This is a genomic window from Myxococcales bacterium (genome assembly GCA_016699535.1).
Classification (GTDB): Bacteria; Myxococcota_A; Polyangia; order Polyangiales.
In genome coordinates, this window is the sequence record CP064980.1 from 1,090,181 (window position 1) to 1,307,500 (window position 217,320).

The 217,320-nt window shown below is 50.1% G+C and carries 209 protein-coding genes, 3 tRNA genes, 1 rRNA gene and 2 pseudogenes (1 of these 215 running past the window's edge); 127 read left to right on the plus strand and 88 right to left on the minus strand.

The window, feature by feature from the left end:
• Together IPJ88_05150 and IPJ88_05155 are read right to left on the minus strand one after the other, a co-directional pair.
• Positions 1 to 2,107: the 5' portion of a glycosyltransferase family 39 protein gene (locus IPJ88_05150; protein QQR91122.1), read on the minus strand. Its footprint begins 437 nt before the window's first position; only the first 2,107 of its 2,544 coding nucleotides appear in the window; it begins with the start codon at positions 2,105 to 2,107; the stop codon falls past the left edge of the window.
• Between the two features lie 4 nt (positions 2,108 to 2,111).
• The gene (locus IPJ88_05155; GenBank protein QQR91123.1) at positions 2,112 to 2,885 is read right to left on the minus strand and encodes a chlorite dismutase family protein; all 774 of its coding nucleotides are present in this window, start codon (positions 2,883 to 2,885) and stop codon (positions 2,112 to 2,114) included.
• Positions 2,886 to 3,212: 327 nt separating this feature from the next.
• Between IPJ88_05155 and IPJ88_05160 the strand changes: the two genes are divergently transcribed.
• Together IPJ88_05160 and IPJ88_05165 are read left to right on the plus strand one after the other, a co-directional pair.
• Positions 3,213 to 4,148 (plus strand): hypothetical protein, encoded by a 936-nt coding sequence (locus IPJ88_05160; protein QQR91124.1) that lies wholly within the window; start codon positions 3,213 to 3,215, stop codon positions 4,146 to 4,148.
• A complete protein-coding gene (locus tag IPJ88_05165) occupies positions 4,064 to 4,765 on the plus strand; it encodes a hypothetical protein (protein QQR91125.1) in 702 nt (233 codons plus the stop codon). Before IPJ88_05160 ends, IPJ88_05165 begins: the two co-directional genes overlap by 85 nt.
• Before the next feature lie 130 nt (positions 4,766 to 4,895).
• Here IPJ88_05165 and IPJ88_05170 read toward each other — a convergent pair whose 3' ends face one another.
• Positions 4,896 to 7,103, minus strand: coding sequence for a UvrD-helicase domain-containing protein (locus tag IPJ88_05170; protein ID QQR91126.1), 2,208 nt, complete (start codon positions 7,101 to 7,103; stop codon positions 4,896 to 4,898).
• An 83-nt stretch (positions 7,104 to 7,186) separates the two neighbouring features.
• Between IPJ88_05170 and IPJ88_05175 the strand changes: the two genes are divergently transcribed.
• From IPJ88_05175 to IPJ88_05185, 3 genes are read left to right on the plus strand one after another with little or no spacing between them, the layout of a single operon-like run.
• Positions 7,187 to 7,906: a sigma-70 family RNA polymerase sigma factor gene (locus IPJ88_05175; protein ID QQR91127.1), complete on the plus strand. Its 720-nt coding sequence runs from the start codon at positions 7,187 to 7,189 to the stop codon at positions 7,904 to 7,906.
• The gene (locus tag IPJ88_05180; protein QQR91128.1) at positions 7,903 to 8,484 is read left to right on the plus strand and encodes a hypothetical protein; all 582 of its coding nucleotides are present in this window, start codon (positions 7,903 to 7,905) and stop codon (positions 8,482 to 8,484) included. The genes IPJ88_05175 and IPJ88_05180 overlap by 4 nt, the downstream gene beginning before the upstream one ends.
• Positions 8,484 to 9,014, plus strand: a complete 531-nt coding sequence (locus IPJ88_05185; protein ID QQR91129.1) for a hypothetical protein — start codon at positions 8,484 to 8,486, stop codon at positions 9,012 to 9,014. The genes IPJ88_05180 and IPJ88_05185 overlap by 1 nt, the downstream gene beginning before the upstream one ends.
• A gap of 8 nt (positions 9,015 to 9,022) precedes the next feature.
• Here the strand turns inward: IPJ88_05185 and IPJ88_05190 are convergent, their stop codons facing one another.
• Positions 9,023 to 9,871, minus strand: coding sequence for a purine-nucleoside phosphorylase (locus IPJ88_05190; protein QQR91967.1), 849 nt, complete (start codon positions 9,869 to 9,871; stop codon positions 9,023 to 9,025).
• A gap of 205 nt (positions 9,872 to 10,076) precedes the next feature.
• Here IPJ88_05190 and IPJ88_05195 point away from each other — a divergent pair, with 205 nt between their 5' ends.
• From IPJ88_05195 to IPJ88_05210, 4 genes are read left to right on the plus strand one after another with little or no spacing between them, the layout of a single operon-like run.
• Positions 10,077 to 11,003: a fatty acid desaturase gene (locus IPJ88_05195; protein QQR91130.1), complete on the plus strand. Its 927-nt coding sequence runs from the start codon at positions 10,077 to 10,079 to the stop codon at positions 11,001 to 11,003.
• 2 nt (positions 11,004 to 11,005) lie between these two features.
• A complete protein-coding gene (locus tag IPJ88_05200) occupies positions 11,006 to 11,359 on the plus strand; it encodes an aromatic amino acid lyase (protein QQR91131.1) in 354 nt (117 codons plus the stop codon).
• Complete coding sequence (locus IPJ88_05205; protein ID QQR91132.1) at positions 11,322 to 11,822, plus strand: aromatic amino acid lyase; 501 nt, start codon at positions 11,322 to 11,324, stop codon at positions 11,820 to 11,822. Before IPJ88_05200 ends, IPJ88_05205 begins: the two co-directional genes overlap by 38 nt.
• Positions 11,819 to 12,535 carry an aromatic amino acid lyase gene (locus IPJ88_05210; GenBank protein ID QQR91133.1) on the plus strand — a complete coding sequence of 239 codons (717 nt, stop codon included), beginning with the start codon at positions 11,819 to 11,821 and terminating at the stop codon, positions 12,533 to 12,535. Before IPJ88_05205 ends, IPJ88_05210 begins: the two co-directional genes overlap by 4 nt.
• Before the next feature lie 319 nt (positions 12,536 to 12,854).
• On the opposite strand, the gene IPJ88_05215 is transcribed toward IPJ88_05210, so the two are convergent.
• The 4 genes from IPJ88_05215 to IPJ88_05230 all read right to left on the minus strand — a co-directional run bounded on the left by IPJ88_05215 (position 12,855) and on the right by IPJ88_05230 (position 16,075).
• The gene (locus IPJ88_05215) at positions 12,855 to 13,274 is read right to left on the minus strand and encodes a hypothetical protein (protein QQR91134.1); all 420 of its coding nucleotides are present in this window, start codon (positions 13,272 to 13,274) and stop codon (positions 12,855 to 12,857) included.
• Between the two features lie 89 nt (positions 13,275 to 13,363).
• On the minus strand, positions 13,364 to 14,581 hold the full coding sequence (locus tag IPJ88_05220) for a hypothetical protein (protein ID QQR91135.1): 1,218 nt from the start codon (positions 14,579 to 14,581) through the stop codon (positions 13,364 to 13,366).
• Positions 14,568 to 15,107: a YceI family protein gene (locus IPJ88_05225; protein QQR91136.1), complete on the minus strand. Its 540-nt coding sequence runs from the start codon at positions 15,105 to 15,107 to the stop codon at positions 14,568 to 14,570. The genes IPJ88_05220 and IPJ88_05225 overlap by 14 nt, the downstream gene beginning before the upstream one ends.
• A 146-nt stretch (positions 15,108 to 15,253) precedes the next feature.
• Positions 15,254 to 16,075, minus strand: coding sequence for a CPBP family intramembrane metalloprotease (locus IPJ88_05230; GenBank protein ID QQR91137.1), 822 nt, complete (start codon positions 16,073 to 16,075; stop codon positions 15,254 to 15,256).
• Positions 16,076 to 16,144: 69 nt separating this feature from the next.
• Between IPJ88_05230 and IPJ88_05235 the strand changes: the two genes are divergently transcribed.
• The 3 genes from IPJ88_05235 to gyrB all read left to right on the plus strand — a co-directional run bounded on the left by IPJ88_05235 (position 16,145) and on the right by gyrB (position 21,976).
• A complete protein-coding gene (locus tag IPJ88_05235; GenBank protein QQR91138.1) occupies positions 16,145 to 18,325 on the plus strand; it encodes a tetratricopeptide repeat protein in 2,181 nt (726 codons plus the stop codon).
• A gap of 21 nt (positions 18,326 to 18,346) precedes the next feature.
• Complete coding sequence (locus tag IPJ88_05240; protein ID QQR91139.1) at positions 18,347 to 18,964, plus strand: hypothetical protein; 618 nt, start codon at positions 18,347 to 18,349, stop codon at positions 18,962 to 18,964.
• Between the two features lie 549 nt (positions 18,965 to 19,513).
• Entirely contained in the window at positions 19,514 to 21,976 is a 2,463-nt protein-coding gene (gene gyrB / locus IPJ88_05245; GenBank protein QQR91140.1) for a DNA topoisomerase (ATP-hydrolyzing) subunit B, read from the plus strand.
• A 479-nt stretch (positions 21,977 to 22,455) separates the two neighbouring features.
• On the opposite strand, the gene IPJ88_05250 is transcribed toward gyrB, so the two are convergent.
• Both IPJ88_05250 and IPJ88_05255 read right to left on the minus strand, forming a co-directional pair.
• Positions 22,456 to 23,862, minus strand: coding sequence for a UDP-N-acetylmuramate:L-alanyl-gamma-D-glutamyl-meso-diaminopimelate ligase (locus tag IPJ88_05250; GenBank protein ID QQR91141.1), 1,407 nt, complete (start codon positions 23,860 to 23,862; stop codon positions 22,456 to 22,458).
• A gap of 9 nt (positions 23,863 to 23,871) precedes the next feature.
• Entirely contained in the window at positions 23,872 to 24,423 is a 552-nt protein-coding gene (locus tag IPJ88_05255) for a cyclic nucleotide-binding domain-containing protein (GenBank protein QQR91142.1), read from the minus strand.
• A 254-nt stretch (positions 24,424 to 24,677) separates the two neighbouring features.
• On the opposite strand from IPJ88_05255, the gene IPJ88_05260 reads away from it, so the two are divergent.
• Positions 24,678 to 26,426 (plus strand): EAL domain-containing protein, encoded by a 1,749-nt coding sequence (locus tag IPJ88_05260; protein ID QQR91143.1) that lies wholly within the window; start codon positions 24,678 to 24,680, stop codon positions 26,424 to 26,426.
• 28 nt (positions 26,427 to 26,454) lie between these two features.
• Here the strand turns inward: IPJ88_05260 and IPJ88_05265 are convergent, their stop codons facing one another.
• Both IPJ88_05265 and IPJ88_05270 read right to left on the minus strand, forming a co-directional pair.
• Entirely contained in the window at positions 26,455 to 26,838 is a 384-nt protein-coding gene (locus IPJ88_05265) for a DUF1844 domain-containing protein (GenBank protein ID QQR91144.1), read from the minus strand.
• A 6-nt stretch (positions 26,839 to 26,844) separates the two neighbouring features.
• The gene (locus IPJ88_05270) at positions 26,845 to 27,030 is read right to left on the minus strand and encodes a hypothetical protein (GenBank protein QQR91145.1); all 186 of its coding nucleotides are present in this window, start codon (positions 27,028 to 27,030) and stop codon (positions 26,845 to 26,847) included.
• Between the two features lie 596 nt (positions 27,031 to 27,626).
• Here IPJ88_05270 and IPJ88_05275 point away from each other — a divergent pair.
• Positions 27,627 to 28,241, plus strand: coding sequence for a TlpA family protein disulfide reductase (locus IPJ88_05275; protein QQR91146.1), 615 nt, complete (start codon positions 27,627 to 27,629; stop codon positions 28,239 to 28,241).
• Positions 28,242 to 28,381: 140 nt separating this feature from the next.
• Positions 28,382 to 28,960, plus strand: a complete 579-nt coding sequence (locus tag IPJ88_05280; GenBank protein ID QQR91147.1) for a YceI family protein — start codon at positions 28,382 to 28,384, stop codon at positions 28,958 to 28,960.
• A gap of 52 nt (positions 28,961 to 29,012) precedes the next feature.
• On the opposite strand, the gene IPJ88_05285 is transcribed toward IPJ88_05280, so the two are convergent.
• Positions 29,013 to 29,207, minus strand: a complete 195-nt coding sequence (locus IPJ88_05285) for a (2Fe-2S)-binding protein (GenBank protein ID QQR91968.1) — start codon at positions 29,205 to 29,207, stop codon at positions 29,013 to 29,015.
• Positions 29,208 to 29,442: 235 nt separating this feature from the next.
• Between IPJ88_05285 and bfr the strand changes: the two genes are divergently transcribed.
• The gene (gene bfr, locus IPJ88_05290; GenBank protein ID QQR91148.1) at positions 29,443 to 29,907 is read left to right on the plus strand and encodes a bacterioferritin; all 465 of its coding nucleotides are present in this window, start codon (positions 29,443 to 29,445) and stop codon (positions 29,905 to 29,907) included.
• Between the two features lie 46 nt (positions 29,908 to 29,953).
• On the opposite strand, the gene IPJ88_05295 is transcribed toward bfr, so the two are convergent.
• The 4 genes from IPJ88_05295 to hemW all read right to left on the minus strand — a co-directional run bounded on the left by IPJ88_05295 (position 29,954) and on the right by hemW (position 34,357).
• The gene (locus IPJ88_05295; protein QQR91149.1) at positions 29,954 to 31,621 is read right to left on the minus strand and encodes an endo-1,4-beta-xylanase; all 1,668 of its coding nucleotides are present in this window, start codon (positions 31,619 to 31,621) and stop codon (positions 29,954 to 29,956) included.
• Positions 31,622 to 31,781: 160 nt separating this feature from the next.
• The gene (locus IPJ88_05300; GenBank protein ID QQR91150.1) at positions 31,782 to 32,498 is read right to left on the minus strand and encodes a heme exporter protein CcmB; all 717 of its coding nucleotides are present in this window, start codon (positions 32,496 to 32,498) and stop codon (positions 31,782 to 31,784) included.
• Positions 32,495 to 33,127, minus strand: coding sequence for a heme ABC exporter ATP-binding protein CcmA (ccmA, locus tag IPJ88_05305; GenBank protein QQR91151.1), 633 nt, complete (start codon positions 33,125 to 33,127; stop codon positions 32,495 to 32,497). The genes IPJ88_05300 and ccmA overlap by 4 nt, the downstream gene beginning before the upstream one ends.
• Before the next feature lie 66 nt (positions 33,128 to 33,193).
• A complete protein-coding gene (gene hemW / locus IPJ88_05310; GenBank protein QQR91152.1) occupies positions 33,194 to 34,357 on the minus strand; it encodes a radical SAM family heme chaperone HemW in 1,164 nt (387 codons plus the stop codon).
• A 105-nt stretch (positions 34,358 to 34,462) separates the two neighbouring features.
• On the opposite strand from hemW, the gene dnaJ reads away from it, so the two are divergent.
• Entirely contained in the window at positions 34,463 to 35,527 is a 1,065-nt protein-coding gene (dnaJ, locus tag IPJ88_05315; GenBank protein ID QQR91153.1) for a molecular chaperone DnaJ, read from the plus strand.
• Positions 35,528 to 35,573: 46 nt separating this feature from the next.
• Here dnaJ and IPJ88_05320 read toward each other — a convergent pair whose 3' ends face one another.
• The 4 genes from IPJ88_05320 to IPJ88_05335 form a co-directional block, all read right to left on the minus strand.
• Positions 35,574 to 36,452 (minus strand): hypothetical protein, encoded by an 879-nt coding sequence (locus IPJ88_05320; protein QQR91154.1) that lies wholly within the window; start codon positions 36,450 to 36,452, stop codon positions 35,574 to 35,576.
• A gap of 10 nt (positions 36,453 to 36,462) precedes the next feature.
• Positions 36,463 to 38,820 carry a transglycosylase SLT domain-containing protein gene (locus IPJ88_05325; GenBank protein ID QQR91155.1) on the minus strand — a complete coding sequence of 786 codons (2,358 nt, stop codon included), beginning with the start codon at positions 38,818 to 38,820 and terminating at the stop codon, positions 36,463 to 36,465.
• Between the two features lie 61 nt (positions 38,821 to 38,881).
• Positions 38,882 to 39,697 (minus strand): ferritin-like domain-containing protein, encoded by an 816-nt coding sequence (locus tag IPJ88_05330; GenBank protein ID QQR91156.1) that lies wholly within the window; start codon positions 39,695 to 39,697, stop codon positions 38,882 to 38,884.
• A gap of 17 nt (positions 39,698 to 39,714) precedes the next feature.
• Positions 39,715 to 40,215: a hypothetical protein gene (locus tag IPJ88_05335; GenBank protein ID QQR91157.1), complete on the minus strand. Its 501-nt coding sequence runs from the start codon at positions 40,213 to 40,215 to the stop codon at positions 39,715 to 39,717.
• An 11-nt stretch (positions 40,216 to 40,226) separates the two neighbouring features.
• Here IPJ88_05335 and IPJ88_05340 point away from each other — a divergent pair, with 11 nt between their 5' ends.
• From IPJ88_05340 to IPJ88_05370, 7 genes are all read left to right on the plus strand, one after another.
• On the plus strand, positions 40,227 to 41,780 hold the full coding sequence (locus IPJ88_05340; protein ID QQR91158.1) for an ABC transporter permease: 1,554 nt from the start codon (positions 40,227 to 40,229) through the stop codon (positions 41,778 to 41,780).
• Positions 41,781 to 41,889: 109 nt separating this feature from the next.
• Positions 41,890 to 41,964: transfer RNA gene (locus IPJ88_05345), tRNA-Gly, on the plus strand.
• A gap of 42 nt (positions 41,965 to 42,006) precedes the next feature.
• On the plus strand, positions 42,007 to 42,864 hold the full coding sequence (locus tag IPJ88_05350) for a uroporphyrinogen-III synthase (protein QQR91159.1): 858 nt from the start codon (positions 42,007 to 42,009) through the stop codon (positions 42,862 to 42,864).
• A gap of 15 nt (positions 42,865 to 42,879) precedes the next feature.
• Complete coding sequence (locus IPJ88_05355) at positions 42,880 to 44,385, plus strand: amidase (GenBank protein QQR91160.1); 1,506 nt, start codon at positions 42,880 to 42,882, stop codon at positions 44,383 to 44,385.
• A gap of 362 nt (positions 44,386 to 44,747) precedes the next feature.
• Positions 44,748 to 44,975: a hypothetical protein gene (locus tag IPJ88_05360; GenBank protein ID QQR91161.1), complete on the plus strand. Its 228-nt coding sequence runs from the start codon at positions 44,748 to 44,750 to the stop codon at positions 44,973 to 44,975.
• A gap of 68 nt (positions 44,976 to 45,043) precedes the next feature.
• Positions 45,044 to 45,922 carry a DUF692 domain-containing protein gene (locus tag IPJ88_05365; protein ID QQR91162.1) on the plus strand — a complete coding sequence of 293 codons (879 nt, stop codon included), beginning with the start codon at positions 45,044 to 45,046 and terminating at the stop codon, positions 45,920 to 45,922.
• Positions 45,919 to 46,668, plus strand: a complete 750-nt coding sequence (locus tag IPJ88_05370) for a putative DNA-binding domain-containing protein (GenBank protein ID QQR91163.1) — start codon at positions 45,919 to 45,921, stop codon at positions 46,666 to 46,668. The genes IPJ88_05365 and IPJ88_05370 overlap by 4 nt, the downstream gene beginning before the upstream one ends.
• A gap of 175 nt (positions 46,669 to 46,843) precedes the next feature.
• Here IPJ88_05370 and IPJ88_05375 read toward each other — a convergent pair whose 3' ends face one another.
• Positions 46,844 to 47,887 (minus strand): hypothetical protein, encoded by a 1,044-nt coding sequence (locus IPJ88_05375; protein ID QQR91164.1) that lies wholly within the window; start codon positions 47,885 to 47,887, stop codon positions 46,844 to 46,846.
• A 402-nt stretch (positions 47,888 to 48,289) separates the two neighbouring features.
• Here IPJ88_05375 and IPJ88_05380 point away from each other — a divergent pair, with 402 nt between their 5' ends.
• The 3 genes from IPJ88_05380 to IPJ88_05390 are packed head-to-tail and all read left to right on the plus strand — an operon-like array spanning position 48,290 to position 51,510.
• Positions 48,290 to 49,945, plus strand: a complete 1,656-nt coding sequence (locus tag IPJ88_05380) for an isocitrate lyase/phosphoenolpyruvate mutase family protein (protein ID QQR91165.1) — start codon at positions 48,290 to 48,292, stop codon at positions 49,943 to 49,945.
• 8 nt (positions 49,946 to 49,953) lie between these two features.
• Entirely contained in the window at positions 49,954 to 50,691 is a 738-nt protein-coding gene (locus IPJ88_05385) for a phosphocholine cytidylyltransferase family protein (GenBank protein ID QQR91166.1), read from the plus strand.
• Between the two features lie 3 nt (positions 50,692 to 50,694).
• Positions 50,695 to 51,510, plus strand: a complete 816-nt coding sequence (locus IPJ88_05390; protein QQR91167.1) for a CDP-alcohol phosphatidyltransferase family protein — start codon at positions 50,695 to 50,697, stop codon at positions 51,508 to 51,510.
• On the opposite strand, the gene IPJ88_05395 is transcribed toward IPJ88_05390, so the two are convergent.
• Positions 51,462 to 52,745, minus strand: coding sequence for an alanine--glyoxylate aminotransferase family protein (locus tag IPJ88_05395; GenBank protein ID QQR91168.1), 1,284 nt, complete (start codon positions 52,743 to 52,745; stop codon positions 51,462 to 51,464). The two genes, IPJ88_05390 and IPJ88_05395, sit on opposite strands and share 49 nt — an antisense overlap.
• Here IPJ88_05395 and IPJ88_05400 point away from each other — a divergent pair.
• Both IPJ88_05400 and IPJ88_05405 read left to right on the plus strand, forming a co-directional pair.
• Complete coding sequence (locus tag IPJ88_05400; protein QQR91169.1) at positions 52,734 to 54,260, plus strand: OmpA family protein; 1,527 nt, start codon at positions 52,734 to 52,736, stop codon at positions 54,258 to 54,260. The two genes, IPJ88_05395 and IPJ88_05400, sit on opposite strands and share 12 nt — an antisense overlap.
• Entirely contained in the window at positions 54,257 to 55,306 is a 1,050-nt protein-coding gene (locus IPJ88_05405; protein ID QQR91170.1) for a hypothetical protein, read from the plus strand. Before IPJ88_05400 ends, IPJ88_05405 begins: the two co-directional genes overlap by 4 nt.
• A gap of 4 nt (positions 55,307 to 55,310) precedes the next feature.
• Here IPJ88_05405 and IPJ88_05410 read toward each other — a convergent pair whose 3' ends face one another.
• Complete coding sequence (locus IPJ88_05410; GenBank protein QQR91171.1) at positions 55,311 to 56,996, minus strand: hypothetical protein; 1,686 nt, start codon at positions 56,994 to 56,996, stop codon at positions 55,311 to 55,313.
• Between the two features lie 508 nt (positions 56,997 to 57,504).
• Between IPJ88_05410 and IPJ88_05415 the strand changes: the two genes are divergently transcribed.
• Positions 57,505 to 58,140, plus strand: a complete 636-nt coding sequence (locus tag IPJ88_05415) for a hypothetical protein (GenBank protein QQR91172.1) — start codon at positions 57,505 to 57,507, stop codon at positions 58,138 to 58,140.
• 10 nt (positions 58,141 to 58,150) lie between these two features.
• Here the strand turns inward: IPJ88_05415 and IPJ88_05420 are convergent, their stop codons facing one another.
• From IPJ88_05420 to IPJ88_05440, 5 genes are all read right to left on the minus strand, one after another.
• Positions 58,151 to 59,482, minus strand: coding sequence for an APC family permease (locus tag IPJ88_05420; protein ID QQR91173.1), 1,332 nt, complete (start codon positions 59,480 to 59,482; stop codon positions 58,151 to 58,153).
• A 97-nt stretch (positions 59,483 to 59,579) separates the two neighbouring features.
• Positions 59,580 to 60,290: a hypothetical protein gene (locus IPJ88_05425; GenBank protein QQR91174.1), complete on the minus strand. Its 711-nt coding sequence runs from the start codon at positions 60,288 to 60,290 to the stop codon at positions 59,580 to 59,582.
• Positions 60,291 to 60,343: 53 nt separating this feature from the next.
• Positions 60,344 to 61,309 carry a hypothetical protein gene (locus tag IPJ88_05430; GenBank protein ID QQR91175.1) on the minus strand — a complete coding sequence of 322 codons (966 nt, stop codon included), beginning with the start codon at positions 61,307 to 61,309 and terminating at the stop codon, positions 60,344 to 60,346.
• Positions 61,291 to 62,178, minus strand: a complete 888-nt coding sequence (locus tag IPJ88_05435; GenBank protein QQR91176.1) for a hypothetical protein — start codon at positions 62,176 to 62,178, stop codon at positions 61,291 to 61,293. The genes IPJ88_05430 and IPJ88_05435 overlap by 19 nt, the downstream gene beginning before the upstream one ends.
• Positions 62,073 to 62,894 carry a hypothetical protein gene (locus IPJ88_05440; GenBank protein ID QQR91177.1) on the minus strand — a complete coding sequence of 274 codons (822 nt, stop codon included), beginning with the start codon at positions 62,892 to 62,894 and terminating at the stop codon, positions 62,073 to 62,075. Before IPJ88_05440 ends, IPJ88_05435 begins: the two co-directional genes overlap by 106 nt.
• A 175-nt stretch (positions 62,895 to 63,069) precedes the next feature.
• Between IPJ88_05440 and IPJ88_05445 the strand changes: the two genes are divergently transcribed.
• Positions 63,070 to 64,314 carry a hypothetical protein gene (locus tag IPJ88_05445; GenBank protein QQR91178.1) on the plus strand — a complete coding sequence of 415 codons (1,245 nt, stop codon included), beginning with the start codon at positions 63,070 to 63,072 and terminating at the stop codon, positions 64,312 to 64,314.
• 67 nt (positions 64,315 to 64,381) lie between these two features.
• On the opposite strand, the gene IPJ88_05450 is transcribed toward IPJ88_05445, so the two are convergent.
• The 5 genes from IPJ88_05450 to IPJ88_05470 form a co-directional block, all read right to left on the minus strand.
• Complete coding sequence (locus IPJ88_05450; GenBank protein QQR91179.1) at positions 64,382 to 64,663, minus strand: zinc ribbon domain-containing protein; 282 nt, start codon at positions 64,661 to 64,663, stop codon at positions 64,382 to 64,384.
• A 216-nt stretch (positions 64,664 to 64,879) separates the two neighbouring features.
• Positions 64,880 to 65,788 carry a hypothetical protein gene (locus IPJ88_05455; protein ID QQR91180.1) on the minus strand — a complete coding sequence of 303 codons (909 nt, stop codon included), beginning with the start codon at positions 65,786 to 65,788 and terminating at the stop codon, positions 64,880 to 64,882.
• Between the two features lie 164 nt (positions 65,789 to 65,952).
• Positions 65,953 to 66,975 (minus strand): 3-deoxy-7-phosphoheptulonate synthase, encoded by a 1,023-nt coding sequence (gene aroF / locus IPJ88_05460; protein ID QQR91181.1) that lies wholly within the window; start codon positions 66,973 to 66,975, stop codon positions 65,953 to 65,955.
• A 49-nt stretch (positions 66,976 to 67,024) separates the two neighbouring features.
• The gene (locus IPJ88_05465; protein ID QQR91182.1) at positions 67,025 to 68,995 is read right to left on the minus strand and encodes a thioredoxin domain-containing protein; all 1,971 of its coding nucleotides are present in this window, start codon (positions 68,993 to 68,995) and stop codon (positions 67,025 to 67,027) included.
• A gap of 511 nt (positions 68,996 to 69,506) precedes the next feature.
• Positions 69,507 to 70,574, minus strand: a complete 1,068-nt coding sequence (locus IPJ88_05470; GenBank protein ID QQR91183.1) for a phosphotransferase — start codon at positions 70,572 to 70,574, stop codon at positions 69,507 to 69,509.
• Between the two features lie 50 nt (positions 70,575 to 70,624).
• Here IPJ88_05470 and IPJ88_05475 point away from each other — a divergent pair, with 50 nt between their 5' ends.
• Positions 70,625 to 71,299 (plus strand): class I SAM-dependent methyltransferase, encoded by a 675-nt coding sequence (locus IPJ88_05475; protein QQR91184.1) that lies wholly within the window; start codon positions 70,625 to 70,627, stop codon positions 71,297 to 71,299.
• 40 nt (positions 71,300 to 71,339) lie between these two features.
• Positions 71,340 to 71,552 (plus strand): STAS-like domain-containing protein, encoded by a 213-nt coding sequence (locus IPJ88_05480; GenBank protein ID QQR91185.1) that lies wholly within the window; start codon positions 71,340 to 71,342, stop codon positions 71,550 to 71,552.
• A 132-nt stretch (positions 71,553 to 71,684) separates the two neighbouring features.
• Here IPJ88_05480 and IPJ88_05485 read toward each other — a convergent pair whose 3' ends face one another.
• From IPJ88_05485 to IPJ88_05495, 3 genes are all read right to left on the minus strand, one after another.
• A complete protein-coding gene (locus IPJ88_05485; protein QQR91186.1) occupies positions 71,685 to 72,842 on the minus strand; it encodes an NAD(P)/FAD-dependent oxidoreductase in 1,158 nt (385 codons plus the stop codon).
• Between the two features lie 25 nt (positions 72,843 to 72,867).
• The gene (locus tag IPJ88_05490; protein QQR91187.1) at positions 72,868 to 73,398 is read right to left on the minus strand and encodes a hypothetical protein; all 531 of its coding nucleotides are present in this window, start codon (positions 73,396 to 73,398) and stop codon (positions 72,868 to 72,870) included.
• Between the two features lie 75 nt (positions 73,399 to 73,473).
• A complete protein-coding gene (locus IPJ88_05495) occupies positions 73,474 to 73,926 on the minus strand; it encodes a hypothetical protein (protein ID QQR91188.1) in 453 nt (150 codons plus the stop codon).
• 143 nt (positions 73,927 to 74,069) lie between these two features.
• On the opposite strand from IPJ88_05495, the gene IPJ88_05500 reads away from it, so the two are divergent.
• The 4 genes from IPJ88_05500 (at position 74,070) to IPJ88_05515 (ending at position 76,540) form a co-directional block, all read left to right on the plus strand.
• Entirely contained in the window at positions 74,070 to 75,023 is a 954-nt protein-coding gene (locus tag IPJ88_05500; protein QQR91189.1) for a methyltransferase domain-containing protein, read from the plus strand.
• Positions 75,024 to 75,080: 57 nt separating this feature from the next.
• A complete protein-coding gene (locus IPJ88_05505; GenBank protein QQR91190.1) occupies positions 75,081 to 75,311 on the plus strand; it encodes a hypothetical protein in 231 nt (76 codons plus the stop codon).
• A gap of 23 nt (positions 75,312 to 75,334) precedes the next feature.
• Complete coding sequence (locus IPJ88_05510) at positions 75,335 to 75,634, plus strand: hypothetical protein (protein ID QQR91191.1); 300 nt, start codon at positions 75,335 to 75,337, stop codon at positions 75,632 to 75,634.
• 480 nt (positions 75,635 to 76,114) lie between these two features.
• On the plus strand, positions 76,115 to 76,540 hold the full coding sequence (locus IPJ88_05515) for a hypothetical protein (protein QQR91192.1): 426 nt from the start codon (positions 76,115 to 76,117) through the stop codon (positions 76,538 to 76,540).
• 107 nt (positions 76,541 to 76,647) lie between these two features.
• Here the strand turns inward: IPJ88_05515 and nhaA are convergent, their stop codons facing one another.
• On the minus strand, positions 76,648 to 78,039 hold the full coding sequence (gene nhaA / locus IPJ88_05520; GenBank protein ID QQR91969.1) for a Na+/H+ antiporter NhaA: 1,392 nt from the start codon (positions 78,037 to 78,039) through the stop codon (positions 76,648 to 76,650).
• Between the two features lie 229 nt (positions 78,040 to 78,268).
• Here nhaA and IPJ88_05525 point away from each other — a divergent pair, with 229 nt between their 5' ends.
• Complete coding sequence (locus IPJ88_05525; protein ID QQR91193.1) at positions 78,269 to 78,988, plus strand: O-methyltransferase; 720 nt, start codon at positions 78,269 to 78,271, stop codon at positions 78,986 to 78,988.
• A 4-nt stretch (positions 78,989 to 78,992) separates the two neighbouring features.
• Here the strand turns inward: IPJ88_05525 and IPJ88_05530 are convergent, their stop codons facing one another.
• The 9 genes and pseudogenes from IPJ88_05530 to radC all read right to left on the minus strand — a co-directional run bounded on the left by IPJ88_05530 (position 78,993) and on the right by radC (position 83,926).
• Positions 78,993 to 79,370, minus strand: a complete 378-nt coding sequence (locus IPJ88_05530; GenBank protein QQR91194.1) for a PIN domain-containing protein — start codon at positions 79,368 to 79,370, stop codon at positions 78,993 to 78,995.
• Positions 79,360 to 79,596 carry a ribbon-helix-helix protein, CopG family gene (locus IPJ88_05535; GenBank protein QQR91195.1) on the minus strand — a complete coding sequence of 79 codons (237 nt, stop codon included), beginning with the start codon at positions 79,594 to 79,596 and terminating at the stop codon, positions 79,360 to 79,362. The genes IPJ88_05530 and IPJ88_05535 overlap by 11 nt, the downstream gene beginning before the upstream one ends.
• Positions 79,597 to 79,989: 393 nt before the next feature.
• Positions 79,990 to 80,112: a hypothetical protein gene (locus tag IPJ88_05540; GenBank protein QQR91196.1), complete on the minus strand. Its 123-nt coding sequence runs from the start codon at positions 80,110 to 80,112 to the stop codon at positions 79,990 to 79,992.
• Positions 80,055 to 80,540 carry a KH domain-containing protein gene (locus IPJ88_05545; protein ID QQR91197.1) on the minus strand — a complete coding sequence of 162 codons (486 nt, stop codon included), beginning with the start codon at positions 80,538 to 80,540 and terminating at the stop codon, positions 80,055 to 80,057. Before IPJ88_05545 ends, IPJ88_05540 begins: the two co-directional genes overlap by 58 nt.
• A complete protein-coding gene (yidC, locus tag IPJ88_05550) occupies positions 80,512 to 82,167 on the minus strand; it encodes a membrane protein insertase YidC (GenBank protein QQR91198.1) in 1,656 nt (551 codons plus the stop codon). The genes IPJ88_05545 and yidC overlap by 29 nt, the downstream gene beginning before the upstream one ends.
• Positions 82,168 to 82,175: 8 nt before the next feature.
• Positions 82,176 to 82,397, minus strand: a complete 222-nt coding sequence (gene yidD, locus IPJ88_05555) for a membrane protein insertion efficiency factor YidD (protein QQR91199.1) — start codon at positions 82,395 to 82,397, stop codon at positions 82,176 to 82,178.
• 133 nt (positions 82,398 to 82,530) lie between these two features.
• Positions 82,531 to 82,791, minus strand: a pseudogene (gene rnpA, locus IPJ88_05560) (ribonuclease P protein component).
• Positions 82,792 to 82,820: 29 nt separating this feature from the next.
• On the minus strand, positions 82,821 to 82,970 hold the full coding sequence (gene rpmH, locus IPJ88_05565; protein ID QQR91200.1) for a 50S ribosomal protein L34: 150 nt from the start codon (positions 82,968 to 82,970) through the stop codon (positions 82,821 to 82,823).
• A 158-nt stretch (positions 82,971 to 83,128) separates the two neighbouring features.
• On the minus strand, positions 83,129 to 83,926 hold the full coding sequence (gene radC, locus IPJ88_05570) for a DNA repair protein RadC (protein QQR91201.1): 798 nt from the start codon (positions 83,924 to 83,926) through the stop codon (positions 83,129 to 83,131).
• Between the two features lie 504 nt (positions 83,927 to 84,430).
• Here radC and IPJ88_05575 point away from each other — a divergent pair.
• Positions 84,431 to 85,375 carry a hypothetical protein gene (locus IPJ88_05575; protein ID QQR91202.1) on the plus strand — a complete coding sequence of 315 codons (945 nt, stop codon included), beginning with the start codon at positions 84,431 to 84,433 and terminating at the stop codon, positions 85,373 to 85,375.
• A gap of 25 nt (positions 85,376 to 85,400) precedes the next feature.
• Here the strand turns inward: IPJ88_05575 and IPJ88_05580 are convergent, their stop codons facing one another.
• The 3 genes from IPJ88_05580 to IPJ88_05590 are packed head-to-tail and all read right to left on the minus strand — an operon-like array spanning position 85,401 to position 88,797.
• Positions 85,401 to 86,915: a DnaJ domain-containing protein gene (locus IPJ88_05580; protein ID QQR91203.1), complete on the minus strand. Its 1,515-nt coding sequence runs from the start codon at positions 86,913 to 86,915 to the stop codon at positions 85,401 to 85,403.
• Between the two features lie 7 nt (positions 86,916 to 86,922).
• On the minus strand, positions 86,923 to 88,419 hold the full coding sequence (locus tag IPJ88_05585; GenBank protein ID QQR91204.1) for a cysteine--tRNA ligase: 1,497 nt from the start codon (positions 88,417 to 88,419) through the stop codon (positions 86,923 to 86,925).
• Positions 88,420 to 88,422: 3 nt separating this feature from the next.
• Positions 88,423 to 88,797 carry a PilZ domain-containing protein gene (locus IPJ88_05590; protein QQR91205.1) on the minus strand — a complete coding sequence of 125 codons (375 nt, stop codon included), beginning with the start codon at positions 88,795 to 88,797 and terminating at the stop codon, positions 88,423 to 88,425.
• Between the two features lie 59 nt (positions 88,798 to 88,856).
• On the opposite strand from IPJ88_05590, the gene ttcA reads away from it, so the two are divergent.
• The 5 genes from ttcA (at position 88,857) to IPJ88_05615 (ending at position 95,787) form a co-directional block, all read left to right on the plus strand.
• Positions 88,857 to 89,702 carry a tRNA 2-thiocytidine(32) synthetase TtcA gene (gene ttcA, locus IPJ88_05595; protein QQR91206.1) on the plus strand — a complete coding sequence of 282 codons (846 nt, stop codon included), beginning with the start codon at positions 88,857 to 88,859 and terminating at the stop codon, positions 89,700 to 89,702.
• 54 nt (positions 89,703 to 89,756) lie between these two features.
• Positions 89,757 to 90,368: a hypothetical protein gene (locus IPJ88_05600; protein QQR91207.1), complete on the plus strand. Its 612-nt coding sequence runs from the start codon at positions 89,757 to 89,759 to the stop codon at positions 90,366 to 90,368.
• 285 nt (positions 90,369 to 90,653) lie between these two features.
• Positions 90,654 to 91,298: a hypothetical protein gene (locus IPJ88_05605; GenBank protein QQR91208.1), complete on the plus strand. Its 645-nt coding sequence runs from the start codon at positions 90,654 to 90,656 to the stop codon at positions 91,296 to 91,298.
• 174 nt (positions 91,299 to 91,472) lie between these two features.
• A complete protein-coding gene (locus IPJ88_05610; protein QQR91209.1) occupies positions 91,473 to 94,823 on the plus strand; it encodes a hypothetical protein in 3,351 nt (1,116 codons plus the stop codon).
• A gap of 199 nt (positions 94,824 to 95,022) precedes the next feature.
• Positions 95,023 to 95,787 carry a hypothetical protein gene (locus IPJ88_05615; GenBank protein ID QQR91210.1) on the plus strand — a complete coding sequence of 255 codons (765 nt, stop codon included), beginning with the start codon at positions 95,023 to 95,025 and terminating at the stop codon, positions 95,785 to 95,787.
• Positions 95,788 to 95,816: 29 nt separating this feature from the next.
• Here IPJ88_05615 and hflX read toward each other — a convergent pair whose 3' ends face one another.
• Positions 95,817 to 97,490 (minus strand): GTPase HflX, encoded by a 1,674-nt coding sequence (gene hflX, locus IPJ88_05620; protein ID QQR91970.1) that lies wholly within the window; start codon positions 97,488 to 97,490, stop codon positions 95,817 to 95,819.
• Between the two features lie 305 nt (positions 97,491 to 97,795).
• Here hflX and IPJ88_05625 point away from each other — a divergent pair, with 305 nt between their 5' ends.
• Complete coding sequence (locus IPJ88_05625; GenBank protein ID QQR91211.1) at positions 97,796 to 98,503, plus strand: hypothetical protein; 708 nt, start codon at positions 97,796 to 97,798, stop codon at positions 98,501 to 98,503.
• 29 nt (positions 98,504 to 98,532) lie between these two features.
• Here IPJ88_05625 and nagZ read toward each other — a convergent pair whose 3' ends face one another.
• Positions 98,533 to 99,612 carry a beta-N-acetylhexosaminidase gene (gene nagZ, locus IPJ88_05630; GenBank protein QQR91212.1) on the minus strand — a complete coding sequence of 360 codons (1,080 nt, stop codon included), beginning with the start codon at positions 99,610 to 99,612 and terminating at the stop codon, positions 98,533 to 98,535.
• 108 nt (positions 99,613 to 99,720) lie between these two features.
• On the opposite strand from nagZ, the gene pcnB reads away from it, so the two are divergent.
• Both pcnB and IPJ88_05640 read left to right on the plus strand, forming a co-directional pair.
• Positions 99,721 to 100,722: a polynucleotide adenylyltransferase PcnB gene (gene pcnB, locus IPJ88_05635; protein QQR91213.1), complete on the plus strand. Its 1,002-nt coding sequence runs from the start codon at positions 99,721 to 99,723 to the stop codon at positions 100,720 to 100,722.
• Positions 100,674 to 100,889: a hypothetical protein gene (locus IPJ88_05640; protein QQR91971.1), complete on the plus strand. Its 216-nt coding sequence runs from the start codon at positions 100,674 to 100,676 to the stop codon at positions 100,887 to 100,889. The genes pcnB and IPJ88_05640 overlap by 49 nt, the downstream gene beginning before the upstream one ends.
• Here the strand turns inward: IPJ88_05640 and IPJ88_05645 are convergent.
• Entirely contained in the window at positions 100,849 to 102,174 is a 1,326-nt protein-coding gene (locus IPJ88_05645) for a hypothetical protein (protein QQR91214.1), read from the minus strand. The two genes, IPJ88_05640 and IPJ88_05645, sit on opposite strands and share 41 nt — an antisense overlap.
• 96 nt (positions 102,175 to 102,270) lie before the next feature.
• Here IPJ88_05645 and IPJ88_05650 point away from each other — a divergent pair, with 96 nt between their 5' ends.
• From IPJ88_05650 to IPJ88_05665, 4 genes are read left to right on the plus strand one after another with little or no spacing between them, the layout of a single operon-like run.
• A complete protein-coding gene (locus tag IPJ88_05650; GenBank protein ID QQR91215.1) occupies positions 102,271 to 102,816 on the plus strand; it encodes a hypothetical protein in 546 nt (181 codons plus the stop codon).
• Positions 102,813 to 103,400: a hypothetical protein gene (locus IPJ88_05655; GenBank protein ID QQR91216.1), complete on the plus strand. Its 588-nt coding sequence runs from the start codon at positions 102,813 to 102,815 to the stop codon at positions 103,398 to 103,400. The genes IPJ88_05650 and IPJ88_05655 overlap by 4 nt, the downstream gene beginning before the upstream one ends.
• Before the next feature lie 2 nt (positions 103,401 to 103,402).
• Entirely contained in the window at positions 103,403 to 104,179 is a 777-nt protein-coding gene (locus IPJ88_05660) for a type III pantothenate kinase (GenBank protein QQR91217.1), read from the plus strand.
• On the plus strand, positions 104,169 to 105,197 hold the full coding sequence (locus tag IPJ88_05665; GenBank protein ID QQR91218.1) for an iron ABC transporter permease: 1,029 nt from the start codon (positions 104,169 to 104,171) through the stop codon (positions 105,195 to 105,197). Before IPJ88_05660 ends, IPJ88_05665 begins: the two co-directional genes overlap by 11 nt.
• Positions 105,198 to 105,209: 12 nt before the next feature.
• Here IPJ88_05665 and IPJ88_05670 read toward each other — a convergent pair whose 3' ends face one another.
• Entirely contained in the window at positions 105,210 to 106,133 is a 924-nt protein-coding gene (locus IPJ88_05670) for an FHA domain-containing protein (protein ID QQR91219.1), read from the minus strand.
• Positions 106,134 to 106,287: 154 nt separating this feature from the next.
• Here IPJ88_05670 and IPJ88_05675 point away from each other — a divergent pair, with 154 nt between their 5' ends.
• Together IPJ88_05675 and IPJ88_05680 are read left to right on the plus strand one after the other, a co-directional pair.
• The gene (locus IPJ88_05675; GenBank protein QQR91220.1) at positions 106,288 to 107,433 is read left to right on the plus strand and encodes a PilZ domain-containing protein; all 1,146 of its coding nucleotides are present in this window, start codon (positions 106,288 to 106,290) and stop codon (positions 107,431 to 107,433) included.
• 6 nt (positions 107,434 to 107,439) lie between these two features.
• Positions 107,440 to 108,327 (plus strand): hypothetical protein, encoded by an 888-nt coding sequence (locus tag IPJ88_05680; protein ID QQR91221.1) that lies wholly within the window; start codon positions 107,440 to 107,442, stop codon positions 108,325 to 108,327.
• A gap of 6 nt (positions 108,328 to 108,333) precedes the next feature.
• Here the strand turns inward: IPJ88_05680 and IPJ88_05685 are convergent, their stop codons facing one another.
• Complete coding sequence (locus IPJ88_05685; protein QQR91222.1) at positions 108,334 to 108,768, minus strand: universal stress protein; 435 nt, start codon at positions 108,766 to 108,768, stop codon at positions 108,334 to 108,336.
• Positions 108,769 to 108,855: 87 nt separating this feature from the next.
• On the opposite strand from IPJ88_05685, the gene IPJ88_05690 reads away from it, so the two are divergent.
• Complete coding sequence (locus IPJ88_05690) at positions 108,856 to 109,296, plus strand: universal stress protein (protein ID QQR91223.1); 441 nt, start codon at positions 108,856 to 108,858, stop codon at positions 109,294 to 109,296.
• Positions 109,297 to 109,301: 5 nt separating this feature from the next.
• Here IPJ88_05690 and IPJ88_05695 read toward each other — a convergent pair whose 3' ends face one another.
• On the minus strand, positions 109,302 to 109,952 hold the full coding sequence (locus tag IPJ88_05695; protein QQR91224.1) for a redoxin domain-containing protein: 651 nt from the start codon (positions 109,950 to 109,952) through the stop codon (positions 109,302 to 109,304).
• A 105-nt stretch (positions 109,953 to 110,057) separates the two neighbouring features.
• The gene (locus IPJ88_05700; protein ID QQR91225.1) at positions 110,058 to 110,549 is read right to left on the minus strand and encodes a hypothetical protein; all 492 of its coding nucleotides are present in this window, start codon (positions 110,547 to 110,549) and stop codon (positions 110,058 to 110,060) included.
• 52 nt (positions 110,550 to 110,601) lie between these two features.
• Here IPJ88_05700 and IPJ88_05705 point away from each other — a divergent pair, with 52 nt between their 5' ends.
• The 3 genes from IPJ88_05705 (at position 110,602) to IPJ88_05715 (ending at position 113,882) form a co-directional block, all read left to right on the plus strand.
• Positions 110,602 to 111,507 carry a cytochrome c gene (locus IPJ88_05705; protein QQR91226.1) on the plus strand — a complete coding sequence of 302 codons (906 nt, stop codon included), beginning with the start codon at positions 110,602 to 110,604 and terminating at the stop codon, positions 111,505 to 111,507.
• A 186-nt stretch (positions 111,508 to 111,693) separates the two neighbouring features.
• Entirely contained in the window at positions 111,694 to 112,284 is a 591-nt protein-coding gene (locus tag IPJ88_05710; GenBank protein ID QQR91227.1) for a hypothetical protein, read from the plus strand.
• Between the two features lie 32 nt (positions 112,285 to 112,316).
• Positions 112,317 to 113,882 (plus strand): flotillin family protein, encoded by a 1,566-nt coding sequence (locus IPJ88_05715; GenBank protein QQR91972.1) that lies wholly within the window; start codon positions 112,317 to 112,319, stop codon positions 113,880 to 113,882.
• Between the two features lie 25 nt (positions 113,883 to 113,907).
• Here the strand turns inward: IPJ88_05715 and mscL are convergent, their stop codons facing one another.
• The 3 genes from mscL to IPJ88_05730 all read right to left on the minus strand — a co-directional run bounded on the left by mscL (position 113,908) and on the right by IPJ88_05730 (position 116,264).
• Positions 113,908 to 114,315, minus strand: coding sequence for a large conductance mechanosensitive channel protein MscL (gene mscL / locus IPJ88_05720; protein QQR91228.1), 408 nt, complete (start codon positions 114,313 to 114,315; stop codon positions 113,908 to 113,910).
• Positions 114,316 to 114,460: 145 nt separating this feature from the next.
• Positions 114,461 to 115,420, minus strand: a complete 960-nt coding sequence (locus tag IPJ88_05725) for an alpha/beta fold hydrolase (protein QQR91229.1) — start codon at positions 115,418 to 115,420, stop codon at positions 114,461 to 114,463.
• Positions 115,421 to 115,430: 10 nt separating this feature from the next.
• Entirely contained in the window at positions 115,431 to 116,264 is an 834-nt protein-coding gene (locus IPJ88_05730; GenBank protein ID QQR91230.1) for an SDR family oxidoreductase, read from the minus strand.
• Positions 116,265 to 116,456: 192 nt separating this feature from the next.
• On the opposite strand from IPJ88_05730, the gene IPJ88_05735 reads away from it, so the two are divergent.
• From IPJ88_05735 to IPJ88_05755, 5 genes are all read left to right on the plus strand, one after another.
• Positions 116,457 to 117,677, plus strand: a complete 1,221-nt coding sequence (locus IPJ88_05735; protein QQR91231.1) for a histidine kinase — start codon at positions 116,457 to 116,459, stop codon at positions 117,675 to 117,677.
• Complete coding sequence (locus IPJ88_05740; protein QQR91232.1) at positions 117,674 to 118,153, plus strand: response regulator; 480 nt, start codon at positions 117,674 to 117,676, stop codon at positions 118,151 to 118,153. The genes IPJ88_05735 and IPJ88_05740 overlap by 4 nt, the downstream gene beginning before the upstream one ends.
• Positions 118,150 to 118,392, plus strand: a complete 243-nt coding sequence (locus tag IPJ88_05745; protein QQR91233.1) for a LytTR family transcriptional regulator — start codon at positions 118,150 to 118,152, stop codon at positions 118,390 to 118,392. Before IPJ88_05740 ends, IPJ88_05745 begins: the two co-directional genes overlap by 4 nt.
• Positions 118,393 to 118,897: 505 nt before the next feature.
• Positions 118,898 to 119,782, plus strand: a complete 885-nt coding sequence (locus IPJ88_05750) for a tetratricopeptide repeat protein (GenBank protein QQR91234.1) — start codon at positions 118,898 to 118,900, stop codon at positions 119,780 to 119,782.
• 66 nt (positions 119,783 to 119,848) lie between these two features.
• A complete protein-coding gene (locus IPJ88_05755) occupies positions 119,849 to 120,751 on the plus strand; it encodes a patatin-like phospholipase family protein (GenBank protein QQR91973.1) in 903 nt (300 codons plus the stop codon).
• Between the two features lie 60 nt (positions 120,752 to 120,811).
• Here IPJ88_05755 and sppA read toward each other — a convergent pair whose 3' ends face one another.
• The 5 genes from sppA to IPJ88_05780 form a co-directional block, all read right to left on the minus strand.
• Positions 120,812 to 123,304: a signal peptide peptidase SppA gene (gene sppA, locus IPJ88_05760; protein QQR91235.1), complete on the minus strand. Its 2,493-nt coding sequence runs from the start codon at positions 123,302 to 123,304 to the stop codon at positions 120,812 to 120,814.
• Positions 123,305 to 123,457: 153 nt separating this feature from the next.
• A complete protein-coding gene (locus tag IPJ88_05765; GenBank protein ID QQR91236.1) occupies positions 123,458 to 124,231 on the minus strand; it encodes a hypothetical protein in 774 nt (257 codons plus the stop codon).
• 8 nt (positions 124,232 to 124,239) lie between these two features.
• Positions 124,240 to 124,809 (minus strand): hypothetical protein, encoded by a 570-nt coding sequence (locus IPJ88_05770; protein ID QQR91237.1) that lies wholly within the window; start codon positions 124,807 to 124,809, stop codon positions 124,240 to 124,242.
• Positions 124,810 to 124,914: 105 nt separating this feature from the next.
• Positions 124,915 to 125,622: a hypothetical protein gene (locus IPJ88_05775; protein QQR91238.1), complete on the minus strand. Its 708-nt coding sequence runs from the start codon at positions 125,620 to 125,622 to the stop codon at positions 124,915 to 124,917.
• Positions 125,615 to 127,663 (minus strand): hypothetical protein, encoded by a 2,049-nt coding sequence (locus IPJ88_05780; protein ID QQR91239.1) that lies wholly within the window; start codon positions 127,661 to 127,663, stop codon positions 125,615 to 125,617. The genes IPJ88_05775 and IPJ88_05780 overlap by 8 nt, the downstream gene beginning before the upstream one ends.
• Before the next feature lie 286 nt (positions 127,664 to 127,949).
• Here IPJ88_05780 and amt point away from each other — a divergent pair, with 286 nt between their 5' ends.
• The 3 genes from amt (at position 127,950) to IPJ88_05795 (ending at position 131,808) form a co-directional block, all read left to right on the plus strand.
• Positions 127,950 to 129,254, plus strand: a complete 1,305-nt coding sequence (amt, locus tag IPJ88_05785) for an ammonium transporter (protein ID QQR91240.1) — start codon at positions 127,950 to 127,952, stop codon at positions 129,252 to 129,254.
• A 310-nt stretch (positions 129,255 to 129,564) separates the two neighbouring features.
• Positions 129,565 to 131,121 (plus strand): 16S ribosomal RNA (locus IPJ88_05790).
• Positions 131,122 to 131,307: 186 nt separating this feature from the next.
• Entirely contained in the window at positions 131,308 to 131,808 is a 501-nt protein-coding gene (locus tag IPJ88_05795; protein ID QQR91241.1) for an RNA-binding protein, read from the plus strand.
• 78 nt (positions 131,809 to 131,886) lie between these two features.
• On the opposite strand, the gene IPJ88_05800 is transcribed toward IPJ88_05795, so the two are convergent.
• The 3 genes from IPJ88_05800 to IPJ88_05810 form a co-directional block, all read right to left on the minus strand.
• A complete protein-coding gene (locus IPJ88_05800) occupies positions 131,887 to 132,282 on the minus strand; it encodes a type II toxin-antitoxin system VapC family toxin (protein QQR91242.1) in 396 nt (131 codons plus the stop codon).
• On the minus strand, positions 132,279 to 132,557 hold the full coding sequence (locus IPJ88_05805; GenBank protein QQR91243.1) for a hypothetical protein: 279 nt from the start codon (positions 132,555 to 132,557) through the stop codon (positions 132,279 to 132,281). The genes IPJ88_05800 and IPJ88_05805 overlap by 4 nt, the downstream gene beginning before the upstream one ends.
• Positions 132,558 to 132,673: 116 nt before the next feature.
• The gene (locus tag IPJ88_05810) at positions 132,674 to 133,078 is read right to left on the minus strand and encodes a hypothetical protein (protein ID QQR91244.1); all 405 of its coding nucleotides are present in this window, start codon (positions 133,076 to 133,078) and stop codon (positions 132,674 to 132,676) included.
• Between the two features lie 174 nt (positions 133,079 to 133,252).
• Here IPJ88_05810 and IPJ88_05815 point away from each other — a divergent pair, with 174 nt between their 5' ends.
• Positions 133,253 to 134,032: a hypothetical protein gene (locus tag IPJ88_05815; protein ID QQR91245.1), complete on the plus strand. Its 780-nt coding sequence runs from the start codon at positions 133,253 to 133,255 to the stop codon at positions 134,030 to 134,032.
• 13 nt (positions 134,033 to 134,045) lie between these two features.
• On the opposite strand, the gene IPJ88_05820 is transcribed toward IPJ88_05815, so the two are convergent.
• Both IPJ88_05820 and IPJ88_05825 read right to left on the minus strand, forming a co-directional pair.
• Positions 134,046 to 134,567: a hypothetical protein gene (locus IPJ88_05820; protein QQR91246.1), complete on the minus strand. Its 522-nt coding sequence runs from the start codon at positions 134,565 to 134,567 to the stop codon at positions 134,046 to 134,048.
• The gene (locus tag IPJ88_05825) at positions 134,564 to 135,778 is read right to left on the minus strand and encodes a hypothetical protein (protein QQR91247.1); all 1,215 of its coding nucleotides are present in this window, start codon (positions 135,776 to 135,778) and stop codon (positions 134,564 to 134,566) included. The genes IPJ88_05820 and IPJ88_05825 overlap by 4 nt, the downstream gene beginning before the upstream one ends.
• 163 nt (positions 135,779 to 135,941) lie before the next feature.
• On the opposite strand from IPJ88_05825, the gene IPJ88_05830 reads away from it, so the two are divergent.
• Positions 135,942 to 137,435 carry an oligosaccharide flippase family protein gene (locus tag IPJ88_05830; GenBank protein ID QQR91248.1) on the plus strand — a complete coding sequence of 498 codons (1,494 nt, stop codon included), beginning with the start codon at positions 135,942 to 135,944 and terminating at the stop codon, positions 137,433 to 137,435.
• On the opposite strand, the gene IPJ88_05835 is transcribed toward IPJ88_05830, so the two are convergent.
• Positions 137,424 to 138,605: a glycosyltransferase gene (locus IPJ88_05835; GenBank protein QQR91249.1), complete on the minus strand. Its 1,182-nt coding sequence runs from the start codon at positions 138,603 to 138,605 to the stop codon at positions 137,424 to 137,426. The two genes, IPJ88_05830 and IPJ88_05835, sit on opposite strands and share 12 nt — an antisense overlap.
• A gap of 114 nt (positions 138,606 to 138,719) precedes the next feature.
• Between IPJ88_05835 and IPJ88_05840 the strand changes: the two genes are divergently transcribed.
• Genes IPJ88_05840 through IPJ88_05850 form a run of 3 tightly spaced genes read left to right on the plus strand, consistent with a single transcriptional unit; the run spans position 138,720 to position 142,167 of the window.
• Positions 138,720 to 139,838, plus strand: a complete 1,119-nt coding sequence (locus IPJ88_05840; GenBank protein QQR91250.1) for a phosphatidylserine/phosphatidylglycerophosphate/cardiolipin synthase family protein — start codon at positions 138,720 to 138,722, stop codon at positions 139,836 to 139,838.
• Positions 139,808 to 140,980 (plus strand): glycosyltransferase family 4 protein, encoded by a 1,173-nt coding sequence (locus tag IPJ88_05845; GenBank protein ID QQR91251.1) that lies wholly within the window; start codon positions 139,808 to 139,810, stop codon positions 140,978 to 140,980. The genes IPJ88_05840 and IPJ88_05845 overlap by 31 nt, the downstream gene beginning before the upstream one ends.
• Complete coding sequence (locus IPJ88_05850; protein ID QQR91252.1) at positions 140,977 to 142,167, plus strand: glycosyltransferase family 4 protein; 1,191 nt, start codon at positions 140,977 to 140,979, stop codon at positions 142,165 to 142,167. The genes IPJ88_05845 and IPJ88_05850 overlap by 4 nt, the downstream gene beginning before the upstream one ends.
• Here IPJ88_05850 and IPJ88_05855 read toward each other — a convergent pair.
• Entirely contained in the window at positions 142,164 to 144,653 is a 2,490-nt protein-coding gene (locus tag IPJ88_05855) for an MMPL family transporter (protein ID QQR91253.1), read from the minus strand. The genes IPJ88_05850 and IPJ88_05855 overlap by 4 nt on opposite strands.
• A gap of 153 nt (positions 144,654 to 144,806) precedes the next feature.
• On the opposite strand from IPJ88_05855, the gene IPJ88_05860 reads away from it, so the two are divergent.
• From IPJ88_05860 to IPJ88_05875, 4 genes are all read left to right on the plus strand, one after another.
• Positions 144,807 to 145,400 (plus strand): hypothetical protein, encoded by a 594-nt coding sequence (locus IPJ88_05860; protein QQR91254.1) that lies wholly within the window; start codon positions 144,807 to 144,809, stop codon positions 145,398 to 145,400.
• Between the two features lie 72 nt (positions 145,401 to 145,472).
• The gene (locus IPJ88_05865; protein QQR91255.1) at positions 145,473 to 145,853 is read left to right on the plus strand and encodes a polymer-forming cytoskeletal protein; all 381 of its coding nucleotides are present in this window, start codon (positions 145,473 to 145,475) and stop codon (positions 145,851 to 145,853) included.
• 65 nt (positions 145,854 to 145,918) lie between these two features.
• Positions 145,919 to 146,596 carry a methyltransferase domain-containing protein gene (locus IPJ88_05870; GenBank protein QQR91256.1) on the plus strand — a complete coding sequence of 226 codons (678 nt, stop codon included), beginning with the start codon at positions 145,919 to 145,921 and terminating at the stop codon, positions 146,594 to 146,596.
• 216 nt (positions 146,597 to 146,812) lie between these two features.
• Positions 146,813 to 147,631 carry an FKBP-type peptidyl-prolyl cis-trans isomerase gene (locus IPJ88_05875; GenBank protein ID QQR91974.1) on the plus strand — a complete coding sequence of 273 codons (819 nt, stop codon included), beginning with the start codon at positions 146,813 to 146,815 and terminating at the stop codon, positions 147,629 to 147,631.
• A gap of 133 nt (positions 147,632 to 147,764) precedes the next feature.
• Here the strand turns inward: IPJ88_05875 and IPJ88_05880 are convergent, their stop codons facing one another.
• On the minus strand, positions 147,765 to 148,724 hold the full coding sequence (locus IPJ88_05880) for a threonylcarbamoyl-AMP synthase (protein QQR91257.1): 960 nt from the start codon (positions 148,722 to 148,724) through the stop codon (positions 147,765 to 147,767).
• 164 nt (positions 148,725 to 148,888) lie between these two features.
• On the opposite strand from IPJ88_05880, the gene purE reads away from it, so the two are divergent.
• From purE to IPJ88_05955, 15 genes and pseudogenes are all read left to right on the plus strand, one after another.
• Positions 148,889 to 149,386 (plus strand): 5-(carboxyamino)imidazole ribonucleotide mutase, encoded by a 498-nt coding sequence (gene purE / locus IPJ88_05885; protein ID QQR91258.1) that lies wholly within the window; start codon positions 148,889 to 148,891, stop codon positions 149,384 to 149,386.
• A complete protein-coding gene (locus IPJ88_05890) occupies positions 149,379 to 150,479 on the plus strand; it encodes a 5-(carboxyamino)imidazole ribonucleotide synthase (protein QQR91259.1) in 1,101 nt (366 codons plus the stop codon). Before purE ends, IPJ88_05890 begins: the two co-directional genes overlap by 8 nt.
• A gap of 39 nt (positions 150,480 to 150,518) precedes the next feature.
• Positions 150,519 to 150,965: a hypothetical protein gene (locus tag IPJ88_05895; protein QQR91260.1), complete on the plus strand. Its 447-nt coding sequence runs from the start codon at positions 150,519 to 150,521 to the stop codon at positions 150,963 to 150,965.
• A gap of 187 nt (positions 150,966 to 151,152) precedes the next feature.
• On the plus strand, positions 151,153 to 151,554 hold the full coding sequence (locus IPJ88_05900; GenBank protein ID QQR91261.1) for a DoxX family membrane protein: 402 nt from the start codon (positions 151,153 to 151,155) through the stop codon (positions 151,552 to 151,554).
• 9 nt (positions 151,555 to 151,563) lie between these two features.
• Positions 151,564 to 153,021 carry a sodium:solute symporter family protein gene (locus IPJ88_05905; GenBank protein QQR91262.1) on the plus strand — a complete coding sequence of 486 codons (1,458 nt, stop codon included), beginning with the start codon at positions 151,564 to 151,566 and terminating at the stop codon, positions 153,019 to 153,021.
• Positions 153,014 to 154,261 (plus strand): diaminopropionate ammonia-lyase, encoded by a 1,248-nt coding sequence (locus tag IPJ88_05910; protein ID QQR91263.1) that lies wholly within the window; start codon positions 153,014 to 153,016, stop codon positions 154,259 to 154,261. Before IPJ88_05905 ends, IPJ88_05910 begins: the two co-directional genes overlap by 8 nt.
• Positions 154,248 to 155,474: a M20 family metallo-hydrolase gene (locus tag IPJ88_05915; GenBank protein ID QQR91264.1), complete on the plus strand. Its 1,227-nt coding sequence runs from the start codon at positions 154,248 to 154,250 to the stop codon at positions 155,472 to 155,474. The genes IPJ88_05910 and IPJ88_05915 overlap by 14 nt, the downstream gene beginning before the upstream one ends.
• A gap of 46 nt (positions 155,475 to 155,520) precedes the next feature.
• The gene (locus IPJ88_05920) at positions 155,521 to 156,420 is read left to right on the plus strand and encodes an N-carbamoyl-D-amino-acid hydrolase (GenBank protein ID QQR91975.1); all 900 of its coding nucleotides are present in this window, start codon (positions 155,521 to 155,523) and stop codon (positions 156,418 to 156,420) included.
• Positions 156,421 to 156,458: 38 nt separating this feature from the next.
• Positions 156,459 to 158,639, plus strand: a complete 2,181-nt coding sequence (locus tag IPJ88_05925; protein ID QQR91265.1) for a PQQ-dependent sugar dehydrogenase — start codon at positions 156,459 to 156,461, stop codon at positions 158,637 to 158,639.
• Positions 158,640 to 159,114: 475 nt separating this feature from the next.
• Positions 159,115 to 160,377, plus strand: a complete 1,263-nt coding sequence (locus IPJ88_05930) for a hypothetical protein (protein QQR91266.1) — start codon at positions 159,115 to 159,117, stop codon at positions 160,375 to 160,377.
• A 458-nt stretch (positions 160,378 to 160,835) separates the two neighbouring features.
• Entirely contained in the window at positions 160,836 to 161,051 is a 216-nt protein-coding gene (locus IPJ88_05935; protein QQR91267.1) for a hypothetical protein, read from the plus strand.
• A 157-nt stretch (positions 161,052 to 161,208) separates the two neighbouring features.
• Positions 161,209 to 162,631, plus strand: a pseudogene (locus IPJ88_05940) (tryptophanase).
• A 134-nt stretch (positions 162,632 to 162,765) separates the two neighbouring features.
• Positions 162,766 to 162,939: a hypothetical protein gene (locus IPJ88_05945; GenBank protein QQR91268.1), complete on the plus strand. Its 174-nt coding sequence runs from the start codon at positions 162,766 to 162,768 to the stop codon at positions 162,937 to 162,939.
• A gap of 97 nt (positions 162,940 to 163,036) precedes the next feature.
• The gene (locus tag IPJ88_05950) at positions 163,037 to 163,159 is read left to right on the plus strand and encodes a hypothetical protein (GenBank protein ID QQR91976.1); all 123 of its coding nucleotides are present in this window, start codon (positions 163,037 to 163,039) and stop codon (positions 163,157 to 163,159) included.
• 291 nt (positions 163,160 to 163,450) lie between these two features.
• The gene (locus IPJ88_05955) at positions 163,451 to 164,779 is read left to right on the plus strand and encodes a hypothetical protein (protein ID QQR91269.1); all 1,329 of its coding nucleotides are present in this window, start codon (positions 163,451 to 163,453) and stop codon (positions 164,777 to 164,779) included.
• Positions 164,780 to 164,935: 156 nt separating this feature from the next.
• On the opposite strand, the gene IPJ88_05960 is transcribed toward IPJ88_05955, so the two are convergent.
• The 3 genes from IPJ88_05960 to IPJ88_05970 all read right to left on the minus strand — a co-directional run bounded on the left by IPJ88_05960 (position 164,936) and on the right by IPJ88_05970 (position 168,030).
• Positions 164,936 to 166,381, minus strand: a complete 1,446-nt coding sequence (locus IPJ88_05960; GenBank protein QQR91270.1) for an NAD(P)(+) transhydrogenase (Re/Si-specific) subunit beta — start codon at positions 166,379 to 166,381, stop codon at positions 164,936 to 164,938.
• A 204-nt stretch (positions 166,382 to 166,585) separates the two neighbouring features.
• On the minus strand, positions 166,586 to 166,873 hold the full coding sequence (locus IPJ88_05965; GenBank protein ID QQR91271.1) for an NAD(P) transhydrogenase subunit alpha: 288 nt from the start codon (positions 166,871 to 166,873) through the stop codon (positions 166,586 to 166,588).
• Positions 166,873 to 168,030, minus strand: a complete 1,158-nt coding sequence (locus IPJ88_05970) for a Re/Si-specific NAD(P)(+) transhydrogenase subunit alpha (GenBank protein QQR91272.1) — start codon at positions 168,028 to 168,030, stop codon at positions 166,873 to 166,875. The genes IPJ88_05965 and IPJ88_05970 overlap by 1 nt, the downstream gene beginning before the upstream one ends.
• A 310-nt stretch (positions 168,031 to 168,340) precedes the next feature.
• On the opposite strand from IPJ88_05970, the gene IPJ88_05975 reads away from it, so the two are divergent.
• From IPJ88_05975 to IPJ88_06000, 6 genes are all read left to right on the plus strand, one after another.
• Complete coding sequence (locus IPJ88_05975) at positions 168,341 to 168,859, plus strand: sigma-70 family RNA polymerase sigma factor (protein QQR91273.1); 519 nt, start codon at positions 168,341 to 168,343, stop codon at positions 168,857 to 168,859.
• Positions 168,860 to 168,901: 42 nt separating this feature from the next.
• Positions 168,902 to 169,378, plus strand: a complete 477-nt coding sequence (locus tag IPJ88_05980; protein QQR91274.1) for a hypothetical protein — start codon at positions 168,902 to 168,904, stop codon at positions 169,376 to 169,378.
• A gap of 77 nt (positions 169,379 to 169,455) precedes the next feature.
• Positions 169,456 to 170,025, plus strand: coding sequence for a periplasmic heavy metal sensor (locus tag IPJ88_05985; GenBank protein ID QQR91275.1), 570 nt, complete (start codon positions 169,456 to 169,458; stop codon positions 170,023 to 170,025).
• 125 nt (positions 170,026 to 170,150) lie between these two features.
• Entirely contained in the window at positions 170,151 to 170,525 is a 375-nt protein-coding gene (locus IPJ88_05990; protein ID QQR91276.1) for a hypothetical protein, read from the plus strand.
• A gap of 90 nt (positions 170,526 to 170,615) precedes the next feature.
• Positions 170,616 to 170,951: a hypothetical protein gene (locus IPJ88_05995; GenBank protein ID QQR91277.1), complete on the plus strand. Its 336-nt coding sequence runs from the start codon at positions 170,616 to 170,618 to the stop codon at positions 170,949 to 170,951.
• Between the two features lie 172 nt (positions 170,952 to 171,123).
• Positions 171,124 to 172,644, plus strand: coding sequence for a hypothetical protein (locus IPJ88_06000; GenBank protein QQR91278.1), 1,521 nt, complete (start codon positions 171,124 to 171,126; stop codon positions 172,642 to 172,644).
• Here the strand turns inward: IPJ88_06000 and IPJ88_06005 are convergent.
• A complete protein-coding gene (locus IPJ88_06005; GenBank protein ID QQR91279.1) occupies positions 172,641 to 173,069 on the minus strand; it encodes a CopD family protein in 429 nt (142 codons plus the stop codon). The genes IPJ88_06000 and IPJ88_06005 overlap by 4 nt on opposite strands.
• A 141-nt stretch (positions 173,070 to 173,210) precedes the next feature.
• Complete coding sequence (locus IPJ88_06010; protein ID QQR91280.1) at positions 173,211 to 174,686, minus strand: hypothetical protein; 1,476 nt, start codon at positions 174,684 to 174,686, stop codon at positions 173,211 to 173,213.
• A 197-nt stretch (positions 174,687 to 174,883) separates the two neighbouring features.
• On the opposite strand from IPJ88_06010, the gene aroB reads away from it, so the two are divergent.
• The 6 genes from aroB (at position 174,884) to IPJ88_06040 (ending at position 182,048) form a co-directional block, all read left to right on the plus strand.
• A complete protein-coding gene (gene aroB, locus IPJ88_06015; GenBank protein ID QQR91281.1) occupies positions 174,884 to 176,476 on the plus strand; it encodes a 3-dehydroquinate synthase in 1,593 nt (530 codons plus the stop codon).
• A 63-nt stretch (positions 176,477 to 176,539) separates the two neighbouring features.
• Positions 176,540 to 177,685 (plus strand): Nif3-like dinuclear metal center hexameric protein, encoded by a 1,146-nt coding sequence (locus IPJ88_06020; protein ID QQR91282.1) that lies wholly within the window; start codon positions 176,540 to 176,542, stop codon positions 177,683 to 177,685.
• Positions 177,686 to 177,781: 96 nt separating this feature from the next.
• Positions 177,782 to 178,441, plus strand: a complete 660-nt coding sequence (locus IPJ88_06025) for an ABC transporter ATP-binding protein (GenBank protein QQR91977.1) — start codon at positions 177,782 to 177,784, stop codon at positions 178,439 to 178,441.
• Positions 178,435 to 180,396, plus strand: a complete 1,962-nt coding sequence (locus IPJ88_06030) for an FtsX-like permease family protein (protein QQR91283.1) — start codon at positions 178,435 to 178,437, stop codon at positions 180,394 to 180,396. Before IPJ88_06025 ends, IPJ88_06030 begins: the two co-directional genes overlap by 7 nt.
• A complete protein-coding gene (locus IPJ88_06035; protein ID QQR91284.1) occupies positions 180,393 to 180,797 on the plus strand; it encodes an ABC transporter permease in 405 nt (134 codons plus the stop codon). Before IPJ88_06030 ends, IPJ88_06035 begins: the two co-directional genes overlap by 4 nt.
• 3 nt (positions 180,798 to 180,800) lie before the next feature.
• The gene (locus IPJ88_06040) at positions 180,801 to 182,048 is read left to right on the plus strand and encodes an HlyD family efflux transporter periplasmic adaptor subunit (GenBank protein QQR91285.1); all 1,248 of its coding nucleotides are present in this window, start codon (positions 180,801 to 180,803) and stop codon (positions 182,046 to 182,048) included.
• 42 nt (positions 182,049 to 182,090) lie between these two features.
• Here IPJ88_06040 and moeB read toward each other — a convergent pair whose 3' ends face one another.
• Positions 182,091 to 183,275 (minus strand): molybdopterin-synthase adenylyltransferase MoeB, encoded by a 1,185-nt coding sequence (moeB, locus tag IPJ88_06045; GenBank protein QQR91286.1) that lies wholly within the window; start codon positions 183,273 to 183,275, stop codon positions 182,091 to 182,093.
• A gap of 237 nt (positions 183,276 to 183,512) precedes the next feature.
• On the opposite strand from moeB, the gene IPJ88_06050 reads away from it, so the two are divergent.
• From IPJ88_06050 to IPJ88_06105, 12 genes are all read left to right on the plus strand, one after another.
• A complete protein-coding gene (locus IPJ88_06050) occupies positions 183,513 to 184,844 on the plus strand; it encodes an FAD-binding oxidoreductase (GenBank protein ID QQR91287.1) in 1,332 nt (443 codons plus the stop codon).
• The gene (locus IPJ88_06055) at positions 184,845 to 185,588 is read left to right on the plus strand and encodes an SDR family NAD(P)-dependent oxidoreductase (protein ID QQR91288.1); all 744 of its coding nucleotides are present in this window, start codon (positions 184,845 to 184,847) and stop codon (positions 185,586 to 185,588) included.
• Positions 185,589 to 185,644: 56 nt separating this feature from the next.
• Positions 185,645 to 186,076 carry a hypothetical protein gene (locus IPJ88_06060; protein ID QQR91289.1) on the plus strand — a complete coding sequence of 144 codons (432 nt, stop codon included), beginning with the start codon at positions 185,645 to 185,647 and terminating at the stop codon, positions 186,074 to 186,076.
• Between the two features lie 143 nt (positions 186,077 to 186,219).
• A complete protein-coding gene (locus IPJ88_06065) occupies positions 186,220 to 186,411 on the plus strand; it encodes a Flp family type IVb pilin (GenBank protein ID QQR91290.1) in 192 nt (63 codons plus the stop codon).
• Positions 186,412 to 186,485: 74 nt separating this feature from the next.
• A complete protein-coding gene (gene cpaB, locus IPJ88_06070; protein ID QQR91291.1) occupies positions 186,486 to 187,232 on the plus strand; it encodes a Flp pilus assembly protein CpaB in 747 nt (248 codons plus the stop codon).
• A 35-nt stretch (positions 187,233 to 187,267) separates the two neighbouring features.
• Positions 187,268 to 188,416: a pilus assembly protein N-terminal domain-containing protein gene (locus IPJ88_06075; GenBank protein ID QQR91292.1), complete on the plus strand. Its 1,149-nt coding sequence runs from the start codon at positions 187,268 to 187,270 to the stop codon at positions 188,414 to 188,416.
• Positions 188,394 to 190,085, plus strand: coding sequence for a Flp pilus assembly complex ATPase component TadA (gene tadA / locus IPJ88_06080; GenBank protein ID QQR91293.1), 1,692 nt, complete (start codon positions 188,394 to 188,396; stop codon positions 190,083 to 190,085). Before IPJ88_06075 ends, tadA begins: the two co-directional genes overlap by 23 nt.
• On the plus strand, positions 190,082 to 190,951 hold the full coding sequence (locus IPJ88_06085) for a type II secretion system F family protein (GenBank protein QQR91294.1): 870 nt from the start codon (positions 190,082 to 190,084) through the stop codon (positions 190,949 to 190,951). The genes tadA and IPJ88_06085 overlap by 4 nt, the downstream gene beginning before the upstream one ends.
• A 3-nt stretch (positions 190,952 to 190,954) precedes the next feature.
• A complete protein-coding gene (locus tag IPJ88_06090; GenBank protein ID QQR91295.1) occupies positions 190,955 to 191,848 on the plus strand; it encodes a type II secretion system F family protein in 894 nt (297 codons plus the stop codon).
• Position 191,849: 1 nt separating this feature from the next.
• Entirely contained in the window at positions 191,850 to 192,710 is an 861-nt protein-coding gene (locus IPJ88_06095; GenBank protein QQR91296.1) for a hypothetical protein, read from the plus strand.
• Positions 192,707 to 193,354 carry a hypothetical protein gene (locus IPJ88_06100; protein ID QQR91297.1) on the plus strand — a complete coding sequence of 216 codons (648 nt, stop codon included), beginning with the start codon at positions 192,707 to 192,709 and terminating at the stop codon, positions 193,352 to 193,354. The genes IPJ88_06095 and IPJ88_06100 overlap by 4 nt, the downstream gene beginning before the upstream one ends.
• On the plus strand, positions 193,344 to 194,456 hold the full coding sequence (locus IPJ88_06105; protein ID QQR91298.1) for a CpaF family protein: 1,113 nt from the start codon (positions 193,344 to 193,346) through the stop codon (positions 194,454 to 194,456). Before IPJ88_06100 ends, IPJ88_06105 begins: the two co-directional genes overlap by 11 nt.
• A gap of 91 nt (positions 194,457 to 194,547) precedes the next feature.
• Here the strand turns inward: IPJ88_06105 and IPJ88_06110 are convergent, their stop codons facing one another.
• Complete coding sequence (locus tag IPJ88_06110; protein QQR91299.1) at positions 194,548 to 195,753, minus strand: hypothetical protein; 1,206 nt, start codon at positions 195,751 to 195,753, stop codon at positions 194,548 to 194,550.
• A 443-nt stretch (positions 195,754 to 196,196) separates the two neighbouring features.
• On the opposite strand from IPJ88_06110, the gene IPJ88_06115 reads away from it, so the two are divergent.
• The 11 genes from IPJ88_06115 to IPJ88_06165 all read left to right on the plus strand — a co-directional run bounded on the left by IPJ88_06115 (position 196,197) and on the right by IPJ88_06165 (position 204,975).
• The gene (locus IPJ88_06115; GenBank protein ID QQR91300.1) at positions 196,197 to 197,501 is read left to right on the plus strand and encodes a hypothetical protein; all 1,305 of its coding nucleotides are present in this window, start codon (positions 196,197 to 196,199) and stop codon (positions 197,499 to 197,501) included.
• 24 nt (positions 197,502 to 197,525) lie between these two features.
• Positions 197,526 to 197,990 (plus strand): hypothetical protein, encoded by a 465-nt coding sequence (locus IPJ88_06120; GenBank protein ID QQR91301.1) that lies wholly within the window; start codon positions 197,526 to 197,528, stop codon positions 197,988 to 197,990.
• A gap of 75 nt (positions 197,991 to 198,065) precedes the next feature.
• Positions 198,066 to 198,812, plus strand: a complete 747-nt coding sequence (locus tag IPJ88_06125) for a hypothetical protein (protein ID QQR91302.1) — start codon at positions 198,066 to 198,068, stop codon at positions 198,810 to 198,812.
• Positions 198,806 to 199,504, plus strand: coding sequence for a hypothetical protein (locus IPJ88_06130; protein ID QQR91303.1), 699 nt, complete (start codon positions 198,806 to 198,808; stop codon positions 199,502 to 199,504). Before IPJ88_06125 ends, IPJ88_06130 begins: the two co-directional genes overlap by 7 nt.
• A gap of 241 nt (positions 199,505 to 199,745) precedes the next feature.
• Positions 199,746 to 200,090: a prepilin peptidase gene (locus IPJ88_06135; GenBank protein QQR91304.1), complete on the plus strand. Its 345-nt coding sequence runs from the start codon at positions 199,746 to 199,748 to the stop codon at positions 200,088 to 200,090.
• Positions 200,075 to 200,962 (plus strand): hypothetical protein, encoded by an 888-nt coding sequence (locus IPJ88_06140; protein ID QQR91305.1) that lies wholly within the window; start codon positions 200,075 to 200,077, stop codon positions 200,960 to 200,962. The genes IPJ88_06135 and IPJ88_06140 overlap by 16 nt, the downstream gene beginning before the upstream one ends.
• Positions 200,963 to 201,119: 157 nt before the next feature.
• The gene (locus IPJ88_06145) at positions 201,120 to 201,668 is read left to right on the plus strand and encodes a hypothetical protein (GenBank protein QQR91306.1); all 549 of its coding nucleotides are present in this window, start codon (positions 201,120 to 201,122) and stop codon (positions 201,666 to 201,668) included.
• Between the two features lie 103 nt (positions 201,669 to 201,771).
• Positions 201,772 to 202,581, plus strand: coding sequence for a hypothetical protein (locus IPJ88_06150; GenBank protein ID QQR91307.1), 810 nt, complete (start codon positions 201,772 to 201,774; stop codon positions 202,579 to 202,581).
• Positions 202,582 to 203,238: 657 nt separating this feature from the next.
• Complete coding sequence (locus IPJ88_06155) at positions 203,239 to 204,135, plus strand: hypothetical protein (protein QQR91308.1); 897 nt, start codon at positions 203,239 to 203,241, stop codon at positions 204,133 to 204,135.
• The gene (locus tag IPJ88_06160) at positions 204,125 to 204,526 is read left to right on the plus strand and encodes a type II secretion system protein (GenBank protein ID QQR91309.1); all 402 of its coding nucleotides are present in this window, start codon (positions 204,125 to 204,127) and stop codon (positions 204,524 to 204,526) included. The genes IPJ88_06155 and IPJ88_06160 overlap by 11 nt, the downstream gene beginning before the upstream one ends.
• A gap of 32 nt (positions 204,527 to 204,558) precedes the next feature.
• Entirely contained in the window at positions 204,559 to 204,975 is a 417-nt protein-coding gene (locus IPJ88_06165; GenBank protein ID QQR91310.1) for a hypothetical protein, read from the plus strand.
• 173 nt (positions 204,976 to 205,148) lie between these two features.
• Here the strand turns inward: IPJ88_06165 and IPJ88_06170 are convergent, their stop codons facing one another.
• The 6 genes from IPJ88_06170 to IPJ88_06195 all read right to left on the minus strand — a co-directional run bounded on the left by IPJ88_06170 (position 205,149) and on the right by IPJ88_06195 (position 214,164).
• Positions 205,149 to 208,259 carry an efflux RND transporter permease subunit gene (locus tag IPJ88_06170; GenBank protein QQR91311.1) on the minus strand — a complete coding sequence of 1,037 codons (3,111 nt, stop codon included), beginning with the start codon at positions 208,257 to 208,259 and terminating at the stop codon, positions 205,149 to 205,151.
• 27 nt (positions 208,260 to 208,286) lie between these two features.
• Positions 208,287 to 209,519 (minus strand): efflux RND transporter periplasmic adaptor subunit, encoded by a 1,233-nt coding sequence (locus IPJ88_06175; GenBank protein QQR91312.1) that lies wholly within the window; start codon positions 209,517 to 209,519, stop codon positions 208,287 to 208,289.
• Positions 209,516 to 210,853, minus strand: a complete 1,338-nt coding sequence (locus IPJ88_06180) for a TolC family protein (GenBank protein ID QQR91313.1) — start codon at positions 210,851 to 210,853, stop codon at positions 209,516 to 209,518. Before IPJ88_06180 ends, IPJ88_06175 begins: the two co-directional genes overlap by 4 nt.
• A 322-nt stretch (positions 210,854 to 211,175) precedes the next feature.
• Positions 211,176 to 211,958, minus strand: coding sequence for an alpha/beta hydrolase (locus IPJ88_06185; GenBank protein ID QQR91314.1), 783 nt, complete (start codon positions 211,956 to 211,958; stop codon positions 211,176 to 211,178).
• Positions 211,959 to 212,167: 209 nt separating this feature from the next.
• Complete coding sequence (locus tag IPJ88_06190) at positions 212,168 to 213,505, minus strand: HAMP domain-containing histidine kinase (protein QQR91315.1); 1,338 nt, start codon at positions 213,503 to 213,505, stop codon at positions 212,168 to 212,170.
• On the minus strand, positions 213,502 to 214,164 hold the full coding sequence (locus IPJ88_06195) for a response regulator transcription factor (protein QQR91316.1): 663 nt from the start codon (positions 214,162 to 214,164) through the stop codon (positions 213,502 to 213,504). Before IPJ88_06195 ends, IPJ88_06190 begins: the two co-directional genes overlap by 4 nt.
• 273 nt (positions 214,165 to 214,437) lie before the next feature.
• Here IPJ88_06195 and IPJ88_06200 point away from each other — a divergent pair, with 273 nt between their 5' ends.
• Positions 214,438 to 215,055, plus strand: a complete 618-nt coding sequence (locus IPJ88_06200) for a hypothetical protein (GenBank protein ID QQR91317.1) — start codon at positions 214,438 to 214,440, stop codon at positions 215,053 to 215,055.
• 76 nt (positions 215,056 to 215,131) lie between these two features.
• Here IPJ88_06200 and IPJ88_06205 read toward each other — a convergent pair whose 3' ends face one another.
• The gene (locus tag IPJ88_06205; GenBank protein ID QQR91318.1) at positions 215,132 to 215,998 is read right to left on the minus strand and encodes an ATP-sensitive inward rectifier potassium channel 10; all 867 of its coding nucleotides are present in this window, start codon (positions 215,996 to 215,998) and stop codon (positions 215,132 to 215,134) included.
• Positions 215,999 to 216,158: 160 nt separating this feature from the next.
• Positions 216,159 to 216,692 (minus strand): hypothetical protein, encoded by a 534-nt coding sequence (locus IPJ88_06210; protein QQR91319.1) that lies wholly within the window; start codon positions 216,690 to 216,692, stop codon positions 216,159 to 216,161.
• Between the two features lie 368 nt (positions 216,693 to 217,060).
• Here IPJ88_06210 and IPJ88_06215 point away from each other — a divergent pair.
• Positions 217,061 to 217,137, plus strand: a tRNA-Ile gene (locus tag IPJ88_06215).
• Positions 217,138 to 217,147: 10 nt separating this feature from the next.
• Positions 217,148 to 217,223: transfer RNA gene (locus IPJ88_06220), tRNA-Ala, on the plus strand.
• The last annotated feature ends 97 nt before the right edge of the window (positions 217,224 to 217,320 follow it).

Sequence of the window (217,320 nt, forward strand, 5' to 3'; positions counted from 1 at the left end):
TACTCAAGATAGCGAAGCCGCTGAGAATGGCACGGTAGTCGAATTGAGTAGGCCACTCGCGCTCGTAACGATAAACAAAAAGCTGAAGCAATCGTTCATAGCCAGCAGGCCGTACGTCAGTGATCCAAGATAGGTCTCGGCCGACAAAGGCAATTAACACAGCCGCCGTGGCGATAGTGGCAATTGCTGCTCTACTCAATGCTGGGGCTCTTTGTTTAAAAACCGAACTGAAGCGATAAGCAAAATAAAAGCTCAAGGTGCCAATGCTAAGCAATAGCGTGCACAGCCACAGTGGCCAGCCATGATCCGGTGTCCATTGCCAGCGGCTCGCGCTTTCGACAGACAGCGGCACGAGACCTCGGGGATCGCCAAAAAAACCCGCGAGGCCAAGCACCAGAGCTGCGACACCGAGGATGCATAACAATATCGAAAGCCAGCGAGTTTCGGCTGAACGATCGGACGAAGCCCACAAACGACTTACGATAAGTCCAACGAGTAAGGCTGCGGGCGGCACAATCGGATATGCGTAGTGGTGAAACTTGGTAATCATTGCGCTAAAGAGCGTGAAGCTTGTCAGTAGCCATAGACCCCAGAGCATCGTGGCATGGGCTTGCTTGTTGTTCTGTTGCTCCAGATGAACAAAGTGCTGCTCTTCGCGGTAAGCTTGGACAACGCTGTAGCCAAGTGCCGCAGGCACAAGCCCAACCCAGGGAAAGAGTCCCACCCCGAGTTGTTCTAGAAAATATTGCATGCTGCCCTTATCGCCATGGACTCCCTGGGCAAGGCGGTTGATATGGTCGTGTACCAACAGGCGATCGGTAAATGCCGCTCCGTGGCGCATGTACATCGCTACAAACCAGGGCGCTCCAATGCACAAGATCAGCAAGATGCCAAGTGCAACATGAATGTGACCGGAGCCCAGCAACGACCAGCGACGGGACACAATAAGATAAAAGAGAGCTGCAAGACCCGGCAGCACGATGCCCGGCAAGCCCTTAGCCATGAACGCGATTGCACAAAACAGGTAAAAGAATAAAAAGAAAAAACTTTGCTTACTCTTTAGCCGACGCGCGAAAAAAAGCGCTGCGGCAAGTGCTACAGCCCAGTACGCTGCCTGCATCACAGGTTGTGCAGCAATGCTTCCAAAGACTGGATGAATGAACTGATGCGCTGGATTGCCGGGAATCGCATCGTTTCCTGCCGAGCCATAAAGAAATGAGTCGTAATGGAAAAAGATACCACCCGATCCCCAAGAAACGTTTCTGGATGCCAGATAGAGAATCTGAGGGAGAACCAGCAGCAGCAAAGAGAATACAAAAAGATGTTTGAGTGAAAAACTAGTTTTCCAAACCCGAAACATCGATAGAGCTTCATTTTCGGGTGTGACAAAGGCCAGGGTCAAAAAGCACATGGCAATCGTCAGATTGCTTACAAGTAGCGAATCCGTAATAGCCTGATGAGAAATCAGGAAAAAATAAGGACAGGTGAGAAGAACAAGCGCACAAAACACCGCAGTGCGTTTTTCCCAAAGACGAGCTACCGTGAAATACACCGCCATGATGGCCGCTGTACTGAAAAGCAAATGCGGAAAACGAATCGCCCATTCTGCGTACGAGGGGTTCGTATCCGGCATAAACCCAGTGCCCCAAAGCTTCATGCTTAGCGCCTCGGTCCAGAAAATCAGAATTGGTTTAGACCAAAACCATTTATCTTGGGCCCACCACAAACTAATCCAGTCGTTTCGGGCGAGGATTTCACGGGCGACCTCACCGTAGTGGGTTTCCCAGGGATCGCTGAGACTATAGAGACCCAAAGCGGGCAGCAGCAGAAGCAGGGTTGCTCCGAAGACAAACCATCCCGGATGATGTACGGGCGGCAAACAAAGCGGATGAGCAGTTGAAGTGCCTTGCTCTTCGGCATCGAGCGTCACAAGTATCGCTCGGGTCAGGCCATAGGCCGACAACAACAAAGCGGGTAAGCCCAGCCAAATCCCAAAGGCTGTGGACTGTTGTTGGGCCATCAACAAAAACAAAACGGTAGCACTCAGAAAAGCCAGCAAGCTTCCTTTTAGTGCAGGACGTCGCATCAACGAAGAGAAATGAGACATATCACTAAGCAAGAGGAGGTTGTTTTTTGCTAGTCCATAGCACACGGCCGACAAAAAAGGGTCCCATTTCTTGGATGAACTCTGATGTTTGTCGTGTTTTACGCATCGATTGAACCACGTGTGACAGCGGATGCAATTCTTTGCCAATTAAGGCAATCACAAAATCGTTGTCGTGTGTATCTAAACCGTGGCAGACAAGACGAATGTCGTGTGCGAGATCTTGGCTGCCGTAGGCGCGGCCAATTCGAGCATGCTCACCAAGAATGCTCATCTGTTCTTTGTGCTCAAGGCGCTCAAAGCTCCCTTTGCGCCTTAAGGGATACCAAATGGCCCAAGGCCACTCGGGATTGGTAGCCGTCTCTTCAGCTCGGTTGATGAGCCAATAGGCCAAGTCTGGCTCGTAACCACTACTGTAAGTGCGTCCGAACATTCCCATCTCCGGGCGTAAACAAAGCTCGTTAAACTCGTTGCGCGCAAAGAGTTCCTGCTTGTTTCGGAAAAGTTCGTTTTCGTCGGTGTGCCAAAGCAAAAGAGCGATCGAGCGCGGATCGTGAAAGTCTTGATAGATCACCGCGCGAGCAGCCATGGCGTTAATTTTTTCACCAAGTTTGGTGACATGGTCTGAAACGGAGCCTGCACCTTGAATTTGAAACACCATCAGTTGCATGAACAAGCGTTTGTTCATGCTTTGCGGCTGGCCATCCTTGGGTGAGCCATGCTCAAAAACGTCAATGGGTTTTGGATCGTTTAGATTTTTTTCGGAACTGTCGCTACTCATCTTGCGCTCTGGTGTACCGCATTCAAAGTTTAAAAAGTAGTACAAGCCTGTGCCGAGATACCGGCTTGTCGTGCGGCGCTATGGCATCGATCTTTGCCTCGCTGTTCTGTCTCTGAAAACTAGACAGATTTGGCATGGATTATGTATTTAAACTGCCAATTGTGGCATTAAATGAAGTTTTTCATGCCAAAGACAGAAAATATTTCGCCTGGAGTTAGCTGGCTAAAACTTTAGAACAAAGAGCACGCTAGGTTCCACGAATGGCTTCTGTTTATACTGAATTGCTTAGTGAAATAGGCGGAATAGTTTTTGCAGCCTTACTGAAGCATGAGGAAGTGTTCGTGGTTCTGGGGGCTGTTTGTGCTCGCCGGCTGTGTTGGCGACGTTTACGGATTAGCAGAGCCGGGCAATGAAAATTCCGTCAGCGGCCCAGCCGAGAATTCCATGTCCGGGGCGGGTTCAACAATGACTGCGGGCTTTGGGACTGCATCGTCAACTGGGCCTGCAGAATTTCCAATTGAGCAATGGCAAGCGCTTGAAACTTTTTATCTATCTCCAGATGGCAGTGATGATAGTGATGGAAGCGCAGAAAATCCTTGGTTTAGTTTTAGTCATGCCATGTCGCACCTTAAACCTGGAAGCCATTTGATTCTGAAAGATGGCGTGTACAAACAGTCGCTTGATGTGACGGTCTCAGGAAGCGAAGAGCATCCGATTGTGATTCGTGCCGAGAACGACGGTGGTGCTGTGATTGATGGTGAAGGCCTGCGGCATACCTTTCAAATGAAAGGCACTGCGGATGCGCCTATGCACGATGCCATTTTCTGGGGATTTTCCGCGGGCAATTCAAATCATCATGTCTTTGATTTGACCTACGTGCAGCGAGTTGTTTTCAAACGCATCACGGGCCATGACGCGGTGCAAGTTGATATGAACCATAACGTCTTTACTTGTGCTTACAATTGCAGCGATGTGTTGGTGGAAGATTCTGCAGCGTGGGGAACCGGGCGAATTCTTTTTCGTACTATGGAAGCACGCGCGGCACCTTTCGGCGGCTTTATGCACGCTATGGCGGCAATAACTACGGCAGTGTTCGTACGGCCATTGCCATGTATGGATCCTCGCACAGTATTGTTGAAAACTGTGTGGTCACCCAAGATCCTTCAGTGCAAGATAGCGTGGAAGGTATCAAGGTCAATCGTCGCGATGGCAACGCCAATGCCGATGGCAATCGTATTGTGGGCAATGTTGTCTATGGACTAAGCAGCGGCCAGGGTCGTGCTTACTTTATTCAAGGCAACGAAAGGATGAAAGATAACTATTTTTCTAATAACGTTTCAATTGGTAATGCTGTAGGCATCTATCAACGCAACGATGAAAACTTACTTGCCGAGTACAACACCATTGTTTCCCCCTCGGAAAAAGGCGTCTTACAATCGGGCTATCCCAATGCGCAAAGCTGCGATTGGCGGCTCGGTGCTCAGATTCAAACAAGCGTCATTTTGGATGCGCCTGTTGGTATATCTCGAAGCAGCAAGTTTTTGGAGTTGCCTGCGAGCTGCCCTACCACAGCGTACGGCAATCTTACGGCCACTGGGAACCACATTGCAGCAAGCGCTGTGAGCGAAAACGTAGAAAATGGCAGTGCTTGCAATCAAAGCCCTGTGTTTGATACAGAGCGCTATGGTTTCGGGGCCTATCTTTTCGCCAATACCTGTTCCGGAAAACAGCTTGGCGCAGAAGTTCTGTACCAACTTCAAGACACCGCCCCTACCGAGCAGTCCCTATGGCCCTGGCCCATGGAAGAACGCATCTTAAATGAGTCCGGCCAAAGCGTCACCTATGCAAGCTCCGGCGGTCTGTGGAAGCAGCTCCCGTAGAAAAGACAGCTGCTGCAATTTTTGCAACAACAGATCGGCTGATGGGCATACGAGAGACTTTGTGTGGAGCTTGTTGCACAACGATCAAAGTATCTCGGCTCTAGCAGCGCCAGTGTTTCTAGAGAGCTGGTTATGCCGGTTCTAAAAAGTTGGCGGCGATTTTTTTCTGGCCCCAGCCGGGGAAGATGACGGTGACTTTTGGAGGAATTCCATCGGTTATGTCGATGACTTTGCCGATGCCAAATTTAGCGTGCTGAACCATCGTGCCTTTGTAACTTTGCGGGCTGTCGAGCTCAACATCGCTGCGGTCAATGTAGCTTTCCCCATGGCTTGCTGTTGAGTTTGGTTGCCAGTCACTCTCTTGTGTTGGATTGAAGTGATGCGGGCGATAGGAAGGTTCAGCTTGGCCGATACGATTGACATCGTCATCCGGAATCTCTTCGGCAAAACGCGACAAAATACCTACGCGTAATTGACCAAAGACGCGGCGTTGTGCTGCATAGCTGAGAAATAAACGCTCTTTGGCGCGCGTGAATGCTACATACGCCAAGCGCCGTTCTTCTTCGAGTTCTTCAGGGTCGGCACCCGGATCGATGCCTTTGAAGGGAAACATGCCTTCTTCCATGCCAGTCGCAAGCACTACGGGAAACTCAAGACCTTTGGCTGAATGCACGGTCATCAATGACAATTTGCTTTGCGCTTGGTCGCCCTGTTTATCGCTTTGCAGCGTGACCAGCTCAAGAAAGTTTTCGAGTGTAGCCTCTTCAGCGTCCCGTTCGAAGTCCATGATCGAGCCCAAAAACTCCTGAACGTTTTGCAGACGTGCATCAGCCTCCGGACTGTCTTCTTCTTTTAACTTATCGGTGTAGGTGATGCGTTCGAGCAAGGTTTCGGCGATGCTCAATGGACCTGCGCCTCCGGCCGCGTTAGCTTGGAGCTCTTTGATCAACGCAACAAAGCCCGTAAGTTTTTTGCGAGGAGCAGCGCTTAGCGTTTCGATCATGTCAAGTTCGCCAAGGCTTTCCCAAACACTTTGTCGTGCTGCATGGGCGTGATCAAGTACACGGTTTAAAGTGGTCTTGCCAATGCCGCGCGCTGGCACGTTGACAATACGCAAAAGGCTGACGTCGTCGCTTGGATTGGCAATCACTCTAAGGTAAGCCAGTAGATCTTTGATTTCAGCGCGCTCGTAAAAACGCATGCCCCCAATGATTTGGTAAGGAATGTTGGATGCGCGTAGGGCTTCTTCAAGCACGCGGCTTTGAGCGTGGATTCGATAAAAGACCACCATATTGGAGAGGTCCATGCCTTCATGTTCAAGCTCACGTACGGCCGAAATCATCATCCGCGCTTCATCACGCTCATCAAGGCAGCGCACCAAAGTAATCTTGGCGCCTTCTTCGTTTTCAGTCCAAAGCGTTTTCGGTTCACGATCGTAGCATCTGGAGATCACAGCATCGGCTGCGCGCAAGATGCGCTGGCTGGAGCGGTAGTTTTGCTCGAGTTTAATCACTCGCGCATCACCAAACACACGTGAGAAATCAAGAATGTTACGTCGATCGGCGCCGCGCCAACGATAGATGCTTTGATCGTCATCGCCCACAACGCACACGTTGCGATGCGCTTCGGCAATGGCTTTAACTAAGCGCAACTGAGCATGGTTGGTGTCTTGAAACTCATCGACAAGCACATGGCCAAATCGCGTTGTAATTTGTTTTAAAAGCGCTTCGTTTCCTTCCAGAGCACGCACAAAACGGTAGATTAAATCGCCAAAATCAAGAGCTCGTGCACGTTGCAAAGCGGCTTCGTAGTGCTCGTAAATTGTTTTGACCTTTTCAGTGTAGTAGTCGCCTGCGTTGATCTCTTGCGGGCTTTTCATTTCTTGTTTAGCGCGGTTGATGTGTCCAGCAACTTGCTTGGGGGCATAACGTCGTTCATCAAGCTGCAAATCCCGAAGCAAGCGTGTAATGAGCGCGCGCTGATCGCTATCATCGTAAATCACAAAATTCGGCTGTACGCCGGTGTGTGGGCTGTAAAAACGCAAAAGCTTTGCGCAAATCGCATGAAAGGTGCCTACCCAGAGCTGTTCGCTGCTACCCGGTAAAAGCTTTTCGATACGCTCCCGCATCTCCGCAGCGGCCTTGTTGGTAAAGGTCACGGCCAAAATATTGTAGGGTCTGACACGATGCATGCTGACCAGGTGTGCAATACGATGTGTGATGACCCGGGTTTTCCCACTACCCGCGCCAGCAAACACCACCAAAGGTCCAGCCCCATGCTCAACGGCTTGTCTTTGGGGCGCATTTAATCCGCTTACATCCACCATCGCGCCCACCATGCCATAGCATTCATCATCGTGCGAGCTCGATTTGTCCGGCTGGAAGCTGGCATCCTCGGAGCATTTCGAGTACTCCTAGGCTCATGAAAACGCTTGAAAAAGCGGTCGGCGCTCAGGACCAACTTTCTTCACAAAGCGTGAATGATTTTACTGCTCGAGCGTCGAAACAGGGTGAAGCAAGCAAGAAAAAGCATCCTGAACACAATCGTGAAGCCGAGCTGCGCTGGGTCGAGCGCGCAAGGGCTGGGGATCATGCAGCTTTTGAAGCCTTGTTCAATCAGTACCGCGGCAGAGCTTACTCGGTGGCCTTGGGCATCCTCAAGCATCCTGAAGATGCCTCGGATGCTGTACAAGAGGCGTTTATCAAAGCCTACAGAAATCTTGGTAGCTTCCAAGGCAACTCGAACTTTTACACCTGGTTTTATCGGATTCTTATGAACCTAGCGATTGACCATACTCGCCGCAGACGCCGGGCCCCCAACGCTCAGTTTGATGAACAGCTGGGTCATAATAGCGAGGCTGTCTCTGGTGCTGCCGCCGATCTGCTTCCTCACATGCAGGATGGCAATCCAGGCTCTGTTTCAGCGCGTCGTGAGCTTCGCGAGAAAATCCAAGCCGCACTTGAGACGCTTTCTGAAGAACATCGTGCGGTTATTTTGCTGCGCGAGATTGAAGGCCTAAGTTACGATGAAATTGCTGAAGCACTGGAGATTCCGAAAGGTACAGTCATGAGTCGGCTCTTTCATGCGCGAAAGAATATGCAGGATGCACTAAGTCCTTACATGAAAGCCGGTGAGCCATGAGCGTCGATGAGCAAACCTTGCAGCAATATTACGATGGCGAACTTCCCGAAGCAGAAATGAAGCGCGTGGAGCAAGTCATTTTAAACGATTCTGCTTTGCAAGCTAAGCTAGAAAGCTACGATGTGCTTGGTGCGATGCTGCGCACTTATGCCGATGAGACCGCTCAAGCTCCTTCGTTTGGTCCCGTGCTGCGGGCCATCCGAAGTACACAAAAGCCCGTTGCGCCAAGCATCCGTAGCCGTGTACTTTCTTGGAAAGAATTTATTTTAGGCAGCGGCATGCGCCTTTTGTTCCCGGCTGGGGCTTTAGCCATGGCCGTCTTGTTGTTTATTTTTATCAAGCAAGATACTGCGGGTGAGCAACAACCCGTTGCTAGCCGATTGCCAAAAGTACAGACACCTGCGTTTATCGCAAAAGCTAAAGATAAAGCAGCAACCGCTTTGGCCAATGCAGGGCGTTCTGAAGTGGTGGAAGTTGATTTTGGAAACAATACCGGAACCGTCATGGACATCGAAGATGTCGATGGAGAGCACATCGCTGTGTTATGGGTAGATGATCCGGAGGAGCAGAGTAATTAATGAAAAAGCGGCACACCGTTATTTGGTTTGGATACCTTATTGCCTTTGTTTTAAGCGCTAGCGTGCATGCCGGTGCCCAAGATAAAGCAAACAACAAAAGCGCAAAGGCAAGCCCGGGCGTCCCTGGTGAGCTTTTGGTGATCGCGGCGTCCGAAAAAGAAGGAAAAATCGATCCAGCGCTTTCTAAAGAACCGGCTCTCAAGCACCGAAGCTTTCAGTTTTATAAATCCATGAAGCTTTTAAGTCGTCCTAAGTTTCAATGTGTTGCCGGCAAAGCAGTCGAGCAAGACTTACCGAACGGCAGACGCATCCGCTTGTTGCTCGATAAAACACTCGAGGATGGACGATACCAAGTGCAGTTTTCCATCAACAAGCCTAATAAAAAAGATTATCTGCGATCGGTACAAGTCATTCTCGCTCCCGGCGTTCCCGTCTTCCAAGCTGGCCAACGCATGCGTGATGACGATTTGATTTTAGGAATTCGCTTGGGCGAACGAAAAGCAAAGAAAGCCGAAACTTCAAAAAAGTAATACGAGCACTAGCGAAGCTCTCGAATGACTCCGAAGAGGAGTTGACCGAAGCGTTCTTTGACGCGGTCGGCGGTTTCTGCAACCTCACCGTGCGATAGGGGCGCGCCGCTGATGCCGGCGGCCATGTTGGTGATGCAAGAGATACCAAGCACAGGCACGCCCATGTGCCGGGCTGCGATCACTTCTTGCACCGTGCTCATGCCCACAGCGTGCGCGCCAAGCTTATCAAACATGCGAATCTCAGCTGGGGTTTCGTAGCATGGGCCAAGGACACCGGCGTATACTCCTCGTCTCAATCGCAAACCAATATCAAGGGCGACTTTTTCCGCGATGGAAGCCAGGTGCGGATCGTAAGCACAGGTCATGTCCGGAAAACGGGTGCCGAGACTTTCGTCGTTGGGACCAGCCAAACAGTTCTTGCCCGTGAAGTTAATGTGATCACTAATGATCATCAGATCACCAGCGCTAAATTGTTCGCTTAGACCACCTGCGGCGTTGGTGACGATAAGTTCTTGTGCGCCAAGCCGAAGCATAAGGCGTACACCGAAGACAACTTCCTGTGGGCTATAGCCCTCGTACAGATGGGAGCGGCCTTGCATGACCACGACCGGAACGGAATCAACTTCGGCAAACACCAGTTGACCGGCATGGCCTGGTACGCGCGCTTCGGGCATGCCAGGAATTTCATCGTAGGCGATGATGGTTTTTTTCCCCGCAATTTGCTCAACAAAGCTTCCTAGGCCCGAGCCTAGAATAAGTGCGACTTTAGGTTGCCCATCGTAATGCTCACGAATCGTTGCACATGCTTCAGTAAGACTCTGACTTAAGGGTCTAGAACGTATTTGGCCTGGTGCCATAGGCTCGAAAATCTCTGCTTGTGTCATGAATTTGTCAAGAATTAGCTTCAGAAGCGGTTTCGCCGACAAAACAAGCTGACTTGAATTGTAAACATTGTTTCTAATTCACAACGTCATTATGTATTTTGTAACGAATTGTAACGTATTGTGCGAAAAATCTCCTTGCTCCTCATCGTATTTACTGCCAAATTTTACCCGGAGTATTGTGGAAGACAGTCGTAAATTACATCGTGCCTCAATAAATCTATTATTTTTAGAATGGCAAACCTGGCTTTTGGCTTTGCTGGTTCATATCGGGTGGGCCTTTGCTACCGTTTATTATTTTGCGATCCCATGGCCTGTGCTTTTCGTGCTCGGTGCTTATCTCGTGGCCTTACACGGTTCGTTTCAGCACGAAACCGTGCATGGTCATCCAACCACTAAAGTCTGGATCAATACCGTAATCGCTTCGTTGCCTCTTGGTTTGCTGGTCCCTTATGGCATTTACCGTGAAAGTCATATGAGGCATCACCGGACGGATAATTTAAGTCATCCAAGTGACGATCCGGAATCGTTTTTTGTTAGGGCATCCGTGTGGGACCGTATGAGCCCTGCTATGCGTGCGTACTATTGGACGCTGCATACGCTTGCGGGCCGGATGCTGCTTGGTCCTATCCACCATACTGTTGTGTTGATCAAACAGGAGCTCCCAAAACTTCTTTCTTTTGAGCGGCGCGCGTGGCGAATCTTCTCGGCGCATCTGATTGCCTCGGGGCTTGTGCTTTATTGGGTGTTAGTGGTTTGCGCGATGCCGCTTTGGCTGTATCTGCTTTGTTTTGTCTACGCTGGCGCGGGCCTTGGGTTGCTGCGCTCTTATCTCGAGCATCAACCAGCGCAACAGCTCAATGAACGTACTGCGATTGTCGATGCTGCATGGCCGTGGTCCATGCTTTTTCTGCACAACAATCTGCATGTTGTGCATCATGAGTTTCCGCACATGCCTTGGTATCAGATTCGTTCGTATTTTAAACGGCATCGCGAGCAGATTCTTGGCCACAATGGTCATTATGCATTTTCAGGATACGGCGAAGTCTTCTGGCGTTTTTCATTTCGGCCTAAAACTTCTCCACGTTTTCCAGATGCCTTAGGTTAAACTTGAGCACTCGCAAATCCACAGAACCGGTCGTTCTCACAGGAGCAAATCTTACTGTGGATGAAGTAGCTCGCGTTGCTCGCCGCGATGCAAAGGTTGAGATCGCAAGTGAAGCGATGCAAGCTGTTCGTGACTCGGAGTCAGCGCTTCGTTCGGTGATGAGCCAAGGCAAAAAACTGTACGGACTTACCACGGGTGTGGGTGCGCTCGATCGAAATGCGATCACGCCGGACATGAACAGAGTGGCGCAGATTAACTTGATACGAAGTCATGCAGCCGGCGTTGGTGCGGCTATGCCCAGTGATCAAGTGCGCGCAAATGCTTACGCGATTAAATATGCTTTGTGTTGGCCTTAGTGGGGTTAGGCCACAGGTGGTAGAGACGTTGGTTCAGTTGCTCAATCGATACGTGATTCCTTATGTGCCTGAAGCAGGATCAGTTGGCGCGAGCGATCTTGCGCCGCTTGCGCATGTGGCGCTAGTGCTTGTGGGCGAAGGCCGAGCTTGGTACAATGACGAGCTTTTGCCGGGCGCTGAGGCGCTAAAGCGCGCCAAGATCCCAGCGTGTGACCTTCAAGGTCGCGATGGTTTTGCGCTAATCAATGGCCTTTCACAAAGCACAGGCATTGGCTCACTTGCCCTGAACGACACGGCACGATTGGTTGCAAATGCAGAGGTAGCGGCTGCGTTAAGTATGTCAGCGCTCGGCTCAAGGCTTGATTCTTTGGACGAGCGCGTATTGCGGGGTAAGCCGCATGCTGGAAGTCTAATTAGCGCGCGTCGTTTACGCCGACTTTTCGAAGTGAAAAAGAAGGAATGAGTCAGCCGTCTAGCGCGCGTTTGCGTGAGCCGCTTTCAACACGCACAACACATCATGTGCTTGGATCAGTTCGCGACGCGCTAAGTCATACAGGCAGAGTTTTGCGCGTTGAGCTCAACGCAAGTGTCGATAACCCACTGGTTGCCGCGGACGGTTGGGTGATCAGCAATGCTGCCAATGTCGACGGTCAGCATCTAGCGCAGGCGTTTGACTCGCTTGTGGTTTCGCTTATTCCAGCGGCGGTGATGAGTGAGCGTCGTACGGCTCGGCTTTTGGATCCCAACCATAACGACGGCTTACCTGCTTTTCTGATTCATCCCGATGCTGAAGCGGGCATTAACAGCGGTCTAATGATTGCTCAATACACGGCAGCTGCGCTTGTCGCAGAACTGCGTGCTCGTACAGGAATTGCAGGCATTCAATCGGTACCGACTTGCAACAACACTGAAGATCACGTTTCCATGTCATCGCTTGCGGCGCGTCAAGTTGCATGGTCTGTGAGTACGGCTGAGATTATCATTGCCATTGAGTTGCTCGTTGCGGCTCAAGCTTGCGATATACGCAAGGCTGATTTATCCAAAGCCCTTCACAAGGTTCATCGTTTAATTCGTAGTGTGGTGCCGGTCATGGTGAACGACCGAGTCCTAGCAGATGATATCGATGCGGTGCTCCAACTAATTCGCAACGGCGACCTAGCCCGCGCCGCCCGTTAATTTGGGTAATTTGGTAATTTGGGGACATGCTTCGTCCAAAATACAGAAATAATTACATGTGTTTACAAACCCGATCGCGGAACCGTTGAGCAAGGGAGACGGTTCCGCGATCGGGTTTCTAACTTCTTGAATTTATATTGTTTATTCCGTGGTAGCATGTCCCCAAGTAGAGAGGCGTAGGGTCCACATGCTCAAACAGTCCTCGCTTCGCTGCGGAGCTGCGCGTGCGAACCCTACGCCTCTTTGCAGGCGTGACAAAAATATCTAGCGTCTAGACCAGTTCGGAGGTCTGTGTCTTTCGAGTAATACGGTCGGAGGGTTAGCGGCTTTTTTTGCGGCGTATTAGGAGGAGGGCTAGGAGTGGTAGGGTGTAAAATAGCTCGGAGGGGAGAGGTGTTTGTGGATGAGACACGGAGCATCCGTATTCGGGTAACTCTGGGCTTGGGGGGAGTTCTCCGCCGTCTTGGGGTACGCTGGGATCGGAGCCTGCTTGCAAATCTTCAATGTCAGGTGTGCCATCACCAGCTGTGTCCACTTCGTCTTGCGCTATGCTGTCGAGCGCTGAGGTGAGAGAATAGGTGTTGTAAGGCACCATGCCCCGGCTTTTAAGTGTCAAAGCAAAGGGCGTGTTTGCTGTATCGCCGCCGCCCTCACCATGTCCGTGGCACAGTGCGCATTCGGGCTCGTAAGGAAGATCCAGATCGTTTTGAATCACACCAGGAAAGTTCGGTGTTGCCATGGCCGTGGGCAAGGCGCAGAAGCACGCGAGGATTGCAAGGATCCCAACAGATGCGATGTGTCGTAACAAGCTGCTATGAAATAATGTTCTCATAAGTACCCGTGCAGTTGAGCGACCAAGGATACAGCATGCGTGCGATCGGCGCCGATGACGTACGATTGATAAACAGTGTCTACACGCAGATCAAGGTGCGAGTAAAAGAACCAATCGATGCCTCCCCAGGCGCTGTAACTTAGCCCGGCTCCAGATGACGGTGCATAAAGCTCTCCGATGCCGATAAAGTGCAGCCCTTGGATGAGTTCGTAGTCGGCTTGAACGAGGTTTGCAATGCCAAGTTGCGTTGTGCTTTTTGATCCTGTGCTTTGATTGTCGCCAATCGCATCAATGAGCAAATCCGATTCGACCGAGAGCACCAGCGGCTGCCATGGCGCATAGCGTACGAACAAACCGTGCGCTTGGCGCAAAAGAGACGTTTGATACCGTGCATCAAGTGCGGAATATGCAGTCAAGCTTGTAAGCCCGGTGGCTAAAGTCGGTGTCCAGGCATATTCAAGGTAGCCGGCGTAGCCTCGCTCGCGAAACTTATCGGGACGCGTTTGGAAGTTCCCGAGCAAGGCCATCAATTCCGTGCGCCAGTGCTCATCGTTGTAAGAAAGAGCAACACCATGGTTTTGCGCGGCGTTGATGTCTGTGCGGGTGATGGAGCGGACAAAAGTGGTATGCTCAATTGAACGAATACCAAAAGGCAGATTAAATCGTCCAGCGCGCAACAGAAATTGATTCTCGGATCCGAGATCCAAACCAAGCCAATGGGCACGCGATACCAGATTCGAGCCGCCATTACTGGTAATCGCTGCGCCTGAAGCGCCGCTTTGCGCGAAACCTATACTGGCGTTGGCACGAAATCGTCCCAATCTGATTTGAGCTAACGCATCGCTTTGCATTAAGAAAGCATCGGATTTTGTCGAACCTTTTTTGGGAAAAACCGAGTAAGCTAGTCCGCGAAATTCTGCTCCAACCAACACACTGCTTGGGAAATCCACCAAACCGAACAAAAGTTCGCCGCCGGGACCCGGGTCTTCCGCGTCTTTGTCGCTGTAGTGGGTTTTTAACAGCAGCTCGCCTTGGGCGCGACCGTATGCGGTCAGTAAGCTTCCACCAGAAGGGTCAGCATGGCAGTTGGCACAATTGGTGTAGCCATGACGTACCATCCAATAATAGGCTTGAGCTTTTCCGGAAAAAGAAGTTAAGGACAACAGCAGCCCAACGAAAAGCCCGAGCTGCGTTAGTTTTTTAGGATTTAGCATCGAAATCAACCTGAACTGTGACTTCAGGCTTTACGGTTACGCCAAGGTACGTTGGTACTTCAATGCCGAAGTCTTTCATATTGAGTTTTAGTTCCCCGTGCACGTGCACTTGTTTGCCATCTGGCGATACAGTGTAGCTGAAGGATTCGCTTTTTGTTTTGCCATGCAAAAAGACTTTGCCCTGTGTTTTGCTTGGCTTGGAAGGCACGTGAATGGAACTTACGGGGACTTCGAGTTTAGCGATGGGATACTTGCCAACTTCCAGGTATTTGTCGCGCATGTGTTTGTCGCGTAGTTCAATACCGGTTTTCAGACTGGTAAGGTGTACTTCGACCTGTAGCGTCTTGCCATCTTCGCTTACGCGAAGTGCATGTGTAACGCCGTTAATCTTCATGCCCATAGGACCGGTGGCGAGAAAGGAAACAGTGGCTTTGTTGACGTCAACCGATCGCGCATGAACAAGGGATGGGACAAGAATGCACAACACCACCCAGGCCATCGTGGCCCTTATTGAATTTGAATTCATTATTCACTCCTGGAACTAAGTTCGTGCGTATTGTGAACGCTAGTTAGATCTACTCTTCTTATTGTGCAATGCAAGAAAACGGATTGCCAGTACTTTTTGCTAAGGCCTGAGCTGTTCCAGGTTTTTGTGATGACGGTTTATCGTAGCTACTTCATTAGAAAGTAAAAACTAAACGCGAATAGCAGTGCACTTGCCGAAAAGAGATCGGGTCGCAGGTGCTGCACGTTTTCACTGACCAGATTGAAGCCCTCAATTGGGATCAGCCGACTTGGCAGCACCAGTGGAGCTGCATTGAAGCTGGCGTGCAAGGTGATGCACGTCCATAGATTCTGTTTGGACAGATACAGCAGTCCAAGCAATATCCCAACGATGGAGGCATAGACCAATTCGATGATGCCCATATGCGCCAAACCAAAGAGCAGAGCGCTGAGAATCACCGCGACCACTTTGCCGTAGCGTGCGTTTAGACCACGAATCATGATGCCCCGAAACAAAACCTCTTCGCTGAGTGGCGCCACAAGGACGATGGCCAAGGTGGTTTCGAAGGCGCCTAGCCAATGGCTTGGATTTAGCATGCGTTGCACAGCGATCTGCTCTTCAATGGATACGGGGAAGATGGTGCGCAAGGCATTGCTCAACTCCGTTAAAGGAAACTGCAATGAAAAGCCAGCCAAGACCGCAAAGATAAGTGTATGAATTTGAGGGTTTTTTTGTAGACCAAGCGATTCCGCTGGCTTGTCGCTCCCAAGCCAGCGTAGGCCGAGGCCTACGGCGACGAGAGCACCGGCAGCCTGCGCGAAGAGAATGTTCAGCGGATCGCGGGTAACCTTGTCCATGGGGATGTGTTGTGCGGCACTATTCGACTCTGCCTGCAAAAAACCAGCAAAAAACATGGTTAAAAAGGCCACACATAGAAAACATAGGCTCAGAGCCGCGGCCTGCCACCAGCGCAATTGTCCTTTTTGCATGCGGGGAAACTATGTTGCTGCTTGCTTCTCGGCAAGTCCTATCACTTCCTGTTACACTCTTCGCAAGTAATGAAAGCCTTAAACCATTCAATTTTTCTTAAACTTGGCAGCGCTATGCTGCTGCTACAGCTGCTTGTCTTTGGAGCATGTGCTTCGGGTCCATCGCGACGGCCGCATATTCCTTTGCAGACGGGAAAGCCCATTTCGCATGAAAGCTTTCTTGCGGCGCGACGTGCGTTTCATCGCATGCCTGCGGGTGACACGCTTCGTCCTTCGCTGCGTTCACGCCTAATCGGCTATTTGGGAGATAAAACAGCCGCGCTGATCGATGCCGACAATTACGACGGCATGGTCGAGCAGCTGGGCTTGATGACTGATCTCTATTCGCCCGAAGAGCTAGCCGAAGTTTCGCTATCGCCCGCACTCGGCCCTGTGGCGCGTTTTGTTGCCAAAGAAGGAGAGGCACGCGGTGATGAAGCGCGTGTGCTTTCGGCGCTTTGGATTTTAGCAAAGCTTAATCCCGACCCTGCTTTGGGTTACGCAAAGCATTACCGTCAAGTTGCCGCATGGGGACGCGATGCCCGCAGTTCGCTTGATATTTTCGAGCACTACCAAGGACTGCTTGAGATATGGGAGGAGCATGTTCGGCTTACCCCAGCACCTCGGGTGCAACGTCAATTAATTAAACTGTATTTCCAAAGGCGCGACGCATTGGCTGACATGGTGGCTAACCTTAAAAACAACCCTAAAAAAGCACCTCAAATTAGCTTTCAAGACTTCAATCTTGCACGCTTTGTTTTGCGTCGTACGCCCGTGGATTTGAGTGCCGTTTTCTTGGCCGAAGGCGAAGTCCACAAAGCCTACGATGTTCTAAAGCGCTACAAAACCTCGAGCGAAGCAGAAAAACAACTGCTCTATTTAATTGATGTCGCGATGGGCAAGAGTGATTCGGCTCCCGACGCCATGCTTACCTTGGCACGTCTTTATCTGCGTGAAGTAGGGCGCCCCGATGTTGCTACAGGGCTGTGTCGCTACGGTATTCAAGAGTACGAAGAAGATGCTCGTTTTGCGCTTTGTTTGGCACGTATTGCTGCGACGCAAAATGAATATGCCGATGCTACCGCGAACTACGCTGAAGCCATCCGGCTCGCGAACCAAGAGCGCGGTGTTTACGATGAAGCATTGCAGGTCTTGCAACGATTAATCGAGGCTCGCTTATTCGAAAGCAATCCAAGTGAGACGCGCGCGCTCACAAAAGAAGCGGAGCATATCCTCAAAGAACGCATGCAGCGCTGGCCTAAACTGCCGCCGCCGGTTGATCCCAGCCAGTTTCATTTTGCCGTTGGCACGGCTGAGATGAGCGCTGGCAATACGGAGCAAGCTGAAAAGCGCTTTTTAATGAGCTACAAAGCTAGTCCGAATGTTTCAGCGATGTTGCGTTTAGGGCTGCTTTCCTTGAATCGAGGCGTTTTTGAAAAGGCGATTGAGCAATACAGCACTGCACTTGACTTGGCGCGTAAACTTCCGCGTGGACGGCTACGTGCGGAGGCCGAAAGCCTAGAACGTCTAGGTGATGCTTATCGTATGCTGGGAAGAGAAGCCGAATCCAAGCAGCGTTACAAGCAAGCTGCTGAGCTCTGGCATGATGCTTCTGGGTCCTTGGATGAAAACGAGTTGGCCTCTGCCTATGTCCGGCGGGGCGTACTTGCCGATCGTTTGGGGCTCAGCAAGGAGAGCGTTGATTTTTTCCGCTTGGCGATGGAATACGCTGCCGCGGAGCGTGATGTGTACGAGCAGATCCTTGCTCACTTAGTAACGAGTGGTGGGAGCGTAGAGCTAGCGCATGAGGTCTTTGGACAGGCCCTTACCCAGGTGAGTTTGGAGCCCGAATGGAAAGTGTATTTTGCTTTGTGGGTTCAAGTGATTGCAGCGCGTGCTGGTGAAGAAGTGCAAAGTGAAGTGACCGAAGAGTTGAACAAGCTTGCTGACAACGATGCTTGGTGGAGTCGGCTTGCTTCGTTCGGTATTGGCAAGGTGCCTTATGCACAACTGCTTGCTGAAGCGAATGGCCGAGGCGAGCAAACCGAAGCGCATTTTTATGAAGGCACCCGGCTGCTTCACGAAGGCAAAGTTGCGAGCGCCAAGGTGCTTTTTAAACGTGTTTTGTCCACCGACATGGTGAGTTTTTATGAGTACGCGATGGCGCGCGAGTTCCTAACTCAGCCCGATAAGCTGCAACCCAACCCTTAATTGTTACATGACAAAAGTGGCATGAATAAGGCAAGAAAAGAGAAAGAAGTGGCAACAATTGAAACAAAAAACGCCATGTTTGGCATTGGCTTGCTCATGATAGCTGGCTTGGGTTGTGGCGGCGCTCAACCGCATGAGCCGCAGGTCGATCGACTAAGCCCAAGTGTTCTTTTTCCCATGAAGCAGGGTTACGTGTGGAGTTACGATGTGGATACCGGCGAAGGACTCAACACCCTTGCGATTAGCCGTGTGCTTTCGGTGCGAGCTGGGCGCGTTGAAATGAGCACGGGTGGAAGCGAAGCGATGGTGTATCAGACCGGTCGTGATGGCATTTCTCGAGGTGATGACGACACCTGGGTTCTTAAGGCTCCCATCAAAAAAGATGCACGTTGGAAGTCGCCGGTGGGTCAAGCAATCGTGCTTAGCACCGATGAGAAAGTCAGCACCAAAGCGGGTGAGTTTAAAGACTGCGTGCGCATTCAAGAACAGAGTGAAGATGCTTCAAGGCAGGTTGATACCGTGTACTGTCCGGAGGTTGGGCCCGTGCTAATTGACTCACGCATGACGCTTAAACTTGCTGGCGGCCAAAGCCAAGTAGTGGCCCGCCTCTTGGGTTACACGCAAGGAACAGAGCCGTAAAGCACCTCTGATTTTTTGTACTGAGCTGGCAAAGCGTGGCATAGCCACCATGCTCAAACAGTCCTCGCTTCGCTGCGGAACTGCGCGTGGTGGCTATGCCACGCTTTGCCTCAAGACTTAAGAGATCAAGGCACTCAATGTGCTCAGAAAGACTTTTACATCGATCGTTACTTTATCTAAAAATGCAAATATCTCTTGTCTCAGAAACTCGCTATGCCTGTAGCAAGCGCTTGGACAGCTAGGGAACGGGTCAAGCTAAAGCGTATCAATGATGTCTCGCTTTGATGTCTTGTCGCGAATAAAAGGAGGGTCCTCACGCGCAGTTCCGCAGCGAAGCGAGGACTGTTCGAGCATGAGGCCCCTCCTTTTATTCGCAAGCTAAACTGCAAAACAGAGCAGCAAGATTCAGCGTGAAAAGAGAACCACTAACATACTGAAACCACGACGTTTTTTGGCCATTTTCATACGCGTTAACCCCTTGCTAGTTGGGGGCTCAGAGGCTATGCTCATGCACCTTTAATAAATAGGGTCCAAGCGAGTTTTTGAAGTATGGAATCAACACACGAATCCGATAAAAAAGAACAACCTAAACGCGATTCAGATTATGCAGCTGGCAGTATTCAAGTCCTCGAAGGTCTTGAGGCTGTCCGTAAACGTCCTGGCATGTACATTGGCGATGTGCACGATGGCACCGGGCTCCATCACTTGGTTTGGGAAGCTGTTGATAACGCGGTCGATGAGCATCTAGCGGGCCACTGCAAGACCTTGAAGGTAAACATCCATACCGATGGCTCGGTGACCGTCATTGATGATGGGCGCGGCATTCCGGTGGATATGCATCAGCGCGGCGTCAGTGCTGCGGAAGTTGTGATGACGGTCCTGCATGCCGGTGGCAAGTTCGATAACGACAGCTACAAGGTTTCTGCAGGCTTGCATGGTGTTGGCGTCAGCGCCGTCAATGCCGTGAGCGAATGGCTGCAACTTCGTATTTGGCGCGATGGTAAAATTTGGGAGCAACGTTACGTGCGTGGTGTGCCTGAAACCAGGCTTGAGCAGGTAGGAGAAACGGAGCAAAGCGGTACGCTGATTTCCTTCAAGCCTGATACCGAAGTCTTTACGCATACCGAGTTTTCTTTCGATACACTTAACAACCGTTTACGTGAGATTTCCTTTCTCAATGCTGGCCTTACCGTTGAGCTTGTTGATGATCGCACCAGTAAAACGCAAAACTATCACTTTGAAGGCGGCATACGCGAGTTTGTTACCACACTCAATAAATCGAAATCCCCTTTGCACGAAGACGTCATTTATTTTTCAGATTCCCGCGATGGTGTTGAAGTTGAAATAGCGTTGCAGTGGAACGACTCATTCAACGAGGCGATTTTTTGTTACACCAACAACGTTCACAACAAAGACGGTGGAACACATCTGACTGGATTGCGAGCTGCCTTAACCAAAACACTAAATAGTTATGGTGGTCGTGAAAATCTACTTAAAGACCTGAAGAATCCATTGAGCGGTGAAGACGTTCGCGAGGGGCTCACGGCGGTTCTTTCGATTAAGCATCCCGATCCAAGCTTTGATTCGCAAACCAAAAGCAAACTTGTTTCCAGTGAAGTTAAAGGCATTGTGGAACAAGTGATCAATGAAAAATTAGCGCAGAGCTTTGAAGAAAACCCTTTGCTTGGCAAACGCATCATCGAAAAAAGTGTGATTGCGGCACGTGCCCGCGAGGCGGCTCGCAAGGCTCGTGAGATGGTTCAGCGCAAAGGCGTGCTTGATGCAAGCACGCTGCCTGGCAAATTAGCGGATTGCCAAGAGCGCGATCCTGCTCAAAGTGAACTTTACATCGTTGAGGGAGACAGCGCCGGCGGTAGCGCTAAGCAAGGGCGTGATCGACGTTTTCAAGCCATCCTTCCTTTGCGCGGTAAGATTCTCAACGTGGAGCGTGCGCGTTTTGAAAAAATGCTTTCAAGCGCAGAGATTGGCACTTTGATTACAGCTTTAGGCTGCGGTGTTGATGGTGGCGGTAACTTCGATCTTGCGAAGCTGCGTTACCACCATGTTATTATCATGACCGATGCGGACGTTGATGGCTCGCACATTCGCACGCTCTTGTTAACCTTCTTTTATCGTCAGATGCCTGAGATTATTAGAGCCGGCTATTTGTATATTGCTCAGCCTCCTCTTTACAAAGTGAAGAAGGGGAAAAAAGAGTTGTTTCTTAAAGACGACGAAGCGCTCTCTAAGTTTTTGCTTGATTCTGGGGTCGATGGCTTGCTGCTTCAAGATGCTAGCGGCAAAGTGCAGCTCACCGGGGAGCCGCTGCGTCGCTTTTTAGATGACGTGAAGCGTTGGCGCAGTTTGCTTTCCAAGATCGATCGTCGTCACAACTCAGGTTTCGTTGAAAGCTTATTGCGTACGGGCAAGTGTAGTGTGGATGATTTTTCGACGCAGGAAAAAGTAGAAGCGACTGCAAAAGCCGTCATCGAAGATCTTCGTGTCTATCGCGAGGATTTGCTTCCGGTTGGAACAGAAGTCAGGGCCTTGGGGCAAGGTTTCTCCTTGGTTCTTACCACTCGCGCAGGTGTTTCCAATCCTACGGCTGTGTTTAGTCCCGACTTTCTGCAGACCGGCGAGTTCAAAAAGCTTCATGAGTTGAGACGAGCTTTTGATACGCTTGGCGAAGCTCCGTATTCTCTTAGTGATAGCGCTGCTAAAGAAAAAGAAAATGCCGAGAGCTTTTCGGATATCACGCTAAGCTGGGAAGCGATTGATAAGCGCGCTCATAAGGGGCTTCAGATTCAACGCTACAAAGGTTTGGGCGAGATGAATGCTGATACACTTTGGGATACCACGATGAATCCCGAGGCGCGTCAGTTGCTTCAAGTCCGTATTGATGATGCTGCTCAGACGGAAGAGATTTTTAGCGTGCTTATGGGCGATCAAGTCGAACCACGACGCGAGTTCATCGAAACCAACGCCCTAAACGTCAAAAACCTCGATGTTTAAAAACAATTCGATCTGAATAGATAATCGCAAGGATGAGTCGGGCTGCGCTGGAGCCTTCAAGACCACTAGCTGCGGATGCCGTATCGCTTGCTTACACCTTTTATTCCCAATATGCGCCACATGCAGACGCTCCAGCGCAGCCCGACTCATCCTTGCAGGCAAGACTGTTTGCGTTGTTGTGTCAACAAGGTTGTGATCGGCGTTGGCACTCTTCACTAAGAAGTTTTGGTTGCTAGCGCCTTGTTACACACAAAAATGTTTCGTCATGTGTTCTCCCTATTCGTTTGAAAATTGTGGAAGGAAAGTGATGGTTTTACAGTGATAGCTCCCCGAGGAGGGTTCTGTTTCGGGGCGTCTGCATGTGGCGTAGGGAAGCGTGGGAGGGAATGACTCAAGCTTTAGGCCGTCCGCAGCTTGTAGTCTTGAAGGGTCCGAAACAGAACCCTCCTTGGGAAGCATCCAGCTTTCAGTTAAAATTTCTATCGTTTGCTTAGTGCAGTGCTGAGTCGCGGGCCTAGCTTCTCGAAGCTGCCGTTGGACATAAGCACGACGGTATCGTGGGGCTTTAGCTCGGTGACTAGGGTACTTAAGATTTCGTCGATTGAACTGCATGCGGTTGCATGCTCTCCGATATGCAAGGCGATATCTTGGGTGTCGAGTTGATCTTCCTGTGCGATATTCTTGCGACCGACTGGGGCTAAGAGTACGCGATCAGCAAGTGCAAATGCTTTGGGATAGACATGTTGATGGAGTTTGCGGCAGGACGTTGCGCTTCGTGGTTCAAATACCGCAACAAGTTTTCCTTCAGGATGTTTGTGGCGGATGGCCCATAGGGTCTCGCTTACTGCCGTAGGGTGGTGTGCAAAATCATCGTAAACACGAATATCTGCGTGCTCTGCTATCATTTCTTGTCTACGTTTTACGCCACGGAATTCACTCATTGCATCAAGCAGATTCTCTTCTTTGATATCATGCTGGTGACGGCAAAGTGCGAAAGCCGATAAGGTGTTCAGTAAATTATGTTTGCCGTAAAGTGGGGATATTCCGTTTATGGTGCGTTGCTCGGGATTGACTAGACTGAAATGCTGGCCCTGTTTACTGGCGCTGACAGCTCGGATACGCCAGTTGGGTTTGTGATGGAAAGCTCCGGTTTCTTCGACACCAACAAAGATAACTTTGCATGGTGCCTGTGTTGCGATACGGCACACGGCAGCATCGGCGGCATTTGCAACTAGCAGACCATCTTTGGGAATGCGCTTTACAAACTCAACAAAAGCTTGCTCGTAGTGCTCTTGGCTTGGGTAGATGTCAATGTGATCGTATTCAATGGAGGTGAGAATCGCTGCACTGGGTCGGTATCGCCAAAACTTTGGTGTCTTTTCAAAAAACGCACTGTCGTATTCATCCCCTTCGATCACAAAGGGATGCGTTGGATTGCCAAGAGAAAAACTGGTTTTAAAATTCAGCGGTGCTCCACCGATGAGATAGCCAGGCTCAACACTGTTTCGTTGCAGTAAAAAAGCAAGCAGTGCTGTCGTTGTGGTTTTGCCGTGCGTGCCACTGACCACATAACTTGGACGCTTATGTAAAATCAGCGTTTCAATGGCTTCGGGCATTGAAATCACATTCAGTCCATTTTCTAGAGCTGCGGAAGCTTCCAGGTTGTCTTTGCGACAGACGTTGCCCACCACAATGAGATCGGCTGCAGGCTCAAGGTGGCGCTCGTCGTAGCCTTCCAAGATCTCGATGTCCCAGGCTTCAAGCGCCGGCCCAATGGGAGGGTAGAAAGCCGTGTCGCTGCCTGTGATGCGATGTCCTTGGCTGCGCAACAAACCTGCTAAAGGACCCATGCCCGTACCGGCCACGCCTACAAAATGAATGTGCATCAAGCTGCCCTAAGAATCCTTTGCAGGGGGTGGAACGGAGCCTGTGCTGGCGATGAGTTTTTCAACAGTGGCTTTTGCTCGGCTTTCAATCAACGAGAGCAAGAGTCGATGGATTTCGGGATACTCTTTGAGAACGCGATCGATGCGGTGCGCAGCAAAGGCCACGCAACTGGTTTCTTCCAAGGCGCTGACTGTTGCCGTGCGCGGCTTACCGGTGAGTACGGCCACTTCGCCGAAACAAGCGCCTCTTCCAAGTTGCGCTAGAGTAAGGCTACCGCCGCCTACGCCTCCTGTCTCAACGACGACTTTTCCATTGAGAACCAGGTACATGGTGTCGCCGGGTTCTGTTTGGCGCATGATGACAAAACCTTCCGGAAAACTGCATACGTAACCACTACGGAATATTTTTTCCCGCCCTTCATCGTCGAGTGACTTGAACAAAAAGCTGCTGTTCACGATGGTTTGCATATCAGCCATCATTGCTTGTTGCTCTTCGAGGCTAAGCGCCCGTCCGGTGGGAGGGATATTCGATAAATAACGATCGCGATGGTGATCCGACATGGCCCGTTTCACTGTTTTAGGTTATTCTGGGCTGTAGGACCAGATCTTATCACGTCAGGCAGCCCCTAAAGTCTGCTTGTTGCGGGTAGCGGGACAAAAAACCCTGAAAAATCCCTAATTTCTTGCAATGATCGCGTTTGAATTGAGAAAAGCCATTGCGGTAGAGGAGCTGAAGGCAGCGCTTTTGTCGCGTTTTTTCGGGCTGGTGCCTTTGGAAAAGCCTGCTAAGGTTGATTGAATGTTGCGGGGCAGTAGTGGCAGATAATCCGAGCGATACACCGAACTCGGGCAAAGCGGTATCTCGTTCTCGATCGGAGCGGGTGCGGTTGCGCGCATCCGAGCAACGCTTTCGGGCATTGGCAGAGCACACAACGGATATGGTGTGTTTGCATGAACCTGATGGCTGCTACACCTATGTAAGCCCATCGGTTCGTGAGCTGCTTGGCTATACGCCCAGTGAAATGGTTGGCCTGAATCCGTATGAGCTTTTCCATCCAGAGGATAAGCAGCGCATTCGAACTGAAGTTCATACCCCTGCGCTACAAGGCGTGCATCATTTAGCGGTCAGCTACCGCATTCGAAAAAAGAATGGCGAGTACACTTGGTTTGAAACCTTGACTCGACCTATTTTTGATAACGACGGCAAGGTTATCCAACTTCAAACTTCGTCACGTGATATCAGTAAACGCAAAGCGGCCGAAGAGGCGCTGCAGCACCAAGCTCTTCACGATGTGCTTACAGGGTTGCCCAACCGTCTTCTTCTAAATGACCGCTTGTCCTGCGCCTTGGCCAGAGCACGTCGCCACAACACCATGGTGGGATTGCTGTTTTGTGATTTGGACTCATTCAAGCTTGTGAACGACAGTCTTGGTCATGAGGTAGGTGATAGTCTGCTCAAAGTTGTAAGTGAGCGCCTGAAACAAGTCATTCGGAACGAAGAGACGGTTGCCCGTTTTGGTGGTGATGAGTTTATTGTTGTTTGCGAAGGTCTCAGCCACAAAGAGCAGGCGAGCGAAGTCGTTGACCGTATACGCTCGACCTTCGCCGAACCTTTTTTGTTGGGAGAGGCGCAACAGGCAACTATTACGGTTTCAGCGAGTATTGGCCTGGTTTGTGACGATGGGCGCTCGACTTCTGAAGATTTGTTGCGAGATGCGGATATTGCGATGTATGAAGCAAAACGAGCAGGTCGTGACAACGTGATTACTTTTGAGGAACATTTTAGAACCTCGGTGCGTAACCGGTTAGACACTCTTGCTGCGCTGAGTCTTGCGATTACTAACAACGAGCTGGAATTGCATTACCAGCCTGAAGTGCGGTTGCGAGATGGAAAAACGGTGGCGTTTGAGGCGCTGCTACGTTGGGAGCAACCGCAACGCGGTGTCATGTCGGCATGTGATTTCATTCCGATTGCCGAAGAGACCGGTCTGATTCTGGCGCTTGGGGAGTGGGTGACCAACGAAGCTTCACGGCAACTTTATGAATGGCGCCGCAGTCACTCAACGCATGAGTACACGATGTGGATCAATGTCTCGGCCAGACAGCTTACCGATCCGCGTTGGCTGAGGCACATGGAACGCTTGCATGAGATGTTTGATAATGACCTTGGCATTGAGGTGACTGAGTCATCGCTTATTCAAGATTCTGACGCAGCAGTAAAAGCGCTAAGGCAACTTAGAAGGCAAGGCATTAAAGTTGCACTTGATGACTTTGGCGTCGGTTATTCATCACTGGCCTATTTGCGGCACTTACCTGTGGACATTCTAAAAATCGACCGAAGTTTTGTGGCTGATTTGGGTGAAGATGATACGGCTGAAGCGATTGTTGCGTCGGTGATAGGTTTAGCGCATCGACTTGATTTGGTGGCGGTGGCCGAAGGGGTAGAAAATGGTCGTCAGCTTGAGATTCTAAAACGTCTCAATTGCGACGTGGCTCAGGGCTTTTATCTCTCGCGGCCGATGAAGGCGAACGATCTTTTCCCCATGATTCACGCAAGTTGTTAGTACGTTAATTCGTTTAGCAGCTCTTGTGTTATTTTGAGGCCACGGATTTGGATTTAGCAACGTAGCGCATACGTAGCTCGGTTAAGATGTGATCTAAAAACCGTTCCTCTTCACCGCTAAGATTGCCTTTGGTCTTGGTTTGCAGCAAAGCTAGCAAGTCAATGGTTTGACGTGCCATTCCGAGGTTCGGTTCGGCCGAATCTTTACTGTCTGGTGCTGTGTCGTGTCCAAGTTCGACAAGGGCCGAGGTGCTCAGCGACAAAATGAAGGTCATAAAATCGATAGGAGGCAAACTCTGCCGTCCAGTTCCAGCGGCTGGTTCACTTGCGGCATCTTGCTCATTCTCTGACTCAGCGCTTACGCGTTTATCTGTAACGGTGAAGCCTTCGTTGTCCGCATCATTTCCTGCCATATCGAGTTATTCTCCTTCGGAACTAATTTCCTCGCTAGCTTCTGGGTCTTGAATGCACTCCATGACTTCCATGTTCTGTGCCGTATCAGGAAGGCTCTGAAGATAGTCCTGAAATTTCGTTCGATCCACTTTGCCATTCTCCAGGTAGCGTTGAACGGTGCGTTTATCGATAAGTGTGTCAGGATATGTCATGTCTAAAACCTCCGGGCCGCAGTGTAGGGCTCTTCATGCACTTGTCAATGTCTTGGCGTTTGAAGGGTTGGCCCTGAAGGAGGGTCCTGATCCGGAGCCTTCAAGACTACCCACTGCGGAAGGCATAAATGTTGTTTACTCCTGTTAGACTGTTGTGCGCCACATGCAGACGCTCGGGATCGGAACCCTTCTTCAGGGCCTATCGCTCCTAAGAACCTGAAAGGCTCACAAGCTTTTTCCTCGAGAAACAATTCCAAAAACAGCTAGCCAGCAACCACCCCGCGAGCAACGCGAGCCGCAGGGGAGGGAGCCAAGGCGCGAAGCGCCCTTGGGAGGGGAGACGCGTGTCTCCCCTCTTTGGAGCGCTGCTGTGCAGCGGTCCAAACAGTCAAAGCCAAAAAACTTAACCAATTTTAAAATTAGCCAGCAGCCACCCCCGCGAGCAACGCGAGCCCCGCAGGGGAGGGAGCCAAGGCGCGAAGCGCCCTTGGGAGGGGAGACGCGTGTCTCCCCTCTTTGGAGCGCTGCTGTGCAGCGGTCCAAACAGTCAAAGTCTAAACTTGTATGTAGAGCGAGGTTGTGGAAAAAGGAGAGTGATGAAAAGACAAAATGCGTTGTGGGCGGCTTCCGTGGTGAGTGTTGTCCTTGGCTTGGGGCTTTTTAGCCTTTTAGGGGTGTCTTTTGCCGATGGCGAGATGCGACGTAGGCAAACTCCTCTTGAAGCTATTTTTGGCGAAGAAGTAGTTGCGAAGTTCGAGGCGGGCGAGTCCACTGAGTTGCACTATCTTGGAGATAGCAGGGTTGCGCCGGACTTTGCTTTGCACGATCAGTATGGAAAACTTTGGCGCTTGTCCGATCAGCGTGGCAAAGCAGTGATTTTAAATTTTTGGACCATCACCTGTCAGCCCTGTCTGCAAGAGATGCCTTCACTGGTCACTTTGGCAGAGATAGCCGAGGGACGCGATGATATCGAGGTTGTATCGGTAAGCACGGATGCCAATTGGTCGGCAGTAAGAGGTGTTTTTCCCGTCAACAGTCGGCTTCGAGTGCTTTTTGATCCCAAGAAGAAAGTTGTCGAAGACAAATACGGAACGCGTTTGTATCCAGAGACCTGGATTATCGATCCGAAGGGTGTGATTCGTGCGCGTTTTGATGGGGCTCGGGATTGGGCAAGTCCAATTACGCTGGATTTGGTTGAATCTTTTATGTAGCGAGGCGTCCAAAGTTGATAGTTGTGTCCTAAGGAGTTAGGACAGGCGCTAGGTTTATTAGCAAAGAGCTTGTGTAGGGAGGCTGAATGATACGGTTTTTATTGGTTTGTTGTTCTTTTATCGTGTTGCCCAGTTTGGCGATGGCCGAGCAGCAGCAGTTTACAATTAAAGATGACGGAGGGAGCCGTATCCAGTTTGTTTCGGATGCACCGCTTGAAACCATCACTGGGGTGACCTCTCATGTGAACGGACATATTATTGGAGATCCCGGACAATTATCGTCCGTTAAGGGCAAGGTTTCCGCTCAGGTCAAATCGATTAAGACTGGTATCGATTTGCGTGATGAACATTTGCGTTCGGATAGTTGGCTCGATGCTAAGAAGTATCCGAAGGCCACCTTTGAGGTTAAAAAAGTCACAGGTGCAAAAGCGATTAAACCAAACAAATCGATCAAAGCCAAAGTTCACGGCGTGTTCACTCTTCATGGCGTAAGCCATCCAGTTGTTGCAGACACCAGCGTACGGTGGGTCCCACTGACTGAGGAAATGAAAAAGATCCCAGGCATGGAAGGTGATGTGTTGATGATTCAAGGCAGCTTCAAGATAAAGCTGACTGACTATAAGGTCTCAGTGCCAACTATTGTGCAGCTAAAGGTTTCCGATGAAATCGAAGTGAATGTAAACTTGCGCGCGCAAAAGATTGCAGCTGAAAATAAATAAGACTTAGACAAGCTAAAAAGCGGAAGGGTTCACTTTGGATTCTTCCGCTTTTTTATGCAGCGTTTCGTGGCTTGTCTTGCGATGAACGATTTTCTTCGTCGATGAGTTCAGTGATGTATTTGCTGCATCCGCCGCAAGCGCTTCCTGCCCCGCATTGGCGTGCAACGAGTTTGCGAGAACGAGCCCCATTGCGAATCGCTTCGCGTATAGTGTTTTCTCGTACGACTTTGCAATGACAGACAATCATATTGAAATTGACTTTCATTAGGATTATGACACTAAATTACACAGTGTCAAGGAAATTTTCCGTCTAAAAAGGAACATCGGCTAATAACCAGTGTATCTCTGCGCCTCGAAATCCGGGACAACAGAAAACTCTCGTAAATTGACTCAAATTGCCTTGTTTTAATGAAGAGCAGGTGGTGTACAAGGGTTTCAAGCCATGGATCGATGTAAAAGGGATCTGGCAAACGAGGTGTAAAGTGAAGGGTGATCCGAAGATAATTGAGCTGCTTAACGAGGTGCTTACCTCTGAGTTAACTGCAATTAATCAGTATTTTATTCACGCTAAAATGTGCGCAAATTGGGGCTACACAAAGCTTGCGGAACAGAAAAAGCACGAATCGATCGACGAGATGAAGCATGCGGATGCAATCATCGAGCGTATTTTGTATCTGGAAGGCGTTCCGAACATGCAACGGCTTGCCCCGGTCCGAGTAGGCGAGACGGTTCCTGAACAACATGAGGCTGATTTGAAACTGGAACAGGACGCCGTCGTCAGACTCAACGAAGGCATCAAGCTTTGTCGAGACAAGGGCGACAATGGCACGCGTGAGCTATTGGAAACAATTCTCAAAGATGAAGAGCAGGGCCTCGATTGGATTGAAGCACAGCTTCATATCATTAAAGAAATCGGCAAAGAACGGTACTTGGCCGAGCAGTTCTAAGCGCGGATCAGCCAAGCGTGTGATGCATCCACTTGCGAGTACATTGTTAGTATTGCGTGAGTGAGATTTCGTCAGCGAAAAGAGTTATGTCCCCGCCCGGGCCGGCATAGATAGCCGCTTCAGTAATCGCGCCTTTTGCGCTAAGGAAGATTCTTCCATCCAGAGTAGTCCAGCTTTGGTCGCTGATGGTTTTTCTGCTGGCCGTTATGAAGTGTACCCCGTCATCGTCTTTGAAGTACAACTGCAGTGAAGCCTCAGAATTTGCTTCGCCTTGGGCACAACGCAGGTCGGCTCGCAAACGGTAATAGCGTTGATTCGGCAGCGTTGCTGTATTAATAAATTGTGCCGGACACTGCCAGTTGCCTGGTGTGCCAGGTCTACATTTAAGACTCCAGCTTCCTTTGGAGCTTGTTATTTGGGATCGCTGGATTGAAGCGCCATTCCAAGCGGACCATTCGCCGCTAAGTTCTGTTTCGAAACCACCGTTGGCGATGCGGTCAGGGTAGTTTGTGCTTAGCGGCTTGTTTTTTAGAGCGCGCATGATGCCGTCATAGGCAGGTTTTTTTTGGTAGCTCTCATCGAAGATAAGTGGATCGTCAGGGCCGTAAAAGCTGTCTATCCATGAGTGTTTGTCGGTGAATCCCCAAAGCGAGAAAGCATAGCAACCTGGTTCAGCCAAACACGCACGCGTCATTTCGTAGTAAACCGCACGTTGAGTGTTAAGTTTTTCACCTTGAGAACCTGAGAGATAACGAATGCCGACGTCAATTTCTGAAATATTCACTTTTAGACCCAGGGACGTGAATCTGCGGATGGTATTGCGCATGTCTTGTGTGCGCGGTGCATTATGGGCGTTGATATGTGTTTGCAAGCCAACCCCGTGTACAGGAACATTCTCAGCTAACAATTTTTTCATGAGCAAAAAGGTGTTTCTTTCTACTCCAGCAACTGTAGCGTGAGCGTTTAGGATCTCATTGTAGATTAAAACAGCCGACGGATCGGCTTCGTGAGCCCAGCGAAAAGCTTGCGCAATATAGTCGGGTCCGAGTTTTCTTGAAAAAATTGTGTCGCGGTAGCAAATCCCGCTAAAGCACTGCCCTTCACACTGGTTCGGGCATGTTCCGAAACCCATGGCTTCGTTAACCACATCCCAGCTACTGACCTTGCCTTTGTAACGAGTGACCGTTGTTTGTATGTGCTGATGTAAGGCCGTACTTAGCTCGTTTGAAGTAAGCGAGTTGTCTACCCAACCAGGTAGTTGATAATACCAAACTAAAGTATGTCCTTTGACATATTGAGGTGATCCGGCTCTTGCTTGCGCTCGCTCAATACACTGGTCTGCGTTAGTAAAATTCCACTCTCCCCGGATGGGTTGAAGAGGTCCCCATTTCAAATAGTTTCCAGGAGTAATTGTATTGAATTCCCGGTCGACTATCGCGTCGTATTCTGGCTCACCCTGCACTAGATCTAGTGAGGTGCCGAGGAGTAATCCGCGGCAATCGGCCGCATCAGATAGGGTCTCGGCTTGATCCAAGCATTCTTGCTCGGTTATCGGTGGTTCGCCCCGATTGCCTGGATCGGCCGGAATGGTGCTTGGAGGCAGACCGTTTTGTGTGGGCAACGAGTCTTGTTGCTCAATTATACCAGTGCAAGCCCAAAGACAAAGGTTAATCGCTCCAAGTAGGCCTACTGTGCTTGGTGTGTATTGGCTCATTTCCCCGTAAATGTGAGCAAATAACGTGCCAGTTGTTCAGGTCACCTAGGTAGGCTGACTAAGCGATATAGAACGGAGTTACATGAATATCGGAGCCTGGATCTGAGTTGCCGTTGAGCGGCGGAGCGCTTGGTGGGGTCAACCGTACTCTTTCACATGATTACTGGGGTCGGATCTGGACACCGTCGTTCATGAGCAGAGAAAAGAGCCAAGGGCAGATCACCAGCGCCATGAGATCAAAGGCAAGCAAGATGCGAAGCCAAGACAAGATGGTGGATAGCTCAGCGCCGGAGAAAAACTCACGCGTGGCTACCACGGCTGCTAGCAGAGCGGGAGCACATAATGGAAACAGCACAATGCTTAGGTTGAGTTCACGGCTGCGCGAGCGGACAGACATGGCGGCAAACAAGGTTCCTGTTGCAATAAATCCCACGGTTCCGACGAAGAGAAGGGATGCCAGCGAGATGACATTTGTGGCAATGTTTACGGATAAAAAATGACTTAAGTGGCAGAAAACGACCACAATTATTGCCACAACTGTCTCAACCAAAAACATGAAAATAAGCACCGCGATAAATTTTCCAAAGTATAAGTTGTTTGGCGTGATCGGTGCGCACAGTAGCCCGTCGATAACGGACATTTCACGTTCGCGCAGCCAGCTACGGGACAAGGCAAGCACGCCGCTAAAGGCAATACTGAGCCAAAGGATTCCCGGCGCGATGCTGGTGGCGTTTTGACGGTCGATGTAAAAGGCAAGCGAGCCCAAAGTGGCGATGAGCACCGCGAAAAGTGTGGTGCTGATTAATATCTCCTGGCTGCGTGCCTCGATGCGCAGTTCGTTACGAACGATTTGCAATGTTTTACGTATCGCGCTCATGCGTTTACTACCGTGCCCCGTCGCAGAGCTAATTTGGCGTGGGCATGTTCTGCAAGAAAGTTGAGATCGTGAGTAATGAGCAAGACGGTTGTGCCTGCGTCAACCTGCTGCTGGATGAGATCCGTGCAGGCTAAACTGCTCTCGCTATCAAGTCCTGTGCTGGGTTCATCAAGCAAGAGCAAGGCAGGTCTGTGCACAAGTGCGCGAGCTAATGCAATGCGCTGCGCTTGTCCGCGAGAATAGGTCCGCACACTTTTATGAATGAAGTTTTCAAGTTTGAGTGCGACCGTTAGTTCTTCGATTCGTTGATCGCGTTGTTCGACATCATAAAGTGAGGCAAAATAAGATAAGTTTTCTAGGCCGCTAAGATCTGGATAGAGCATGGGCTCGTGCCCTAAAAATCCCAAACGTCTGCGAATGCTGCTTAGGTCTCGGTACTCGTCACTAAAGCGCACTTGCCCGCTGCTTGGTGCGCTGAGCAAGGCCAAGATCTTCAATAAAGTGCTTTTGCCGGAGCCGTTGGCCCCTTGCATTAGCGTTAAAGTTCCCGGCTCGAGTGTGAAACTCAAATCACGTAAAACGGGTGTGCTGCCAAAGCGTTTTGAGATGTTGTCAGCTATCAGCCGCATGGTCTTCTTGTATCATAGAGTGAGCGTACTCCATCTTAGTTATTCAGTATTCCAAAGTAAAAAATCTCAAAAAAGATCGGTAATAATTGAATCAAGGTGCAGCCAGCGCGTATCGGGGATGCGCCAATGGCTTGCGCTGATGCAGAGGTTTCCGCGCCCAAGCTGTTTTTCCGCAGCTGCTTCACGTCCCAATAGTACCGATTGGCCGGTGCTGGATTCCAAGGGCTCTAGAGCCAGGCCTTCTTGCGTGCGCAAGCCCAGCATGATTCCTTCGCGGATCAGATCGTTGGCCTCGAGTTCTTCCCGCTCTTGCTCAAGCTTGGCTGAATGACAGAGCTTCATGTAAAGTGCGGGATCGGGATGGTTTCGATAGCGACGCTTGCGTTTGTTGTCTTGAAAAAGAGCGCCCACGGCCGCCGGGCCTAGACCAAGGTACTCTCCTCCTTGCCAGTAGTGGGCGTTGTGGATGGAGCGTTGTCCTGCTTTGGCGTAGTTGGAAACTTCGTAGTGCTCAAAGCCAGCATCTTTGAGCGTCTTTTGAGTACGTAGAAAAATTTCTGCGTAACTGTCTTCATGTGCCAAAACAAGTTTGCCTTTACGATGCATGCTACCAAAGGTTGTATTGGGTTCAATCGTGAGCGTATAGGCAGAAAGGTGTTCGAGACCTAGACTAAGTAAGGTCTGCAGATCCTTTTGGATACTTTGCTCTGTCTGTCCTGCCACCGCCAAAATTAAATCAGCGCTCACTCGGCGGGTTAGCTTTCGCGCTGCTTGGACAACCTTGAGGGCTTGCTCTGAATTATGCAAGCGTCCCAAAAAGCGAAGTTGTTCCGCATCGAGCGATTGTACGCCAATTGAGAAACGGTTTATGCCGGCCTGCAGATAGGCCTCAAAGGCCTCAGCGCTCAGTGAGTTGGGATTGCCTTCGAGAGTCACTTCGAGCTTTGAGCTAGTGACGTCTAGGTTGCACTTGATTTGGCTGAGTACCTGAGCAACATGTTCTGGCTGCCACAATGAGGGTGTTCCACCACCGATAAAAATAGAGATAAGCTCGTAGTCTTTTAGCGTTGCGCTTCGCCAACGCAGCTCGCTTACAATGGCCTCCGAAAAAGCCTGCTGAGGTATGCCGTCTCGGAGGCTGGTGCGGGTGGCAAAGTCGCAATAAGGGCACTTTCGCTCGCACCATGGAAAGTGAATGTAGATTGAAAGTGGCGTTTTTTTCGGCGTCATAGGGGAGAGAGTGCCAAAAAGATTGGTTTTTCTGGCATTTTTTGATGGAGCTGCGTTCTCGGGCTTGACCTTCGAGGATAAGAGCTTAGGTTGCCCCGACTCGCCATGGTAAAAATCGATTATTATGAACTTTTAGGACTTTCTTCCAGTGCTAGTCCTGAGGAAATTAAAAAGGCCTATCGCAAAAAGGCGCTTGAGCTTCATCCCGACCGGAATCCGGATAATGAGGAGACTACCGAACAGTTCAAGGCATGCACCGAAGCGTTCCAAATACTAAGCGATACCAAAAAACGAGAGATCTACGATCGTTACGGGCACGAAGGTCTGCAAGGTTCAGGTTTTGGCGGTGCTGTGAACATGGAAGATCTTTCAGCGCATATGCAGGATATCTTCGGTGATTTTTTTGGCGAGATGTTTGGTGGCTTTTCTAGGCGCGGCGCTCGGCGAGGTGTGACGCGAGGCGCGGATCTGCAAACCGAAGTTAAACTTACGCTCAAAGAAGCTGCTTTCGGTGTGAAGAAAGATGTCGAATTGCAATTTAGAGCGCCCTGCGAGGCCTGTGAGGGGACTGGCGCTCCAAAGGACAAGCGTCAAAACTGCGCAACCTGTCAAGGAAGCGGGCAAGTGACTTACGCTCGAGGACCATTCATGATGGCGCAAAATTGTCCGCAGTGCCGCGGACAGGGTTTCACGGCGACTGAAGTATGTGCGGAGTGTAGCGGTGGTGGTCAGCTTCGGATGGATCGAACGGTAAACGTCAGTATCCCCGCTGGAATCGATGATGGCCAGACCTTGCGCGTTTCAGGACGTGGACAGCCTGGTATGGGTGGAGGCCCGGCAGGACATCTCTACGTCACAGTGAGTATCGAAGAGGATCCGCGTTTTATGCGTGATGGTGCCGATCTGATCCATGAGCTTCACATCAACTATCCCGACGCTGTTCTGGGTACAAAGGTTGAGGTACCTACGCTCGAAGATGAACCCATGACGGTCAAAGTCCCGGCGGGTGTGCAGTCTGGACAAAGTCTCGTGCAACGGCACAAGGGGATTGCGCGTTTGGATGCGCACAGTCGTGGTGACTACATCGTGATTGTCAAAGTAGACGTTCCAACAAAGCTCTCGTCCAAAGCTAAAAAACTCATCAAAGAACTCAAAGAAGAGTTAAAGTAGTCTACAGCCACGATACAAGAGCGCTTCGGCAAAGGACTTGGTAGCCTTAGTTGCAGCTCATGCAGTATAGACCACGGCCACCGGTGCATTGAAAACTTCCGCTGTAGACCAGCCAAGATGCTGTCGTGCCGACGTGTCCAATGACGACGGGTCCGCCATAAGAAACCCAGTCACCGCACATGTTTCCAGCGGACTTTTCCCCTAGACTCGTAGAGCCGGTCCATGCTCCTCCACCTGTTTTCGCGAGGTTATTTTCGTCATATAAAACAGGTGTTAAGATTTCCCCGTCCCAAAGGTCATCATAGTCGTGGGCCAAGAGTTCGTTTTGAACATTGAATACCTTGCCCATTTGCGTTGCAGAAAAACGGTTTTTTGCATCGATTTGAGATGTTGAAATGATAGCTTTCCAAGTGCCAGCGCGACTCGCTGAAGCTGCGTGTTCTTGGCACCTGGCATCAGCCCCAGCCAGACCAACAAACGATGCGATCGCGTCATTGGGATTGTTTACATCGTATGTCGTGCTGGTCACAAACATTGAACAATCACATGCCTGAAATTCATCAACGCACCGTTGCGCTGTGGTGCACCATTTACACGAGTTGTTTGCAGCGGTTGTGCAATCGCTTTCGGTGCTCTTTGCAGCACAGTTTGAACATTGCCCTGTAGGAGTACAGGTGTTGGTGTAGTCACACCATGAACAGCTTTCTTCGGCGTTGCATAAATCATTTGTAGAGAAATTTGCGCAGAAATTTGTAGTGTTGCTGTCCAACAAAGCATCTGTGCTGCCATCGTCAGAGCTCGATGCATCGGGATGAGTTACGCGACCGGATCCACAACCGATGCTTCCCAAGATGACCAGAAAAAGACTCAACGCAAGTAGCGCAGTGTTAATTTGAATGATTCGGTCTGTTTTGTGTGGACGCATACTCTCGTCTTTAGGATGGTTTTGGGGCTGTGATTGAATTCTTATAGTTATAAGGTGCTGAGGGAAGTTGAATGTCGAACTTGGGGAATTCACCGTAGCGAAACCAGTGGTAGATGCCATAGCTCTGCAACACTCTACGACTATAGCGTCGGCTTTGACTGTAAGGGATGCTTTCAATCCACTCGTCGCTTTGTTGATTGTCCGGTGCTGATTTGAGCCAGCGATCCACAGCGCCTTCGCCGGCATTGTAAGCGGCAGGTACAACACTCACCTGATCTTGATAGCGATCAAGAAGGCTTTTGATAAAGTGAATCCCAATAGGTAAATTGATTTCCGGCGTCTTCAGATCATTGGGTGTGTAAGGCAGTCCCAGGGCTTCGGCATGCGTTTTTGCAGTGGGTGAAATGAGCTGAATCAAACCGTAAGCGCGAGATACCGACACCACGCTGGGCTCAAAACTACTCTCTTCGCGCGCAATACTGCGCACTAGGTCCACTGGGACTTTTTGTTTCGCTGCCTCCATTTCCATAAGTGGACTAAAGGCAAGTGGATAGCTAAGACGCCAGAGCGGCCAGTTTTTCCCCGACGGCGGTTTTGTAAAGAGTGAATCAAGTTTTTTTCGGACCAGTTGCATTGCCGAAGCATAGGCATCTGCTGCTTCAAACAGCGCAACACAAAGCCACAATGACTCTTCGTCACTGCTCGTATCCATGTAACCTTGGTGCTGCAATTCTCTTTGCGCTAGAGATGATTCGCCTACCCGAAAGAGTTCCAGTACCCTTTGAAATTCAGGACTCTTCATTCTTGCCTGAAAGGTAAACTGGGCTTCCTTAGCAGGTTGTTTTTTGAAGGATTGATTGATGGACGCAGCGTAACTTGGCTTGAGATAACTCAGTCTGCGCAACGACCACTGGCAATGAAAACTCATGGGCCATTGTTCGCAAACATCAGCATAGTATGTGATAGCTTGTTTTTTGTTTTTCAAAAGCTCGTAGCTTCGTGCAAGCCAATAGGTGCTACGGCCTTGCATTCCTTCTGTGTGATGCTCGCTATTTTGAGCATGTAACTTGTTAAAATAGTGCAGAGCTTCTCTATAATGCTTTTGCTCGAAAGCCTGCCAGGCAAGCATGAACATGGCTTCATCACGCATGTCACCTTGTGGGTAGCGATGCGAAAGACTCTTTAGAAGCTGCTGTGCGCGATTTTCTTGCTTATCCGAGCGGTAGAGCAGGGCGCTTCGAAATCGCGCATCGTCAGCAAGGTTGCTTTGGGGAAACTCCCGTTCAAGTTTCGCGTATAGGATACGCGCTTTGCGGTTATCGTCCAGGTTAGAGTAAGCCTGTGCCGCATTAAACAAGGCGCGATCTCGATACCCATAGTTTTTGCATCGATCAGCGATTCGCAGCATGAGCGGAGCTGCTGTCGTGCGCGCTTTACGTGCCAGCTGACTTTTTGCGAGCTGGTAGCTTGCTTTGCATTGCAATGCTCCGCTGCTTTGTTTGATCAATTCTTCGAATAAAACTTCGGCTTGTTCATAGGCATGATTGAGATAAAGAGCATTGGCTTTTTCAAAAGCGGTATCCACAGGCCAAGGTTCGTATTTTTCTTTTCGATCCGTGCTGAGGGTGCCGGCTAAATTCTTTGCTTTTTGCTCAGCTTGCTGTCCTTCAAGGCTAAGAGGGGCGCGGCTTGCGATACGTTGGTAGAAAATAAGTGCTTGTTCGCGCTCTTCTTCCTTTTCACTTGTGCTAAGCGCATCCGCGAGCGGAAGGAGAAACGATGCGCCGCCGATGTGATTGCCGATTCGCGTCAGAAGGTCTTTTGCAGCAATCAAGGCTTGATCTTGTTGGCCTGATGCTAAAAGGGCTCGTACATGCATGCTTCGGAGCTGATAACTTACGGGCAAACTTTGTTTTGCTGTTTCCAGTAGCGATTCAGCGCGTTGAGGATTGTCTTTGAGTATGAGCTCAGCCAGGTCTAACGCAGCCCATGCTTTAAGAGGATGCTCTCCATTAACAAGCGTCTCTAAAGCTTCCTTCGCTGATGTGTGGTTCTTAACTTGGGTAGCTGCTTTGGCGCGAAGCCACAAGATGCGGCCTTGACTAAGGCTGTCGTATTTTTCAAGCGACAGGTTATCAAGGTAAGCAAGGGCGGCTTGAGGATTTCCAGCTTGTAGAATTGCCTTGGCCTGGAAGGCTGGATCAGTTGGCGTGAGCTTTATGGTGCTTGGATCAAAAAAGTTCGAAGATGAAGCTTTGGCTTCTTGTGCATGCGCAGCGTGGTGTTGTCGCGTAGGCTGACTGCAGGTGAACAGAATAATAAACGACAGTGATGGCAGTATAGAGGAGCTACGGGACAAAGGCTTCATGCTGCTCGCACCATAAAAGGCCTTTGCTGGCGCAGCAAGTTTCCTCAAAGGAGGCGTTGGACTACTTCTCGAAGCCGAGCTCTTTTCGGTAGATTTTATCGATTTTGGATTCGCTACGAGAAAACTGTGACCTTAGGTAGAGGAGCAAACCCCAAAGTATTGCAGTCAGTCGTTTTGCCAAATTGGGCTGGGTGTCAGGGACAAAGCCGATGGCTTTGCCCTGCGCAAGGATCCGTTGTTCAACGTGGTGAATAAAGTCAGGTAGCTGATCGACTACAGGATGCCCTCCGAGTTTGCGTTTGATACGCTTGGCCAGCCAGCGCACGGCGATGAGCTGCATCTGGACAAGCCCATAGTAGGGGGTTTCTAACCAAGGGCGTCTCTTGAGCATGAATTTGCTTTCTTTTTCACCCCAAGCCACGTGCTCAGCTTCTTCGCGGCAAATAACCAATAATTTCTTTTTTATCTCGAGCACTCTGGGATCGGCATCTGGAAGGGTCTGCAAAAGAACATCTTTAAAAATATCAAGCACCATCCCTTCACCAATAGCGTGTTCCATGAGCACCTTGAGCGGGTAGTAGTTGTTGTGACTGGAAAGCAGGCGAATGATCCAGTGTGCTTTTTGCGGTTGAAGCTCAAGTGCGCGAAAGATGTCTGCGAACATCTGCAAATGGCCCAATTCTTGCCTGGCTTGCCGTGTATAAAAACGCGCGGCTTCGAGACTGTAAGCTCCGAAAAGAGACTTGCCGCAATAGACGCCTGTGGCTTCTCCATAAAGAGCTTGTGATAGAACGAAGCAAAGGATTTGCCGGTCTTTTGGGGTTTCCAAATCAAACACGGCGCCTTTAAAATCATAACCTTCTGGTAGTTCGGTCATTGCATGCAAGCTTAACGCTACTTGCCTTTGTTGTCATTTCTGCTTTGAAAGGCGCGGTGGCTGTCGTTGTGTTCTTCTTGGCCTAGCTCCTGTCGATGGGAAAGGTCTCGTTTGCGCTCTTTTTGCCACTTTTCAAAATGTTTATCGCTTGCTTCTCTGTCCCTTCGAGCGGCTTGCCAAACAAGCTGCGCTTCAGTTTCCTCTTTTTTGGCCCATTTTAGTCGTTCAGCAAGTTTGGCTATCTGCTCGCTTAGGGTTTGTGATCGACGTAGAAGCTTTTGTATGAACAAAGCGGATTCTTGAAGGTCCTGTGCACTACTGTGCTGAACCATCTGCTCCTCGAGTGCATGTCGCTTGGATTCCACCTTTTCAGACTCTTCACGAGTATCTTGATAGATGCTCTGGCATTGTCTCGTGTGCTCCTGTGCAGATTCCCAGAGGCGATAAGTTTCTTTTTCTTGGGCTTGACGCAACAAACGTAGTTTTTCAAGCGAGTATTTAGGCGTGGCCTTGGTCATCGATAGGCTCTATGGTAGCAGTCTCCTTTGCTATGCACTACGCCATTGATATTGGCCTGCGTTATCTGCGGTCTGAAAAGCGTTCCACCGTTTCAGTGATTACTTTCGTCGCTGTCGCTGGTGTGGCTTTGGGTGTGGCTGCACTTTTAACGGTGATGTCGATTACCTCTGGCTTTCAGGAGCAATTTCGTAACAAAGTACTCGGCGTTAATGCACATGTCCTCGTTCTTAAGTACGGCCTTGATTTTGAGGAGTACCGTGAGGTGATAGCGGATGCTGAAGCCATCCCTGGCGTGCTTGGGGCTGCCCCATTTCGCATTGACGACATGATGCTTGCTAAGGGTGATCGTGTTTCCGGTGTGTTGGTAAAGGGCGTTGATCCCAGCCGTCTTAAAAAGGTTCTGGATCTGCCCGATCAGATTGTCGAAGGCAGTCTTAAAGGATTGCGTGCAGCGGGCGCAAAACCCCCGGCAATGGCCACGGTGGAGTTTGAGCAGTTAGACGACGATGAAGGGTTCCAAAGTATTTTAGATCAGGTGCGGCGTGAAAAAGAGGGGCTTAGAGCAGCTAGTTCAAAGAGCAAAAAGGATAACGTTAAGCAAGATAGAGTTCCTACAGTCTCGGTTCCAAGTCTTGATGCTGCGGAAGCGGCTTTGGACAAGACATCGGCCTTAGGTCCCGGTTTAAGTGACGATGAAGAAAACGCTTTGTTTGATGAGACCGATGCGATTGAAACGCAGGAACAAGGTTCAGCAAAGCTTGGCGGCGTCATAGTGGGTCAGACTCTCGCTGAGAATCTGGGTATCGAAGTTGGCGATCAAGTTAGTGTCTACTCTCCGGTGACCGGTCTTGATGTAAGCATGTGGGCGCCTAGCCAAAGTACACCGAAGTCTCAGAATTTTATTGTGACGGGTATTTTTAAAGCTGGCTTTCAAGAGTATGACAGCCGGCTTGTGTATGTGGACCTGTACGCGTCGCAGGCCTTTTTTGATCAAGGCGATACCGTCACGGGTGTCGAGCTCCGCTTATCCAATATTGAAAACGCTCCCAACGTAGCGCGTAAACTTGAGCGTAAACTTGGTGAAGGTCCGTACCACACGATGGATTGGCGTGAGTTGAATCACAATCTCTTCACGGCGCTTGAGATTCAAAAAGTAGCGCTTAGCTTAGTTATTGCGACCATTATTCTGGTGGCCGCGTTCAATGTCATTGCAACCTTGATCATGATCGTGCTTGAGAAGAAAAAAGAGATAGCGATTCTCAAAGCCATGGGTGCCAAGAAGCGAAACATCATGGCGATGTTTGGGTTTCAAGGAGCCGTGATCGGAGGCGTCGGCACCTTTTTGGGGCTGATACTTGGTGGCGGTGTGTGCGCTTACTTGAGTCGCTACAAGTTCGCTTTGGATCCAAAAGTCTATTTGGTCGATCATTTACCCGTACGCATTAGCTTGGCGGAATTCGTGCTTACTACCGTTGTGGCGCTAAGCATTTGCAGTCTCGCTACCTTGCTCCCCAGCTTTTGGGCATCACGTCTTGCGCCTGCTGAAGGCGTGCGTTACGAATAAGCGTTGTTTTATCGCTTTAAATCTATTTTTTGCTTCGCTAAGGGCTTGACACTTTTGTCTAGCTGAAATACCAGATCGGCCTTGTCTGGAGATTGCTCCAGCTCTGTATGCGGGAATAACTCAGTGGTAGAGTGCAACCTTGCCAAGGTTGAAGTCGTGGGTTCGAATCCCATTTCCCGCTCCAGTAAAGCGTTAGAGTTCTTAGGAAAGCAAAGAACCCCTTTTTATGGCTGGTAAAGAACTCGAAGACTTGAAAGTTGTAAGTCTGGAATCGCGCCGGCAAGGCGATATGGCCACCTTGCTCAGGAAGCGCGGGGCAGAGGTCCTTGAAGCTCCCTCCATGAGAGAGCTTCCTCTCGCGGACCAGAGCGAGGCTCACGCCTTTGCAACCAAGCTTCTAAACGATGAGGTGGACGTTCTAGTCTTACTCACCGGTGTGGGTTTGCGTATGCTTGTGGATGCGATGAGCTCTGTCGTGGATCGCGGCGCGATTCTGAGGAAAATAGAGCAGTGCACCTTGCTTTGTCGTGGTCCTAAACCGGTAGCGGTTCTAAAAGAATATGGCATCAAGCCCGCGCTTGTTGCACGTGAACCCAATACCTGGCGTGAACTTTTGGAAGACATCGAACGATCCGACATTTCCTTACAAGATAGACGTGTTGTGCTTCAAGAGTATGGGCGCTCAAATGTTGAGCTTGTCGCGGGTCTCAAGGCCATGGGCGCTCTGCTTGAGGTCATTCAAGTCTATGCTTGGCAACTTCCAGAAGACACCAAGCCGCTTGAGCAAGCTATTGTAACCATCGCCAAGCGAGAGGCCGATGCGGTGCTTTTTACGAGTGCACGGCAAGTGGATCACTTATTTCAGGTTGCTGAGAAGCTTGGCGAAGCCGAGGCCATGAAAAAAGCGCTTTGCGATGATCTCCTCGTGCTTTCGGTGGGTCCTATCTGCTCGGAGGCCCTAAAAGAACGTGGTTTGCCGGTTGATTTGGAACCTGAGCACCCGAAGATGGGGCACTTGGTCAAATCCTTCGCTGAGCGTGGAAAAGCTACGTTGGAGCGAAAAAGGGGGCGAACTAAGGTTTAATGCTATTCTACTACAGTGAGCGCCAGTACCTCGAGTTCCATTCTTGACCTTTCTGTGGTTGAACTTGCCCAACTAATTCGGCAAAAAAAACTCTCGCCCGTTGAAGTGACGACGGCGCATATTGAACGCATTCAAGAGATCAATCCCTATATCAATGCGCTTGTTGCAGAACGCTTTGATTTGGCGCTCCAAGAAGCGCATTCGGCGGAACGTAAACTCCAGCACGATGAAATTGATGTGGCCAAACAAGCTTTGTTTGGTGTTCCCTGCACTGTCAAAGAGTTTTGGGCTGTGCGCGGTCTGCCGCAAACGGGTGGTATGGTGCACCGCAAAGAATGCATTTCTGAAGACGATGCCGAAATCATCAAGCGAGTGCGTGCAGCGGGAGCTATTGTGCTTGGTGGCACCAACGTGCCTGAAGGCGGGATGTGGGCAGAGAGCGATAACCGTCTATATGGCCGAACCAACAACCCTTGGGATCTCTCCCGTACCTCGGGCGGCTCAAGCGGTGGCGACGGGGCGATAGTAGGTGCAGGAGGAGCACCCTTTGCTATTTCATCCGATATCGGAGGCTCCATTCGGCTACCAGCGGCTTTTTGTGGCGCATGTGGCCACAAACCAACAGGCAATCTCGTTCCAAACCAAGGCCATTTTCCTCCGGCGCCAGAGCAGATTAGCAACTACCTTACGGGTGGTCCGATTGCTCGTCGTTGCCAGGATTTGCTTGCCGTCTTGAGGGTGATAGCCGATTCGCAACATAACGTTGCTTTACCACTTTCAAGTGATGAGCTGCCAAAAAGCGATGAGCTCAAGGTCTTCTTTGCAACGGACAATGGTCGTTATCGTGTTTCGGAGTGCGTGCAACAAGCGGTGATGCAATCTGTCAATGCGCTTCGTGAGCAGGGAGCTCAAATCCAAGAGCTCGATGAGCCACGTTTGAAAAAATCTTTTGAGATTTGGACATCGATGATTGGAGAGGCACAGGACGGCAGTTACGGCGAACTTTTGGCCGAAGGACAAGAGCTCGAAATTCTGCGGGAAGTTTTTAAAATCATGGTGGGTCGTTCCGATCATACACCGCACGCTATTGGTATGGCTGCTTTAGATAGGGTCTTTCGAAAACTTCCTGAGCGTTTTGCGCCCATTAAACAACTGGCTACGGAAGGTCGAAGTCTCAAACAGGATTTGGAGACGCTGCTAGGGGAGCGAGGTATTTTAATTTATCCCGCCTATAGCAGAACGGCACCGCCTCACAATTTTACCGTGCTCAACCCCTTGGATATCGCCTACACAGCTATCTTCAACGTGCTGGAGTTTCCATCCACGGTGCTTCCCATTTGCCGCGACGAAGATGGACTTCCCATTGCCGTTCAGGTGATCGGCCCGAGGGGTGCAGATCGACTTTGTCTTCACGTCGCCGAGCTACTTGAGCGACAATTTGGTGGATGGAAGCGAGCCGAGCCAACACGTGCGCCCCGTCGGGACAGCATGATTGAACGATTGCGTGCCGCCCGAAAATAATTTTGGCTGAAGTTTGCTCGCCGCTTCATCCATGAAATTCTGCTTTTCATAGTGCGAGCAACACAAAAAGCCCATTAAATCAACAGCTTTATTTTGGCGATAAACTAAAAGAAAGTTGCCATGTTTGGCTTTTTTATAGGTGTTTTGTTGCCAACTTTGGCATGTCTGCTCCAGATGTGTACTTCGTCTAGGATTAAGCCCATGGTGTTTGTGCGCTTGCAGTTTGGGTTGCCTTCGGTCTAGTCTGCTCGAAACCTTTTTTTGAAACAGGCAATCTTGTGCTCAAAATGAGGTTTGGCGATTCGCCTAAACGCGGAACGCTCGGTTGCTAGCAAATCGTTTATTGTGGAGGATAGAACAACATGGACATTAAAAAGAACCTGATCATTATGGCTACTGCAGCTTTTGGTTTCGCTGGATTTGGTTGCGGCAGCAGCGAAGAGCCTGCTGCTGAAGAGACCGCTGGTGCTGAAGAAGCTGCTCCAGCTGAAGGTTCCTGCGGCGCAGCTGCTGAGGGTGCTGAAGGCGAAGCTGGTTCAGAAGCTTCATGTGGTGCTGCTGAAGAAAGCGGCGAAGAAGCTGCTGAGTAAGCATTGTCAAGGACTTATACATCCGTGCTTGCCTTGCGCAGGCACGGATGTATTGCTTTAAAGAGATTATGAACGCACCGCAGATCGAGCGGCTGAACGGCATTGGTTTAGGATTACGCTATCCATTGGCCGAGGCCCTGTTTGCTAACAAGCCGAAGGCTCTGCGCTTCGTTGAAGTTCACCCCGAAAATTATCTGGCACGCGGCGGACGTTTTGAGGCCATGCTTGAGCAAGCTCAAGAGCATTGGCCAGTTCTTAGCCATGGTTTGTCTCTCGGTTTTGGTAATCTTGAAGCCTTCGATCCGGATTACACAAAGAAGCTACGCCGCTTTTTGAACGAAAACGTTAAAGTGCCCTGGCACAGCGAGCACTTATGCTTCACCCAAGTGGCTGGCCAGCATCTACATGATTTGCTGCCGTTGCCCTTTACTAAAGAAGCTATTGAGGTAAGCGTTCGCCGCATCAAAGAGCTGCAAGATGCGCTTTGTTTGCCCGTCGCGATTGAGAACGTGAGTTACTACGCAGACATTCTTCCCCCGGCGATGCCAGAGATTGAATTTTTGCTGGAGGTGCTCGACAAGAGCGATGCCTTGCTTTTGCTTGATGTAAACAATGTGTACGTCAACAGTGAGAATCATCGCTTTGATCCAAGACAGTACATCGATCAGATCCCGCCACAGAGGGTTGCGCATATGCATATGGCCGGCCATTGGCGTAGAAAAAATGGCTCGATTGTGGATACGCATGCAGAAGCTATCTGTGAAGATGTCTATGCGCTCTTTGAGCATACGATGAAACGCATGGGACCTAAACCCGTACTGCTTGAACGAGATGATAACTTTCCGGACTTTAAAGAGCTTGAAGCGGAGGTTGGTCGTCTCCATGCTATCTACCAGCGTGCAACCTTACCAAAAAGCGAAGAAAAGCCCTTGCGGATGCAGCCATGAGTCTTTCCTTGCAACACATCGAAACCAACTTTCTTCGTTTGTGTTTTGAGCGCGAGTTGCCTATGGATGCCATCGCTGAATTTGCTGGTCCCAAAGAAGGTTGGGAACTTTACCGCAGGATGGCCAGACATCGTTTGCGTAAAATGATTGGCTCGGCTTCGCCTCGAAGCAAAAACGAAATAGGCGAAGCTGGCTTTGACAAACTGTTTTCGGATTTCCTTGCTGAGCGTGCGCCGCAGACCCCCTTTTTGCTCGATGTGCCTTCTGAATTTGCGGCTTATACGCTCAGTCTGGCCTCAGACGCGTTGGTCGAATCGAAGTATCTTCGCGACCTCATACGGTACGAGCAAGTTGTATGGCACGCAGCATTTGTAGAGGTACACGAGTCAGGGGACATCGTTGGTTTTGACTTTGAAAAAGCTATTGTGCTCAACCCAACTTGTGTGTTTCTGCAATTGGACTATCCAGTGCATCAGAAAGATGCAGGCAACAGGCAGGCAAAGCCTAGCTCGCTTTGTGTCTTCCGTTCGATGACAACCCATCGAGTGCATACCTGGTTGCTGAGTCCGATCATGATGGATTTGTTGCAAGCATGGCAGGCTGATGCATCAAAACCGGCATCCGACGCAGTACGTTCAGTACTAGCGAAACGAAACGAATCGATCAGCCAAGGCTTCATCGAGAAACTTTGCGACACCCTTGCCAAGTTTATGGAACAGGGCATCGTGCTTGGTTCACGGGCTTAGAGCATGTTCCGATACAATTGATTCGATGCTCGCTTGCCCAGAGCGGCTGATGCCGCGTTGCTCCTCCTCACCGTAGCACCACTACGGCTTGTTGTCGCGCCTTGCCTCAGCCGCTCCGTCCTGCGCGATATTTCGCTCAATTGTATTGGAAAATGCTCTAGTTTTATCTTGAAGCTTATGGGCTGGAGGATTGAGGCCCAATAACTGGCTTTTTAATTTCCCCGACAAGGCCATCTTGCATAACAATGTCATCAAAGTAAACAATCTGGGCTTGTCCGGGGTCAAGATTGCGCGGCTCGAATAGGCCAAGCTCAAGCGAGATGTCTTTTGGTTCACTTAGAAGTTCATAGCGGAAGGCATCAGCGCAAACACCGTTGAGCCAAAAAATAATCGTTTTGTCGCTTGGGTTAATGTCCAGTTCGATGGCATCGGAGCTATCTGTTGATGCTAGTGTGAGCCCGAGTTCATCGACTCGAGCATCAACGTACTCACCATCTTGCCCAACTCGCAGGACAGGAACGTGTTGTTCATCTGCTCCAAGACTGATGCTCGAGGTCATCCAGCTTAGTCTTGCGAAGTGGTAGCTCCCTTGGGCCGTGGCAGCATAGGAGTAAAAATAAAAGCGAAAGTTGAGGCGTTCGGGAGCGGCGTCAAAAACAGTAGTTTCGTATCGTGCAATCATTTCAACACTACTGTCGTTATTGAGGGTTCGTAAGGAATAGGTGCCGCGATAGGGAACAATAGTGCCAATGCTAATTCGAGGGCCAAATCCACCTGTTGATAGAGGAAGAATCCAAGGGCTGTCGATGCTGCCTTCTTCAAAAGTGTTACACAAGGAGGCATTGGGATAGATATTATTGGTGCAAGCATCGTAACCCAAGGGTTGAGTCACAACCTTGGAAGGGTAGCCATTCGTGTCATCGTACTCAACGATTTTGCATTGTTCGAAGGCCTCTGCATCGTGTTCAACAGACAAGGTGAGCGGAAGAGGGGAGCTTCCGTCCGAAGACGAGTTGACAGATCCGTTATTGTCTGGGCCGCCATCTTCCTGGCTCGCAGCATCAACACAGACTTGGCGCGTATCGTCACACACAAAACCTGCTACGCAAGGGCATGCTTTACCAAGCAGATCAATTGCATTTTTAGAACATGCCCCGATGTTGAAAAAGAATACGACGGAAACTAAGGGTAATAAGAAGGTACAATTAGGTTTTAGCAAGCTATCTATCCTTCCCTTGATTATTGTATTGTAGCACGCAATGCCTGCTCGACAGGCAGGCGAGCTTAACTCCTGGCCTGACTCAATACAGTGTGGGCCATGATGCCCAAGGTAGTCTTGGTGCTAGCCATGCATCTTCCGCTGATCGTTTCTGGTAAAAAGAGTCGCTTTGGAAATCGTTCGCAAATTTGTGCTGGCTTTGTGAACATTCATTGATTTTATTGGTTATTTTTGGCGTCTCGAGCTACGTTTTGGAGTTGGCTATACAAGTGGACACGAAAATCGTTATAAAATTCGCCTTAGGGCTTATGTCTGATTTGCGCTTGGCATTTTTCTAAATTTAGTGTCAGAATACGGCGAGTTTATTATACAGGCCGGCCGGCCGGCCGAAAGTGAGTTGTCATGAGTCAAGCTAAGAGTCTTCGTGAAATGTTAAATAGTCCCGGACCGATTGTGATTGCCGGAGCACACAATGGTCTTTCTGCCAAGCTGGTGCAAGAAGCTGGTTATGAAGGCATTTGGGCGAGTGGTTTTGAAATCTCGGCGACTCACGGCATTCCGGATGCAAACATTCTTACGATGGCCGACAATATCGCTTTGGCGCGTCAGATGGTCGATGCCGCGGAGATTCCCGTGGTTGCCGACTGCGACAACGGTTACGGCAACGCCATCAACGTTATTCATATGGTCAAACACTACGAGGCTGCTGGTGTCTCAGCGGTGTGCATTGAGGATAACTCTTTTCCTAAGCGCTGCTCTTTTTATGCAGGCGTCAAACGAGAACTTGCTCCGATCGAAGAGCATGTTGGTAAGATTAAAGCGGTGCTTGAAACACGTAAATCCAAAGACTTTTTGGTGATCGCGCGCACCGAGGCCTTGATTGCAGGTTGGGGCATGGAAGAAGCACTCAAGCGTGCGCGGGCCTATGCGGATGCCGGAGCGGACATGGTGCTCATTCACTCCAAGTCCAAAGAGGCCACTGAGGTTAAAGACTTTGCAAAGGCTTGGGATCGCAAAACCCCACTTGTTTGCGTGCCAACAACCTATGATTCGGCGACAGTGAGCGAACTGCATGAAGCAGGTTTCAAGATGATCATTTGCGCAAACCATGCGCTTCGTAGCTCGATCAAAGCCATGCGCGAGACTTTGCACACCATGCGTAAAGCTGGCTCAACCGGTGCCGTAAAAGACATGGTGGTACCGCTCACTGCTGTTTATGAAATTATCGGCGTGCAGGAGATGAAGGAGCAAGAAGCAAGCTACCTGCCTTCTGGTGGTACTGGCGTATCCAGCATTGTGCTTGATGCCGGTTATGAAAAAGAGCTTGGCTCGCTTATCGAAGATAAGCCACGCGCGATGCTTGATATCCGCGGCAAGACGATTTTGGAGCGCCAAATTGACGGCTTTAACTCAGCCAATATCAAAGACGTGATTGTAGTCCGTGGCTACAAAAAAGACGCGATCAACCTGCCCAACATCCGCAGTTATGATAACGACGAATACGAGAGCACGGGCGAGGCTGTGAGTTTGTTCAAGGCGGATAAAGAGCTGAACAAGCGTGTGGTTGTAAGCTACGGAGATGTTTTATTCGAGCAGGCCTTGCTTGAGAAATTATTGCGATCTTCGGCGGACATTACGATTGCGGTGGACCGCTCGGTTAGTCCCGATGCAAGCAGCACTGGCCGCGATTTTGTATTGATTGATGCGCCGGCTGTCGAGCGTGATTCGGTGCGCTTTTTGCCTGCATCGAAACCTAGCGTGGTGCGCAAGATTGCAACCGACATCAGTGCGAAGGACGCCAGTGGCGAGTTTGTCGGCATGATGATGCTATCAGAGCAAGGTTGCCGAATTTTGCGCGAAGCATGGCAAAGCGCTTTGAGTAAAAAAACATCCGGCAAGTTCCACGAAGCTCAGAGTGTACAGCAAGCAAAACTTACCGATCTTTTGCAAGAAGTCATTGACCAAGGCGGCCAAGTTCAAGCGGTTGAAGTGTACAAAGGCTGGACCGAGATCGATAGCTTCGAAGACTATCAACGCGCTTGGGCAACCATCCGCTAGATATCGATATGCAGGCGTTATTACTTGCAGCAGGAGTTGGTAAACGCCTTGGTCCTTACACCAAGGCGATGCCTAAGTGTTTGCTTGAAGTAGCAGGGCAAACTCTGCTTGAGCGACATCTAGCGAACTACGCCAATCTTGGGTTTTCCAAAGCTGTGATCGTCACTGGTCATGAGGAAGACAAAATCAAAGACGCCGTAGCTTCGTTGGATCTCGCCCTGCGTATCGAACTTATTCGCAACGATGAGTACACCAAGGGCTCGATTTTATCTTTGCGCAAAGGACTTGATGCGATAACGGAAGATGTCGTCACCATGGATGCTGATGTATTTTACCATCCACAGGTGCTCGCTACACTCGCCAAGAGCAGTCATGCGAACAGTGTTCTTATCGATGAGCGCTCGGACGAGACTGGCGAAGAGATGATGATCGGCATTCGTGCCAATCGCGCTGCAGCGATTGCGAGACGTGTCAGTCCAATTGGACCTTTTGATAAAGTTGGCGAATCGATTGGGTTTTTTAGGATAGCAAAGGCTGATCAGTCCTTGCTCAAACAAACAATTGATCGCACCATCAAAGAACAGGGCGAAGATCTCGAGTACGAGACCGCGCTCAATGCATTTTTCGATGTGGCAGAAGTAAAGTTCGAGACAGTGGGCAATCTTCCTTGGACTGAAATCGATTTTGAGCAAGACTTGGCTCGTGCCCGAAATGAGATTGCTCCAGCCATTCTTAGTGAGGGGTAGCGTATGGCCGGTCTGAAAGCTCCAGTAAAAGATGAATGGCTAGATGCCGTATTGTGTCGGCCCATCGGGCGGCAGATTGCACGCTTTCTTGGCAAGCACACCTCGCTTAGTGCCAATCAAGTCACCTTTTTTACGGGCATGGTCGGTGTTTCTGCTGGTATTTGTTACGCCTTCCCATGGCCTGCGCCCTTGTATGGCGCTGCGCTGTTTTTTTCAGCGATGGTGTTTGATTGCGTGGACGGTGAGCTGTCTCGTTTTCGAAACAGTGGAGGCTGGCAGGGTAGAATCATTGATGGTTTAGCGGATGGCGCCACCGTGTTTAGCATTTTTCTTGGTATGGTAATCTACCTTGGTCGCCTCAAGTTGCGCGTGCTGGGTGTTGAACTTGGTTTTTGGCATTGGTTTGTTTTGTTTATTCCTGCAGCGGCCACTTTTGTTTGGCACAGTGCGGTGGTCGATGATGTGAAGCAACGTTTGAAGCAGGGTTCAATCGATAAATCGCTGGATAAATTTGCAGATGATCCAAAAACGCCTTTTGAGAAAATGATTTACCGAAGCTGGGTAAATTACGTTGCCTGGCTTGAGCGTTCGACCGGACCTGGTCGTCCTGGTGGCTATCTTTGTTTTCGACGCGTGCAGTGGTTCGGCCCAACCCATCACCATTTGCTTATGGTGATCGCTGCTCTTTTCATTGCCGTGTTTCCTGCGGCCTACGTGGGCTACTGGTTTATCGCGATTGTACCCGCAAACCTCTACATGGTGAGCATGCTTTATTGCTCTCGCAGCAGCTGTCGCATGCAGTCGACCAAATCGGCGTAAGCAGACATAGGTACATGACCTATATTCGCAATGCGGAATACTTCACTGCCGAGTTTTCCCTGGCCTGCGTAAATCACAAAACCTTGTTCTTTTAAAGCATCGTGGAGTTTTGCGTAGTTGAAGCCTTTGGGCAGATGATAAGTGGTAATACTGTTTGAAAGCAGGTTTTCATCAATATAGAACTGCAAGCCGAGTTTCTTGAACTCGCCTCGCAAAAACGATGAGCGCTCTTTATAGAGTTTTATGCGTGCTTGAATACCACCACTCTGAGCAAGCTCGTCCAAAGCTTGATTGAGTGATAATGCGCCAGGGACACATGGTGTAAAAGGCACATTTCCAGTGTCTTGGGTCTTGAGATAGTTGCCCAAGTCAAAATAGGCCGAACGGGGAGGGACCTGTTCGAGATGTTTGCGACCCTTGTCCGAAACAATCACAAAAGACATGCCCGGCAGACCATGAATGCATTTATTAGCTGTGGCTGCCATGAAATCGATGTGACTTGCTTTGATATCGAGCTCTTCTCCGGCAAAACCCGAAACTGAGTCGAGGTAAAAAAGTGTGTCGGTCGCTTTACATAATTGCCCGATGGCATCGACTGGGTTGATAAGGCCTGTGGTTGTTTCATGGTGCACTAGGCTAAGGGCGTCAATGTCGGGATCGCTCTTAAGGAGTGTTTCAATCTTTTTCAGGTCTGGAAGTTCTCCCCAAGGCACTTCGACTGAAACGCAGTCTATGCCTGAGCGTGCAGCCATGTTGGCCATGCGATCGCCGTAAACACCGTTTTTTACTGTGAGTAGTTTTTTCCCGGGCCGGACGATGGAAACAAGGCCAAGTTCAACAGCGGCGGTTCCTGAGCCAGCGATTAGAGCAACGTGGTGTTCGCCTTGTTTCAGACCAGCTACCTCGAGCAGCTTTGTGCGAATCGCTTGCATAAGCTCTGCGTATTCTGGCTCGCGGTGGCAAAGATCCACTGAGATCGATGCTTGCTTTACAGTCTCGGAGGTATTGACGGGCCCGGGATTAAGTAACCAATACTGTTTCATAGTGAGCAGACTCTTGCATAATGTTCTCTGGCAGTCACCTGAAATTTCAAGGCTTATGTCGAGCGCGAGCTGGCGCGGCGCAAGCACTAGTCCATAGACTTGCGCCAAGTGAATGAGCGGGTCTACCATACGGCACTTCCCGGATTTATCCGCGACGCGTTGCAAGAGGAGATAACCAACATGCTGGTTCATGGTGGATTACTTGGCAGTTTTTTAGGAACCCTAGCGAGCTTTCGAGCAACGCTTCTGTTTGTTGCGGCATTCGTTTTGGTATTTAGTGCTGGAACGATGGGGGCCGAGGCACAGCGTTTGGGCGGCCAGCGTTTCGAGCCGGCGGATTCGCCTGATGGCGTGTTGGGCACACGGGGCGCGGACGAGCGGCCGGAGCTTGATCCATACCTAGCGCTGTGGGCCAACTACATGCTCAATCCGGTGGTGATCCGTGATGCAGCCGACAATGAACAAAGCGTGCTCGAGCATACGTTAGCTTTTGATCTGGTTGCGAGCATGACTTTATGGAAAGGCTTGCAGTTTGGCTTGGCGATGCCAGTGGGTTTGCTCCGCACGGATGAACCAGGCGCTGCGGTTGCGGCAGGCCTTGCGAATCAAACAGGCGCTGCCCTCGGGGATCTGAGGCTTCATTTGGCCTACCGTTTCCAGCTGGGCTACTTCAGTGCGCTTGCTATCTATCTTCCGATCATGCTGCCAACTTCTTCAAACGATGACACTTTAGCGTTTGGCTTTGGAGTGAAACCAACTCTGGCCTTTTCTCAACATATTGGAGCTTTGCAGATTCTTATTAACGCATCGTTTCTCTATCGCAAAGATGTTGATGTGCTTGATTACACTGCGGGTAGCGAGCTTGGTGGACGCTTCGCTCTTCGCTATGCCTTGGGCTCAGAGGGCCATACGGGTCTTCTTGCTGAAGTGGGCATGAATACCGCAACCCGTGATTTTTTAGGTGCTGGAGTCACCCCGCTGGAGGTGCGTGGTGGTGTCGAGCAACAGTTCGCCGAGAACTGGAGGATGACTGGCTTCGCGGGTAGCGCGCTTAGCACAGGCGTTGGCTCACCCGATATTCGCATTGGTCTGGGCATTGCCTATGCTCCGGAGCAGACCAGGCCGCGTAAGAGCCCAGAGGATCGGGATGGTGACGGCATTCGCAATGAAGACGACAAATGTCCCGATGAAGCGGAAGACGAGGACGGCTTTCAAGACTGGGACGGGTGTCCTGATCTGGACAACGATCAAGACGGCTTTTTGGATGGCGATGATGAATGTCCGATGGCCCCGGAATCCAAAAATGGTTTTCTCGATGAAGACGGATGTCCTGACTACGTCAAACTCGAAGGTGGGCGGATTGTCACATTCCAGCCAGTGTACTTCACGTCCAACAGTGACAACGTACAAGAGCGAAGCCGTGACATGATGGATGAAATCGCAAACATCATGAAGGCTAATCCTGAGATGACGATGCGAGTCGAAGGCCATGCAGACTCGGTAGGCCGCGCCGATCACAATCTAAAGCTCTCACAAAAACGAGCCGATACCGTGAAGCGCTATTTGGTTGAAGAGGGCGATATTGATGCTTCACGAATTCAATCCAAAGGTTATGGCGAGCGCAAGCCAATAGCTAGCAATCAAACACAGCAAGGTCGTGCAGAGAATCGCAGAGTCGAGTTTCATGTACGCTGGGGTAAGCGATGAATAAGCAAAGAACACTAATAATTCTTGGTATTGTAATGTGTCTAAACTTGGGATCTGCTACCTTTGTGTTTGCCCAAAGTTGGCCTAGCGACACGCAGTGGGATGCTTTTATGTGCCAAGAGCAAGCTGCCACCGATACCCTTGCTGACACTACGTCATTCATTGATCATGAAGACATTGTCGGGCGCCCGGATCGCCCAGCTGTGTTTTGGCATGTCGATGATAATCATCTTTTCTTTCGAATGCGTCTTGATGCCAACCCGCTTAGTGAAGATGCTTCTAAGTTTCAATCGGCAGTGTGGGGAGTTGAGCTTGATACCGATTGCAATCGCCGCGACTATGAGCTCTTGCTTGTGTTGGATGGCAGTCGCGATCCCCAAAAAATAGTCCTTCAGCGCAACGATACGGTGACTTTGGATAACGATCCCAATGATCCAGCCGATAGCGAAGTGCTGGACTATGAAACTTCAACTCATGCACGGACTGTTCAAGCGCAAGGCAGTACAGCGTCTAATTTTGGAGACAATGGGGACTTCTTTATCGATTGGGCCGTCAATCTTGCTGATCTTGAGCTTCTCGGAATTGATTTGGACACCGAGCTTGGCGTTGTTATGGGGACTTCAAGTGAGGCAACACATCTAAATGGGGATCTGGTGTGTTTGGAAGGCGCTGGGGAAGAGCGCCACTGGACCGAGGCCATGATGGACCGTATGCGTCTTGATGGCCAAACAGTGCTCGATGATGATGGCGACGGACTGACTAACTGTGAAGAAGCCTATTGGCAGTCCGATGCTCAGGACAATGACACCGATGATGACGGTGTTCTTGACGAACAAGAAGTCCAAGACGGCACCGACCCAACACAAGACAACAATGCTCCGGGCAATGTCGAGCTTAGAGGCGGCGGCGGAGTGACGGGCTGTGGCGTAGCAGATCCATCGATTGACTCGTTTCCAGGATCTGGGTTTTATTCTCTGGCACTTTTGGGACTCGTGAGCTTTATCCGGAAAAAACGCGGAAAGTTTTCTTTAAACAAAAGCAAGTAAAACTTTAGTAGCCAAACTGATAGACGCGGCCTTGGTTTATTCCAATGCTTGATTCGTAGATGGCGCTGCAAAATACACTCTGATCACCTGCTAGGTTGCACGCAAAACCAAAAGCATCGTTATCACTTGCGTCTGGTGACAGAAAAATGTGGCTTAGTGAGTAGTTGTTCGGTTGAAATGGTTGAAACATATAAGCTGCCCCAGCGTCAGAAAAGCCAGCAGTGTCTTCAAACACACTACCAACGGCGATAAGACCATTCCTAATATCAACGCTAAAACCAAAACCATCACCGATGACGGCTTGAGCTCCTCTGCTAAGTGTTGCTACCTCGATGATACCGTTTTCTAGATTATACACTTTCACATAACCCGGACCCACGTGGCTGCTCCCATCGGATTGGCAAGCGCCCACAACAGCGGTTTGTCCCTCTAAGGCAACAGAGATTCCAAAATAGTCTCCGGACACACTGCCTCGATCCAGTTCTTGCTCGCCAGTCCAATTTCCGTTGGAGAATGTATAAAGGTATACGATTCCAATGTCTCCACCACCTGAAAACGCTGGAGAAGCGACCAAAAGCAAGTCTCCGTCTACAGCAAATGAGAAACCGAAGCGATCATTGTTATTTATTTCGTTAGGTTGTAGGGATTGCTTAAAAGTCCATGTGCCAGCGGTACGTTCATAATAATGCACAAAACCTTGCGGCCACGGTTCACTTACAAACAAGCGATCACCGTCGATCATAACTTCGCTACCAAAGTTATCGAACTGAGCTGTTGAAGGTCGAGGGCTTTCTAGTTTGATAGCTTCCGACCAGACATTGTTGGAATCTTTTTCATAAACATATACGGCTCCTCGGTCTGAACCGACTGAAGTGGTAGCAAAGAGCGCACCGACCGCAACATAGTTTCCAGAAATAGAAACGCTTTGCCCAAACAAGTCGGTATTGATGCCATCGCTTGCTTCAAGAAATTGCATGCCGCCTGCTAGTGGGTTAGCGTCCAACATCGACCAATTGCCATTAGCCAGTCTTTGGTAGAGAAAGGCCTTGCCTGTGTTTGAAACAAAAGATTGGCTCGGGGCTCCAACAACCATCGTATCTTGAAAAAATGAAATATCATTCCCAAAAAGGTCATTGTCGTTTAAAAATCCGTTTGCTAACGAACTCGTACTAAGTGCATTGCAAACGCCATTTCCATCGCAGAGGCCTCCTCCAGAGCAGGGCGTGCCAGCAGTTGCATTTTGCCAATCGCTTGTTGATGCACTTGGATCACATAGCAAGCATGAATTGGTAGGGTGGGCTTCATTTGCGCTGAAGCATGTTCCGTTGACACTGCAGCCTTGGCAATTTTGGCTATCAACACACTGTCCTGTGCTGGTGTCACACTGCCCCGTTGCGCAATCTTGATCCTGGCTGCATGCTTGTCCTGTTTCAAGGGCACAAGCTGAGTTGCAACCATCGCTATTTTCTAGATTGCCGTCATCGCAGCCTTCATTGGCATCAAGACTCCCGTTCCCACAGCTCGCTAGCTGTAAGCATACCGGAGGATCTTGACTTAGATCGCACCGTCCACCTGCGCAGTCTTGATCGCTCGTACAATTGTTGTTGGGAGTTGGTGAATCGGTGACGTCAAAACCGATCCGTCCGCAGTGAATACACAGCAGAAACAGTAGCCATAGTTTGTTTGGCATCGTTGTTAAACTATACCAGTTTTTAGTTAGACAATGAATTCGCTGCCAACAGGGTCGGCGAAACAACTAGATGGGTATACAACCAGACGGTTGCAGGTGCAGATTGCCAATACGAATAGTCAGCAGTTATGTGCCCGGTGTCCCTCCATGTCCCAAAGCGGAAGCCGATTGTCTTGTGGATAGGCCAAAGCGCTCTATGCTGCCTTTTGCCAGAGCATGTTTGATTTGCGGTCTTGAAAATCAAGTAGCTCTATAAAGAAGAGTTGACCGGTAGCACTAGATAAGCGAGTTTGATGGCGCAAGGGCAACAGTTCACTCCCATGGTCTATAATTTTCAAATTTTTGTCTTAATACTGTTCAGTTTAGGAATTTGTCATTGCGCAAGCACTTCCAATGTTTTTGATCATCTTTCTGAAACAGAGCGGCCGGTACTGGTGGCTCATCGAGGAGCAAGTGGTCATGCGCCGGAAAACACGTTAGCTGCATTCAGAAAAGCATTGAGCTTGGCGTGCCGGTAGCTGAATGTGATTTGTATCTAAGTGCCGATCAGAAGATCGTGGTGATTCACGATGAGACATTGGAGCGCACTACTGACGGGGACGGCAAAGTAAGCGAGCAAAGTTTGGCTTACTTGAAAACACTCGATGCAGGCCTTTGGTATTCGCCAGTATATCAACAAGAGCGCATTCCTGAACTGGGCGAACTTCTTGCTGTGGCAAAAGATAAACTCGTGCTGTTTTTGGAACTCAAGGACGGCGCGGGTATCGAAAAGAAAGTGCATATGTTGTTGAAAAAGCTTGATATGCAAGATGATGTGGCGATTTTTTCCTTTGATAAAGAACGTATCAAGCGTTCGAAAGAAATCAATCCTGATGTGGCCGCGTTATGGCTTGTGGCTCGACCAAAAGATGGTGGCTCGTATCAGATGGAGCTCGTCGATCAAGCAGTTGCGCTCGATGCTGATGCGGTGGGTTTGGATTTTCCCTATATCAACAAAGCTGTGGTTGACGCTGCGCATGAAGCTGGCCTTTATGTATACGCATGGACCGTTAACGATTCAAAGCAAGCGGTTTCGCTAAGCGCCATGGGCGTTGATGGTTTTATCTCGGACCTTCCAGATCAAATCGCAAGCAAGCAACACTGATAGCTTCTCGTCAGCTATCTTCTGAAGATGTGGCTAATGGATCAGGCATGGCGCTTTTTCTTACATAGAGGTAAAAGCTAAAACATGCCAAAATTGTCAGAATTGAGGCTAAAAAACTGACAGGATTGGCAGAAATTGAGCGAAAAACTACCCAAGCCATGAGCGCAATGAAGAACGCTGGTGTAGCCGGATAGCCCAAGCAGCGATAGGGCCTTGGCTGATCTGGCAGGCGTTTTCGAAGTACATAGACACCCGCCACGGTGATAGCGGAAAAGACAGAAAGCAAGGTTCCAACGTAAACCAGCAGTTGCTCGAAGCTTGCACTAAGAATCATGAGTATGGCGGCACAGGACTGAAGCAGCGAGGCTCGCATCGGGTTGCTGTGCTTGTCTTTGCGAATCAGCCAAGCAAGCTTTGAGTAGTTGCGGCCAACGGCTTCATACACACGAGGGCCGGTGACCATGTAAGCGTTGGCGGTGGAGATGAGCCCTAAGGCTATGACGACGGACATCCAGTAGCCGGCTTCTTTTCCAAACAAGGCGCTGGCCGAGACATGGCCGATCTCAATCACGCCTTTTAGATCTGCGATGGGTGCGGAAGTTAAAAACACATAGTTCAATAGCAGATAAACAAGAGTCACTCCGCCGGTTCCAAGTGCAAGTGAAAGGGCAATGTTGCGTTTGGGGTTTTTGAGTTCGCCTGCAATGTAGATTGCAGCGTTCCAACCGGTATAAGCGTAGCTGACGGTGATGATGGCCGAGGAAAACTGTGGCGAAAAAAGCGTAGCACTATCAAAACTTGCCAAAGGTGATGGACCGATATGTCCTTGCGTAAAACCCACCAACACAAAAGCTAGAATGAGGGCGATTTTGATGAAGGTGAGTAGGTTCTGAAAGCGTGCTGCAACCACGTCTTTGCTAAGTTGAAACAAGGTAATGATGGCGAGCAATACAAAGGCATACTGTAGCTCGGATAAAGATGCGTTCAGACGGTGTGCGTAGTGGCCAAACGCAAGGGTTGCAATGGCCACCGGTGCCGTGAACCCTGCAATAAAGGAAGTGCATGCGGCCATAAAGCCGATGGCTGGATGATAGATTTCTCGAAGCAGTGCGTATTCACCGCCATTGCGAGGAAACATGGCTGCAAGCTCTGCATAGGAAAGTGCTCCGCAAAAAGCGAGCAAACCACCCAAGAGCCAAACCAATAGCACGCTGGCAATGCTTCCTAGATCCTCGAGCAAAATGCCTGATAGCGTAAATACGCCCGTACCAATCATGCTTGCAACCACAAGCAGAGTCGCTGTGCTCAAACTCTGCCGTCGGTCGAGAACGCTGATACCCATCGAAGGCTCCCTAGCTCTGCAAGGGTTTTAAGCGGAGGTTGCTAACGGCGCTATCCCGCACGTTGCATGAAGGCAGATTCAAGGATGCCCCGTGTTTTTAGCGACGTCGACGACGGGGAGTAGTAGTTGTAGCGCCTTCGCTTGCTGAAGGAGCGCCGCCGCCGCGAACGCGTGCTTGCCGAGCGCGAACCTCGGTGGTTTGGCTGAACCAGCCACCGGTGAGCACGTCGAGAAGCGCGGTAAACTCATCAATACGAAGTTTCAAAGCTTCACGTGCGACCTCATCCTCGGGGGGACGAAGCAAAAGACGCAAAAGCAACTGGCGCCTTAGGTAGTAAGTACGCGTGGCTTCCAAGAGCAAGTCACGTTGCACACCGATAATACCGTAAACCTGAACCTCCGCAGGGTTGAAGACAAGCTCGCGTAAATCCCACACCGCACCGATCGTGAAAGCATGAGCTTGGGAGTTGGTGTTCTCGTCGTTTTGACGAGGCGCGGTTTGAACCTGTTGCTCAAAGCGTGAGTAATCACTTGTATCAAAACGATAACCGCCGGCGAGCAAAGGTAGAGCTGCACGATGCCGAGCTGCTTCACGCATGCCATCGAAGTTTTCGGGACTGACGCGGAAGTACTCAAGGGTCTGCCTCACGACCTCTGCAACCTTGGGCTCATAACGCAAACGCTCACGTGCATTTTCAAGATCAAAGGTGGCTGCGCCTTGAGCCAATGCGTTGAGCGGGAAAAGCAAAGCTCCAAGTAGCACGAACAACAATAAAACAACTGGCTTCTTGATGATTTTTGCTTTCATGGTCATGGAAACTAACTTTCCCAGGCCCCTTAGGCAAGGCCTGACTTTTGCTTTTACGGAGCTGGGCTACCCACCGTAATCTGTAGCCGATAGTCGTTGGTATCGCTATTAAGTCCAAAAACTCGTAGCCGATAGGCACCGCCCTGGGCTGGCGCTACGGTGTGTGTAATGGTCTTGGTTGCGGTTGAGCTAATCTTGGTCGAACTGATGGGCTGGAGTTGGCTGTTCGGGCTAAGAAGTTCAGCATAGAGAGCTGGGCTGTTGTAGTTTAGCGCGATGGTCACCACGATTTGCTCGCCAGCTTCTGCATCGATGATGAAATAGTCGTTGTCTGCTGGGCAAATGGTCAGATCGTAGTTTTGCCCTTCAGCTGGACGGATGGCCGAAGAATAGGTGTCATTTTGCTGGCTTTCTCCGCCTACATCAAAACCGTCATCGTAACAGTCAATGCATTGAGGGTCGTCGCCGTCAACGTAGGAGTTGCAGTTATCACTGACGCCATTGTTGCAGTCTTCGATGACGTTTTCGCATGCGCTGGGAGATAGGCCCCGACAAGTCTCAATTGCTTCGGTAAAAATAGGATCAGGCGGCGGGCTATTGGGGTCAATTTTGACACTCAGCGACACCGATGGCGAAAATTGGCTTCCATTGTAACCTGTGACGAGTAAGTCATATTGTGCCGGAGGCAGATCCGTAAGGTCGACACAGAAGCTACCATCCGGAAGAGTCCGCGAGGTGCGGTTGGTCGTTCCCTCGATCAAGACATCACTCGCCCCTGGAGCGAGGCCAGAAATACTAATCACCGAGTAGGGAATGGTAATAACGGTCCCTTCAGGCGCTGGCAAGCCAAAGACATGGTTGATTGTCGGAGCATCTAAGGTTTGCTCGGCGTCCGGCCCAAGCGTAGGTGCCGGCGGCAAAACAGATCGCACGGGGCGTTTTGCTTGGGCACCACATCCTAAAACAAACAATGCTGCAATTGTGCTCAGCGCGGCTTTTCTTAGTACTGGTAGTTGCATGGTGGTATCAAACACGCTGGCTCATCTAAGCCTTCGGCCTCCATAAGTTCGAAAGTGGTATCATCAAAGCATTGCTCGCCGAGTGCAAGAGAAAGATTCCATTTCCACTCATCGACCAGGAAATCACCTACCACATCTTCGACCTCGCCGCAGCTGTTGTACATCACTAGCGAGACATTTCGAACCATACGGACCGGCTGCAAGAAAAATACGCCATAGGTATAGGAGATGATTTCACCGCCATAGGATTCATTCGTTTGCTTGGTTGAACTCACGGTATCGCTCACAGCCCCAGCATCTTGGCGGGTGCGTGTTTCAACATCCGTGGTGGTGTCGGTAGTCACCTCACTTGTCGAAAGCGAGTCTGAGTTCGACGTGCTGTTGGCTTGTTGGTTGATTGCGGTATTTCCACAGCTTGGTGCGGCTGCAAATTTGAATGATTGAACACCAAAGAAACTCGTGTTTGACTCAGCGGTGCCGCCTAAAGCAACAACAACGTTGTTACCTGTGGTAACACCAACTTGATCCCCCGTGGAGTTGGTCTGCACGGTGCCAATTTGATCCGCTGTGGATATACTATGGCTTGATGAGAAGCTGTCTGACCAGCTTACGCTTGTGCTTACTGCACGCGTATCTGAATAGCTCTTACCGTAGGTGACCTGGCGATTGTTTACGCCACCATACATGCAGCCTGAGGTATTAATCGGACTAAGGATTTCAGCGACGCGTAGGTTACCGTTGTAGACGGCATCAAGTAGGCGTTTTACGCCAACCGAGAAAGCCGTGGTGATGCTTTTCCCGCTCGCGTCTGTGGCAACAATGTGGAAAATCGCAGCGTAGCTACCAAAATCGCTAGGCACCTTCCACATGCGAAGCTCACCGTTGCGGCCGAGGGTGTGTAAGTTGCTCGATACAGCTGCTGAAATTGGAGTGGTTGATAGTCCGCATTGCCTTCAAGTTGAGGGGCGGTCACGCTGTAATCAAAACGTACGGGCTCAAACCCTATGGCTTCGACGCGAAGGATATAACTTTGTTGTTCAAACCCGCGTTTAACCCAGTCACCGCAGATGCCAGTGCCATCATCGTTTGGAAAACGGCGCGGCAAAAACTGCGCGACGCGAATAGATGGCTTAACCCGTAACGATGTGGTGATAGGAGCTGGATCGTTTAGAGGCGTACCATCGCCACGTAGACGTACGCGAGCTGAAACCGTGCCTTCGAACACGCCTGTGCCATGACCAAAAGGATTTCTCGCAGGTCCAAGGCCGCCCCAAGAGGCTTCTGTTGCGCTTTGACGATTAAGGATGACTTCTTCATCCACGGATTGGCTGCTGCCATCATCGCCGATAAAATCACCTTGGAAGACCAAGTGAAGCTGTCCGACAGAATCTTCTGGGAAGTTTTCGCCGATAACCCGAACTGGAGTGCCTAAGGTTGCTTCATCAGGCGTAATCATACGCACATGGGGCAAAGCAACGTTGTCCTCCGCAGGGCCCGTAGATACAGCACAGGCGGAAGCAAAAGTAAGGCTGACAAGAACAGCTGAAATGGTGAATGATTTCAAACTAAACCTGATTTGTGTCATGAATCTACGCTCCTTGTGCTAAACAGTATGCAAATATCGATCCGTTCCTTGCCTCTGTTCACATCCCGCCCTGGAATGGTATTTGCTAAGGAAATGTATGCGCAAGGCTTTTGAAAGAAAAAGAAGAAAAATATAGTGTTTTCAATAGCTTTTGAGTCAAATTAGGAATCAAATCATGATAAATTCACCACAAAAACTCTTCTTGGGTGCCTCTCAGAGCCTGCTTTTTACCCTGCTAGTGGGGGCAATTGCCTCCTGTGCTGGGAACAGTAGACCCCATGATCTGGTACCTACAGACCTCAGTAACTTCGTGTGCGACCAGGAAGATCGGCCCTTCGGCTATGAGTGGTGTCCGGATCCAGCGACCGGTGAAGATGCCTGCGTTAACGTTCTGGAGACCTGGGCTCACTGTAACGGTTGCAACCAACCCTGTGCTGAGGGCCAGCTTTGCGACCAGGGCAGCTGTGTTGCCGACTGTGGCGATGGCATCCGAGTGCCCTGCGACGGAGCATGTATCAATCCTTACGACAGCACAGCCCATTGTGGCGGCTGCCCAGGCGTCCCAGTTGACCTTGCCGCAGGCGAAATCTGCCTCGATGGTGTTCCTAGCTGTCCTCCAGGCACGGACAAATACCAAGGCGTATGTGTTGCCATTGGCAACAATGATCATTGCCTAGAAGCCGGCGATCGCTGTGGTCAGGACGAGGAATGCACCTCGAGTGGCTGTCAGTCGATCTACGAAGCTGAGATTTGCAACGACAGCATTGATAACGACGGCAACGGGCTAAAAGACTGCGCCGATGTTGATGCGTGCTGCAATCAAACTGTTTGTTATAACGATCCCGCTTGCGATCCACCGATTACCGCTGAGATTTGCACCGACGGACTAGATAACGACCAAAACGGCAAGATTGACTGTTATGACACGACGGTATGTTGCTCGAATGCAGCTTGCACAGGCCATTCTGCTTGCGGTGGTGGAGGTAATCCTCCTCCCCCTCCTCCTCCTCCTGGTCCGACCTGTGAACTCAATCCGGGAAATTGTAAGCTCGGGACCATCACGGCGATGTGTTACAAGCTTCCAGTTGGCACATCGCAGCAAAACTCACTTCAGAACAATGGTACTTCTGTGCAAGATACAGTCGACTGCTTTCAGATCACCAATATCAGCAGCTCGACGGTTACTGTGACGGTTAGCAATATTCCGAGTGGACATGACTACGACCTTTTTGTTTACAAAGAGTCCTCTGCCAATTCGTATTGTTCATCAAGTTCGATTGGAAGCGATACGGGTTCAGGCTCAAGTCGCTCGGTGACGATAACAGGTGCCAATACCGGCACGATTGCGGTGCGGTTGGTTCGACAAAATAGTGGTACCGAAGCTGAGTGTGCAGGCCTTTACACCATCAGCGCAAACTGAATGAAAAAGCTGTGTCGCGCAGGCCTTATTCCCAGAGGAATACGGGGCTTGTGCGCCATGGCTTAACTTACGCGTCTTTTTTGCCGCTGCTTTTTGTGCTGGTTTTGGCTGGCGCAGGCGTACTTGCTTTGCTGCTTTTTGTGGACGAGGAGCTGCTGGCGGGGGGTGGAGAGCTGTAAAGGTCTGAGTACCAACCGCCACCTTTTAGGATGAAGTTGCCCTGGGTGATTTGGCGGCGTGCTTTGGACTTGCCGCATTTTTTACACTTCTTGTTGGGTTCATCGCTGATGCGCTGTTCAAGTTCGTATTCAGCGCCGCAGGCCTCACAAATGTATTCGTAAGTTGGCATAGTTAGGGTTACCTTCTGGTTGTTGGCGAAGACATTCTGCGAGATTCTTCTATCCGCGGCTTACGGCCTCGCCGCTCCTCGTCCGGTACCTCAGTACCATCCTCGTTGCGGCTGCGGGCGCGCTCGCGCCTAGAAAAATCTCGCAAAATGATTTGTCTTGAAACCATTGCATATCGATCTGTGTTGAAAAAAAGAATGTCCATCTGAAAACAGGGGTTAGTTTTCAAACTTGTCTTTGTCTTCATCGCCTGGGATGGCTAGTTTGCGGGTCCAAAGGATGGCGTCTTTGCGCTCGCCTTTATCGACAATGCCTTTGGCTAATAGCCCAGTTTTGCGGAAGCCGGCTCCGGCATAGGCAGTGGCCAAAGCCACATCGTCACTTGCAGCAAAGCCAAAGGCCGAGATGATGCCGCGGCGCTTAAGTTCTTCGGCAAAGGTTTGAAGGGCGCCGCAGACGGCAATCATCTCTTGATCGTCTTCAGGGCTGCGCAACACTTCAATCAGCGAGTGACCAAAACAGTCTTGGTATTCGGCAGTGATGTAGTTTGGTTTACGCTTGGAGTTTTTCCCGCCTACGACAGCTTCAACGTACAAACGCTCGACGCCGCGACCAAAGGTGTCAAAGGAGCCGACTCCTATGCCTTTTTTCCAAACTTGATCGCGCGCGCTGTGTGCGGCTTTTTCTTCGACGACTTTGAGAGCGACCCCGGTGATGGGGTCGGGAATCTGGTTGGCGGCGCGCTTAGCAGCGTTTACGGTGCGCTCGGCTTGCTTGAGGCTCTCATCGTCCATTTCGATGGATGCGGTGCTGTCGTTTACGACGCAGCCGAGTAAATGCCCGTCGCTGCGCTTATAAAAGCCTGGAATTTGGCCTTCCCGGATGAAACCCACTTTTGTCCAGGACGAAACCTCGTCTTTTTCAACCAAAGTAATGATTTTCTCCACGCCTTCTTTTTGAGCGACGGATTGAATGAAGAGGCGCTTGGCGGGCAGGGCTCCGGCGCGAAAATCGATGACCCGGATAGTGCGGGTCCGGCGGTTCAGAACAAGACACAAGTAGGCGTTATCGCTACGGAAATGAAGTTCTTCGACAATTGGTTTCTCGGCGGTGCGTGTTCTTGGCATAAATTCCATTCCGGCGTGCTAGCTTTTGTAACTACTCAAAGAAACATCGACAAAAGCCAGTTTATTCGCGTTTTTCTTGGATTGTTCCCAGAAATTTCTGAGGAGGCACTTTAATGTCGCGCAGGGCAAGTGTCAATCAAACGATCGGGCCTTTTTTGGAAAATCTAATGACCAGCCAACGGTCGGTTGAGTGCCTTTGACAGGGCTTTTAGTTCGGCCATCATCTCGGAAAACTGAGCGAAATTCAATGATTGCGGGCCATCGGATAATGCATGGGCAGGATCGGGGTGCACTTCGACCATGATGCCGTCGGCTCCTGCGGCGAAAGCGGCTCTGGCCATGGCAGGAACGCTTTTGGCAATGCCGGTGCCATGCGATGGGTCCACGATTAGCGGCAGATGGGTCATTTCTCGCAGGCTTGGCAAAATACCGAGATCGAGGGTGTTACGCGTGGTGGTCTCATAGGTACGAATGCCTCGCTCGCAGAGCATGACATGCAGATTACCGCGCGCCGCGATGTACTCAGCCGACATGAGCCACTCTTTGACGGTGGCGCAAAGGCCGCGTTTGAGCATCACGGGTTTATCTTGCTCGCCCACGGCTTCAAGCAAGGAATAGTTCTGCATGTTGCGGGCGCCGATTTGCAGAATGTCCGTATGGGCTACAACCTTTTCAAGACTCTCAACGTCTTTGACTTCAGTGATGATCGGTAGGCCCGTTTGGTTGCGCGCTTCTTCTAAAAGCTTCAGACCGTCTTCTTTTAATCCCTGAAAAGCATAGGGGCTACTGCGAGGCTTAAATGCGCCGCCGCGCAAAATGGCTGCTCCGTGTTGTTTGACGTGTTTGGCCGTGGCAAGGATTTGCTCTTTGGATTCAACCGCACAGGGTCCAGCCATGACGGTAAAGTGGCCGCCACCAATCTGGATGCTGCCCGCTTTGATGATGCTGCCCTCCGGACGCGCTGAACGACCGACAAGTTTGTAGGGCTGCGTGACAGCAATGCATTCAGAAACGCCTTGCAGAACTAAAAAAGGCTCGGGATCAACCGGGCCTTCGTTGCCAGTGATGCCGATCGCCGTGTGTGACTTACCGGGGATGGCATGGGCTTGATAGCCCAATGCCTCCACGGTTTTAATCACATCGTTAACCTGGGCGTCTGTCGAGCCAGGTTTGAGCAATATGAGCATCGACTCTTTTGCCTACGACTTTTCTTTTAGCGCAGCATCGATCGCGCTCTTAAACGCGTCGATCGGTTGTGCGCCTTGTATCAGCTTGCCGTTGATGAAAAAGGCAGGGGTTCCGATTTGAGCGCCCGCTTGTCTTACAGCATCCATGTCTTGCTGAACTGCAGCGCGATGGGTGTTGCTGTCCAAGGCTTTTTTTGAAGCGCGCCATATTGATGCCGCCCACTTGTGCTGCATATTTTTCAATGTTTTCTCGGCTAAGTGACTGTTGGTTTTCAAACAACAGGTCATGAAAAGCCCAGAACTTTTGAGGGCCGCCTTGTGCAAGCACTTCGCGTCCTGCTTCGGCAGCAGGCATGGCGTTTTGATGAAAGGGTAGCGGATAGTCGCGCCAAATAAGCTCGACCTTTCCGTTATACTCTTTCATGAATTGATCGATGGTGGGCTCAACACGTTTGCAAAAAGGGCACTGAAACTCACTGAAGATTTGGATCTGTACCGGTGCTCCGCTTTTACCCATGCGTGGTGCTTTGGCTGGAGCTTTGATGGCATAGACTTTGTCGGCATCAGGAGCAGCCTGGCTTGGAGCAGCAGCAGCGGCCTTGACCCCTGTTTGGCCGTTTTTGATCGTCTCTTCATAGATGTTTGCGCGAGGCGTTCCGGCTTTGACCTTGGCTTCAGCTTTCTTCAGCTCTTCGTCAATGACCGATTTGAACTGCTCAAAGGGTTGAGCGCCGCGTAGGTTTCGTCCGTTGATGAAGAAACTTGGCGTGCCCGATGCACCAAACTGCCGTGCCATGGCTTGCTCGGCTTCGACAGCTTTTTGGTGCGTGTGGTTATCCAGTGCCTTTTTGAACGCAGCCATGTTGACCTTCTTACCGCCCACATTAAGCGCAGCGGCGTACTTCTCTAGGTCAGGACGGCTAAGTGCTTTTTGGTTTTCAAAGAGCACATCGTGAAACGCCCAAAAACCTTTATCACCAAGCTGTGCTTGAACTTCCATGGCGGCTTCCGAAGCAGGCATGGCGTTTTGGTGGAAGGGTAGAGGGTTGTGTTTAAACGCAACTCTTACGTTCTTGCCGTAGGTCTTCTGGACTTGTTGGATGGTCGGCACCACACGGCTGCAAAAGGGGCATTGAAATTCGGAGAACTCAATAATGGTGACCAATGCGTCTGGTGCGCCTTTGATAGGTGATTTGCCAACTGGCACTTTGTAAACGGCGTTGGGATCAGGCTGCCCTGGTCTCTGTGGCTGTTCAGGAGCGGGCTTCTCAGCTGCAGAAGCCAAAGCATTTTTCATGAAGGCTGCATAGACTTCATCACGATCAACGCCTGCCTTCATCAAGCCTTCAGCGCGGGTGATCTCATCGTCGATGACTTCCTTGAACTTCTCATAAGGCTGAGCGCCCATAAGTTGCCTGCCGTTGATGAAAAAACCGGGTGTGCCGCGAGCGCCCATTTTGGCAGCAAGCGCGATGTCTGCATCAATCGCTTCTTTGTGCTTGTTGGTGTCCAAAGCTTCTTTGACTTTGGCTAAATCAAGACCGGCTTGCTTGGCGTAGTTTTCCAGATCGGGGCGGCTAAGTGCACGCTGATTTTGGAACAAAAGGTCATGTACTTTCCAAAAAGCTTTATCCCCACCTTGAGCCTGTGCTTCATTGGCAAGCACAGCAGCGGGCGTAGCGTCTTTGTGGAAGGGTAGCGGGTTGTCGCGCCAGGTGATTTGAACCTTGCCTTTGTACTCGTCTAAGATCTGCGCGACGGTTGGATTAACACGTGAGCAGAAGGGACACTGAAAGTCCGAGAACTCAACGATGGTGACGAGAGGATCATCGGCGCCTTTCTTTGGGGCGTTTTCGTCCACAGGAATATTAAAACGCTCGATGCCTTCTTCGTTGGCGATGGTTTCAGCTTCGGCGGACAGCTCAGCAGAGCTACCAAACTTGCCGGCTGTAAGATTTCCAATCAAGAGGCCTCCGACAAAGGCCATTAAAGCTACAATGGTTGCAGAACCTTTACTCATGTATTCACTCCCCAAGATCCAAGACCATGCAAAGTGCATGGTGATTTGAGACTAAGATGTAAAACTCGGCATTAGGCAGAGCCCTACGATTGACCGCAGTCTATGCACTCCGCCATTAAGAGCAAGTCTTCGGATCGTATTCGTACACGATGTTTTTGTTTGCAAGGGCTTTTCACGAGCTTTTCCTGGCTCCGGCTTACCTCCTCGCTCCTCGTCGGCAAGTACCGGTGTACGTGCCTCCTCGTCGCTGTGGGGGCGCTCGGACCCAGAAAAAGCTCGTGAAAAGGTATGTTTGCGAGAAAAGTTATCAAGTATAGACAGCCAGTGCTCTGATCGGAAAGGATTGATCCGTCTCGCCGCAATGAAGACGCGAGCTGCGGCGTCCGAAAACCTTGAAATATTCGCGATATTACTGCGCTTTTCTTCCTTGCATCTCCCACCTTCACTTTGCGATCTCGGCTCAATACCTTCCAATCAGAGCACTAGGCTACTCGTAACAGCTCGAGGAAATTTACCTGGGGTAGTTGGGCAGGTATTTCTGCAGAAACTGCTCGAGTTTGGCTAGTTCGGGAATTTGGGTGAGGGCCGCTTTGACTTTTGTGAGGCTTGGTTCGTAATAGGGCAGAAATGTTGGGTTTTTTTTGACCCGATCGATGAAAATAAAGCGTCCAGCGTCCTTGAGTTTGCGCTGAACGCACATCCACCAAAAGTCTTCCTCATAGCACTTTGCCGCAATTGCATCGAGTCCAAGCTGTCCGGTGGCCTCCTTTAATAGCGAAAGCTGCTCGTCCATGGTCAAAGGGATATAGGAATCGGCAAGCAGCGCGACAAGGTCATAGACTCGCGGTCCTAAAAGAGCGTCTTGAAAATCGAGGATAACCCAAGGTTCTGGCTCCCGGTCTGGGCAGTGCATCAGGTTTCGCGACTGGTAGTCTCGGTGGCAAAAGCCTTGAGGAATCTGGCTTATTCTATCGACTATCTGGCGAGAAATAGCATCGAATGTCTCTTTCGCCGGGGGTGGTAGAGGTCCATGCAGAGCTTCAAGGCCCCATTCGCGAAAGTGCTCTAGCTCCCAGTGCAAAAGCTCTGGACTAAAGCTGCGTTGGTAGGCAATTGAACCGGAGTCTGCTTCGCGCAGTTTGTCATGCATACGAAGAAGCAGCGTGATCACTTCTTTATAGATCGTCGCCCATTGATCGCGTGGGCTTTTTGAGAGCTGGGCTTCGAGGGTTGTATCACCCAAGTCTTCAAGCAGAAGAAGCCCTTCTGCCTTGTTGATATGAACCAATTGGGGCACGGGCAGTCCGCGTTTTTGCATCAAGCGGGTTACATCAATGAACGGCAACTCACTTGGCACAGGGCCGCTGCTGACTTCTTCAGCTTTAACATCCATTGCTGGCAGTTGCATGACAATGATGCTCGCAGGCACTGCCTCGGCGCCACCTTCAAGGCTCACGCGGTAGTATCGCCGGCTTGAAGCGTCTCCTTTTAGGGCAACGATCTGCTTGACAGCTACCCCTGTCCAACCCAAATCGAGTAAGCTTGTCGAAAGCATCTCGCTGCTAAGTGCGCCGCTCATAAGAAGGGAGCTTAGAAGGAGATGTTAATTTCGCCAAATTGTAAGCCACCATGTTTAATGCAGAACACGATCGAGCGATAATACAAGAGATAGCCGAGGCGCTTTGCCCTGAATTGCCCGATAAACCCACGCTTGTTGATCTCTCAAAGTTTGTTGAACTTGCTGCAAATTGGGATCGTGTGCACGATCTTACCGCGGCCAAAAGCCCAGAAGCACTTGCTGAAATCCTATGCGCCGATGCCTTTGTGCTCGCGCGGCATCCTTCTCTAAGCCAAGGCTTCTCTGTGCTTGATGTGGGTTCCGGCGGCGGAGCGCCTGCCATACCGCTTGCTTTATTGCGCGAGGATTTGAAGTTCACTCTTTATGAGAGCCGACAAAAACGCGTTGCCTTTATGCGTTTGGCGATCGGTTCGCTTCAGATCCATGAGCGCGTTAAAGTTATCCAAGGCCATCTCGATCCCGATGCACCACAAGTCAGCGGCATGCCTTTTGATCTCGCTATGTCGCGCGCTACTTTCTCGCTTGAGCAATGGATGCGAACAGGCCTCTTGATGGCTCCGCGCGTTGCGCTCTTTGCCGTCAACGATCACGATTTCGCTCCTGTGCCCGAGGGCTATCAAGCCAGTGATCTGCCCTACACCTTGCCCATTTCAAAAGCCCCCCGCCTGATCCGAGTGCAGTACGAGTCGGGGAAGCAGGGGCTGAAATCGTCAATTGACGATTAATCCAGGCTGAGCTATCTTTCAATTTTGTATTGAATTTATTATGTATTTAGTGCTGATCGTCAAGATGCCGGTTGACGTTAAAGCGCTCATTCTGGACTTTGACCGTGTGCATAGTGTCGGGCAGGGATGTGCTGATGAAGTGTTTCGCGTCTGGCACAAGCGTTTCCCAAACATCAAGCTCACCGCAATCAACATGTCCGAAGAAGTCACCTTCATGATCGAGCGAGCTCGCGCATTTCAGTTTTCGATCTAGCTTTTTGAAACGATACGGCGGATGAATTTGGGTTGAATTAGAGCCCAATAAAGGCTCCACCTTTTACTTTACGCTGCCCATAAGAGACACCAATTAGCCACCAAAGCTACGGAGGGCTTTTGGGAAATGGCGTCAACTCGCTTTTGTTTTTGGAAGCTTGGGTTGGTATTGCAGAATGCGGCTAAATAGCGCGGGCGCATGGAAAAGCAGTGCGTGCGCCGAGCGAGCCACGGCGGGATAGCGCGCCATGAGCAAAGCAGAGTTTGCAAGGACGTAATAGGGTCGGCGAATGGTGGTTGAGGCTTCGGCATAGGCGCGAAGTTGGTTCGCGCAAAGCGGGCCTTGGCCGCTTCGAAGCAAGGGCACGACATGCGTTTCAAGGCTCAAGGCTTCTGCGGTCGCAAGGCTGATGCCTTCTCCGGTGAGTGCATCTAAATATCCCGCGGCATCACCTATTAGGACCAGGCCATCGTCGATTACGCTGCTGACGTCTTGTTTCATCGGGCCAGCAGCAAGAGCTGGGCCGATCGGCGCATGACCCTTAAGTTTTTCCGCCAATGCAGGGAAGTCGAGATCAATGGACGGTCGTGGACTACTGCGGCGGGGCGAGCTTTGATGAAACTCGCGTTTAAAAAAGTCTGCATCCCATAGCAATGCAACGCCAATGAGCCTTGGTCCCAATGGGGTCACGTAGGCTTCGGCGCCTTTGGACCAAAACACTTCAACGTAGTTGCTCCAAGGGCAGAGCTCAAAGTGCTGACGCATGCCAAAACGTGCAAGCCCTTTGCTTGGACGCGTGAGCCCCGCCCAGCGCCGTACTTTGGAATGCAAGCCATCGGCGCCTATCACGAGCCGAGCAGTTAGCCGCGACTGTCCCACTTCAAGTTCAATGCCCTGAGGTTGTCGCTGAATAAGGCGCACAGGCTGCCCGAAACGCATCTCAAGCGTTTTATGGTGCGCGGCTGCCGCGTGCAGCGCTGCGGAAAGATCTTTACGCTGCATGCCGATGCCGTAGCCCGATAGAAAGTCTCCGGTGGCCACTGCGCCTTTAGCGGATAGATAGCGAACACCTGAAAAACGATGATGCTCGTATGCTTCAAGTTCGACACCCAACGCACGAAGGTGCGAGACCCCGGTGGGCATGATGCCTTCGCCGCACGCTTTGTCGATTGGCGGCGAGGTGCGGTCACACAGCATCGTACGCAAGCCCTGACGTGAGCAAACAATTGCGGCAGAAAAGCCTGCGGGTCCCGCGCCAACCACCACTACGTCCACGCTCTTTGCGGGCATCGCTAGGCCTCCTTGCTTATCGCCCTTACCACTGCATGAGCACGAACTCTGCACAAAAGCCCGGTCCAAGAGCGAGCATCACGCCGTAACTTCCAGCGGCCGGCGCCAAGTCATTCACCGTGCGGCAATACACATCGAGCACGGAAGCTGAGGAAATATTGCCGATCTCACGAATGCTTTGCTGCGAGTGTTGCAGCGCATTAGGATCCAGTTCGAAGGATTTCTCAAAGGCGGTCATTATTTTGGGGCCCCCGGGATGGGCAATCCACGTCGCAATATCTTTGATACTCAAGCTGTGTTTTGCCAAGAAGCTCTCAAGACGCGGGCGGACAAGCTTCTCTGCGATACGCGGCACCTCAGAGCCAAGCACGACATGAAAGCCATCATCGCCAATGGCCCATCCCATCGCATGTTCCGTATCGGCAAAAAATGCCGACTCGGTCGCCACAATGCTCGGCCCAGCTTTTTCTGCCTGCGGATGATCCTTGCCCACCATCAATAATGCCGCTCCGCCGTCACCAAAAAGCGCGACCGAAATCAGGTTTGCAATGGACATGTCTTTCTTTTGAAAAGAGAGCTAACAAAGTTCTACAGAAAAAAGCACCGCTGCTTCATCAGGATGGCCTTCTAACTATTCGCCAACGCGTGAAACACCCGCTACGCAGCTAGCGCAACCAAAACCAAAAAGCGGCATCCGCTTAAGCTCGGCCCGAAAAGGCATTTGATTCATGAGTTGTGCGTCAATGGATGGAATAGCGATCCCGGTCACCGTACTAAAGGCCATCAAAGAAATATCAGATGCATCCATTTCTGCTCGTCCGAACAAAGCTTGCAGTGTCTTTTTGCCGAGCCCCAGCGCGCTTTTACACCACTGTGCGTTCGCCTGGCCAAAGCCTGAAATCTCGGCGTATTGCTCCAAAGGCAAACTAAAAAATCGACCTTCTACGCCGACACGTTCAAACCATCGCTCTAGCGATGAGGCAGCAGAGCCCTCGTTCCACACAAGGCGCGCCGCCTCAAGAATTTGCGATTGCGTATAGTAGTGCGGCGGAAATTCACTTACGGAGCTTACAATTTTAACCAAAAATCTTCTCTTTTATTCCATGTCGTTTGCTGTAAACACGAAGGCTTTCGCGTTTTTGCGTGTGATGCTCTAGGCTAGGTCCTGTACTAAAGCTTTCCAGGCCTCCATTATCCTTTTGCGCTTAAGGTCATAAATACTCAACCATGCTTCAGCACATAAGGCCTTTTTGTTTTTGGGCTCAACACCTCGATGCTATTAACCAAGAGCGTCTCCCCGACTTTCTACATGCAAACCGAAGCACGGTTGAAGGAATTGTGCAAACATGCCAACGACAAAGAAAGCATTGGGATCGCGACGCTCAGGAATTGCTTCGCAACGAATCTGAGCTATTATTGCAATCGTTTCGGAACACGCAACCAACTTCCGGGCGCGAAAGCGTTGAGCGCAGGCTTGATGCAATCATACAAACACAAGCCACTGAAATCATGGAGTTGCCTGGGCTTGCTCTGAGTTTCAAGGTTTTTTTAGTCAACCAACTGGAAAGAGTGAACCGTCAGACAGGCGCATACGTTGCGTGGGCCCGCAAAATTGACGCGCTGCTTTGCTCAACGCCCGAAGCTCAGGTCTACGAGTTGGCTTCGGGTGGTGGTGGTTTTTGCCGGCATTTGCTCAAAAGTCACGATAAAGCGCACGCGCTTCGCGTCACCGGCTCGGACTACGATCAAGACTTTGTCGATCTCGCGCAAGCAAAGTGTAGGGCGAACGATTCACAGTTGCGTTTTGAGAACAGGGATGCCACGCAATTGTGGGATATTCATGATGTTGACCTTTTTGTGTGCGCGCAGGCTGCGCACCACATGAATGCTGGTGATATTGTTGCCATGATCCATACAGCTCTTCGAGCAAAACAAGGTATACTAATTATTGATTTGCTGCGAAGTCTCACTGGCGCGCTCGAAGCGGCTTGCGCCGTGGCCTTGTTGAGCCCACTCACACCGGTGTTTTGGGATGGCTTTCAGTCCGTGCGACGCGGCTTTTTGCCTTCGGAGCTGACGCTGCTTGCTACCTTGGCTGGTGCGCAAAATATTGTGACGGAACCCCTAGGGCCCGTGCATTTTTCTTTACACGCCAAGGGGCAAGCTGAGGCAGCTTTTTGAGCGGATTGTCAAACACGTTGGCAGTTTCGGTGGAGCGGGTTAGGTTGGCCTATAACGATGATTCACTATTACAATAACGAAATGCAGACTCGCTGGGATCATGGTGAGTTTAAGGTTCAACTCATCAAAGCCGGTAGCACTACCCCTATCGGGTTTTGTGACGGCACTCCCGACGATCTCGCTGAGCTTCGATCGATTGCCGAAGGTGAGGATTCCTTCGACATGCAGATCACTAAAAAGCTCCTGAAGACCGGCCGCGAAATTTGGACCTTGGGCGAGGCGCACTGACTCTGTTTTCGCACACGATTGAGATGACACAATCGAGCACCGTTTATATCTATACCGATGCCAGTTTTAGCAAAACTCACGGCTTGGCTGCTCTGGGATGGATAGTGTTTCGCAATGAGGCGGAACGGGAGACTGGCGATCCGTCTTCAGGCGCGATTCAAACCGTGCTCGTGGCAGAAAAAAACAATATCCGAGCAGAGCTGCGGGCGGTCAATCTGGCTCTTGCTGAGCTCCACTGGCTAAGTGGGCATACGCCTAAAGTGGGCAGATCAATCGATCAGAACAACTTCTCTCTAATCGATAGAGCCGTACGAAAAGCCTAAGAGAGCACTGCCTGCTGCGAACAAACTGCCCGTAACCAAGTCCGGTGCATAAGGGGCTGTTTGGGCGGAGGGGTCCTGCTCCTGGGCTTTCAAGAACCGAACACTCGGCGTTATCGAAAAGCAGATTCTATCTTTTGCTTGCATCGGTGCGCTCAGGGCTGATGCCCATCCGCAGGATCCCTCCGCCCAAACGGCGTTCCTTTATCTTCTCGTCGGCTTTCCGGGGCTTTCTGTTGAAAAGCATTGATAAGAACAGGTGGCGCTTGATAATTTGGCATAAAAATGAGCATAAACTTGCCAATACTGGCTTAATTTTCTAAAAAAAATGCCAACTCTGGCATGTGGGGGCAAATCTTTTATGTATTGGTTTCACGATGGATTGAGTAAATTCCTCGACTATGGTGGCCGAAAAACACAGATTGCTTGTTAATAAATCTGGGCGGCAGACGTTGTGTATAAAACAGCCTGAGGAGGAATTGCATGGCCGCCAAAAAACGCCTTCACATTGTCTCACCCTGCCCGATCGAGCTCAATGTCTCAGAAGATAAACAAAATCGATACTGTGGTCATTGCTCGACAGTAGTGCACAATCTTTCTGCTTACACCGAAGCGCAAGCACAAGATCTTTTGGCTACAGGCGCGGTGAAGTGCGCAACGTATCGAGTGAGCTCAAAAGGCGTGCCGCTGTTTCGCGCATCCAACGGGGGCGTAGGGGGAGCATTGGCAGCCGCGCTTATTTTTGCAGCAGCATGCGATCAAACATCATGTTCAGAGCCTATGGTGAGGGGTGAGCTTGTGGCAGAACCCATCGACAACACCGATGACTCTCGACGCTCCGAACAAGACATCACACAAACTGATTTGACAGAAGCAAAAACGCAAAGAGGAAAAATAAAGGTTGAGTAACAGCGAGAAAATAATTTGAGCTACGCAGGTACACCGCTCAACGGCAAAGCGCTTTCACCTCCGGTGAAAAAGGGAATGAGGCTGTCGATCTAAAAAAATCGCGGTGTCTATCTTAAGTTTTTGACATTATTTCTTAAAGACCGGGATCCTGGATCGCTTGTCGAAGGAAGAAATCTGAGCCATGCGTAGCCGGTTAAACCTGCAAATACCGACGCTGTCATGACACCGAGTTTGGCTTCCGCTAACAACGCTGCCGGGGTGAAGGCCAAGGCGGAAATAAACAAAGCCATGGTGAAGCCTACTCCTGCGAGCAAACCTGCGCCCAAAAGGTGGACTAGTGTTACGCCCTTTGGAAGTTCTGCCACACCCAAGCGTATCGCTATCCATGCGCTGACAAACACACCCAATGGTTTGCCTAACACAAGGCCGAAAAAGACGCCTAAGGTGATCTTGCTGCTAAAAGCATCTCCAAGACTTAAATGCAAAGGAACGCCAGCATTGGCCAGCGCGAAGATCGGAAGAACAATAAAGGTGACGGGTACTGCAAGCACCGTTTCTAGTCGCTGCAAAGGCGAAATAGCGAAATCGACGGTACGTTTCATTTCGATAAAAACCTGATGTTGCTTTGCGGTGTTGAGATCACGATCTTTTGGCTTGCCATGTTCAACAAGCTCCGCCAGATGCCCGCGAATATTCCTTAGAAATTCAGTTCCATTGAGTCGCGTCTGAGCCGGTATTGTAAACGCCATCAGAATTGCTGCCACCGTGGCATGCACACCCGACTGCACAAAAGCTAGCCAGCTCATGAGGCCTAGAACAAGATAAAACATCGTCGAGCGAAGCTGAAGTCGGTTTGCAATTAGGGAAATCACGAGGATCACGCCGCCAAGAAACAGACTCAACAAAGCCACGTTGTCGGTGTAAAAAACCGCAATCACCAGCACCGCACCGATGTCATCGACGATCGCTAGTGCTGTCAGAAATACTTTCAGAGATTTCGGTACGTGATCGCCGAGCAAAGCCACCACGCCAAGCGCAAAAGCGATGTCGGTGGCCATCGGTATGCCCCAGCCTCCCATGCTTTTGGAGCCGAAGTTAATCGCCGCGTAAATCAGGGCCGGAAACACCATACCACCAAGGGCACCCACTGCAGGAAGCGCAGCTTGTTTGAGTGTCGATAGCTCACCTACGCGAACCTCGCGCTTAATTTCCAAGCCGACAAAAAAGAAGAAGATGCCCATCAAGCCGTCGTTGATCCAATGCTGCAGCGACTTCTCGAGCAAAGCGTCTCCGAAACGGATCGCAATAGAGGTATGCAAGAGATGCTCAAAAGCCGGTGCAAGTGGGCTATTTGCGAGCAGCACCGCGATAACCGCTGCTGCAAGCAGCAATAACGCGCCTGCAAGATTATGCTGGAACAAGGACTGCAGTGGCAACAAGACTTTGTCCAGTGGTCTCGGAGGCGGAAGCGTTGGGCGCTCGCCTTCCTGCACAACCATCAAATCGTTTTCATTTTTTTTATCTTCAACTGCCATGACCAGATACTCTTAGAAGCTCCATTACATTTAGGCAATGGTGTAATACACACTCGATGCAAACGGATGGCTCAATTCAGATAAAAAGGGAGTTTTTGCACTGGTACCATTAGCACTGCGACTGTCTGATCTTCATCACCAGAGCCGGGAAGGCTTGATTGTTTATCGGTGTTGGCTTTTGCTATATTGACCCATGACTGATCATTCAAACCGTCCGCAAGATAATCCTCAAAACCAAACGGATCCGAATCATCTACTGATCTCGAAACCGGTTAATGCTTATCTTGAATCGCTTTTTTCAGAGCAAAAGTTTCGTTCTGGATCGATTGCAGCTGCACTTGAGGAGATGGAGCGCTTAGCTTCCGAAAAAGGTTTTCCGATTATAGGTCCGTTGGTGGGTCCGTCTCTTCGATCGCTTGCGCTTATGATTGGCGCAAACCGCATCTTTGAGTTTGGTAGTGGCTTTGGTTATTCGGCGCTATGGTTTGCTTCGGCCTTGGAGCACGAGGGGCAAGTGATTTGCACTGAAGGGGATGCCGACAATGTGCGTATGGCTGAAACTTTTCTAAAGAAAGCTGAATTGTGGCAGCGCATTGAGTATCATCAGGCTTGGGCGCAAGATGTTTTCAAAGAGCAGCAGGGCGAGTTTGATATCATCTATAACGATGCTGATAAGGGTGATTACCCAGAGATTTGGGAGCTTGCTCAACATAAACTACGCAAAGGTGGCTTGTACATTGCCGACAATTGTTTGTGGGCCGGCCGCGTTGCTCTGGATCAAGTAAGCAGCGATCCTGTCCCTGGTTGGACCGACGCCATCAAGGCTCACAACCAAGCCGTTGTAAGTCACCCCAACTTTGACACCTTCATGAACCCCGCCCGCGACGGCGTCCTCGTTGCTCGCAGACGATGAATGACTAAAGAGAATACGGCACATGAACAAACGCATGCTCATCGGGAGAAAAATCTTTTGTGTTTCGCGTTGCTAGTGCAAGGCCATAGTGAGTGGCCACCGCAGCTTGCAGAGCGTCGGGCAGTTTCCATTTATAGATGCGTCTTAAGGTAGCTCCCAAATCAGCAATGGCAGTATCAATCGGAATCAAAGCAATCTCATTCAATAGGGATTTTGCTTTTGACAGTGCTGGCTCAGTAAAACCAGAGAGCACTTCAGCGCGGGTAGTGGCTGATATGGCCATCCGATCGGCGTTCTGTATGATAAATTGAGTTGCGGGATCAATACCGTTGAAGTGATCAATTAAAATCACAGAATCAAGCAGGACTCCCTCACCATTCATCACGAATGCTCTGTTGATAGGCCAGACCGTCTCCCTTGGTCCACAAACCTTTGGTGCTCATCAGTTGTTTTTCAAACGAGGGTTTATCCAAAGTCGGCTTGCGGCGAAGTGTGCGAAGCGCAATGCGGATAAGTTCAGCCATCGATACCCCCCGGCGTGCCGATTCCCTATCAAGCCAAGCCTTATCCTCTTCTTCCAATGAAACAATAGCCCGAACCTTCTTCATGATATCACTAAGTCAAATTATCGCCCATATTTCTATCAATTCCGGGCGTGTCGGGGCTGTGGAAACTATTCGATCTGCTTTGCAGTGAATGCGAAGGGCGACTCTCTCAGCTCGAGAAATCGGAGCGTTGAACCTTAGTGTTCTTACAGATCCGTTACGGGATTTTTTTGCGAGGCGGTCTTGAGTGGCGTTCTATGGGGCTTGTGCGTATGAGCATCTGCCCAGAGCGCTGTAGGATGAAAAATTGTTGAGAAAAGTTTGGACTATGCGTTGGCCCAGTAGTCTTGAAAGCTCAGGAGCACAAGCCCCATAGAACGCTCTAGCGAGCAATAGAGTAATTAAAAAAACGCCAGCTTATTTGGAAGCTGGCGTTTTGATTTGAGCCCAAACTTTCTAGTCGCGGCCGGAGGGGATGATTTGGATGCGGCGGCCGGAGCCTTGTCCATCGGAGCGGGTTTTTACGCCGGGGAACTTAGCCAACGATAGATGCACGACACGTCTGTCGCGTGGAGACATCGGCTCGAGCGTAACCACCGAGCCTTTTTCAGAGCGCGCTTGGCTTGGCGTTTGGCCATCGAAGCGAGGCCTTGATCGTGCCTGTCACGGTAGTCGCCGGAATCAAGTACCACGTGACGTCGGCCTTCTGGAAAACGGTTAACAATTTTGTTAACCAAAAACTGAAGCGCATCCAGCGTCTGACCTTTGCGGCCAATGGCACGTCCGGTATCTTCACCTGATATATCAAGCACCACGCGATCGTCATCGTCGCGAATACTGACTTCGGCTTCAAGTTCCATGCGTTCGAGGATTTCGCCCAGCGCTTCAAGTGCTTGTTCCGCCTTGCCGTCGCCAGGTTGTCCAGGTTTGCCTAAACCTTCATCGTCTTCAAAATCATCATCGACAATTAGTGCGCCATCAAGTGCGGGCTGTTTTTGTTCTACCACGACGGGACCTCCTATTATTAGGTTTCGCTTTTTTCACTTGGTCCGAGTCTTTATCGGCCTCGTGTAAAGGTTTGTTTTGACTCCCCGCTTCACTGGGAGCCTCTGCGAGCGCTGCATGCTCAAAGTATTTTTGCTGCGCGATGCTAAGAACGCTGTTGGTTAAGATGTAAAGACATAGGCCTGAGGGCAAAAAGAGCATGAAGCCCATCATCATCAGAGGCATCATGTACATCATCATTTTGGCTTGCGCTGGATCCATCGCTGAAGGTGTGAGCTTCTGTTGGAAATACATGAGTGCACCGAGTGCAACAGGCAAAACAAAGAAAGGATCCGGTGCCGATAAATCCTGCCACCACAAAGCAAAATTAGCGTGGTAAAGTTGGACGTTCGTCGAAAGTGAAGTGTAAAGAGCCCACCACACGGGAAGCTGCAGGAGCTGCGGCAAACACCCACCTAATGGATTGATTTTCTGTTTGCGGTACAGCTCCATGGTAGCAGCGCCGCGTTTTTCTTTGTCGTCTTTGTAGAGTTCGGTCAGCTTATCAAGCTCAGGCTTAAGCAAGCGCATGCGCGCCATCGATTTAAAGCTCTTGGCCGTAAGCGGAAACAACAAAAGCTTTACGAACAAAGTGAGCAAGATGATGGCAAAACCCCAGTTGGGTACTACCGAATGAATGCTGCTAAGCAGACGCGTCAAATAGCCTGCCAGTTGTGAGAAAAAACCAAGATCGATCACCTTGGGCATGCCATGTCCAGCCGCGCGCAGGGCTTCGGGTGTTTTCGGCCCAAGGTAAGCCATAGTGCGGTAGATGACGGTTTCACCGGGAGCAAGCTTGTGTTTAGGATAATCAAGATAGGCTTCGAAGAGCGAGCCGTGGGGTTTATCTTTTGTGCCGCCACGATCGGAAGAAACTAAGTCGCAGTGCCTAGCGTCAGGGTCGGTGGGAGCCAAAGCGTTAACAAAGTAGACGTTTTCGGTCGCGACAAAGCGAACTTTGCCTTTGTAGCTATGTTTTTTTAGCAGCTCTTTGCGATCTTCACGCTCAACTTTGCCATTCACCGAGCATACGGCATGACTTAGATTCGGAGAGCGCGATGCGATAAAGCCACCGGATTCGTCCTTGCGTGGAATGTAGTGATAGCTACCGAGACGCAGGCTGATTGTTTTTTCTTCCTGGCTAAAGTTGCTGACGCGAAGGGTGGACCAAAGTTGGTAGGGGGATTTTCCAGCCTCGATTTTGCGTGCGACGAGTATATGGTCTTGTTCGTACTGAAAACGAACGCTGCGATCGGAAAGCTGCTTGACTTGCCAGGCTGGTTTTTCTGGCCATTCGACGCCTTTTAGTTCAAAGCGCAAAGGAAGATAGCTGGGTTTGTCGGTGGTGATGATATCGATGGCTTTGCCATCTTTTTTGTAACGCTCATCGCGCAAAGAAAAATGCTTGAGCGCGCTCGTGTCTCGGTCAAGTTCAGCCTCGTAGCTCGGCGCACTGATTCGCAAAGCTGGCGAGGGGTTTTGTGCTTCAATGGATGGCTGCTCTTTTGCCGCGCTCTGCGCCGCGGCAGTTGTGCCAAAGAGCATTGAAAGTACGAAAATAAGAGGAGCAAAAAACGTAGAACGAATCACAAACATACTTACCTAACTCGATGAGGGGGTGGGTCAAAACCGCCGGCCGCAAAAGGGTGACAGCGGCAAATGCGTTTGATGCCAAGCCAAGAGCCTTTGGCGGCGCCGAATTCATGAATGCAACTGGCAGTGTAGTGTGAGCAGGAGGGTTCGAATCGGCAGGCTGCTCCCAAAAGGGGACTCAATGTCCATTGATAAAGTCGTATCAAAGCCAGCAAGACATACTTCATAAAGCAGCCTTCTTTGCTTCTTGTTTGGCCCTGATTCGCTTGGCAGCAAGGAGTAGTTCTCGGCAAACCTGTAGGCTGCCGAGTTCGGCGCTGCTACGGCGGGAGATACAACAATGTCACAGTGGCTAGGAATCATGGTTTTGTTTTGCCGAAACGCTTCTCGAAGGACACGTTTGATTCGGTTTCGGACAACAGCAACACCCAGGCGTTTGCTTGCGGTGATGCCGAGGCGCGCATAAGGAAAAGATGAAGGAAGAATAAGCCAGGTATAGTTTTGCGTTTTTACCCGAAAGCCGTGTTCTTGAATAGCTTTGTACTCGCCTCGTTTGAGGATGCGTACATAAGCCGGAAAACGATGTGGCTTATCTTCCTTATGTTGCTCGCGGTTGTGCATGGTGCCGCGATGCCCTCCGCAGCCTAAATCTACTTCTTGTAGACGGATGCTGACAGAGATTGTCGGCCTTTACGGCGACGTGAATTAATAACTCTGCGACCGTTGGCGGTTTTCATACGAGCACGGAAACCGTGTGTGCGCAGCCGGCGCTTGCGATGAGGTTGATAAGTACGTTTCACGATGCTTCTCCAAAGTCGAAAGGCAAAGCCAATCGAGCCTAAATCCATTAGAAATGTGAACGGCGCAGAAAAGCACAGGGCCTGGACCCTGTCAAGGCTGTCTCTCAGCAGCCGAAAGCTGTTTTGGCATTAAAAGTGCTGTTTTAATGACAACTTAGTCATTTTTTTGTTGATTTTTTGCCACTGTTGGCAAGTGTGTTGAAAATGCGCTTTTGGCCATCCTGGGCGACTAGCAGCATTTTCTGGTCATTAAAGCTGAAATAGCCTTCGGAGCCAATGATAATATGGTCCACCAGGCTGATGCCAAGCAGCGCTCCGGCCTTTTCAACCTGATGGGTGAATTGCTCATCTTCAGGACTGGGTTTTGGATCGCCACTTGGGTGGTTGTGCACGAGCAATACCGCTGAGGCTCCTTCGCTAAGCACCGGCCGAAACACATCGGCTGGGCGCAAGGAGCAGCTACTTAGGCCTCCAATCGCAACGGGCAGCTCGCGTTTCAGGCGCAGACGCGTATCGAGGCACAGAGCAAGCAGGTGCTCCTGTTGCAAATGCGCAAGGCGCGGACGCAGATGCTGATCGACAGCGGCGCTGCTGTTTAGCACTGGGTCACTGTCGGGATTGGCGTGGTTTGCGCGGCTGCCCAACTCAAACGCAGCGAGCAATCGTGAGGCTTTGGCGGATCCGATGCCTGGTTTTTTCGATAGCTGTTTCGGGTCCAGTCCGCGAATATGCCGCAGGCTTGGAAATTCATTGAGCAGTTCGGTTGCCAAGGCTGCCACGTTTTTCTGTGCGGAGCCGGTGCCAAGGATAAGCGCGATGAGTTCGCTGTTGCTTAGTGCGCTTGCGCCGATACGCAAAAGGCGTTCACGCGCATCAAGGCTATGCTTTGTAGGTTTTCGGGACACACCTGCCTGCCATGCAATAAAACAGCCATGACTGCTCGCTGTGTTTTTCATGACTTAGCGGAGCTTGATGGCGAGATTGCCGGACTCGCAAAGCGTCCGCCACCGTACCTGGACCGTTGGTAACTCTGGCCCAGAGTCACAAACAAGGTAATAGACAAAGAGGCGCAATGCTCAAAAAACGCAGGGACTGACCAGCCATGTACCTTTGCCGCGTACCAGATCAGTCGGTGACACTTGTCCGGAGTCTTGAAGCAGCTATCCAAGCACAGAAGCAAAGCTAGAAGACATGGCTTTTGGCGAGGTTTCCGTAGGTTCGAGCGCCCCCACAGGGGCGACAACGATTATACCTTGGTATTTGAGGAGGAGTCCCGAGGAGGTAAGCCGAACCTACGGAAACCTCGCCAAAAGTGCTCGAAGGAAGCAGGGACTGACCAGCCATGTACCTTTGCCGCCGGCGCGTTTTTTGCGGTGTGCTCGCAAATAGGGATGCGTGTTGGGAGCGTTTTGGGTTCTTGTTTGGGTAAAACACAGCAGATTTCGCATCTATGACTTGGAATGCTTTTTGCAGCATTGCGACAGGTGCGAATTTGGGGCGTGATAACAGGCATCGTTTTGTGGGCTGGGTGCGGGCTTGGGCAAATTGGTGTGCCTGGCGATTCCAGCGAAGCAAACACAAATTCTTCAGGGATCAGCTCAAGTGACGATGCAGCCTTTTCGGATGCTGGGACGATGGGCACCGGTACTACGGACACAGGCCAAGGTAGCAGCCCTGGTAACGACCCCAATGATCCCTGCGGCAATGCATGGTTTTGCGATGACTTTGAAAACGCTAGCAGTGGCGGAGCCCCGGACTCGCCTTGGCAGAGCGAACTAGTGCAGAGCACTATTTCTATTGATTCAGCGCAAAGCTACAGCGGAAGCCAATCGGTTCATGTGAAGACATCTTCGAATCAAAGCTACACGCGCGGATTGATTCGTTTCGAAGATAACGCGGTGTTGCCTGTAGCGGGCAATCATTTTTTTGCGCGAGCGATGATGTACATCAAAGCTGTGCCAGACGCTTATGTGCATTGGACACTCGTTGAAGCGGCAGGTCCTGTTGAAAACGAGAACTTTAGTGCACGTTATCGTTTTGGTGGACAAAATTATAAACGCTTTTTAGCGAACTACTGGACTGAACCTACCAATGTAGCGAATACCGATTGCTGGCAGCATTCCGATGACATGATTGTTGAAGGACAGTGGCAATGTTTTGAATGGGAGTTTGACGGTCCAAACAATCGCGAGCAAATGTGGGTCAACGGCCAAGCTGTCAACAATATGAATGTGCAGGACCACGGGCAAGGCTGTCTTAGCAATGACCTGGGCGGGCAATGGCTAGCGCCGCAATTTACTACCCTTAGTATCGGGTGGGGACACTATCAACAAAGTAACATGTCGCATGAACTTTGGATCGATGATGTGGTGATCTCTGGGCAAGCGATTGGCTGTCCTGAATAAGAAGTTTATTGGCAAGCAAAGAGCATTAATGATCGGATGGCTTTTTAAAAAGCTTGGAAAACACGCTTGCGCGACTTGATTTTTGTCCTTCAGGCACCATGGATTTGCGCATGGATGCGATACGCAGTTCACGCGCCGCATCCACGTTTCTTGGATTAATTTTAGCTACGACTTTGAACAACTGAAGTGCTTCAGCGTTCTTGCCTTGTTGTTTGAAGATAAGAGCCTTGTAAAAATTGGCCTTTTCGTGGCGTGGGTTGATGCTTAACGTTTTAGCAAAATGAGACAAAATTTCGTCGTAGGGAATGTCTTCATTTTTGGCGTTGAGTTGATACAAGGCCCAGCCGTAAAAGGTGTGTCCGTCGGGATCGTTAGGCGCGAGTCGCACTGCTTGCTTGGCGTGCTCCAACGCTTCTGTATAGTTGCGTTGCTGCAGAAGCATCGCGGCAGTTTGGATCTCCGATGCCGCCTCCACAAGATCCATCATGCGCTTTTGTTCAGCAGGTGATCCTGCTCCACTATTGACTAGTTCGATGTAGTCTTGACGAGCTTTGTCATTCGCAAGGGCTTTTTGCGCGTCGGTAAGCGCTTTAAACACTTCGCGTACCATGCTGCGAAGTGGATCCATTGTTTTGGGCAGTTTATCGGGATGCCACTTTTTGGCCTGACTCATGTATGCATGGCTCACCGCAGCACTGTCGGCTTCCATCGAAAGTCCGAGCAACTGAAAATGGTTCATTTCAGCTAAATGCTCGTAAGTGTGAACGATGTTTTTCCACAGGCCTTGTTCATCACTACTTAATCCTGTGGGCATCTCGGGGATGGATTTCTTTGGAACGATGTTGGGTTTAGCCGCGGGTGAAGCCGTTTTCTGAGCCGCCTGCTTGGCTGCGGTTTTTTCTTTGGGTTCCTCGGGCGGCATGATCACCGTGTTTGTCGTTACGCTTAACACCTGCGATGGTGTGGCTTTAGCGAGATCGAGCACTTTGGTAATGCCTAACATATACAGAAGTTGCTCAGCACGTAATTTGGATACAGCACCGTGATTGATAACCACATCGTACGGTGTTGATAGTTTTTCAAAACTGTGAAGAAAGCTAATGTCGGATTGATCCAGGCCGAACTCTGAAGCATCGGGCAAGTTCTTTAGTCGAATCAGGCATTGGCGAAGTTTTGCCGTGACACCAGGCATGGCTGGGCTGCGACGACCTTTGCGCAAACCTTCACTCAGTACCGCGATAGGAGAAAGGTCTCCAACAAAATTGGCGGCATGTGAAATCATGTAGTGGTTTTCAAAAAAGCTATAGCTTGAGTTCACTTTGGGCAAGAGATCAATTAAGCCAGTTTCGAAACTTTCTGGATCATTCGAGAAGCTTGCTGCTTTGAGTCGGCCTTGTTCGATCCAGATGAGCTCTTCATGTCCGTCTTCGCGGACGACAAGTGTACCTGTGATCTTTTGCTGCCATACGTAAACTAAGACGTGCGCAAAAGGTGTTTTACGAAAATTCCCCTGGACGGTGGGTGTGGGTGCTCCCGTCATAAGTAATTTATATCATACGCCATTCGGTGCCGTAAGGTGTATCGCATAACTCGACGCCCATAGCTGTAAGTTGATCTCGGATACCATCGGATGCGGCGTAGTCTTTAGCGGCACGAGCTGCATTTCGTTTTGCGATAAAATCCTCAATTTGATCCTTGCTTAGGCCCGATCGCGTCAGTCGTCTGTCTTGTACACGCCCGAGCCATTGCTCGGCAGCTTCGTTTCCAAGGCCGAGGGCTTTTCCAACGTAGGTGAACCCCTCGATGATGTGCTCAAAGGTGTGTCTGTTGATGGTCGCCTTTTTCTTCTTCAACGAATCGGCAAGCTCGTTGACGTGCTTGAGAAATTCATTGAGTGCTGCAAGTGCAGTGCAGGTGTTCAAATCGTCGTCCAAGCAGGCTTTGATGCGTGGAATGAAATTATCGATGACATCGTGTTTTGGACCATCGCCTGAGCTGAGACGGTTTTCCGGGATGTGGGCGATGCGCTCTTTGCTGCGATAGAGATATTCCAAGCGACGCTCGGCTTCTTCGATAGCAGGAAAAGAAATAACATGACCTTGCTCGTCGGTTTTCCAGTCCAGGTTTAGAGGCGCCCGGTAGTGAATGTTAAGCACAAAGAAACGCACGGCTTCGGGCTCGGCGAATTTAAAAACTTCGCGAATGGTGAAAAAATTGCCCAGGCTTTTGCTCATTTTTTCTTTGGAGACTTCGACAAAGCCGTTGTGCATCCACATGTTGGCAAAAGGCATGCCTGTTGCAGCCTCGCTTTGAGCAATTTCGTTTTCATGATGAGGAAAGACAAGATCAAGTCCGCCGCCATGCAGGTCGAGGGTGTTGCCCAAGTAGTTCATACTCATGGTTGAGCATTCGATGTGCCAACCGGGTCTGCCGTAGCCCCACGGGCTCTGCCATCCGAGTTCGCTTTGTGGACTACTTTTCCAAAGGGCAAAGTCGGCGGGGTTTTTCTTTTTTACAGCGTCACTTTGCTCAAGTCGACCACTTGCGCCCATGGACATTTGATTGAGTTTGCGTCCTGAAAGCGCGCCGTATTTCTTAAAATGCTCGACGCTAAAATAAACGTCGCCTTCCGAGGCATAGGCAGCTCCTTTGTCGATCAGTGTTTCGATGAGCGTGATGATTTGGGGCATGTGCTCGCTTACCGTGGGTTCGATGTCGGCCGGAGCGTTGCCGAGTTGTTTCATGTCTTGCCAAAAAGCCTCAGTGAAGCGCTGAGCAAGTTTGCCCGGATCTTCGTTGTTCTCTTTGGAACGGTTGATGATCTTGTCGTCAACATCGGTGATATTACGTACGTAAGTGACTTTGATCGCGCTGGTGCGTAAGTGTCGGACAAGCACATCGTAGACAACGTAACAGCGCGCGTGTCCAAGGTGTGCATAGTCGTAGACGGTCGGACCGCAGACGTAAACTTTGGCGTGTCCCGGATCTTGTAGGCTAAGCGCTTCTTTTTTTTTGCTGTAGGTATTGTAAAGACTAAGACTCATAATTCATGATGCTGTGTTTTGCTCGTCGTGTTTGTAATCGATGACTTGAATAAGGTCATACAAAGCGCTGGCTTCTGTTTTACCCATGGGCAGAAAGTTTACCCCAAGGCCTGGGGGCTGTTTGCCGCTGCCGTCCGAGACCCAGCGTATTTCTGCATCAACATTGAAAGGCTCCCAAGAGGTCGGGGTGGAGATGGTGATGGAGACGATGGCGCCAATGCTGGCGCTGTACGACGTAAGGATAAAGGCACCGCCCATGCCCAAGTCAGAAAGCTCGGCTTCAACGGGCGAAGCATCGGTAGCATGCCCAAAACGCAGCTGTACTTTTAGATTGATGGGTTGTCTGCCCTCACGTCTGAAATGTTGGTTGCCGTTCATCGGAGCCTCCGCTATAGGGGACTGTAGCCATTTTGCAACAGTTAACATAACACTTCCCAGTGAAAATTTCAGAATCTTCGATGCAAACTCAGCAAAGTATAGCCCTTCCGAGAAAACAAAGCGTTTTAGAGCGAAGTCTTGCGCGGTCGATGGGCCACTGTATCGCGGACTTTAATCTGATTGAAGCTCAAGACCGGGTGATGGTGTGTTTGAGCGGCGGCAAAGACAGTTATGCTTTGCTTCATCTTTTGGAAAGGGCCCGGCAACGAGCACCCGTTGCTTTTGAGCTCATTGTTGTGCATGTGGATCAAGGCCAGCCCGGTTACGATGGCGAGCCACTTGAGCGTTGGCTTCAAGAGCAGGGCTTTGAGTACCATATATTAAAAGAGGACACTTACTCGGTGGTGATCGATCGGGTCGAGGAAGGCAAGACCTACTGCGCTCTGTGTTCGCGCTTGCGTCGAGGGATTTTGTATACGACTGCAACGAAGCTCGGCTGCACGAAAATCGCGCTCGGGCATCATCGGGACGATACGATTGAAACCTTGCTCCTGAATATGTTTTTTGCCGGTTCGATGCGGGCCATGCCGGCGCGCCTTGTGAGTGATGATCAAAAACACGTGGTGATTCGACCTCTGCTTTATGCAGCTGAGTCGGACATTGCTGCGTTTGCTAAGGAGCAAGCTTTTCCTATTTTGCCTTGCAATTTATGTGGCTCGCAGGACAATTTGCGGCGAGCGCAGATCAAGCGGTGGCTAAAGGAACTTGAGCAGAGCCATCCCGGATTGCGACAAAACATGTTAGCAGCGCTAGGGAATATCAAAGCGGCTCATCTGCTTGATACCCGTATAAAACAAGAAAAAAACATCGTGGCTAAGCCGGGCCACTTGCCAGTGGTGACATGAAATATGGTCAAAAAAAGACAGATTAGTCATCTTTTAGTCAAAAAATCGCCAATTGTGGCATGTTGTGTTTTTGGGCTTCTATCGGCCTGCACACCCCAGGGCGATCCCGCCATCGCGGCGAGCGGTTTTCGCGATGATTTTGAGCGCAGTGAACTGGGTCCTCTGTGGAATAAAACCGGGGGCAACTACAGCTTGGTGGATGGTCAGTTGCGGGTAAGCGGTGCGCGCAATCATCCTTTGTGGTTAAAGCGGCGCCTGCCTCGTGATGTGCGGGTTGAGCTTGACGTGCGCAGTGAGTCCGAACAGGGCGATATCAAGGTCGAGCTGTTTGGAGACGGCAAGTCGCATGCCACTTCCGAGCATTATACGGCAACGAGCTATGTGATCATTTTAGGTGGCTGGAGCAATACCTTGAATGTGATTGCCCGCATGGATGAACATGGCTCCGATCGTGTGGTTGGACTCAAAAAACGCATCGAAATGGGCCAAGTTTATCATTTGCGCGTTGAGCGTAGGGGCGCCCTGGTGAGTGTTTGGCTTGATGGTCAAAAACTCGGGCAAATGCACGACAAACAACCGCTTTTTGGCCGCGGACATGATCATTTTGCCTTCAATAACTGGGGCGTGGAAACATGGTTTGATAACCTACATATCGAGCCACTTTGAAATGTATCCGGTCAGCCCGTGGCGTCTGCAAGGACTTTTTCCGAGGTTTACGTATATTCGGCTTACGTCCTCGGAGCTCGTCCTCATATACTGATGTATAATCGTCCTCGCCCCTGTGAGAGTGTCTGGGGCGGAGTTCCAGCGAAGCGAACTCCGGGGGCCCTAGACCTGCGGAGAATCTACGAAAACCTCGAAAAAAGAATTATCCTTTAGCTTTGTCCTCGTGTTCGTATACTTTTTGTTAACTGCTGACTTTTATAACCGACTGCCCGTGTACCATTTGAAATGAATGTAAAAGAGTTTGAACAAGAGCTGCATGATCTTGAGACGCGAGTGGATCGTCTTAAAGCGCTTTATGAGCAGTGGTTCTCGGGCATGGAGCGACTAGAGCCGACAGTGCCACGAAAAGACGTGGAGCGACGCATGCAGGCCTTGCGGCGTGAGATTCCGCGCAACACCGCCATGCGCTTTCGTTTTCAGCAACTGCTTCAGAAGTACACAACCTACGGCATCTACTGGAAACGGGTTGCCAGGCAAATTGAAGAAGGCACCTATCGGCGTGATTTGCTTAGGGCGCGACGTCGCCGTGAGCAAATGCGGCAGACGCATGAAAGCGGCTCGGTTTCGTCTCCTGCGCCGGTGATGGAGCTCGATGAGGACGATATCGATATTGATGCGATTTTTGATGAGATTACTGGGGTGGGCGATGATGTGCAGAGTGATGCACGTGCGACCAATCGACCACCTCCGGCTCGAGCGAAAGTAGCTTCGCAACCGATCCCGCCGCCCCCTCCAGCCAAAGCTGTGGCGCGATCGCACCGACCGAAACCGCCGCCTCCGCCTCCACCTTTGCCCAATTTGCGAGGATCTCGTTCGGATTTCAAGGTAGAGTTTGACGAAGCCCCTACAAATCCACCGCCAAAAAAGTGACGCCTAAGATTTGGGGCATCGATTAGCGTTCCGAGCAAGTGTAGTGGACCGCTAGAATTTAAAGGCGGAGAGTTTAATCCGCAAATTAGTTTCTGCCGGTGCTTTTATGCCATAAAGTAGCTCACGCGCTGAATCGTTTGCGCGTTTGGTAAAATTTACCCCGAGGAAATGACTATGCAACAGAGTGTCGTACCTTTCGTTTATCTTCCACGTTTTACGCGTCGACATGTCGCGACGGCCTTATTCTATTCGTTGGTGCTGACAGCTACTCTTGGCGTGCTTGGTAGCAGCAGCTTGGCTTCTGCCCAATGTTTCAATGGCACACCGGATGGCGATGTGCATGCCAGTGAGGAGTGCGATGACGGGAACTTTAGTACGGGGGATGGCTGCGATAATCAGTGTCTGATTGAGTCTGGCTTTGTATGCAAGGCGCCGATTGATTTTACCGGTGGGGTGAGCACGGAAGAGTACTACAGCGGAAGTACTGCCGTATGGACCATGTTGGATCGCTACTCTGCGACGCAAGGTACCAACACCACAAACCCAACCATTGGTCTTGTGGGAACCGAGGCCAAGGGCGTCACCTACGTGATCGATATTGAAGTGCAAACGACTTCGGATGATGATTTTATCGGCTTTGTCCTTGGTTTCAATCCTGGCGATACGAGCAATGCCAGTGCGGATTACTTGTTTGTTGACTGGAAGCAAGCGAATCAAAACATTGGAGGCGGTACGGCGCTCGCAGGGTTGGCTTTAAATCATGTGACTGGGATTCCAAGTGGGCCCAATGATTTTTGGTTGCATGGTGATGGAATTGGTATCGATGTCGACGAAATAGCGCGGGGCGCCACCCTAAGCGCGACGGGCTGGTCTGATAACACCGTTCATACTTTTGCAATTACCTATACGGATGTGCTTCTCGATATCTCTGTTGATGGTGTCACGCAGTTTAGTGGCGCTCCTGGGGATTTTGGACTGAGCAGTTTTCCCGATGGACAAATTGGTTTTTATGGATTTTCTCAAGAAGCGGTGAACTACACCGTGATTACTCCGCGCGCGTCGGTGTGTAATGAAATACCAACGGTGACGGCGAGCGATGTTGAGGTATGGACTGCGACCACTGGCCCCAATGCCTATTTTGATGTGGATATTATCTCCTTGGCCAATCCAAGCGATCCGGACATGGATGGTTTGGCTGAACCTGCTGTGGCAAGTCAGCCCGTGAATGCGACTGTCGTGGATCCTTTAGGCGGTGCTCCTTCTGGTTACGTGCGCATTACGCCCAATGACGACACCGTTGCAGCGGACTATGTGTTTGACGTGGATTTGTGTGACAACGATCCGGACGTAGTGGGTTGCGCGACGGTGCAAGTCACGGTGCATTATAACGATGACCCCACGATTGGGGTACAGTCGGATGCGGTGCTACCAACGACGAGCGCTACGATTTTGCTTGATGACATCAAAAACGATGCAGGTTCATCACAGGGCACCGTATCACAAGGTTGGGATGACTCTTCCTTCACGGTAGCCACCACTGAAAACGGGAGCTACAGCACAAGCGTTGCTTCAGCGTTGGGTGGGACTTGCGCTATCGATATTAATGGCGACTTTGAGTATACGGCCCCAGGTAGCAGTTTTGAGGGCCAAAACGACAGTTGTTGGGTGCAGCTTTGTGAAGCCGTGCCGGGCCCAACGGGTGCACCAAGTGCGGATCGCGCCTGCGGCAAAGCAGAGTTTACTTTCCTGGTGGCGGAGTGTTTAACCGATGTGCAATGCGATGCGACAGCGCCGGTGTGTAGCAGCAATGCTTGCACGGGTTGTTCGGCTAACGCGGATTGCAGTGCTTATTCAAGTCTGCTTGCATGTAACACGAACTCCGGGGAATGTGTTGAATGCAATACTACGGAAGACAGTTTGTGTACGGGTCTGTCCGCTTGTAACCCCACTACCTTTATGTGCGAAGGGGATGCAGACGGTGACGGTGTAGCGGACTCGCTTGATGCCGATCGCGATAACGACGGTACGCCAAACAGTGTTGAAGGTACTGCCGATAGCGACGGTGATGGCATCACGGACGATTACGATTTGGATTCGGATAACGACGGTATTCCGGATTTGATTGAAAATGGTGGCAGCTCACTTGATGTCGACCAAGATGGTCGTATTGATGGTGCGGATCAGCCAGGCTTCGATGCAGATGGCGATGGTTTGGCAGCAGTGGTTGATGTCGACGATGGCGATAGTGGCAATACGACTTCCACATTGCCGGTCGCGGATACTGACAATGATACGACACCGGATGTGTTGGATCTGGATTCCGATGCCGATGGCGTGTTTGATGTTGTGGAAGCTGGCGGGACCGATGTCGGAGCTGGCCTCATTGCCAATCCCATTACCGATGCGAACGGTGATGGCTGGCACGATCCAACCCAAAACGATCCTTTGTCATTGCCAGACTGGGATGAAAACGACATTCCTAACTTCCAAGACAACGATGATGATGGCGATGGTGTTCCGACGGCCGATGAGCTTGGTTCTGGCGGTGCAGCAAGTCCTCGCAACACGGATGGGGACGGTATGCCAGATTACCGTGACACGGATGATGACGGTGATGGTCTGACTACAGCGGATGAGCTTGGAGCTGGCGGCGCAAGTGATCCTTTGGATAGCGACGGAGACAATACGCCTGACTATCTTGATGCGGATGATGATGGCGATGGTATTCCGACTGTTGATGAACTCGGGGCTGGTGGTGCATCAAATCCACAGGACAGCGATGGCGATGGAACGCCGGACTATCTGGATACGGACGATGATGGTGATGGTGTCCCCACAGCAGATGAGCTCGGCTCGGGTGGAGCAGCGAATCCACGGGATAGTGATGGCGACGGAACACCTGACTATCTGGATACGGACGATGATGGTGACGGCATGCCTACCAGTGCTGAGCTTGGCTCTGGAGGTGCTGCGAATCCACAAGACAGCGATGGCGATGGAACGCCCGATTATCTGGATAGTGATGACGATGGTGATGGTGTGCCGAGCTCTGATGAATACGGTCCAGGCGGTGCGGCCGATCCACAAGACACTGACGGTGACGGAACGCCCGACTATCTGGATACGGACGATGATGGCGATAGTGTGCCGACCAGTGAAGAAATTGGAAACGGCTCATCACCCCGTGATAGCGATGGCGACGGCATACCGGATTATTTAGATACTGACGATGACAACGACGGGGTGCTGACAATCATTGAAGCGTCGCTGGACAACAGCGACATCGATGGCGATGGACTTGCGAACTGGCTTGACGTCGATAGCGATGGCGATGGCATTCTCGATGGCAATGAAGCGCTCGATCTGAACGGTGATGGCATTCCAGATTTCGCGACTGCTGGCGGAGTCGGAGGCGGAGCCGCATGCGCGATCGGTGCACGAGACACTGACACCTTTGCCAGTCGGAGCATGCTGTTCGTACTGCTCGGCGCTGTGTTGTTCTGGCGCAGACGTCGTTACAGTTAAGTACTAGTAAGTATTGAAAGGCCACTGAAGACACCCGGAAGCATTTGTTTTCGGGTGTTTTTTTATGCTTTGCCGCAAGTATGCGTATTGCAAGGCAATTAAATTTATTGACCGTTTGACCCTAAAGAAAACAACGAAACCGTCGATATAATTAATTACAGCATCTGCTCTGTGAGCAACTTCATAGCGAGAGTATGAGATGTATAAATCTGTTCGGATATCTGTTTTAGTAGGCTGCGTAAACGCGCTGCTTAGCTGCACAGTTCCTACGGATGGCTCTACTTCAGTCGACAGGACCCTCAGTGTTTCTGTAAGCACCTCGTCCAGTAGCGAAACGACAGACAACTTAGAGGATCGCGATGAGGATGCCTTGATTGATGAGAGTGAATATGACGCAGAGACCGACGAGGATTGTGACGAGGACGGCGATTTTGATCGCAATGATTGCAATGATTCTCTTCCGGATTTGATTGATGATTTTGAGGATGGTGGAGAGGAATGGACGATTCAGACGGTATCTGGGTCGGTGGACTTTTCGAGCAGTCCCGATCTACAGAGCAATGCAGCTCTATTTAGCACGGAGGCTGGGGTATGCAGTCATGCCATGATGTGGCGTGAGGTTGATGTTCGGCTGAGGAATGCCGCGCTAGTGTTTGAAGCGTCTGGAAATCTCAGCGAGGGTTCACGCCAATTCGGTGAGCTCGAGGCTTTTCTTGTTACGGTGGATCCTGATGAATATGGCTCGTATATGAATACGGGTATTTCTGTTACCGCTTTGACAGAAGTGGGTACCTACAAAGTGTGCATACCCGAAGCGATGCGAGACCGAAGCGTGCAAGTCATGTTTCGCACCCGCGCAGTTGGTGATTGCACCAATTTTCCGGAACTTAGTACGGCTGTTGACGACGTCCGTTTCTCGAAAGACGCAGCAGATTGCGAATGCGATTTTGGTTGTGAGTTCTAAGCTTGGCGAACACTATTTTAATTTGGTGCTCAATGATTTTCTACTGGATTACTCGGATCGAGTGTCGAGAGTTGTTGCAAGATGAGTCGGCTTTTGAGTAGTTCAAGTAATGGAAGCAGTGAGCCAAGTATCAGCGCAGAAACGACGACCGTTTCCGTTCGCTGTTGTAAAGCACCAATCTCAGTGTCGGTCAATTGATCTGATTTGTTGTAGACCATGATGCGCGGCGTTTGGTCGATACCGAGTTCAGAAAGAAGTTTTTCTGTGGTTTCGATATGTTGGTCTTGAGAGGGATCCGAGGCATCAATAACATGTAAAATAAGGTCAGCATCAATGGCTTCCTCAAAGGTGGCTCGGAAAGCCGCCCATAGGTCTTTCGGTAGATTTCGAATAAAACCAACCGTGTCGGTGATGATGATTTCTTTTTCTTCGGGAAAACGCAGTCGGCGTGAACGTGTATCCAGGGTGGCGAAAAGTTTGTTTTCAGCGCGAACGTCGCTATGTGTAAGCGCGTTAAGTAAGGTGCTTTTTCCAGCGTTGGTATAGCCCACAATCGCGACAATGGGGATGCCATGCTTTTGTCGTTTGCTCCGTCTTTGGATGCGTTGCTTTCCCAGTTGTTTGAGTTGCTTTTCGAGTCGACTGATTCGCTCGTATGCACGGCGACGGCCGATTTCAAGCTTGGTTTCGCCTGGTCCACGGCCTCCGATGCCGCCAGTAAGCCTTGAAAGCGCGTCATCTCGCGTTCCGAGGCGTGGGAGCAAGTAGCGCATTTGAGCCAGTTCAACTTGAAGTTTACCGTCTCTGCTTTGAGCATGCTGGGCAAAAACATCGAGGATGAGTTGGCTGCGATCGAGAATTTTTAAGTCGGATACGGCTGAGATGGCGGAGGCTTGATTGGGATTGAGATTGCAGTCAAAGATAAGTACTTCGACATCCAGTTGCATCGCTCGAAGAATTACGTCCTCAAGTTTGCCTTTCCCGAGTACATATTTGGGGTCTTTACGATCGCGTATCTGAACGATGGTATCAGCTACGTCGACCCCCGCAGTGCGTGCGAGTTCTTTGAGTTCCTGAAGCGATTCGTGGACGTGGGAAGCATGTGTTTTATCGCTGACATGCACTAAAATCGCACGACCGTCTTTGGCTTGGATATGCCTGATGCGACTTGCCCGGGTGTATTCTGCTTCAAGCGCGGTGATTATTTGGGCGGGATTACAGTCGAGGCGTCCGTAGGGTGTGGGTCCGAATTTTCTGAAGGGTTCCTCGCTACTGTCTTCCGGAACTGGAATGCAGTGCGCGTAGTGAATTTTTGATGGACTCCCGCTGCTTGAAAGAATGATCGCTGCGACTAAATCAAGACGTAGCCGTGTTAAATCAACGAGATCATCGCGTGTAAGCTCTTCACCTCGCAAGTGAGTGTGAACTAATCGCAAAGCTCTAAATCGACCTTGAGCAGCACGCAGGCGGCCAATGTCCGGTAGCATGATTTTAGTTGCATCGCCGACGATGACAAACTCGACCTCGCCTGAGCGGTCGATAAGTACCCCGATTTGTCTGCGCGTTGCGTGCGATACACTACAGAGCAAACTGGTAAGTTCAGGTGTGGTAAGCTGTTCAAACGGCACACGTCGACGATAAAGCCGTTCCAGTGACTTGAGTTGCGTCGGACTTAGTCCATGAGTATTTCCGTAGACCTGCAAGGCAGACGGTTTAGCCTCTTGTTTACGCTTATTCAAGCCTGTTTTTGGGCTTTTTCATTGGATCCATATGATTTGCTTTCTTGAAAGGGAGCGTAAGTAGCTAGCGGGAGGCGTCAGTGGATCTAATATGAAAGCTAAAGGTTGCAGATGATTAAGTGTGGAAACCTTTACCTATCTATAGCTGGCGGGCCTTTTTGATATCACGTGTTTTTTGTATTTATTTTGCTTGTTTGTTGCTGACTTACTGTAGTTTTGGTTTCAGCAAAGATGAGCTAGATCCGGACGCTGGCGTCTTGGATGCCTCGATGGATAGTAGTACGGATGTCGTTACCAACGATGCTGCTATCAATGATGCTTCCACTGATAGTTCACTTTCTCCCGATGCAGGTGATCCGGTGCCGAAGACGCAAACGATTAAAATAGCGACCGATGGCGACGATGGCGAAGTGACCGAAACTTCTTATTATCCGCAAGGAGAAAGCTCTTCAGGAGCAGCCTTTGCTCACCGCATTTTTATGGGAACATGGTCTGGCGAGATGTACTGGGGCTACTTTCGTTTTAAGCTGCAACAAGCTATTTCTGCTCAAGCCAATGTGACAAGCGCCACGATGAAGGGCTATAGTGTAGGAACCGACGGGGTATGGCAGAGCAGCCAAGATTGGTTGGTCATTCATCTCGAAGATTCAGCTAACCCTTCAGCGGTGCAAGGGATTAGTGATGACCCCTATGCCACAGGAGGTCGCTCTCTTTACCCTGGTCTTTCGGTATCTTGGAATGCCAATCACCAATTGCCCTGGCTCGAGGCGCCACAACAACGTTGGGAAACGACTCCTGACTTGAGTGTGTTGATTCAAGCGCTTGTTGACAAATATGGCGGTCTTGCACTGAATGCCTACGTACAGCTTTGGATACGTGGTGGTAATTCGCTTTCAGAACAGGCGCAGGTTGGCGTATGGGACTATGCACAGGGATCGGCTACAGCCGCTGAGCTTACGATTGAATGGACGGAATAAACGTCAAAGTTTGTCTTCTCAGCATGTCTTTATAAGACAGATTCCAACCTTTTTTTTACCTCATTGATCTCTGGCAAGTTCAGGCTCTGCTCTAGGCTTAGCCTGACTTGTTTTTTTTTATGCTGCTTTGTTCGCAGAGTGCTGAATCTGTCCACTGCGGCACGTAATTTGTTTTCAAAAGAAAGAGACTTCTCAGCAGCTTTGCGTAGTCCTTCTTGTGCTTTCAAACGGCTCTGTGGATCCTGACATACAAGCAAGGCATCGCAACCTGCTTCAATAGCGAGCACAGCAGCGTCTGCAATTGAGTGGTTGTTTGAAATTGCTTTCATGTCGAGATCGTCACTGATAATGATTCCATTAAAGCAACAATATTGTCGCGCCAGTGTTGCGAGAATGCTTGGCGAAAGTGTTGCGGGATACTTAGAATCAAGCTCCGGAAATATAATGTGTGCGGTCATGATGGCATCAACCGCAGTGGCCAGAGTTCGAAATGGTTCAAGCTCGATTGCTTTGAGTCGCGTAAGTGAATGCTCGAGCCGAGGCAAGGTTTCATGGCTATCGGAGATGGTATCGCCGTGTCCGGGGAAATGTTTTCCGCAAGACAGTATTCCTGCTTGCCTTAAACCTCTTGCAAATGCACCGCCATGCTCAATCACTTGCTCCGCGTTTTCGCCAAAAGCGCGATCGCCAATGACAGGGTTCTGCGGGTTGGTATGGATATCGAGCACGGGCGCAAAGTCCATCGTGAAACCAAGTGCTCGGAGCTGTGTTCCAAAGATAAATGCGCACCGCTCTGTAAACCCAGGGTCGTTGTATTGAGCAAGTGTACGCATGGCTGGAAGCTGCAGAAACGGAGCGCTAAGGCGGCTTACCCGACCACCTTCTTGATCTACCGAGCTTAGAATTGGTGCGTCCTCGGGAGCGCAGCTATGGGCGTTATGCAGAAGTGATTGTGTTTGCTCCAGATTTTGAATATTTCGCTTGAATAAAATAATGCCGCCCAGACTTTTCGAGTGGATGGCCTCGACGATGTCTTGGGGCAACTCGTTTTCCATGAAGCCGGCAATAAGAACCTGGCCGGCGGCTTGCTGTAGGCTCAGAGAGTTCACGGCTCCATACATAGCCCAGATAGGGGAATTACTGCTAAAAACCAGGTCTAGGTCTCACTTTGGCAAAGAGAGAAAAGTGCGGTAAAGACCAGGCGGCTCGGTTCTGCAATGGTAAAAAAAAAGCTAGACAATCCAAAGGTTTACCCTAAACGCTTTGATCCGGAGTTACTCGATAGTGACGCAATTTCGGTGACAAAGGAACTCAATGCCAGAGGTTATGACGCCTATCTTGTCGGAGGCTGCGTCCGGGACTTGTTGCTGGGACATAAGCCGAAAGACTTTGACGTTGCTACCAATGCTCTTCCTGAACAAGTTAAGGCAAGCTTTCGTCGTTGCCGCATTATTGGTCGGCGTTTTCGTTTGGCCCATGTGGTTTTCGGCCGCGAAAAAGTGATTGAAGTAGCCACCTATCGCAAAGATCCCAGTGCGAGCAACGATGGATCCGATGCAGGTGATTTACTCATCAGGCATGACAATGTGTTTGGCAATGCAGAGGAAGACGCACTTCGTCGAGATTTTACAATCAACGCTCTGTATTACGATGTGAAACGGCAAGAAGTGATCGACTACGTTGATGGCATGCCGGACTTAGACACGCCGGTAATTCGTACGATTGGTTTCCCAGGCATTCGTTTTCAAGAAGATCCCGTACGCATGCTGCGTGCTGTAAAGTTTGCCGCGCGACTTGATGCCGGTATTGCTCCCGAAGTGTATGAGGCCATGGTTTTTTTTCGAGACGAGCTCGCGCGTGCGGCCAAGCCTCGTTTGTTTGAAGAACTGTTGAAGCTCTTGCGGTGTGGCGCATCGCAGCGTGCGTTCTATTTGCTTTGGGATAGTGGCCTTCTTAGTGTCATTCTTCCAGAATTAATGCCTTATGTTGAAGAGCAAAGCGTGCACGATTACCGCATTTGGCAGAGACTTGCCGAGATCGATAAGGCTGCCACGCAAGGTACCTTGTACGATGAGGCAGTCTTAATGAATGCGCTTTTCTTTGATGCTTTAGTTGAGACTCTTCAGGTCAGAGTGATCGTGTCCAAGCTTTCGAAGAGTTTTTTGAACCGATTGTTGCACGATTTGTCGTACCAAGACGTTTACGTGACCGTATGTTAGCTGTGTTGTTGAGCCAGAAGCGCTTTCAGCGAGGCCGTGGAAAAACGATTGCCAGACGATCTTATTATCAGGCAGCTCGTGATTTTTCGAGATTCAACAGCGCGTTGAGGACTGATCATCCTTTTATCAAGGATTTGGTGTTTTACTTTCTGCTAAGTCAACGGTGAGTGAAAAACTGCGAGTGCTTGAGTCGGGGTAGGCCACGTTGGGTTCTCGCCACGATAGGTTTGTAACGGCGATCAGGAGCGATTGCGTTTGGGGCGTGGTCTCTATGAGAAGATAAATAGGAATGTTTTTACGTTCGGGGCTGTATATCCGACTGATTTCATAGTCCGTCGCATCGCGCCGAGCGGCCGATAAGGACCAGTTCACTCCATGTTCTCCTTTGAGCCAGACGCCGATGGCTCTGCCACGGTGCTCTTGTTGTATGTTGACTGAGAAATAGGCACTACCCAGCGCTTCGAGTGGGGGATCCACATCGTTAATTTTTGTGGGAAGCTCACCACTCTTTAGAAAGTGTTGAACAAAAAGTTCTGTAGTTGGCATTAGGATATCGTGCTCAGTACTAAATCCGACCCGATGCCGATCGCGATCAATTGTAGCGCGATCGAGTGCCAGCTCAGTTAAGAATTTCGGTAAGGTCTGCGAGGAAGCTTTTAGCTCGGCTTCGATGATCTCCCACAAATCAAAGCTTTTATTTCGGTGTTGAAAATTGATCGAAACAAAGCGCGCACGATCCCACATGTCCCAGAAATAGTCTCCTAGGAATGCTTTCTTTCGTTTTTCAATCAATGCCCAAAGATGTGCCGATTCGTTCCCCGTTTCAAAAGAATGACCAAACCAGCCGTGCCATGGTTGAGCCTGCAGGTTAAGAGTTCCCGATGTGAAATCGTCTCGTGCGCTTAGTTGCCATGCAAGATAGCTTGCTGAGGCATCTTTCCATTTCGGATTCATGTAAGGGGCAAGTCGGTAAAGTGAGCCAAGCGCGAATGCTTTATAGATGCACGGAATAAGCCCTTCACGGTGTTTTGGAATGGATACCGTGGCGAAACCTCTAGCCGCATCCACGTCTTTTTGATGTTCGATAGCTTCAACGGTAAATTCAGCGCATGCATGAGTGTTATCGTCGAGATACACAACATAGCCTTCAGCGCTGCCATAAACAGGCTCTGGCCAGTGGCGCGCTTTCCATTGCAGATAACTTTGCTCCAATCGTTGGAGCGCGAATTGGGCATCCGATAGGGGCACTCCTGGCGGTATTCGTACGCTCAGAGGGTAGAGCGCAGACGATAGCGTGGCCGTTTCGTTTTGGCTTAGCCGATCCCCAAAAGGTATAGAAAGTTCGCGGACGGTGCTATGCTCTTCCATATCGCTGGCCATGATGTCGGCCAGCGCTCCTAGGCCAGTGGATTGAGCCCCTTCGGAGCTACAAGTGCCAATAACAGGCACCAATCCTAGCAGGTATGGTAAAAGCTTTTGCACTACGAGCTTGCGTTTTGTATGACAGGCATTTGACACGAACCCACTCAACCTTCTAAACCGTCTATTATGGATACACCATTATTCGATCCCGGTGGTTTTTACGAGTTTGATCTCGCGATGGGGCAAGTTCGCACGCGTGAAGGTCGACGAATGGTGGTTTTATCAGACAAAACAGCAGCCTCATTGATAGCTGCTGCGGTGGCTAAGGGTGACCTTACCGCACTCAGACATTTTGGCAGAGATCTGGCTAGTTTGGTGATGACTTCTCTCGGACGCGATGCGCGGGAATTGGCGCCTGAAACAGTCTTGGGGCACGCAGCGAGTGTGCTTGCACTATGTGGTTGGGGGCGTTTGCAGTTGGAGCGTTGGGGTGATGTTTTAATTGCTGTGCTCGAAGGGCTGCCGGATGTTGATGAGGAAAATCTGGCTGCAGCTGCGTTGCTGGGTGGTTTTTTCTCCAGTTTATCTCAAGCAGATGTGGCGTGTGTCCCCCTTAAGGATGCCGGTCATTTTGTTGTGGTCAATCCCAATATCGCTGAGACCGTATGGGGATGGTCGCGACAAGGCCACAGTGTTCCTGAAGTTGCTTCCAAACTAGGTGCAGTCGCATGAGTGAAGAGATTCTACGTCTAAATGAGCTTTTGGGCCGTGTCCAACAACGTCGACATTCCGTAACCTCGCAACCGTTGTTTCCTGAGCCGTCACGGCCGCCTGGTCCCGAGAGCTTCAAGCGCAAACGAAGTGATAGTTATAGCTCGATTGCCGAAGCCATTGCTGCGCAGGAGGACTCAATCAGTGAGTTCACTGAGATCACCGAAGATCTCCCCGTGCCCGAGCCAATCGATAGAGGGGAAATCACGGCAGATATACCTATTCTTTCCCGAGTAGCCGCTGAACGAACCACAGATGATTTTCTAATTGGTCCTCCAATGGGTTCCGAGGCGATTACCGAAGACGAACTCGTCGCACCTCCGCCGCAAGATGATTTTGCTCCAATGTCGAACGATGCCACAGCCGTACGTGCGATTCCTCACATGGCTGCTCTGAGCTCATCTCTGCATGAAACCATTGAAGCGGCGTCGGTGTTGCCACCGAGTGTACCGATCGCAACCTCGGTAGGACAAGGTGCGGAAGTTAGCCTCACAACTTTTGGCGGGCTAATCCAAAGAGCGTTGTCGCTCACGCCCAAAGGTTAATTATGCTCCTTGCGGTAGACGTTGGAAACACGCAGACGGTCCTCGGGGTGTATCGTGGTAAAGAGCTTGTGCATCATTTTCGAGTTGAGTCGGCCAGTAGTCGCACGAGCGACGAGTATCGCGTTCTTCTTTCTCAGCTTATGCGTGAGATCGATTTGACTCCGAGTGCCATTGATGCCTGTATCATGGCATCTGTTGTCCCGGTGCTTGGAGAGACCTTTCGAATTGCTATAGAAAAAACCTTTTCGGTAACAACCTTAATTGTGGGTCCTGGGATTCGCACTGGCATGCCGGTTCTGTACGACAACCCGAAGGAGGTGGGCGCCGATCGCATCGTCAATGCCGTTGCAGCGTTCGAGCGTTTCGGGGGTGGAGCGATCGTGGTTGATTTTGGTACGGCGACAACCTTTGATTGCATTTCTCCCAAGGGAGAATATCTCGGAGGCGTGATAGCACCTGGTGTGCGGGTGTCAGCAGAAGCTTTGGCTCAAAAAGCAGCTAAGCTTCCTCGTGCGGAGATACGCAAACCGCAACGTGTGGTTGGGCGCAATACGCTAGAGTCTATGCAGTCGGGTTTTGTCTATGGCTACGTTGCTCTTGTCGATGGCCTTGTTGCGAGATTAAAAGAGGAACTTAATTTTCCGTGTGCAGTGATTGCCACAGGTGGTCTTGCACGGCTCATCCACAGTGAATCAACGACCATTGAAGAACTCGACGATAACCTGACACTCGATGGCTTGCGGATCCTTTTCGAGCGCAATTGTTGCGATGCAGCGTAGTATGGGCTCGCAGCATCGACGTTTTACTCTGGTATTGGTTTCGGGATTGTTGCTGCTCTTGGGGTTAATGTTGCTTGCCACTTCGATAGGCGAAACGCCTATTAATTTATCCAGAGCATTCGATTCTTCGTTGGTGCAGAACCCTGATCGCGTGATGCTGTTTTCGGTACGGCTTCCTCGGGTCGTGATGGGCGCCTTGTGCGGTATTGCTTTGGGCGTTGTGGGTGCTTCGTTGCAAGCCTTGCTTAAAAATCCCTTGGCCGATCCTTATGTGCTTGGGACCAGTGGTGGTGCAGCTCTTGGCGGGACCTTGGTACTAGTGATGGGTGCGTCGGTGAACCGAGCTTTGTTTCTCCCGATGGGTGCTTTTGTTGGAGCGTTAGCTGCTACAGCCTTTGTTTATTTTATTGCAACCAAAAGCGATAGTTTGAGTGTGACGGGTGTGCTTTTGGCGGGCATCGTGGTGAACGCGTTTGCTTCTGCAGCGATTACTTTCATTAAGCTTCTGGTGAGTGCCACCCAGGCGCATGAGTTGCTGTTTTGGCTAGTTGGCGCGATTGGCTACGAACCCTGGTCTATCCTTGGGGTTGTATCAATCTATGTGTTTGTTGGTAGCACAATTATGGTGATGCTTTCAGGCCGTATGAACCTGATGAGTTTGGGTGACAGCGCAGCGAATCATTTGGGCGTGGAGCTAAAGCGCATCAAAAGCATTTTGTTTATTGCCACAGCACTTGTAGTTGGAGGGGTGGTTTCCTTTTGCGGCATGATTGGTTTTGTGGGTCTTGTTGTTCCCCATGGGGTACGACTCGTTCTAGGCCCCGATCACCGCTGGGTTGTGCCCGTCAGTGCCTTTGCCGGTGGCGCTTTTCTGGTTTTAGCTGATTTGGGAGCGCGCATGCTTTTTCACTGGCTGGGGAGCGAAGCTCCTGTAGGTGCTGTAACAGCCATGATTGGTTGTCCTTTGTTCTTGTGGCTACTTAGTCGTGGCAATCTTCAAGAACGTTTACCGCTCTAAGTCAATATTGTACTAGGGATTGCTGAACAACAAAACCAAGCCAACAATGCTTAGGCCTATGACGATGGCTGCGATGCTGTAAATGATCCAGTCGAGGGTTGCCGATACATTGGCTTTTGGGGGAAGTTGAATCGCTGTTTCACTGGCTTTGGGGCTAAGTGCTTCGGTGGCTGGAACACCTGGTTCGATTTTTAGTGTCTGATCTTCTTTGCCGTCGAGTTCTTGAATAAGCGCTTCGGCAGCGTCTTCAAAGCGAAGGCTACTTTTGCCGACAGTGAGAACATCGTTGTGTTGTAAGAGGCGCTCTCGAAGCAATTTGCCGTTAATATTAAGCTCACCATCTTCAAGTAAGCTTTCAGCAAGGTAGCCTTCGCTTTTGCAAAGCAAAGCAAGGTGTTCTCGGGCAGCGTCGGCGTCTGACAACGGAATATCGCAGTGTTCACTCCGCCCCACAATCAGTCGAGCAGGAGCCGCCGGAAGCAATACACTGCGCCCTTGTTGAGGCCCTTGCGTAAAGATGAGTTTGGGGCGCGGGATACGGCCTTGGGTCGTCGAAAGGATATCGCGTACAATTCGTCTAGCCATCTCCGCGCTGTGCTCGGTGTTCGTAAGGGCGTGACCTGTTTGGTTGTTGTGAAAAACAAGCAGAAAATCTCCAACCGTGACTAAATCACCTGTGCACAGGACCTTGGGGTGCATCGGATGGAGCCGCGCGCCGTTGAGCCAGGTGCCGTTAGTGGAATTGTGGTCGATAATGACGAATTGCTCCCCTTGCCTTGCAAGAGTTGCGTGATGAATACTGATGCACAGTTGCGGCAGCCTCACATCGGCGCCGCGCCCTCGCCCAATCACAATACGGTCCTGCTCAAAGCTGTACTCCAGGCGAGAGGCGCTTTCTCCCTGATTTTCACGTGATTTTGCTATCAAACGGACCATGGTTAGGTAGTGAGATGTAGGACAATGTCAGAAAATTGGACACATTAAAGTGCGCCAAGGCATAGTGGTTCTTAGAGGCCTCTGGATTAGCCGGATTTACGTTTTTTTTTCCAGGGTTTTTGAAGGCCATTTGGCCCAGATGGGGAGGAAAGTTATGCAAGCAGCAGTGGATCGGCGAATACAGCATGAGCCCCGTATTCCCTTTAACGCATCCGTTGAGCTCGCAAATCAGACATTTGATGCTGCTGTTGAGGCAGATGGAGTAGATTTATCACCACGCGGTCTCAAGGTACGCGCGCCGATGATGCCCGAGCTTGGTTCTTGGCTTCGCTGTCGTTTTCAAGTTGAGCCGGGAGCACCAGGCGTTGAAGCAGAAGGCGAAGTGGTTTGGATCAGCGATAGTGGCTCTCACATGGGAGAGTTTGGCGTACGGTTTGCGCAAGTCGATCCCGATATCGAACAGTGGGTACGCGACTTCGCTGAACGTCATTCCGGTGAGGATTTCGAGGAAGAATTTTCAGGAGTTCGTCAAAAAGATGATTTAGACGAGGCCGATCAGCGTTTGGCTGACTTCAGTATGTCAACGGAGCTACGTATTGATCATCTCCGCACCCCCGTGTTGACGCGCATGGCTCATCAAGCCAAAGATCTCGTGATTCTTGAGCAAGACTTGCCTTTTTTGCGAATTCACACGGGTGTTGAGGTAGCGGATTCAGAGTGGGGACAAAAAGCAGGGCGTCTCGCTTCTGTTGACCTACAGATGGTCGGAAATATGCCGAAGTTGTGCCTGGGTGTGATCTTCGATGATTTCGGGTCAGCATCAAGTGTTGCACATAAGAGCCCGGATACCGTTCAAGATCTGGAGGCTCCAGAGCCTCCGCCGCTTGATCTGTCAAAACAGGGGCCTATCGTTGAGCAGAAGTCCTTCGACTATGAAGACATGCCGACGCCTGTGCATAACAGCGCGCCTCAGCTTCTGATGAAGGCGCTGCAAGCGGAACGTGAGGAAGAATACCAAGAGCAACGCCAACAAGAGCGCGAAGAACAACGCGTGCATGCTTTTGAAACGGAAAAGCAGACAAAGAAAGACGATATATCGGCTAGCTTTCCTACAAAAGAGAGTTATCTGTTTCAGCGAGATTCGACCATGTTGGGTCGTGTGCAAACAGGACTAGCTCGCGCGGCTGTGCAAACTGTGGCTCATCTTAGCACGCGTTCGGCCATGTTACGGGAGCGCATCCATCAGCTGTCAAGTAAGCGTCAAAGCAAAAGCATCTCACGTGGCAGTAAAAAAATGTGAACTGGCTTGTCCTTTTTGAAAGTTCTCGGCTCTCAGATGGGTCTGCGCGTGCCGGGAGTGGGTGCGGTAAAACGTCGCAAGACTTCACCTGCGCCAAGGCAGGCTAAAGTATTGTCGCGACCCATGTATATGGCACGCGGCGCTGCTCTGGCCATTCCCAAGACCTGGCTTTATGCCGGCAGCGCGATGCTGCTTGGCGCTTTGCTCATGTGGGCGTTTGGACATTCAAAGCAGACCGAAGTCGTAAAGCAAGTTGATAAAGAGCGAGTCAGTTCGGTTGAAGCTGAAGACAATTCACCCGTCGCAGAAGAAGTCTTTGAAGAAGAAGTTTTTGCTGACGGAGCTGAGAGTGCTAACGAAGAGTTAGAAGCAAGGGCCAATACGGGCGTTGATCCTTTGCTTGAGTCCGCTCTCCCTGCGCCGTCGTACGAAGCAGGCCCGGTCTCACCCACACGCTATCCAACTTTGCAGCAAAGCGCAAAGAGTACTTCACGCCCACAGGCAAGTGACAGTCGACCCTCGGTTGTTGAAAGAGCTCCTAAAGCTCGTGTTGTAGCAAAAGCTGAACCGGTACAAGCAACGGCCTCTTCGAGCGGTCCGAGTTTTGGTGCGGGCAGCGTTCGAGGTGCGCGCAGCTACACTTTGCGTATGTCACAAACTGTAAAGGATCTGCAGGGCAGCAAAGCCCCTGATGGTTTCCGAGTACGGATACCGGGTTCGCTCTCGCTTGACAAAGCCGGTCCCATTGCTGAAGCAAACCCACAGGTTGCTCGGGCGATGATCTTGAACCACGGCGACTACGCTGAGCTTTCGGTTTTCTTTGAAGCTGGACAACATCCAGGATATCGAGTTGTTGCAAAAGGCTCGAGTCTGGAAGTATCAATCGGCCGCTAGCAAGCCCTAGTGCACCATGAGTACAGGTCTTTGGGATGTGCGAATTACGCGGTCCGCAACGCTTCCAAGTAAGGCTCGGTAGGCAACATTGTGTCCTTTGGTGCCCACGATAATAAGCTGTGCTTCATACTTTCTAGCGGTCTCGCAAATCTTCGTTGCGGGATCACCAGCGACCATATCGCCAAACAGGGCAACGTCGTTGCTTTTGTACTTATCGAGTAAAGCATCCAGCTGCTCTTTTGAGTTTTTGGCAAGCCAAGTCGTGAAAGACTTTTCGACCTCAGCCGTATTTCCTGTCGGCAATCGAGGAATATCGTAGGCATGAACCACATGAATGGGGGCCTCGAGTTTCTGGGCATAATGAATTCCAAGCTCTAATGCACGTATCGCGGGCTCGGAAAAGTCCATTCCGACGATGATTACTTTGCCCTGCTCACCCATAGCGACCTCACTGACTAAAAGTTAAGCCTATGGTACAATGAGCCATACTTTTTGTCTTTGTAAAAATAGTCAATTCAAGAGGCTCCGATGCAGGTTAAACATATTCTCACACCGATTGATTTCTCCGAAAATTCCGACAAAGCAGTGGCTTTTGCGGCGAAGCTGGCCGAGAGTTTGTCAGCCACCTTGCACGTTGTGCATATCTACCAGCTTCCGATGTACGTTGTCCCAGACGGAGGCTTCGTGATGGGTGATGAACTTGGCAGCAAGCTCAAAGCTGCTTCTGAGGAAGCGGTCAATCGCTTTATTAGTGAACGCGGTTTCTATGGCGTTACGATGAAGGCCCACGTTCTTTGCGGACTACCTCACGAAGCGATTTTGCGAATTGCAGACGAACTGGATGTCGACATGATTATCATGGGCACCCACGGGCGCGCCAAACTTTCCCGCGTCTTGTTGGGTAGTGTGGCAGAAAAAGTAGTGCGTACTTCGAATGTACCAGTAATCGTTGTACCCAATGAAGCGTAGTTGTTTTATCGAGAGTATTTTACGCTGCAACCGTAGGCATTGGTTTGAGCTTGTTCTATGGCTTTGTTGCTGCGCAGCGCGGTGACTGCGTCTTTGATGTAGTTGATGTGCTTTTTGCCATAAATGGTACCGAGAGGGGCGTTATCCAAAGCGCCTTTGTACACCAAGATGCCTTTTGCGTTGATGATGAACATGTGCGGTGTGGTTTTAGCTCCGTAACTCCGCCCAGTCTGCCCACTTTCATCCATTAGAATTGGATAGTTCATCTTGAATTTAGCTTTGGCAATCTGGTTTTTTTCAATGCCATGCCCTTGACGACCTGGAGCGCTCGAATTGATAGCGAGCCAGACCAAATCCTCGCCGGCCAGTTGTTTAGCAAGATCTTTGAGTGGTCCTTGGCTATGTGCAAATTTCACAAAAGGACATTCTGGATTAAACCATTCAAGCACCACAATTTTACCGGAATAGTCGCTTAGCTTGTGTCCTTTTTTGGAAAGGTCGGATAGCTCGATGGCTGGCGCTTTCCTTCCAACTTGTGCGCTTGCCGTGCCCTTGTTGCCATCGCTCTTTTTGGTGTTATCGGCGTGCGCTGCGTAGGGCGCGATCCAAAGGCTTAGAAGTAGTCCGTAGAGCAGCGGTTGTATCGCTTTTTGCATGGCCTTGTTCCTCATTGAAATTATCCTTCGGTTGGTAGTGCTAAAAAGCGGTCGAATAGTACAGCGGTCGAAGCTTCGGTGGGTAAATCCTCGGCCAAGTTGCTTTCAATGCTTTGTTCGCCTGGCACGCAACGCTCGGCACTGCAAGCAAGCCAGCTTACGTGGGCCTTGATCCACAACATTGTCTTGCGTTTTGTCTGTCGGTAGCAATTTGCTGTAAATCAGCGTCTCTTTTTCATAGCCATAGGTCACAATATCGCCCGGGGCTTTAAATTGCTCGGCTTTGGGAAAAGTCGCTTTGGATACCGTCCAGTTTTGTGGCGCAGTCCAAGTGACTTTGGTTGGCAGGCCACTGTCGCCTGGATGGGGCCCGTAAATATGCCAGCTTGGCTGCATCTGAAAATAGATGCCAGTCAACTTACCATGCTCTTCCGTGCTATGGCTTATCAGGCTTACGCTTACCGGCGGGCTAGTGTTTGCTTGGGGCTCAGCGCTTTTAGCGGTCTCGCTTTTTGCTTGCTCTTGATTTTGGTTTTTTTGGCAAGTAGCTAAACTAAGAAGCGATAGCAATAAAACAGTTCCAAAAAAAATTCGCATGTTGGAGTGATAGGCGCTTGAGCAAGTGATGTAAAGCGCCTATGTAAGAGCCATGAGATTTTCGCGATCTTCTCTAGTATGTTGGGTTTTTGGCGCATGCTGTCTTGCGGCTGCTCTAAGTGCCTGTGGCCACAAATCGGAGCAGTCTTCTTCGAAGGCAGCGAGCAAGAATAAAACGCCCGAGGCTTTGGCTGAGCTTGACCTGATGACCCTTGAAGCCCAGGGTGCATTCAAGACCCTGCAGCCTGTTGATATCGACGTGGTCAATGATCCCGCTTATCATGGTGGGCGCAAGCGATTTCGCGGCTATGCATTGCTTGATTTGCTTTCCGTTGTTCCGCAAAATGTGCTCGATGGCGACGACTTGCAACTTCGCTTTCACGCTGCCGATGGCTACATGACCAGTCTTGATGTGAACCGTGACTTGATGCGCAATGCTGTGGTGGCTTATGAAGATCTCGAGGCGCCGGAGGGCAAGCGCTGGGTCAATTTCCGCAAAGGCAAACGCCTGATGACACCAGCTCCCTTTTATTTGGTGTGGAAGTCGAGTCACGACGATGAAAAGCTTCCATGGCCGTATCAGTTGCTGCGCATCGAGTTAGTCAATGGCAATGTTTACGATGCGGCTTTTCCTTATCATGAAGAGCGCATGACGCCCGGTTATACGATTTTTAAAACGCATTGCATGTCTTGTCACTCTATCAACTTGGCTGGAGGAAGCTTGGGTCCTGAACTAAACGTTCCACTGAACGTGACCGAGTACCTGGACCTGACCTTTATTCGTGCATACATCCAGGGACCGCGTAGCTTCCGAGCGCGCAGTGTCATGCCGGACTTCAACGAGCTTAGTGCCCAAGAAATGAAACAGCTCATGGACTATTTGACCGTGATGCGTGAGTCCAAGGTTTGCTCGAACGCAAAAGCGTGCGAACGCCAGTATGACAGTACTGTCAATTAGACACGCTGAAACATGCCAATGTTGGCATTAATTTACCGAAAACAAGTCATGTTTGGCATGTGCAGTAAAAGAGCAATGCTTTGTTTTCCCAGTTGGATGGGCTTTCCGGTGGAGCTTGGGAATGAAGAGGTAGGCACTTTTAGATGCTTGTGAAAGCTTTATGCGGCGGTTTATACTCACTTGACTATGACCGCATTTGCGCAATGGACCAGTCTGGAATGGGTATTTTTGCTATGTGCGATGATTGGCGGTGCTTCTTTCATCGCATGGCTTCTTTTGCAGTTCATCGGCGCGAGTCATAGTTTTGATGTGCAAGGCGATACGGACATGCATGTCGATACCGACACGGAACTGTCCGGCGAAGCTGATTTGAGTTTTACTCTTTTATCTTTTCAGGGCATCTCTGCTTTTTTGACCATGTTTGGTTTGGTGGGTTTAGCCGTTTCAAGGGAGAGCGGCCTCGGTGCTGTGATGGCGATTGCTCTGGCTCTTGCTGCCGGCTTTGGCATGTCATGGCTTATTGGAAAACTTTTTTCGATTTTTGTAAATCTGCAATCAAGCGGCACCATTGATCTCAATTCGACGCTTGGCGCAGAAGGTACGGTCTATTTGCGCATTCCCCCCCAGGGGCAAGGTAAAGTAAACATTTCAGTGCAAGGACGGATGCGTGTGCTTGAAGCAACGCAAAAGGGCGATCAAGTTTTGGACTCTGGCAGCCGAGTTAAAGTGATTCAAGTGATCGACAGTAACTTACTCGTCGTACAGGCAATAGGCTGAATAAGAACAAGAGGTAGAGTGTGCAGCAGAACATGACAATTTCAGTGATAGCGGTCGTGGCAGCGGTAGCCATCGTTGTGGGTTTTCTGATGTACCTTGCTTCGCGCTACCGTCGCTGCCCGTCTGATCGGATCTTGGTTATTTACGGTCGCGTTGGTGTGGGGCAGTCTGCTCAATGCATTCATGGCGGCGGTAAGTTAATTCTGCCATTGGTGCAGGACTATGCGTATTTATCGCTTACGCCAATGACGATCAGCATTCCGCTTCAAAATGCGCTGTCGCTGCAAAACATTCGCATTAACGTGCCGAGCACTTTCACTGTGGGTATCAGTACCGAATCGCACATTATGAACAATGCTGCTGAGCGTTTGCTCGGCTTGCAGCAGGCACACATAGAAGACATGGCTCGGGAAATCATTTTTGGTCAACTGCGTCTAACAGTTGCTTCGCTGACCATTGAGCAGATCAACCAAGACCGCGAAAGTTTCTTGGAGTCCATCCGAAAAAATGTCGAACCCGAGCTTAACAAAATTGGTCTTTATCTTATCAACGTGAACATTACTGACATTACCGATGAATCCGATTACATCGAAAGCATCGGTAAAAAAGCGGCAGCTGAAGCCATCAACAAAGCAGCGGTTGATGTTTCGGAACAAGAGAAATTTGGTGCGATTGGTCAGTCCGAAGCTAACCGCGAACGTGAGATTCGCGTCGCGCAAAATTTAGCAGAAGCCGAGAAGGGCAGAAAAGCTGCAGAGTCCGGACAGCGTGTTTACGTGCAGCAGCAAGAAGCTGAAGCTATCAAGGGTGAAAAGCAAGCGGTGGCCGAGCAGCGAATTTATGTGCAGCAACAAGAAGCTGAAGCTATCAAGGGTGAAAAGCAAGCGGTGGCTGAGCAACGAGTGTTTGTGCAACAACAAGAAGCGCAGGCTATTGATGGCGAAAACAAAGCCAAAGCTTCGATTGCTGACTACAATGCACAATTGGCGATAAAGGAAGCCGAAGCGCTGCAGCGTGGTGAAGTGGCACGTCGCGATGCCGAGGTTGAGATTCAAAAAGCGCAATACCGTGCTGAGCAAGAGCGTCTCACCGCACAGGAAGTGGTGCGCGAAGAAATTGGGCGACGCAAAATCGAAATCGCCGCTGAAGCTCAAGCTGAAAAGCTGCGAAGAGAAGCACGTGGTGAAGCAGATGCCATCTTGGCGCGTTACCAGGCTGAGGCTGAAGGTATACGCAAAGTACTTGAAGCAAAAGCTTTGGGTTACCGCGAGTTGGTGAATAGCGCGGGAGGAAATGCTAAGTCCGCAGCTACCTTGCTCATGATCGAAAAACTCGAAAACATTGTGAGTACACAAGTCGAAGCAATCAAGAATCTCAAGATTGACAAAATCACCGTGTGGGATTCAGGAAGCGCAACTGGGCAAGGTTCCTCGACATCAAACTTTGTTTCGAGTTTGATTCGCAGCCTGCCGCCTTTGCATGAGATTGCCGCTATGGCAGGTGTGGAGCTACCCAACTACCTTGGCGAAGTCAAAGACAAGGCTGAAAGAAACGGAGCAGCACCCGCCCAAACACCGGCTGGGCCTTTAGTGAAATAGTAGTCTTTTAGCGGTGATCTCGGGCCTAGTTTTTCTTTAGAAGGTCGCGAATTTCCGCGAGCAAGACTTCCTGTTTTGGGGGTTCGGCAGGCGCAGCTTCTTCTTTCTTTTTGAAGCGATTCATCTGCTTGATGACGATAAAGATCACAAAAGCGATGATGGTAAAATCAATGACCGTATTGATGAAGGCTCCATACTTGACGATGGGCGCGCCTGCTTTGATCGCGGCGTCTAGAGACTCGTAACTTTTGCCATCAAGGTTGAAAAAGAGTTGGGAGAAATTCACTCCACCGGTGATTAAACCAATCGGTGGCATGATCACATCTTGCACGAGGGAGCTTACAATCTTTCCAAAAGCTCCACCGATAATGATACCAACAGCCATATCAACAACGTTGCCTTTAAGTGCGAACTCTTTGAATTCTTTGAGCATGCCATCCTCCTGTGTGCTTATGGTGATTACGGCAAAGCGTTGATCAAGTAAATTGTTTTTTTAAGGAATAGAGTTAAATAGCATTGGCAGGGTTTTGATGAAAATACGCTGTTTTAATCAAAAACTATGAAAATTAGATTTCGCATCAATAGCTCGGGATCGTCGGTCCGACTACAAAATCGAGTAGAGCCTGACGGAAAGGTCTGTAAATTTGCTTTTCCAGCATTAGAATGTGAGAGCCTTGCTTAAAGCGTGTGAGTTTAATCAAGGTTTTTTTTTGCTGTGCTAGAATTTTTTCGATCCATGGCCAGTCCAAATACGGATCGGCGTCGCCACCGAGTATGAGTGTAGGTGTCCGGAGTTTATCCAATGCTATGAGTTCTTTTGCTCGGCCCTGGAACAGGTCGTGACGTCCACCATTGGGACTGCTCTCTTTGTCGTACTTCCAGCAATTGGAAAGAAAGTGATGGACTACCTGTGGCTCGACGCGTGAAAAATCGATCGTTCCCTCTTTGGTCGTAGGAAAATCACTGGCGGCATGTTGCCAAGTGTTTGGATGCCACGCCTCATGAGGTGCTTTTTCATCGAATCCGCGAACAATAGGAGCGAAGAGAACTAGTTTGCTTAGCCATTGGGGCTTTTCTAGAGCGACCCGGGATGCAACGACCGTTCCGAAACTCCATCCCATGAGGTGGACTTTGTCGACTGTGCTGCTCTTACGGATAAAGCGGATGGCGTTGATCAGATCCTTGCTGGCATGCTCTGTGTCGTAGATAAAACCATTTTTATTGTTTTTTGAGGAGCAGCCGTAGCCTGCAAGGTCAAGTGTCCACACTGTTAGCCCATGTTGAACTAAAAAGCGTACAAGACTGTAGTCTTGGGTATCAACATTAAAAACATGTGAAGAGTAAGTCAGTCCATGGACTAAGACGATGTGTCTCTCATGATGGCTACCTTTAACAAATTGCTTTTTGATGCAAAGCGTTTCATTTTGGGACGGGAGTTTGTAGTTTTGTATGGATACGGATGATTGCGCGAATGCGGGGTCTGCGCTCCCTATTCCAAGGGCAAAGAGAAGAATGAAATGAAAATGTTTCGCATTCATAAACTTCGTTCTATGTGCGGTCGTCATTGGAAAGGGTTTTTCGGCCAATAAAGTCGTCCATCGAGTGATTGATCCCAAGAAAATTTGCCAAGGCATCAAACAGGGGCACAGGTAAAAGTCGAAGCAATGGTAGCAGGTGTAAGATTCGCGGCATCATAAGCGTTGCTTTGTCTTTTTCGATCGCGCGGATTGTTTTTTTTGCGACATACTGCCCCTCAAGGATGGGTAGGAGCAATGGAAAACGGGTTTTTACGCCAGTAAACATGCCGGTGTTGATGTAAAAAGGGCAAATAATCGTGGTGCGAATAGGGCTTTTATTGCGCTTGAGTTCAACGCGGAGCGCCTCATCAAAACCGATGGCTGCAAATTTGCTGGCGCAATAATCGCTTAGTTTAGCGGCACCAACTAATCCGGCTGCAGAAGCGATAGTGACAATGTGTCCTGCTTCTCGGCGTTGCATGCTCGGAAGGAAAGCACGGGTTGTCCAAATAGGCGCGAGTGTATTGACCTTGAAGGTGCGTTCAATTTGCTCTGCTGTGATTTGGAGCAAAGCGTTCCCGCTGACGACGCCCGCATTGTTGATGAGGACATCAACAGGTCCGACTTGCTCAAGGGTGCGTTTGGCGGTGTTCTCGATTTGTTCGCGTGATGCAAGATCGATTACGTAGCTACGGTGTGGAGCCGGCCCAGTTGATGGCAATTCGCTTAGACATTGCTTTAGCCCTTCTGGATCTCTATCCCATAGGATAAGCGTTGCATGTTTTTTGGCGCAGAGCATGGCCATGCTTTTCCCAATGCCACTTGCAGCGCCAGTAATAAGAATATTTCGATTAACAAGTTTCATGACTTCTGATTTAGAGAGCTTTGCCTATGAGCCTATCGGGATTTACTTGGTTTTTTGGTGCTTGACGGCGTCTTTCGTCCTTTTTAATCGCCCATATCTCTGCGCAACTCAAAAGCAAAGGGCTCGAGAGCTCCATATGCTGTGTAAGCTTCTTGTGTTGCCGGTGCAAGACAGCTTGGCTACAGTGAGGCGATGCACGTTACGGTGATTTTAATAGAGCTGGCTGAAAAGATGGGGCTATTGGCTTCTGCCGCACTTGTCGCGGTGCTATTGCCTCCTTTGCGTGCTGTTGTGCTGGGGCGTGGTCGGCGGATTGATAAACTAGCCGTGGTTTTTTTGGGCTTGGGATTGTCCGCTTGGGGGGGCTTGTTGGGCTTACAGGTCGGCGGTGAGCATATTAACCTGCGCGGCATTGGTATTTTGATTGCCGCGGTGCTGGGTGGTCCTAAGGCGGGTTTGCTCGTTGGGCTTGGTGGTGGTTTATTGGCTGCGGCACGAAGTGATGTGCAGATTGCTCCTTGGGTGCTGTTTGCTTCTTTTGTCGATGGAACTGCCGCGGGTTATCTATCGAAGCGATATCCAGATTTGTTCAAGAGCTGGCGTAGTTTCTTTACCTGTTCACTCGTTCAAGCTCTCAATCTTGGGGTCGTTGGGATCGGACTGTTGTGGGCGGGCGATGCAGCCCGCTACGTGCCTGCATGGCCAGCACATCTAGTAAAAATCAGCGTTAATCCGGCAGCGGTTACGCTTTTTTTGTCGGTTGCGCATTTGGTGATGGCGCGCGAGCAGGCCGCGGTCGACTTAAGTAGAGCACAATCGGCAGCTGAGGCATCAGCTTTACAAAGTTTGAGACAACGACTAGAGCCACATTTTCTATTTAATGCATTGAATGCATTGCGTGCAACGATTCGGCGTGATCCACACAAAGCACGTGAACTTGTTTCCGATCTTGCGGATTTGTATCGTTATCTTTTGCGAAGTGATGAGCGAACCACGCTTAAGGAAGAATTGGATCATGCTCAAGCTTATTTAGCTATTGAGCGATTGCGACTTGGAGAGGAGCGCATAGGAATTGTAACGCAAGTGCCATCTGATCTGTATGCCTATCAAATACCATCACTCGTTCTGCAACCACTGGTTGAAAACGCAATCAAGCATGGTATCGCTGCTCACAAAGGAGCAGGCGTTGTGACTGTAACGGCTCAGCTGCATGGTGGAGATCTTGAAATTGCGGTAGAAGATCAATGTCAGGGTGCAATGCAACATGTTCCAAAAGGGGCGGGCATAGCGCTTGATACCTTGAAGAAGCGACTTCATTTGATGTACAGCGATAAAGCAAGTCTAGAACTTTGCTTGACTAGTCTTGGTGCGCGAAGTGTGTTGCGTATGCCAGTGGCGGAGTGTGCTCCATGAAAACCCTAAGTGTCATGTTGGTGGACGATGAACCGTTGGCTCGTGATGAGCTCTCCTTTCTTTTGGGGCAGTGTGAGGGCGTAAAAGTAGTGAGTCAGGCGGAAAATGCTACGGAAGCGTTGCAACGTTTTGAAGAGCAGCCGGTGGATCTTGTCTTTGTGGATTTGCGTATGCCGGGGCCCGACGGTCTATCACTCATTGAGCGACTCAAGGCGCGTTCATCAATGCTTAAAGTTATTATTGTCACTGCACATAGCGAAGGAGCGCTTCAAGCTTTCGATGTTGAAGCCAATGATTATCTGTTGAAGCCAGTACGCTTGGAACGTCTCAAAAAAAGCTTGTTGCGTGTTGGGGCAAAATCTTCTGTGGACAATTCGTTTGAGCGCTTTGCCGTGAAAAGTGAACGTGGGCTTTCTCTTTTAAATCTTAGAGATGTTATAGCGTTTGAAACGCGCGACGAACATTGTGGGCAGTGACTAAAGATGCTCGTTTTCCTTTGGATCGCACACTTGCAGAGCTTGAACAGATCTTGCCGGAAAAAGAATTTTTTCGTTCCCACCGAACGGTGCTTGTCCGTCTTGATAAGATTGAGGCTATCGAAGTAGTAAGCAAAGGTGTGTTTGCTCTGCAAATGAATCACCCTGATCATTTATGCGTTCCTCTTGCCCGCGATCGCGCCAAAGAACTACGCGCCCGCATACCCACTCTTGGCTAGAACCCGTTAGACAAACTTGGGGTTCACTTAATTTATTTTTTGCTGAGCTTGCAAAGTGGAGGCAAGCCTTCATGCTCAGACAGTCCTCGCTTCGCTGTGGAACTGCGCGTGAAGGCTTGTCTCCACTTTGCCACAAGACATGGGTGCACAACACAATGCGACAAGCATTGCTACGATTATTCATGAACGCTAAAATTGATTGAGCCACGCGAGCTCAGCGTGTTGAGTAGGGCAGTTGGGTCACCGTATTAATCGAAGAGCGCAGAGATCATTTTCATCCTTTGAAGTCTTGATGCAACGAAGGGGTAGGGTCCCCACGCTCAGACAGTCCTCGCTTCGCTGCGGAACTGCGCGTGGGGACCCTACCCCTCGTTGCAAGCTTAATTCCCCAGGCTCTATTGCGCTCCGACTATGCTGCGCGGTCGTAAACTAGGGGTGGTTTTGTGGTTTTGGGAGAAGATCCGTTGCCATTGTGGGCGCCTCGGGGTATCAGCGTTTCGTAATTATGCTGGAAACAGAAGACGAGATTCGCGAGATCAAGAAAGAAATTATTGAATCGCGTGGACTAATTATAAAGACCAACAATCTGACCAGTTCTCTTGCGGCCGATATTAAGTCTATTGCAAAAAGACAAGCCAGTGATGAACGGCGGTCTTTTTGGAACAGTGCGGTTGCTTACATTCTCTTTGCGGCACTTTCTTTTATCGCCCTGAAGCTTCTATCGGATGCTCGGATTAACGAAATTGAATCGGAACAGGCCAGCGTTGTAAAAAACAGCGAAGCGACAAAAAGACAATTGGCTGATCTGTCCAAGAAGCTAGAGCGTCGCAGTCGCGCAGAGCAGCATGCGCTTGAATTTTATGGATTAATACGTTCATCAAAACGTGAAGAAGCGATTCATCGTTACGAGACTCTAAAGAATGAACCACTTTCTCCTACGGAAGAGAAGTTCTTCGATGCGCAGGTTCGTAAGTTCAGACATGAACTAGCCAGAACCAATTATCAAGAAGGATTAAATCTACTTGGCAATGGCCGATATGCGGAGGGTGCTGAGGCTCTAAAAACTGCGCTTAAACTTGATGAACATGGTCCCGATGCTTTGGCTATACGGTTTGAGCTTGCACGAGCCATGCAGAAACTGAATCAGACTGCAGAGGCGGTGGTTTTGGTGCAAACGGTTCTCGAAGACGAAGAAGGCAAGGCCCTGCATGACGATGCGCTGTGGCTATTGAGCCACTGTTACGAATCGCTGGGGCACCTCGATGACGCGGTGGGCAGCCTGCGAAAGCTACTACGAAAGTTTCCGCGATCGGAATTTGCAGCTTCGGCGCGCCGTAGGCTTGGCGTGCTTGCGAATCGCGCAAGGTCTTCAACAAAAAAGGCTCCCTAAGGGCCAAGCGTTCTTCCAAAAGTCGACTTTCCCTAACGATTATGGGACCCTAGGGTTGTGAATGCAGTGAATCGGGGCTCCTATCCCAAGCTGGCGTTTGTGGGTTCAGGGGGCGCTACAAAAGGTATAGCGCATTTAGGTGCGCTCAAGGCGCTGGAGGAGCTTGGGCTCAAGCCAGATATCTACGTCGGGACTTCTGCGGGCGCGATTGTAAGTGCATTTGCGGCGCAGAATTTTTGTGCCGATCAGATGGTGGATTGGATGCGTTTGCCCTGGCGTCGCCAACACTCAAAAGGCGCGTTGAAAAGTCGATATTTTATTGGGTGGCCTACGCTGGAGCAGCTGAAGAACCCAGGCTATCTTTCAAGTGGGCTACTCTCCATTGATCGTTTGGAACAATTTCTTGCACGGCGGCTACCTATCAACGATTTTCGTCGTCTCGATAAGACCTTGATCGTGACCGCGGCGGATGTTGATCAAAGCAAACGTGTCGTGTTTGGTAGAGGCTATCGAGACGACGTGCCGATCAGTCAAGCCTTGGCTGCGTCTTCTTGCGTGCCGGTGCTATTCCGGCCATATAAGATCGGCGATCGTTTCTACATGGATGGTGAGGTAGTGCGCACGCTTAGTGTTGATTTAGCAGTCGAAGCGGGTGCCGACGTTGTCGTTATCTCCAATGTATATCGGCCGTACTTAACGCGGCCCAATGAGTCATCCGTTGCGCTGCAAGGACTTGGTGCAGTGGCACGGCAGTCCTTGAATGTTGTGCTGTCTGAAAAAGAAAAGCGTGGATTGGATCTGATTCATCAGCAGTATCCTCATGTGAGGATTCTCAATGTCTCTGCTGATTTAGGTAAGTTCCCGTTTTTAAGTCGTCGTAACGGAAAAACACTATTGGGGCGCGGATATCGCGAAGCACTTCGCATTCTGAGTGCAGCTGCAAGCGATGGGGTGTTTGGGCGACGCTAGAGCACTTTCCAATCAGAGCACTAGAAGCCAGCTATGTTTTAGCCAAATAGTGCAGCCCCTTTATTGGGCTTGTACTTGAAAGGGTAGCACGGTCAGTACAGGTTGCTGACTTGTTTGAAGTAGAGAATACCAGTCTAGGCTTCGCTCAAGTTCAAGTTGCTTGCCAATGGTTTTACTCAAAGCCATCAGTTGTTTTGTACTTATCGATGAATGGACACCTAAGGTTTCTGAGATCACCGCAAGCAAAGTTTTGGGTGGTGGCCATGCTTGCACAGGTGCAGCAGGGTTAAGGCCACCTTTGCTTTTTGCGAGAGCTAAGGCTTCTTCTAAGCCACCTATTTCATCAACTAGACCGGCTGAACGTGCGCGCGTTCCCACCATGATGCGGCCTTCGGCAGCGGGTTGCAATTGCTTCTCGCTCAGTCCACGTCCCGCGGTGATGCGCTTTAAGAAAAGTTCATAGGTCTGTTCCATAAGGCTCAAAATAGTTTTGCGCTCGTCTGCGGAAAAGGGCTGCGCTGGTGACATCCAAGCGCCATGGTTCCCTCGTTTGATGATTTCCGTGTGAACTCCAAGACGCTTTGCCAGATCTGCAGCGCTCACCTTGCCGCCAACGACGCCGATAGAGCCTACGATGCTTGTTTGTTCAGCAAAAACAGTATCGCCAGCTGAAGCAATGTAGTAGCCGCCGCTTGCTGCCATATCTCCGATCGATATAATAAGTGGCTTTTTCTTTCCAAGGTCGCGAAGGCTCTTCCAAATGAGGTCACTCGCAAGAGCTGATCCACCGGGAGAGTTAATACGTACAACCACGGCTTTGATCTCGTGGTTGTCGCGAATTTTGCGAAGCATTCGCTGTACAGGTCCTGAATGGATTCCGTTTACGCTTTCGTTTTCACTCTCGGCAATGGTGCCTGATAGAACGACGAGTGCAACACGATTTCCTTCAACTTCATTTTCAGGCTCTTCAGTGAGTTTTTCAAACAGTTTGCCCAAATCTACCTTTTCTGGGTCTTCTGTTTCTTCGAGAACTTGCACATGAAGTGCATGACTTGCATTTTTTGCTTGTTGTCGCGCTTCATCTTTAAAAGAGACTGCATCAATCAGTCCAAGTTTTAACGCTGCTTCAGCACTGTACGGTCCGTTGTTAATGATGTCTTGAGCTTGTTTTGCATTAAGCTTTCGGCCATCGACCAACGAAGCAACAAGCTCAGCATGAAGATCATCTGCTAGCTGGTTAAGGGACTGCCGAACTTCTTCTGGCATACTGTCTCGGGTAAAAGGGTCTGCTGCGCCTTTGAATCGACCGACTTGCAGAAGTTCAGCAGAAAGTCCTATTTTTGAGAGCAAGTTTTTAAGGTAGCTCACCTGCAATGCAACGCCAACCAAGTTAATCAGTGCCCCGGGCGTAGCGCTAATGCGATCACATCCCATCGATGCCACTGCAATAGAAAGATTGTCTGCATTGTGAATATGACAGTGAACGGTTTTACCGCTTTTGCGCAGTTCAACTAAGGTTCTCTTGAGCTCTTGCGACCTAGCCCATGTACCCGACAGTGGACTGAGTTCTAAAAACAGGCCTGCATTCCTTTGTTGAATATGGTTAAGGTGCCCTAATACTTTTCTTAGTGGAATCGCGTCTTCTGACAAAGGGTCTCGGTAAGGAAACTCGATCGGAGCTTGGCTGAGTTTTAATTCGACAAGCGTTTTTTGTTCCAGCGCTGGATCTTCTTCTTGGGAACTTTTCACGTAGCCGCACCCGCTTAGCATGGCGGCGATTAGGACTAAACTTGCAAGCATCATGATTGCTCCCATACCACCAACAATCCACCACCGCCATCGAATGAGGGATGCCGAGATAGCGAGCTCGGGCGCCATTGGACTTCGAAGTGTGGTTTCGGAGTAGTGCAACGAACCCTCATCGAGTGGCAAAGGGGATTGATTTTCACCTATGGGAGAATTTTGCCAGGGCGGTTTTTCACGATCCGCAGAGGCCTTTTGAGCCAAGGGTAGAGTACCCAAAACCGTGCGAGAGCCAATGGGTTTTGCCTTTTGTGGCTGCTTTGCAGGTGTCTGGACCGGTACTCCAACCATGGTCTTTTTCGCGCTACTAGCGATCGCACTTGGAGGAGGAATCGATGATGGCATGCCCACCATGGTGGCGTGCCGTACTCGATTTTGCTCTGAGCTAGCAGGTGTTTGTGGTTGAAGGTCTAAGTTTTGTTGCCGAGATTCAGCCACGAACAGATTAGATAGTCCTTCGATTTGTCTGAGCTTTTTCCAGCGTTTTCCGCTACGGGAGATTTCATCGTCTCCAGAAATCTCACCGTTTTCGATGCGCTGGAGTAGTTGGCCGAAGGTGCTAATCAGTTCGTTTTGACCATTTTGTTTGCGCAAGATCCAAGGATGCGCTTGCTTTTTGTAAGTCTGCCCATCTTCATCGACGCTGAAACGAAATCCACAAGCTGCGCAATCAATTGAAAAAGGCGCATCTCCTTGCATGGGTTTTTGCCAACGAAAGGTGTGTTGGCAATTTTGGCATTCGACCATCATGGTTGTTGAGCCCTTATAACCTATCCAAAACTCAGGCTTATCTAGGAAGCTAAAAGATACTTGGTATGGACAGTGTTGTCGAAATAGCAGAAGGGCAGCTATGCGAAAAGAAATTAATACGAATTGTGGCAAAAATATGCCAAAAATATTGTCCTAGTTTGGAATTTTCTTCCAAGGACTGTAGCCGAACAGATTCCGAAGGGGTTGACGTGTCCAAACTTCCAACACTGCTTCGAGCGATTCAATGCGTGCGCGAAGAATTTCAATTTCAAGCTCGTCGGTCATGCCCGCTGCAATGCGTTGCAACAAGACAGCTCGTTCATGCCAAGAGTCTTCCGTGATGTATCGAACTTGTTTATTGAGATCGTACAAAGCAAGGCGCTCTGCGCCGACCTCCTCAAGAATAAACATACCACCCTGTGGGGGGAAGAACTTAAGCTCGACAAGGAATTTCCATTCGAGAAGGTCGGAGTAGGAGCTTAGCATGTAGGGTGAGCTAATGAGCTGTTGTTGGAAAGAACTCGCGTCACGGCGATTGAGTTGAAAGATGAAATCAAGTCTTGGGACATAGGGACGTTTGTTTTTCGCTCGTTGAAACAACGCTTCAAGCTCTTCCGTTGAAATATACACTGAGCTGGTCATCGCTTGTATCACCACGTCCAAGGGCGGGGTGGCAGCAAGCTTGGATCTAGCCCACTCCGCTGCTGCGGTATCAACCGCTGCTCCATAGCGATCAACCACGTAATCGGTCGCCCATAATTCACCACGAGTGGCCACCCACCACTGCGCTGGTTGATCACCGATAGGAGGACTTGCTGTAGCGTGACGTATGGTACGCCTTGTTAGATCGTTGAAAAAAGGATGCCAAGTCTTTCCGCCGTCGTCAGTGGAGTAGGCCCAGTCTCGTGGCGGATGGGGATTAATCATGATGTTGGCTAACGGACCGGAATTTGTGAAGCTGTGGGTATAGCACCGGAAATACGGGCTTGTATGGTGCCCCAGATGGCGACGACGCGTTCCCCGCCCTGCTCGTTCCAGCCGACAAAAAGCTTACGAACCATACCTCGACTAAATAGTGTTCGTGAAACAGCTTTCCAATTTCGCCCACCATCATAGGAGGCGCGTAGTCCATCGTCTGTACCGATCCAGACCTGTCCCGAGTTTGTCGTTTTGATATCGAAAATAGTGCCCCACGGAGCCGTTTCGGAGTTATTGAAATCAGGATAAATGAATTCCAAACCTTTGTCCGACCACGGATCTCCCGCGAAAATAACGTCACCCGTGCCGGTATACAGTTTGTAGAGATTCTTTTTCTCGGTGATCCCCCATTCGACTGCCCAGGCGGCACGACCTGGCCAACCGGTAAGATCCTGGTCAAAAGTGAGACCACCGTCCCGCGAAAGAAACACGCCAAAATGGCTGGCTACCACGATTTCCAAAGTGTTGTTTGGGTTGCAACGAGCCCATTCAAGAGGAACGTTTCCTGGGATTGCAAACAGACGCACGTATGTGAAGCCGGAATCGGAAGATCCGTAGAGTTCATGCTGGGATGCTGCGATGACGTCGTAGGGTGCTCCTGGGCAAAAGGCAACGGACCAAATGGAGTTCAGTTACGCTGCTCGTTGGGCAGTTGCTTCCGTAAGGAAACCCAGTACGGGCATCGTGACTTTTGGCATAAAGCCACCAGCGACGAAATCAGGTTTGATGCTGAAGAAAAGAGTGTCAAAGGGAATCCATACGCGCTCGGGCCAATTCGCTCCGGGAGGATCGACGAACATGGCGTAATCGGGTGGTACAAGTTCGCCGAGAGCAGGCAGCCCCGGTGTTTTCGGTGCGAGGCTAAAGCGTTGGACAGCTTTTGGGGCTGGTTCGATCTCGATCCACGTGACGCCGCCATCGTCGGAGCGCACTATGGTACCCTCTTCGGTTCCGATCATGATGAGCCGCGGGTTTTGGGGATTGACCTCAACGATCGTGAAACGGCCCTGGGTGCGCAGCGAGGCAGCTACTTGGCGCCAGCGCCACTCGGGTGGAGGAGGAGGTTCGCTCGAGTCTGTTCGTGGATCGATAATCGGGACTTCTGCGTTTGCCGGTGAATGCCACACTCCAACAAAGATGAAGAATCCAGCAAACAATATAACTTTTTGAACGCCAAGCCGAAAAATTAGCTTTGGGTTTAAGTTACAATTCTTTTGCAATCGTGTAGCTAAGGTGTTCACTGCTTTACCGGAATTATCATCAAGGTTGGCTAGCGATCCAAAAGCATACGACATGCGGCTATCATGTGCCACCGCATTAATGACATGGGTTCTACTCATCTAAGGCCCAGGGATTATAGTGGATTAGGTTGCGAAGAGGTTGACGTGTCCACGTTTCTAGTACCGCTTCGAGTGCTTCAATACGGGCTCGAAGAACTTCAATAGCGAGTTCATCCGTCATTCCTTCGGCTATGCGCTTAAGAAGAACTTGTCGTTCATGCCAGGTATCTTCAGCAATGAAGCGAATTTGTTTATTTAGATCATATAGAGCAAGACGTTCTTTACCACTTTCCTCGGCAATAAAAAGTCCCCCTTGTGGCATTAGAAATTTTAATTCGACCAAAAACTGCCATTCTCTCAGCTGTGAATTGGAACTTAGCAAATAGGGACTTGTGATAACTTGTTGTTCAAAATAGTCCTTGTTTTTTTGAAGGAAGGAAAAGTTAACGTCCAAGCGAGGAACATAAGGTCGCACGTCGCGTGCCCGTGCGAAGAAATGGTGCATCTCGACGTTAGAAATATAGAGTGCATCAACCATGGCGCGCAATACAACATCGAGTGGCGGCGTCATGGCTAGTTTTGCTTTGGCCCATTCGCTAGCAGTGCGGTCTACGGCACTGCCTCTGCGATCGATGACATAGTCGGTTGCCCATAGCTCACCGCGAGTGGCAATCCACCACTGCGGAGCTTGCCCGTTAATCGGGGGAGAGGCTGTAGCATGCCGAATAGTGCGCCTTGTCAAGTCATTGAAAAAAGGATGCCAGGTTTGTCCACCGTCGTCGGTTGAGTAAGCCCAGTCGCGTGGGGGATGTGGATTAATAATTACATCCGAAAGTGGTCCTTGGACTTGGGACTGATAATTGGATCCAGAAATCCGTGGCCTGTTTGCACCCCAAATCGCAACGACGCGCTCCTCTCCTTGTTCGCTCCATCCAACAAAGAGTTTTCGAACGCGTCCGCGACTAAATAGAGTACGTGCAGTGGCAGCCCAGTTTTTGCCTCCATCATACGAAACGCGCAAACCATCTTCGGTACCAATCCACACCTGACCTGATTTGGTGGTCTTGATATCGTAGATATCTGCCCACGGTGCGGTCTCCGAATTATTGAAATCTGGATAGATAAAACGCAGACCTTCATCTGACCATGGATTGCCCGCGAAGATCGAGTCTCCGGTTGATGTGTAAAGTTTTGCGAGTTTGCGGTTTTCGGTGATGCCCCACTCGACGGCCCAGGCTGCGCGGCCGGGCCAGCCTGTGAGATCTTGATCAAAAGTGAGCCCGCCGTCGCGTGATAAGAACACTCCAAAATGACTTGAAACAGCGACTTCCAGGGGATTGTTTGGATTGCAGCGTGCCCAGTCTGTTGCGATACGCGGAATCGCAAAAATACGGACGTAGGTCATGCCACTATCGGATGAACCGTAGATCTCGTTTTGGGACGTGACGATTACATTGTAAGGAGCGCCCGGGCAATAAGCGATTGCCCAGACGGAATTAAGTTCTCGTGAGCGTTGAGCTGTTGCTTCACCCAGAAAGCCGCGCGGCGGTAGCGTGACTTTAGGCATGAACCCGCCTTTGACGAAACTTGGCTTGATATCCAAAAACAAAGTTTCAAAAGGAATAAATAAGCGTTCTGGATAAAATGAGTTCGGCGGGTCAATGAAAAGTTGGTATTCCGGTGGAACGAGTTCACCCAGAGCTGGCAGACCAGGTTGTTTGGGCGCGAGGGTAAAACGTTGAATCGACTGCGGAGCGGGTTCGATCTCATTCCAAGTGACTCCGCCGTCCTCGGAGCGAAGAACCGTACCTTCCTCGGTGCCCACCATAATAAGGCGCGGGTTGCTTGGATCGACTTCAACCATCGTGAAACGGCCTTGGGTGCGGAGCGATGCTGCGACCTGCCTCCAACGCCATACTGGCGGTGGTGGTGGTTTGCTTGTATTAGAGCGCGGATCGACGACGGAGCCAGGGCTTTGATTGAACTGCGCCCGGGCAAGTGCTGGATGGATCGATAAGGCCGCCAGCAGCCATACTGCAAAACAGTCGATAAACCTCGTGCACGAGGAGCGGTACGTGTGCTGTTTTTGCCGATATCTCATCGATTACTTCTCGGCACGCCCATAGGTAGGCAGGACCTAGCACGGACCATCCCTATGCGGTAGTCGAAATCCGGAGAACAACTGAGAAAAATATTTAGGAATATGGTATAATTTAACACTTGAGGCCTTAACGAGATTTAATTGACGGATTTTGGTTACAAAGCCGTCTAAGGCCGAAAACGCCTTGGTTCTAAGCCTTTTTACCCCTTTGTTTCGATTTTGAAACAAAACGGAAACCTGCTGCTGTCATGCTCAAGACTTCGATACTTCCGGAGGCTGATAGACGATGGGCGAAGGCTTACTTGATAGTTTGTGGGTGCTGATTAGCGCGTGTTTGGTGTTTTTTATGCACGCTGGCTTTGCTTTGCTTGAGAGCGGGCTGTGTCGAAAAAAAAATGCGGTGATGATCTTGTTAAAGAATTTCTCGGTCGTCGCGATTGCTTCACTTTTATATTTTGTTCTTGGTTTTGCCCTGATGTTTGGCGATGGCAACGCCATCGTAGGGCTGTCTGCGTTCATGCCGAGTGGAAACGAAACGCTAGGCGCTGTTCCACAAAACATGCCTCTCTTCGTGTTTTTGTTTTTTCAACTGGTTTTTGCAGCGACTTCGGCCACGATTGTCAGCGGCGCAGTGGCGGAGCGCTCGAAGCTGAGTACTTTTTTTATATTCACGGCTTTTGCAAGTGCCGTGATTTATCCCCTCGTCGGTCACTGGGTATGGGGCGGTGGCTTTTTGAGCACCTGGGGATTTCATGATTTTGCAGGGAGCACTGTGGTTCATGCAGTCGGCGGGGCGATGGCGCTTGCCGGTGTCATGCTGCTTGGCCCGAGGCGAGGCAAGTTTTCCCCCGACGGCTCGCCTCGTCCGCTCCCTGCACATAACCTGCCCTTAGCTGCCCTAGGGGTATTTATCCTGTGGCTAGGTTGGTTTGGCTTCAATGGTGGCAGCACCTTGAGCGCCAATGTCCACGACATTGCCTCCGTGATCGTGGTGACCAACCTAGCCGCTGCGGCAGGTTTTCTTACAGCGCTTGCTTTTGTACGTTTTCGGATCGGCATGCTGGATCTATCCATGGCAATGAACGGCGCTTTAGCGGGCCTGGTAGCCATCACCGCAGGGGCTGATGTGATCAGTCCGCGAGATGCGATCGCCGTTGGTTTGATTGCGGGTTTTGTCGTCGTTGAGGGCGTATTTGTGCTTGATCGGCTTCACCTTGATGATCCGGTGGGCGCGATCCCTGTGCATTTGGTGTGTGGCGTTTTCGGTACCTTGGCTGTGGGCGTGTTTTCTCAGGACGGAGGCCTGCTTTACGGTGGTGGCTTCAAATTGCTCGCCATTCAGTTGGCAGGCGTAAGTACAGCCGTGTTTTTCGCGTTTTCGGTGGGCTACCTCCTTTGGGCAGTCATGAAAAAGACCATTGGTATCCGTGTCAGTGTGTCCGAGGAAATTGAAGGGCTTGATGAGGCCGAATGCGGTATGCAGGCTTACGGTGAAGAACTCCGTAGTCACACCGCCACTCCATACGATTCGCATGCCTCATCGCAACTCGGATCGCTTCGGCAGATCGTCACTGATCTTCCGACCACATAGAATTTCCGCTAAAAAGCAGGTGGTTTTTTCTTATCTAAAGAAAGTGAAACAAACTCTTCGTTTCGATGTTGACATTGATACCCGGCATGGTAGAGATCGCGTCCTTCGCCGGTGACCCGCACCTCTGGTACGGGCGCAAGGGACACTGTCCCATCGGCCTTTGAAAACTGAATCGGAACAAATTAAACAACGCATACTCGGGTCCCATTGGGTGCAGTTCTTTCGGAAGGCTGCATCTAGGGTTAATTCCGAAACAATAGAGCCTAGATGGCTTCTAACGAAGACCATCAAGGTGTCAGCTCGCAGTTTTCAACTGGAGAGTTTGATCCTGGCTCAGAGCGAACGTTAGCGGCGCGCCTAACACATGCAAGTCGTACGCGAAAGCCCTTTCGGGGGTAAGTAGAGTGGCGCACGGGTGCGTAACACGTAGGCAATCTACCTAAAGGCGGGGGATAACACTTCGAAAGGAATGCTAATACCGCATAAGACCACAGTGACTCCGGTCACAGTGATCAAAGCTGGCCTCTTCTTGAAAGCTAGCACCTTTGGATGAGCCTGCGGCCCATCAGTTAGTTGGTAGGGTAACGGCCTACCAAGGCGAAGACGGGTAGCTGGTCTGAGAGGATGATCAGCCACACTGGCACTGGAACACGGGCCAGACTCTTACGGGAGGCAGCAGTGGGGAATCTTGGTCAATGGGCGCAAGCCTGAACCAGCGACGCCGCGTGAGTGATGAAGGCCTTCGGGTTGTAAAGCTCTGTGGGGAGAGAAGAAAAAGTTAAGTCGAATAGGCTTAAAAATTGACGGTATCTCCTTAGCAAGCACCGGCTAACTCTGTGCCAGCAGCCGCGGTAAGACAGAGGGTGCAAACGTTGCTCGGAATCACTGGGCGTAAAGCGCGTGTAGGCGGATTTGTAAGTCAGATGTGAAAGCCCTGGGCTCAACCTAGGAATTGCATTTGAAACTACTTGTCTTGAGTATTGGAGAGGGAAGCGGAATTCCTGGTGTAGAGGTGAAATTCGTAGATATCAGGAGGAACACCGGTGGCGAAGGCGGCTTCCTGGACAGTTACTGACGCTGAGACGCGAAAGCGTGGGGAGCAAACAGGATTAGATACCCTGGTAGTCCACGCCGTAAACGATGAGTGCTAGATGTCGCGGTTATGACCACTGCGGTGTCGAAGCTAACGCATTAAGCACTCCGCCTGGGGAGTACGGCCGCAAGGCTAAAACTCAAAGGAATTGACGGGGGCCCGCACAAGCGGTGGAGCATGTGGTTTAATTCGACGCAACGCGCAGAACCTTACCCGGGCTAGAAAAGTAGGGAATCCCTCAGAAACGAGGGAGTGCTCTTCGGAGAACCCTAATCCAGGTGCTGCATGGCTGTCGTCAGCTCGTGTCGTGAGATGTTGGGTTAAGTCCCGCAACGAGCGCAACCCCTATCATTAGTTGCCATCATTTAGTTGGGCACTCTAATGAGACTGCCGGCGTCAAGCCGGAGGAAGGTGGGGACGACGTCAAGTCCTCATGGCCCTTATGTCCGGGGCTACACACGTGCTACAATGGTCGGTACAATGCGCTGCGAAGCGGCGACGTGAAGCTAATCGCAAAAAGCCGACCTCAGTACAGATTGCAGTCTGCAACTCGACTGCATGAAGGTGGAATCGCTAGTAATCGCTGATCAGCAGGCAGCGGTGAATACGTTCCCGGGCCTTGTACACACCGCCCGTCACACCATGGGAGTTGATTGCTCCAGAAGTGGCTGAGCTAACCCGCAAGGGAGGCAGGTCCCTAAGGAGTGGTCGGTAACTGGGGTGAAGTCGTAACAAGGTAGCCGTAGGGGAACCTGCGGCTGGATCACCTCCTTTCTAAGGAGCTACCCAGATTTTAGCAATAAAATTTGGTAGTTTCGGTCATACCCGAGTATGACATGTTCCGATTCAGTTTTCAGAGGCTGAAAATTGTGTCATGGTGAAGTGGTGAACTAGGCCGAGACAGTGTGTTCATCTGAACCCAGTCGAGTGCTAGAGAGAAATAGGATTGGGTAGACAGAGATGAGCAAGAAATTATTTGTTGGGAGTTTGGCTTGGGCAACCACCTCGGACACGCTTCGGGGCGCTTTTGCGTCTTTTGGCGAGATCGAGGACGCGGTGGTTATCAACGATCGTGCAACTGGTCGTTCACGTGGCTTTGGTTTTGTGACCTTCGCCGATGATGAAGCAGCAGATAAGGCAGTTAAAGAGCTTGATGGCTCTGAGCTTGATGGCCGCACCATTCGTGTCAACGAAGCGCAAGCACGTGAAGCTGGCGGCGGTGGTCGTGGCTTTGGTGGTGGCGGTGGTCGTAGCTTTGGCGGCGGAGGCGGCGGTGGTCGTGGCTTTGGCGGCGGTGGAGGCGGCGGCGGTTTTGGCGGCCCAGACTTTCCACCTTCGGATCGCGGCGGTGACCGCAATCGACGCGGAGGCGGCGGTGGTCGTGACCGTGGCGGCAAAGGCTCGCGTCGAGGCGGCCGAGGCCGTGACGATGATTTCGGCGGCGGCGGCAGCGACTGGTAGAAAGCAGAGCTTCAATCGTTTCGATTCAGAAAAAGCGACTATCTACAGATAGCCGCTTTTTTTTATCAACCTGAGTCCCTACCATACTACTTCGAGATCGTATTTTTTAAAGTACTCGTCTGCGCTCAGGATGGCGAGGCGCTCGACGATAGCTTGACCGATCAGTAAGCGATCAAATGGATCGCGGTGATGAAACGGTAGCTTGACGTACTGTTCGATGTGATGGGCTTCGATGCCTAGTTTAGGATAACTGCTCTCGGTCCAAACTTCGCGAACGAAGTTATCAAACGATACGCCCAAACAAAGCTTTCCCAAGGCGATTTTGGTGGCGATTTCCCAAAGACTAGCCATGCTAAACACTTTTTCGATTTTGGGATCGTCAAAAACCCCGGCGGCTTTTTTGCTCAATCGTGGATCGTCAAACACAAACCAAAGCAGCGCATGGCTGTCGACTAAGACGGACTTCGCTTTCATTGATACTCGCCAAAATCTTCGGGTGTTTCTGAAAAATCATCACTTATCCAGTAGTCAGAGTTTTTCAATTGTCCGCGTTTAAGCACCTTGTCTTGCGGTGTAATTGGCCTTAGTTCCGCAACGACCGTGCCGCGATGGGTGATATGAAACACTTTTCCTTTTTGCACTTCATCCAGCAGTTGCGATAAATGCGTCTTCGTATCAAACACGCCAATCCGAAGCGCCCCCGATTCATCTCGAACAAGGCCGTTGAAAAAGGTTTCTTTTGTAGCCATATATAACTAGTTAGCATACTGGTTATATTGGTCAACTGATTTTTGTCGTGCTTGCAAAGAGTCGGTGGTCTACATGCTCAAACAGTCCTCGCTTCGCTGTCGAGCGGCCACTAGCGCTACCCGAGCGGTTCTTTGAAGACGATGCCTAGGATGGTGCTGGCGATGAGGGCTTCGATGATGGTGCCAAGGAACCAGACGAAGGCCATGAAATGAGCGATGGGCATGACGGCGTAACTTCCGTAGCCGAACTTTAGACCTGTTGCGACTCCAAAAATCAACCCGTAGATTAGTGCGCGCTTCATGCTTTTTGGCGAGATGAGCCACGCGTAGATTGCAGAAAATAAAAAGGCATGCACGAGCGTAATCGACCAGACCAGTGACATGTTCATTTCTGGCATGGGGCGCCAAAGATTGGCTGTGGCTTGGTAGTGTGAGCTAAGAACCATGCCGTGCATCACAAAGTCCAAAGCGGTCCACAATAGAAAGATAACAAAAGTCGACAAAACCAGTTTCTTTATCATGGTCGTCCTTACATGAGGGAGGTCAACGCAAACGGCGCTAATTTGAGATGGAGACACTGTACTCGATTGTCCGCCACCTTGAAAATTTGAGAATTAATAGAGAGGAAAAACGGTGGAAATGGAGCACTGTACATAATTGGGGGTGTGCTACAACTATGCTAGGATCAGGTTGTTATGCGACTTCGTTATGTGTGCATGGTTTTTTCTTGTTTATGTCTTTGCTTTTGTGCTTCGGGTAATAAAGGTGAAAGCAGCGATATCGACCTTGATGCTTCCGTAGACACCGGGTACAAGCCGCCGCCGGTTTGCACACCCACAACGAGTTGCGCTGCAGAAGGACGTTCTTGCGGCACGGTTGATAACGGTTGTAGCATCGAAAGCTGTGGAGGTTGTTCTGATCCCAGTCAAGCGTGTAACGAAGACGGTTTGTGTTACTGCGCGGGCAACCTTGAATGCCAAATAGGGCAGTGTGGTGATATTCCGCCCGGGGTTTGCGGTGATCTTAACTGTGGGACCTGCCCAGGTTCCCAATTTTGTACAACTGGTTATTTTTGCACAACATGCGATCAGGCCGCCTCGATGGAAGACTGCCAAGGTGCGGATTATGCAGCGCGTTGCCGCTGGGCCGAGTGTGAGAATCGATGCGTTAGCCGCGATAGTTATTGTTCCGTTATAGTTGGATGCACCGAGGGTTTGTGTGATGGGGCCACCAATTCCGGTTCGTGTGATGCGATCGAGTGTTGTTCTTGGTATTCCTGTTATCCGGGTGAAGAAAATCTTGCCAGCTGTCATCCGACTGGAACTCCGACAGGCGAAGTGTGCCCAGCCTATTGCCGTCTGCCACAGTTCGATAACCAACCGGCTTGTGATCTTGCAGGAGGCTGCGCATGGTACATTTGTGTTGATGACTGCTATCAAGTTGGTACCACTCCTGATCCTTGCGGCGGCACATAGATCGTTTATCTTCCTAGTGGATGAGTTCAAGTGATCCGAGTTTCCAAGAATTTTCGCCGTGATTGTGCAGGTGAATGATGAGATCCTCTCCAAGCTCTGCATTGAAGGTGAGCGGAACTTTCTCTTGAAAGATCCGCGAGCTGGAAGGGATCGGTGGGGATTTTTCCCAAAGGAGCTGGCCATTAATAACGATGGCAACATGCCCGGTCGTTGCTTCGCTTGCTCTTAGGTCGCTGTACCAAAAAAGAATGGAAACGCTCTGATTGACTCTCAGCGCCTTGAGTAAAGGAAAGCGCACGAGGTAGTAGTCGCAATTCGCTGTGTTAAATTCCAAAGCATCGGCTTCCAGAATTGGTAAAGGTCGCTGGCAATCAAAACTATCCGGCTGATCTTGTAAAAAAGGGTCGTCTTCTGGGTCTAAGACTTGGGCCGAAGCGAGATCGATTATGGGCCCGACGTTGTTCTGAGTGTGCGACGTGCATCCGCCAACATTGACTAACAGAAACAGACTCAGAGCAAGGTGCCTAGCTTTCATAACAAACTAATCAAAGTGAAGCCAAAACACATTTCTTCGTCGGTGCGCTCTCCGTAACCAATGTCTTGCGGAGGGTAGACCAGAAGATCCGGATTGCTTTCGGAGTTATTCCAAGTGCATCCCATGGTTGTTTTTGAGCCCGCTGGGACGTCGACTGGTTCTTTGAACATATAGAGCCGTTGGTTATCAAAATCATAGCCATCCGAGCGAACCAGGCACTCCTCGTTGCCGTTGTGCTCAAAGCGCATGTGATAACCTGAACCAAGGTAGTGCATGTGAGGAAACACCCCGTGCACTTTCAAGGCAATGGGCAGTTGAATGGGAAGCTCGTAGTCCACGGTATACGCAGAGTCATTGGCCGGAATGGTAAACTGCGTCGGTCCAAAAGGAAGCATAATCACTTCTTTGTCGACTTCATTTTGAATCCTGAATTGGTAGCCACTGTGGTCGGTAACCGTCTTTTGCGGATCGCGCTGGAAGTAATGCATCTGCAAGATAAATTTTTCTTCAGGCTTGACCAATAGACCGTAGCCTTCTGATAGTAAGACTGGCTGGGTTCCGGGAGCCCACCCAGCCAGCATCCCGGAGCCGGCGCCTTGACCGGTGATTAACCCAGTCACTGCTTCAGCCCCGCCAAAAAAAGCCATGTCGATGCAATCGAATCCTTGGGCGCTCTCGCCACCTTCCGGAATGTCCTCGGGGGCAACTTTAAAAAGGACAATATGATGAACGATGGAAGGCTGATCGACCGTGGGATGCATGGCCGTAATATAGAAGTTTTCGTTTCGCTGGTGATCGATGACAAAGCAACGGTATTCGTTTCCAGGGTTGTCTGGGTCTGAAAAACTTGGTGTGTATGCTTCGGGAAGTGTTAAATTAAGGTTGGCATCTGTAAGGGAGGTCGCGGTTGCATCGCCTTGCGGACCTGGCAACGAGGGGTCGCCCTCAAGCAATCCATCCTCGATCCATTGCGCCAAGATGCCCTTCGCTTCATCGGAAATTCGCAATCGTTCCGAATCGAGATAATCCCGGCATTCAGGATCGGAGACGGGTGGAGGCATTTTATGTGCTTCGATTTTGCCAAGCATCACCGTGGCAAATGCTTTAGCTGTTTCGTAGTCAGTAAAATTACCTGTACCTTGTCCACCGTCATAGTGACAGCGTGAACAATAGGTGTCGAGCACTTCGGCCACCTGCCCTCGGTAAGTCACGGGCACGTTTTGCGTATCGTTACACCCTAAAATCGTCAAAAAAATGCTAAAAAATACGCACGAAAGAAAAATGTTAGTGCAGTTTTTGACCATGATTTAGTGTAGCATCTTTCTTCGTTCAGAGGAGAGAGTGGCCATACCACAACAAGATAAATCAACGAAATTGTCAAAAGCCGATAAGCATGGCGAATTTCGTGACGCTAAAGATCTGCGGCGAGGCGTGACTGTCAATCTGATTGGTTACGTCACCAAGAGCGCAAACCCCTTGCTGATGGCTCTCGCCACCTCGCTCTATGGTGCGGCGGAATGGGGTGTGTTCATCGCGCTTCAATCAGCGATGATGTTGGTAGCAAGGGTTTGTTTGCTGGGTTTCGATAAAGCTTTGCTGTGGTCGGTCCCGAGGCAAGAAGATGGCCGTCCGCATGGGTTGTTAGCTGCGCTTGGGATTGTGGCAGCCGCAACGACTGCTATCACTTTAGTCGTATGGTTCTTTGGTGCTGCCGTTTTATCTCTTTTTAATCACCATGGGAGTGCATCTACGGCGCTTAGCGACATTGCTGATCTAGAAACGCTTCGCATTATGTCTTTGGCGCTTCTTCCATTTTGCGCTACGGAACTTCTGATTCATGCCACGATGGGAAAACGAAAAATGGGCTTGCAAGTGTTTATCCGCGATGGATTTACACCAGCTTTCATCGTCGTTGTTGCTGCGCTTTTGTATTTTACGCCTCTTCAGGGTGTGGGCTTAGCTTATGGCTTTTTGATTTCTCATATTGCGTCGTTTGGCTTAGCTCTTTTGGGGTTTTTTCGTGTGTTTCGAGGACAGCTTTCAGGGCTTGGATACAGGCTGCAATCGGACATGGTGCGCTATGCAGTCCCGTTGTGGGTTACCGAGTTTTTTAACACGCTCTTACAGCGCTTGGATGTGATCGTATTGGCTACCTTGCTTGATGCGCGTTCCTTAGGCATTTACGCGGTAGCTTCCCAAGTTGCCAATCAGTTTCGCGGCATACGTCGTGCTTTTGATCCGATGGTACTCGCGATTGTTTCGGGTATTCACGCTGAAAACAAAGATGCGTTTCAGAAACGTTTGCGCACCGGTTTTTCACATGCCACCAATTTGGTTCAGAAAATCCAATACCCAGTGTTTGTTGTTATGGTCTTTCTTGGTCCATGGATTTTAGGAATCTTTGGTTCCGAATTTCGCGCAGGGTCGACGGTGCTTACTTCGCTCTGCGTGCTTTGGCTTCTCAATGGAGTGTTTGGTCTTTGCGGTATGGTGATTTTGGGTTTTGGTAAAACCACTTTGTTCTTAATCGACACCGTGTTGGCCGTGGGCATACAGTACGGTTTGCTGTTGGTGCTTCCCAAAGCCTACGGTTTGATGGGCGCAGCCGTTGCCGTGGGTCTTTCAATCGTTATCCAAAATATTATTCAGCTTTTTCAGATGAGAAAGATTTGCAACCAATGGAACTACAACAACGAAGCCTTTAGTTCGTTTCGTTATGCAGTTATGGCGGCTTCGGCTACGTTGCTAACTTACTATTCCCTTGCGGCTGCTTCACCGTTGATTCAACGTGTTATGATGACTGGTGTCTTTTTAGCAGTTTATGGCATTTTATTATTGCGTGAACGCAAGCGAGCATCAAGCGGATAGAAATAAGGCTTCATACTGTTTGGTAATAGCGTCCACACTAAAATCATTGGCTCGTTTTTCGCCAGCCTCTTTGAGGCGGTGCTTAAGTTCAGGTTCACTTTGCAATCTCAGCATGGCCTTTGCTAAGGCTTCTTCGTTGTCGGTAGCTACGACTAGACCGTGAACATCGTGTTCGATAATTTCTTTCGGTCCAAAATCACAATCTGTGACGATGCAAGGCAATGCGCAGGCGAGGGCTTCTGCAACAACGTTGCCGAAACCTTCCCACCGTGATGAGAGTACAAAAGCCTGAGCCTTAGCCATGCAGGACCAAGGGTTATCCAAAAAGCCGGTCATGTGAACGCGAGATCCCACGCCAAGCTCTTCGGCGAGCGCTCTAAGGGATAGCTCTTCGCTGCCTTCTCCAATGATAACGAGGTCCGAATCAATCGTTTTAGCAATGCGTGCAAAGGCTTTGATTAACACATCAAAGCCTTTTTGACGATCAAGTCTTCCAACTGCTACAAAATATTGGTTAGGCAAATCCAGTGAGCAAGGCTCCAGTGCCTTTTGTTTAATGCGCTCAACATTGATGGCATTGTGGATGGAAGCTACCTTGCTTGGCGACAATCTAAAGTCTCGCGCAAGGCCGATGCCCATTTCTTTTGAAATAGTGAGTAAGATGTCTGTAGAACGATAAGTGTTCTTTAGTAAAAATTTGATAAACCGTCGTGCGAGTGACGAACCAAGTTCATCGTCGATAACTGCTAAGGCGTTGTTTCCTTCACGCGCTATCCAGCGTGTTTTGCTCCGTCCATAAAAAAGTAAAGCAAAGCGAGTACAAATGCTCATGCCCTTGAGAAAACTTACGACAACATCGGGCTTGTTTTTTTTAATCATCCACCAGGTATTGAGGGGCGCAAGTAGGGCAGCGGGAATGACTTTACTCAGCTTGTAGCTTTCTCTATTGTCGCTATCGAAGTTAAGGACCGATTGACCAAAGTGCGACGAATCGACACGGTCGTTTGAGATCTCTTTTAAATAAGGTCCTGCTCGACGTAGCAGGCCCATGCGCACTTCAAATTGCTCTCGGTTGGCATGGTTTAGTACGTTAACAGCAACCCGCTCAGCTCCACCTCCGTTGAGAGAGGGCAAAAGAAACAGAACACGAATTGGTTTTTTTTCTAACATAATGACGTTAAATATTGCGGTTTCTCAAAGTACCAGAGCGTGCTAGCACTAGAACCTACCGTCGTTTTTCGCTTAGCAAAAGACAAAAAACAGCGTTTGGTAGGAATATCATTGATGAAGATCAAACTCATTTCAGGATCTCGCGACTTTGTAAGTGAGGCTCGGCGAGACATTAGGGCTGCTAACAGTCGTTGTTACGTGCAAGCCATGACTTTTGAAGGTGATAGTGCAGGAAAAAGCATTGCCGACATGCTCAAGGACTCTGCTGCAAACGATCGCCGGATGCTGGTTGATGCGTACAGTCGTTATATCATGAGTGATAAAGTCATTGCCGGACCTTTTGCCCGATTGAGCACGGCGCAGAAGCGCGAGCTCGATGATACGATATCGATGTTTGCAGAGTTGGAAAGTCATGGGATTGGTGTTCGGGTTACGAATCCTGTTGGCCTGCTTTGGCAATTTTTCCCATCACGCAATCATAAAAAACTTATCGTGACCGATGATGTAAGTTACATTGGTGGGATCAATTTTAGTGATCATAATTTCGAATGGCATGACATGATGGTGCGAATCGAAAACAAAGAAATCGCTGATTTTCTTTCAAAGGATTTTGAGCGCAGTTGGCAGGGACAACCCCAAGATGCGTGTCTTGAGCTCGATGAGTTTTTCTTGCTGAGTTTGTCTGGACAAACAAATCCAAGAACCTGGTTAAAATTCCGCTCGCAGATTGAAAAAGCAACAGAGAAAATCGAAGTTGTAAGTCCTTATATTACCTATCCTTTTTTAGCTTGGCTCAAAGACGCTTCGAAGCGGGGTGTAGAAATCGTCATCTATTTACCAGCACAGAACAACAAAGGACTTGTTGGCGACTATGCAGAAAATTATGCATTGCGACATGGTTTTACGGTGAAAAAGACACAAGGAATGAGCCATACCAAAGGCATGTGCATCGATGAGAAATGGTTGGTGTTCGGTTCTTCCAATTTTGATTTTGTGAGTTACTACACACAAGCTGAATACCTTGCTGTTCTTGAATCCCGAGGCGCAGTAAAGACTTTTTTAAATGAGATTCTTTCTCCTCTGGAAGCAGTAGAACGTTCAAGAAAGTCTTCAAGTTCCTTTTTTTCCAGGTTAATGGCAACGATTATGTTACGCCTTGCAGGTATAGGTATATGTCTTTTGAAGCTCATTCCAAGGAGAACATGGGTTCAAGATCGCAGCTCCGTCTTTTGATGCTCACGCCCAATTTCCCACCTCAAACGGGTGGGGTACAGAACTATGCACTTGAATTGGCTTTTGCATTTTCTGAGTTGTGTAGCGAATTCGAAGTTCTGGCACCGAAAAGCCCAGGGTCCGAGCAAGTTGATCGGGAATTACCGTTTAAGATTAAGCGAAAATCGATTTGGGGTGATAACTTTTCCCTCTCTGGCATCTTGCCTGCTCGTCGAGCTTCTCGACATTTTGATGCGGTCTTTGCAACGCACTGGTCAGCGGCTTATGCTGCTTTGATTGCGGGCGATCAAAATTGGGCGGTGGGCTGCGCGGTGCACGGCAAAGAATTGTTCTTTCGTCCACTAGAGAAAATTTGGCCTGCTCAGAAAGTCTACGATCATATTCGAAAAACGGCTCTGAAGCAGTGTCCTCTTTTGTTTCCCGTGAGTCGCTTCACAGCTGATTTACTAAAGAAATACGAAGTAAAAGAGGATCGCATTATTACGGTGCCGAATGGCGTAAATACAGAACGCTATAAGCCTGGTGATTCCACCCAATTGCGCGAAGGTTTAGGGTTGGTTTCTAAAACTGTACTGCTTACGGTTGGACGCTTAGTGGAGCGTAAAGGCGTGGATACCGTCCTAAAGAGTTTAGCTACGATAAAGGACGAGCATAAAGACCTGGAGTACTTGATTGTGGGTGATGGTCCGGAGCGGAGTAAGCTTGAGGCACTAAGTCAAAAGCTTGGACTATCGGAACAGGTGCGTTTTATGGGTGCCGTAACTTCCAAAGCGTTGCTTGAATTTTATCAACTGGCTGATCTTTTTGTGATGGCACCTCGTGATATTCGCGGAGATGTGGAAGGTTTTGGTCTTGTGTTCTTGGAAGCAAGTGCTTGTGGCAAAGCCGTACTCGGTACCCGTTCCGGAGGCGTGCCAGATGCGGTGCTTGATGGCGTAACTGGTGTTCTAGTGTCTCCAGATAACTCGATGGAGCTTGCCCGCGTGCTTGATGACCTTATTAAAAACAAAGACAAACGAGATGCTCTTGGAACTGCTGGGTTTGAGTTTGCCAATCAGCAAGGCAGTTGGAAAGGCCGAGCGCATACGATTGTCGAAAGCTTTGAAGAAGAATTACTTGATCGGGAAAAGCGCATAAAATGACATCAACGCGTTACCGTATTTTTCTGACGGCGAATTACTCACCCTGGTCTCCTTATTCGGGTGGAGGTCAATACTCAACCCACCAACTCGCATCGGCTCTAAGCCAGTTAGGCCACGACGTAACGGTGATCTTTAGTAAAGTTCCCGGTGAGGTGATTAGAGTCCCCGCAAACTTAACGTATCAAATTGAGTGGGCTGCCTTTGTGGGTATGAAAAGTTCAGCTTTTGCGCCTTTGCGAAGTCTAAACACTTTGACTTTCTTTAAGAAACTACGAGGTTTATTGAAAAACGACACCACGCGCCTGCCCATGGTTGTGCATTCGCAAGGTGAAGAAGCCGCATTTTTTTCACGCTTGAAAAAAGACTTTTCTTTTAGTTTGCTAAGTACACCTCGCCAACCTCTTCAGGAAGTAATAAAAACAAGTGGCACGCAGGGTTGGTGGCGTAAACGGCCAAAATTTATGGCACTGGCAAGAACTTTGCGAGAAGCACAACGCTTTTGTCCGACAAGCGAGAAAAGTGCGGAGGAATTTCTAGCTTGCTTTGATCTTGATTCCCGGAAGTTGGTGGTCGTTCCAAATGGAATCCATCCGGCGTTCTTGCGTGTTGAGAGGAAAAACTCCGCCGCATCCGGTCCAATAGTTTTTGTTGGCAGGTTAGCAAAGAGTAAAGGTATCGTGCAGCTTGTAAAAGCTTATGAAGGATTACGTGGTGATTCCGTACCAGAACTTCATGTGGTGGGTCGTGGCCCTGAGTCTGTTTGGATTGAAAGTTTTATCCAAAAACATGGGTTACAAAACAAAGTGAAACTTTTGGGTTGGCAGGAGCCCGAACATACTGCGGAGTTGTTGAGCCACGCCTGTATGGCAGCGCTTCCCTCGTTGGAAGAGAGTTTTGGAAACACAGTGGTTGAGGCCTTGGCGGCCGGAGTCCCAACGGTTACGACATCTGCCGGCTCACTTGCCGAGATCGTTGGCGGCAAGAATATCGCGAAGGTTATATCCCCGGAAAATCATGAAGAGCTTCAGTTAGCTATTCAAGACTTGCTGGATCATCCAAGGGAAGCTGAAGTCATGGCTACTCGCGCGAGAGACGCCATTCGGCCGCAGTATTCTTGGGACGCTACCGCAAGACGGTATGTTGGCCTCTACGATGAACTCTTTGTCTCTGTAGGGACAGAGCACTAACGCACTGATTGTTTACGGCTTTTCCAATAAAGGATAGCTGCGGGCAAAGTTAGCATGGCTGCACATACACAGGTAACTTCACTTACGGCCATCGCTAAGCCGAAGGAGTTCAGTGCTTGATTGGCGCTCGTGTAAAGTGAAGAATATGCGATGATAGTTGTCAGTGAGCAAAGCACCACTGCTCCACCGCTTTCTGTGACGGATATTTTAATGGCCTCTTTGAATCCTTTGGCTGATTCTTGAGAATAGCGACGCATGACGTTAACTCCGTAATCAACGCCGTTGCCAAAGGTAATTGGAAAAGCGAGTACGTTTAGAAAGTTCATTTTCTCGCCAAGTAAAACCAGGCTTGCGCCCATCCAACCGATACCTAGCAGTAAGGTGAAGATGGTGATCGTCCGATCAAAAGCTCTACGAAAGGCAATAAACAATAGGAGCAGTGTTGCCACAAACGAAGCCATGATGCTTTGAGGGGTACTGTTCCAAATTGATCGAATCATGTCGGCAAAGACGGGCGCACGACCTGCCAAGGCCGGCTTTCCTCCGCTATCGAGTGTGAAGTGACGCACTTCGTTTGCCCATTGCATCAAAAAACGACCGTCCCAAATATTCTTGTGTGGAGCTTTTTCGACAAAGAGGATGCGTCCTCGTGTTCCGTCTTTTTCGGTAAAAGGTCTGGCTATTTCTTGAGGCAAGCTACTATTGTCTAAGGGGCTAAGATTTTCTGGCGGCATGTAATCATCGATAAGCGTTTTGTCTTTTTCGCTAACTAAGGGATGGAGCCGCTTAAGGATGTCTTTGATCTCATCAAGAATTTCTATTTTGTCGTCTTGGTCTTGAGGCAGAAAATCATCGATGCTGCGAATTTTCCCGTAAACTACTTCGTTTTTCTTACGATAGTCTTCGAGATGTTTTTTAAGCTGTTGTGCACTTGGCTCATCGGGAAGCAATAAAGCAATAGCATTCCCTTCCTGCATGCCCTGAACGATTTCCCCAACTTTGCGATTGACCGTTCGTGCGATGGTTGAATTTTCACGGACAGATTTGAGCTTCCGGAAATCGTATTCCATGGGATCTTGCAGGATCGCAACGACAATGATCACAAATGAAAGTGCGCCAGTTGCTACGGAGAACCATAAAATCGAGCGAGGGAAGCGTTGGGCGAAGGAGAAGAAAAAACGTCCGTAAACACTTCCGTCTTTTTGTTTCGCTTTAAAGCGAAATGGGAAAAACTTCTCCATGAGGCTTACCCATGCTGGTAAAAACACCAGCGAAGCGATCCAGCAAAGTTCCATGCCAATGCCACCGATGATTCCGAAATCACGGAAGCCACGAAAGTCTGTGATGATCAACGAGCCGTATGCGACCGCTGCCGCTGTGGATGCCGTAAAGGTTGCGATCCAAGTTTCTTGATGGCTGTTGATGAGAGCCTTACGAAGGCTTTTTCCATCACGTCGCTCCTCGGTATAGCGCGCAAGCCACATGATATTTGGATTGATCCCATTGCCAATAACAATGCTTCCTAAAAACGCAGTGGATGTGTTGAGGTAATCGACGAACAACTCGGCAAACCCAAAGGTCAGCAACACTGGAGCAAGCATGCCTAAACCAAGCAAGGGGATGACTCGAAAGTTGCGAAAGAAGATCCAAATGGCAAGAAACACCAGGACGATGGTCACCAGTGTCGCGATTGCAAGCTCTTGAACAATGGCTTGTTGTTCTTCCAAGGCCATGACCAGGCTTCCCCCGAAGTTGACCTCAACGTCGCGAAACGAGTCTTTCTTCAGGCTCTCAGCTTTTGCGGAAACTGCTTCAATGAGCCGTTCTGTGGCCGTGTTGTTTCCGTCGCGAATATTGGTGCGAAGGAAAATGGCAAGGAAGTTACCTTCCCGATTGACAAAAAAACCTTCCGGAAATTTCTCTAGCTTTTTGCTGGCTTTCTCTTTTTGTTCTTCAAGTTTTTCTAAAATATCATCGAGACTCTCAGATGAGCCACCATCATCAAGACTTACAAAAAGAGGATTAACTTGAGAAAGCTCTTTTTCGAGTTTCTGTTGGAGACCGTCTCGCAAGTCTTCAAGATCGTCGATTTTTGCATACAGATGTCGGTGCTCTGAGGCAAACTGGTCAAACAAACTAATGTTGGCATCAACGCTTCTGACTCCAAGAGGCTTAAGTTCTTCGAGAGCTGGGCTAAGTTCTTTCGCAAAGGCAATTAGCGTATCGGTATCCGAATGCTCAAGTGCGATGGTTAAGGTAGTGAGCCCACTCAGTCGGTCGCCAATTTTCTTTAAATCGACAACGCTTGGCGTATCCTCTGGCAAGAGTGCCGTCCACGAGCTGTTGAGCTCCAACTGTGCAATCAATGGAAGGCTGCTTACCGCAATCGTTATTGCGAGCAAACACAACAACACCGCGCCACGTGTTGTGCTTTGAACCTTTGCCAGGCGCGACAGAAAACGCTCAATCATTTCCGTTGGGTTCATGGAGAGGTGATATCACATCAATGCTTCGAGCAAAGGGGAAAAGGCGTCTAGTTTTGGGCTGGCTTGAATGTCCTAGACTTGTGTGTTAAAGACGGCGGATTCATAGCATGTTAAGGCTGAAATGGACATCTTTGTCCACCCGGGGTTTAGGCGATGATGACACAGAGTTATAGCGACGAGGGCATTGCAGATTTAGTTCGAAACAACCCCGGGCAGGGTACCGAAGGTGAGTATCGATATTTTCGCGATGTGATCCTAACGAAGAGCCCGTGCAACCTTTTGATTTTTGGTGTGGGCAAGGACTCGCAAATCTGGATCGATGCCAACAAGGGTGGCCGTACGGTTTTTATCGAGCACGAACCTGAATGGATCAAAGTAAGTAAAGAGCACATTCCAGACATGGTCGTGCACCAGGTAAGTTACGAGACAAAGCGTTCAGCTTGGAAACGTTTGCTTAACCGTCAAGATTTGCTTTTTATGGAAGACCTTCCGGACGAAGTGCTCTCGACCGCTTGGGACGTCATCTACGTTGATAGTCCTCAAGGCGGCAATCCGCGTCGCCCAGGACGCATGAAAAGTATTTATACGGCTTCGGTCTTAGCGCGCCGCCATACGGATGTGGACGTTTTGTTCCATGATTGTGATCGGGAAGTCGAGAAGGCCTACACGGATCGTTATTTTGGAAGCCCGCTTTTGGTCAAACAAACCGAGCGAATTCGTCATTATCGCTTACGCCCAGCGAATTGATCGCAACCAACGGTTTTAAAGCCTTGTCACTCTCTGCTTTTGTTAGTTTACTGGGCAGTAAGGGGAGGGCTTATGTTCCAGAAACGGGATCAAAAACGCACTGTAATCGGTGAAGGAACCGTGATCATTGGACAGATTGAAGTCAGCGGAGAACTTCAAATCGACGGTGTTGTTGACGGTACAATAAAAGCGACCGGACCCGTGGCGATCGGCCCGAGTGGTGTGCTTCAAGGCGAGTTGCGTGGCACGGAGGTTTCGGTAGCGGGTCGGATCGAGGGCGCGGTCATCGTGGACGGTGCGCTGCGTATGTTAGCGAGCGGAGTGATTCAGGGGGAGGCCGTGTATCAAAGCCTTCAAGTGGATCAAGGTGGCGTTATCAATGGTTCGACCACTCGCTCTGAAGCTCCGCCTCCACTGGATATCGCATTGGTGCCAGTTGAAGACGCTTCCTAACCTTTATCGAAGTCCACCCGTTGTCCCTTTTATTTAAAACATCAAACAACGGATCCACTTATGAAGTGCGGTCTGCTGGTCGCACAACGCGTTTGTATCGAAACGGTGTGCTGCATACCGCCTATCATCCGGACCGTATCCTTGGCGGAAGTGTATGGGACTTATTGTTCCTGCCAGCTTTTTTACGAGCTGATCGAGATATCAAGCGTGTTCTTGTTTTGGGTGTCGGAGGCGGTGCTTTGCTCCATATGTATCGTCGTGTTTTTGCGCCGCGAAAGTTGGTGGGGGTTGATATTGATAGTGTTCATTTGCATATCGCAAAGCAATTTTTCGATTTGAATGACAAAAACCAGGACTTGATTCTTGATGACGGTGTTGCTTGGGCTCGTCGCTATCAAGGCGAGCCTTTTGATATTGTGATTGAAGACATGTTTACCGAACGTGATCAGCAACCGGTACGACTCATGCATGCTCAAGTAGAGTGGCTTAACACTCTACGGAATCTGACCCGTCCCGGCGGCTTGTTGATTATCAATCACGGCGATCTTCGCGAAGCAAAGTTCACAAAAAAGTATCTACTGGAGTCCGGATGTGCGATTAGTTTTTCCTTACCGCATTTGCACAACCGGGTCTTGGCCTATGGCCAGCAGGCCCTTGATATGAGCTGCTACAGAAAACAGCTTAAGCACTATCCTCAGTTGGATCCCGCGTATGTCGAGCGTATCTCGACGCGTGCGTGTTGATGTCCCTAAAATGATAGGCATTTTATGCTTTGAGCCCTCTCTCAAAGCATGTGGCTGGACAATTTACTGCGAAGCTGGCTACTCTGCGCCGGTTACTTTATAAGTTTGCGTGGACATTGAGTCCTCGTAACTTCCGGCCTTTAAAAGGAGCTTGTTTTGAAAAAGAATACCTTAATCCTAGTCTTCGCAGCAATTGCTTTGCTCGGTTGCGATAAAATCCAGCAGATCACAAAAGGCGGAGCCTCGGATGGTCTAAAAACCGAGGATCAAAAAACCCTCTATGCCCTTGGCCAGCTTATAGGTGGCAACGTCAAAAACTTCGGACTAAGTGAGTCTGAGTTGGGCCTTGTGTTTGATGGTATCCGCGATGCAGTCAATGGTACCGAGTCCAAAGTTAAAATGGATGAGTTCGGCCCCAAGGTTCAACAACTTGCTCAGACGCGTGCTCAAAAGCAAGCCGAAGAAGAGAAGAAAAAGGGTGCTGCATTTCTTGAGAAAATGGCCAAAGAGCAAGGCGCTAAGAAGCTTGAATCCGGTCTTGTCTACATTGAGACCAAACCTGGGTCCGGCGCTCAACCCAAAGCAACCGATACAGTTAAAGTTCACTACCACGGCACCCTTGCCGACGGTACGGTGTTTGACAGCTCCAAAGAACGCGGGCAGCCTGCTGAGTTTCCTTTGAACCGCGTCATCCCTTGTTGGACCGAAGGCCTGCAACAGATGAAAGTGGGCGGCAGTGCTAAGATTGTTTGTCCCTCTGAGGCAGCTTACGGTGAGCGTGGTCGTCCACCTAAGATTCCTGGCGGCGCAGTTTTGGTGTTTGAGGTTGAGTTGATTGAAGCAAAAGAAGGTGCTGCAGCGCCAGCGATGAGCATGGCTCCACCGCATGGTATGAAGGGTATGCCTCAGGGTCATCCTCAAGTGATGCATCCAAAAGCAGCAGCGGGCGGAAATGCTCCTAAAGCACCTGCTCCAAAAGCAAACGTAGCTCCGAAGAATCCGTTTAAAGAGAAAACACAGCCGGTTACTAAGTAAGTACTAGTACTAGGCTAGTAAAAGTCAGAACAGCAGGGGTATGCCTTATGGTGCATGCTCCTGTTGTTTGCTTTAAGGGATTCGCTGCAGGATATAGCTACCCCAGTGATGAGAGCTATTTGTGAGAATCGTCTTATCGATGTTGTGCGCGACTAAGCCGATCGCGTATGGCTAGCCCGATACCGTGTTTTATCGGTAGTTCAATAACGATAGCGTCTTTTTTGCTGTTGTCTGCTTTACGCAACAAGGCATAAAATTGATGCGCGTAAACTTCGGGATCGGCTGGCAATTTAAAAAACAGATCGCTTGCTTTTGAGCTGCTCGGACAAGACGATGCCAAAAGAACCAAGTTTTTGTAATGCACTCGAATGGTATCGACTGTCTGTTTGAAGTGCTCGCTTTCGCTAACAAACAGGGGCGTGTACGGTGCGTAGTGTGAAGGAAGTTGGCCGGGTACGCGAATATCACTTTCACTTTTTTGTTCGGCAGAGACCTTCAGCAGCTCCGAAATCATATCTTGGGTAATGCTTCCCGCTCTTAGAATATGAGGCTGTTCGCTGCGAACATCGACAATCGTGGATTCAAGGCCAACCGCACAAGGTCCGCCGTCCAGCACGCAAGAGATGGCATCTGCAAATTCTTCGCGAACATGCTCGGCCGTAGTGGAGCTTATTCGACCGAAGCGATTTGCGGACGGTGCTGCAACACCGTGATCGAGGAGTTCGAGCATGTGTTGAGCAAGCGCATGTCTTGGCCATCGTAAAGCTACACTTTTCTGTCCGCCGGTTACAATGTTAGGTACTTCGTCGCTCTTGCTGCAAACAAGCGTCAACGGTCCGGGCCAGAAGTGCTTTGCCAAAAGTTGTGCATGTTCCGAAACCTTGCTGAAGTAGCGCTGCAGTCCTTGCATGCCGTTAATATGCACAATCAGTGGGTGATTCAGCGGTCGACCTTTGGCGGCGTACACCGCGCGAACGGCTGCTTCGTCATGAATCGAGGCGCCCAGGCCGTAGACAGTTTCCGTAGGGAAAGCGACAAGTTCTCCTTTGCGAAGAAAATCAGCGGCTTTTGCTGGATCGTGTGTAATGAGCATGGGTGTCGTCTTGAAAATTGGCAAATCGAGCGTGCTCTGGCGCGGCGTGAGCACTAATAGGAAGGCTCTTTTAGCACGCTTTTGCGTTCAGTAGAGATCGTTCAGTCTCCAGGTGCTGGAAAAAGCCGTCATGCCGTAGTAAGCAGCCCCAAAAGGCGTGGATAATGAACAAAAACAATAAAGTGCAGGTTGGCGTTGTGATGGGTTCGACTTCGGATTGGGCCACGATGCAACATGCTGCAAAGCTCCTCTCGGACTTAGGGATTTCGCATGAAAGCAAGGTGGTCTCGGCGCACCGTACGCCCGAGCGCTTGCGCGACTATGCACTAAGCGCTGAGGCTCGGGGCCTTAGGGCGATCATTGCTGGTGCAGGTGGGGCAGCTCATTTGCCCGGTATGCTAGCGGCACATACCACCGTGCCAGTGCTCGGTGTGCCTGTCAAAAGTAGCGCTCTTTCTGGGATGGACTCGTTGCTTTCGATTGTGCAAATGCCAGCCGGTATTCCTGTAGCAACTTTTGCCATTGGTGAAGCCGGCGCAAAGAACGCTGCGCTCTTTGCTGCCGCGATACTCGAAGTGCACGATGCTGAAGTTTCCAAAGCGCTCCGTGCGTTTCGTCAACAACAAAGTGATTCCGTTCCCGACGATCCGAGCGATGCCTGATTTCAATAAGGTTGGTATTTTAGGCGACGGTCAGCTTGCGCGCATGCTTGCGATGGACGGACATCGCATAGGCATTCAGTGTGTCGTGCTAGGACACGATGAACGGTCAAGTGGAGCGCAAGTCACTGAGTTTCGTAAGGTGGACTATGCCGATCCGCAATCGATTCTACAGGCCAGTCATGATTTGGACTTGCTTAGCTACGAAATGGAGCATCTGCCCTATGCATCGCTTCTTGAAGTATCGAAGCATAAAACGCTCCATCCTGCTCCGGAAGCACTGCGCCTGGCTCAAGATCGTTTGCTTGAGAAGCAGTTTGTGCAATCGCTTGGCATTCCTGTCGTCCCTTTTATGGAGCTTCCCTCAACGGTAAGTCTCGTTGAAGTTGCTGAAGAGCTTCACTTTCCATTTCTGATTAAAACACGCACCGCGGGCTACGATGGAAAAGGTCAGCTTTGGGTTAGAAGCGAAGCTGACTTTGAGCAAGCTCAAGCGCTTCTAATATCACGTCCGTGTATCGCTGAAGCAAAATGTGAATTTGATCGTGAAGTCTCTCTGGTGATGGTGAGGGGAGTTAATGATCAGCTTGCATGGTATCCACTCGTGGAAAATGTTCATCGCGAGGGCATTCTTTTTCGGAGTGAAGCGCCTGCGCCAAAGGTATCAGAAGCTTTGTTTGCGAGCGCTTCGAGCTACGCTACTAAAATTGCAAAACACCTTGATTATCGTGGCGTGCTCACAATCGAGTTTTTTGAAAAGAACGGTGAGCTCTGTGTGAATGAAATCGCGCCGCGGGTGCATAACTCAGGGCACTGGACGCTTGAGGGGGCTGGCTGCAGTCAATTTGAAAATCATCTGCGTGCAATTTGTGGCCGATCGCTTGGAAGTTGTGAGGCCGTAGGCAAGAGTGTGATGTTCAACTTCCTTGGGCAGATGCCGCCGCTCAATGAGCTCTTTTCCCTTCCTTTCGTGCGACTCCATCGTTATGGCAAAGAGCAAGCCCCCAAGCGAAAACTGGGGCATCTCACGGCCCATCACTGCAATGTGGACCTTTTGTCTCCAGTTCTGGCAAAGTTAGAAAAGATTTTTTCGTAGTCTGTTTTGTTTTCTCGAGGAGTGTTTAGTTTAGCCGTTATGCGATGGGCTTTTCAGTGTCAATTTCTGTTTAGTGCCGTTCTGCTCGCGTTCGTTGTTCCGCGTGCTCAGGCCGAGGATGACGTTGAGTCCAAATGCCTGAATGTACCAATGGCGATTCATCCTGCCATGGGGAATCGACGCTGTTTTTCAAATGATGCAGATGGTTATACGTACTACCTTCATTTTGTGCGCCTCCAAGATAGCAAGATGGAAGAAAAGCTTTCTGAAGATTTAGAGGCATTGCAGCAGCGTTCTCTTTGGGCGCATGTGATTGGTATTGCAGGACCTGTTCTTGGTGTAGCCACCGCGGTGTTGGCATCGACTGTGTTTGCTGATCCAGTAAGTGGCAATCCCAATTTTGCCTTGCTTGCAACAGGAGGTTTTTTTTTCAGGTGTTACGCTTGGCTTGGGCTTTTTATTGAATCCGGGGCAAAGCGACTTTGAAACGATGCTTCGCCGGCATCGTTTGCTCTATTTGGAGACCTTGTCCAACGATCTGCGTTACTGGTCGAAAAAACCGGACATGCCATAAATGGCTATTTCTTAGCATAAAATATGTCAAAATTGGCATGTTTTGTGCCTCTTTCATGCCAGTGGCCAGGGACGAAAAAATTCGGTATTTCAAAGCGTCATGACTCCAAAATATCGAGATCTCGGGCTTTTGCTGTTGCGCTTAGGCATTGGCGTTTTTTTCATGGTGCACGGCTATCCCAAATTGCTTGGCGGTCCAGAAAAGTGGCAAGCGCTTGGTAGTGTGATGCAGCTTATCGGCATTAATTTTTTGCCTCAGGCATGGGGCTTGATGGCAGGTCTTGCTGAGTTCGGCGGCGGCTTATGTTTGATTGCCGGCGTTGCTTTTGTGCCTGCTGCGCTGGCCATGGCTGCTACCATGTTGATGGCAACAACGATGCACCTTTCCAAAGGCGATGGCTTTAATGTGGCTTCGCACGCCATTGAACTTGGGATCGTGTTTATATCCTTGGCGTTGATTGGTCCTGGACGTTTCAAACTCAAGCTTTCGTTTTCATCTTAGGAGTATGGTGTGAATCCTTCGTTCATCGTCATTGCAATTGTGCTGATCTACATGGCGGCGATGCTTGGGGTGGGTTGGTACGCTTCAAAAAAAGTTAAGGGCAACGACGACTTTTTGGTGGCTGGGCGTAGGTTAGGGCCTTTTATGATGGCCGGGACTTTGGCTGCAACCGAAGCCGGCGGCGGCAGTTCGATGGGTGTGGCCGAAAAGGCCTTTGGTGAGTGGGGGATGAGCGCCGGCTGGTATGTGCTGGCCATGGCCATTACCTTGGTGTTGCTTGCGGTGGTGGCGCCCCGCTTGCGTCGCAGCGAAGTAAGAACCGTGCCTGAGTTTTTCACGAAGCGCTACGGCGAAAAAACCGGACTGCTTTCGGCTTTCTTATTTATCATACCGCTTGTTGGGCTCACTGCGACGCAGTTCATTGCATCCTCTGTGATTCTATCGGTGATGACCGGCTTCAATTTTACTCTCTCGGCGATCATCGTGTGCGCTGTCGTTACGGTCTATTCGGTGCTTGGCGGTCTTTGGTCTGTGACGCTTACCGATATCATCCAATGGTGTTTGATTGTTGGAGGGCTTTTGCTGGCGATTCCTTTCGCTCTTGATGTTGCTGGTGGCTATTCTGCGGTGATGAGTAGCCTACCGGAAGCTAAGGCCAGCTTTACCGAAGGCACGGGACTTGGGACGATTGTAACTCTGGTTATCATGTACTTCGCATCTTTCGCCGTTGGTCAGGAAAGTGTTCAGCGCTATTTCGCTGCGCGCGATGAAAAAGCAGCAGCTTGGGGTTCGATCTTGGCAGCGCTGAGCTATGTGTTTTTTGCCTTCATGCCGGCGCTCCTAGGCGTCATTGCTTATTCCATGGTGCAGCGAGGCCTGATGGACGGCGCATTAATCGAAAGTGAAGGCGCCCGCTATGTGCTGCCTTTGCTTGCCGTTCAGGCTTTTCCCAAATGGCTTGTTGGCATTGTGTTTGCGGCGCTTATTTCGGCTACCATGTCGAGTGCCGATTCGGATTTGCTTGCTGCGGGCTCGATCGTAGCCAATGATATTTATGCCAAGAAGATTAATCCGAAGGCAACCGAGCAGTCGATTCTGAAGCTAACCCGTTGGACGATGGTGGTGGTGGCGCTCATGGCGCTTATGGTGACGTTGTTTCATGCTGAGAGCATCGTGGCGCTGCTTATGTTTTCTTTTTCCTTCCGAGCAGCCGGTGCTTTTGTGCCTTATGTGCTTGGCCACTATGTCTCACGTCCCGGGCCCGGAGCAGCCGTGAGTTCCATCACGGGATGCAGTTTCGTGGTCCTGCTTTGCGAAGTGATGGACTTTAGTATTTGGGGCATGCAAGCCATTGTGCTTGGTATTTTGGCGAGTGCGGTGTGTTATGGCATGGCCGGTTGGTTTTTCCCTTGGTTGCTTTTAAAAGTTACCAAAGAAAGTTCTGAGGTTGTAGGCGACCATGGCTGAGTTAATTTTTCCCCCGGTAACTTCCTTTTACGACAATCCCAAGGCCAACCCGGCGCTGGAGTACGATAGCGACAAGCAAAGCGTCATTAGTCTGAAAGCCTACGAGCAAGCCAGCCAAGAGATTTGCTCATGGCCGGGTTATCAGCCCACGCCTTTGCGTAACCTTGACGGCTTGGCTGCATCGCTTGGTGTGAAGCATGTTCTTTACAAAGACGAAGGCAGTCGTTTTGCTTTGGGTAGTTTTAAGGCCTTGGGCGGGGCTTATGCTGTTTACAAATTGTTAGCAGAACAGGTGGCTAAACATGACGGCGGCCTAAAGCCAAGTGCACAACAGATCACTCAGGGTAAGCACCGCTCGTTGGTCTCAGGCATCACGGTCTGTTCTGCTACGGACGGCAATCATGGCCGATCGGTCGCTTGGGGCGCTAAGATTTTCGGTTGCCGTTGCGTGATTTACATCCATGAGCATGTCAGCAAAGGACGCGAAGCAGCGATTGCTGCGTACGGAGCCAAAGTAGTGCGCCATCCGGGAAACTACGATGATGCGGTGAAACAAGCTGCTGCGGATGCAAAAAAAAACGGATGGTTTATTGTTTCAGACACTTCCTATGAAGGCTATACGCAGATTCCCAAAGATGTGATGCAGGGCTATACCATCATGGTGCAAGAAGCGCTTGATCAACTGCCCGCGGGTGTTTTTCCAACGCATGTGTTTGTTCAAGGTGGGGTCGGGGCAATGGCAGCTTCGGTGTGTGCTCATTTGTGGCAACGCTATGGGCAGAAGCGGCCACGTTTTATCGTGGTTGAGCCCGACAAAGCAGACTGCTTGATTCAGAGCGCCAAAGCAGGCAAACCCACGGCGGTGCACGGTGCGCTGGATACCATCATGGCAGGCCTTGCGTGTGGTGAGATTTCGAGCTTGGCTTGGCAGATTCTCGAAACTGGTACGGATGCCTTTATTAGTATTGCGGACGAAGGCGCCGCGCAGGCTATGCGTTTGCTGGCCACGGGAGTGGGCAAGGATCGTCCCCTTGTGGCAGGCGAATCAGCGGTGGCCGGCGTGGCAGCTCTTTGCTCAGCTGCACAGCAGCCCGAACTTTTGCGGCATCTGAAACTTGATAGCGACTCTTGCGTCTTGTTTTTTGGAACAGAGGGCGATACGGACCCAGAGTTGTACAAACATATCGTCGGTAGGAGTGGTGATGAAATTCGGCAAAGTGAAGTAGATGCAACAGATTAATCAGCAGCGTTTATTGGGATGGATTGATGAGCTGGGCCAGATTGGCGCCATCGACGGTGGCGGCGTCTGTCGTCTAGCCCTTAGCGATGAAGACAAAGCTGGACGCGACTACGTTGTAGGCTTGATGAAATCACTTGGTCTTGAAGTTAAGATCGATCGCATCGGCAATGTTCTGGGGCTACGCGAGGGGCAAGAAGATTTACCGCCCGTTATGACAGGTTCACACATCGATACCGTTCGTACCGGAGGCCGCTACGATGGCAATCTGGGCGTATTGGCAGGTCTTGAGGTCATTGCCACGCTCAACGATCTTGGTATTCAAAGCAAACGACCGCTTGGGGTTGCCTTTTTCACCAACGAAGAAGGAAGTCGCTTTGCTCCGGACATGATGGGTAGTCTGGTTTTTCAAGGGGATCTTGCGCTTGAGACGGCTTTAGCCGTTCGAGGAATCGATGGCACGACGGTTCAAGAGAATTTGCAGCGCATCGGCTATGCCGGAGATTGGATAAGCGAAGGACAACTGGTCCCGACTGCTTTTGTCGAGCTGCATATTGAACAAGGACCTGTTCTAGAGGAAGAGACAATCACTATCGGTGCGGTGCAAAGTGTTCAAGGTATTTCCTGGACCGAATATACCTTTAAGGGTGTCTCGAACCATGCTGGGACCACCCCGATGCGTTTACGGCATGATGCTGGTTATGCTGCTTGCCAAGTGGCAAGTTTTTTGCGTGCGTTGGCCGAAAAAGTTGGCGACGATCAAGTTGCTACCGTGGGGCGTATGGAGTTTAAGCCCAATCTTGTTAACGTCATTGCCAACCATGCAGTATTTACTGTTGATCTTCGAAATACCGATAACGAAAAGCTAAAGTTTTCTGAGCAACAGACTTTAAGTTTTATTAACGAATTGTGTGAAAAAGAAGGACTTGAATGCAGTTCTAAAACACTGGCTCGCTTTGATCCGGTTATTTTTAACGATGTGCTGGTCAATCGCATTGAATCCTTTGCCAAGGAGCTTGGCCACAGCGTTAAACGCATGCCAAGTGGAGCAGGTCACGATGCTCAAATGCTAGCTCGAATGTGTCCATCTTCCATGATTTTTATTCCAAGCAAAGCTGGCATTAGTCACAACGTGAAGGAATACAGTAGCCCAGAGCATATTGAAGCCGGGGCCAATATTTTACTCAACCTACTTATGGAACTTGCTCAGGCTTAATGCCTTTGTTGATTTCAAAGGAATCAGTGTGACTCAGAAAGATAAGATTGTTATTGGTGTAGGCCAACTTGGTCCGGTTCAAAAACATCATAGTCGAAAACAAGTTGTAGCACGGCTAGTCAAGCACTTGGAAGATGCCAGTTTGCAAGGTTGTGAATTGGTGGTTTTTCCAGAACTTGCATTAACGACGTTTTTTCCGCGATGGTACGTTGAGCAGTGCTCGGAGATGGACGCGTATTTTGAGCGTTCGATGCCAAATGAATCAACGAAGCCGTTGTTTGATGGTGCAAAAAAACTCGGTATAGCGTTTGTCTTAGGCTATGCGGAGCTGTCTAGCGATGACGATGGAAATTCCAGGCACTACAACACATCGATTCTCGTTGATGCTTCAGCTACTATCGTAGCGAAGTATCGTAAAGTTCATTTGCCAGGGCATGCTGAGCTTGAGTCGTATCGGCCTTTTCAACATCTTGAGCAACGCTATTTCGAGCGTGGCGATGGTTTTTCTGTCTGGGATGCTTTGGGCATGCGCTTTGGTATGTGCTTGTGCAACGATCGTCGCTGGTCTGAAAGCTACCGTGTGATGGGCTTGCAAGGGGTAGAGCTCATTGCGCTTGGCTACAACACACCAAAACACTATCCACCTTTTCCTGAAATTGATGAGCTTGCGGTGTTTCATCATCAGCTGGTGATGCAAGCTGGCGCACATCAAAATGCATGCTGGGTGGCTGCTGCTGCCAAAGCAGGCAATGAAGAAGGGGTGCCCATGATCGGGGCGAGCTCTATTATTTCACCTTCGGGGCAAATTGTGGCTCAGAGCAAAAGCGAAGAAGATGAACTGATTGTTGCCGAGTGCGATTTAGCCTTGGCACGCAAGTACAAGCGAACGTTGTTTAATTTTGCTTCGCACCGACATCCTCCGGCTTATTCGACCATCTGCAAATAGTTTTGATCTTGGCGCTTGATCAAGGTTAGGCTGCGTCTATGCACCCAATGAAGCGCTCGGTGGCTTTTTTTATGAGTGGATGCTTTTGCTTTGCTGTTGGATGCAGTCCTTCCGGTGAGGGAGTAAAGCGCGCACCGGACGATCATGCTCTTAGTGAACGTCCTCAGAATAGCAACTGTGTGGCCTTTGAGCGCCCGGTCTTTGCCAACAGTGTTGCGGTAGAGCGCGTGTTTGAGAATTTAAGCTTCAGTAAACCAGTGGCCATGTTGCAGGCTCCGAATGATGATTCGCGTTGGTACGTCGTGGAGCAAGATGGTCGAATCAAGGTGTTTGACAACCAAGCCACAGCAAGCAGCGCTCAGGACCTTGTGGATCTAAGCGCCGCAATCAATAGTGTTCCCGGTGAAGCGGGTTTGCTTGGCATGGCCTTTCATCCCGATTTTGAAAACAACAACTACGTTTTTTTATCTTTTACTTTTGGCAATGCACCCATGCGATCGCGCATCTCGCGTTACACCGTCAATGCCAATGGTACCTCGCTTGATAGCAATTCAGAGCGAGTCATCCTGACTCTTGAGCAGCCCTACGATAACCACAATGGAGGCAACATCGCTTTCGGTCCCGATGGTTTTCTCTATATCGGCTTTGGTGATGGTGGAAGCGGCGGCGATCCAAATGCAAATGGTCAGAATCCACGCACGCTGCTTGCTGCCCTTTTGCGCATTGATGTCGACAGTGCGAACCCCTACGGCATTCCGGCGGACAATCCTTTTGCAAACTCAAGCTGTGATGATGTTGATGGTGGATGCCCTGAAATTTATGCGTGGGGCTTGCGTAATCCTTGGCGATGGAGTTTTGATAGTTTAACAGGCGAGCTATGGCTTGCGGATGTAGGACAAGAAACCTGGGAAGAAGTTAATCGTATTGTGCTTGGAGGCAACTACGGCTGGAATACGCGTGAAGGCATGCACTGTTTTTCGGCTCAAAACTGCGATGCCTCAGGCTTGATTGATCCAGTGGCTGAATACGATCATAGTGAGGGTGAGTCGATCACAGGTGGCTTTGTCTACCGTGGGCAAACGATTCCCAGTTTATCCGATGCGTTTGTCTATGGTGATTTTGTCTCAGGGCGCCTTTGGAAGGTAGGCCCCGATGGCGATGGTGGTTTTCAAGAAGACATGCTCGTAGACAGTGGTTTGTCTATTTCGTCCTTTGCTCAGGATCACAATGGTGAGATTTACATTCTCGATTATGGCACAGGCGGCATTTACCAGCTGGTTGCTGGTGCACAAACTGACACCTTAACGGTACCAGAACTGCTTTCGCAAACCGGATGTGTGGATCCGCAAGATCCCAAGACACCCGACCCAGGGATGATCCCCTACGATATCAATGCCCTTTTTTGGTCGGACGGAGCGCTAAAGACGCGGTACTTCACCATTCCCGATGGCACGCGTATTACAATTGGAAGTGACGATGACTGGGAGTTTCCGGTTGGAACGGTGCTTTTGAAGAATTTCGATCTTGCCGATCAGCGTGTTGAGACACGCTTACTCGTACGGCATGAAGACGGCAATTGGGCAGGGTACAGCTACGAGTGGAACGACGATCAAAGTGACGCTACTTGGCTTCGCAATGGCAAAACGCGGGACGTTGCAGGACAAACTTGGATTTACCCAAGTTCGGCGCAGTGTCTGCAATGCCATACCAATGCATCTGGACGCAGTCTTGGACTCGAAACAGCACAGCTGAACAAAGATCTGCTCTACGAGAGCAGTAAGCTTGTGGGCAATCAGCTCACGACGCTTGCAGCTATCGGAATGTTTACATCGATAGACAGTATTGACCCTTCACTGATGCCGCTATTGCCTAATCCTCAAGACGAAAACGAGAGCCTGGAGAATCGTGCTAGAGCCTATCTGCATACCAATTGCAGCCAGTGTCACCGCCCCGGAGGGCCTACCAATTCCATCATGGATCTTCGCTTCACGACATCTTTAGCGGATGCAGAGATCTGCGACGAACTTCCCACCGATACCACCATTAAAGTCGATGGACTGCGATTACTGGCCCCTGGACTTCCCGATGCATCTCTTCTTGTTCTGCGAATGCAGCGCCGCGATCAACTGGGTATGCCACCCCTTGGAAGCAACATCATCGATGAGGATGGTGCAAGTCTTCTGAGCGCTTGGATCAGCCAACTAAGCAACTGTCCCTAATGCTTACTTGGTTACTTGGGGACATGCTCGCCGCGAATAAGCAATGCAATTTCATGCAGTTACAAACCCGACCGCGAGACCTTTTTCATCTAAACGGTTCCGCGGTTGCATCTCTAAGCCACTGCAATCATTCTTAAATTTGAGAAGGAGCATGTCCCCACGTAGGTTTGTTGTTTTTCGCTTGAATCCTTTGGGTGTGAGCGTGCCAAGGTAGACAGGCCCAAAGACCCTTTGCTCGATCTGCTTTAGACCAAATTTGGCATGTTTTCTCTATAAACATGCCAAATTTGTCTGCTCAACTGAAGCGACAATGAGCTACGATTTCACAGGATCCATAGCACAACTACCCATGCTGGGGCACTCAACCCCAGTGATGGTAACCCTTGAGTTATAGAGCTCATTGAAATCCATAGTTAATTTGCTCGGATTACTTGGATCAATTCTTGCTCTGTACCCGAAGATGTCCCATGAGCACATGCAACCATGGCATCGAGCCGCCCTAGCCGCAGCATGGATAAGTCTTTGTAGTTGCGCGGCTGAGACGAGCGCTGAGTTTTCGCAAAACAACGATGCGGTGATGTACGCGCAGCATGGTGTGATTGACCCAGCCTACCACGTGGCGCCGGCCGTAGGGGCCATCTTTAGCTGGTCTCCCGATCGCTATTTTGAAAAAACGGCAACCGCCACATTGATTCGCATACCTGATGACGATGGAAGCTTTTCCGATGAATGCAGCAATATTGTTCTCACTGCGGCACATGTATTTGATTATGAAGAACAAAGCTATCCAACCACAGAAGGGCTTCGCTATTTTGTGCGGTTTGATGTGCCCACAGTCGATGGTTCACGCAAGCACGCTTATCTGCCGGTGCTCGAAAACAAAAAAATACGAATCTCTCCGAATAACGGTACTACCGATTTGCTCTCGGCCGGGCGTTGGGATTTTACCGTAGCCAAACTTGCCTATACGCTATGTCCTGAGCAACTCGATGGACAACCGATTCCGCACATCGCTGAAGGCTACCCAGAAGCGGATTCCGGAAAGCTTGCCTTCTTTGTGGGCTACGGGGATTCTTTGTGTAACGGGGGATTGCCTTGGAACTACAGTGGTAGTGGCTTAGGAAGCAAGCGGGCGGGTGTCTTCGATTGGCCAAACGAAGGCCTGCCCAATGCAAGCCAACTTCTTGTGCTCTCAAACATTTTAACGACCTGCAAGGGAGATTCTGGTGGACCCGTACTTGTTTCAACTGAAGCTCAAAACGGTATGGTGACTTTACCTTCAAATAGGCTTCGCTATGCGTTGGACGAAATTCTAGCCATTGATTCCCGGGGTATCGTTCATGCAGACGGCAACGATCCCCCTTCGGGTCTGCAAGCATTTGCAAATGTCGTGGGGCATCGAAAAAGCATCGAGGCTTTGGGTCGAGAGCTTCGTGCAGGGCAGGACACAACGCAGCTGCCAGCTTTTGAAGAGCTGCCGAGCTGCTCCTATTTAACATTCAGTTCTACTCGGTCGGAAGTGTATAGCGCGTTCACCACTCAGGAAGTGTGCGATGAATTGCGGATGCAAGTATGGCTTCCCTATTGTTCCCAGCGCCACGGAAGCCCTGCGCACTGCTCATTGTATTGCACCTGGTACGCTGGTGCTAAAGAATGCGTGCCGGGAACAGAGGGTTCCTGCTGGCCATGGGACACCACCCCCGAGCAAATCGAAGAGCTTGAATGTTTTCCGCCCTAGCGTTCCGGAAGTTTACATGAAACACAAAAGCTAGCTAATCGAATAGTCCTGTATCTGGCAGTCATCGCTTTGAAGTCCGATTGAATAAGTGGCTTTACATGGGGACATGCTCCTTCTCAAATTCAAGAATGATTGCAGTGGCTTAGAGATGCAACCGCGGAACCGTTCAGATGAAAAAGGTCTCGTGGTCGATTTTGTAACTGCATGAGATTGCGTTGCTTATTCGCGACGAGCATGTCCCCAAGTAATAGGGCGGGAATGTGCTTGATATTGGCCGCAGGAGACGCACGATTCCGCCGGCTATATCGCGGGCACTGAGATTACGCGACCAAGGCTGCAAGTTTCCGGGCTGCACGCACACCAAGTTTTTGCATGCACATCACATCAAACACTAGGCGTATGGAGGCGAGACCAAGCTGGATAACTTGATATTGCTATGCACAAAGCATCATCGCGCGGTGCATGAAGATGGCTTTACCCTGCGCAAACACAAATACAGCTGGTGTTTTTATGCGCCCGATGGCGAAGCCCTATTGAACACCCCGGCGTTTCCGCGGGAAGGCCTTCAGCTTGTGAAATCACTGACCTTGCCGGCGCCTAAACACAACGAAGCGCTGATGCCCGAGCGCTATCAACACCGGCCGGATTACGTGACTGCGGTGCAGAGTGTTTGAACGCGTTGCTTGGTTGATGCAGAGATTGTCATTTCTATAATGATTTCAGAGGCACAAATTTGGTTGGCACTTTTGCTCTTTCGCTGGCTCGCTCACGGAGTTGCCGATGGGCTGAGCTGTAGTGGCTGGTTGGACGATTTTCCTGTAGATCGGTGCGATGAATCCTGAATCCTTAGCTGAGGCAGAGCCAGCGGAAGTACCTTTTCGCGTCATCATCGAACCGTTTCGAATCAAAAGTGTGGAACCTGTGCGTCAGACCACACGCGTAGAGCGTGAACGGTTCATGCAGGAAGCTGGGCTAAACTTATTTAAGCTTCGCTCCGATGACGTCATGATCGATCTGTTGACCGACTCAGGCACCGGCGCCATGTCAGCCGAGCAGTGGGCTGCCATCCAGCGAGGAGACGAGTCGTATGCCGGCTCTCCTTCCTTCCTGCGTTTTCAGCAAGCCGTGCAGGAGCTCTTTTCTTTTAAGCACGTGATTCCGACGCATCAAGGACGTGCTGCGGAGCAAATTCTATTTTCGGTGGTGGCCGGCCACGGCAAAAATTATTCCGAGCAATACCCATTTCGATACCACCCGCGCCAACATTGAGCACACGGGCGCTAGGGCGCTGGATCTGCTGATTGCTCAGGGAAAACAACCGAGCACGCAGCATCCTTTCAAGGGCAACCTCGATACCGATGCCCTCGAAGCGCTCCTTGAAGAACATGGACCTGAGCGTATTCCACTGGTGTTGATCACCATCACCAACAATTCGGGCGGCGGACAGCCCGTGAGTATGGCCTGCTTACGACAGGCCAAAGAAATTTGCTCGCGTCATGGCGTCCCGCTGTTTCTTGATGCCTGCCGCTTTGCCGAAAACGCCTGGTTCATTAAACAACGCGAAGCAGGGTACGCCGATAAATCGGTCAGCGAGATCACGCGCGAGATGGCCGCGTGTGCTGACGGCATGACGATGTCGGCAAAAAAAGATGGCTTGGCCAACATTGGTGGCTGGCTCGCACTCAACGACGATGCATTGGCCGATAAGTGCCGCACCCTATTGGTGATCACTGAAGGCTTTCCCACCTATGGAGGTCTGGCCGGCCGGGACCTGGAAGCCATCGCTCAGGGTTTGCATGAAGTGGTGGATCACGACTATTTGCGCTACCGCGTGCGCTCCAGCGAGTACCTCGGTGAGAAACTGCGGGAGTTGGGGATCCCCATCATGGTTCCGGTCGGCGGGCATGCTGTCTACATTGATGCTCGGGCGATGCTACCGCACATTGCGCCGTTATCTTATCCGGGTCAGGCCCTTGCGCTTGAGCTCTACCGCGAAGGCGGTGTGCGCAGCTGCGAAATCGGCACGGTGATGTTTGGACGAAAGCCCGACGGCAGCGAGATACCTGCGGCTATGGATCTCGTGCGCCTAGCTATCCCGCGGCGCGTCTACACTCAGAGCCACATCGACTACGTGGTCGAAGTCGCCGAACGCGTCTGGCAGCGCCGCAGCTCTCTTGTGGGCCTGCGAATCACCCACGAGCCTCCTGCCCTGCGCCATTTCACCGCAACGTTTAAGTATGCAAGCGACGCTTAAATTGGGGACATGCTTCGATCTAAATAACAGAATGATCGCACATGTTTATATGTACGATCGCGACACCTTTTCCTTAAGGTTTCGCGATCGAGTTTATAACATTTCGAATGTAACATCAGTGATTCGTCGTGAGCATGTCCCCAAGCAGTCCCCAAGCAAAATTTAGTTGCCAAGTCAAAACCATTCACGATGCCAATATTGTTGCGACGATGCTGGCACACAACGTCAAACGTCTTATCACAGCAAACACACAAGACTGTAGCCGATTTGCTGATGCCATCGCCCTCTTCACGCTACTGGATTTCTGATGCGGCGCTTTTCAGGCAGGCCCAGGGCTGTGACCGAGATCGCGATATACTTGCACTGCTGCTTTGCGATGCAAACTCAGCTTGACAAGGCCCCGGGCTGGCCATCCGTCCAAGCACTGTGCGCACGCACATCGAACACCTTCGAGCAAAACTTGGCGTACACACCCGCGCCGCAGCCGTTGCCAAACTGGCGGCGCGGCGGCGAGGACAGCTAAGCTAGTTTACGAGTATCCTTTGCCGTCCATCAATTCTTGTTCTCCAACTTCTTTTAGGCAGTGGTGACATAATAATCCTCAAGGGAACTGTTGACCCTGTGGGCTAGGTCGCAGGATGTAGTTTCATTCAGAGAGATCGTGAAAATGGTCAATGATTGAATGGCGTTCTCCTTGAACGCGTACCGCGCTTCCCCTCATCTCTAATTTTATGGCGATGGCATGAAATATGCATCTGCTTAGCGATGATGAAGAAACAATCTTGTATTATAGGTTTCTGCCTGATTTCGTTACTCGTAGTGTCTTTCGCGACTTTCTTAAGTGGATGTAGTCCGCTCTCCTCCTTCGAGGGAGGTCAAAGCAACGATGCCATCAGCGAGGAAGGCCAAGCCCTATGGACGGCCAAAGCAAAGACGGACAGCTCAAAGTACATCTACGGTATTGAGGGTGGTGGTTTAGCGGAGATTGAAGAAGATCAAGTGTCAAGCGGGAGCGACGTTGAAGTGTATGGCGTCAACGAATGGTGGGTCCAGATTCATCGCTTGAATGTCTTTTTGCCACGTGATGCGGTGGATTTTGAGGGTGTGGATATAAGTCATGATCCAGAGCCTTTTTTTAGCACCAAGGTTGCGGCATCCCCTGAGGGTTGTCTGATTACCACCATAAACAAGTGGGGTAACTTTGAAGATATTTCGCGCGTTTTTAACGGACAAGATGTGGGCGTTTACGCCTTTGATGGCGGGTACGCCCAAATCAGTCCATGGCTTCACTGGATTCCAACACGCTGTTTAGCGTCGATTCCTGAAGAGATTGCCGATGCGGAAATGAAAGTCGAAGTGGATGGCTTCATCCGACAATACGCCGATGCGGAAGGTAATCTTCAAGGGCGAGTCATTTGCTACGAAAACCAAGGCCGCATTTACCTCGGTTTCGATGGACAAGAATACAGTGGTCCTCGAGACGGAAGCGAATGTGCCTTTAGCGAGACCATTCCCCGCTGGGAAACCGCTGCGCCATCACCGGTTTGGTGTCCAACTTTTGGTGAATGCCAGCCTGCGACGACAAAGGAAACACCTTTTATAAATAGGCTGGAACTATCGCTTCTGCTTTCTTGGTTCTCTCTTAGTGGTCAAGTCGTGCAAGATGTTGAATTTGGACCCACGGGTGGTGGCAGGATTATTTCAGGGTTCTTGGGAGCCACACCGCAACAAATCAACGGAGCAGCTCAATCGCAAGCCATCGACTTCATGTTCATTTTCGCAGCCACCGCGCCGCGCATTCGAGCACTGAAATCGGTTGCGTTTGAAGCCGAAGAAGGCCTCACTGGTTCGTCTGCTTCCGTAGCTGCTCCCGTGGCAACCGTGGCTGCGCCGTTGTTAGACACCATAGCGGTAGTACCTGACAACGAGGTTATTGTTATGGCAGGGAATTCCAGCAACCCAAATCGTTTTATACTCAAACCGCAAGATCGGATCGCTATTGGCGAGGTAACAACGCCAGGTAAATCCGCCGGAATCGCAACGTCTTTCGAATTCGAGCCGGAAATCAATTCGTTGCTGGGTCGCGCCGTAAAGCCGGGGATCGCATATCCGGTGCCTTCGTGGGGATATCAGAAATGCGGGCTTTGATGTGGTGCATACGCCGCTTCCCAACAATCCGAACCACGTTAGAATTATACCGCAACCAGGTTACTCGTTTGAGGATGAAGCTAGTCGCGAGGGTTTAGCTGCGGTATTCGACTTGTTCTACAAGCTACAACATCATTAACGATGGCTTTTAGAAAGCTATAGCTCATTAACCTCACGCACGAGGTCTTGGAGGACGGCTTTGGCGTCGCCGAAGATCATGGTGGTGTTGTCGCGGTCGAAAAGATCGTTCTTGACGCCGGCATAGCCTGCGCCGAGGCTTCGTTTGACGACGAATACTGTTGTGGCGTTGTAGGCTTCTAAAATAGGCATACCATAGATAGGGCTGTTTTTGTTTTCCTGGGCAGCGGGATTCACCACGTCGTTGGCGCCAAGAATGATGGCTACGTCGGTACGCTTAAACTCAGGGTTGACTTGCTCAAGTTCCAAGAGCTTCTCATAGGGAACATCTGCTTCGGCTAGGAGCACGTTCATGTGTCCTGGCATGCGGCCGGCCACAGGATGAATGGCGTAGGTAACTTTGCAGCCGCGCTTTTCCAAAAGGGTCGCGAGCTCGCGTACTGCATGTTGGGCTTGGGCAACAGCCAGTCCATAACCTGGCACAACAACAACGCTGGTGGCTGACTCCAAAACCATGGCCGCATCTTCTGCGCCGCAAGAGCGAATGTTGGTGTACTCCTGCGAGCCTGAGTCCGCTGCAGCATCATCGCCACCAAAGCCGCCCACCAAGACGTTAAGTAGTGATCGGTTCATGGCTTTGCACATGATTTCGGTAAGAATCAAGCCAGCGGCACCAACCATCGCACCAGCGATGATGAGTACGTTATTGTGAATGACAAAGCCTGCCGCACAGGCCGCCACACCTGAATAGGAGTTGAGCAACGATACCACAACCGGCATGTCGGCTCCGCCAATGGGAATGACCAGCAAAATACCAAGCACAAGACTGGCGACTGTAAATATAGAAAGACTTAGTAGTGCGTGGTTTGGCTCGTTTGTCAGGTAGCCAAAGTAGGCTCCGACCGCGATAATGCCTGCTCCCAAAAGAAGGTTTATGAAGTGTCGCGCTGGAAGCAAAATAGGTTTGCCGTTGTTGAGGCTACCGTTGAGCTTGAGATAGGCAACAAAGCTTCCGGAGAGTGTGACTGCACCAATCAGAATCGAAAGCACAATCGTAAGGGCTTGAACTGCGCCGGTCTCACCAGAGCTTTTGGCAAGGGTGATTCCACTTGCTGAAAGATCAGCGAGCCAGTCGTTGAATACAACGGCTAGCGCAACGAGTGCCGAAGCTGCGCCACCAAAACCGTTAAAGATAGCAACGGTCTCCGGCATGGCTGTCATCGGAACGCGAAGGGCAATGACGGTGCCGATGACGCTACCAAGGGCAATGCCCGAAAGAATCCAGCGGTAATCGACAATGCCAAGTTCGAGCAAAGTAGCAGCGACGGCCAAGAACATGGCAAAGGCAGCAAGATTGTTTCCCGCGCGCGAAGTTTTGACGCGCGAGAGCTTCTTCAAGCCAAAAATGAAAAGGCTTGCCGACAAAATATAAAGGAGTTGAACAAGGATTTCCGAGCCTGACATCTTTAGCGTACTCCTTCATAATGGTGAGACTGCGCTGAAGTTAGCAAACATATCTTTTCACGAGGACTTTGTGGGGTCGAGCGCGCCCGAGTGACGAGGAGGCACGTACATGAGTACTTGCCGACGAGGAGCGAGGCCGTAAGCCGAAGCCACAAAGTCCTCGTGGAAAGTGCTTGCAAAAAAAGTGTTCTAAAAGAATCCATCTTAGCGCTTCTTTCCGAACATCTTGAGCATGCGGTCGGTTACGACAAAACCGCCTACTACGTTAATTGTTGCAAGGACAATGGCTGCAGCGCCAAGGATGTTGGCTAAACTTGGCTCCGCGCTATGGGCCACGCTGATGGCTCCCACAATGGTGATGCCGCTGATAGCATTCGCACCTGACATCAAAGGGGTGTGCAGCGTTGGAGGGACTTTGTTAATGACTTCAAATCCTACAAAGCAAGAAAGAACGAATACATAAAGGCCAATGAGCAGAGTTCCCGTCGCCATCAGTTGCCTCCTTCAATAAGTTGTTTGATCCGATCGTTGCGGATGCTTCCTTGATAAGTCAGTAAAGTGCCAGCGATGATTTCATCATCGAGATCGAGGCTAATATTTCCATCCTTAACCATGAGTTCAAGAAGGGTGAATACGTTACGCGCATAAAGCTGGCTTGCGTCTTTTGACACCGTTGCAGGCAGATTGGAATCGCCGATGATGGTGACACCCTCGGCAACGACGGTTTTGTCGAGCTCTGAAAATTCGCAGTTGCCACCCGCGGCCACGGCAAGATCGACAATCACCGAACCCTTTTTCATGGAAGACACCATCTCTTTGCTTACAAGCTTTGGTGCAGGTCTTCCAGGAACAAGCGCTGTGGTGATGACAACATCGGCTTGTTTGATATGTTCGCTGACGATTTCACGCTGTTTGCGCAAAAACTCAGGTCCCATTTCTTTGGCGTAGCCGCCTGTGCCCGCGCCGCTTTCAAGTTCCGGTAAGTCAATGAACTTAGCTCCCAGCGATTCTACTTGTTCTTGAACTTCGGGCCGAATGTCAGAGACTTCGACTGTAGCGCCAAGTCGTTTTGCAGTGGCTACGGCTTGAAGGCCAGCAACGCCAGCGCCCATAATCACTACTTTTGCGGGCTTGACGGTGCCTGCCGCGGTCATGAGCAATGGAAAATGCGATGGCAGGTGTGCGGCAGCCAACAGCACAGCTTTATAACCCGCGATGCTTGCCTGTGACGATAACGCATCCATGCTTTGCGCACGACTGATGCGTGGGATCATTTCCATGGGCAAGGACGAGACCTTTCGGTCTCTTAGCATGATGATGGCGTCTTTGCTGTCAAAGGGAGCAAGCAAAGCGATGAGCAATGCTCCTTCTTTGATGAGCGAAGCTTCGTGCGCTCCAAGCACAGGGTTTTGTCCAAGCGGGGCCACCTTGATAATGATGTCTGCGGAGCTCCATTGCTGGGCCGAGGTCTCAACGATGCTTGCGCCTGCGTTTACGTAGTCCTCATCGCTAATAAATGCGCCTTGGCCGGCATTGCTTTCTACGCATACCTGTAAGCCAAGCTTGCATAGCTTTTTTACGGTTTCGGGAGTTGCTGCAACACGGCTTTCATGTTGCTGCCATTCTTTGGGCACCAAGACTGTTGCCATTGTGAATCCTATGTGATTTTGGAAGAATTTTCGGCAGAGTCTGCGAAAAGCGAGAAAAGATCAATTTTGAAATGGCTGCTTGCGGTTAGCTTGATCCATAGATCGCTGAAACATGCCAAAATTGGCGTTTTTTGTTCGAAAACATGCCAATTTTGGCATGTTTTGTTGATAATTATACTCTATATCAAATAGCTCCCAAGAGCTGTGACAATTTGTTTAACAAAGCGATAGTTGGCGGCATGTACCTCTTGAGATGCAAAATCCAGCAGTTCATTTCGCATTTGCGGCAAAATTGGCAGGAGGCCTAAGGGTGGAACCACTGAGCGCTGCCCTTGAGCAGCAAGTCTTGTTGAGTGCGGCGATTTCAGGTGATGGGATAGCTTTTCGAAAGCTTGTTAGCCCTCATCTTGAAATGCTGCACCGTTTAGCGGCCCGTGCTTGCAGCGATCCGGAGCTCGCTAAAGACGCCGTGCAAGAAAGTCTTGTCCTTGCATACATGCGTTTGTCGTCGGTTAAAGAACAGGGCAGTGTACGGGCGTTTTTGGCAGGTATCACGGTAAAGCGTTCGAAAACTTTGCTGCGCTCAGAAAAGCGACGAGCAAAGCGACAGGCAGAATACGGCGATAGGCGACGGTATACCCAGCCCGATGAAATGCTTGGTGCGAAGGAAATGGCTGCTCGGGTTCGAGAAATTTTGGCAAGCATGCCAAGCAAACGCAGCCAAGTGGCGATGTTGCGTCTTGATGCGAAACTTAGCTACGCAGAGATAGCTGAAGCATTAAAGATAAGTGAACGATCTGCGCGAGTGCTTTTGCATCTTGCTCTTTAAAGAAATTGAACAAGGCATAAAATGAATGAGGAGCGTATGATTATGGATCAAAATAAAAAAAATCATTCCTCGATCACGGAGCTTGAGATGCGTGTGCAGCAAGTATTTGATGAAAGTGCTTCGGGCTTAAGTGTTTCAGAGGAGCAGCAGCTGGGGCGTTACGCTGCACAGATTCCAGATAGCCGGAAGCCAAAGCAGCGGGCATGGAGTTGGATATGGATAACTCCAGGTGCATTGGCTGCAGCGCTTGCATTATTAGTGGCGTTTCATTTGCCGGCTCCCGTCGAGCATAAGAACCTAAAGAAAGTTGCGAGTGTTCAATCGCGGGTCGTTGTTCCTCGTGATAGCGAAGAGTCGAATGGTGATGAGGCAGCACAAAGCACTACAACATGGAGCGATGAAGAACTTGAAGATATGGCGCTTGTAGCCAGTGTTGATTTGTTTGGCATCGATACTTTGCATGCGGGTCTTGACGAAGAAGAGCAGCTTGCGATTGAGATGGCTTACGATGAATTTTAAAAAGTCATTCTATTTTTTTAACACTTACCGAAGCTGCGGCACTTACTAATCAAAGATTGAGTCAAAGGAGAGTTGAGATGAACCTTAAACGAATATTGATAACGAGTTTTTTCCTTGGCAGTGCGGCGGTGCTTGTGAATCCCGCATTAGCGCAACCTGGTCCGGGAAGAGGCCGATCGGGCATGAATAGACAAGAGTTTCGAGCACAGCGTCACGCCAAAATGGTTGAGATGCGCGCTAAGCTTCTACGGGACAAAGTAGGACTGACGGAAGCCAAAGCAAAAAAAGCTGAAGCGGTATTTGCAAAATACGACAAACAACACCAAGACAACCGAGGGAAAATTCGTGATGCTCACCAAAGGTTAGCAAAGCTTGTTGCTTCGAATTCGACCAGTGATGCCGAATACACAAAACTCATCAAAGAGCTAGGCGCTGCACATGATGCTATGCATAGCATTCGCAAAGCTCAGTTTGCTGCATTGGCTACTGTGCTTAGTCCCAAGGAAGAAGCCAAGTTGTTGCTTGAAATGGGACGTATGAAAAAACGTTTCCATCGGGGCAAAGGTGGTCCGGGCTGGGGCCCAGGAGCCGGGCAGTGCGACGGTAGCGGTCCATGTGGACGCGGAGCTCCCCCAGCAGATAAATAACCGTACGCAGCTTAGTTGCTGAGTAGAAAGAACGCTGCTTTCGTGATGAAGGCGGTGTTTTTTCTGTTTTTTACAGGGTCGAAGTTTGTGCTAGCCTGACTTAGTCTTTCTGAAAGGTTGTCGTCTTGTTTGCTGCATATAAAATTGGGATTTCAGTATCCGCTTTAGCTCTGATTTTGGGTCTTATTGCTTGCGGGCAGACACAGATTGTCGGTGTTGATCCGGGCGATACGGAGGTATGTGATGGCCTCGACAACGATGGGGATACGCGAACAGATGAAGCCGATCCTCTCAACGGTCAGTCTTGTGGCGAGGCAACGGACTGCACGGTTTCAGTGTATCGCTGCGATAATGGCCGCGGCATGGTTTGCCGTACCGAAAACTTCGAAGAAGTATGTGATAAGGAAGACAACGATTGCGACAACAGAGTCGATGAAGGTCTGCTATGCGGCATCGATTTTCCTCCACCCTCCGACAGTGGCCTACCTTTTTTCAACTAAATACTGGGATAGTGACGTTGCTGCTTGTTCGAAGGCTGTTTGGGTGATAATTTAAAAATTGTATTGGACGATGACTCGCTAAAGAAAACGATGGCAGAAACAAGAGAGGAGACTCTTTTGTTGCGAGAGTTAAGTTTAGCTCTCCCCAAAGAACTCTCAAAAGGCTGGAAGCCTGTGCCGTCACCCGTTGATCATGGGGTAGCCTTTCACGATGGACGTGCGCTGCGCGTTGTTGTTTCACTTCAAACGCTTGCGGCAGAGAAATATTATGCGGTCTCAATTAGTCGTGATGATGGCCATGTTCCTACTGCTGACGATATTGATGTGGTGAAATCAGCTTTTTTTTCCAAAGACGGGGGAAGCGGCGAAATTCAGGAGCGCATGCAGTCCAACCAAACAGTGCTGCGAAGGTTGATCAAGCGCTAGAGTCAGTTCAACCGGCAGAGCCGATATTTCATGGTGCAGTCGTATGAATCGACGCATTAGGATGCTTGATTCTGCGCCACCGTATGAAATTACGAAGAAAACAGCATACTTGGCATTTGAATAACATCTGCATACACTCCGTCGAATGAACATGATCAAAACGAGAGTAGCAATGAAAAAACTTAATCTTTCTATTGGGGTTGCGCTTTTTGTAAGCCTGCTAGGTTCTGGCTGTTATTTCCATGCCAAGGGAAGCGCGGAGACGTCGGCTTCAGCAAAAAGCAGTAGCACGACAAGCGCTCGATCGCGGCAGGTTAGCCGTACGAATCGTATTAGCAAAACCCGCGCACCGAAAGAGCGGCGTGTTCAAGCTCATGCAAGCGTTCACGTAACGCACATGCAAACGTCTACTGTTAAAATCGGTGGCACCCTACGCATTTATGGTGATTTTTCGGCCGTCGGCAATGCTGCGGTTCATGTTTACTTTCCAGGGGTTGCAAAGCCTGTTGTCGCAAAGACGGTTAACGCAAAATACATTGATTGTGTTGCCCCAAGCGGATCGGCCACAGGCGTGATTCGTATTGTGATTTCAGGTCACGTCGTTTGGACAGCAAACATTACCATCAAGGTTGGCGCTCCTGACAAGACGATTGATCCGGCTCCTGTTGTCGCGCAATACAATGTTTCCCCAACAGCGGTGATGCCTTGTGAGGCCGTTACCGTCACTGGTGATTTCTCGAACGCGACTGCTCCAAGTCATGCTCGACTTAAGTTTAATGGTACGGCGTTTCCCACGGTTTCAAAAAAGGTAACGAAAAGCGAAGCGCAATTCGAGGTTCCGAAGACTGCGAATTCGGGTGAGATTGCGTTGCGCATTCGTAACCGTGTGGTTTGGAAAGGCGAACTTTCTGTTTTGGGGATACAGACTCGCTATCGCCTAACGCCGACCGTAGGCCCAGTTGGAACAACTGCAGTGCTCAGTGGAAGTTTTGCTTGCGATAAGCGCCTGGATCTGAAGAAAAAATCACTGTTCAAGTTCCGCTTCACTGGTGTTGATGCACCCGTGTTGGCAAAGACGGTGACTGACAAGAGCATCAGCGTTGTTGTGCCGAAGGGCGCTGTGACAGGGTATGTTTATCTTCTCTTTTCCGGTAAAGAAGTTTGGAAGGGTAAGTTCAACGTAACAGACGACGATGACGGCTTGCTTACGCCTACGGGTGAAAACGGACTTGTCGGAAATGTGTGGAAGATTCCTGCGGATTCGAAGAAGCTGCCAGACTTCTCAACGCTGGGCGAGCCTTTGGCCAGCATTGCTGTCCCTAAGCTTGACGTAGCGCCGCGCCGCTTTGAGCAGGGCTTTCCAGGGATTGATGAAAGCAAGAATTTGCTCGAGTGGTTTGCTATTCGCTTCCGCGGAAAAATCCGTGTGGACAAAGCAGGGCTTGTCGCTTTCAAATTCAACAGCGACGATGGCGCGATCTTGTATATTGATGGCAAGAAGGTCGTTGATAACGATGGGGTTCATGCTCCCAAGGAGCAAACGGGCACGGCGCAACTGAGCGCTGGTTTGCACGACGTTGTTGTGGAGTATTTCCAAGGGCCTCGCTATCAGATTGCGCTTCAGCTTTTCTGGAAGCCAACTGCCAATGACGGCTGGAGCATCGTGCCTTCGGAAAAGCTCTTCAGACCTTAGAAAGGTTTGAAGCGTACAAGAGCAATGATGAGCGCCGCGAGGAGGCTTAGTACGGTTGTGCTAATCCGAATCGCGGTTTGCTTATCCTGACCTTGTGAAGCTTTTTTGATGGTGGCAGAGATGTAGCCTGTTAGACCTGTGAGCAAACACGCCAAGGTGAGTTTGGTATGCATCCAAGGCATTTTAGCGTAGGTGCTCGCCCAAGCAGTTAGCAGTATATAGAGGCCAGTAAGCCAGGCAAGAATCAGAAAGGGTGTGACGACGCTTCGCATAGCTCGGCGAATCAAGTTGTAAAACTCCGCACGTGATTCTGCAAAATCACTTTGGGTGAAAAACACAGCAATCCACGAGGCCATAAGCGAGCCTCCAAACCAAATCATCACTGAATACAAGTGAATTGAAAGTGCGAGCGTGCGTAAATCCATGTTTTATCCTTTGTTGCACCTAGTGCGTTATCAACTCAAAGCGAACACTAATGCTCTGATCGGAAAGGATTGATCCGTACTTTCCAATCAGAGCACTAGAAAGGAAAGCGATAACTGAAAAGTGAATCGACGGCAAGTCATTCACCGACTAGGTGGGCTTTTCTTTTGTTTTTGAGACAAGATTAAAGCAAGGCAGAGCAAGAACAGTATGGTAGGTGAAGTTTGTCCTTGAACAGTATTGCAGCTGCATCCGCCTTGAGCGTTTCCGGTCGGTGCAGCATCGTTTAGCGAGGCGTCGGCTCCAATCTGAGCATCGTTATCCGTCGTGCTTCCTGCATCGCTTTGTGAGCTTGAACTTTGCTCCGGAGCTGGACCAAGAATACGGCCTGAAAGATCCCCTTGTGCAAGGCCGCCATTAACCCAGAGCTCGCCGGCTTTGTATGCGTCGCTTTCGGTCTGACTTGTGGCGTTAGGATCCGAGCGAGGTACTTGCCGTCTTGTGTAGAGACTGAAGCTTCCGGTTGGATAATGGATTCGCAAAAAATAAGTTTGTCCGACCACGGTTGGGACTTCATTGGCAAACCAAGCAAATGCTACCCCTTGTTCTGGCAAACCTTTGCTTTCTTTGATGGGACCAATGGCAGGGCCATCTTTTGTTGCGCTGATGAAAGCTTGAATACGCCTTAAGCCACTACCTCCTCCGACAAAGACAGAGGCATGGGTTATCGAAGCTGATCGTGCAATGAACGATTGGGCAAAATCACTTCCTCCTTCGGCGCTATCGTTATAATGCACATACATGCTGGTGAGGTTGCCGTCTGGTCCATCGATATCGAGATTCAGAGCGATGTCTTGATTCGAGAGTTCGCTAAGTGCGCCGTTGCCGTCGACCGAAAAACCTTGCCCACTTGGATAGCGGTCCCCTGTGTCACGCCAGGGAGCCCAGCCACCACTTCCTACGAAGGTATAAAGCTCTCCCGGGTTGACCAGCACTTCGCCCGGTTGAAACACCGCACTGTCTCGGTTTGATAAGCTGAGGACGCGCAGCCCAGCGCTGCCAATCGGGGTGCCAGTTGCTTGTTGTCCTTCAAAGACCTGAATGGAGATGGGATTTTGTGCTGCGCCGTCACGAAAGCTTACTTTGACCAACGAGAGCGAATCTTCCGGCATCAGCACTGTTTGTGCAAAACTTCCGCCCCACCAGTTTCCGTCATACCCGAGATGGTCATCGCTAATGCGCAAGGCGGTATCCAGGTGCAGGTCTCCTAAATCGCAAGCAGAGGCGCTGCAGTTTAGTTCCCGTACGATGGGCCGAAAAGTAAAGGGTTCATAAACGGTCACAACCCATTCGCCGTAGCCCGTATCGTGGATACACAAATAGCCATCGTTGTCTGTCACCGCGATGTAGCGTGTATTGGCAGTGCTTTGCCCACGTTCGTAGGCATAGACATAAACTTCACCCAACGTTCTGGAGACACCTTGTTCATTGTAAACTGCTCGACCACGTATCCAGCTAGGCTGGTCATTGGGACATTGCTCCGCGTAAGCTGTAGAGCCAATCCCAAACGAGAGTGTTGCTGCCAGAGCCCTAAGAACAAAGAAGTGTTTGATCTTCACAGAGCAATTGTAACCTTCTTTTGGCTAGAAGGCATTGTTTGCTTGTGCGTGGCTGACGATGTTGAGTAAAGATGCCGTCCGCCGATAAGAAAAATCGCTGTTTTCATTCCGTTTGATCGACTGGGACTATGAATTTATCGCGTTTTTTGCCCTGACGCTCTCTCTTCCGCTCGCCCTTTTGTGCTACAGATAATCCCGTGAAATCTCAAATTGATATCCACAAACCTATTTTCCTGTCTGGCCCGATGGGCAGCGGCAAGTCGTCGGTGGCCAAAGTACTGGCTTGTGCGCTTGGTGTTGATCTGATCGATTTGGATGCACGCATCGCTGAGCGTGTAGGGATGTCCGTTCAAGATTTTTTCGATAGAGAAGGCGAAGCTGCTTTTCGTAAACATGAACATGATCTGGTATCTGAGCTTGTTAACTCTATGCAGCGAGGTGTGGTTGCCCTTGGTGGAGGAACGGTTACGAGCCAAGCGCTTCGCCGTAAACTGATTGACGCAGGTTATGTGGTGAGTCTTCGAGCCTCGGCTGCTGCCTTGTCCAAACGTGCAAGCAGTGAAGGAGGCAGACCTCTGCTTTCAGGCAAAGATGCTTTTGCGGTCTTGAGTAGTTTGCTTAAGGAGCGAGAGGGTGCTTATGCAGAATGCCATCTTCGTGTGGATACGGACAATCTTTCGGTGGAACAAGTCTGCGAAGTTATTCTTAGTGGCCTTGGCCCTAAAATCGTTCCCGTGCTGCTATCGGAACGTAGTTATCAGGTTCGGATTGGTTTTGGACTGCGTCGTGAACTCAATGCTCATCGTGATCTATTGAATGCAAGCTCGGTTATTGGGGTAAGCGACAGCAATGTTGCAGCACTATGGGCGGAACCGGTTTTTAAAAGCATTTCTGGAACAGTCAAATCAACTCGCTTGGTGACACTCCTTGCCGGTGAGGTTTACAAGACGATTGATTCCGTCCAGCAGATTTGGGACGCCGCTTTAGAAGGCAGTATTGATCGCGAGGCGTTGATGCTTGGTATTGGCGGAGGCGTTGTCGGTGATCTTGCTGGCTTTGCAGCTTCTACTCTGCTTCGGGGTATTCGGTTTGGTCAACTGCCAACGACCCTGCTTTCAATGGTCGATAGTGCGGTGGGCGGTAAGACTGGTTTTGATCGTAAACAAGGTAAGAATCTGATTGGTAGTTTTTATCAGCCATCGTTTGTGCTTTGCGACATCGAAAGCTTGTCGACTCTTCCTGATGAAGAATATCGTTCAGGACTCGCTGAAGTCGTGAAATCAGCATGGCTTGATTCCGAAGCATCTGTGGCAGCGCTTGAGAGCGATAGCCAAGCGTTGAATGGCAAAGATCCTTCGGCAATCGAGCGAGCCGTATACATGTCGGTCGCGCTCAAGGCCCGCATCGTAAGTGAAGATGAGCATGAATCCGGTGCTCGGAAGCTGCTTAACCTTGGACATACACTTGGTCATGCAATTGAGGCTCGGCAAGGCTTTGCAGGATATCGCCATGGCGAGGCTGTGGCTTTGGGTATGGTTGCTGCTATGCGTCTTTCAGCGCGATTAAACAAAGGCAGTGTGCAGGATGAAAAACGCCTAGTGGCTCTTCTTTCTTCTTTGGGACTCCCAACGGCGGTGGATCCTTGGCTTGATGAGAAAACCTTTGCTTTTATTAAATCCGATAAGAAAATGGCGCATGGTAAGATTCATTTCGTGTTACCTGGTGTGCCCGGGCAAACTGAGATCTGCGAGCTAGAGCTTGAACAGGTGCAGCGTAAACTCTCACCCTAGAATAGCGTTGCTGCTGGACGTCTTTTGGGCTGACGCGTACAGTACAAGCAGCAATAGGTTAACATGGCAAATAACAAACTCGCATTAAATGACGTGTTTTTTGCACTCGATGAGTTGGCTCCTCGGCATTTCGCTGCAGACTGGGATAACGTTGGTCCTTTGATCGTTCCCCAAAAAGGCATGTTCGTAGAGCGGGTTATGTTGTGCATTGATTTGACTGAACGCGTGTTGGCCGAAGCAATACAAAAAAAATGCCAATTGATTGTAGCGTATCACCCAACTATTTTTAAAGGGTTGAATCGATTGATTGTAGATGCCCAATCTGATTTCACTCAACGCGTGGCTGTTCAATGCATCCAGAAGGGCATAGCTGTATACAGTCCGCACACTGCACTTGATGCAAGTCCCGGTGGCCTCAATGACTGGTTGTGCGAAGCTTTTGATACCAGAAATATTCTACCGCTAAAATCTGTCGACTCCGAAGCAAACAAGCAAGTTAAGATAGTGGTCTTCGTTCCCGAGAGTCATGCTGATTCTTTGCGTGAAGCACTTGCTGAAGTTGGCGTGGGTGTCATTGGAAACTATACAAAGTGTTCATACAACTTGAAGGGCTGGGGCACTTTTTGCGGAAACGAAAAAAGTCGGCCGGCGCGAGGAAAGAAAAATCAACTTGAAAAGGTAGAAGAGCTTCGTTTGGAAATGCTTTGCTCACTGAATAGGCTCAATGCTGTAGCCCGCTGTATTGCTGAACACCATCCCTACGAGGAGCCCGCCTGGGACGCTATTCCTTTGCAGAGCAAACCCCACATCCAGGCCGCACAAGGACGCGTGTGTGAGTTAAAGAAAGCTCAGACACTCAAGCAGTTGGTCTCGGCAGTCAAAAGCCATCTTAATCTATCCAGCGTGCGTGTTGCTGCTCCAGCGGACTTGCGTAAGGGGGGCGCTAAAATCTCAGAAATAGCGCTTTGTGCGGGTGCTGGGGGCAGTGTTTTTTCAGGAAGCCACTACCAAGCTTACCTTACTGGAGAAATGCGTCATCATGACGTACTTGCCTATGTCGAGCAGGGCTCCGTGGTGATTCTTTGCGAGCACAGCCATTCGGAACGTGGTTATCTCTCAGTTTTTGCACAAAAACTAAAAGCGATACTTCCTAGAGGTGTTGATATTTTTTTATCCAAACAGGATGTTGAACCTTTGCAGGTTGTATGAACGGTGAAGCAAGCGCCAACAGAACCACAGGATGAATCGTTAGTTTGGCGAGATGATGCGATTGTCAAAGCCCGTTCTTTGAGCAAGGTGTATCAAATGGGCGATGTGCAAGTGCACGCCTTGCGTAGCGTTGATTTTGATTTGTTCGAAGGTGAACTTGTGGTGTTAGTGGGTGCTTCGGGTAGCGGAAAATCGACACTCTTAAATATTGTTGGTGGTTTGGATTCCCCTAGCGATGGGGATGTGCACTATCGCGGAAAATTGATATCGAGTTATGGTGAAAAAGAACTTACTGGGTACAGGCGCGATCACATAGGCTTTGTTTTTCAATTCTATAATCTTATTCCGTCGCTTACGGCTAAGGAGAACGTAGAGCTTGTTACAGAGGTATCTCGCAGTCCCTTGGATCCCGCTAAGGCTTTGAGTCTTGTCGGTCTGGAGGATCGGCAGGATCATTTTCCTGCTCAACTGTCCGGGGGCGAGCAGCAACGGGTGGCGATTGCTAGGGCCGTAGCCAAACAGCCACAGCTTTTGTTGTGCGATGAGCCTACTGGAGCGCTCGATTACACCACTGGTATTCGTGTGCTTGAAGTATTGGAGCAGGTCAATCGCGAACTGGGGACTACGACCGTGGTGATTACCCACAACGCGCCCATCGCCGAGATGGCTGATCGCGTAATTACGCTTTCTGATGGTCATATTTCAGGTACGCGAAAAAACGAGTCTAAGGTCAAAGCAGAAGATCTGAGATGGTAAAAGCAATTGATCGAAAGTTGATAAGAGATTGTCGCCGCTTGATCGGGCAGATTGCTAGCATAGCACTTGTCGTTGCGAGTGGCGTTGCCAGCTATTGTGCAGTGCAAAGTACTTATCGATCGCTACAGCAATCGCGGAGGGAGTATTATTCTCGTTTTGCATTTGCCGATGCCTTTCTTTCGCTAAAGCGTGCGCCTGAGCAACTGAAAGAGTCCTTCGATCGTCTTGCGGGTGTCTCTTTTTCGGACACTCGTGTTGTTGAGCTCGCTTCTTTGCCCATGCCAGGTATGGACGAGCCGGCTTCTGCTTCGCTGGTTTCGCTTCCGGAACACGGTCAGGCGACGATCAATCGCGTACATATTAAAGACGGCCACTATCCTGCGGTTGGTAGCGATGAAGTTCTGCTCTTTGAGACATTTGCTAAGGCCCATCATCTAAAAACGGGGGATCATCTTTCGGTGGTGTTGCGTGGTATGAAGCGTGAACTACGCATTGCTGGCCTTGCTATGTCTCCCGAGTTTTTATTTCCGATGAGCCCAACAGAAATGATGCCAGACGAAAAACGTTTCGCTGTCCTTTGGATGAGGCGGGATGCTCTGGCGGCCATGAGTGATATGCGTGGAGCATTCAACGACGTGGTGTTCCGTTTGGGACAAGGTGTTGATCGTGATGCGTTAAAAGGCAAAGTGGATCGATTAACGGAACGCTACGGTGGATTCGGTCTGTACTATCGAGACAAGCAAATATCAAACAAGTATCTTGAGCAAGAGCTTGAGCAACTAAGAGGTATGGCGACCGTAGTTCCCACAATCTTTCTGCTGGTTGCTGCTTTTTTACTCAATATGGTTCTCTCCCGTTTGGTGGCCACGCAACGCGCTCAAATTGCGACTTTGCGGGCTTTGGGCTATGGCGTCTGGCAGCTTCTTCGTCACTATTTGTTGTTTGTTTTATTGGTGGTAACTCTTGGTTCCCTAGCGGGAGTGCTCGTTGGCGCATGGTTGGGCTATGAGCTAACGAATCTCTATTCTCATTATTTTCATTTTCCAGCGCTACGTTTTTCACTTGGTACAGATCTCGTGCTGCTTTCCGTTTGGGTGAGTTTGCTGGCGGGTACGGTGGGTGCTCTTAGTGCAGTCTGGAAGGTAATTCAACTTCCTCCTGCAGAAGCCATGCGTCCAGCCGCACCAACTCGGTATCGACGTCGATTTTGGGACTACATAAGTGTATTGCTTATGCTGAATCAAAGCTCGCGTATGGTAATCCGGGAACTTTCTCGACGTCCATGGCGCACACTTTTTTCCACGGCCGCGATTGCTTCAGCTATTGCGATTTCAGTGGCAGGGCGTTTTTCCTACGATGCAATTTATTTTTTAATGGATCAGTATTTTCCGTCTTATCTACGCGAAGATGTGACCGTTACCTTTTCCGAACCTGCCAGCAAAGATGCCTTGGACTATATTCGTGCGATTCCAGGAGTACAGCAAGTCGAAGGCTCGCGTGCACTTGCTGCTCGTTTTCGTTCGAAACACTACCTAAGAGAAGCCGTCGTCTACTCGGTGGGGAAACGCGACACTTTACGCCCTGTGCTTGCTTGGCCTATTGAGGAGAAACACATCCCTGCGCACGGGATCGTGCTCGGGCGCAAACTCGCTGAAATCTTACATGTTCAATTGGGTCAATCGGTAGCTCTGGAAGTGCTCGAGGGAGATAGACAGAAATTCGAAGTACAAGTAAGTGCGTATGTGAACGACCTTATCGGTCTACAGGCGTATATCGATCAGCAGGTGCTTGCGAGATTGCTCGATGAACGTCCTCGTTATAGTGGAGCGAGTCTATTGATCAACCAAAGCCAATACAAAGAGGTCATGAGCGATCTCAAAGCGATACCGGGTGTGTACAAGGTATTCACGCCTGACAGTATTTTTAAACGTTTTAGGAACAAAGCGGAAGCATGATGATTGCTTTTACTGTGGTTCTTGCTCTATTTGCTGCTGCGATAGCTTTTGGAGTGGTGTACAACAATGCGCGTATTTCTCTCGCTCAACGTTCACGTGATTTAGCCACACTGAGAGTGCTTGGTTTTAGACGTCGCGAAGTCGCATCTGTTTTAATTGGAGAACTCGTAGTGCATGTGACACTGGCGATTATTCCTGGTGTGCTGTTTGGTCTTTGGCTCTCGAAGTTAATTGCGGACGCCGTTGACCCGGAAAATTTCAGGTTGCCAGTGATTGTGTCTGCACAAACCTATGCTTTTTCGGTGGGCATTGTTATTCTTTCAGCGCTCTTGAGTGCATGGCTTGTTCGCCGCCGCGTGAACAACTTGGATCTTATTGGCGTACTTAAAACTCGAGAATGAGACATGGAAAACCCATCCGCAGACAACGCATTGAGTAAAAAGCCTTCAGGTCCATCGAAGCGAGCTTGGCGTTATCTTTTATGGTTTGGCCTACTATTAATAATTGCAGTTTTGCTTTTTTATGCTTTCCGTCCAACAGCGATCTACGTAAAAACTTTTCGCGTTCGTCGCGCTGAATTCCAGCAAACAATTGAAGTCGATGGCAAGACTCGTTTCGAAGATCGCTACGTGGTATCCGCTCCGCTTTCTGCGACCTTGAGCCGGAGCAGTCTAAATGCGGGAGATAAAATAGCGATAGCTCAGCCACTTCTTGTACTTCGTCCAACGATGTCTCCACTGCTCGATCAACGTTCACGCACGGAAGCTCGTGCTCACTTGGCGGCTGCGATGGCTTCTCAAAAAAGGTCGCAAGTGGCGGTTGATGCGGCGCGCACCGACCTTGAGTTAGCTGAACGACAGCTTGATCGGGTAAAAATACTGGCTGAGCAAGGCGCTGCTCCCGCTGAAGAGTTGGAGCGTGCACAGTTTCAGTCGCGCAGCCGCACCGAAGAGCTTTCTGCTAGCGAATTCGCACAAAAGGTTGCCAACCATGAAGCTGCGATGGCCCGTGCGGCACTTGGTGTGCAGGGAAGCACAGAAAAACAAGCTTCCTTTTTTGAAGTCCCTTCGCCGGTAGATGGCGTGATCTTGAGAGTGTTAAAGCGTGATGAGGGGGTAGTGGCTGCTGGTACGCCGCTGCTGGAAATTGGTGATCCAACAACCCTTGAAATCGTTAGCGAAGTACTCACGACTGAAGCTGTGAAGATCAAAGTCGGCATGCCAGTATTGGTAGAAAACTGGGGTAAGGAGCAAAAGCTCAAAGGCCATGTGTATCGTATCGAGCCTGCTGCCTTTACGCGTATTTCATCCTTGGGCGTTGAAGAACAACGCGTCAATGTGGTGATTCGTTTCTCGGATGAAAGTGCGCGAGTCCACGAACTTGGTGATGGCTATCACGTGGAAGTGAAAATTATCATCTGGCAAGAAAAGAATGTATTGCAGGTTCCTATTGCCGCAGTGTTCCGAAATGCGAAGAGCCGCTGGGCGGTTTATGTTGTTAAGGATGGAAAAGCAAAACTCAGAGAAGTGAGCGTCGTAAGACGCAGTAGTGACGCTGTCCAGATCAGTAAAGGCTTAAAACAGCACGAAACAGTGATACTTTTCCCAAGCGATCTCATCAAAGATGGCGTGAGCATTGACACTCAAAACTAGCTCAAGTCATCTCGATGTTATGCGTTCTGCTTTAAGGTATCTTTAGTACTTGGGAATCGATGGGTCGATGTACTCGGCCCAAGCGAGTATGCCACCTTCTAGGTTGATGGCTTTCTCAAAGCCTGCTTCTTTTAACATGGCAACCGCGCGTGCTGAGCGTGCTCCTGAGCGACAGTGCACGACAATAACCTCGTTTTTGGGAGCCTTGAGTTCATCCAGGCGGTCTGCGAGTAGTTCAACAGGAATCAATTGGTCGGCGCCCATAGCAGCAATCTCTGCTTCATAAGGCTTGCGAACATCAAGGACGAAAAGTTTTTCGCCTTTGTCGCGACTGGCTTTGAGTTCTTGCACGGTCATTTCTTTCACGGCACTGCGCTCCTTTTCTTCGGCGGCTTTGGCCTGAGGAATACCACAGAAAAACTCGTAGTCGATGGGTTCTTTGATGCTTGGGTTTTGTCCGCTAAGTGGATTCTCAGGATCTTTGCGCAACTTGAGAGTGCGAAAACTCATCTTTAGCGCATCGATTAAAAGAAGTTTACCAATGAGTGGTTCGCCGATTCCTGTAATCATTTTAATGACTTCCGTTGCTTGCAGCGTGCCGACAATGCCGGGCAAAATTCCTAGAACGCCGCCTTCGGCACAGGAAGGAACCAATCCGGGCGGTGGAGGTTCTGGATACAAATCCCGGTAGTCTGGTCCGCCGGGAGCTCCAAAGACAGACACTTGTCCTTCAAAGCGAAAAATAGAGGCATACACATTAGGCTTACCTGACAAAACACATGCATCGTTTACCAGATAGCGTGTGGGAAAATTATCCGTGCCATCGGCCACGAGGTCATAGTCCTTGATAATCTCCATGGCGTTGTCGCTGGTAAGCCGTGTTTCATGCTTGATGACTTCAACAAAGGGATTGATTTGCTTGATCTTCCGTTCGGCAGAATCGAGTTTCGGTTTGCCGATATCATCAACCCCGTGCAGAATCTGTCGGTGTAGATTGGATTCATCGACAACATCAAAGTCGACAATGCCTAAACGGCCGACACCTGCAGCAGCAAGATACATAGTAAGCGGTGAGCCAAGACCACCAGTGCCAACACATAGTACCGATGCTGCTTTGAGTTTCTTTTGTCCCTCAAGACCAACTTCGGGCAAAATGAGATGACGACTGTAACGCTCCATCTCAGCTTTGCTGAACTCAACATTTTCCCAATTTTTCGTGTTCGACATGATTATCCTTGAACCCTTGTGATAGAAGGGCGCTTGACTATGCTATTGAAACTATGCCTGCTTTGTTCTACATGCAAGTACTAAAGAATGTTTTGTTTTAAAAAACACAGTAAATTCAATAAAAAAACAGCATATTTCCTATTTTATTAATAAAGATTACTGCTCCAATCGAAAAAAAATGCGCCCATCGAACACTATCCTCGATGCGAGCATGGCAAGTGGTATAAGCAGCGCATTGTGAGCGAGCGAAATAAAGCGGCTATGTTATGTGGTTGGGGGCGCGTTGGTGTTCCGGGAACAGAGATTGCTTCAGAGAATTTAGTTAAGCTCTCCGAGCACGCCGTGTTAAGTCGGGGTCTGGGCCGTTCTTACGGAGATGCCTCCCTTCCGCCCTCTTCAGGCGGCAAGGTGATACAGACTAAGCTTGCCGATCGCATGCTTGCCTTCGATGAAAAAGAGGGGTGGCTTCGGGCTGAAGCGGGTCTTTGTCTTGCCGAGGTGTTGAGGGTATTCATGCCGCGTGGCTGGTTTCCGGCTGTCACCCCAGGCACCAAGTTTGTCACTCTTGGCGGCATGGTTGCATCGGATGTGCACGGTAAAAACCATCATGTCGATGGTTGCATCGGTAATCATGTCCGAAGTCTAAAGATGCGTGTTGCAGATGGGCGCGTGCTTACGTGCTCGCGCGAAGATTATCCGGATTTGTTTTGGGCCACAATGGGGGGTATGGGTCTTACGGGACACATCCTTGAAGTTGAGATGCGTCTCAAAGCTATTCCTTCGCCTTGGATTTTCGGACAAAGCGAACGCATGGTGGATATCGATGCTTACCTAGATGGTCTGCAACATAGTGCTGCAGAGTGGCCGTTTACAATGGGGTGGATCGATTGCCTTTCCGGAGGGAGTCGTCTTGGGCGAGGTATCCTGATGCGCGGCCGTTGGGCGCAAAAAGATGAAGCACCGAAAACCTTTCCCACAAGCAAAAAGAAGTTGAGCGTGCCATTTGAGGCTCCAAGTTTTTTAATGGGACGTACCGTCGTGACGACGTTCAACGAACTTTATTTTCGAAAGCATATTCCAAAGAAGAAACAAGGTATTGTTCATCCCGATAGTTTTTTCTATCCACTTGATGCTATCCATCATTGGAATCGCTTGTATGGACCTAGAGGCTTTACGCAGTACCAATGTGTCCTTCCTCGCAGCGTGGGTGCTGCTGCGGCCCGGCGGGTGCTTGAGATTTTGGCTAAGTACAAAGCTGCTTCTTTTTTATGCGTAATTAAGGATTGCGGCGAGCAAGGCCAAGGTCTTCTTTCTTTTCCTATGCCGGGCATCTCGATCGCTCTAGACATCCCGATACGAGACAACACCCAGGAATTGGTTGACGCTCTAAACGAGCAACTGATTCGCGATGGCGGACGAATTTACCTCACGAAAGATGGCTTTACGCGTGAAAAACACTTTGCGCAGATGGAGTCTCGCCTTGCGCACTTCAATGAAATCCGGCAAAAGTGGGATCCCCAAAAACAATTTAAAAGCGCGCTTTCTCAGCGTGTTCTGGGAGATGAGTAAATGAAGGTAGCGGTGCTTGGCGCAAGCAAGGGCATGGGTCGTTCTGTTGCAAGGGAGCTGGCTTCACAAGGGCATACCCTTTGTCTATTGGGGCGCAATGTCGAGGAGCTTGAACGTAGCGCTCGTGATATCGAGATACGTTCGGGGCTATCTGAAGGCAGTGTGCAGGTTGTTGAATGTGACCTTGAGCAAGCTGATAGTTTCACAAGAGTGTTCGATCAGCTTCAAGTTCTGCTAAATCCCATCGAAGCGGTAGTCGTGACAGCAGGATTGTTTGGCACACAAGAAGAGCTGGAAAACGATACAAAGCGCTTAGAGCGTTTATTAACTGTTAACTTTACTCATACCATTTTGTTTTGTGAGGAAGCACGTAAGCGCTTGCTTGCCCAAGGTGGAGGCAGCTTGTGTGTGTTCTCTTCGGTGGCGGGTGATCGTGGACGTAAGCCGGTCATTCTTTATGGTGCTAGCAAGGCTGGACTTTCCCACTATCTCGAAGGCTTGGATCACAAATACCGAAGCCAAGGCTTGGTTACGCTCAATGTTAAACCAGGTTTCGTCAAAACGGGAATGACCTATGGGCTCAAACCACCTCCTTTTGCTGGAGAGCCCGATCAGGTAGCCAAACAAGTCGTCAAAGCGCTTACTGCAAAATCCCCACTGCTTTACACCCCGTCGATGTGGCGTTGGGTGATGTTTATCATCCGAAATCTGCCTCGTTTCGTGATGCGGCGCCTTTCGTTCTAAAGCTTGTTTTCGGGCTATCGTTTGCATCGAAGCATTTCATCGTGCACAATTTGACCATGGGCAAACAGCAAACGTTACGTTCGGAGCAAAGTGGCGTAGCGTATGTCGAGTTTCTCATCGCTTTTGTGCCACTTTTTTTTGGAGCTATGCCAATGCTTTCAAGGCGCGCTACTGTTGAGCTCGCAGCGGCCATTCCCTTGTTTCGGCTCGCGCCCGCGTCCGGTAATACGGTGCAGGCCGCACTTGGTTTTTCTTCCTGGGATGATGCCGTAAAAAAAACCTTGGCTGCGCTGACTTTAGATTTGAATGTCCGTTCCGGAGCCCAGGGCAACGTGCATCGTGAGCATATCGACCTGAAGCTTAGCTATACTTACCATTGCTCCATACCTATCGCGCGAGAAGTCATTTGCCCCGGCGGCGTTAAAATAATCCACGCAAAACGTTCAGTGATCAACCAACGCGCCGTGTATCAATATCGAGTCAACTGAGACTGTATGAGTAGGAAAAAGGAACGCGCGGCGTTCCTACAAAAGCCATTGACCTAAAAATACCTAGGAAAACCATAGTTTTAGGTATGGCATGCATGTTGCAAAACAACCTACCAAGTTGCTTCGGTACATAGGGGTTTTTCATGAAACATATGCTTAGAAGGTTGATACGAGACGAACGCGGAATGACCACGGTGGAATACATTATCGTACTTTCGCTTATCGCCGTCGTCGGTTTTGGTGTTTGGAAAAAGTTTGGAACCACGGTGAAGAGTAAGGTGCAAGCAGCAGATGCCGTTATGGTTACTTTACCCACAAGTAGTACTCCACAGTAGGCATAGCGCATTAAGCGACTCAAATACGCCAACTTCTTTGCAGAAGAGAAGTTGCTCCGTATGATTATCAGAGAATGAATCAACGTCCACTCATTATAGCAACCTTGTCGGCAGCGCTTGGTTTTGTCGCCTTGTTCTTTTACAAACAAAGCTATGAAGAGAAAGTTTGTGGTGGAGAGCGCGTGCAAGTAGTCGTAGCGACTCAAGATTTGGAACTCGGCACTGCGCTTGATTCTACGATGTTAGGTTTAGTGGAACTCCCTAGTCGTTACGTCGAGGGACGTCATGTACGAGCAACAGATGCTACCAAATTGCTTGGCGTGCGTTTGAGCAGTGGTATTCGCGCAAATGAAACTATTTTATGGTCGGATCTTGCGATGGCATCGGACCAACGTCGAGACCTCTCGAGTCTGGTGAACAACGGAAAGCGGGCGGTAGCAGTGCGTACTGATTCAACGTCCAGTTTTGGAGGACTGCTTCGTCCTGGTGATCGCGTGGACGTCCTGTTGACGCATCCCTCTGAGACACAAAGGTTGAGCACCACGGTGCTTCTACAAAACAAACTGGTCCTTGCGGCGGGCTCAGATACCGGAGGTGGACAATTCACCGCGGTAGGAGATAGCGTTCAGTCTACTCGAGACGTAGAGCAGGTTGTCCTAAGTGTGAGTGTTGATGAAGCGCAGCTACTCGCATTCGGCCAAGAGCGCGGGACTTTGAAACTTGTCCTACGTAATCCTAACGATATTGCCGTACTCCGCGGATTGCCAGATGCGACGGAAGAAGAGTTACGCTCCTTGCCAACTCAACGAGGTGCGAACTGATGCAAGCAAGTGTCCCGAGTTTAACTCAATTTTCAGTGTCTCAATTTGCAATTCGCGTTGCATGGACATCGGCGTTTGTCTTTGCTTTTTGCGTTAGCGTGTTTGCGCAAAATGAACATGAAATCGATTTGCGTGTTGGCGAGCAAACGACAGTGTCTTCACGAGGCGTTCGAAGCTTTTCAGAGGGCACGCCAGGTATTATTGATGTACGGGTCCCTCCGGACGCGGAGCAATTCGTTATTGTGGGTATGCGTCCGGGTGAAACTTCGCTTCTTCTTTTGCATGAACGCGGTAGGCAAACAAAATATGTTGTTCGCGTTTATGAACCAGGCAGCGGAGATTCGTCTTCGAGTGGAGTGATTCGAGTGCCGGAGCGCGTCAATGTTCGTCTCGATTTCTATTTCGCCGGGCTCACAGAACGTTACTCTCATCAAATCGGCGTAGGTTGGCCAGGAACCGTGGGCGGTGCAGGCGTTGGTGGCATGTCCGCTTCTTTTAATCTGCAAAGTGGCTCGCTTACTGGAGCGACTGCGAGTCTTGTCAATCAACCACTGCCTCGTCTCGATATTGCCCAAACTGAAGGCTGGGCAAAGGTCTATCGTCACGCAGTTCTTATCGCTGGAAACGGTCACCAATCGCAGTTTACAAATGGCGGTGAAGTTAATATCACAGTGCAAGGAGCGCTCACGGCTGAGATTCGCTCCATCGAGTTTGGTAGTGATATTCGAGTAAAGCCACGCTACGATGAAAAGTCGGGTCGCATTGAGATGATGATTCAAGCGGATGTCTCGGACCTTGAAGATACCAATGACTCCGGTTTGCCCAATCGAAGCCGTTCCACCCTACAAACTCTTGTCACTGTGGAAAATGGACAAGGTATCGTACTTGCTGGCTTAGCAGGTCAACGCAAGCGTCGCTCGCGTACTGGCTTGCCAGGTCTAAGTCAAATACCAATTTTTGGTTTGCTTTTTGGCTCGGACAGCGAAGCGAGTGAAGAGAACGACACCTTGTTATTCATTGTTCCATCGATTGTAAAGAACATTCCCAGAAATCAGCAGGACCTGGTGACAGAAGCCTTGGACATTTATCGTGAGTTTGATGGCGATGTGCTTGAAACCAAACTAGGTGAAAGAGCCTTATCAACGATGCGCAAGGAAAACCATGTGGATACGTCTAAAGATTGAGTCGCCCGATGACACCTCGGATCTTTTAGACTTCGAACTCTCTGGTCCCATTAGTTTGGGACGCGACATTGCATGCAACGTTGTTTTGCCATCGCCCGATGTATCGCGTCAGCATATTGTGCTTTGGCCATCTAAAAATGCGATTGAAATCGAAGATAGCTCCTCCAATGGCTCGTGGCTTAACTCGGTAAAATTTCACAAAGAACGCGTCAGCTTGGAGGGCAAGGGTATTGTCAGAATTGGACCTTACCTTATCGAGATCACATCGAGTTCTGATAAGAAAACAAGCCGTCGACGTCTTGACTCATCTTCTTCATTTAGAGTGGGCTCCGGCTTGATTCCGATTACGAGCGGCGCAACGCGTGCTGTTTCTTCTAACACTTTGCATCCCTTCGAAGCTACAAGGGAAATCGATCCTGCTTTTCGAAGACGTATCCACCGCATGCTGCTCGAACGTCTAGATCTAGCTAGCCATGGCTCAAAAGTCGCCAATGACAGAGAGTTAAGATTGCAGGTTCGTGCTGCGTTGTTGAAGTTGATTTCCGAGCACCGTGAGCAACTTCCTGCCGGATGCAATACCGAGAAACTTGCAGATGAGATTACAGATGAAGCGCTTGGCTTGGGACCTCTCGAAGCTCTTCTGGCTGATTCGACCGTGAGCGAGATCATGGTGGTCGACAGTGAAACCATTTTTGTCGAGCGCTACGGGCGAATCGAGCGAAGCCATCAACGCTTTACCGACGAAGAAGCGGTGCGTTCAGTGATCGAGCGTATTATCACGCCTTTGGGTCGACGCATTGATGAGTCCAATCCACTTGTAGATGCGCGACTAAAAGATGGCTCAAGAGTTAACGCGATAATTCGTCCATTGGCCATAAAAGGTGCTGCTATTACGATTCGCAAATTTTCCAAAGCATTGTTTTCGATTGATCAGCTTGTTCAAACGAGTAGCCTGTCGGAAGCCATGGCTCAGTTTTTGGTGCGCTCAGTGAAAGCCAAGAAAAACATTATTATCGCTGGCGGAACAGGTAGTGGCAAAACGACCTTACTCAACGTATTAAGCTCGGTCATTCCAGAAGATGAACGCATCGTAACGATCGAGGATTCTGCTGAGCTACAACTTCCGCAACAGCACGTTGTTCCTTTGGAATCGAAGATGGCTAATCTTGAACGGCAAGGGGAATTCACCATTCGTGATTTGCTCAAGAATGCCTTGCGCATGCGTCCCGACCGTATTGTTGTAGGCGAATGTCGAGGTGGTGAAGCGCTTGATATGCTACAAGCGATGAACACAGGCCATGAAGGATCGCTCACTACGATTCATGCAAACAGTCCTGCTGAAGCCGTAAGTCGTCTTGAAACCTTAGTGCTGATGTCGGGTATCGAGTTACCAGTACGTGCTATTCGCGAACAGATTGCCGGAAGTATCGACTTGATTGTCCATCAAGCACGTCTTTCAGATGGGAGTCGTCGTGTGTTGGGGATTGCCGAAGTTGGGGCAGTTTCTGAGGACGGCACAGTTTCGATTCGTGATATTTTTGAATTTCACCGCAGTGGTATTGATAGCGAGGGTCGAATTCTTGGGAGTTATGAGACCACTGGCTATTTGCCGACTTTTTTGGCGGAGTTTGAGAGCTTGGGACTTGTAACCAATGGACATTATTTATGATGCATTCCTTTCAGTTCTACCGGTTGTCAGGATGGTTGTTTGTTGTTCTTATTAGTCTGTCGGTTGGAATTTATGTCGCATGGATTGAACAGCACCCAAACAGCCAACTGCGTCGCTGGTGGTCGCACTATCTAGGGCTTCTTACTCAACAGTTCAAAGGGCTTAGGCGTTCAGGGCTTGTTAATCGCGTAGCGTACCTTCAGCTGGGTATTGCTGTTGGTGCGCTTTTTTGTGCTCTTTTGTTCTACGACGCTTTTTGGCTGCTGCTCGTTCCTTTGGTCATGATGGTGCCCTGGCTCGTTCTAAGGTCACTTCAGAAGCAAAGGATTGATGCAATCGAAAGTCAACTTGAACGTTGGGTGCTTACGCTTTCTAATAATTTAAGAGCTGCTCCATCGATTGGAGATGCTCTCGCAAATACAGTTGCTTTTACAGCACTGCCGTTGCGTGATGAGCTTGAGCAAGTTGTTCAAGAGCTTCGCGTTGGCGCGAATGTCGATGAGGCCTTAGAAAACTTTAGGCAACGCGTGCCAAGTGCCGCGTTGGCATCGGTTGTCACAGCGCTCAGCATTGGCAGGCAAACTGGCGGCGATTTGTCTGCTGTTCTCGAACAAAGCGCTGCGACGCTTCGTGAGATGTTTCGACTGGAAGGTGTCGTGCAAACAAAGACTGCCGATGGTCGCAATCAGGCCTACTTACTTGCCGTTATGCCCTTTTTGCTACTTGGGATTATTCATGCTTTTGACAGTACCTGGTTTGCGCCTTTGCTTAACCAGACCATGGGCTACGTTGTCATTTTTGTGGCTGTGGCTGCTTGGCTTATTGCTCTGTTTTGGGCAAAAAAAATTATGACAGTGGATTTGTAAAGTATGATTACGGTACACATCGTTGGCTGGTTTGCTCTGATTGCGCTGAGTTGTTCGTTGGCTGCTTTCGCCTTTTTTGTGTTTTCGGGCAAACGTAAAGACAGTGAAAGCCTGGGTTTACGCGGTCTCAAGCGCAAAGAAGTTTTGTCGGCTGGTGGTTGGTTCTACTTTGTGCATCCTGTCATCGCACGGCTAGCTTCGTTTATGCGCTACATCGGGTTGCCTTCTGTGCGTGCTCAAATCGATAGCTCCATCAAGCAATCGGGCTATTTCTTGGGCTTGTCTACCGATGAGTTTTTCGCCATTACGCTGCTTTGTGCTGCACTGGGTGGCGTCGTAGGAACTTTCGTGGTGCAGTTTTTAGCCTATCCTTCTTTTTTGGCCATATTCTTTTTCGCATTAGGCGCTTTCATTCCTTACGCTCGAATTCGAAATGAAATTGAAAAGCGAATGTCCTCAATCAATCGCGCATTGCCAGGTGCGATCGACCTTCTGAGTCTTTGCATTGGAGCTGGCCTGGATTTTCCTGGCGCGGTTGCTCAGCTGCTAAAGCGTTCATCTGCCGATAAGGATCCTCTTGAGCAGGAAATGTCGTGGCTTCTTCAGGAACTTGATCTGGGATTTACACGCCGACAAGCTTTGCTCAATTTTTCAGAACGCAGTCCAACACGCTCCGTTCAAGAATTTGTTAGTGCTGTGGTTCAATCTGAGGCTCGTGGTACACCACTCACTGAAGTTTTAACTATCCAAGCAAACAGTGCACGGTTGGCGCGAAGCATGCGCGCTGAAGAGTTGGCATCGCGAGCCGGAATTCTCATGTTAGGCCCTTTGGCGCTCATGATGCTGAGCATCATGCTGCTCTTGATGGGTCCTTTTGCGCTTGGATACGGTTTTTAGTATGGCCGAAACGAATAAAGGAGCATGTGTTCTGGAGGTTTTTGACGGATACAAAAGCCTAGGACGTCATGTGATTGGCCTTGAGCCACTTGTCGTGGGAACGGACCCCAAAGCCAATGTATCGTTGCCCAAAGACTCTGGATTGCGGCCGGTTCATTTTAGCTTGCAACGTAAAGGATCTGTTTGTCAGTTGAGACTTGCGCCTGATGCAAAGCTTCAAATGGCCGGCATGCCGATCCAAAGTGGGCCACTGCCTTGGGATGCAACTCTTGTTTTTGCTTCCTTACGCTTCCAACTTGAAGAAGAGCGAACTTCAGCTCTGCGTTCTTCAGGCAACAGTCTCGTATGGCTGGTTTTGCTCTTGTGCGTGCCTTTGCTCATGTGGCTTTATTCGGGCAACTCGGGTGTTGATGTTTCCGCGATCCCCAAGGCTGACTTTGAACAGTTTGTTGCAAAGCAGATTGAGTGCCCCGAGCAAGGCCCGGCGCGCTATCGTGCAGAACGCTTGCTTGAATCCGCTGCTTCAAAAGAGGAACGCTATTTGTTCGAGCCTCACGATGGAATCGAAGCCATTCAGCTTTATGCACAAGCGGCGGCATGTATGGCGTCTGCCGGCCAAATCAATGAGGCCCAGGTAGCGGAGAAAAAGAGTAAAAAGTTAAAAACGCGAATCCGTCGTGATTTTATCCTGCATCAAGTCAAGCTTGAAAGGGCTCTTGCTGAGAAGGACCATCGACAAGCCCTCGGTCAAGCCCGTATCCTCGTTAACATGGTTGGACATGAAAAGAGCGATTATCTAACGTGGCTGCAGCATATCGAGCGTCAGCTCAACGCTATTCTTAGCAAAGAGGTGGCTTCATGATTAGGCAATACCTTTTAATCAGCGCTATTGCTGCATGCTTTATCGTTTCGTGCGCGACAACAAAGCACACCGAGCTAAGTAGTCCAGAGCAGCACGACCCTTTGTCACGCATTACGGCCAAGCAGCTGTTTGATCACGGCATGTCGCTGAGTCATCACGGAGACTATCTCCGAGCGGAGCAATATCTCGCTGCATCCATGGACAAAGGCTATCCTGAAAGTAAAGTTGTCCCAGCCTTAGTTGAGGTGTGTGTGCTTTCTTCTCGGCTTCCTTCCGCTGTTCAATACGCAGAGCCCTTCTTAGAAAGACATCCAAGACTTTGGTCTTTGCGACTTGTTTTGGCCAGCGTTTACTACTCCCTTGGTCGTTACGCCTCCAGCAAAAGGGAATTGTATATGGCCATTGAAGATGCTCCCAAAGAGCCTGCCTCAGCACACTATTTATTAGCGATGAATTTTCGAGAAGAGAAAAACGAAGAGGAGATTAAAGTACACGCTAAACGTTATCTTGAACTTGCTCCGAAAGGTATTCATGCCGAGCAGGCCGAGCAGCTAATTCGTTTCCCTTTGAAAGCAGCCGCCGAGGATTTACAGCAAGGTCCTATTCGTCTTGAATCACAGCAGGGTAGAGACGATGAACAGTAACTCATCATCGGCCCATCGTATCTTCGAGCAAGCGCTCGCAGACCATCTCCAACCCATTGCGGTTTATCTAAAAGACGAAACGGTAAGCGAGATCCTTATCAACGGCGCTGGCAAGGTGTACGTGGAACGCGCAGGTAAACTGATGCAAGTTCAAGCCAGTTTTGCCACTGAGCGGGCACTCATCGCAGCATTGAGAACGATTGCACAATACGTGGGTCGTCAAGTTGATGAAAACAATCCCATCCTTGAAGCAAGATTGCCGGATGGCTCGCGCGTTCAAGCCGTGCTTCCTCCGATATCGACCGAAGGCCCTACCGTTGCTATCCGACGTTTTCAAAAAGAGAGTATGGACCCTAAAAAATTGTTGCTGCAAGGCACCTTGGGTTCACGATCGATGCAATTCCTCCAAGCTGCTGTTGGGCTAAAGCAGAATATTTTGGTAGCAGGTGGAACAGGCTCAGGAAAGACGTCGCTATTAAATGCCTTAAGCAGTTTTTTTTACGATGATGAACGGATTGTTGTGTTGGAAGACTCACGTGAACTTCAAATCCCACACGAACATGTGGTCTATTTTGAAGCCCGACCGCCAAGTGCTACGGGCAAAGGAGAAATATCGATCCGCGAGCTTTTTCGAGCCAGTCTGCGTATGCGACCCGACCGCATTGTTGTAGGTGAAGTGCGCGGCAAAGAAGCCCTTGATCTTGTACAAGCCATGACTTCTGGCCACGGCGGATGCCTTGCAACCTTACATGCAACCCATGTCAAAGATACGCTGACGCGACTCGAGACACTTTCTTTGATGAGCGATATCGACCTTCCACTTTTGGCTTTGCGTCTGCAAATTGCTTCGGCGGTTGATCTTGTGGTTCAAGTCGAGCGCATGCGAGATGGGACTCGCTTGGTGACCGAGATTGCAGAGCTGCAAGGCTATAGGGAAAAAGAAGGTTATCACCTTGTACCGATCTTTGAGCGTGTCTATGCGAAAGACGTTAAGCAGAATGCTAAGCGCTCACGTCTTGTCCCGACTGGCGTGCGGCCGACCTTTGAGAAACTCGCCAAGCGCGAAGGAATTGCGCTACCAGACTTCAAACCCGTAGGATAAAGAGTCTGTTTTTATCCCTAAAACATGCCAGAAATGGCATGTTTTAAGAAAAAAAACGCCACTTTTATCATCTTGCTTCCTGGGGAATTTCTTAGTGCAAGGCGAAGGGAACTAGGTCGCGTAGCGCTGCTAGCGATGCGCATGACCCCGGGCAGGGTTGATGAACGCAAAGCTGCTGACAGGCGGGGATGAGTTGCTTCTGAGTCCAGGTGCTGATCGCGTTCATGCGATCGTGGTGGCTTAGCATTTGATGGTTTTGAATTCTAAAACGTCGCAGACGCGATCGCCATTGCATGGTGAAGGTGTTGTGCTCAGGCGCAAGAGTTGGTGTATCACTTTGCAAAGTGTTGGCGTTCTCCCAGCTTGAATAGTACTCGGCTTGAGCTAAGAACACGCGACCCGAGACACGGCTGTAATCACTTGGTAGACGCATTTCTTTAACCGAGCTGCCGGGTTGCTTGCCCAGTACCTTTGCCACTAGACCGACAGCTCCATCTAAGGATGAAATGAGTTCATGTTTTCCGAAAACAAAGGAGCGGATCTGAAGTGCCTCAGTGCCGCTTTGATTGGCAGGGTCCATCAGTTGAGCGCCCAAGCCTGGAATGTTTTCGCGTTCGCAGGCTGGCATCGAGTCTCGCGATACGATGCCCCGGATTTGAGATGTGAAGGTTCCAAGAATCTCATCATCAAAAGTTTTATCGACCAAGCTTTTTCCAAAGGCCGATCCAAGTGCGCAGAGAATGCGGTAGTCTGAGGTGTAAAGAGGCATGGGGCTTGCTACGATTCCGCCGGCGACTACAGGGTTTCCGTGATTGGCTACAAAATCGGCCGACAGTTGCGCAACAAAAGCAGGTGTTTTCTCACGGCTCAACTCTGCAGTCTTGGTCGCTTGCGAAATTAGTGTCACAAGTTCCGGTCTTCGCTGATTTAATAAAGCTTCAACGCGTGCTTCTTCTGCGATGCACCGCGCCCAGGGTCCATAACCAAAAATACGGCCGGAGTCTGCGCATGGTTTTACTAAATCAAGCGATTGGCCGAGACCTATCAAAGAACCGTAAGCAATGAGCTGAGCAGAGTTGCTCAAAGCAATGAGGTTCATGGAGCGAGCATACTGTGATGCAGCTGTGTAAGCTGTAGCGTCTGCGGTTTCTTGCAAACGTGATTGGTAAAGAGCTGTGCGACCGACTCCAATCAAATGAAATAAAGAGGCGACTAAAAAGCATCCAAAAAAAAGTGCAAGCAGCATAGCTGCACCGCGGCAATCATGAAGCAGAGAATCTTTATTGTGTTTGTGCACGTTGTTTAAATCTAGCTGATGTTGTCGTTAGTGCCACTCACAGGATCGTAACCGGTCAGTCTGTGGTGCCTGCAAGTACATTTTCCGAGGTTTTCGTAGCTTCGGCTTTCCTCCTCGCTTCTCGTCGACACGTACGCCCGTACTTGTCTGCTCGTCGCTGCGGGGGCGCTCGAATCTACAAAAACCTCGGAAAAAGATTTGTCTTCTAGCTTTGTCCTCGTGTTCGTATACTTTTTTGTTAACTGCTGACTTTTATCACTGACTGACCAGTTTCCACTGTATCAAGAGGCGCATGGCGATTAATGTATCACGCTCGAGCGCATCTTTTGCTCCAAGAGCATAAGCTATTTTGCGGCACATTCTGTATTTATTTGATATTATTTTGTTTTTCTGCGTTTTTCTGCGTGGCATAATCCTTGCAAAATCAGAATGCGGAGGATCTTATGACTGTATCACTTCTTCGTTCGTGCCGTTTGGCTTTGCTTTTCTATTCATTCACGCTCGCGGCATGGAGCCTTGCCGCCTGCGGCGGTAGTGACAAAAACGAAACTGCAAACTACGTGGAACCAACACGTGCCGAGCTATTGCAAGCTGCTGAAACGCATCCTGATGTTCAAGTTGTGATGCAAGCGTTGGAGGCATCCGGTTGTGCACCTGTGATCAATACTGACGATGCAACAAAAACTGCAGTGCAGCCTACCTTTGATCAGCTTTTTGGTGTTAAGGCAAACTCCGGTGAGGGCCTAAGCTTTGTCTACGGGCAGGGTGACTGTCCGGACGGCGACGATACTTCGATTACAGTTGTCTTTGATCGCTATAAGAACGCGCTTCAAGTCTTGGGTATGCATAAAGCACAAGGCGAAGATGGTCTTCATTCAAATATCACGATGTATTCAGTGAAAGACGGAGCTTTAGTCACTCAGACCGCAAACGAATGGCTGCAACAAAGTTTTACTCAAGCGAGTGACGAGTTGACTAAGCTGCAAGAGGAGCATCCCGAACAAGCTCCTGCGACGGAAACGTCGGGTGTAGCAGCCAAGGTTTCAGCCCTCTCGACTGGGCAAGGGTGCTGGGATGCACTTTACATCATGGCCGGCTATGCGCGCTCATCGCTTGGTTTTGGCCCCGAAGTGTGCGGACTCGATTGTTTGGCCTGTGAGTCGACGGTAGCGCAATATAGTAACTCAAGCGCAACGGCTGATGCCATGGTTACCACCCTAGTTGATGGCTTGGTCGTCCGCGCACTATCGATGAAAGCAGTCGCGGCGGCACTTTCATTGCTCGTCGAACTGATCACTGGAGCGGTGGGTGTTGTTTTTTCTGAGGGTCTATTAGCCGGCTTGGCCTATTTTGCTGGTGGACTTACTACTTTAGGCTGGCCGCTGCTGCTTGGTATTGCGGCCGCTGTTGTTGCAGCGGCGATTACTTTGTATGCGCTTGCAAAAGCTTGGATTCGCGATCTGCATGGTTTTTGGGGAGTAAGCCCCGGCTCAGAAACCGCTTGCTCGCAGTTCGGTTCAGCTCTTTGTCGAACCAGCGAAGAAGGGCTTGATGAAGAAGCCTTTTGCTCGTCCAACAACTCTCCCAACGTTGATAGTCAATGCGGACAGCTTGCTACCAAATCGGACCATCTCTCTCTGCATTTGGACCCTACACGAAATTGCGAACGTGAAGCGGACACTGGAATCCATTTTTGCCCAACTTGCCCGCAAGATGAAGAAGGCAATTACCTTTGTCCGTCGCCCTAAATTTGTTATCGTGATGATGCGGTTATGGCACAAGCAAACCTACTTAACGACGAAAGGGGATCCGTATTGAGCGAGGCTGTGATCGTGTTGCCATTCTTTGTTTTGCTGTTGGGTTTTTCTCTCTACGTAGCGCAGCGCTACCATGTCAATCTTAGGTCACTGCACAATAACCAACAGGCAGTGTGGTATCAGGCTATTGAACCGTGTGCCGGTAGCCGAGATCCTTTTGTACAGGATCTCGCTACTGCCATGAGGCCTTCCTTGTCGGCTTGGCTTCCGGAGTACAGTCAACAGATTGATTTCATAAGCAGGGCCTACAGTTACGAAGAAAAAAGTCTGGAGCTTGTTCGCCCCGATAGCCTAGGCGGAGGGCGTCAAACACTCAAGATGCAAAGTGAACTAGGATGCAACGCTGAAAATCGAGAACTCATTTCTGGCCTTAGGGATAGGACGCTAAGGCTGTACTGCAATTTAGGAGCATGCCTGTAGTTTGTGAATGTGCAGCGGTCTTTGCAATGTAAGCGAAATTACACGAACAGTTGTCCCATCTGCTATACTTTTATTATGTCTTCCGATGAAACAAAGCGCGAAAAACATCGAGAGCCTCAGGCCGGGGCAACGCGTGCAGAGAAGAGTCCGAAATCAGCTTCCGGTCATGCCGTGAATGAAGAGGCCGCGACCGTCATCGGAGATGGCGGCGGTGAAGTATCAGCTTGGCGCTCATCGCTAAGGCCGCGTCTTGGTTCTAGGCCTCCAAGTCAAGCCCCTGGGGGGATTAGTGTTCCGCCCGCACTTCCACTTGCTCAACGTCATCCCACAGAGACTGTTGTGCACCAGAGGTCTCAGGTACCCGAAGGTTCTCGAAAAGGTCAAATCCTACCATGGCGCACGTGGATTTTACTGTCTCTAAGCATTTGCGTAGCGGTGTACGTCTTTTTTATCGACGAAAGCTCCAGCTCAACGAACGAGACGAACACATCTTCGGTGAAAGCCCAGCGTATCGAAGACAGTTTTGAAACAAGCGAAGCGCTTACCGAAGAGCCCCAATCGGTTAATGCAGAAGCAATCGTTCCGAAAAGTAGAGCCAACAAGCAACAGGTCCAAGAGAGTGAAAAAACCTTAGGGCGCTCTACCGCGGATCTTGAATCTCTTGCTGTCGAAGCATGGTTGCGAGGTGATCTGTTCGATGCGCTTGTTTTCTATAAGGGCTTGATAAAACGCGAACCAGAAAACAAAAGTTTTGCTTTGATGGTTGATATTTTGCGGACGCAACTCGCTAAAAGCTGCGAAGCAGGTCAAGAACCATGTTAAGAGCGAAACTGTTAGTCATTTTATGTTTTTTAAGTGTTTGTTGTGGATTTTGTGGAACGGAAACCAATACAGCACCACGTTTTGAACTGGCGGTTCATACGGTTGAGCTGGATGGCAGTCCGGTGCGCGATGCGCAGGTTTTTGTGGGTGATACACCCGTCGGAAGAAGTGGCGTGCAAGGAAAACTTCGTTTTGAACTTTCGGGCAAAGAGGGCAGGCGTGTTGCAATACGGGTAAAATGTCCCATTGCGTATCAGCAGCAAGAGTTGCTTGACACGATTACGCTTCACCAGGTGCTTGATGTGAAAGACACCGCGAAACGAAAAGCGATTGAACGGAAATTTGTATGCAATGCGCTGATCAACAAAGCTGTAGTACTGGTCAAAAGCAATGCTCCAGCCGGCTTGCCTGTTTTACTTGATGGTCGGGAAGTCGACAGAACAAACGAACATGGCATAGCTCATGTTTATATCGAAATGGCGCCCCAGGCAGAGTTTCAAGTTAAGATCTCAACCACGAGCCAACCAGAGCTTCGTCCCCAGGAGCCATCTCGCGTCTTTCGCATGCCAGAGGGCAAAGAAATTTTGCTTTTTGAACAAGATTTTAGCATCGAGGAAGCCCCCAAAGTTAGAAAACGCAGCAGGCGACGTCGGGTAAAGAAACGCTCTAGCGCGCCTGTTCGTCTGAAATAAAATGAGCAGTTGGCGAACAAAACGAAGCCGAGATAGCAAGATAAAAAACGTTCTCCGGAACGATCAAGGCGCTTTCACCGTCGAGTATCTCGTTGTTACCGTGCTTGTAGCGCTGTCTGCTGGTCTAGCCTTAGCGGCTTTGGGCTTGCCTTTATTATGGTATCATCAATCGTTGTGCTTGTTCATGTTACTACCGTTCCCATAGAAGAAAATCGTTTTGTGCGATGAGTGTCAATTGGAGATGACAGACAACTTACTACTTTTGGGTACTCATGGTCTTGCTCTGGTTGTTGCTCTCGTTGCGGCTGCGTATGACTGGAAAACAGGCCGCATTCCCAATTGGCTTACTTTTTTGGTCTTGCTAGCAGCTTTGTGTTTCTACGGATTCGGGGTGAGTTTAACAGCAGCAGCATTCTCTTTTATTGCAGCCTGTGTGTGCGCCTTAATCCCGGTGCTCTTTTTCTTCATGAATGCGATGGGCGGCGGCGACGTAAAACTTTTTGCAGCACTTGGTGCTTTGTTGGGCATCGGTCTTGGTTTGGAGCTTAATTCACGGCCTATGTGTTTGCGATGCTCTGGGCACTGATTGATCTCGGCCGGCACAAAAAGTTGTCAGAGAGTTTTCGAGCAAGCTTGGTGCTTTTACTCAATATCTTTAGACCTAAAGCAAAGCGTCAACCACTACCCAGCAGCCAGCTTACCGTGCTTCGAATGGGGCCTGCTGTTTTTATGGCAACTGTGACCTGCATTGGGTTGTTTCACTGGCATCGGTCCGTCGAGAATTCACAGCTTGCTAGCCCTCCGGGACGAACAACGAAAGAGCTTCGGCCTGAGGGTAAGATCGTCACCTTTAATGGCCAATCGTTTGAGGTCCTTCGGGGGACCGTTCAGGGTGAACTAGAAGAATCGATCGCTTATTTTAGCAAGTTGTGCGAATCACGCAGCGATGCTGCATACAGTATGCGAAGTATGGTGCATCATTTTCATCGAGACGATCTTGCTATTGTTCTCTGCGGAAAAGACAGTCTTACAAATCCCACCAGAGCTGATGTGCCATTGCTGTATTCCATGACCAGTCTCAACCGGTCAGACTCACGCCTTTCCTACATACGCTACCAATTGGTCGCTACGAAAACATCAACAGCTCGAAAGCAGAAGACAAGCTCAACCCTATGGCTAACGAAAGCCTTGCCGGCAAAGCTTCTTTTCGATGTAGAGGAAGTCGAACAAAAGCGGCACTTGCTTCTTTTTGCTGGCTCATCGGATGACGTCCAACTCAGCAATAAACTGATTCAAGAACGGCTTAGCGAGCGCCACTGGTCAATTCACGAATACAGCCCCGATGAACGCTCGGCTGGTTTCCATGGCGCGGTTGCACACCGCGAAGATGCAACGCTATGGATAGGTCTGGATGCCCTGGAGCATCCTACTGTGCTCACCTTATTGGGGGAGTTCTAGCTTGGAATTGCTAGGGTACTGGATAGAGCTAGCCAAAAGATATTCATAACCTGGCTTAGCCCTTATCTCCTTACATGTCGGGATTACACGCAAATTGACCTGTCATAGACAGTGGGTTAAACCATGATGTACTAAAAATTTCGTGGAGGACATGGGCATGCGAATTAGTTTTATTTCTTGGTTAGTGGTTAGTTTAGCAATGACGGTGGTTTCTTGTTCCAGTGACAGTAGTTCCAGTGGATCAAGCTTGGATGCGGACAAGCAGGTTTCGCGTCTTGATGAAACAGAGCAACAAGTTCTTAAAGATGAAATCGAGGCCACTTTCAGTGACGATGCTACGGGTCTCATTGATTCAGTGTGTACCCTTCTTGGAATCTCGTTTTCTGCTCTTGATACTTCGTTGACTTGTGAAGACTCTAAGGCCGATTGTGTCACAGAGGCGAATTCGAGCAGCAGTGACGATGTAACGGATACTGAGTTTGCAGACGCGGCAGCTAACTGTGATGTTACTGTTGGTGAACTCACCGCCTGTATGCAGGATCTTGTTGACGCTTTTGTTCAATACACACAGGGGCTGACCTGCGATTCAAGCTTGGAAGATCTTGGTGAGCCACCTGCGCAGCCAGCTTCGTGTTCGTTCACTGAACAATGTGCGTTGGCGGATGAGTACTCAGCTCAATTGGACGACCTTCAAGGCGGCATGTAATTTAGTTACGTTGAGCTATGAAGCTATGAAAAAAGGGACACAAGGCATTTGCAGCTTTGTGTCCCTTTTTAATGTGTGCTGTATTATGAGATAAGGGAAGACGATGGCACTATCGCGAATTGGGATTATTCTTTGCTGGAGCATATTGAGTTTGTGTTTGCCCTCTTGCTCGAGTGACAAAACAAACAACTCTGGCATCACCAACTGGAATGCTGAAGAGCTCTATTCGGAGCAAACTCAGCGCATTGTGATCGAGGTTGATTATCAAACAGGGGCAGAGCCCTATACAACTGGCGGTGCTTTTTCAGGTGACCCTTGGGACCTGTTTGAACTCAATCTAAAAGCGCTCTTCAACTACACCACATCAGAGCTTGTGGTGCCTAAAACCCTTTCGGATATGGAAGAGTTGACTGACATCACGGATGATAAGTTTACTCTAGAAGAAATTGCCGCAATCGCCCAAAAACACCAAGACACACCTAACACCGATAGCCAACGTGTCATTTACATCGTTTTCTTGGATGGTTATTCCGAGGATGACCAGGGCAATCAAGAAGAGATTTTGGGTCTATCAATTCGAAACACCAACATTGTTGCCGTTTTTAAGCCCATTATCAAAACGCGAAGCGCTCTTTACCCCGAGCTTGCGGAGCAAATTAACGTGATTCATGAAGTAGGCCATGCCGTGGGCTTAGTCAATTCGGGCATTTCGATGTCGGAGGATCATCTTGATACACAGCAGTACTCGGGCAAATCCCATTGCGATAACCGCGACTGCATCATGTATTTTGAGTTTGAGATGAATGACAACGTCGATGACCGCTTGGGAGAAATCTTGCAGCGCAATAGCCAAGTGCTTTTTGGCGATGAATGTCTCATCGATACCGAAGAAGCGGCTGGCTTTTTTAGGTAGTTTTTTTAATTTCGTGATTTGCTTAGCTGCTAGGGCAATGGGAGCAGGGCTGGACGTGCCTCCTTGCCCTTGCGGGAGAGTGTCTGGAGCGGAGTTGCAGCGAAGCGAATTCCGGGGCCCCTAGACCTACTCAAAGCCACGAATGCCTCAAAAAAAGTAAGTCTTATTCAACCGTTTCAACCGTAAAGGTATAAATTTTCGTTTAAAACGTAAAGTCCTGGACAAAACGATTTACCGTGTTATAGTATAATTACCGTAAGAAAGGCAGGCACTTGCTGTGCGTGACTCAGTCGCACCCAACATGAAAGCTAATTCTGAAGTCCTAGATGGGGGGCAATATGCCGCGTGCCCTAAAAGCGATGCTCATCGAACAGATCTGGTTTGCGACAACGCTACAACTCTTCACCTTATGGGAAATCCATTGCCGGAAGTAAACGAACAACAAGAAAGACAAACAGGGGAATCGTTGTCGATCGCGTTAGGCGACGGACCACTTCTAAGTCTTGAGCCGGTAGACGTCGATTCAGAGCATTCAAGCGACAGTGATGCTGTCGAGGATGAAGACATAAGTGGGCCTAGCCTTGGACCTTTACTTAGGACAAAAGTTAGGTTGAGAAGAATTTTCTTCGACGGTAATCCCAGCTCTAAAGAATCTTCGTGGCCTTGTTCCAAAAAAAAGATGTTGAGGAAGACGAGAGCAGCTCACTGCTCATGGAAGGACAGTCACTTGCCAGTAAACTGAAGCAGCTCCTGGAGTTTGCCGATGTTCTTTCCGGACTCTGGATAGTGGCGGAGGACAACGCGCAGATTCGGGGTGTGCTTGGAAAAGCATCAAGTCTCCTTGCAGACTTTTCTTTTGAGCAAGAAGAAATTAAAGTTGAACAAACCTTTGCAGAAGTTGCTTCATTGCTTGAGGATGCAGAGCTCAAAATCGCGCGTGTTCTAAACTGTATGCAATTGTCACAACTTACTGAAGCGTTGGATGATGGCGTGCTTGACTATCCTGAAGTGTTGCGTCTGCGTCAACTCGCCAGTGCGTCGCCGACTGTGCTTCAAACTCGTGAAACATCGGCGATGATCAATCCGATGGCGGTAACCAGTGCGAGCCTTGAGTGGCAACGCAAACAGAATCGTACGCAGGTTGGTAAGACGAAAGCTCGTCTTCCAAAGAAAACAAAGAGCAAAAAATACAGCTCGATGCGTGCCGCTCTTACCGTTGGGCTCATTCTGTCTTTGGGCTATGGGACTTATACGGCATGGCACTTTTATCAAGTCCGTAGCTCCGATTTTTCGGAGTTTAGTCCATTGGATATTTACGAAATCTCGCCACTGCTTTTATCAGGCAGCTTTGCCGGCCGTGCAAATCAACGTGATTTTGTGGGGGAACTCGACCTCCCTAAGTGGAGTGCTTTGACGGAAAAGGACAAAGAAGAGCTTTTGCTCCACATTTGGGATGAGCTTGAAGGAAACAAAGGTTTTCAATCCGTAATTCTTCTCGCCGACCACTCCATGGTTGCCCATCTAAGCAACGGGAAGGTGCGTTTTGTTCGATAAAGCACAAAAGAGAGAGCAGTCAGGTTTTACACTCATCGAAATCATGATCACCCTTGCGATACTTGGAATTTTGGCGACTACAACATCGGCCAACTTTAGTCGATTCAAAGCCAAAGCAAGACGCTCGGAACTTACCATGGGTTTTGGTTCGATTAGACGCGCGCAAGACGCCTATCACGTCGGCTATGGCCGATATGCGGCGGATTTTGACCAACTTGGTTTTGCCGTACAAGGCGGAAGCCGTCAGTCCGCAAACGCCATTAGAGGAGTTCGATATAGCTATACGATGACTCAACCTTGGGGTGATGAGTCTTATTATTGCGTAGCTTCAGGTGACATTGACGACGATGCGTTTTTAGACATTGCCGTTTTGGAGGCGGGACGACCGTAGTGCAAGGTAAATGAGAGAAAAGAGGTAGAAGTATGGATACAGGAAGTAAAAAGAAAAAAAGATCGCAGAAGTGGTTTTTGGCGGGAAATATTATCTTGTCGGTAGGACTATTCGTTGTGGTAGCGCAAGCGCAGAGCGGTTCTTCTAGCATCTATTTTTTGCTTGATGATTTAGACAACCTTGCAAGTGATCCATTCGGCGATGCAGCAGATCAAATCAACAACAACGGAAACCAAAGCTCTAGCAGCAATAGCAGCAACAGCAGTTCAAGTAGTACCGATCAAGCCAGCTCAAGCAGCAACAGCAGTTCAAGTAGTACCGATCAAGCCAGTTCGAGCAGCTCTAGCAGTAACAGCAGCTCAAGCAGTTCGACTGATCAGGCTAGCTCAAGCAGTTCGACCGACCAGGCTAGTTCAAGTAGTACCGACCAGAGTACGAGCGGTTTATAGTCTGCACCGTTGTCGTTACGGTGACGTATAAAGAGCGTATCATTAAGCAACCACGCAGGCTTTTACTGAAGGCTTGTCGTGGTTGTTTGCATTCCAAAATACTGCGCCAGTAGCCATGAGATGTCTTCTGGTTCTTGATCTGATTGTTTGTTGGCCTGATTCCTGCGCAAATGCTAGCGCTTATGAAGTTTCATTTGTTCGCTAGAAATTGACACCTTGGTGGTGAGCGGCGTTCGGCCAAAATGCAAGTACACCACTGGCATGGCTGCAAGGTTGAGCAGAGTGGAGCTTATCAGGCCACCGAGAATGACGATGGCCATGGGATGTTCGATTTCATGGCCTGCGCTGCTTCCCGCGATGATGAGAGGCAGAAGTGCTAAGGCGGTAGATAAGGCAGTCATTAAGATCGGAGCGAGACGTTCTTTTGCACCGCGAATCACAAGCTCCGGGCCGAAAGCCATGCCTTCTTCATGTTCAAGGTGATGAAAGTGACTGATCAGCAAGATGCCGTTGCGCGCAGCGATGCCAAGTACGGTGATAAAACCGACAAGACTGCCAAGGGAGACAACCCCTCCACTCAGTGCGGTGATCAAGACCCCACCGACAAGTGCGAGAGGAAGCGACGCGAAGACAAGCAGGCTAAGCCGCAAGGAGCGAAAATCGGCAAGCAGGACGATGAAAATACCAAGCAAAGCCATGGTCCCCACAACGAGCAGACGCCTTTGAGCACTGCTTCGTGCTTGATACTCACCCAAAATCTCAGCGTGATGTCCTTTTGGCATCGGGAAAGCTTTAGTTACTCGGCTGACCTCACGTGAAATGCCTCCAAGATCTGCGTCTTCATCAAGCTGCAGCGTGACGTCAATCTTTCGTGAACCTGACTCATGAACAATGGTATTGGGCATCGATCCGACCTGCACGCTTGCCACATCGCCGAGTCGCATCGAACGCTGCTCATCAATGCTTATGAGCATGTTGCGAACTGCGTTTATGTCTTCGCGAGCTCGAGGACTGCTCCAGATCACGATATCGATGGGTTGTTGGCCACGAACAATTTGACCGACCTTTTCGCCTTGCACCACAAGCGAAGCACGCCGCAAGACAAGTCCCGGATCGATACCAAGCGCATTGCAGGCCTCGAGATTTGGCACAATCTCAATTTCAGGAACGCTGAGTTGGGCATCGGCGCTGGCATGGCTCACGCCTTTGATTGCCCCGAGTTTTGTGCTGAGATCGGCGCCCATGCTGCGAAGCTTTTCAAGATCGGAGCCAAAGAGTCGGATCACAATCGCTCCGGAGCCACCGCTTAGCACTTCGCGCATGCGTTCTTGCAAATAGGTTTGCACATCGCGATAGATGCCAGGGTAGCCATCAACGACGTTGCGCACGGCCGTAAGGGTCTTGTCAAGATCAGCATTTGGATCGACACTTATCCACAGTTCGGCAAAATTGGGGCCAACAACTTCGTCGGCCACTTCGGCGCGACCAATATGCGCACCAAAATTACGCACGCCTGGTACGCTAAGGAGTTCATCGCGCACGCGTGTGGCGCTGCGGTGCATGGTTTCAAGGGAGCTACCGGGTTTGCCGATCCAATGCATCAGAAAATCATTTTCGGCGAAATGCGGAAGAAACGATTCAGAGAAACTTGCAAACGAAGCTAGACACAGCACAACGGCAAAAAGTGCACCGCCCATCGCTAGACGTGGCCGGTTGATAATCTTTTGCAGGAATCGACCGTATGCCGGTCCGATGAGGTGCATCAGCGGTGCTTGTCGCTCTTCGTTGACATGGTTCGGCAACAACAAAAGCGCAAGTACGGGCGTTATGGTGAGAGCGACAATCATGGAGGCAAGCACGGCCAGCGCATAAGCAAGAGCAAGCGGACGGAAAAACTCGCCGGCGACCCCCGGCAATGCCAGTACGGGAATGAAGACGAGCAAGACGATCAAGGTTGCATACACAACAGCGCTTCGTACTTCGAGTGAAGCATTTAGAACGATTTTTATGGTTTCAGCAAATGACCTCTGTGTTTGTGCTTGGCGCAGGCGCCGATGGATGTTTTCAACATCGATGATCGCATCATCGACCACCTCTCCGAGCGCAATAATAAGGCCGGCGATCACCATGGTATCCAAAGTGTGACCGCTTAGTGTCAGCACCGTAGCGGCTGCAAGAAGTGACAGCGGAATCGCAAGCACGCTAATCAAGGCGGTGCGCACATCCCAGAGAAAGAAGAAAAGAATTAGCACCACCAGCACACTGCCGATGATCATGGCTTCGCGGAGATTGGATAGCGCGCGCTCGATGAAACCTGCAGGTCTGAAAATAGTGGCATCGAAAGTTACGCCGGGCAGAGCCGGCTTGAGTTCACGAAGCGCAGCATCAATGCCGTAGGTCACTTCAAGGGTGTTGCCACCAATTTGTTTTTCTACGATGAGCAGCAGGCCCGAGCCTTTTGTGACGACAGCATCACCAATAGCGGATGCGTGGTCTTCGATCACTTCGGCCACATCGCCGATGGCCACAGAACGCATGCTACTTGGCGCAACTGGAACAGCGGCAAGATCCTTGATGTCCTTGATGTAGGGCGGATGAAGCACGGCTAAGCGTTGATTGGGACCATCGACAAAACCACCTGCCGAAGGGCTCGTCGCAGAACGAGCTGCTTCAACCACACGATCGACACTAATTCCTTCGGCTTGAAGTTGTTCCGGATCGATTTGCACTTGAAGTTGGCGATTTTGCTCGCCCCAGATGGCCACGTTGGCCACATCGGGCACGCGCATAAGGCGAGGCCTTACCGTCCAACGCACCAAATCAGTCAATTCCATTTGGGATAAAGAATCCGAGTAGACCGCAATTTTTAGGGCCCGACTTGTGGAAGATAGCGGCGAAAGAACCACAGGTGTTTTCGCCACCGTGGGAAGTTTAGCGCGCGCAATGCGTTCTCCGACTAGCATGCGAGTTGCCATGAGATCGGCATCGCGTTCAAGGAGAAGCAATACCGAGGATAGACCCAACACCGATTTTGAGCGCATGCTGCTCATGCCAGGCGTGCCAGCTAGAACGCTTTCAAGTTCTGTTGTAATGCGAGCTTCAACTTGTTCCGTCGATAGACCTGGCGCTTCGGTTTGGATTTCTATCCGAGGTGGAGCAAACTCAGGAAAGGCATCGAGCGGCGCATTCGAAGCAACACGCACACCAAGCACGATGCACACTGAAGCCAAAGCAAGCACAACAAAACGCTGGCGCAAACAAAGGGCTACAAGCGAACGTAACATCAGAGTGGTCTTTCGGTTTGAGTCATTTTAGTGCCCCGGTGGAAATTCTGAACCGTAGAGTTCGTTTACGCCGATGGATGCCACGCAACTGCCTTCCTTCGGGCCACGTCCAAGCACCGCGAACTCTGTTGATTTGCGTTTTACTTCGACATGGGTGCGCCGATAACGATGCGGGCCGTCACACATATAAAGCCAAGACAGACCGTTGGCATCGTAGATGATCGAACTGAAAGGAACGGCAAGTTCACTGTCGCTATGCGTAAAACGTAAACTTACCATGACGCGCTCACCCGGTCTGAACACGGTAGAGCTCGGCGCAAGAGCGTAGTAGCGATCGACGGTGCCAACCAGTGGATTTGAGCTTGGCGGTCCCGCGATGACTTTCGCTTGTGAACTTTGTTGACCTCCCGGCACACCAAAAGCTGAGACTCGAGCGGATGCCATTGGATCGATGCGATGCAAATCAGCAGAATAGACCGGCACGCGCACCCAAAACGCATCCACAGCCACTACTTCGAGCAAAGGCGTACCCGCCGTTACGGCTTGCGAAGGTGCGACCGACACGTTGCCTACGATGCCGTCCGATGGCGCTCGCACGGTCATGGCCACATCCGAAAGAAGAGGGCTCGAGCGTGTTGTTTGTGCACGCGTGTGGGCTGCATCGAGATCGGCTTTGGCCACATCGCGAGCTGCGGTTGCTTCTTCAAGGGCGCGCTGGGCAGCTGCGCGTTCCGTGACAAGGGTTTGTGTGCGATTAAGTCGTGATTCAGCAGCGCTAAGCTGAGCTTGGGCAGCTTGTACTTCGCGGTCCACTCCAGCACGCAAGTCACGAGCAACTGGTGCAAAAGGGACCAGCCGCAAAAGCACATCACCGCGCGAAACTTTCATCCCCGGGACGATTTCTTTCGCGGTTTTTACCATGCCTGCGATGGGTGCGGTGACTGAAAGCACTTTGCCCGGCGGCACCATCACTTCGCCACCAAAGCGATGCTCCTCAGGGAGCAACTGTCTTTGCACCCTAGCTGTTTTGATGCCAAGTCGTTTTGCAGCAGCTGCGCTGAGCTCGACGCGAGGCAGATCCGCTTCGGCGATGGGGTTCTTTACAGTTGCTGGTTCGTTGTGTGTTTTAGGAGAAGTCGCTTTGCTACATGCACCGAGCATCAATATAAAAATGCAGGTTACAAAAATTTCCGCGGCGCTGCGGCCTGCATGAACATGCATAGTGAATAATCGCTGAGAAAAAAATAGTGTTTTTATCATGATGTACTCGTTTCTTTGGCCATGCTTGCTGCAGCCTTGTTGCTTTTTAGTCGGGCACCGACGGTGCGTTCGAGTTCGGCGTGGGCTCGCCGAGCTTCTGCCACCAGCTCCACCTCGCGAATGCGTGCCTCGCCCAAACGTCTCAGAGCATCGAGAACCACGAGGTAAGGTTGATCGCCAAGCTCATAGCTAAGTTTTGCCGCGTGAAGGTTTTGCTCGAGCGCCGGCAGTACTTCAACGCGATAACGCTCAAGCGAAGCAAGTGCTTGCTTCAAAGCCGAGTTTGATACGATGACTTCGCTGATGACACGTTGACGCGCGGCGATATACTCGTGTCGGGCTTGTTCAATGCCTGCATCAGCGCGTTCTCTGCCACCTTGGTTTTGGTTAAAGATCGGAAGCATGAGATTTGCGCCGATGCGAGTACCCACCTTGTTGTTTTGTGCGTTCCATTGACCGTCGATTTGTGCCGATATGGAAACAATGCGGGCTCGCTCGATGCCCGCGCGGGCCGCAGCTGCTTCAATATTGAGTTTTGCCGCGAGCAGGTCGGGACGAGCCTTTCGTGCAATGGCTAACAAGTCTTCTAGCGGTGGGGCGGATTTGGGAAGCGAACTGCCGAAGTGCATTTTCAAAGAAACACGATCGGGATCGAAACCAAGGATGGTTGCGAGGCGTGCTGCGCTTATTGCAATATCACGCTTGGCTACTGCCGCCGTATCTTCGGCAATGGCTGCTTCGGCATGCGCTGATAAGGGATCGGCAGGGCTTACATCACCGGCCGCTGCCCGTAGCTCAACAATCCGCGCAATGTCTGCTGCAGTACTAGCAAGCTCTTGGCGAATCGTTAGACGCTTTTCAGCGAGCATACGCTCGATGTGCGCAAGACGTGCATCGCGTGCTAGATCGAGGCCACTCTGCAGCAGCGCTTCGGCCACGCGTTCAATCTCGCGGCTCGCAGCTTCTGTTCGTGAAGGCATTTGAATCAACGAATCAAGAGGCGCAGCAAGCGTTGCCCAACCTGCAATCACCCCAACCGGACCGAGAATTCCAAAGCGAGGATTATCGATGCGTGATGCGTCCTCAAGATCACCGTGGGCGATGCCAAGTTTTTCAAGTTCAGCGCGATAGCGAGGGCTCCGATACAAAGCGATGGCAACAGCTTCGTTTTCGTCGAGACCATCGCTAAGCTGAACACCTTTTGGAATACGGTAGCCCGCGTCACGTTTTGCTATGCTAAAGCCGGTGCGCTTGCTGAGTGAACGCGAAACCCAAGCTCTGTTCCGGTTTGTCGAGGCGCATGAGGGAAGAGCAGATGACACGATTAGTGCCACACAAACAATAGAGCGAAAAGAAATAACCACTTTCTAAGGATAGCGCCGCTATCTTAACCACAGCTTAACCAGACGGTTGGGGGGGCAAGGTAAGGCAGTGTGAGCTCAAAGCGTGCCCCGATTGCGCCATGAACAAAGGCTACAGGGCTTGATCCGGTAACGGTGATGTTTTTCCAAAGGCTGGCTATGGCCAGAACATTGGTTTTCTTTTGAAGTTTGCGTCCCGTCCGCTTCGGAACTCGTTGCGCTAGTGCTTTGTCTAAAACTTCATCGCACTGAGCAACTCTGCCAAACGCAAATCCTTATTCGGAACCCTTGGGCTTCAAAGCACGCTCCCTCGGAGCCAGGCAATAAGTTGATCAGGCCAAGCTTTAAGTGAACCGGATAGGGCCCTCATCGCAAAGCCATGTCCACCGTGATCGTACAAATGCATTTCAGCGGGAACCGAAGCCATCAACAGTTGCTGATACAACGCCATACTGTGTCCAACAGGCACTTTTTCATCATCCAGTGCATGAACGATGAAAGTGGGTGGGGTATTCGAATTGATATGCTTTTCCGGAGAGTTCTGTTCTAGCACATCACGCGAAAACTCCGGACCAAACAACTGCCGATTCGCTCTACGAATTGCTTCTGTATCTTGGCGAAAAGGAGCAGCAAAGGGATAGACCAGTATCTGAAATTGAGGTCGGTACTTGAGGTCTTTTTGATTAGAGAGTTTGGAAGCAAGGTAGCCCCCTGCGCTAAACCCCATCACACCAATTTTTTCTGCATCCAAGCCCCAACTTGTCGCACGTTCATACACAAGCTCAAGAGCACGCTTTACGTCACCAGATGAAATCTCCGGCAAAAAAATTTTATCATCTCGCTGAGGCATGCGGTATTCAAGAACCGCAGACGCGATGTCGTATTTTAAAAGCCAACGCGCAATGTGATGCCCTTCCTTGTCGATAGCTACATGCTGAAAGCCCCCACCGGGTAGAATTAAAATACAGGGCCAATGATGACCCACTCCAGGAACATATGCTGTTATCGCTGGTTTGCTAACAAAGAAAATACGTCGATCGCTTTTATCTCCATTTCGAAGTTCGACATATTCCTTCATGGTTGAAGGCTCTTGTGCGAGCTCTTCTTTTAGCCAGAGCTCATGGCGACTTGGTGTTATTTGCTTCTGCTTAGCTTTGTATCTAGCGTGCTGTACTTTCGCTCCGGAACAAGCCATTAGGCAACAACCACAAAGCACGCTAGACAGAATTAGCATTTGCTTAAGTTTCACGTCTTTTATATAACTATATTCACTACGAAAAACAATCACTAAGGTTGGGCGGCACGGTAAGGAAGTGTGAGCTGGAATCGTGCACCGATTGCTCCATCAACAAAGGCCACAGATCCTTGATGGGCTTTTGCGACATGGGCAACAAGGGCAAGACCTATGCCTTGCCCACGGTGGGCATTGCCGCGCGCTTCGGGAGTTCGATAAAAGGTTCGAAAAACGTCTTTACGGGCCTCAGCAGAAATGCCCGCTCCTTCATCATCGATTTGAATCACCACCGTCGAATCTTGCACAAGATAGCGCATATGAATGGTGCCTTGGGGAGCGTAGGCCCGGGCGTTTTCGAGTACATTGACGAGGAGTGAAATAAGCAGCGAACGATCTCCACGAATCTTAATGTCCTGATCGGTGTTTGAGTCTTTTTCGTCGATGATGATCGGTGTTGCGGTGTTGTGGGCCATGGCTAAACGAGCATCTTCGAGGAGTTCGTCTACTTGTATATCTTCTGCGCTCTGTAGTTCTTCGCTAGACGATGCGAGGATAAGCAATTGCTCCACAAGTTTTGCAAGTCGAGATGCGGTGATGTGTACGCGATCGACTCCCTCCCGTATAGGGCCTTGCGTCGGTACTTGTTCTTGCAGAAGTTCAAGTTCGCCGAGAATGCTCGTAAGAGGAGTACGTAGTTCGTGTGCGGCATCGCCGGCAAAACGTCGCGATTGATCAAGCGCTGAAAAAAGCCGCATCGCGAGTGAGGTAATCGCTCCGCGCAAGGCATCGATTTCCGCGATATTGTCAGCCGATCCAAGATCAATGCTGGCGCCAGCGTTGGGTGAGACCTGCGCTACTGCGTGTTCGAGTCGCACGATGGGCTCGACAGCCCAGCGCGCGATGCGTCTTGATAAAAGCAGCCCGAGCACGGACACCAGGAAAACAGCTAAAAGCCCTGCGAGTAAAAAGGAGAAGCGATCATTGATCGGTGCCCGAGGCGCAGCGGCTACGGCGATGGTGCCCGTGGTTGAGGCAGCGCCGCACGCTCTTATATTTTGAAAGTTAGTGCACTCTGTATGTGATACCGAAGGCAGATCGGTGTCACCGCTACGAAACTCACCGTGCTCAAACACGGCGACGCGAATACCGGCCGCTTGTTGTTCTTTCGTTTCGTCAGCCACAATTTCGTCAATGGGGTGTTTCGCTTCGGAAAGCTCAAGGGCGAATATTTTCGCCGCAGCGTAAAGGCGTGTATCTTCGTGAGCACGTAGTAAATGATCGGCAACCAAAGCCGTCGTCAATGCGGCAAAAGCGCTTCCGAGAACAACAATCACCGCAATCAGCAGGGCAATGCGGCGCTCAAAGCCAGGTTTTCTTTCAGCCTTGCTCATGGTTCATTTGTTCCGATGGCATAACCTTCACCACGCAACGTGCGTATCACTTGGGACCCAAGCTTGCGCCGGATGCGCGCGATAAGGACCTCGAGAGATGAGCGCGCTGAGTCTGTCGCCTCGCCCCACACCATTTCCAAAAGGTCGACGTGCGGCACGACATGTTTTTTCTGAGCAAGGGCTTCGATAATAGCCCATTCACGAGCAGTGAGCGTTACTTCCTGCTTTGATTTCAGGGCACACCGTGCACTAAGATCAATCGTAAGATCATCAAGCACGATGCGTGTGGCAGCAAACGACGTTGCTCTCCGTCCAAGTGCGCGCACACGTGCACGAAGTTCGGCCACCGCGAAAGGTTTGCCAAGAAAATCATCCCCGCCCGACTCAAAACCCTCAATGCGGTGCGCAACTTCTGAGCGAGCCGTTAAGAATAAAATCGGCGTTCGATTGCCACGTTCCCGTAGCTCCCGGCATAGCTCAAAGCCGTTTCCATCGGGCAAACCCAAATCAAGCACGATCACATCGGGCTTGTGTTGCAAAAGCATCTGGCGCGCAGCCGCCACGGAGCCTGCGCTGTTCACCGCATGCCCATCGCCAGCAAGCGCACGCAAAAGCAAGCTTTGAAGCTCAGGGTCATCATCGATCACAAGAAGTTGCACTCTAGAGGTATAGGCCAATGAGCCCTGTCAATTCCATTTAAGGAGTCGTTGAGAGCTTCCTGGGGACCAAAAGCAGCGTAGGAATCGTTCCGTTCCAAAAAGTCGCAAGACTTTATAAAATCATCGTAAAATCAATAGTTTATGGATATTGTTTCGATTAACTATTGACCCTTAGCCTTCGCTTCTCTATAGACTGAATATCTGTTCAGTATTTACTGTTTGGTCTCCATTGGCGGCAAAGCCATGCGAGCCAAACCAAGAAAGAGAGAAGCGATGGGGCACTGCATCTGTGTGTATGTTGCAAAGACTACTTTATCTGAAAAAAGCGAAACTATGCAAAGCGTGCTTCGGCATTGTTTTCGTGGGGAACTTTCAGCGTTGTGTCGCAAACACGATGCTTTGCTGGAATCCATTGCCTTTGATGAAGATTCGTATTGGCTTCATTTTAGAAGCTGCCCCTTTAACATCGACACTTGTTTGAGCGAGCTGAGCGAATTAGCTCGACACTACAGTTGGCGATGCCATCTTGTCTCGGCGCGCAGCCCGTTGTTTTGCTACGCTGTGGCTCGATGTTGTTCTCCGTCTGCGTTGCATTTTACTGAACATGTCTATGAAATCGCAGTGTTTGAAAACTTGCATATCTGCTGTTTGCCACTCAGTGCTGCGATGCGAAATCGCCTTGGGGCGCAAGGGATTCATTCCCTTAGCGCTTGCGCACGCGCGATCAAACAAGGAAAGCTAAATGCCCATACGGTAGAAGAACACTATTTGCTTGATGCGGTCAGGGACAGTTTTGATGCGATTTACGGACTTGATGATTCTCCGGGCATTGGCGATGTGAGTCAGAGTGTTTTAGAGCTCAAACGTGCAGAAAAAACCTACGCGCGCTGATAAGAACGCAGCCACTGTGCAATGCTCCAATAGAGGTCAGGGGGCTCGTGAAATAGACGGGACTGCTTAAAACAATCTACGGTTCAACGTCGTGAAGAACGGCAAAATTAATACGGCGGATTTGGCCGTCACGTTCGATCATGTCTTTGAAGCGTCCACCAAACAGGATATCCGAGGGGGCATAGGAATTTCGGACGTGTACCGGTTGGTTGTAGCTTTCATCGATTCCTGAAAGGCTCGCAATGATTTCGATCTGTGCCTCTTCGAGAGCTTCGGAATCTAGCAACTCGTACAGTGGGCTTTGCTCATCAATGACATGAATCGCTGTCCAAGAAAGGGCAAACACCGGTGTCCATTCCCGTACAAGAGGCATATCGTAAAAACGGCGCAGTAGCTCGCCCTCTTGACTGACTTCATCCCTCAATAGGGTCATTCGAAGTTTCGCTTCCACAATGTAGCTATTTCGTTCGTTTGCCATGCGGAACATGAGCACACGCTGTGCATTGCGTGTTGCTACGATGGCGTTGCGAGAAAACGCTACTCGGGCGCTCGGATGTGAGAACTTTGCGAAAGTTAGTCCCGTCACCAAGGCAACACTTAGCATGCCAATAAAGGCCTGAACGGTGACCAAGATGTGAGCATATAAACTAGCTGGCGCCATCGATCCGTAGCCGATGGTCGACATCGTTTGTACGCTGAAGAAAAAAGCATCGGTAAAACTACCTTCGCGGGCGCCAACGATGGAGGCTTCCCTAAGAAGATAGAGACTGGCAAAAACGCTATTGGCCAAAAGGTGAAAAGAAACCAGACCCGTAATGAGCCAGCGCCACTTCAATCGCAGAAGGCGCAAGTACAGGTCCCTTAACGGTCGTCGGCTTGTCCCGACTCTGCGTACAACAACGCGCCCACTTCGATCGATGGAGCGAAAGGCTGATTTTGCCATCGCACAGCCCTACCATAAACAACGACGGCTTGTAATCCGCAAAACAGTCTCAAAAATCCGAAGTAAAAGGATTTGATTTGTTTTCTAACACCTTGTTGCAAACACGGACGCTAAATCGTGTGAACGTGGGTTGTGCTGCACGAATGGATTCCGTCCGAATCTATTTTGTTTCCTCGTCCGCGAAATCAACGCGGCCAGAGCGTTTTTCGCGCTCGCCCAGTGTTTCAAACTGGATTTTGCCCACTTCGGCACGACGGATGGTAATGACTACTTCGTATTTTTTACCTGGTTCAAACATGGGTTTGCGTAGCTTGAGTTTTTGCAAATAGGTGCGTTGCTTACGGTCGCTAATCATGGTGGCCATGTCATCCACAAAACGCCGCCCGCCGCCCGAGACATCGAAGAAAAGCGCATGGTATTCAAGTTCATTGGGCGGTGCGTTGAATGCGACGACCATGTCGCCGATCCATTTGCGTTTGGGTAAAGGTTTATCGCTTTGCTCTTTCATCCGTTTGGCTTGATGTCCTTGAGCAAAAGCAATGAGCTTTCGTTCGTTGAGGTCTTTCGGTATTTTACTTTGGGTAATGAAAACCTTTGCGTGAAGACGTTTGGCTGCGTTCGCTTCTGAATGAGACAAAGTGCAGAGCAAAACAGCTATTAAAGTAAATTGAATGAAGCGAGCCATATGTTTCATGCCTTAAAGTCTAGCAGTCTGTTTTTCCTTTAGCGACCAGACAAAAGCCCACATGAAAGAGATTTAACCACCTTTTGCTGCTGAAGAGGTCTCAATAGCTGAGCTGATTTAAACGGAATGCTTGGGGTGACGATCGCGCAACCGTGGGTTTGATGAATCAGCTTTTTAGGGCGTTTTTGCTGGTCTGAAATAAATCAGTTCAAAAAGCTTTTTGAGCGCCCCATTTCTCTTGACATGTTTGTCGTTCCTGGTACAGATCGCGCTCCTTGCGCCGGGAAGTGTTCTGGTGCGGTTCTTTGACAGAACATGAAGATTCCTCTCCTTGGTGCCAAGTTTTGCGCTTTGTATTGAGGAGAAATCGAGGGGTAGGGCCAATAGCTCAGGTGGTTAGAGCGCACCCCTGATAAGGGTGAGGTCGCTAGTTCAAGTCTAGCTTGGCCCACCACTATTATTAAGGGGCTGTAGCTCAGCTGGGAGAGCGCCGGCTTTGCAAGCCGGAAGTCAAGGGTTCGATCCCCTTCAGCTCCACCAGGCAGCTAACACAGTATAACTTTGTGTTACTGCTGTATGACTATCCTCGGTGGATAAATAAAATGAAAAAAGGAATCTTTTGGTGTTTCGTTGGTGA

Excerpts from the sequence above, each read along its gene's own strand:
- IPJ88_05155 (QQR91123.1), bottom strand. The coding sequence starts at position 2,885 with ATGAGTAGCGACAGTTCCGAAAAAAATCTAAACGATCCAAAACCCATT.
- IPJ88_05160 (QQR91124.1), top strand. The coding sequence starts at position 3,213 with ATGAGGAAGTGTTCGTGGTTCTGGGGGCTGTTTGTGCTCGCCGGCTGT.
- IPJ88_05170 (QQR91126.1), bottom strand. The coding sequence starts at position 7,103 with ATGGTGGGCGCGATGGTGGATGTAAGCGGATTAAATGCGCCCCAAAGA.
- IPJ88_05175 (QQR91127.1), top strand. The coding sequence starts at position 7,187 with ATGAAAACGCTTGAAAAAGCGGTCGGCGCTCAGGACCAACTTTCTTCA.
- IPJ88_05180 (QQR91128.1), top strand. The coding sequence starts at position 7,903 with ATGAGCGTCGATGAGCAAACCTTGCAGCAATATTACGATGGCGAACTT.
- IPJ88_05185 (QQR91129.1), top strand. The coding sequence starts at position 8,484 with ATGAAAAAGCGGCACACCGTTATTTGGTTTGGATACCTTATTGCCTTT.
- IPJ88_05190 (QQR91967.1), bottom strand. The coding sequence starts at position 9,871 with ATGGCACCAGGCCAAATACGTTCTAGACCCTTAAGTCAGAGTCTTACT.
- IPJ88_05205 (QQR91132.1), top strand. The coding sequence starts at position 11,322 with ATGCTTACGCGATTAAATATGCTTTGTGTTGGCCTTAGTGGGGTTAGG.
- IPJ88_05210 (QQR91133.1), top strand. The coding sequence starts at position 11,819 with ATGAGTCAGCCGTCTAGCGCGCGTTTGCGTGAGCCGCTTTCAACACGC.
- IPJ88_05215 (QQR91134.1), bottom strand. The coding sequence starts at position 13,274 with ATGGCAACACCGAACTTTCCTGGTGTGATTCAAAACGATCTGGATCTT.
- IPJ88_05220 (QQR91135.1), bottom strand. The coding sequence starts at position 14,581 with ATGCTAAATCCTAAAAAACTAACGCAGCTCGGGCTTTTCGTTGGGCTG.
- IPJ88_05225 (QQR91136.1), bottom strand. The coding sequence starts at position 15,107 with ATGAATTCAAATTCAATAAGGGCCACGATGGCCTGGGTGGTGTTGTGC.
- IPJ88_05230 (QQR91137.1), bottom strand. The coding sequence starts at position 16,075 with ATGCAAAAAGGACAATTGCGCTGGTGGCAGGCCGCGGCTCTGAGCCTA.
- IPJ88_05235 (QQR91138.1), top strand. The coding sequence starts at position 16,145 with ATGAAAGCCTTAAACCATTCAATTTTTCTTAAACTTGGCAGCGCTATG.
- IPJ88_05240 (QQR91139.1), top strand. The coding sequence starts at position 18,347 with ATGAATAAGGCAAGAAAAGAGAAAGAAGTGGCAACAATTGAAACAAAA.
- gyrB (QQR91140.1), top strand. The coding sequence starts at position 19,514 with ATGGAATCAACACACGAATCCGATAAAAAAGAACAACCTAAACGCGAT.
- IPJ88_05250 (QQR91141.1), bottom strand. The coding sequence starts at position 23,862 with ATGCACATTCATTTTGTAGGCGTGGCCGGTACGGGCATGGGTCCTTTA.
- IPJ88_05255 (QQR91142.1), bottom strand. The coding sequence starts at position 24,423 with ATGTCGGATCACCATCGCGATCGTTATTTATCGAATATCCCTCCCACC.
- IPJ88_05265 (QQR91144.1), bottom strand. The coding sequence starts at position 26,838 with ATGGCAGGAAATGATGCGGACAACGAAGGCTTCACCGTTACAGATAAA.
- IPJ88_05270 (QQR91145.1), bottom strand. The coding sequence starts at position 27,030 with ATGACATATCCTGACACACTTATCGATAAACGCACCGTTCAACGCTAC.
- IPJ88_05275 (QQR91146.1), top strand. The coding sequence starts at position 27,627 with ATGAAAAGACAAAATGCGTTGTGGGCGGCTTCCGTGGTGAGTGTTGTC.
- IPJ88_05280 (QQR91147.1), top strand. The coding sequence starts at position 28,382 with ATGGCCGAGCAGCAGCAGTTTACAATTAAAGATGACGGAGGGAGCCGT.
- IPJ88_05285 (QQR91968.1), bottom strand. The coding sequence starts at position 29,207 with ATGATTGTCTGTCATTGCAAAGTCGTACGAGAAAACACTATACGCGAA.
- IPJ88_05295 (QQR91149.1), bottom strand. The coding sequence starts at position 31,621 with ATGAGCCAATACACACCAAGCACAGTAGGCCTACTTGGAGCGATTAAC.
- IPJ88_05300 (QQR91150.1), bottom strand. The coding sequence starts at position 32,498 with ATGAGCGCGATACGTAAAACATTGCAAATCGTTCGTAACGAACTGCGC.
- ccmA (QQR91151.1), bottom strand. The coding sequence starts at position 33,127 with ATGCGGCTGATAGCTGACAACATCTCAAAACGCTTTGGCAGCACACCC.
- hemW (QQR91152.1), bottom strand. The coding sequence starts at position 34,357 with ATGACGCCGAAAAAAACGCCACTTTCAATCTACATTCACTTTCCATGG.
- dnaJ (QQR91153.1), top strand. The coding sequence starts at position 34,463 with ATGGTAAAAATCGATTATTATGAACTTTTAGGACTTTCTTCCAGTGCT.
- IPJ88_05320 (QQR91154.1), bottom strand. The coding sequence starts at position 36,452 with ATGCGTCCACACAAAACAGACCGAATCATTCAAATTAACACTGCGCTA.
- IPJ88_05325 (QQR91155.1), bottom strand. The coding sequence starts at position 38,820 with ATGAAGCCTTTGTCCCGTAGCTCCTCTATACTGCCATCACTGTCGTTT.
- IPJ88_05330 (QQR91156.1), bottom strand. The coding sequence starts at position 39,697 with ATGACCGAACTACCAGAAGGTTATGATTTTAAAGGCGCCGTGTTTGAT.
- IPJ88_05335 (QQR91157.1), bottom strand. The coding sequence starts at position 40,215 with ATGACCAAGGCCACGCCTAAATACTCGCTTGAAAAACTACGTTTGTTG.
- IPJ88_05340 (QQR91158.1), top strand. The coding sequence starts at position 40,227 with ATGGTAGCAGTCTCCTTTGCTATGCACTACGCCATTGATATTGGCCTG.
- IPJ88_05350 (QQR91159.1), top strand. The coding sequence starts at position 42,007 with ATGGCTGGTAAAGAACTCGAAGACTTGAAAGTTGTAAGTCTGGAATCG.
- IPJ88_05360 (QQR91161.1), top strand. The coding sequence starts at position 44,748 with ATGGACATTAAAAAGAACCTGATCATTATGGCTACTGCAGCTTTTGGT.
- IPJ88_05365 (QQR91162.1), top strand. The coding sequence starts at position 45,044 with ATGAACGCACCGCAGATCGAGCGGCTGAACGGCATTGGTTTAGGATTA.
- IPJ88_05370 (QQR91163.1), top strand. The coding sequence starts at position 45,919 with ATGAGTCTTTCCTTGCAACACATCGAAACCAACTTTCTTCGTTTGTGT.
- IPJ88_05380 (QQR91165.1), top strand. The coding sequence starts at position 48,290 with ATGAGTCAAGCTAAGAGTCTTCGTGAAATGTTAAATAGTCCCGGACCG.
- IPJ88_05385 (QQR91166.1), top strand. The coding sequence starts at position 49,954 with ATGCAGGCGTTATTACTTGCAGCAGGAGTTGGTAAACGCCTTGGTCCT.
- IPJ88_05390 (QQR91167.1), top strand. The coding sequence starts at position 50,695 with ATGGCCGGTCTGAAAGCTCCAGTAAAAGATGAATGGCTAGATGCCGTA.
- IPJ88_05400 (QQR91169.1), top strand. The coding sequence starts at position 52,734 with ATGCTGGTTCATGGTGGATTACTTGGCAGTTTTTTAGGAACCCTAGCG.
- IPJ88_05395 (QQR91168.1), bottom strand. The coding sequence starts at position 52,745 with ATGAACCAGCATGTTGGTTATCTCCTCTTGCAACGCGTCGCGGATAAA.
- IPJ88_05405 (QQR91170.1), top strand. The coding sequence starts at position 54,257 with ATGAATAAGCAAAGAACACTAATAATTCTTGGTATTGTAATGTGTCTA.
- IPJ88_05410 (QQR91171.1), bottom strand. The coding sequence starts at position 56,996 with ATGCCAAACAAACTATGGCTACTGTTTCTGCTGTGTATTCACTGCGGA.
- IPJ88_05420 (QQR91173.1), bottom strand. The coding sequence starts at position 59,482 with ATGGGTATCAGCGTTCTCGACCGACGGCAGAGTTTGAGCACAGCGACT.
- IPJ88_05425 (QQR91174.1), bottom strand. The coding sequence starts at position 60,290 with ATGAAAGCAAAAATCATCAAGAAGCCAGTTGTTTTATTGTTGTTCGTG.
- IPJ88_05430 (QQR91175.1), bottom strand. The coding sequence starts at position 61,309 with ATGCAACTACCAGTACTAAGAAAAGCCGCGCTGAGCACAATTGCAGCA.
- IPJ88_05435 (QQR91176.1), bottom strand. The coding sequence starts at position 62,178 with ATGTGGAAGGTGCCTAGCGATTTTGGTAGCTACGCTGCGATTTTCCAC.
- IPJ88_05440 (QQR91177.1), bottom strand. The coding sequence starts at position 62,894 with ATGACACAAATCAGGTTTAGTTTGAAATCATTCACCATTTCAGCTGTT.
- IPJ88_05445 (QQR91178.1), top strand. The coding sequence starts at position 63,070 with ATGATAAATTCACCACAAAAACTCTTCTTGGGTGCCTCTCAGAGCCTG.
- IPJ88_05450 (QQR91179.1), bottom strand. The coding sequence starts at position 64,663 with ATGCCAACTTACGAATACATTTGTGAGGCCTGCGGCGCTGAATACGAA.
- IPJ88_05455 (QQR91180.1), bottom strand. The coding sequence starts at position 65,788 with ATGCCAAGAACACGCACCGCCGAGAAACCAATTGTCGAAGAACTTCAT.
- aroF (QQR91181.1), bottom strand. The coding sequence starts at position 66,975 with ATGCTCATATTGCTCAAACCTGGCTCGACAGACGCCCAGGTTAACGAT.
- IPJ88_05465 (QQR91182.1), bottom strand. The coding sequence starts at position 68,995 with ATGAGTAAAGGTTCTGCAACCATTGTAGCTTTAATGGCCTTTGTCGGA.
- IPJ88_05470 (QQR91183.1), bottom strand. The coding sequence starts at position 70,574 with ATGAGCGGCGCACTTAGCAGCGAGATGCTTTCGACAAGCTTACTCGAT.
- IPJ88_05475 (QQR91184.1), top strand. The coding sequence starts at position 70,625 with ATGTTTAATGCAGAACACGATCGAGCGATAATACAAGAGATAGCCGAG.
- IPJ88_05480 (QQR91185.1), top strand. The coding sequence starts at position 71,340 with ATGTATTTAGTGCTGATCGTCAAGATGCCGGTTGACGTTAAAGCGCTC.
- IPJ88_05485 (QQR91186.1), bottom strand. The coding sequence starts at position 72,842 with ATGCCCGCAAAGAGCGTGGACGTAGTGGTGGTTGGCGCGGGACCCGCA.
- IPJ88_05490 (QQR91187.1), bottom strand. The coding sequence starts at position 73,398 with ATGTCCATTGCAAACCTGATTTCGGTCGCGCTTTTTGGTGACGGCGGA.
- IPJ88_05500 (QQR91189.1), top strand. The coding sequence starts at position 74,070 with ATGCTTCAGCACATAAGGCCTTTTTGTTTTTGGGCTCAACACCTCGAT.
- IPJ88_05505 (QQR91190.1), top strand. The coding sequence starts at position 75,081 with ATGATTCACTATTACAATAACGAAATGCAGACTCGCTGGGATCATGGT.
- IPJ88_05510 (QQR91191.1), top strand. The coding sequence starts at position 75,335 with ATGACACAATCGAGCACCGTTTATATCTATACCGATGCCAGTTTTAGC.
- IPJ88_05515 (QQR91192.1), top strand. The coding sequence starts at position 76,115 with ATGGCCGCCAAAAAACGCCTTCACATTGTCTCACCCTGCCCGATCGAG.
- nhaA (QQR91969.1), bottom strand. The coding sequence starts at position 78,039 with ATGGTTGTGCAGGAAGGCGAGCGCCCAACGCTTCCGCCTCCGAGACCA.
- IPJ88_05525 (QQR91193.1), top strand. The coding sequence starts at position 78,269 with ATGACTGATCATTCAAACCGTCCGCAAGATAATCCTCAAAACCAAACG.
- IPJ88_05530 (QQR91194.1), bottom strand. The coding sequence starts at position 79,370 with ATGAATGGTGAGGGAGTCCTGCTTGATTCTGTGATTTTAATTGATCAC.
- IPJ88_05535 (QQR91195.1), bottom strand. The coding sequence starts at position 79,596 with ATGAAGAAGGTTCGGGCTATTGTTTCATTGGAAGAAGAGGATAAGGCT.
- IPJ88_05540 (QQR91196.1), bottom strand. The coding sequence starts at position 80,112 with ATGTCTCCACGCGACAGACGTGTCGTGCATCTATCGTTGGCTAAGTTC.
- yidD (QQR91199.1), bottom strand. The coding sequence starts at position 82,397 with ATGAAGTATGTCTTGCTGGCTTTGATACGACTTTATCAATGGACATTG.
- radC (QQR91201.1), bottom strand. The coding sequence starts at position 83,926 with ATGAAAAACACAGCGAGCAGTCATGGCTGTTTTATTGCATGGCAGGCA.
- IPJ88_05575 (QQR91202.1), top strand. The coding sequence starts at position 84,431 with ATGCTTTTTGCAGCATTGCGACAGGTGCGAATTTGGGGCGTGATAACA.
- IPJ88_05580 (QQR91203.1), bottom strand. The coding sequence starts at position 86,915 with ATGACGGGAGCACCCACACCCACCGTCCAGGGGAATTTTCGTAAAACA.
- IPJ88_05585 (QQR91204.1), bottom strand. The coding sequence starts at position 88,419 with ATGAGTCTTAGTCTTTACAATACCTACAGCAAAAAAAAAGAAGCGCTT.
- IPJ88_05590 (QQR91205.1), bottom strand. The coding sequence starts at position 88,797 with ATGAACGGCAACCAACATTTCAGACGTGAGGGCAGACAACCCATCAAT.
- IPJ88_05605 (QQR91208.1), top strand. The coding sequence starts at position 90,654 with ATGAATGTAAAAGAGTTTGAACAAGAGCTGCATGATCTTGAGACGCGA.
- IPJ88_05610 (QQR91209.1), top strand. The coding sequence starts at position 91,473 with ATGCAACAGAGTGTCGTACCTTTCGTTTATCTTCCACGTTTTACGCGT.
- IPJ88_05615 (QQR91210.1), top strand. The coding sequence starts at position 95,023 with ATGTATAAATCTGTTCGGATATCTGTTTTAGTAGGCTGCGTAAACGCG.
- IPJ88_05625 (QQR91211.1), top strand. The coding sequence starts at position 97,796 with ATGGATAGTAGTACGGATGTCGTTACCAACGATGCTGCTATCAATGAT.
- pcnB (QQR91213.1), top strand. The coding sequence starts at position 99,721 with ATGGTAAAAAAAAAGCTAGACAATCCAAAGGTTTACCCTAAACGCTTT.
- IPJ88_05650 (QQR91215.1), top strand. The coding sequence starts at position 102,271 with ATGGATACACCATTATTCGATCCCGGTGGTTTTTACGAGTTTGATCTC.
- IPJ88_05655 (QQR91216.1), top strand. The coding sequence starts at position 102,813 with ATGAGTGAAGAGATTCTACGTCTAAATGAGCTTTTGGGCCGTGTCCAA.
- IPJ88_05660 (QQR91217.1), top strand. The coding sequence starts at position 103,403 with ATGCTCCTTGCGGTAGACGTTGGAAACACGCAGACGGTCCTCGGGGTG.
- IPJ88_05665 (QQR91218.1), top strand. The coding sequence starts at position 104,169 with ATGCAGCGTAGTATGGGCTCGCAGCATCGACGTTTTACTCTGGTATTG.
- IPJ88_05670 (QQR91219.1), bottom strand. The coding sequence starts at position 106,133 with ATGGTCCGTTTGATAGCAAAATCACGTGAAAATCAGGGAGAAAGCGCC.
- IPJ88_05675 (QQR91220.1), top strand. The coding sequence starts at position 106,288 with ATGCAAGCAGCAGTGGATCGGCGAATACAGCATGAGCCCCGTATTCCC.
- IPJ88_05685 (QQR91222.1), bottom strand. The coding sequence starts at position 108,768 with ATGGGTGAGCAGGGCAAAGTAATCATCGTCGGAATGGACTTTTCCGAG.
- IPJ88_05690 (QQR91223.1), top strand. The coding sequence starts at position 108,856 with ATGCAGGTTAAACATATTCTCACACCGATTGATTTCTCCGAAAATTCC.
- IPJ88_05695 (QQR91224.1), bottom strand. The coding sequence starts at position 109,952 with ATGCAAAAAGCGATACAACCGCTGCTCTACGGACTACTTCTAAGCCTT.
- IPJ88_05700 (QQR91225.1), bottom strand. The coding sequence starts at position 110,549 with ATGCGAATTTTTTTTGGAACTGTTTTATTGCTATCGCTTCTTAGTTTA.
- IPJ88_05705 (QQR91226.1), top strand. The coding sequence starts at position 110,602 with ATGAGATTTTCGCGATCTTCTCTAGTATGTTGGGTTTTTGGCGCATGC.
- IPJ88_05710 (QQR91227.1), top strand. The coding sequence starts at position 111,694 with ATGACCGCATTTGCGCAATGGACCAGTCTGGAATGGGTATTTTTGCTA.
- IPJ88_05715 (QQR91972.1), top strand. The coding sequence starts at position 112,317 with ATGACAATTTCAGTGATAGCGGTCGTGGCAGCGGTAGCCATCGTTGTG.
- mscL (QQR91228.1), bottom strand. The coding sequence starts at position 114,315 with ATGCTCAAAGAATTCAAAGAGTTCGCACTTAAAGGCAACGTTGTTGAT.
- IPJ88_05725 (QQR91229.1), bottom strand. The coding sequence starts at position 115,420 with ATGAATGCGAAACATTTTCATTTCATTCTTCTCTTTGCCCTTGGAATA.
- IPJ88_05730 (QQR91230.1), bottom strand. The coding sequence starts at position 116,264 with ATGAAACTTGTTAATCGAAATATTCTTATTACTGGCGCTGCAAGTGGC.
- IPJ88_05735 (QQR91231.1), top strand. The coding sequence starts at position 116,457 with ATGCACGTTACGGTGATTTTAATAGAGCTGGCTGAAAAGATGGGGCTA.
- IPJ88_05740 (QQR91232.1), top strand. The coding sequence starts at position 117,674 with ATGAAAACCCTAAGTGTCATGTTGGTGGACGATGAACCGTTGGCTCGT.
- IPJ88_05750 (QQR91234.1), top strand. The coding sequence starts at position 118,898 with ATGCTGGAAACAGAAGACGAGATTCGCGAGATCAAGAAAGAAATTATT.
- sppA (QQR91235.1), bottom strand. The coding sequence starts at position 123,304 with ATGATGGTCGAATGCCAAAATTGCCAACACACCTTTCGTTGGCAAAAA.
- IPJ88_05765 (QQR91236.1), bottom strand. The coding sequence starts at position 124,231 with ATGATTAATCCCCATCCGCCACGAGACTGGGCCTACTCCACTGACGAC.
- IPJ88_05775 (QQR91238.1), bottom strand. The coding sequence starts at position 125,622 with ATGAGTAGAACCCATGTCATTAATGCGGTGGCACATGATAGCCGCATG.
- IPJ88_05780 (QQR91239.1), bottom strand. The coding sequence starts at position 127,663 with ATGAGATATCGGCAAAAACAGCACACGTACCGCTCCTCGTGCACGAGG.
- amt (QQR91240.1), top strand. The coding sequence starts at position 127,950 with ATGGGCGAAGGCTTACTTGATAGTTTGTGGGTGCTGATTAGCGCGTGT.
- IPJ88_05795 (QQR91241.1), top strand. The coding sequence starts at position 131,308 with ATGAGCAAGAAATTATTTGTTGGGAGTTTGGCTTGGGCAACCACCTCG.
- IPJ88_05800 (QQR91242.1), bottom strand. The coding sequence starts at position 132,282 with ATGAAAGCGAAGTCCGTCTTAGTCGACAGCCATGCGCTGCTTTGGTTT.
- IPJ88_05805 (QQR91243.1), bottom strand. The coding sequence starts at position 132,557 with ATGGCTACAAAAGAAACCTTTTTCAACGGCCTTGTTCGAGATGAATCG.
- IPJ88_05810 (QQR91244.1), bottom strand. The coding sequence starts at position 133,078 with ATGATAAAGAAACTGGTTTTGTCGACTTTTGTTATCTTTCTATTGTGG.
- IPJ88_05815 (QQR91245.1), top strand. The coding sequence starts at position 133,253 with ATGCGACTTCGTTATGTGTGCATGGTTTTTTCTTGTTTATGTCTTTGC.
- IPJ88_05820 (QQR91246.1), bottom strand. The coding sequence starts at position 134,567 with ATGAAAGCTAGGCACCTTGCTCTGAGTCTGTTTCTGTTAGTCAATGTT.
- IPJ88_05835 (QQR91249.1), bottom strand. The coding sequence starts at position 138,605 with ATGTTAGAAAAAAAACCAATTCGTGTTCTGTTTCTTTTGCCCTCTCTC.
- IPJ88_05840 (QQR91250.1), top strand. The coding sequence starts at position 138,720 with ATGAAGATCAAACTCATTTCAGGATCTCGCGACTTTGTAAGTGAGGCT.
- IPJ88_05845 (QQR91251.1), top strand. The coding sequence starts at position 139,808 with ATGGGTTCAAGATCGCAGCTCCGTCTTTTGATGCTCACGCCCAATTTC.
- IPJ88_05850 (QQR91252.1), top strand. The coding sequence starts at position 140,977 with ATGACATCAACGCGTTACCGTATTTTTCTGACGGCGAATTACTCACCC.
- IPJ88_05855 (QQR91253.1), bottom strand. The coding sequence starts at position 144,653 with ATGAACCCAACGGAAATGATTGAGCGTTTTCTGTCGCGCCTGGCAAAG.
- IPJ88_05860 (QQR91254.1), top strand. The coding sequence starts at position 144,807 with ATGATGACACAGAGTTATAGCGACGAGGGCATTGCAGATTTAGTTCGA.
- IPJ88_05865 (QQR91255.1), top strand. The coding sequence starts at position 145,473 with ATGTTCCAGAAACGGGATCAAAAACGCACTGTAATCGGTGAAGGAACC.
- IPJ88_05880 (QQR91257.1), bottom strand. The coding sequence starts at position 148,724 with ATGCTCATTACACACGATCCAGCAAAAGCCGCTGATTTTCTTCGCAAA.
- purE (QQR91258.1), top strand. The coding sequence starts at position 148,889 with ATGAACAAAAACAATAAAGTGCAGGTTGGCGTTGTGATGGGTTCGACT.
- IPJ88_05890 (QQR91259.1), top strand. The coding sequence starts at position 149,379 with ATGCCTGATTTCAATAAGGTTGGTATTTTAGGCGACGGTCAGCTTGCG.
- IPJ88_05895 (QQR91260.1), top strand. The coding sequence starts at position 150,519 with ATGCGATGGGCTTTTCAGTGTCAATTTCTGTTTAGTGCCGTTCTGCTC.
- IPJ88_05900 (QQR91261.1), top strand. The coding sequence starts at position 151,153 with ATGACTCCAAAATATCGAGATCTCGGGCTTTTGCTGTTGCGCTTAGGC.
- IPJ88_05910 (QQR91263.1), top strand. The coding sequence starts at position 153,014 with ATGGCTGAGTTAATTTTTCCCCCGGTAACTTCCTTTTACGACAATCCC.
- IPJ88_05915 (QQR91264.1), top strand. The coding sequence starts at position 154,248 with ATGCAACAGATTAATCAGCAGCGTTTATTGGGATGGATTGATGAGCTG.
- IPJ88_05925 (QQR91265.1), top strand. The coding sequence starts at position 156,459 with ATGCACCCAATGAAGCGCTCGGTGGCTTTTTTTATGAGTGGATGCTTT.
- IPJ88_05930 (QQR91266.1), top strand. The coding sequence starts at position 159,115 with ATGCAACCATGGCATCGAGCCGCCCTAGCCGCAGCATGGATAAGTCTT.
- IPJ88_05945 (QQR91268.1), top strand. The coding sequence starts at position 162,766 with ATGTCCCCAAGCAGTCCCCAAGCAAAATTTAGTTGCCAAGTCAAAACC.
- IPJ88_05960 (QQR91270.1), bottom strand. The coding sequence starts at position 166,381 with ATGTCAGGCTCGGAAATCCTTGTTCAACTCCTTTATATTTTGTCGGCA.
- IPJ88_05965 (QQR91271.1), bottom strand. The coding sequence starts at position 166,873 with ATGGCGACGGGAACTCTGCTCATTGGCCTTTATGTATTCGTTCTTTCT.
- IPJ88_05970 (QQR91272.1), bottom strand. The coding sequence starts at position 168,030 with ATGGCAACAGTCTTGGTGCCCAAAGAATGGCAGCAACATGAAAGCCGT.
- IPJ88_05980 (QQR91274.1), top strand. The coding sequence starts at position 168,902 with ATGGATCAAAATAAAAAAAATCATTCCTCGATCACGGAGCTTGAGATG.
- IPJ88_05985 (QQR91275.1), top strand. The coding sequence starts at position 169,456 with ATGAACCTTAAACGAATATTGATAACGAGTTTTTTCCTTGGCAGTGCG.
- IPJ88_05995 (QQR91277.1), top strand. The coding sequence starts at position 170,616 with ATGGCAGAAACAAGAGAGGAGACTCTTTTGTTGCGAGAGTTAAGTTTA.
- IPJ88_06000 (QQR91278.1), top strand. The coding sequence starts at position 171,124 with ATGAAAAAACTTAATCTTTCTATTGGGGTTGCGCTTTTTGTAAGCCTG.
- IPJ88_06005 (QQR91279.1), bottom strand. The coding sequence starts at position 173,069 with ATGGATTTACGCACGCTCGCACTTTCAATTCACTTGTATTCAGTGATG.
- IPJ88_06020 (QQR91282.1), top strand. The coding sequence starts at position 176,540 with ATGGCAAATAACAAACTCGCATTAAATGACGTGTTTTTTGCACTCGAT.
- IPJ88_06025 (QQR91977.1), top strand. The coding sequence starts at position 177,782 with ATGGGCGATGTGCAAGTGCACGCCTTGCGTAGCGTTGATTTTGATTTG.
- IPJ88_06030 (QQR91283.1), top strand. The coding sequence starts at position 178,435 with ATGGTAAAAGCAATTGATCGAAAGTTGATAAGAGATTGTCGCCGCTTG.
- IPJ88_06035 (QQR91284.1), top strand. The coding sequence starts at position 180,393 with ATGATGATTGCTTTTACTGTGGTTCTTGCTCTATTTGCTGCTGCGATA.
- IPJ88_06040 (QQR91285.1), top strand. The coding sequence starts at position 180,801 with ATGGAAAACCCATCCGCAGACAACGCATTGAGTAAAAAGCCTTCAGGT.
- moeB (QQR91286.1), bottom strand. The coding sequence starts at position 183,275 with ATGTCGAACACGAAAAATTGGGAAAATGTTGAGTTCAGCAAAGCTGAG.
- IPJ88_06055 (QQR91288.1), top strand. The coding sequence starts at position 184,845 with ATGAAGGTAGCGGTGCTTGGCGCAAGCAAGGGCATGGGTCGTTCTGTT.
- IPJ88_06060 (QQR91289.1), top strand. The coding sequence starts at position 185,645 with ATGGGCAAACAGCAAACGTTACGTTCGGAGCAAAGTGGCGTAGCGTAT.
- IPJ88_06065 (QQR91290.1), top strand. The coding sequence starts at position 186,220 with ATGAAACATATGCTTAGAAGGTTGATACGAGACGAACGCGGAATGACC.
- cpaB (QQR91291.1), top strand. The coding sequence starts at position 186,486 with ATGAATCAACGTCCACTCATTATAGCAACCTTGTCGGCAGCGCTTGGT.
- tadA (QQR91293.1), top strand. The coding sequence starts at position 188,394 with ATGTGGATACGTCTAAAGATTGAGTCGCCCGATGACACCTCGGATCTT.
- IPJ88_06085 (QQR91294.1), top strand. The coding sequence starts at position 190,082 with ATGATGCATTCCTTTCAGTTCTACCGGTTGTCAGGATGGTTGTTTGTT.
- IPJ88_06090 (QQR91295.1), top strand. The coding sequence starts at position 190,955 with ATGATTACGGTACACATCGTTGGCTGGTTTGCTCTGATTGCGCTGAGT.
- IPJ88_06095 (QQR91296.1), top strand. The coding sequence starts at position 191,850 with ATGGCCGAAACGAATAAAGGAGCATGTGTTCTGGAGGTTTTTGACGGA.
- IPJ88_06100 (QQR91297.1), top strand. The coding sequence starts at position 192,707 with ATGATTAGGCAATACCTTTTAATCAGCGCTATTGCTGCATGCTTTATC.
- IPJ88_06105 (QQR91298.1), top strand. The coding sequence starts at position 193,344 with ATGAACAGTAACTCATCATCGGCCCATCGTATCTTCGAGCAAGCGCTC.
- IPJ88_06115 (QQR91300.1), top strand. The coding sequence starts at position 196,197 with ATGACTGTATCACTTCTTCGTTCGTGCCGTTTGGCTTTGCTTTTCTAT.
- IPJ88_06120 (QQR91301.1), top strand. The coding sequence starts at position 197,526 with ATGGCACAAGCAAACCTACTTAACGACGAAAGGGGATCCGTATTGAGC.
- IPJ88_06125 (QQR91302.1), top strand. The coding sequence starts at position 198,066 with ATGTCTTCCGATGAAACAAAGCGCGAAAAACATCGAGAGCCTCAGGCC.
- IPJ88_06130 (QQR91303.1), top strand. The coding sequence starts at position 198,806 with ATGTTAAGAGCGAAACTGTTAGTCATTTTATGTTTTTTAAGTGTTTGT.
- IPJ88_06135 (QQR91304.1), top strand. The coding sequence starts at position 199,746 with ATGACAGACAACTTACTACTTTTGGGTACTCATGGTCTTGCTCTGGTT.
- IPJ88_06140 (QQR91305.1), top strand. The coding sequence starts at position 200,075 with ATGCTCTGGGCACTGATTGATCTCGGCCGGCACAAAAAGTTGTCAGAG.
- IPJ88_06145 (QQR91306.1), top strand. The coding sequence starts at position 201,120 with ATGCGAATTAGTTTTATTTCTTGGTTAGTGGTTAGTTTAGCAATGACG.
- IPJ88_06150 (QQR91307.1), top strand. The coding sequence starts at position 201,772 with ATGGCACTATCGCGAATTGGGATTATTCTTTGCTGGAGCATATTGAGT.
- IPJ88_06165 (QQR91310.1), top strand. The coding sequence starts at position 204,559 with ATGGATACAGGAAGTAAAAAGAAAAAAAGATCGCAGAAGTGGTTTTTG.
- IPJ88_06170 (QQR91311.1), bottom strand. The coding sequence starts at position 208,259 with ATGTTACGTTCGCTTGTAGCCCTTTGTTTGCGCCAGCGTTTTGTTGTG.
- IPJ88_06175 (QQR91312.1), bottom strand. The coding sequence starts at position 209,519 with ATGATAAAAACACTATTTTTTTCTCAGCGATTATTCACTATGCATGTT.
- IPJ88_06185 (QQR91314.1), bottom strand. The coding sequence starts at position 211,958 with ATGAAGGAATATGTCGAACTTCGAAATGGAGATAAAAGCGATCGACGT.
- IPJ88_06190 (QQR91315.1), bottom strand. The coding sequence starts at position 213,505 with ATGAGCAAGGCTGAAAGAAAACCTGGCTTTGAGCGCCGCATTGCCCTG.
- IPJ88_06200 (QQR91317.1), top strand. The coding sequence starts at position 214,438 with ATGGGGCACTGCATCTGTGTGTATGTTGCAAAGACTACTTTATCTGAA.
- IPJ88_06205 (QQR91318.1), bottom strand. The coding sequence starts at position 215,998 with ATGGCAAAATCAGCCTTTCGCTCCATCGATCGAAGTGGGCGCGTTGTT.
- IPJ88_06210 (QQR91319.1), bottom strand. The coding sequence starts at position 216,692 with ATGAAACATATGGCTCGCTTCATTCAATTTACTTTAATAGCTGTTTTG.